Consider the following 223,544-nt stretch of genomic DNA (forward strand, 5'->3'; position numbering starts at 1 on the left):
GTTCGACGCCTGCCCACACGCGCCGCTCCCTCTCACAGTCCTGCAGACGAGGGCAGACATCAAACAATCCTTAACAAACGCGGCCGTCGGATCAGGTCTTTCCCCAAAAGAGCGGCGATGAGCTTTTCTGCCTTTATGCCGGTCACGTCGACATCTGAAACTCGATGCCCGCCTTGTGGAGGCGCGCAAAGATGTCCCCCACTTCGGGGTACCAAGCCTCAGGCATGTCGACCTGCAACCCTAGCCCACCGGAGCTGATGCTGCGATCCAGATAGTTTCGCTCGTCGTCGGTGATTTTTACGATTGCCAGAAACCGGATGATGTCGCTTGTGGCTTGCTCGGCCGTACCTCCCTGCGTCAATAGGTGCACGCAGTGCTTTCGGATGTAGGCAAGCGGCACCACGTGCTCGTTGTAGGTTCCTCCATTCTTCCCCTGGCCCGTCGGTACGTCGTACACGCCGCGGAGAAAATACTCGAAGCAACGCGTGTCGGAGTCCATGCCTCGAAGGCTTAGGTAGCGAGCCAGTCGGACGAAGGAGCGCTTCCTTATCGCTGCTGGATCGCTGACCAAGGTGAATGGACGTGAGGCGGACGAGCACATGATGCCCAACTCGGAAAGGTCATCGTCGTCGACCGCAGGAGCAAGACCTCGGTCACAGCAGTATTCAACTAACGCCATCGATGCCTCTAGCAACCCCATCCGCCGAGTCTGGAAACACGCATGGAGTACGAGTTTCCGAAGCTGGAGCGGCGCGACCTGCGAGGAGGGGCGCAGAAGCTTCATGATCTTCGTGTGGCCGCTATTTCCTTCCTCCCACATTTCCGAACAATAGCGGACGGATTCGAAGACGAACCGCACGAACGAAACACGAGCCGTGGTGTCTTCGTTCTCGAACGCCTTCGTCAACCGGCGAAAGCCATCTAGGCGAGGGGTCAACACATCCTGATGTTGCAGGGCATTGAGAACTGCCTCTGTGCCTGAGTAGGGCAATTTCAGGGTGCGTTGCAGAAGGCGGGTCGAAACCCGTTGTTTGGAGAGAAGGATCGCCTTGGCGGCTTCGATTTGGTCGTGCGTGATGTTGGTCGTGGTTTGAGGATGGTGTCACGGCGAATGCCGGCCGCTAACAGCACTGAGTAGCTCCTGACCTTCCCACTGTTACAATTTTCGCCGCCTGGATTCTACATGCGACCGTCAGCGGGTCGTCCGGTGGACGACTCAAGATGGCCGGACTCTGACTTCGGCCCTCCGCCAGGGCCGGCCGTCTCAGACCGACCCAAACCAGCCGACGGGCTAGTCGCTACTGAGAGACCGGTCTTTGGTTCGCACCACGGACGTTGATGCCCGTATAAGCACTGTTAGACTGCGGACGCCTTCCCCGCGCATGTACTCAACCATTCAGGATAGTGACATGACCGAATGCGTTCTAACATTTACAAGTCAGACCGAATGGGAAAGTTGGTTAGGGAAAAACGGCAGCACTTCGACGGGAGCATGGCTGCGTCTAGCGAAAAAAGGCACCGAGCAGCGAACCGTAACCTACGAACAGGCGTTGGAAAGCGCCCTCTGCTATGGCTGGATTGATGGTCAAAAGCAGGCTGAGAGCGAGAAATACTGGTTACAGCGCTTCACCCCACGCTCCGCAAAAAGCATCTGGTCCAAACTTAACAAAGACAGGGCTGAAGCGCTGATCGCCGCAGGCAGAATGCGCCCGCCCGGCATGTGCGAAATCGAGAAAGCTAGGAAGGACGGCCGCTGGAAGGCTGCTTATACGTCGGCCAGTAACTCGATAGTGCCGGACGACCTGCAGGTGGCTTTGGACGCAAATCCGGAAGCCAAGAAGTTTTTTGCAACACTGAACAGCCGTAACCGCTATGCCATCCTGTTTCGGGTACAGAATGCCAAAAAACCAGAAACAAGGGCGCGTAAAATCGAGGAATTCGTCAACATGCTGAACCGTGGCGAAACCTTCTATCCATAGATCTTGCGCTTCTGACGGAGAATTTGCCAAACGGGGGCATGGCATATAAACCCCTAATGGCCGCTTCGCACCCAGCAGTCGTCATTCGTGAGACACGCCCGAAGGGCTGTTACTGGCCCCGTGAAGCGACCTCCGGCAGCCGTGTCGCATTCGGCTCTTGTCAACCCTCAGCGGTCGACCAACTTTCTCGACGACGGACATTCACGCAAATTTTGTGTCGCGCGTCGCGAAGGAGCCGGCAAATGGTGGCCGCGATCAACAGCACCGACCACCGACTCAAGCGTATTGCGCGAGGCCGTTGCCAAGGGACCAATTCTCTTTTGCGACCTCGACAAGGCTCACGAACACGTCCTCCGGCCGGATGCCGGGGCTCTCGCTGAGCAACTCCGCGATCCGCTGGAACAGCACTTTCTTCTGTTCCACGGTGCGGGTGTTGTTCGCGGTGATCTGGATGAACACGAGATCGTCACTCCGGGCGATGCCATGATAGGACGCGCCGTAACGGAAGTTCGCGGCGTCATGCTCCGTGATGGTCAGGAACTGGTCGCCCTCGGGCACGTTGAACGTTTCGTGCAGCGCGCGATACAGGTTGTCGAAGATCGCCTGGCGAGAGGCTTGCGGCTGATCGCGCGCTCGCTGGATTTGCCGGGGTCCGGCAGCGTCTCGTCATTGGTATCAGTGACCATGTTGCGGGACCGGAGCTGCCCGCGCTGATCGCGCGCATGAACGCGCAAAGCCCGCAACTGCTGATCGAGATCCGGATCGGCTCGTCGGGTGACCTGCTTCAAAGTTTCGACCGGCGGGAACTCGACACGGTGATCGTCCGCTTGCATGTCGGTCGAAGCGACGGAGAAATTCTTACCGACGAGCAATTCGGCTGGTTCGCAGCGCCAAGCTGGGAGCATCGCGCCGGCGAGCCCCTGCCGCTTGCCACACTTGCTGAACCTTGCGGTGTGCGTGCGATGGCCGGCCAGCTTCTCGATGCGGCAGGCGTGCCTTGGACAGAAGTTTTCGTCGGCGGCGGCGTTGCTGCAGTCGCTGCAGCCGTCGTGGCGGGGCTCGGCGTAGCAGCATTGGCTCCTCGCATGCTGCCATTGGGCGCAGTTGACGTAGGCCCCAAGCTCGGGCTGCCTGACTTACCACGCTTGCCAGTTCTGCTTCACTCACGGGTCAACGACGGCCGGCCGCGCGATGCGCTTGCCGTGCTTTCAGCCGCCTTCAGGAGCGCGGTGCGAGGCTAGCAACTAGCCGGTCACATATTCAAAGCGCGGCGAGTTCGAGGGTTTCACAGCGGGGGGCGATTCAGGGCGACCCAATGCTGAACAGACGGCCTTTGCCACTGATGCGCAGCGTAGTCAGCCAACCTTCCCGGCACCGCATCACCATTGAGGACGAGCCGGTTCAGCATTAGAGCAAGGTCGACGTCTGCGATGCACCACTCGCCAAAGAGGTTCGGTGAGTGGTCGGCAATCAGCACCTCGCAAGCAGAAAACAGTTTTCCTGCGGCCGTACGTGCTGCAGCAGATAGGGGCGCTGCGGGAGCGCCATAAAATACCACCTCAGTGGAGCGCTCCTGCCGGATGGGCATGAGATCGCTTCGCAGCCACGCCTGGACTTGGCGTGCCCGAGCGCGACTGATCGCATCTTTTGGGTATAACAAGGTGCCCGGAAAAACCTCGTCGAGATATTCAGTTATGGCTGACGACTCGGACAAAGCGAAACTGCCGTGAATCAGCGTAGGTATGCGCTGCGTGAGTGAGCTCTGTGCATAACCAGGTTCGAGGTTCGCATTGTTGGCCAGGTCGATGGTGACAAGCTCAAACGACAATCCCTTTTCGTGAAGGGCCACGAAGGCCGACATCGCATATGGACTTGCGAATTGAGCGTCGGCGTAGAGACGCAGATTCGTTGAAGGCAAAGTGGGCTCCTGTTTGCTTACGCAAGGAAAACGATTGTCAACGATCTAGGCGTCGATGTCGACCGGCCGCGCTTGTTCGGCATGACATGCAATAAAGCTACTGTCCCAGCAAGAACGAACCGAAGCGGCGAATGGCGAATGGCGATTGGAAAATGGCAACGCCTACGCCAATCGCAGATCCCACAACACATCGAGTACGTGTTGCGTGGAACGCTCAACGTACCCCGCACGATGTGCAATGCCGAGCCGGCGCCACAACGCCGGGCGCAGCGCACGCATGACGATGCGCCCATCGGGTAATGGCGTAGTGGCCTCATGGGGCAACAGCGCTGCGCCGTAACCTGCCGCTACCAGACTCTTGATCGCGTCGTTGTAGTTGAGCTGGATGCGCGGCGCAGGATGGTGCCCCCCGGTCGCGAACCACTCCGCAGTCAGACGCGAGAGACGCGTGGTCGCGTCATTGAGAATGAGAGGTTGGGCAGCGAGCCATTCCGGCGTGACGCGGGCCGGACACCGCCAATGCGCCGGCAAAAAGGCCATCACGGGGTCGCGGCGCCAAGGCTTTATCACGAGTCCAGCCACCGGGGGCTGAGGCAGCGCGATCAGCCCAACATCCAGCGTTCCATCCGCCAGTCGGGACAGCGTTTCATGCGAAGTGAGTACTGCAACCTGAATGTCGATAGCGGGATGGTGCTGGCGCAGCACCTCAAGCGCTTGCGGCAACAGGTGCGCGATCACGCCAGTCGACGCACCGAGCCGCGCGCGCCCTTCGAGCCCCTGCACCTGGCGTTGAATATCGTCTAACGCCTGCTCCGCATCGGCCAGCAGTCGACGCGCGCGCTCCACCAGCACCTCCCCTATCGCCGACGGCCTGACATGTCCGCGCTTGCGCGACAGGAGCGGCGCCCCAATGCGGTCTTCGAGTTCAGCGATGTGGAGGCTGACCGTTGGCGGCGCCAGGTGCAATGCACGCGCCGCTTCGACAAATGAGCCACGGTCGGCAATGGCGACCAGAGTGCGCAAACGGTCCAGGCTGATCTCTCGCATATTGGCGTCCAGATTCAGAAAAACTGAATATTCACGTTATGAAATACAACTTTCTCTATTCTAGCGGTCCATGGAACATAGGGGCTCGTTCTCCTTGTCAAAACCCACAGTCACCGGAGTATTCCACGTATGAGCTCTCCCGTTGTTTTCATCGACGGCGACCAAGGCACCACCGGGTTGCAAATCCACGAACGGCTGCGCAACCGGACCGACCTTAGACTGTTCACGCTTGCCGCTGCGGAACGCAAGGATCCGCGGCGTCGCGCAGAAGCCATCAATGCCTGCGACATCGCCATCCTCTGTTTGCCGGATGCTGCCGCGCGCGAGGCAGTGGACGCCATTGTGAATCCTGCCGTCCGGGTCATCGACGCAAGTTCCGCCCACCGCACACAGACGGACTGGACGTACGGCTTTCCGGAAATGACGCAGGGACAGGCTGAGCGCATTGCCAACGCACGTCGGGTCACCAATCCCGGTTGCTATCCGACCGGAGCCATTGGCTTGCTGCGTCCCCTGTTGCAGGCCGGGCTCGTACCAGGCGACTACCCTATCAGCATTCATGCGGTGTCGGGCTACTCCGGACGCGGGCGTGCCGGCGTGGAGGAACATGAGGGACAGGGTGCCGTCAACGCGCCTTCATACCAGGTATATGGTCTGGAACTCGCGCACAAGCACACCCCGGAGATCCAGCAGCACGCCGGGCTCGCGCAGCGTCCCATCTTTGTCCCTGCGTTGGGTGCGTTCCGCCAGGGCATCGTGCTGACGGTGCCCTTGGCGTTGCGGCTGCTGGCACCCGACGTGGATGGCGTCACGTTACAGGCATGCCTCGCACGCCACTATGCCGAGGCGGCCCACGTCCATGTCTTGCCGCTGCACGAATCGTGCGCCTTGAAACACCTGGATCCACAAGTGCTGAACGGTACGAACGACATGCGCTTAAGCGTATTTCCCAACATGGAACACGGGCACGTCCTGCTGTCCGCGGTGTTCGATAATCTTGGCAAAGGCGCATCCGGCGCTGCGGTTCAGAACCTGAACCTGATGCTCACGCGGCAATAGTGGCCGAGGTCGGGCTAGCGGTCAACACGCTTCGCTTGCCCGGCCCCCAACACGGCGTGGCGATACAGATGCACCACTCAAATGGGTTCATCGCAACGAGACGACTTCACCGTGCCAGCCGGCGTCGGCCCTGCTCGCGATGACCAGCGCGGCCCCGGGTCCGTCCGCCGCGACGACGCAGCGGCCGTGCTCGTCCCAAAACGCACTCTTGCCTATGGATGACCATCCGCCTGTGTCTGCGCCGTGGTTAGCCATCAGCACGGCGAAGCGGTGCTGTGCCGCATAGCGCCGGAGCAACGCGGTATCCGCAGCGTAACCGTTCGCGGTGAATAGCACGCCCGCCGCGTACAGGATCGCACCCATGGTGGATGCTTGCGCTGCATGCTCTGGATGGCCCGTGTCCGCACAAACGGCGAGCGCGACAGTCTCGCCGTCAACGGAAATCGGCGGCCCGCCCGATCCGGGCGCGAAGGTCGCGTCTTCTCCTGGATGCAGGTATTGCTTCGTGTAGCTGGTGACCTTGCCGTCCGGTGTCAACGTCAGCGCGCCGATCCGCACCCCATCGTCGAAGCGCAAGGGAGCGCCCACGACGGCGGTCAGTCCGCTTCGCGTGCATTCGTGACGCAGGGGCGCGAGTCGCGCGTCGTCGTTGTGGATTGCGACTTCGTTCGCAATGGTGCTCTCGTATCCGGTCAGCGAAAGCTCGGGAAAGACGACGAGACGCGCGCGTCTCGCGGCGGCTTCGCGTAAAAACGAGAGATGCCGGTCGACGTTCTGCTGTATGTCACCGGCGACGGAAATGGACTGGGCTGCTGCTACGACGAAAGACGCTGACATCGTGGGGATCTCTCAACGGTCAATCAGATAAGACGTCCGGGAATGCGGCTCGGTATCCATCGACCGCCGTCACATTGCCGTGTGCCGCCAAGGCCGCACAAAGTGAGGAACGCAATACCGAATAAGAGCATTGAGATTGTCGACGATCCCGACACCAATGTCGAACAGTCGAACAAGCGAAACTGGCCGGGATGGGCCGTGCAGGCACGCCGCTCAGCGTCCCAGTCCCGAGAACGAAGGCTGGCGTTTGTCGAGGAACGCCGCTACGCCCTCACGGAAGTCGGTCCCCTGCAATGAAGCCGCGATCTCGCGCTCGGCCTGCGCAACACTTTCACCTAGAGTCTGGCCGAGCGCGCGGTACGACTGTCGCTTGGCCGCTGCCATTGCGCTAGGCGAGCACAGGGCGGCCAATACTGCGGCGCGTTCGAGCACCGTCGGCAGGAAGCGATCGGCTTCGAACACGGCGGAAACCAGACCGGCCTGTTCGGCCTCCTGCGCGCCCATTGACCTGCCGCTCATCAGCCACTCGAGCGCACGTGACAGGCCGATCATCCTGGGCAGCATCCAGGCTATGCCGTGTTCGGCGGCCAGCCCGCGCCGCACGAATGCCGGCACCAGCCGCGCTTCGCGGCTGGCGTAGCGGATATCGCAATAGAGTGAGAGCACCAGGCCGACCCCGGCTGCGGCACCGTTCAGGGCGCAGATGATGGGCTTGCCGATCGCCAGCAAATAGCTGTAGCGCTGGCCAAAGTCCTCCCGGGCGGCGACATCGTTGGGCGCGTGAGCCGCCGTACTACTGGCGTGTCGCGGGCTGGACTCCGCCAGCCGCGCGCGCGCCGCCGACAAGTCGGCGCCTGCGCAGAAGGCCTTTCCGGCCCCGGTCAACACGATCACACGGACCTCGCGATCGTCCCGGCAGCGCTCTAGTGCGGTGCGCAGTCCAGCTTCCATCTCAGAGTTCCAGGCGTTGAGCTGGTCCGGCCGGTTGAGGGTAATGACGGCAATCCGGTTCGCCACGTCGCAGAGGATGGTCTCGTTGGTATTGGTATTGGCATTGGTGTTGGTATTGGGGCTGGCCGCGCTCATGATTTTCTCCCCACGCGTTCAGTCATCAAGCGCAGCGCCTGACGGTGCGCTTCGGTGCTGTGCGCCAGCGCCTGCATGCTGGCGGAGATCGTCTGCAATGGCGTTGCGGGTATGCGGGTGGTTCAGCGTGATGACGGCGATGCCGTCCTCGCGGACAATCTGGACGAAATCTGACATGGCTGGTGTTTTCTCTTGGCAGGGGGCTGGTTCTTGCTTCAGAACGCGCCTTGCTGGCGCAGGGTGTCGATTGCCGCGGCCGACAGTCCGAGAAGCTCGCTCAGTACCGCCTTGTTGTGCTCGCCGAGGTCCGGGTTGGGCCTCAGTGCCAACGGCGGCGACTGGTGAAAGCGCAAGGGGCTGTTGGGCAGGACCACCTCGCCCAACTTGGGATGCATCACATAGTTCAGCATGCCGCGCTCGTGCATATGACGGTCGTGCACGACCTCATCGAGCGTGCGAACCGGCGCGCAGGGAAAGTGATGGGCCTGGCCGGCCGTCATGATCTCGGCGCGCGTGAGGTTGCAGGTCCAGGAGGCAACCAGTTCGTCCACCTCGCTCATCACCGCACAACGCGAGGCGTGCGTCGCGTAGCGCTCCTGTCCACCCAGGTCGGGGCGCCCCATCGCCTGGCACAGCCCCGGCCAGTGGCCTTCGGTGACGCAGATAATGGCGATGTAGCCATCCTTGGCCGAGTAGGTGTTGTAGGGCGACATTGCGAGCGCCCCATGCCGGTTTCCGGTGCGCGGATTGCGTTCCGGGTCCTCGTAATACATCGTCAGGTTTGAGGCGAGAGCAGGATACATCGTGTCCTGCATGGCGATCTCGACAATCCTTCCGCGGCCGCTGCGTTCGCGCTCGAACAAGGCCGAGACGATGGCCCCATAGAGGTGGATACCGCCCAGGAAATCGCTGATGGCCGGCCCTGCCTTGAGCGGGGGGCTGTCGGGATAGCCGGTTACGTGCATGGCGCCGCTCATGGCCTGAATGGTCAGGTCCATGGCAAGATGATCGCGATTCGGCCCACTGGTCCCGTAGCCCGAGGCGGACGCGTAGACCAAGCGAGGCTGGATCTCCAGCAGCGCCTCGGCCCCGAGGCCGAGGCGCTCCATCACGCCCGGCATGAAGTTCTCGAGCACCACGTCTGCCTTGGCCACCAGGTCACGAAAGACGCTGCGGCCTTGCTCGGTCTTGAAGTTGAGCGTGATGCCGCGCTTGTTGGAATTAAGCATGGCCAGGGGCAACAGCGACTCGCGGCGCGCGCGCACCGGCTCGCCATGTGGTGGTTCGATCTTGATTACGTCGGCGCCGGCCATCGCCAGAAGGAAGCCGCAGTAGGGACCCTGATAGATCTGGCCCAGGTCGAGTACGGTCAGGCCGGCAAGGGGAAGCTGGCGAGCCGGAAGTTGCTCGGTCACGCTCTTGGTCAGGTTCGTCGTCATGATATGGCTCTCATTGTTTCTGTATCCCGGCCTGCCGGGCTGCCTGCTCCCAGCGGCTGATTTCCTCAAGCTGGAAGCGCCTCAGTTCGTTGGCATCGCCCACAAACGGCTCGCCGTACGATTGCCGCACCTTCATCGCTGTTTCCGGCAAGCGGTAGATCGCCTGCAACTGCTTGTCGAGCAGGTCGACGACGGACGCCGGCGTACGAGCCGGAACGAAAGCGCCGGTCCAATTGACCATGTAGTAGTCCCGGAAGCCCGACTCCTGCAGCGTCGGCGCCTTGGGGAAGGCGTCGAAGCGCCGGTCGCTGCTCACAGCCAGCAATCGAACCTTGCCGGACTGGAGAAAGGGAACGACGGCGCCGAGGTCGACAAAGGCGAAATCGAGCTGGCCGCCAGCCAGGTCCGACAAAGCTGGCGCCACGCCCTTGTAGGGCACCGGCGTAGCGCGGCCACCCGCAAGTTGAAGGAAGAGTTCGGTGGCGACCTGGTATGAGGCCGCACCAGCGCCATAGTTGAGCGTGCCGGGCTGGGCCCGGCTGCGCGCCGCCAGGTCGCCGATCGTTTTCACACTCGAAGAGCCTGGCACCACCACCGCCATCACGCCACGCGTCAGCCGGGCCACCGGTGCGAAGTCCTTCACGGGGTCGTATGGCAAGCGCTTGAAGATGGCAACATTGGTCGCCATCGGTGAATTGCTGGCCAGGAAGATCGTGTGGCCATCGGCGTCCGCGCTGGCCACGGCCATGGATGCGATGAAGCTGTTGGCACCGGGCCGGTTCTCCACCACCACCGGCTTGCCCAGCCGCTCACCGAGCTTCTGCGCGACATAGCGCGCAGTAGTATCGGCGCCGCTGCCGGGCGGGAACGATACGACTAGTCGGATTGGCTTATCAGGGTAGGCGCCCGCGTTGAAGGGCTGCGCCAGCAAGAGCAATGCGACCGCTCCGGCAAGGCGCAGTGAGGTGCGTCTGTTCATCTTGTCTCCACGCTAACTGATCGGGGGCGAGCTCTGTCTCTGGCTCGCGTGGCTGCAGAATAGACAGCCACAGACACGGCACCAATCGGGGTGGGTATATATCAGCCATACCACTGCTGGTATGACCTTGTAACCGTGTTAGTGCGCGGGGAGTACGTTGCTGATCTCGGCGCGCAGCCAAGCGCAGGCCGCGTCGCGGTGGGTGAGGTTGTGCCAGAACATCGAGACATCCGTGGCAGGCGCCTCGAAGGCAAGTTCGGCCACCGCAACGTTATCTGGCAAGGCCAGTCGCCTGGCTGTCCTTGCCGGGATGGCGCAGATCATGTCGGTCTCGCTGACGATCTGCGGCGCCGCCATGAAGCTGGAAATGGTGTACACCACCCGACGCGAGCCACCTTGCTTGCGGATGGTCCGGTCGATCAGTTCACCGAGCAGGGTGAGGCCGGTTGGCGAGACGTCGAGGTGAGGCAGGTTGCAGAAATCCTTCAGGCTTATCCGTGCATTCGCCCCGGTACGGCGCGGCTTGCGCATCACACAGACAAAGGCCTCGGAGTATAGGAACCGAGTGCGGATCCCGGGTGCGGAGGGAAAGGCCGAGCCGATGCAGAGATCGAGTTCGCCGCTTGCCAACGCATCAACGGCGCCGCTCCGATGCAATGGACTGAACTGTGCCGTGATGGAGGGGGCGGCGCACCGCAGTGCGCTTAGCAAGGAGGGGGCCAGCGAGAGCTGGATATGCTCATTGCAGGCCAGCGAGAAGTGTCGCACGTGGGTGGCGGCATCGAAGGGCGCATTGGCCCCCGCCAACTGGGCCGTGGTTTCCAGCAGTTTTTCCACGATCGGCAGCAACTCCTTGCCGTGCGAGGTCAGCAGCATATGGTTGCCTTCACGCACCAGCAGGGCATCCTGGAAGACGTTGCGCAGGCGATCGAGGGTTCGACTCATAGCCGGCTGCGACACCTCCATCTGGGCCGCCGCGCGCGATACGCTGCGGCCTCGCAACAGGGCGGCAAGCGCGTACAACGTATGGAAGTCAACATTGCCCAGCCGGTCCAGACCGGACATCGGGTTAGCTTTGCCTGCTTTAATTTCGGGCTCCACGCTATCGTAGACAGGGCCACATGATAGTACCTGGCGGCTGGGGGCGATTCTGGTCGCACGGAGCCAGCGCGGCATCTGCGCCATCCTGCTCGGCGACGACCCCGAACAACCCACATCTGGCCATGTTGACCTGCCTGGCGGCTGTGCCTGGATGGTGACACAAACGCAGAGCCTGCACTGGGCCACCTCCAGCAGCCCCGGGGCGCACATTTGACCAATGGGACCTTCCTGGACTATGTTCTATCGTTGGCGAAGAAGAGAGTCGTGGAAGCACTTCAACGAAAACGGGGACCCTACGTCACGACGCTTGCGCCCCGCTATTTGCAACTGCACGGAGGACCGAGGCACCTATGTCAAAGACCACCAAGAAGCAATACCTCAAGGCACTCAACCGGCGCCTGAAGAAGGAATCGGCAGGCAGGTTCGATACGGAGTTTGTGTGCTATCCGGTCGGCTCAAAACCGAAGGACGCGACTGGCGTGACAGCAAGTGCACCCGCCGATGCGCAGGTCCTCGCCGTCATGGATGCTGTCCAGGCTCGGGTGTTTGCCAAGTTCGAGGACTTGGCAAAACACGGATAGGCCGATGTTTCGGCGACGGCAGGCCGCGCGGGCGCGCTACGAGCGCCCGGCGTGGCCCGAAGCGCTCTCGCCGCTGCCGGAACCCGCCGCCCCAGGCACGCCGCTCAGGCCTTGGCGGGACGCCCGGTCTTGATGGCTTCGACTTTTGAGACCGCGCTCAGCAATTGCTTCGGCGAGCTTGCAGCAAGCAGCAGCAATCCGGCGCGCAGGATCTCGCTTTTCTTGATGTGCACGCCCGCGTCGAGGCACCGCTGCTTGAGCTCGGCGAGCTTCGCGTAGTCGGACTTCGGCATCGTGAAGCTGTCACGCAGCACCTTTTCTTTCTTGGCGCCCTGCGCTTTTTTCGGCGCGGCCACATCGGTGCGAGCTTCCACCTTCGATGGTTTGCTCTTCTGGGGTTTCGTCTCGGCCTTCGTTGCGGCCTTGGTCACGGCCTTCTTGCTACCCGAGCCCCTTGGCGTCTTCCCCTTGGGGGCGGCTGCGATGCTGTCGGCTACTGGCGCGCTCGTCGGAAAATGAAAGACCTCTTTCGTCGGCGGCTTGATGATGGGTGAATTCACGGCAATTCTCAGTTCAGAAACAGGCTAAACAGTATATACCGTTTAGCGACGGGCATCAGGCGGCCCCTCAAGCCGCCACCCTCGCCCGTTAGGGGCGCTTCGGTTATTTGCTAGTGGCGTCAACAGGGATCCCGGCGGCGCTGCCGGCCGCGCCGCCTCGCCCGGGCCGGCGCACGGCTCTTACCTTCCCGCTGCTTCCGCCTCCGCAGAAGAACTGGTCGCTGCCATTGGACTCGAGCCCCGACACGCCGACGCCGCCTGGCATCTCGATGCTCTCCAGGACCTTTCCCGTGCGGGGATCGACTTGCCTCAACTCGCTCTGCTCACCTTCCCAGGTGCCGTGCCAGAGCTCTCCTTCGACCCATGTGACCCCGGTGACGAAGCGATTGGACTCGATGGTGCGAAGAATCTCCCCGGTTCGGGGATCGACCTGATGGATCTTGCGCTCCCGGTACTGCCCCACCCAGAGCGTCCCTTCAGCCCATGCAAGTCCCGAGTCGTTGCCGCCGCCGGGGGCCGGAATCGTGGCGACCACGCGGCCGGTCTGCGGATCGATTTTCTGGATGCGATCCTCGGCGATCTGGAACAGGTGCTGGCCGTCGAAGGCCGTTCCTGCGTGTGCGGCGACATCCATCGAGCGCAGCGTCTTCCCGCTCGCCGGATCCAGCGCGATCAGCTTGTCGCCGGTGGCAAACCAGACTTGCTGACCGTCATACGTGACCCCATGCACGTTGTCGACACCCGGAAAGGGACCATACTCGCGAATGATTTCGGCCGCTGATCGTTTCATGTTTCCATCCTCGTCACGCTGTAGTGAATCCGCTGTAGTGAAGTGCAATCCATGAAGCGCATTCTAGTCACCCGGCAGTGGCGCGGGGAGTAACAAGGTCGTCGTGAATCCCTGCACGGGCGGCGTCAGCCAGCGGCGCGCGCGCCCGCGGCCAAACGACTGCACCTTGCCTGTTGCCGCAAGCGCGTCGAGCGCCCGCTGCACGGTGCGCTGGCTGGCGCCAAGGGCCACCGCCAGGCCCGAGCTAGACCATGACTCACCGTCCGCAACGAAGGCGAGCACCGCCGCGTGCGCTTCGTCGACGGGCCTCGCCAGCACGACAACCTCACGGGCGACGCGCGGCACCAGCGCAAACCCGCGCTGGGTCGCGCTCACGCCGGCCAGCGGCCCGAGCACCGAGCGAAGCCGCCCGATTTCAACGCGTAGCCGCGCGCGATGCGACGCATCGGCATGCTTGGCGCGGAATGCCCGCGCAACGAGCGCGTCCCTCGGCACGTCCGCGGGCCAGGCTTCGGCCAGCGCGCGTGCGAGCGCGAACAGCACCGGACGCCTTGCCAGCGAGACCACCGTGCCCGCGTCACGCACGGCATGACGGCACGCGTCCACGACAAGCGTCTTGGACGCCAGCAACGCTTCCACCTCATCGAGCAGCAGGAACCGCTCCTCGCCACGCGCAATCAGGCGCGCCGCGGGCGTTTTCAGGACGAGGAATGCGCTCTGGACCTCTGCCGTCAGCGCGGGGATGCCTGCGTGGCGCGCGGCGTGCTCGGCCCGGACGAGCGCGCCGCGCGCCGCCTTCGTGCGCAGGCGCCGCATCGCAATCCCCGCGACGACCAGCGCATGGGCGGCCCTGGACGCGGGCGGAAAGGGCGCGGGGTCAAGCTGGGCCAGCGTAAGCTCGGCCTCGTCGAGGCGTCCTATCAGGAGGAGACGCCGGGCTTCGAGAAACCGCGCGTGCGCGGCGTTCACCTGATCGCCGTGCGCCTCCAGGGTTGCGCGCGCCGCGTCGAGCGCCTTCGCCGGCCAGCTCAGGTCGCGCGAGGCCAGTGCGATCTCGGCCTCGGCGACGACGCACCGCGCGCGGGCCACGGCCTCTTTCGGGCCGAAGGCGCGCGCCGCGCTTCGCACCAGCGCCTTCGCGCGCACGAGATCGCCAAGCTGCGCCATCGCGATGCCGCGCAGCGCAAGCGCAGGCGCGTCGCTGCGCAGGGCGACCCGGTTCAGCGCGCCGAGCGGGTCACCCGCCGCGAGCGCGCGCGCCGCGGCCGTGATCAGCGAATCCATCTGAATCCCAATCGCGCCACACTTGTCACTCCCATCGTTCGGATGCCCGGCACTAATCTATCACGACCACCAACCCGCACATCGTACCTAGTACCTGGTACCTGGTACTGAGCGAACGACGATGGACACCCAACGGAGGAAAGCATGATGACGCAACACATGACCGCGACACGCGAAGAGTGGCTGGCAGCGCGGCTCGCGCTGCTCGAGGCGGAAAAGGACCTGACGCGGCGCAGCGACGAGCTGGCGCGGCGACGCCAGGCGCTGCCGTGGGTCCGGGTCGACAAGGCGTACCGGTTCGAGACCGACGAAGGCAGCGCCTCGCTGGCCGACCTCTTCCGGGGGCGCTCGCAGCTCCTTGTCTACCACTTCATGTTCGGGCCCGACTACACCGCGGGGTGCCCGTCCTGCTCGTCGATCGCGGACGGGTTCGACGGCGTCGTGGTTCACCTGGCGAACCACGACGTCACGCTTGCGGCGGTGTCGCGCGCACCGCTCGCGAAACTGCAGGCGTACAAGCAGCGAATGGGCTGGACGTTTCCCTGGGCGTCCTCGCTCGGCAGCGACTTCAACTTCGATGCCAACGTCTCCTTTACCGAGGCGCAGCAGCGCGACGGGTTCGTCGAATACAACTACAAGCGCGGCGGCCACGCGATGGACGCCACACCGGCCCCGGAGCCCGTCGCCCGGTTCGCAGCCACATGCGGCACCGACGCAGCCACGTACTCGCGCGATCGGCCGGGCCTGAGCGCATTCGTGCTCGAGGATGGCGTGGTCTATCACACCTACTCCACCTATGCGCGCGGGGTGGACGGCCTCTGGGGCATGTACCAATGGCTCGACCGCGCCCCCAAAGGACGCAACGAGACGGGCATCTGGTGGCGCCGTCACGACGAGTACGGCGAGCGCTGAGCCAGGCCATGGGCAACGCAGACGCAACCGAGGGACGGGAGGCACCTCGAAGCATGGTCTGCGCGCGAGCCTTCCTGGGCGTCTCGGCGCTGCTCTTCTTCGCCTGCACGGCGGTGACGATCGCCTGGTCCGCGTCCATGTCGGCAATGGGCGCGATGCCGATGCCCGGCGGCTGGACAATGTCGATGGCGTGGATGCGGATGTGCGGGCAGACATGGCCCGGCGTTGCGGCGTCGTTCCTCGGCATGTGGGTCGTGATGATGGCAGCGATGATGCTGCCGTCGCTGGTGCCCATGCTGTGGCGCTACCGCCAGGCCGTCGGCACGACAGGCGGGACGCGCCTGGGCCGGCTGAGCGCGCTGGTGGGCGTGGGGTACTTTTTCGTGTGGGCCGCGATCGGCATGGCCACCTTTGCGCTGGGCGCCGCGCTGGCGGCGCTCGATATGCGGCTGCCGGCGCTGGCGCGCGCGGTTCCGGTCGCGGCGGGCGTGGTCGTCCTGAGCGCCGGCGCACTCCAGTTCACCGCCTGGAAGGCACACCACCTTACCTGCTGCCGGGAGGCGCCCGGGCACGGCCGCGGGCTGCGGGGGGATGCCGGCACGGCGTGGCGAGTCGGCCTGCAACTCGGCTTGCACTGCAGCTGCAGCTGTGCCGGCCTGACAGCGACCCTCCTCGTCGTTGGCATCATGGACCTGCGCGCGATGGCTGCCGTGACGGCTGCCATCACCGTCGAGCGTCTCGCACCGGCCGGCGGGCGCGCCGCGCGCGCCATCGGCGCTGTCATCATTGCAACTGGGTTGATCCTGATCGCGCTGGGGTGAGCGCCTTGTTCCAGCGCACGCCGATGCCGTGCCTCAGCGCGCAGCCGCTGCGTTGCCAGCGAAGACGCCGGTGGACGGCACCAGAAGCCGTGCGCAAAGCAGGCTGCCGATTCCCATCAGCGCGATGACCCATCCCATCGGCCACGGCGTGCCGTCGGCAAACAGGCCGACCAGCGCCGACCCCAGGATGCCGGTGCCATACTGGATCGCGCCGATCAGCGCGGACACCGCGCCAGCGCCTTGCGGGAAGCTGCCGAGCGCGCCGGCGATCGAATTGGCGACAATCAACCCGGTCGCTGAAACGAACAGGAAGAGGGGCACAACCAGGCCCATCAGCCCGCCCCACCCCGTCCATGCGTCGACCGCCAGCAGCATGCCCGCGAGCGCCGCGCCAAGGGTGCCGGCCCGCATCAGGCGATCGCTGCCGAGCCGCGCCACCAGCCTGGCGTTGACCTGGTTTGTGAGCATGATGCCGATGATGCCCGCGCCGAACAGCAGGCCATAGTGCCGCGGCGAGACCTGGTGATAGCTGATGTAGGCAAACGGCGTGCCGGCGATGTACGCATAAAGGCCGCCATAGAAAAAACCGCCCGCGCCTGCGTAGCCAAGCACCCGGCGATGACGCAGCAGTGCGGCGTAGTCGGCCAGCGCGCAGCGCAGCGGTGTGCGATTGCGGCGCTCCGGCGGCAGGGTTTCCGGGAGAGCGCCGAGCATGGCGAGCGTCGCCAGGCCGACCCCCACCAGCGTCCAGAAAATCGCCCGCCACGACGCGACGTGCAGGATCTGCCCGCCCACGCTTGGCCCCAGCAGCGGCGCGATGGCCATCACCGTCATCAGCGTGGACATCATCTGGGCCGCGCGGTGGCCGCTATAGAGATCGCGCACCATCGCGCGGGCGATCACGACACTGGCGCAGGCACCCACGGCCTGCAGCGCGCGCCAGCCGACCAGCATGCTCGCATTGGTCGACAGCGCGCAGCCCGCGGAACCGAGGATGAACAACACTAGCCCGATGCAGATCGGCAGGCGGCGACCGTACCGATCGCCGACAGGACCCCACAACAGCTGGCCCAGGCTGAAGCCGACCAGATAGCCCGAGATCGTCAGCTCGACCATACCCGCATCCGCATGCAGCGCCACGGCCATGGCAGGCAGCGCTGGCAGGTACAGGTCCGTCGAAATCGATGCAAAGGCCATCAACGTGCTCAGGATGGCAAGGATCCGCAAGCTGTGCGCGTTCGCGGCGTGACGTGGGGCAGTGCTGGTTCCGGGCGACATTGCGTGAATTAGCGGTCGACGCGCTGCTGCAGGTGAGCCGGGTAGCGATCCCCCACGACCGTGATCTGCCGCAGCGCGGCTTCGATGGCGGACAGGTCGTCAGCCGACAGTTCGACCGTGGCCGCACCGGTGTTCTCTTCCAGCCGATGCAGCTTGGTGGTGCCCGGAATCGGCACGATCCGATCCACGGCTTCTGCGCAAGCAGCCAGGCTACGTTTTTGCATCATCCATCTCCTGAAGCAACTGAAGCAGCCGAAGCAACGCCGGCCTCAAGCGGCTCGACGACCTTCGACCGGATATCCGGGATCCGTGTAGCCCGGCGTCGACGCGTGGCCGGGAGCCACCAGGCTATCGACGAATCGTTCGTCGTCCGGGCCGAGCTGCAGCTTCAGCGCTTCGACGTAGCTATCCCAATGCGCCTGCGTCCGAGGCCCGGCGATGGTGGCACTGACGAGCCGGTTCTTGAGTACCCAGGCCAAGGCGAAGGCGATCGAGGTCGTGCCGCGCGCGGCGGCGTGGGCAGCGAGCTGTTGCGCGATCGCCAGGGACTCCGGCCGCCATTCCGTCTGCTGGATACGCCTGTCGCCGCGGCCTGCGCGCGAGTCGGCCGGCGGCGCGGCATCCGCTGCATACTTCCCGGTCAGCACGCCCCGGGCCAGCGGGCTATACGACACAACGCCGACACCGTAGTGCGCTGCCGCGGGCAATTGCTCGACTTCCGCAGTGCGGTCAACCAGGTTGTAGAGCGGCTCACTGGCGACCGGCCGGTCGATGCCAAGCTGGTCGGCCAGGCGCACGATCTCGGCGATGCGCCACCCGCGGAAATTCGATATGCCGAAGTATCGGATCTTGCCCTGGCGGATCAGATCGCCAATGGCACGCACGCCTTCTTCCAGCGGCGCATCGACCAGGGCGCGGTGGAAGTACAGGATGTCGATGTAGTCGGTGCCAAGACGCTTGAGACTGGCTTCCACCGACTGGACAATCCACTTGCGCGATTGCCCCTGTTCGTTCGGGCCTTGCGATGTCGGATACCCGAACTTCGTCGCCACCACCCAGTTGTCGCGCTGCTCGGCGATGGCGCGCCCGACGATCTCTTCCGAACGGCCGCCGTGGTAGGCGTCGGCGGTATCGATGAAATTGATGCCCTGGTCGAACGCCTTGTCGATGATGCGCTTCGAGGTGGCCTCATCGGTCTCCCCGCCGAACATCATGGCGCCCAGGCACAAGGGCGAAACCTTCAAGGCACTGCGGCCCAGATATCGATAATCCATCATATTTCTCCACGCAGGCCGTGCCTGCGGTTTGTCAGGGCACGGACGCTTATCGGGCCGTGTAGCCGCCATCGACGGCGAGCGCGTGTCCGATGACGAAGCTGGCCGCGTGGCCTTGCGCGTTAAGCCAGCTGAGATGATAGGGACGTACCGTCTATCGAAAAAGCCCGGAGAACCGCAAGCCTTTATGAACTGGCCTCATGAATGCCCGCGCCGCTATCGAACGGGAGGTGCGTGAGGTACGTGAGGTACGTGAGGTACGTGAGGTACGTGAGGTACGTGAGCCAGGTTACGTCAGCTACGCACGGTAGCGAAGCGCATCGATGACAAGCGCCATCGCTCGTGAAGACTGGCGCCGGCTGGCGTAATAAGCGTGCAAGCCAGCAAACGTGGGACACCAGTCTTCAAGCACACAGACGAGGCGGCCCGCTGCCACGTGCGCCTGGGCCAGATCCGCGGGTACGTACGCAAGGCCGTACCCGGATAGCGCCGCATCCAGCATCTGATAGGTACCGTTGAAGGCAAGCTGGCCCTCTACCCGCACTTGCACTTCACGCTTGCCTTTCTTCAGCTCCCATGCGTAGAAGCCGCCAAGCGTCGGCAAACGCAGGTTGATGCAGTTGTGCGTGGTCAGGTCCTGAGGCGTTTTCGGCAGCGGCCTCTGTTCCAGATAGGCGGGCGAGCCAACGATGGCCATACGCATGTCGGGTGCGATGCGCACCGCGATCATGTCCTTTGCCACCTGATCGCCGTTGCGCACACCGATGTCATAGCGATCCGCGACGATATCGGAGAGTCCGTAATCCGTGATGATTTCCACCTTGATCTCCGGATACGCCCGAAGCACCTTGGACAACCTCGGCCACAGGACGGTCTTGGTGGCGTAGTCGGTGGCCGTGATGCGAATGGTGCCCGTGGGCTTATCGCCAAGCTCGGTCACCGCGGTCAGCTCGGCTTCGATCTCCTCGAAGCGGGGGGCCACCGTCTGGAGAAGGCGCTCTCCGGCCTCGGTTGGGGAAACGCTGCGCGTGGTGCGCGTCAACAGGCGCAGGCCAAGCCGCGTTTCAAGCGCGCGGACCGTGTGGCTCAATGCGGATTGCGACACCCCCAACTGCGCCGCCGCGCGGGTGAAGCTGCGCTCGCGCGCAACGGCAATGAAGGCAAGCAGGTCGTTAAAGTTCTCGCGCGGCATTGATGAACCCATCTCATAGGTGTTTGCGGATTCTAGCGTCTGGTCACACGCGAGCGCGATGATTGGATTTACGGGGTGCAGGTTGGCTTACGTTGCAGGCGAAGGAGCGGTACACACAGGGCCCTCTCCACGGCGCTTTGTGGAGGCGCCCCGGATAGCGGTCACGGACAGCGGACACGGACAGCGGACACGGATCCGCGACAGCGCCTATTTCGGCGGACGCTGCGATGTGCGCATCAGCCGGTTGAGGAACCAGCGGCCGGCGGGGCCGGGCGGCGTGTCCTTGCGGTAGACCGCGAACATGGCGATCGGCGGCGTACGCGGCTGAAAGCTCTCCAGCCGCAGGGTGACCAGCTCGCCCGCATCGAGATCCCCCTGCACCATGGCCGCTGGCATGTGCCCCCAGCCGAAGCCGGCGCGCAGGAAGGCATGCTTGGCGCCCAGGTCGGCCAGGCGCCAGGTCAGCGGCGAGAACACGCCGAAGGTTTTCCCTTCGGTCAGCATGGTCCGGTCGGTCAGGACCAATTGCACGTGCTCCTCGAGCTCACGTACCCGGATCACGCCCCTGCGCGATGCCAGCGGATGCGAGGGTGCGGCCACGGTCACCATCGGCACGTCGAGCAGCTTTTCCGCGTCCAGCGTCTCGGGAACGGCCGGCATCGATCCGCTGATGCCGAGCCGGCAAACGCGCTCCATCACCGGGCGCATGACCGCGCCCAGTGCCTCGACATACAGGCGCAGCGGCGTATGCGGAAACGCGTCGCGGAACTCGCCGACCGCCCCCGTCAGCGGGGCCATCGGGTACATGACATCCACCACCACCGACAGCTCGGGTTCGAGCCCTTCGGCAATGGCGCGCGCCTTTGACTTGAAGCCGTCCATGCCGCCCACCACCACACGCGCCTGCGCCAGCAGCGCGGTTCCCTGCTCTGTCAGGCGCGGGAAGCGGCCGCTGCGATCGAACAACTGCACATCGATCTGCCCCTCCAGGTTGGCCAGCGTGTGGCTGACCACCGACTGCGCGCGCCGCAGCTTGCGCCCCGCCGCGGAGAAGCTGCCCTCGTCGGCGGCAGCGATAAAGGTGCGGAGCTGGTCCAGGGATACGCCGTCGAGCATGTATCAACTCCTTAGATGGATCTCATCGAGAAATATAGGCTACCAAGAGAGATGTCAAGCACCTAACCTTCGGTCATGCGATCACCGAAGGAGACTTTCATGGAAAACGCAGCGCAGGCCCGGCACGCCGGGGAGCCGGCCCGGATCCATCACCACACTGCACGGCCGGATGCGGCAAGCAACCGTGGCATCGTGCTTCGCACTGGCGGCCGCCGCCATGGCGCCGTCTCGCGGATCGTCAGTCCCGGCGACGTCGGCGAGCTGATCAAACCCTTTGTGTTCCTCGACTACTTCGACTTCGCCCCCTCCGGCGACGCGCTGTTCCCCATGCACCCGCACTCGGGCATCGCCACCCTCACCGTGCTGCTCGAGGGCGAACTGCAGTATGAGGACACCACCGGCGCGGCCGGCGTGTTGATGGCGGGCGGCCTGGAATGGATGCGGGCGGGCAACGGCATCTGGCACTCGGCCAGCCCCGCGAAGGGCGACCGCGTCCAGGGCTACCAGCTATGGCTTGCCCTGCCGCGCAGCCTGGAGAACGGCACCCCGCACAGCCAATACCTGCCCGCGTCCTCCGTGCCGCGCACCGGACCGGCGCGCGTGATACTCGGCTCGCTGGCTGGCAGGGACAGCCCGGTAGCCGCACCGTCCGGGGCGGCACTGCTGCACGTGCGCCTTGCCGCGGGCGAGCGCTGGCACTACCAGGCGCCCGCAGGCCACACCGTGGCTTGGGCACACGTCAACCGCGGCACGCTAGCGACTGGCGGCGGGCGGCTGAAGGACGAACTCGCGGTCTTCACGCAGTCCGAGGACGCTCTCGATTTCACTGCCGAAACCGATGCGGATTTCATCGTCGCATCGGCAGTTCCCCATCCGCACGACCTGGCACTTGGCTACTACTCCGTCCATACGTCGAACGACGCGCTGCGCAAGGGCGAAGCCGGAATCGCCAGGATCGGCATGCAGCTACGTGCCGATGGCCGCCTGCGGTAGCCCGCGGCACGCGCGCCGCATCAGCGCATTGAATGTCACGTACCCAAAATCCGGGAACCCGCAGCGGCAGGCTGGCGGCGCGTTGCGCCACTGCTGTGCCCCACACGCATGGAGAACATCATGAACATCGCAGCTGAGCTATTGCAGCAACACCTCCGGTGGCTGGTTGATGACAACCAGCAATGGCAGGAACTGATTGCCGAGGACATCGTGTGGGAGTTGCCCTACGCGCCCGGCATCGGGCATCCGGCGCGATTGAGCGGCCGGGACGCGGTGATCCGCCATGTCTCCTGGTTCATCGGCGCGGTTTCTGAATTCCGCTTCTTCGATGCGCAGATCCTGCCCGCGGCGGATCCCCAGCAAGCCGTTGCGCGGGTGCATGCCGAAGGGCTGATCAAGTCGACCGGGCGCGTCTACCGGCAGGAGTACGTCGTTTTCCTGACCGCCCGCGATGGCAGGATCGCGCACCTGCGCGAGTACTTCGACCCCGTGCAGGCCGCACTGGCGCTGGAAACCCCGATTGTGGGCATTGCCTCAAGGAGCCTTTGATGAAAGCCATCCGTGTAGCCGCTTACGGCGGCCCCGATTCATTAGCACTGCAGGAACTCGCTGATCCCCGCCCTGGCGACGACGAGGTGCTGATCGATGTTGCCGCCACCTCGGTCAACCCGATCGACTGGAAGATCGTCAGTGGCGCCATGCAGGCGTTCATTCCGCTACCGTTGCCCATCACGCCTGGGGTGGATGCTGCCGGGACTGTCATCGCGGTTGGGCGCAATGTCACCACGCTGGCGCCGGGAGACGAAGTGCTGGGATTCATCGGCATCGTCGGTGGCTATGCAACCCGCGCCGTGGTGGATGCCGGGCGCCTTGCCCGCAAGCCGAAGCATCTCGGGTTCCTGGAGGCTGCCAGTATTCCCGCGGCTGGCTTGACTGCCTGGCAGGCGCTGCACGAGCACGGCAAGCTGCAGGCAGGACAGAAAGTCCTGATCCATGCCGCTGCCGGCGGCGTCGGCAGCGTGGCCGTGCAACTGGGAAACCTGGCCGGCGCACAGGTGATCGGCACGGCTTCGGCCGCCAACCGGGGCTACCTGCGAGACCTGGGGGCGACGGAGGTGATCGACTACACCGCGGAAGACTTTGCCACCAAGGTTGCGGGTGTCGATCTTGTCCTCGACCTGGTCGGCGGCGACACGCAACGGCGTTCCTGGCCGGTACTCAAGCGCGGCGGCGTGCTGGTCTCCACCGTCAGCCCACCGGATGCCAGGCGCGCCCAGGAAGCCGGCGCAGCGGGAAAGCACTTTGCGACGCGCTCCGATGGCGCCCAGCTCCACACGCTGGCCTCGCTGTACGCGTCCGGAAAGCTGCGCGCTGAAATCGACGCCACGTATCCACTCGCTGCTGCCCGCGAGGCGATGGCAAGGAGCATGGCTGGGCATGTGCGCGGCAAGGTGGTCATCCAGACGGCTTAGGGAGCCGCATTGCCTCGGCGAATATAATGCCAGGTTTGCTCCGTTGCCTCGCATCCGTCCATGAAGAAAGCCGCATTGTTGACCCTGGCGCTAGCCTTGCACGCAACCGCGCAGGCCGCTGGCGACGCGCAGGCGGGCAAGGCGGTATTCACCTCGAAGTGTGCCTCCTGCCACAGCGTCGGGCCCTCGGCGCGCGCCGCGTTTGGCCCCCAGCTCAATGGGATCTTCGGCAGGGTCGCCGGCGCCACGACCGACTACAAGTACTCCCCCGAGATGAAGAAATCGGGCGTGGTGTGGTCCGAGAAAACCTTGAGCGCGTTTATCCAGTCGCCCAGCAAGGTCGTGCCCGGCACCAGGATGCGCTTCTGGGGGATCAGCAATGAGCGGCAGATCGCGGACCTGCTGGCCTACCTGTACACATACCAGCAGCAAGGCCGGTAGCAAGCGCTACAGAAAGTTTCAAACGCTCCGTAACCGATAGAATAGGTGCCAGCGCCACAAGGCATGGCGCCCCCAACAGATCTGATCCGGAGTTGGCATGGAACCCCTTTCATTCGAGTTTGTTACCGTCGAGGAAGCGAGGCTGATCCTGGATGGCGCCGTGCCCACGCATGGCAAGCCCGACTGGACTGGCCAGCGGCAACCTGAATCCGCAGAAGCGAAGGCCCTCACGGCCAACGCGCTCAAATGGCTGGCCGTGCTGCCACCGCAGGCGCGGCCCCTGGAGTTGTGCCGCAGCTATCCGCGCATCGGCAACCAGCTGGCAGCGCTGTGGGCCGACCCAGCCGCGCTAACGGCCTACCTGGCCGACCTGCTGATCGACAAGCGCGGCGGCCGCCAGGGGTTCCCCGACGGCGTCGCGCTTGAATTATCGCGACTGCAGGAGCACCTTCTGCGCACGATGGAGCCGTAACGGCATAGCGCCATTACCGCTTTACCGCTTTGCCGCTTTGCTGCTTTGCTGCTTTGCTGCTTTGCGGCGTGCCGGCAAGGATTCTGCGTTGCGCTTAGTGCGCTCTTCCCGGCGTGCAGTCTTCCACCATGCCAGAGACGCGGCTGGCGCTCAGCAGGGGGTGCCATTCCCCGGAGCTGCGGATCTCGACGTCGGTGCCTTCGACGCCCTCGGTAGCGCGGCGCAGGCTGACCAGGTGGATGAACTTGTATTCATCCGCGTCCGCACGCCCGACCCGGATATCAACCTTGCCGGGTTCCGGGTACGCGATCACGGTGGCGTCGTCACCCAGCCGCTGCTTCAGGCACAGCACCAGGTCGCCTACGCTGGCCTTGGAGTGCACGCGCTTCGGGTCCATCGCCTGGATGGAATTCGCGGTCACGCCGCCCGAACAGGCTGACAGCAATTGCGCTGCCATCGCGACAACCAGCAATACACGTACACGTACCCGTACCCGACCTTTTGACATTCCCGCTCCTTGGCTAGATGAGTCGGATGATGTTACATCAAGTGAATTCGGATGCTGATGCGCACGCCGCGCGCGAAACACGATGCAGTGGAGACCAAAAAGCAAAAAGCCTGCACGGATGCAGGCCTTTTGCTTTCAATCTTGGTGCCCAGGAGAGGACTCGAACCTCCACAGTGTTGCCACCGCTAGGACCTGAACCTAGTGCGTCTACCAATTTCGCCACCTGGGCTAGGTGAGGTTGCGAATTCTACCCAACGTAACGAAATTTGCAAGTACTGGCCCCACTGAATCAGAAGAAAAGTACAACTTTCCCCGGGCGCCGCCCGCTGCCGGCCCTGCTGGTATCCGCTCAGTCCAGGGAAATGGAAAGGCAGCCGGAAAGATTTCCATTGATCACATGGCGCGCAGTGCACGGCCCACGCCGGTTGGCCGCCCTCCCTGCCCCGCGTATTTTTTTCTAGCATTCCTCCCATGCCCTGTCGATTTCGGCGGCTCCCGTTCGTCGTCCCAATGACGGCGCGCGCAAGGCTCGCCGCTTCGCAGGCAATCCCAAAGGAGATCGGACATGCATTACATCGATGGATTTGTTGTCGCCGTGCCCACGGCCAAGCGCGACATCTACCGCGCGCACGCCGAGGCCGCCGCCGTGGTGTTCAAGGATCATGGCGCGCTGGGGCTGGTCGAGTGCTGGGGCGACGATGTGCCCGAGGGCAAGCTCACCTCGTTCCCGATGGCCGTCAAGCTCGAGAAGGACGAGACCGTGGTCTTCTCCTGGATCACCTGGCCATCGCGCAAGGCCCGGGACGAAGGCATGAAGGCCTCGATGGAAGACCCCAGGCTGCGCAGCCAGGGGCCGATGCCGTTCGACGGCAAGCGAATGATCTTTGGCGGTTTCGAGATGATCGTCAACGCTTAGCAGCTTGACGACGGTGCGTGATGGACCTTGCCCGGGGTTCCCGGGCTGGGTTCGTTTTGGCCGCAGGGGCATTGTCGCGCGGTGGCGGGCGCCACCGGGGAGGTTGAATCGGCTTATATCACCGGAACAATTTTTCTAATTCCCTTTCCCCCGTGCACCAGCGAAAGTGCTGTCTGTAGGAATCCCGCTCGCCAATGCGCGATGCCAACAGACCAAGAGGGATCGAACGTGAAGATGAAACTGACCTCCGCCTGCGTTTGCGCCGCCGCCCTGTCCATGGCCAGCGCCGCCCATTCACAGCCAGCTGCCGCGCCCGCCAGTGGCGCCCCCGTTCCGGTGACCGCCGACAACTTTGTCCGAGCGGAGAGCGACATGTACTTCGCCGGGCTGGCCAAGCAAGGCGGCGTGGGCAAGCTGCTGCATCGGCGCGAGCCCGCATCGATCGATCACCAGAGCGTCATCCGCCTGAATCGCGACACGCTCTATACCTCCGGCATCTTCGATCTCGAAGCCGGCCCGGTGACGATCACCATGCCCGACCCGGGCAAGCGCTTCATGGCGCTGCAGGTCATCAACGAAGACCACTACGTGCCAGACGTGTTCTATGGCGCGGGCGCCCATACGCTCACCCGGGAGAACGTCGGCACCCGTTACGTAGCCGTCGCGGTGCGCACCCTGGTCAACCCGAACAGCCCGGACGACATCAAGCAGGTCCACGCCTTGCAGGACGCCATCAAGGTCAGCCGGAAGGCGCCAGGAAAGTTTGAAATCCCCAACTGGGACCCGGTCAGCCAGAAGAAGATCCGCGATGCCCTGCTGGTGCTGTCCTCGACGCTGCCCGACTTCAAGCAGGCATTCGGCACCAAGGAGGAGGTCGAGCCCGTGCGTCACCTGATCGGCTCCGCATCAGCCTGGGGCGGCAACCCGGACGAGGACGCCACCTACCTCAACATCACGCCGGCGAAGAACGACGGCAAGACCGTTTATCGGCTCAACGTCAAGGATGTGCCCGTGGATGCCTTTTGGTCCGTGAGCGTCTACAACGCCGAGGGCTATTTCCAGAAGAACCCGGCCAACGCGTACACACTCAACAATCTCACGGCAAAGAAGGCCGGCGACGGATCGATCACGATGCAGTTCGGTGGCTGTGAAGCGCAGGCAGCCAACTGCCTGCCAATCGTCCCGGGCTGGAACTACACCGTGCGGCTGTACCGCCCGCGCGCGGAGATACTGAGCGGCGCGTGGACATTCCCGCAGCCTCAGCCGGTCAATTGAGCGACCTTCCCACAAACGATCCGGCGGCTAGCATGATCCCGCGTCCTCCTTGGGCTCGCGTGGGAGGGACCTGACGACGGAGGCCGACTATGCCCAGGCACAACCCAGCGCTGCACCGTACCCAGAAGGCCCCCATGACGCCGGGGCAGCGGCGGCTTCTCATCATTAGCGCGATACTGCTGCTGGCAGCGCTGGGCTGGGCGCTGACGATCGTGCTCAAACCCGCCATCCAGCGCACGATCGTCATCACCACCGGGGCCGACAAAGGCATCTATCGCGGCTTTGCCGAGCGCTACGCCCCCATCCTGAAGCGCGACGGCATCAAGCTGGATATCCGCGGCTCTTCCGGGTCGATCGAGAATTATGAGCGGCTGAAGAACCCGGACAGCGAATACGAAGCAGGCTTCATCCAATCGGGCACCGCCACGCCGCAGGAAACAGATGGCCTGCAAACCATCGCCGCGGTCTCCTATGAACCGATCTGGGTGTTTTACCGGGGCGAGGCCACCGTGGACCGGCTCGCACAGCTACGCGGCAAGCGGGTTGCCATCGGCGTTCCCGGCAGTGGCTTGCTCAACGTCGCCCGGGTATTGCTCGCGTACAGCGGCATCACGGCCAGCAATACCGAGCTGCTGGAAATGAATGCCATGAAGGCCTATCAAGGCCTCGAAGAGGGCCGGCTGGATGCGGCCTTCTTTATCGGCCGGCCCGATGCCGAGATGCAGCAAACGTTGCTGAACAGCAATCTGAAGCTGATGAGTTTTGCCCAGGCCGATGCCCTCGTGCAGAAATTCCCGTCTCTGTCCAAGATTGTCTTTCCGCGCGCCTCCACCAGCATCGTCAACGATCTTCCGCAGGCCGATGTCACGCTGCTTGCTGCCACGGCCCTGCTCGTATCCAAGGACACCCTGCACCCCGCCCTGGTCTACCTGCTGCTGGAGGCCGCCAGATCCGTCCACGGCGGCGATGATTACTTCACGCCGCTCGGCACGTTTCCCAACCTGAATACCAGTGAGTTTCCCGTTTCCGACGAAAGCACGCGCTACTTCAAATCGGGCCGTCCCTTCCTGCAGCGCTACCTTCCGTTCTGGCTTGCCAGCTTCATCGAACGACGCTTGCTGATCCTGCTCCCCTTCATGGCCTTGCTGCTCGGCTTGCTGCAGGCATTGCCACGCATGGCGCAAGCGCGGATAAAAAACCGGCTCGTGGTCTGGTACCGGGAAATCAAGGCGCTGGAGGATGAAATCTGGACGAACACGCAGCCGACCCCCAGCCAGATTGCGCAATGGCGCGATGAAATCGAGAACATCGATGCGCATGCTAGCCGGATACGGATTCCGGAGCGCTATTTTGAGGATGTCTACGCGCTCAAGCAGGCGATCGGCGTCGTACGGGACCGGATTGCCCAGGCGGCGGAGAAGGTGAAAGCGTAGCTGCGCAGACGCCCGCGCGTCTTTTGGCGCTGCCTCGGACAGCGTTGTCTTGCCGATGGCCTCGACAATGCTAGAATAATCAATCCATCTGGCTGGATTGATCATGTCCGAAGCAAGCAAGCGCGCCAAGAACCCCGAACTAATCCGAGCCCAGTGCCTGTCCGTGATGCGGGACCTGCTGGTCTCCCAAGGCCCTGAATCGGTGACGCTCGACCTGGTGGCACAACGCGCCGGCGTGACCAAAGGCGGGCTGCAATATCACTACCGCAGCAAGAATGCCCTGCTCGAAGCGCTGAGAGACCAGCTCTTCGAGGAATTCGACAAGACCTATCAACGCGCGCTGTCTGCCGAGCCAGATCGTCCAGGCAGGCATGCCCGCGCCTACATCAAGACGTGTTTCGACGATACGGCTTCCAACAACGCGATCGGAACGCAGCGCGCCATCGCCATGCTGGCCTTGACGCTCCCCTCGTGCCGCCAGACATGGAGCGAGCGCATGACGGACGCCGTCGCGCATGACCTCGCCGGCACCGCCGCCGAAGACCAGCTCCTCATCTGCAGGCTGGCGGCCGATGGCATGTGGTTTGCGGGGATGTTCGAAGTCTATGACGTCGATGCGCCACGCAAGGCGCGCCTGCTTGCCCTGTTGCTGGACATGTGCGACAGGGCCACCTCCTGACCAGGCTGACCAGGCTGATAGACAAGACTGACAAGACAGACCAAATTGACCTGGAGCGTTTTCCACGCTGCCACGCTGCCACGCTCCCACCGCGAATTCCATGCCCGCCCCCACTCCCCACACCATCAGCAACACCACACTCTCGCGCACTGACATCGTTGAAATTCTTGCGCAACGTCCGGCCCAGCTACGATTCGAGCAATGCGGATTTGACGATCAAGACCTGAACGGGCTGGATTTTTCGTCCGTGGAATTCCTGACGTGCAACTTTGCCGGCGCGCAACTGAAAAGGGCGAAGCTCGTCGAGTCGAAGTGGATGCGCTGCAAGGCCGCCGGCGCCGACTTCACGCTGGTGGACGCGGTAGAAGCACGATTCTGCAGCAGCGACCTGAACAACACGCAATGGGACCGCGCGCGGCTGTCCAGCGCCATCTTCACGGAAACCAAGCTGACCGGCGCCCGGTTCCGCGAGGCCGCCACCCTGGGCCTGGTGTTCCACAACACCCTGCTCGTCGGCAGCGACCTGCGCGGCTTGTCATTCCGCAAGCAACACCTGGAGCAGCTCGACTTGTCCGATGCCGACCTCGCCGGCTGCGACTTCCGGGATGCCCTGTTCGATGGCGGCACCCTGCGCGGCGCCAACCTGAAGCAAGCCCGCTTCGATGGCGCGGACCTCCGCCTGGCCGAACTTGGCGGACTGAACCTGATGGCTGCCGCGGCTTCGTTCAAGGGCGCCATCATCTCGGTGGAACAAGCCGCGGAGATTGTCGGGCAAGCCGGTATCCGCGTCGGCTGAATGGCCGCGCAAGGCCATGCGAATCGCATCCGAGACGCAAAGCACGACGCGACCCAGGCCTTGGACGGCCTCAGCCTCGGCGTACCGCGGTCACCTTGCCACCCTTGACATCCAGCGTGCGGCGCTGCGGGTTGTAGTCCATGGTGCCGGGCATCTGCTGGCCTTCCCGGTCACCAAATCGCCATGCGCAGCCGTTGAGCAAGGCGACGGCATTGGCCTCGCTCTTGCCGATCAGGGCTTCGTCGCCAAGCTTGTCCGCCTGGCAACCCTCCGGCGTGCCGCGGCCGCCCTGCGGGCCCGGGTCGGGTACCGCACTGACGGGGGGCTGGGCGGCGCATCCCGCCATGAGCGTTACGCACACGATGGCGCCCGCCGCGACATGCCGGGCCCATGTGCTTTGCTGTTTTGGCATTCAATTACCTGATGGTGAGGTGGAAAAAGCCAAGTTTAGAGCAGAAAGGCGCCGTCAGAGCGCCTTGGTGCGCATGCATTAACACGGCCTCAACACTGCCTCAACACTGTCATGACCTGGCCTTGGCTTAGCCTTAGCGCGTCCTCTTCGCAGCGTCTTGCGCCTCCGCCCACAAGCGCTCCTCCTGCGCCCGCAGCTCAGGCGTGAGCTCGGCACCAAAATCGTCGAGCTCGAACAGCGGGCGAATCTCGATCTCGGAGTCGCTCTGCATGGGGTTGGGGCAGCGCTTGACCCATTCGACAGCCCCTTCCATGGACTTGACTTGCCACAGCCAGAACCCGGCGACCACCTCCTTGGTCTCTGCGAACGGTCCGTCGACCACGGACCGCTGGCTGCCAGAAAATTGCACCCGCTTGCCCTTGGCGCTCGGGTGCAAGCCCTCGCCCGCGAGCATCACGCCGGCCTTGACGAGTTCTTCATTGAAGTTGCCCATTGCGGTAAGCAGCTCCGTGCTGGGCATTTCGCCAGCCTCTGACTCTTTCGTTGCCTTCACCATCACCATGACACGCATCGTCGCTCTCCTTGAGTGGATTGAGGGTGCCGCACGTCCTGAGCCCGGATCAGGATTGACGGGCGGCCCTGATACTACGACGAATCGGGATACCGAAAATCGACACCGCCGCCAAAATATCTGGCGGGGAGCCTGCCCGGCCTGAATCGGCCCCACTTGGCCTGATGCGGCCTGATGCGGCCGCGAGGCGCGACAATCACATCTGATCGGCTTTTTTTAAGCCTCGCTTAAGACTCGGCCCGTAGACTGCGATCACACAAGACAACCCGGATCCCGGATAGGAGCTGCCATGACCCCCCAAGAAATGCAAGCGCTGGAAGGCTTCCTGACCCAACTCACGCAGGCCAGGGCTGGCGCCAAGGACCCCCAGGCGGACGCCCTCATCGCCGACGCGGTTGCCAGGCAGCCGGATGCCGCCTACCTGCTGGTCCAGCGCGCCATGATGCTTGACCATGCCCTGGCGACGGCAAAGGCGCAGATCTCCACGCTGCAGAGCCAGTTGCAGATGGCGCAGGCCAACGGCGCCAATCGCTTCCTCGACCCGGAAAACGCCTGGGGCAACAGTGCCAACCGCGTGGCACCCAGCCCCGTCATGCCGCCGCCGATGGCCGCGCCCGTGGCAGTGCCGCAGGCCTTCCAGGCGGTCCAGCCTGCACCCGTGCAGCCATCCCGGCCCGGTTTCCTGAGTGGTGGCCTGGGCGGCGCGCTGGGCGGCATTGCCACGACGGCAGCCGGCGTGGCCGGCGGCGCGCTCCTGTTCCAGGGCATCGAGAACATGTTCCATCGCAACGGCAATGGCAACAGCGCAAGCGGCTTGCTGGGACAGCCAGGCGCAGGGGCGCAGCCAACGGAGACCGTCGTCAACAACTACTACGGTAATGACGACCGCTCGCCGCTGGGCTCACCGGATGCGGCACTGGACAGCGGCCTTCTGGATGACGCATCGGGCAACGACGACTTCCTGAGCGACGACACCTGGAACGCCTAGCGCGTTGGGGGGCTTGCCAGGCGTGCATGGCAGCGGCCTGACAAGCCCCACCGCACTGATTGCACTGCGGCACCCCGGGTGGAGATGGCACCGGCAACGGCGATACACTCTTGCACTACGCGCTCACCCTGGGAACCCGATCCATGCCGCAACCTCGCTCGCTCTATCCCGCCATCGAACCCTATGAAACCGGCACGCTCGATGTCGGCGACGGCCACGTTGTCTACTACGAACGCGTCGGCACACCCGGCGCCAAGCCGGCCGTCTTCCTCCATGGCGGCCCTGGTGGCGGCATATCGGCCGACCATCGCCGCCTGTTCGATCCGGCGCGCTACGACGTCATGCTGTTCGACCAGCGCGGCTGCGGCCGCTCCACGCCCCACGCGGGGCTGGAGGCCAATACCACGTGGCACCTGGTGGATGACATCGAGCGCCTGCGCAAGCTCGCCAACATAGAGCGCTGGCTGGTCTTTGGCGGCTCCTGGGGCTCCACGCTGGCGCTGGCCTATGCGCAAAAGCACCCCGAGCGGACCAGCGAACTGGTGCTGCGCGGGATCTATACCGCCACCCGGGCGGAACTCGATTGGTACTACCAGTACGGCGTATCCGAAGTGTTCCCCGAGAAATGGGCCCGCTTCCAAGCGCCCATCCCGCAAGCCGAACGCGGCAACATGATGGCCGCCTACCGCAAGGTCCTGACCGGCAGCGATACGGCAAAGCAGCTGGAGGCCGCCCGCGCATGGAGCGTATGGGAAGGGGAAACCATCACCCTGCTGCCCGACCCCGCTAACACCGCCAAGCATGACGACGGCCATTTCGCGCTGGCGTTTGCGCGGCTGGAGAACCACTACTTCACGCATCTCGCCTGGCTGGAAGACGGCCAGTTGCTGCGCGACGCGCATCGCCTTGCCGGCATCCCCGGCGTGATCGTGCACGGGCGCTACGACATGCCCTGCCCGGCCCGCTACGCCTACGCGCTGCACCAGGCATGGCCGGGCTCGGATCTGCATCTGATTGAAGGGGCGGGGCATGCCTGGACCGAGCCCGGCATCATGGATCAGCTGATTGCCGCTACCGACCGGTTTGCGGCGGCGCAATGATCGTCCTGGTGCTGCCAGCCCTGCGGGGCACAGCACCGACAGCACCGACAGCGCCGAAGCGGACTTTTGATGGCCGGCGGTTGGGGTCTTGAACACCCATGTCCTAGACTTGAAGACCGCATTGCCACCACCCGGCTGCGCATTGGCCGGCGGATAGCAAAGCGGCATTCAAGGCTCTCACCGACAGGGTGCACTATGGAATTCCTGAACTCCGGCAAAGTCCTCCCCGCAGGGCTGCCATTCTCCGAGGCGGTGCGCGTTGGCGATATGCTCTACCTCTCCGGACAAATGGGCATCGTCCACGGCAGCACCCGCCTGGTGCCCGGCGGCATCCGCGAAGAAGCCAAGCAGGCGCTGATGAACATCCGCATCACACTGGAAGCACACGGCCTGTCGCTCAAGCACGTCGCCAAATGCACCATCTTTCTGGCCGACATCAGCGAATGGCAGGTGTTCAACGAGGTCTACAAGGAGTTCTTCCAGGCGCCCTATCCGGCGCGCAGTGCACTTGGGGCGAATGGGTTGGCGCTCGGGGCCAGGGTGGAGGTGGAGTGTATTGCGGTGTTTAGTGGCTGAGTGGCTGAGTGAGCGAGTGGCTGATAGGGCGGCTACGGGCGGCCACTCCCCCGCTTGCGGGAGGGTGGCACAACTTGCCCTGCCGCGCTGGCTTAGAGCATGCCTTGCACGCGGTTCAATGCCTCGTCCAGCTGCTGCTTCAACGGGGTCAGCAGGCAGTGCAGACCGTGGCTGTCCTCCACATCGTCGCTATCAAAATCCAGCAGCCTGAGAACGGCACCAAGCCCTGCACTGACGCGCAGCAGGTCGGCGCAGCTTTCTTGCGCGATGCTTTGCGCGCGACTACGAAGTTCCTCGAGTTGGTAGGCTAGTTCCTGGACGCTGAGACGAGACTTGCTCGCTTGTAGCCCCGCTGACGCGGGGGGTGTCTCTTGGGGGCGGGGTTTTACTGCTTCTAGCTGCTGGCGCGGCTGTACGGTGTTGGCCGTTTTGGAACGTGTGAGATGTTACTTCTCTTTACTCGTAAAGAAAAGTAACCAAGAGAAAGCGATCCTTGCAGGAGGCTGGCGTGGCGTCATTGGGAATCCCAATGGTTTCGTCGTACGGCCCTGGGTGCTAATGGCCTCGTGCCGTTACCGGTTTGAATGGCCACGATCCTGTCAATGACACCGGTTTCGTGGTGAGGCTGCTCGGTAGCGGCATCCCTGCTCATTCACGCATCTGCCGGTACCGGTTCGCAGCGCCACGATATATCACGCTATGATGGTTTCGTGGTGAGGTGGGCGCGGTGAAGGAGTTCTTCGGCCCTTCAATCCGGTGCCACCGCGCCCACGACGGAAACGGGACGCATGCAACTTCGTGGCCAGTCACTCCGCGAGCGACAGACGGCTTGAAATTCGTGGTGGTGGCTACCGGTGGGGGCCACCACGAAACCCTGGGCATTAGCAAGGTCGTGGTGGTCTAAACTGGTAACGGCACGAGTCCATTAGCACCCGGGGCCGTACGACGAAACCATTGGGGCTCCCAATGACGCCACGCCAGCCTCCTGCAAGGATCGCTTTCTTTTGGTTACTTTTCTTTACGAGTAAAGAAAAGTGACATCTCACACGTTCTAAATCGGCCAACACCGTACAGCCGCGCCAGCAGCTAGAAGCAGTAAAACCCCGCCCACAAGAGACACCCCGCGCGTCAGCTAGGCTAAAAACTCTCACGTCAGCGCGCCCCCAAACCCGCAGGCCGCCCACCAAGGGCAACACCAAGAATTACCGCATTCTCCGTGCCCTACCTCCGAACAAACTCAAGCAAATCCTGATTGATCAATTCAGGATGGGTAGTACACATGCCATGCGGCAGCCCCTTGTAAACCTTCAGCGTGCCCTGCTTCACCAGCTCCGCTGACAGCAAAGCCGAATCCGCAATCGGCACGATCTGGTCATCGTCCCCATGCAGGATCAGCACCGGCACATCGATCTTCTTGAGGTCTTCCGTAAAGTCCGTTTCCGAGAACGCCTTGATGCAATCGTAGTGCGCCTTGATCCCGCCCATCATGCCCTGGCGCCACCAGTTCGCCATGATGCCTTCGGATGGCTTGACCCCCTCCCGGTTGAAGCCGTAGAACGGGAACGGCACGTCCTTGTAGAACTGTGCCCGGTTGGCGGCTAGCTGCCTGCGAAAGCCGTCGAACACCTCCATCGGCAGGCCGCCCGGGTTGGTGGCGCTCTTGACCATGATCGGCGGCACGGCGCCGATCAGCACCGCCTTGGCTACGCGGCCGGCGCCGTGCTGCGCGACGTAGCGTGCCACCTCGCCGCCGCCGGTGGAGTGGCCGATGTGCACGGCGTTTTTCAGGTTCAGATGGGCGGCCAGCGCGGCGACATCCGCGGCGTAGGTGTCCATCTCGTTGCCGGTGTCGGTCTGCGTGGAGCGCCCGTGGCCGCGGCGGTCGTGTGCGATCACCCGGAAGCCCTTGGAGAGGAAGAAGAGCATCTGCGCGTCCCAGTCGTCCGCGCTGAGCGGCCAGCCGTGATGGAACACGATGGGCTGGCCCGTGCCCCAGTCCTTGTAGAAGATGTGCGTGCCGTCCTTGGTAGTGATCTCACTCATGGAATGACCTCCTTGTGGGTTGCAGCGGGACCTGCCGGATTACTGCATCGCCTGGAAGAAAGACAGCGTCCGCGCGTTGGCGGCCTTGGCTGCGTCGGCGTTGTAGTGCACGCCAGCGTTGCGCGCGAAGGCGTGCATGCAGCCGGGGTACGTGTGGATTTCCACCTTGGGGCGCTCGCGCAGGGCTTCAATGATGGTTGCGCGCGCCTGCGGCGGCACGAACTCGTCTTCTTCGGCGATGTGCATCAACAGCGGCGCTAACAGCTTGCTGGCTTCGGCCAGATGCTTGTCGATGCCAACGCCGTAGTAGGACACCGCGGCATCTGCGTTGGTGCGCACCGCGGTCAGGAACGCCAGCAGGCCGCCAAGGCAATAGCCGACCGTGCCTACCCCGCCGCTCACGCCCGGCGCTTTGCGTGCGGTCTGAATGGTGGCATCGAGGTCTGCCACGCCTTTGTCCACGTCGAACGCGGTGTAGAGCGCCAGCGCCTTTTTCCATTCGGCCTCGGTCTTGTCGGTCAGCTCCACATTGGGCTCTTGCCGCCAGTACAGGTCGGGGCAGATGGCAACGAAGCCCTGGCTGGCAAAGTCGTCACACGTCTGCCGCATGTCCGCGTTGATGCCAAAGATCTCCTGGATCACGACGATGGCGGTGCCGCGCGCGTTGGCGGATGGCGTGGCCAGATAGGCGGCAAAGCTGCCGTCGGCTACGTCGATGGTGATGCGCTTGCCCATGGAAAGTCTCCCTTGCATTGGTGTGCCGGACGTACCACCGTACAGTTATAGGCGAAATCGTTGGAGACGACAGACCAAGTTGCGTGCGCCGGGCGACACCGGCTGCCGCGCGCGCGGGCAATCGGCGCCCCCTCAATCCCCCTTGAATCCCGAAGCCTTGATCACCGGCGTCCAGCGCGCGGCAAGGGCGTTCGCATACCTGGCCACCTCATCCGGCGCGCCACCCGGCAGCAGGTCATACCCGGTGCGCGCCAGCTTCTCCCGCACGTCCGGCATGGCTAGGACCTTGCGCACGGCGTCGCCCCACTGCGCGGCCACGTCGGGCGCGGTGCCCGCGCGCACATACAGCAGATAGCGCGACGAGGTCACCAGGTTTGGGAATCCGGACTCCGCAAACGTGGGCACATTGGGCAGCGCATCGGCACGCTTGTCGCCGGCCACCGCCAGCACGCGGAGTTTGCCGGCGCGGTGATATTCCATGAAGGTGGTGGTTGCGTCCATGCCGGCGGATATCTGGTTGCCCATCAGGTCGGTGACCAGGGGGCCGCCCCCGCGATAGGGCACCAGGGTGCTGCCCGTATGGGATTGGGCAACGAATTCCACCGCGAGAAAATGAAGCAACGTGCCAACGGTGCTGATGCCGATGGAATGTTCGGCGGGACGGGCCTTGGCCGCCTGGACAAAATCTGCCAGTGTCTTGATCGGCGAGCTGGCGCTCACCGCCAGCCCGAACTGAACGCCGGCCACATCGGTGATGGCCTTGAAGTCGGTAACGGGATTAAAGCGCATGTTGTTGTAGATCAGCGGACCGATGAACATCGGGTCCACTGGCGCCAGCAGCACGGCGTTGCCGTCCGCGGGCGCGTTCTTCAGGACTTCGGCCGCCACGCGGGTGCCGGCGCCGGGCCGGTTGTCGACGATCACGGTGCGGCCCATCGCATCCTTCAACTTCTCCGCCAGCAAGCGCCCCATGAAATCGGCTGGCCCGCCGGCCGGGAACGGCACGATGATGCGCGAGACAGTCTGGCCCCACGCTGCACGCGAGATCACGCTGCCCGCACACAGGACGGCGGCAGTGCCGGCCAGCATGGCGCGGCGCGAGAGCCGCACAGCGGCGTTATGGTTGCGGTCGTTCATTGGATGCTCCTGGTTGGTTTGCGGGGAGATTACCGGGCGGTGAATGGTGTGAAGCGTGCTGCGTCTTCGATGACCTGCCCTGCTCGCAGCAGCAGGTCTTCCCTGAAGCGCCAGGCCATCAGTTGCACGCCAACGGGGATGGCGCCGGCCATGCCCGTGGGTACCGAAAGGCCCGGCATGCCAAGCATGGCGGTGGCGAGCAGCGGGCTCTGGGCGTCGAGCAGTGCGTGCGTTTGTTCAAGCGTGCCGATGTCCGCGTCCTGCGCGCAGGGCCGCTGCCATGACACCGGCATCAACACCAGCGGATAGCTATCCAGGAAGACCGACCAGTTGCGCGCCAGTGTCTGGCGCCGCGCCAATGCATCGAGAAAGCCATCGCGGCTGGTCTGCGCCATGCCCTCGATCATGTTGCGCTGGCTGCGCCGCATGGCTTCGTCGCCGTGCTGGTCCACCCCGGCGATGATGTTGCGGCGGCTGTCGTCCGTGATCAGCGTGCGCCATAGCGCGGCGGCTTCAAGGAAATCCGGCAAAGCGGCTTCTTCCACCGTGTAGCCGGCTTGCTGCAGCCAATGGGCGGCGCTGTCCAGTGCGTGGCTCACCGCCGGGTCGATGGGAATGCCTGGGCAGTGCTTGAAGAGCGCCACGCGGATCGGGCCCACCGGCGGCGGCAACTCCAACGGCGCCGGCACCCACGCTGGATCGCGCGCGTCGTAGCGCGCCATGGCGTGATAGCCAAGCTGCAGGTCAGCCATGCTGCGGGCCATGGCACCCTGTACCGACATCAGTTGCGGCGTGATGCTGCGCTCAGCGCTGGCGCTGGGGTTGTACGCGGGCACGCGGCCTATGGTGGGCCGCAAGCCGGGCACGCCACAGGCATAGGCCGGATAGCGGATGGATCCGCCGATGTCGTTGCCATGGGCTAGCGCGCCCATGCCGCAAGCCACCGCAGCGGCGGCGCCACCACTGGAGCCGCCGGGCGTGATATCCGGATCCCAGGGGTTGAGCGTGCGGCCGTGCAGGCCATTGTCCGTGAACCAGCGCGACGAGTAGGTGGCGGTGTTGCTGCGCCCCACGATGATGGCGCCGGCATTGCGCCAGTGCGCCACCACGGGCGCGTCTTCACGCGCGATGTTGTTCTTGAGCGGGATCACGCCGTTGGTGGTGGCGTGCCCGGCCTGATCCACATTGATCTTGATCGTGACGGGCACACCATGAAGCGGGCCAAGTTGCGCGCCGCTGGCGACTTGCTGGTCAGCCGCATCGGCACTCGCCAGCGCGTCTTTGGCCAGCACCTCTGCCAATGCGTTGATGCGCGGGTTGAGCTGTTCGATGCGTGCGAGCGCGCTGGCGGTGGCCTCGCGGCAGGAAATGTCGCGGCGGCGCACGGCGGCGGCAATATCGACGGCGCTCCAGCGCCACAGCGTTTCGGGGGTATTCACGTTGAGACTCCAGGAATTTCGGGCAAAAGCGATCCCGCCCCCAATGCAAAGTGGGAGTTTGGCGAGGCGGATGGTGGATGCCGGCGGGCGGGCCCGCGCGGCGGTGGCTTAGTCGCTAGGGCTCATCAGCAGGCTTGCCCGGTCGACGCGTGATTCGGCCTCAAGGGCCAGGGCTTCGGCGTGCTCCATATGCTCGTGCATGAGCGCGCGTGCACGGTCGGCATCGCGCGCGCGGAAGGCGTCCATCAGGCCCGTGTGGCTGTGGATGATTTCATCGTCGAAACGCTCGAAGCTGTCCTGCGCATTGCGCACGACGATCACGCGGCGAATGATGTCGTTGAGCAAGCGGCAGAACAGCGCCAGCATGGGGCTGCTGCACGCATCGGTCAGCCGGTCGTGAAACAGCAGGTCCGCTTCGCGCCGCTCGTTCCAGTCCGCGCTGCCTCCGTGCGCCGGATGGCTCAGCCCGATCAGCGCGTCGAGCTCGGCCAGGTCAGCGTCGGTCAGGCGCAGTGCGACGTTGGCAGCCAGTTCGGGCTCTACCGCGCGGCGCAAGGCGTACAGCGTGGCAATATCGACCGGCTGGAAGTACAGGAAATTGGAGACAGCCTCCAGGCACCGATCGTACGAGGGCTGCGCCAGCGTGGCGCCGCCGTTGGGCCCGGTGCTGACGGTAACCAGGCCCTGCACCTGCAGGGCGGCCAGCGCCTCGCGCACGGTCCCGCGCGCCACGCCCATCTGCTCGATGAGGGCCGCCTCCTGCGGCAGCTTATCGCCGACCTTCTGGTGAGTCTGGACGATCCAGCGCTTGATGTCGGTGACCACCTGGTCTGAGCGCTTCACGCGCCTGGTGCCAGAGATTTGGGGCTTGGGATCCTTGGACATCGCTTACAGCTTATTTATGATCATCATTATCAGGATTATGATCGGCTGGATGATTCTTCCAATACGGGTATTCCCGGTGCGCGGAGGGAGCGCCTACAACGCCCCGGCCCCACAGGCCCGCCCGGCACCAGCAAACGCTTGCGCATTGCCAATCGTGGCGCAGCTATCATTTGCCTGGTGCCCAAATGACGGCAAGCAAGAAAATGAACCGTGAGATCACCGACGCAGCCACGCTGCGCGACGCGCTATCAGAGTTGGGAGCGGATGACATCAATCACCACGGCCGCCCCCTGTCCGCGCATCTGATCGGAACCTATGCGCTTCTTGCCGCCTGGGGCAATCCCGACTTCGTTGCACGGGCCGGAGCATTCCACAGCATCTACGGCACGGAAGAGTTCGCGGCCAAGGCACATCCGCTTTCGCGCCGCGGGACGATTGCCGGCCTGATAGGGACCGAGGCGGAGAACCTTGCCTACGCCTTCTGCATCGCCGACCGCAGAGCGCTATACAACGTGCCGATCGAGGGCCCATTTCACAGGGTTGCGCCAAAGCATGGGCATCGGGTTGCAATCAGCAGAGGCACCTATGCAGCGCTGTTGGAAATCGAGGTGGCCAATATTGTCGAGCAAGCTGCAAACCAGAAGGGCGTTCCTCAAGCCGTGGTTCAATTCTGGCTGCGCGCATTTGAGTCACGGCGGCTGTTTCTTTCGCGTGGTGCCGTCGCGGCCTATCGGGTGGTACTAGCTGATTACAAGGCTCGTGGGGTGTAGAAAAGCCCGCATCAGCCAGAGACGTCCCCCGGCACCAATGCACTCCATAGACAAGGCTGCCATGCCAGAGACCCTGAAAATCCGGAAAGCGACCAAGGCAGATGCCCCGGCGCTTTGCTCGGCCGAGCGGACTATAGCCGCCACCCCCGGCCTGCTTATATCGCGGCAACATGAGTTCCACGAATCCGCATTCGCGCAAAAGATCGAAGTCCTCTCCACAAAGGGCGCCTATCTCGTAGCCGAGGTCAACGGCAAGCTGGTGGGCCACGCACTGCTTGAGCCGTTGGGACTGGAGTCCATTGCGCACGTGTTCACGCTGACGATCGTCGTCCATCCCGGGCACCTTGGCCTTGGGATCGGCACCGCGCTGATGGCAGCACTGCTTGCGTGGGCGGATCGCACACCGGCCGTCGAAAAGATCGAACTGCGCGTGCGCGAGACCAATAGGCGGGCTCGCATTCTCTATGCACGTTTTGGCTTTGTTCAGGAGGGACGTTTCGAGAAGCGGATACGTCTGCCCGATGGGTCATACCTGGCCGATATCTCCATGGCCAGATTTCCTCAGCCTGGATAGAGGCCAATTGGCGCCCCCCGAAAGCGAAGCCAGATACACCCGGCTCCGGCTACCTCGCCCGGGACCGGCAGCTACGCGCTGGCGACTCGACCTGCACCGCCCGCACTTCGCGACACCATCCGGCGTTTCATCGCACTGATCCGCACACCGAGCCGGCATCAGCCGAACATGAGCACCATCGCGTTTCCCCCTGACAAGACTGGTTGCCCTCATGCTCACTGAAATGCTCCACCACACGCCCCGATGGGTCTGGATCCTGCTCGCGGGCCTGATCGCGCTCGGCCTCTCGCAAACCGTCCCCAGGCGGATGACGCCGGCACGCGCCACGGCTGTGCCCGTGGCCATGGCGGCGGTCTCGCTGGGCGGCGTCATCTCGGCTTTCTCTGCGCAGCCGCTCGCGCTGCTTGGATGGGGAGTGGGTGTAGCTGTCGCGCTGGCGCTGGCCCACACCATCGGCGCCTGGAGCGGCATTCGCTGGCTGGAGGCCGATCGCCGCCTGCTGGTGCCCGCAAGCCGGGTGCCGCTGGCGTTGATCCTCTGCCTGTTCATCACCCGCTACGGCGTGAGCGTGGCCATGGCGGTAAACCCCGGCTTGCTGTGGCACGGCGGCGTGGCGATGCCGATCGGCTTTATCTATGGTGCCGTTAGCGGTATCTTCCTCTCACGTAGCCTGGTGACCTGGAGGCTGACCCGGCAGGCAATGCCCAACAGCGTGCCGGGCTGATCACTCAGGCCGCTACTGAAACCAGCCACTGAAGCCAGCAACCGCTATCCGGAACCACGTCCAGGTCTACAGCCATGAACGCACTCGATCAGTTTCAGCTGTTTATCGCGGCCCCGTCGGTACTGGCATTCGCCTTGATCGAGGCCATCGTCTTGTCGCGCCGCCAGCGCTACGACTGGCGGGCGTTCGGGGTGTCGGCGCTGGATCTGGTGGCGCGCATCGCGGTGGGCATTGCCTTGCCGCTGTCGATCGCGGCGCCGCTGGTGCGGCTGGCGTTCGAGCACCGCTGGATGACGATCCATCCCACCGGCTGGATCGCGTTGCCGCTGCTGTTTATCGGGCAGGAGTTCTGCTACTACTGGTATCACCGCGCGGCCCACAGGGTGCGGTGGTTCTGGAGCAACCACGCGGTGCACCACTCGCCGAACCAGCTGAACCTGTCGGCGGCATTTCGCATCGGGGTGCTCGGCAAGCTGACCGGCACGGCACTGTTCTTCGTACCGCTGGCCTGGATTGGCTTTGAGCCGCGAATCGTGTTTGCCGTGTTATCGCTGAACCTGCTCTATCAGTTCTGGATTCATGCGACGTGGATTCCGCGCTTGGGCTGGCTGGAGGGGATCTTCAATACGCCTTCGGCGCACCGGGTGCATCACGCATCCAACCTTGAGTACCTGGATGCGAACTATGGCGGTGTGCTGGTGGTGTTCGATCGCTTGTTCGGCACCTACGTGAAGGAGCGCGAGGACCTGCCCTGCCGGTATGGCCTTGTGCATCCGATCGAGAGCGCGAATCCGTTGCGCATCGAGTTCACGCAGTGGGTGCATCTGTTGCGCGACCTGGCCGGGGCGCGCAGCTTGCGCGCGTTCCTTGGGTACTTGTTCATGCCGCCGGGCTGGACGCCGCATGGCGAGGGCAGTACCACGGCGGAACTGCGCGCGCGGCGCCCGCAGGCTGAGATGCCGCAAGGCGTTGCTGGTGGCTGACATCCGGCCACAGCGCATCATGCGCTATCCCGCCAAGGAACTGGCCTGGCTGTTTCGCGAACTGCGGATTGGCGTGCCCGTGGCGTTCGGCTCCGCCGGCTTCTTCTCCGTCGTGTTCCGCGAGCCGTTTGGCATGAACCTGGCCTATGCCCTGTGCATCACGATGATGATACAGGCGCTGGTGAAGCTGGGCCGCTATGGCCTCACGCGCCGGCTGCCCAATGCCTCGCCGGGCGCTTCCACCACGCCGCGGCGCTGGCCGGACTGGAAGTGGATGTTTCCGTGGATCGTCGTATCTGGCGTGGTGGGCTATTTTGGCGGGCATGCGATTGCCAACGTGCTCACCGGTAGCCACGGCACGCCGTTGGAGCTGATGCGCAATCCGCGCGCCCTGCTGCTGAGCATGACGGTGGCGCTGGTGCTGGCGCTCGGCATCTCTTACTTCCACTATGCACGCGGGCGCATGGCGGCTGCGGACGCGCGGGTGCAGGCGGCCATGCGCAGCGCCGCGGAGAACCAGCTGCGCTTGCTGGAGTCGCAGCTGGAGCCGCACATGCTGTTCAATACGCTGGGCAACCTGCGCGTGATGATCGGGCAGGATCCGCAGCGCGCGCAAGAAATGCTGAACCAGGTGATCTCGTTCTTGCGCGCCACGCTGCAGGCGTCGCGCTCCGGCCCGCATCCGCTGTCATGCGAGTTCGATCGCATTGCCGACTACCTGGCGTTGATGCAGGTGCGCATGGGCGCGCGGCTGCAGGTCGAGCTCGACCTGCCCGCTGGCCTGGCCAACCTGCCTGTGCCGCCGCTACTGCTGCAGCCACTGGTTGAGAACGCCATCAAGCACGGGCTGGAGCCCATCGTCGCGGGCGGCTGGATCAAGGTGACGGCCCGCCGCGAAGGCGGCACGCTGGTGCTCGCCGTGCGCGACACCGGCGTGGGCTTGAGCGAGCTACCGCCTGGCTCTGACTGCTTTGGCACATCGCAGGTGCGCGAACGGCTCGCCCAGCTCTATGGCAAAGCCGCGAGCTTCCAGCTGCTGCGCGCCGGCGATTGCGGCGATGGCAGCGACGGCGGCACGCTGGCCATCGTGCGCCTTCCGCTATCCTGATTGACTGCCGCCCACCCTGCCCGATATCGCCTCCATGCAAACCACTGCCCTGATCGCCGAGGATGAAGCGCTGCTGGCCGCGGACCTCCAGGCGGAGCTGGCCCGCTTGTGGCCGACGCTTAACATCGTCGCAACCGTAGGCGACGGCGAGGCTGCCGTGGCGCAGGCGCTCGCGCTGCAGCCCGATCTGCTGTTCCTGGATATCCGCATGCCGGGTATGAGCGGACTGGAGGCAGCGCAGACGCTGGCCGAGGATTGGCCCGACTCGGCCAAGCCGTTCCCGCTGATCGTCTTCGTGACGGCTTACGACACATACGCCTTGCACGCATTCGAGCATGCGGCAGTCGATTACGTGCTAAAGCCCGTGCAGGCCGGCCGCCTGGCAAAAACCTGCGCGCGCCTGCAGGCCACGTTGCAACAGCGTGCGGCCCCGCAAGGCGCCCCGCCATCGCTGGACGCCGCCATGGATCAGTTGCGCGCGCTGCTTGGCGTTGGCATGCCCGCGCCGCCAGCCGCACCGGCGGCCAACCCGTTGCAGGTAATCCAGGCCAGCGCCGGCAATACCATCACGATGGTGCCGATTGACGAGGTGCTGTATTTCGAGGCCGCGGACAAGTATGTGCGGGTGGTCACCGCGCAGCGCGAGCACCTGATTCGCATGTCGCTGCGGGAGTTGCAGATGCGGATCGATCCGGCGTGCTTCTGGCAGGTCCACCGCAGCACCATCGTACGCTGCACGGCCATTGCCAGCGCGCTGCGCGATGACAGCGGCAAGCTCACACTGAGCTTGCGCGACCGGCCGGAAAAGCTGGGGGTCAGCCGGCTTTATGCGGACGCGTTCAAGGGGATGTAGGCGCAACGGTGTCGCGCAAGTCACGGACAAAAATCCTGCGCAGGTGTCTGTGCGCCGCCGACGCTTGCCCGGCGTGTTGGCGCGGCACCATCGTTTTCCACCGGATTTATGCCCGCCCGCGCACACTGCGCGGCGCCGGGCCATGGCATGCCGTGTGCGTGGTGAAGGGGGAGCGTCGAGCCCGGCGCTCTTCCACCGCAACCCACTCAGGAGAAGGCCATGTCCACCCTATCCATCGGAAACCTGCCTCGCCTCAGCGAGCTTGAGCAGGCCGCCCGGATCGCCGTGACCGGCGGCACCGGTGTCTACCCCATGCCCATGGTCGTCCGCAGGGACCCCGGCTATGGGGAATTTCCGAAGCTGCCCGGAATGCCGGAAATGCCTGCGATCCCGAACTCGTTCCCGTGCGGCTCGCCGAGCTATCACGGGCCGCTGATGTGGCCCGACTCCGGCGAGCCGAAGATCGTTCCTCTCTGACCCCTCCCCATTTATGTCACGAACGTCAAGAACGTCACGAGACCCAACGGCACGCAAGAGGCCGAACCCCGCTTTCAAGGAGCACACCATGCACAACAAATTTGCTGTTGCCACCCTCACCGCCGCAGCGCTTGCAGCGGCCTTGCTCGCCGGCGCCGCCCAGGCCGCCGGCCCCCAGGACCGTGCCCTCTACAGTGACCGCTATGGTGACCGCTATGGTGACCGCTACGGCTACAACTTCCGGGCCGGCAAAGTGGACCCATACACCGACGGCGGCCGCACCGGCAAGTTCGACTCGTTCGGCGAAGGCGCTCGCCAGGTTGACCCGTACACCGACGGCGCCAGGGCCTGAGTAGCGCCCGGCGAGCGAAAGCACGCGCAGGCGTGCTTTCGCTCGATCAGGCTTGAGGGCTTCAGAACCTCAGGACTTCAGCTCAGAGGGCTCCAGGTTCCACAGCTTGCTGTCGCTGGTGGACACCGCCACGGCGCCTTCCCGGATCGCGCTGCGGATGTCGTCCTTGTTGCAGACGAACCCCGAGGTCACGATAGGCGGCAGCGCCTTGCGGTCCTGGGTGGAAAGATGCGCGAGCATGGGCGCGGGCATCAGCTGCACCAGGTTGGGATCGCTTTGCTCCAGCGCCTTGACGCTGCGCGGCCAGGTCGAACGGTCGGTCACGAACACCTTCTGCATGGTGATCAGGCCGGCCCGGTTGGCGCGCTGGATGGTGGCCACCCGGGTCGAGACGAGACTGGTCACCCCGATATCGGCGAGATACTCGACGCCACCCTTGTCCTGCGACAGCCCTTCGCAGCTGTCGATATTGACGATGACGTACTTGCCGGCCTTGGTCAGCGTGGCCACCACGGGCTGCAACTTGCGCAGCTCCACGTTGGCAACGATGCAGACCTCGGCGTGGCTCTCGATCAGGATATCGGCCTGCTCGACACCGAAGAGCGTCGCGATAACCGGGTGCCGCGTCAGGCGTGCCCCGAGGGACTTATCCATGGTGCTTACCGATCCGGGTCGTGGGGCAGCGCGTCCGTCAGGCCGAGCTTTCCGGGGTTGAGGATGTTCTTGGGATCCAGCGCTTGTTTGACCGCCATCAGCACCGCAAACGCACTGCCCAGCGATTCGCGCATATACGGCGCGCGCAGCAGCCCGATGCCGTGATGGTGGCTCAACGCGGCATTGTATTTGATCAACACCGCGTTGGCGGCATCCCAGGCCTGGCGATACCACTTCGCCCGGTTCTCCACCTCGACCTCGCCGCGCAGCGAGAAGTACAGGCAGGCGCCGTCCACATAGGCATGCGACTGGTGCGCGGAGCCGGCCAGCGTGCCGGGCACGGCGTTGATGGCGTTGACCACATCCGTGTAGATGGCGGGCAGGTCGCTCCAGGGGCCGGACATCTCCAGCGTGTCGGCGACAAAGCCGGGGCTGCGCTTGAAGCCTTCCGCGCTCTTGCCGGTCAGGTAGCGCGTATCCAGCCAGCGCTCGAAGATCGCTTCGCTGTCCAGCGCATCGCCGAGCCCCTTGCACACGCCTTCGCTGATGGCCATCACGGCATCGACCATCTCGCGCGCGCCTTCGTCGGCGATCAGCAGCACGTTGGTGTCGGGCAGGTTGAACTGCACGCGGCTCTCGAGCTCGTCATACAGGCGCAGGGCTGCGGGATTGGCGCCACGCTGCATGATCTCGCGGCAGGCTTCCAGGCCGATGGCGAAGGTCTTGAAGCCATAGGCGATGGCGCGGCCGTAGTCCGGCAGCCGATGCAGCTTGAGGCGCACGCGCACGATCACGCCGAGCGTGCCCTCCGAGCCGATGAACAGTTGCTGCAGGTCCGAGCCGAGTGCTGCGCGCGAGTAACCACCCACGCTGATCAGGCTGCCGTCGGCCAGCACCACATCCATGCCGAAGACCATGTCCTCGATCTTGCCGTAGCGCGTGGAAAGCTGCCCGGCGCCGCGGCACGCCACCCAGCCGCCCACGGTGCTGATGGCGAAGGACGACGGCCAGTGGCCCATCGTCATGCCGTAGTCCTTCTGGATGGTCTGCTCGAACACGTCGCCGAACAGACCGGCTTCCACCTCGACGATCTGGCTTTCCCTGTCGAAGCCCAGCACCTTGTTCAGCTCGCACACGTCCAGCACGATGCCACCGCGCACCGGCAGCGCAGCGCCGGTGACATTGCTGCGGCCCGCCGACACCGTCAACGGGATCGCCGCAGCGTGCGCGATCCGCATGACGGCCTGGATCTGCGCGATCGTGGACACGCGCACGATGACGGCCTGCGGCGTGGCCGGCCGGCCCGCGGTCTCGGTCATCATGGAGCCGGCCCACCAATCGCGCGTCCAGGCCACCACGCTGGCGGCATCCGTCAGCACCTCATCGGCCACGCCGCGCAGCGCATCGATGTGCGCGGCGTCCACGGCGACGGCGTTGCGCTGCAGGCCGGGCATCCCGGCGGTTTCCTTGATGGTGGCCGCATAGGCCGGCGGCGTGTGCGCGCCGACGATGTAGTTGCCACGGTTGTAGCCGCGCTTGATGGCTTCCTTGCTGATCATTGTGCATCTCCCAGTAGAACGGATTTTTCATGTGCGACGGCAGCCAGGTAGTCATTGACCTGCTGCGCCACCACGGATTCGGACAGGCCAAGCTCGGCCTGCAGGATTGCGCCCACGCGGGACGCGGCGCGCGCCGAGGCATCGCGCGCCATCAGGCGGGCGCGGATGCGGCGCGAGAGCACATCGTCCACGCTCCCCGCCAGCTCGTGGCGCGCGGCGTAGACGATCTCCGCTTCGGTATAGGGAAGCCCTTCGACAATCGGCGCCTGAAGGCGCGCATCGCCCTGCAGGATGTCGCTGACAAAGCGGGCTTCCGTGCCATAACGCTCGCCCAGGTGGGCGGACAAGCCGCCGGAGGCCACGATGGCCTGCGCGTCGTATCCCGCGGCACCCAGCAGGTACGCGGATTTGGTCTGGCATCTGTTGCGCTGGCCAATCACTTTCTGGGCCGCGTCGATGGTTTGCTCGGCCATGTGCCGGGAGGTGGTCAGCTTGCCCCCGACAATGGTGACAAGGCCATCGGCGGCGGTATGGATCTCATGGTTGCGCTTGATCTCCAGCGTCTTGCCCCCCGGCGGCGCCACCAGCGGCCGGCAGCCCGCGATGCTACCCAGCACGTCTTTGGCCTGCAGGTCCGTCTTCAACGCCCAGCGCGCGCCGTCCAGCAGGAAATCGAGTTCCTCGCGGGTGCAGCAGACGTTGTCGAGATCGCCTTCGTAGTCTTCGTCCGTCGTGCCCAGGTAGGAGACGTTGCCCCAGCGTGTGATGGTGGCGCGGCGGTTGCGCCCCGGCACGGGGATGGTCACGGTGCAGTCGTTGCGGACCTTGAGCCAGGGAATGGCCACGTGCACGCCCTTGGCCGGGCGGATATGCAGCGTTTTTTCCTCGCCCTTCTTGCGGCCGGTCCAGTCACGCAGCCACACGCCTGTGGCCATGACGACGACGCCGGCCCTGGCGCGGATCTCTCGATCCCCGGCATGAATGATGGCGCCGTCGACCTTGCCGTGACCATTGCGCGTGATCTCCACCACCTTCGCGTGGTTGACCACTGCCGCGCCGTGAAAGGCCGCGGTGCGGGCGATGTTCAGCGTGAGCCGGGCATCGTCCACGCGCGCATCGAAGTACATGAAGCCGCCGAGCAGGTTATCCTCGTTGAAGGTCGGGCAATGCGACAGCACCTCGGCCTTGGTGAGCTTTTGATGCAGGATGCCTTCGCGCCAGCCGCCCGCCAGGTCGTAGGTCCAGAGCAGGCTCTCGAATGCCTTGGACAGGCGCTTGTCGAACACGCCGTCCTTCTCCATCACGGGAAAGAGGAACGGCAAGCGCTGCACGAGGTGCCGCGCATTCCTGCGCAGGCGTTGGCGCTCCAGCAGGGAATGACGCACCAGCCCAAGGTTGCCCTGCTCGATGTAACGCAACCCGCCATGCACCATCTTGGAGGACTTGGACGACGTGCCGGAGGCAAAGTCGTTTTTCTCCACCAGGGCAACGCGATAGCCGCGCAGGCTGGCATCCAACGCGGCATAGGCGCCGGTCACGCCGCCGCCGACGATGAGGATGTCGAAGGTCTCGCTGCCAAGGCGATCGAGCTGCGCCTGGCGCACCAGGCGCAGCGGTTCGGTGGATGTCATCCCGGCGCGGTCCCGGCTGGGACTTCTGGATGGAAAAACCATCATGTTTCGGCGATCTCCTGGCTGGTCAGTGGTGATGGAAGGTTTGCGCGTGGCGCAGCTCGGACGCGACCCGTGCGTGCCAGAGCGCGCGGCGCTCGCCGCGCTGGTCGGCGCCAAGGCGCGGCTCGAACACGGCATCGGTTTCATTGGTCGCGCGGGCGTCCTGCAGCGAGTCCCACAGCAGCCCCGACGAGCCCGCGAAGAAGGCGATGCCGCGCAAGCTGGCGCGATCGGTCTCGCGCATGCGCCGGATCGGCATGCCGGTCAGGTCCGCCTGGATCTGGAGCAGTGCGTCGCTGCCGGAGAGGCCGCCACCCACGATGAGTTCGGCCACGGGCACGCCGGCGACTTCCTCGTTAGCCTCCATGCAGGACGACACCGCATGCGCGATGCCTTCCAGGACGGCGTAGGCCACCTCGGCCTGCGTGCTTGCGATCGAGATGCCCGTCAGCGACGCGCGGGCTTCGGGTTGCATCTGCGGGACGCGCAGCCCGGTGAGCGCGGGCAGGAAGGTCACGCCGCGCGCGGAGTCGACGGTGGCGGCCAGCGCGCTGATCTGCTTCGCGCTCTCGAACCAGCGCAGCTTCTCGCAAACCCAGTTCAGCGCGGAGCCCGTGGTGGCGACGAAGGTCTCCACGGAAAGATGCGAGACATCGTGCTGCCGGCGCGCGGTCATGGTCAGGGTGCCGTCGTACAGGCCGGCCTTGGCCGGTGGCTGCGGCCCGATCACCAGGTCCACGAAGCTGCCGGTGCCATGCACGCACATCGACTGCCCGCGCTCCAGGCATCCGAGCCCCGCAGCGCCGGCAAGCTGGTCGCCCGCGCAAGCGAGGATCGGCACGTCGATGCCCAGCAGCTCGGCGCGCGTGCGCCCGAAATCGTCGGCGTCCTGGCGCAACGCGGGCAGCAGCGTGTGCGGGAAACCCAGCGCATCGAGCCAGTCAAGGTGATAGCGGTGCCCCGCCAGCACGTAGGCGCTGGCGGAGGTGGCGTTGGTCGGCGTGGTCACGCAGGCGCGCTCGCTCGACAGATGCCAGAGCAGCCAGGTGTCGATGGTGCCAAACGCCAGGCTGCCCGCGCGGAACGCCTCGGCCACCTCGGGCGTGTCCCGCAGATGGCGCGCGGCCCAGAGGTAGGGAGAACGCACGCCGACCGGGCGCCCGACCTGCTCGAGCAGCGTCTTGTCCCAGGCCGGCGCCAGCGCGCTGAGCTCGCTGACATAGCGCGTGTCCTGCCAGACCATGGCGGGCACGATCGCCCTCCCGCTGCGGGTATCCCACAGCACCGCGGTGGCACGCTGCGTGGCAATGCCCAGCGCGACGATGCGCAACTGCGCTTGCTGCGCGCGTGCGATGGTGGCGCGGCAGACGGCGATCGTCTTTGCCAGTATCGCGTTGGCATCTTGCTCGACCACGCCTGGCCGTGGCGCGTCCACCTGCAGCGTCGTGTACTCGAGGCACGAGACATGGCCGTCGGCGGCAACCACGGCCGCCCGCGTGCCGGACGTGCCTTCGTCGATGGCGAGTATGACGTTCCTGTTGGTCTTCATCGTTGGGATTTCTCTATCGCCGGGTTGAGGAACGCCGGGGCCGGCGCCTCGTCGCCGCCAAATTGCGGGGCGTCGGCTTCGTTGTCAGGATGGATGGTGGTGCGCGTCGGGTCCCACTTGATGGCAAAGCAGATGATGCTGGCCGTCAGCGGCACGATCGAAAGGATGAGAAAGGTCGTCTCCAGGCCGTATTTCTCCCGGAAGAGCGGGAAGATCAACAGGCCCAGTGCGGCGCCGGTTGAGCCCAGTGCACCGATGATGCCGTTGGCCCCCGCGCGCAGTTCGCTGCGAAACGACAGCGACGAAAGGCTCTTGCCGTTGGCGCCGGGACCGCCTGAATGGAAAAGGATGAACAGCGACGGCACGATCACCGCCACCCAGATCGGCATCTTGCCGTTGAACAGGCCGAGGATCAGCAGCATGACGAAGACGGCCGCGAAACCAAAGGCGGAAGCACGGCGCAAACCCAGCTTGCGCCCGATCAGCGGCGACATGAAACCACCAAGGATGCCAAAGACATTGAAGACCAGCGCACCCACCGTGGCATAGACAAAGTCCTTGCCGAACAGCGCCGCGCTGATCAGCGGCAGATACCAGCCCACCGCGAAATACTGGATGGATTGCCCGATCTGCACCGTCGCCGCAAGAATGGTGCGCGGCAAATAGACACCGCGAAAGATCAGCAGCACATTGGCCAGCCCGCGCTTTGCCTGGTTCAGCACGGGCAGGCGCTCATCCACCGGCGCGGCGGCAAAGGGACGGCCATAGATCCGCGTCATTGCCCTGGCGGCGTCGACCAACCGCTCCTTGCGCGCCAGCCAGATCGGGCTCTCCACCAGGAACGCAAGCTGCAGCACCAGGATGCCAAGCCCGAAGATGGCGGTGGCCGCCACGGAGTAACGCCAGATGGCGTCGCCCACATTCCACCAATGGAACAACAACGCCAGCAGCAAATTGCTGCAGACCGCGGTGTACCACATGCCCTGCCAGGTATTGAGCCGGCTCTTCAGCCTGACCGGCGTGAACTCGGCCAGCACCGCCATGGCGATGGCAAAGTCGATACCGTAGGCCGCGCCGACAAAGAAGCGCCCAACGAGGATCACTTCGAAGCCAGGCGCGAACACCACCAGCAGCGCGCCGATCACCGCCAGGAATTTCGCGAGTATCAGCGGGCGGATGCGGCCCCACCGGTCCGCCATCCATCCGCCGATGGGATTGAAGGCGATCGCGACCCACGAAGCAAACGACGTCAGCAGCGCGACTTGCGAAGCGGCAAGCTGCAGGTTCCGCGTCATGGGCCCGAGCCCGGCGCTCAATGCGGAATTGGAAAATGCGTCCAGGAACAATCCTCCCAGCGCGAGCCACCAGATGAGGCCGGCTCTACCTTTTATGCCTGGGCAGGAATCAATAAACGAGATGACATCATCGATGCCACGGATCTTGATCGTGGATTGCACAGCGGTCTCCTTGTTTTATTTCTGTAAGAGGCCGAGCAATCTGCACGCAGGAAGAGACCATCTTACAGATGGTCTCTTATCTAGATCTGTAGGCGAACTCTAGGTTGAAAGGTTCAGGGTGTCAAGGAGGGGAATCGCGGGGACGGGGGGATTTCTGCCCACCTCTATCAGTGCGATGCATGATCACCCGTCGGCTCGCGCATAACCTGGATTTCCGGTCCAGTACGGGTTCCACAAGAACTTGCTACATTGCTGACTGCTGGCGAAAACGGCCTCACGCGGCCGCCCCGCTCACCGCAAACCGACTTACCAAGGAGACATCAAATGCACACCGCACTTCAACTTCGTTCGCTAATCAAAAGCAGCGGTGAACTCGTGCTGTCGCTGGACAGCATCGACACGCCGCAACCCGGCCCGGATGAAGTGCTCATCCGCATTGAAGCCTCTCCCCTCAACCCGTCCGATCTTGGCCTGCTGTTCGGTGCGGCCGACATGAGCACGGCCAAGGCCAGCGGCACGGCAGAGCGCCCGGTAGTCACCGCGCGCGTCCCGGAAGCCGCGATGCGCGGCATGGCAGGCCGCCTCGATGCTTCCATGCCGGTTGGCAATGAGGGCGCGGGCGTGGTCGTCGAGGCCGGCTCGTCCCCCGCGGCGCAAGCGTTGCTGGGCAAGACCGTGGCTGCCATCGGCGGCGCGATGTACTCGCAGTACCGCTGCATTCCGGCGGACCAGTGCCTGGTCCTGCCCGAAGGCGCCACGCCCGCCGATGGCGCGTCGTCATTCGTCAATCCGCTCACCGCGCTGGGCATGGTCGAGACCATGCGGCGCGAAGGGCATAGCGCCCTGGTGCACACCGCCGCGGCTTCCAACCTGGGCCAGATGCTCAACCAGATCTGCCTCAAGGATGGCATCAAGCTGGTGAACATCGTGCGCAAAGAAGAGCAGGCGGACCTGCTCAAGGCACAGGGTGCGGTCTACGTGTGCAACACCGCGTCGCCCACATTCATGCAGGACCTCACCGAGGCACTCGTCGCCACTGGCGCAACCATCGCGTTCGACGCCACGGGCGGCGGCAAGCTCGGCGGCCAGATCCTCACCTGCATGGAAGCGGCCTTGAACAAGACGGCCCGCGAATACAGCCGCTATGGCTCGGCCACCCACAAGCAGGTCTACCTCTACGGCGGCCTGGACACCAGCCCGACCGAGTTCAACCGCGGCTTCGGCATGGCGTGGGGCATGGGCGGCTGGCTGTTGTTCCCGTTCCTGCAGAAGATCGGGCGCGAGCGGGCCAACGAACTCAAGCAGCGCGTGGTGGCGGAGCTGAAAACCACCTTTGCCAGCCATTACTCGAAGGAGATCTCGCTGGCCGAGGTGCTGGACCTGGACGTGATCGCGGTCTACAACAAGCGCGCGACGGGCGAGAAGTACCTGATCAACCCGAACAAGGGCCTGGCAGGGTAAGTCATCCCGGGGCGCCTTGCGCGCCCACCGTGTCAAGTATCAGCCGCTGCGCCGCGGCCAGCGGCGCTGGTCGGCTCCATGGATCCTGGCAACTCGGCCACGGCTCTGTCTGGCAGCGCCAGGTACGGCTATCGCCTGCTGGCCGTCATGGCCGCGTCCAGTCTCACCGCCATGCTCCTCTACAATGGATCACCGAGCGCGTTCAAGGCGTGGACCGGTAGTGCGCCGGGCGCGCATCGGCGAGTCGGGAGCGGTAGCTGGCCGCTGCCGATTTACATAACGAGAAACACAGAGGAGAGACAACCCGTGCCCCACCCGCTCATCCGCACCGCCCTGTTGTCCACCGCCCTTCTGCTCGCTTGCCTCAAGGCCCTCCCCGCCCACGCCGACATCCGCGTGGGCATTGACGTCTCCACCACCGGCCCGGCCGCCTCCATCGGCATCCCGTCCAAGAACACGATCATGATGTGGCCGCAGACCCTGGGCGGCCAGCGCGCGCAGTACGTGATCCTGGACGATGGTTCCGACCCGGCCGCGGCCGTGCGCAATGTGCGCAAGCTGATCTCCGAGGAAAAGGTAGATGTGGTGGTGGGCCCCAACATCACGCCCACCGCCATTGCTGCGCTGGATGCCGTGGCGGAGGGCGAGACGCCGATGGTGGCGCTGGCTGCGTCGGCTGCCATCATCGAGCCGCAGTCGGACCCCAAGCGGCGCTGGGCGTTCAAGATGCCGCAAAACGATTCGCATATGGCTACGGTCCTGACCGAGTACATGAGCAACCACGGCATCAGGACGGTCGGCTTCATCGGCTTCAACGATGCCTACGGCGAGAGCTGGTGGCGCGAGTTCTCCAAGCTGGCGGAGGTGCGCAAGCTCAAGGTGGTGGCCAATGAGCGCTTCTCGCGCAACGATACCTCGGTGACCGGCCAGGTGCTCAAGCTGATGGCGGCCACCCCGGATGCAATCCTGATTGCCGGCGCGGGCACGCCGTCGGTATTGCCGCAGAAGACCCTGGCCGAGCGCGGCTACAAGGGCAAGGTGTATCAGACGCACGGCATCGCCGCCTGGGATTTCCTGCGGGTAGGCGGCAAGGATGTGGAAGGCACGCTGTTCCCGACCGGGCCGGTGGTGGTGGCGCGGCAGTTGCCGGACGGCCATCCGGTAAAGAAGGTGGCGCTGGATTTCGTGACGCGCTATGAAGCGAAGTACGGCACGGACAGCATCACGCAATTCGCCGGCGATGCCTGGGGCGCGTGGATCCTGCTGGACGATGCCGCGCGCCGTGCCGGCAAGAGCGGCGCGCAGCCGGGCACGCGCGAGTTCCGCCACGCCATGCGCGATGCGCTGGAGACCACCACCAACCTGACCATTCCCAATGGCGTGATGAACCTGAGCGCGATGGACCATCAGGGCTTTGACCAGCGCTCGCGCGTAATGGGTGTGATCCGCGACGGCAAGTTTGCCTACGCGTCAGACAAGTAAGGATGTTTGAGATGAACGATACGACGATTGGCTTTATCGGCCTTGGTGCCATGGGCACGCCGATGGTGCGTCACCTGCTCGCCGGCGGCCACGCCGTGCGCGTCTATGTGCGCCGCCCCGAGGCCGCCGACGCGGCCCGCGCGCTTGGCGCCGTGCCCTGCACCACGCCGGCGCAAGCCGCGCGCGGCGCCTCGGTGGTGTTTACCAACGTCACGTCATCGGACGATGTGCAGGCCGTGCTGCTGGGCGAGCACGGCGTGATCGAAGGCGCGGCGCCGGGCACCATCTGCATCGACCACAGCACCATCTCGCCCATCGTCACCCGCGAGATTGCCGCCAGGCTGGCCGAGCGCGGCATCGAAGCACTGGACTGTCCGGTCTCCGGCGGCACGGTCGGCGCCGAGGCCGCCAGCCTCACCATCATGGTGGGCGGCAAGGCCGAGATGCTGGAGCGCGTGCGGCCGCTGCTCGCGCTGCTCGGCAAGACCATCACCCACATCGGCGATCATGGCGCGGGGCAAGTCGCCAAGCTGTGCAACCAGATCGCGCAGGTGGTCAATATCGAAGGCATTGCCGAAGCCATGCGCTTCGCGCAGGCGCAGCAGGTGGACAGCGGCCGCGTGCTGCAAGCCATGGCCACCGGCATGGCCGGCAGCCGCATGCTCGACATGATGGGACCGAAGATGGTCGCCCACGACTTTGCCCCCGGTATCGAAGCGCGGCTGCACGACAAGGACTTCGGCCTGGCCGCGCAGATTGCACGCCAGCTCGGGCTGGAGCTGCCGGCCATGCAAGCCACCTCGCGCCAGCTCGGCACGCTGATGGAAAAGGGCTGGGGCAAGGACGATACGTCGTCGCTACTGCGGGTGCTGGAGGGCTGAATGGCCGAAGAGTGGCCAAAGAGGAGACGCTAAGCCACCCCCATCATCCGCCGCACAGCCAGCAGCAGCGGGCTGTCCTTGTCGGCGAAATCATGCATCACGTTGAAATGGTGCCTGTCGGGCATCGGCACATGCGCCGCGCCCGCTGCCTGCGCGTTGGCGGGCCAGCCGGCGCGCAGCAGATCGGTCTGCCGGTGGTATTCGCCCGGCTCCAGCCCGCCCACCGCGGTGACCAGCGGCGCAGCCGTGGCCGGCGGCAGGAAGGCCGGCGAGAGCCGGTCGACATCCCCTTCCGACAGCTTCAGGTCGACCTGCAGGAAATCCGCCCGGCGCAGCGGCTCCAGGTCATGCAGGCCGCTGACCGAGACCACGCCCTTGACCAGGTCGGCCGGCAGATCGCTGCCTACGCGCGGCCATAGCGTGGTGAGCATCATCGCGGCCATGTGACCGCCAACGGAATGCCCGCCCACGAAAATGCGCGCTTTGTCGTGGCCAAGCCGGCCGGACTCCCGGTACAGCCACGCCACGCTGCGCACGGCCTGCAGCACGATGGTCTCCACCGTCACCGCCGGGCATAGCGAGTAATTGATCACCGCCACCGACACGCCGCAGTGCGGCAACGCATTGGCCACCAGGCTGTGGTCGCGCTTGTCCAGCGCGCGCCAGTAGCCGCCATGGAGGAACACCAGCAGCGGCGGCGGCCCATCGGTGGCGCCCGGCTCGGCCGGAAAGTAATCGAGCCGCTCGTCCGCCGCGTGCGGGCCAGGCTCGGCACCGGCATAGCTCAGGTCCTCCAGCCAGCCGGCGCGCTTGCGCACCTGCAGCGACAACGCCGCCCAGTGGGCCATGTGGGCGGCATTGTCGGGCACGTTGGCCCGGTTGTTGTATTCGCGTGCATAGAAGGCGGGATCCTGCGACGGCAGCTGTGCAAGGCTGGCGAGGGAGGGCTGGGCTGACATGTGGCTCCGGGGTGGATGGGAGAAACCGGGCGGCGCCACGGCTCCAAGCATGCTAGCGCGTTCGCACAGCGTCAGATATCGACAACTTCCCGGATATCTGCCCTACCGTCCCCATCGCCCTATCGTCGTCTAACGCCATCCGCGCGCCGGCCAGGACCACCTGCCGGGTCCGCGCCCCTGGCGCTTCGCCCGTGTAAAGGCATCGCCTCGCGCTGAAGATTTGGGGTGACCACAAGGGAGCCCCTATACCCATACCCCTACCCATACCCCTACCAATACCCCTACCAATATTGCCTCCAAATTCAAGACTTTTCCTATTCTATTTTTTTCCCGCGGAAAATATACTGCAGTTGCGCGATCAAAAGCCGTTGCATCGCCTATGCACTTCCGGCACGCAAGAAGAGGGGAGTTCCGAACGTTGCCAGCAGATTGAGGCGACCTGCCCAGTAACGTCAACGCATTGATCTAAATCGCCACTTAAGCCGAATTCCACAGCAGAAATCGGGAGGCGAAATATTCGCGCAACTTGCGCGGGATGCGAGACGAGAAGCTGTGGCCACAGCAGCGCCTGAAATCAGATTTTTTCTCGGCTAAAAATAATTTACGCATACTTGCTGGCTCCTGGACTAGTTACAACGGGCGATTCGCCTTGTGACGATGCCTTGGCCAAACCTTGTCTATTTGGTGGAATGATGAAAAAACTGATCAGAATTTTTGCCTTTTTTAGCATCGCCATTTTGTTGAATGCAATACCTTCGATAGCGCAAGCCCAACTAGCGTGTCCCTACACGACGCTTATGGCACCGCCGTCGACAATCGCTTTCGATCCAACGGTCCCGGACGGGACGGTACTGTGGAGTAGAGGTATTCAGACGCAGTTTCGTAGTACCAGCTCAATTAATGGCGCCCGCTGGTGTCCGAAAGGGCTCACTAGATTTGGCATCACAGGATCAAAACCCTATCTGGGCAACAATCTTTACGAGACTGGCATACCCGGTATTTCGTATCGTTTCAAGATGCGTGATCCGGTAATCGGCCAGCAAATGTGTTGGACGCAATATTTTCCAGGCGTCTGCGTAATCGAGTCGGGAGGAATGGTAAACCATACGTTGTCCGTTGAACTTATAAAGACAGGCTCAATTACCGGCGGCGGGATATTGTCAGGAATGTTTGCGCACTGGTACTATGACGGTGATTATGCCACCTACTCTTGGGGGGGCAGCGTCGTAATACAGCCAACTATCCCGACATGCAAGGTATCGACGCCATCGATTGCGGTCCGTCTTCGAGACGTGAATGTCAACGTCTTTAGCGGAGTCGGAAAAACGTCACCAAGCCAGCCATTTGATATCGTACTGCAGTGCTCTGGCGGAGATACCGGAACAAAAACAAATATCTATACGACGCTGACCGACCAGACCGATCCAAGTAACGTTTCAGATACCCTGTCCCTTACCAAGGACTCCACTGCCACCGGCGTTGGCATTCAGGTTTTAAATGGGAGCACGGTGATCAAATATGGCCCGGATTCCAGCGCCGCGGGCAATAAGAATCAGTGGAAGGCAGGTTCAACTGGTAATGGCACATTCACCATACCGCTGACAGCCCGGTACATCCAGACCACGCCCTCGGTGAAAGCGGGAACTGCAAATGGTCGTGCGACTTTCACGATGAACTATCAGTAAAGAACAAATATGTGATTAAAAGTGTGAAGCCAGGGTGAACGGACCGCCCTGGCCATGGACCTGCTCTGCCGCCAGAAGACCCATTCCGTCTTCACCGAGGCCACCGGCCCGCGCCTGCCACGACTCGGCGCGCCTGCGCGGCTAGCCCACCTTCGGCGATCTCATCCGCCGTACCGCCCGGAAGCCGCCTGAATCCTGCGATCGCAGCCGGGCGACGCGGGACAAGCGGACGCGCCAGGGCCGCGGATGGGGCGCGTTGGGGGTCCGCTACCGGGGCCAGTTGTGGCCCGGCAGGATTTGCGGCATAATTCCCGGCTCAGCACCGTGCTGGTACGCCGGACTCCCGGCAAATCCGCCAGCACCCACTCAGCCCGGGTGGTGAAACAGGTAGACGCAGGGGACTCAAAATCCCCCGCCGCAAGGCGTGTCGGTTCGAGTCCGACCCCGGGCACCACTACATTTCCCAAAAGAAACAAGCCGATACGCCCAAAGGGTGCTGGCCCGACGCTATGCGGGAAAAAACTCAACCCGCTCCCCGGCGCCAGCCATCGACTGCCCAAACGTAATCCAGCCGTGCCCTCTGAGCGCGACCTCATCACGGCGCAGGATGATTTCGTCATCGCCATCGATGGCGACATGCGTGCCATTCGCGCTTCGGTCGATCAGCATGTATTTACCCGCGCGGAACTCGACCGTTGCATGGAACCGCGATGTCTGCGGATCCGCGACGACGATCGTCATCGCGGCGTCGCGCCCTATCGTGACCGGCGGCGAGGCGCCGTTCATGCGAACCTCCATCTGCCGATACCGCAGCGTTAGCAGCGCGGGGCGGATCGCGCGCCGGCTTACGTCGGCGAGAATCGTCATGTCTGCGTTCTCTTGCCATATCGCTTCGAACAATTCCACGGGCGCTTCCTTCCCGCGCACCTGTATCGGGTAGAGGTAGCGCATCACCTGGCGCAGCGTCGCCGGCAGATGTGCCACGGCATCCTTGCTGGTGATGATCTGCCCTTGCGATGCGAGTTTGGAGAGGCGCGCGGCAAGGTTCACCGTGTCACCAAATACATCGCCCGATGCGTCGCGCAGGATCGGGCCGTGGTGAAAGCCGATATGGATCGACATGGGCAGGCCGGATACCGGCGGCAGTTCGGCAATCGCCACTTGCATGTCGAGTGCAGCCTGCATGGCATTTTCGGCGGACGGGAACAACACCATGACTTCGTCCCCGATCGTCTTCACGACCCGGCCTTGCTGCGCCGACGAACAGGATTTCATCAGGGCGATGCACTGCCCGATTGCGCCGAAGGCAGCCGCATTGCCGGCCTTCTCATATAGCTTTGTGCTGCTGCTGACATCCGCGAACAGCACGGACCCGTCTGCGTCGGCCTGCGCAGGTATCGATTCCCGGTCCATATGTGTCTCAACCTGTTTGTGTCTCAACCTGTTCGCGTCTCAACCCGTTCGCGCGCCTCGCGCGGCGCCCTGCACTGATGGTAGTACGCGGCCAAACGCTCAAAGGAATGTTTCAGCGATATCGATCGAAGAGTGCTGGCCAAGTGCCTCGAAGTTTGCCGCGAGCCAGGCGTCGGCCCGCTCGCGCCCGAGCGTGAACAGGCCGCGCAGGAAGGCCCAGTCCGCGTTGAACTTGCTGGGCGCGCCCAGCCGCGCCATCTCGGTTTCTGCATCGATGCTGTGGATCAGCATGCGGCGGTAGCGTGACGGGTCGAGCGCGCCTTCATCGATCAGCCGGGTGATGAACTCGATGGCGCGCATCTCGCGCATCAACGAGGAGTTGAAGCTGAGCGTGTTGATACGGTCCAGGATTTCGCGTGCCGTGACAGGCACCTGGGGAATGTGGATCGGGTTGAGGCGGATGATCAGCACATCGCGGCTGTCGGTCTCATAGATCAGCGGATAGATTGGCGGGTTGCCCATGTAACCGCCGTCCCAGTAATACTCGCCGTCGATCTCCACGGCCTGGAACAGCGTCGGCAGGCAGGCCGAAGCCATCACGGCCTTGGCGCAGACCTCGCCAGTGCTGAACACGCGGATGCGCCCGCGCAGCACATTGGTTGCGCAAAGGAACAGCTTGACGCTCTTGCTGCGGCGCAGCACCTCGAAATCGATGGTCTCATCCAGGATGTTCTGCAGCGGGTTGAGATTGCAAGGATTGAGCTGGTAAGGCGAGTAAAAGCGCGTGAGATGGTCGAACATCATCCACGCGGGCGACATCTCCATATTGCCGCCGGCACCCATCAACCGGTCCAGCCAGGTAGGTTGCAGGGGACTCAGCTTCGCGCAGTCGGACACATTGCGCCAGCACGTCTCCAGGGCCTGCCGCGCGCCTTCCGGCCCACCGCTTGCCAGGCCGTAGGCGAGCACGGTGGCGTTGACGGCACCGGCGCTGGTGCCACTGATGCCGTCGATGCCGATGCGCTTGTCTTCCAGCAGCCGGTCCAGCACGCCCCAGCTGAATGCCCCGTGGGTGCCGCCCCCTTGCAACGCGATGTTGATGCGGCGGATCGCGGGGGGGTGATTGGCTTGCATGGTGGCCTCCGGTTTCTGTGCCTCAGCACCTCAGCGCCTCGGCGCCGCAGTGCTTCCGTACCGGGGAGCGGCGCTGGCTTCGCGGCGAGCGAGGAACATCTCCGTATGGTAGATGCGGGCGAACAATCCGCAGTGGCGTCATCTCCAGAGGCTTGCGCCGGATGCCTGTCGAACAAGTGTCCCATCGAGCATGGCCATGCATCCAGACCATGCCGACGGTGGCCTGCCAGTTGCTCAAGGACTTCGGGCTGGCGGCCTTTGTTGCCATCGTCGGCATCAACTCCGGGCTGCAGGCGGTGACCACGCTCAAGCAAAGCGGGCTGACCATCTTCCTGCTGGGCGCGGTGGTGACGCTGCTGCCGCTGTTTCTCACCATGCTGTTCGGCCGCTACGTGCTCAAGTACGACAACGCCGCACTGCTGGCCGGCGCGCTGTCGGGCTCGCGCAGCGCCAACGCGGCCTTCGGCGGCATCCTGGACAAGGCGGAAAGCCCGGTGCCAACAGTGCCCTTCGCCATCACCTACGCACTGGCCAACGTACTGCTGACCCTGCTGGGGCCGCTGGTGGTCGGCCTGGTGTAGCGCGGTGCGCCTGCAAGCCAGCAGCAGCCCCCCCGCACAAGCACTCTTTGCCTTCCCGGGCCCGGCCGCGCCGGCCAGGTCCACCCCCAACAAGCCTTACCCCTGGAGCCTGTCATGACCAAACCTGACCTTTCCAAGCTGGCGAGCCTTTCGCCCTTCGAACTCAAGGACGAGCTGATCAAGCTCGCCAGCTGTCGATCGACGCGGACCCGAACCAGCACTGGCAATACGCCAACAAGGAGCTCGACAAGCTGCGCGACCCCAAGGTCAAGGCATTCTTCCTGGTGAACCCGAGCGACCCGCCGTCGGTGCGCATGAGCGACGAGAGCCTGGAGTACCTGGCCTCGATCGTGGAAGAGCGGCCGGACCTGATCATCCTGACCGACGATGTGTATGGCACCTTTGCCGACAACTTCGTCTCGCTGTTCGCGATGTGCCCCAAAAACACCATCCTGGTGTACTCGTTCTCCAAGTACTTTGGCGCAACAGGCTGGCGCCTCGGCGTCATCGCCACGCACCAGGACAACGTCTTCGACGCGCTGATCGCCAAGCTGCCCAAGCCCCAGCACGACGGCCTGCACAAGCGCTACAACTCCATCACCACCGAGCCGGACAAGCTCAAGTTCATCGACCGCCTGGTCGCCGACAGCCGCACCGTGGCGCTGAACCACACGGCCGGGCTGTCCACGCCGCAGCAGGTGCAGATGGTGCTGTTCTCGCTGTTCTCGCTGATGGACACGCATGACGAGTACAAGGCCGCGATGAAGCGCCTGATCCGCAACCGCAAGGCCGCGTTGTACCGCGAGATCGGCATTGCGCCGGACAACGATGACCCCAATGCCGTGGACTACTACACGCTGCTCGACATCGAGCAGCTCGGCGGCAAGGCCATCGGCCCGGACTTCGTCAAATGGGTGCTCAACTCCGCCGAGCCGGTGGAGCTGCTGTTCCGCCTCGCCGAGGCAGCGGGTGTGGTGCTGCTTGCCGGGCCGCGGCTTTGGCACGCGCCATCCCTCCGGCCGCGTGTCGCTGGCCAACCTCAATGAATCGGACTACGTGAAGATCGGCCGTTCGATCCGCAAGCTGTTCGAGGAGTACGTGGAGCGGTACAACAAGGCCACGGGCAGCAAGGCGCGCAAGGACGTGACGAAGAAGTAAGCCATAGGCTGTGTCAGGCGGATGCCGGCATGATCCGGCATCCGCCTGACACACGCTCCAACGCACGGCTCTGGTATGGTGGGCGGTCCGCCCTACCAGAGCCGAGCCGCCGAGCCGCATGTCCCCTTCCCTTCTAGATACCTTCCTGCCTGCGCCTTGGGTCGCCTCGCTGCAAGGCGCCATGCCGGTGGGCTTTTCCTGGTGGTGGCCCTCGCTGTTCACACTGGCGGAATGGGCGATCCGCCTGGCCATGCTGGTCTACGTGCCACAGCGCCGTGCCCCGGCGGCCGCGCGCACCTGGCTGCTGCTGATCTTCTTCCTGCCATGGCTGGGGCTGGTGCTCTATGCGCTGTTCGGCCGCATCTACTATCCCAAGTCGCGCCGGCTCAAGCTGGCCCGCATCAACCAAGGCATCGCAAGCGTGCGTGACCGGGTGGCACGCTTCGCGCCATTGCAGCCGCTGCCCGCCGCCGTTGCCGCCGATGCGGCCGGCCTGATCGAGCGGCTCGGCTCCTACTCGCCGATGCGCGGCAATGCCGTGACGCTGCTCGACGACTATGACGCGACGGTGGCCGCGATGATTGCCGATATCGACGGCGCCAGGCACCAGGTCCATCTGCTGGTCTATATCTACGCCGCCGACGCAACCGGCCGCGCCTTTACCGACGCCCTGCTGCGGGCCAGCGCGCGGGGCGTGCGCTGCCGCCTGCTGGTGGATGCGCTGGGCGCGCGCGCGGGCTGGCGCATGTTTGCCGATACGCTGCGCGACGGCGGCGTGGAGGTGGTGCAGGCCCTGCCCATGCGCTCGCTGATGGCGGTGCTCAAAGGCAAGAGCGCGCGCTTCGACCTGCGCAATCACCGCAAGATCCTGGTGGTGGATGGCAGCATTGGCTACATCGGCTCGCAAAACGTGATCGATGCCGAGTCGATGCCCGGACTGCCCAATGAAGAGCTGGTGGCGCGCGTGACCGGGCCAGTGGTGGCGGAGCTGCAAGCGGTCTTCCTGGCCGACCGCTACCTGGAAACCGGCGACGGCAACTTCGGCCTCGACAGCTTCCCGCCCATGGAGGCGCAAGGCCCGCACATCGCGCAGATGCTGCCCAGCGGCCCTGGCTACGGCACGCAGAACGCGCAGATGGCGCTGATCAGCATGATCCACCGCGCGCGCAGCGAAGTGGTCATCACCACGCCCTACTTCGTGCCGGATGAAGCGTTCCTGCAAGCGCTGCACCTGGCCTGCTACCGTGGCGTGGCGGTGCACCTGGTGCTGTCGCAACGGATCGACCAGCGCTTCACGCAGGCCGCGCAGGAGGCTTACTTCGGCGTGCTGCTGGACTCGGGGGTGCAGATCCACTTGTACCGCCCCGCCTTCCTGCATGCCAAGCACGTCACCATTGACGATGAAGTTGCCATGGTGGGATCGACCAATATGGATATCCGGTCGTTCGCGCTCAATGCAGAGGCCGCGCTAGTGATCTATGACCGTGATGTGGTAGCGCGCATGCGGCGGATCCAGCAGCGGTATCTGGCCAATAGTGAGACGGTGGTGCGGGCGGTTTGGCAGCGGCGGCCGCTGCATACGCGGACCTGGCAGAATCTTTGCCGGTTGGCGGATTCGTTGCTGTAGGTGTGGGAACGCGGCCGGTGGCCCCGCTGACGCGGGGGGCGTCTCTAGTGGGCGGGGTTTTACTGCTTCTAGCTGCTGGCGCGGCTGTACGGTGTTGGCCGTTTTGGAACGTGTGAGATGTCACTTTTCTTTACTCGTAAAGAAAAGTAACCAAAAGAAAGCGATCCTTGCAGGAGGCTGGCGTGGCGTCATTGGGAACCCCAATGGTTTCGTCGTACGGCCCCGGGTGCTAACGGACTCGTGCCGTTACCGGTTCAGAGCACCACGACCCAGCCAATGCCCAGGGATTCGTGGTGGTCCCCCCGGTAGCGGCCACCACGAGCTTCAAGCCGTCTGTCGCTCGCGGAGTGACTCGCCACGAAGTTGCAAGCGTTCCGTTTTCGTCGTGGGCGCGGTGGCACCGGAATGAAAGACCGAGGAATTCTTCCACCGCGCCCACCCCACCACGAAACCATCGTAGCGTGATATATCGTGGCGCTGCGAACCGGTACCGGCAGATGCGTGAATGAGCAGGGATGCCGCTACCGAGCAGCCTCACCACGAAACCAGCGCCATCCGCAGGATCGTGGCCATTCAAATCGGTACCGCCATGAGGCTATTAAAACCCGGGGCCTGACGACGAAACTACCGGGCTACGCAACCCCGACAAGCCAGCCTCCTGCAAGGATCGCTTTCTCTTGGTTACTTCTCTTTACGAGTAAAGAGAAGTGACATCTCACACGTTCTAAATCGGCCAACACCGCACAGCCGCGACAGCAGCTAGAAGCAGTAAAACCCCGCCCACAGAAGCACAAGAGACGCCCCCCCGCGTCAGCGGGGCCAGCAGACTTAACGCGCCTCCACGTACCCCAACACCGTCTCCAGCATCATCTTCAGCGTAGGCTGGATCCGCGTAGCCCGCGCTTCGTCATAGGCGAAAGGATAGCTCTCGCTCATATAGGCCGACTGCGTCAACTCCAGCTGCACGGCTTGCACACCTTGCGCCGGCACCCCGTACTGCCGCGTGATATAGCCTCCCTTGAAGCGCCCGTTAAGCACCGACGTATAGCCAGGCAACGCGCCAGCGATATCCAGCAGCTGGTTGGCCAGCGCGGCGTCGCAGCTGGCACCATTGGCGGTGCCCAGGTTGAAGTCGGTCAGCTTGCCCTCGAAAAAGCGCGGCAGCACCGAGCGGATCGAATGCGCGTCCCACAGCGCCACCGTGCCATGCTCGGCGCGCAAGCGGGCCAGTTCTTCAGCGAGCGCGCCGTGGTACGGGCGCCAGATGGCGTCGCGGCGCGCGGCGATTTCATCGTCGGCGGGCAGGCCGATGGCGTCGGCGTAGATCGGCGTCTTGTCGAAGGTATCGACCGGGCACAGGCCGGTGGTGTCCTGGCCGGGGTAGAGATTGGCGTTGTCGGGCGGGCGGTTCAGGTCCACCACGTAGCGCGAGTGGGTGGCCACCAGGATGGAGGCGCCGAGCTCGCGCGCGAAATCGTACAGGCGCTCCAGGTGCCAGTCGGTATCGGGCACGGTGCGTGCCTCGGCGGTCAGCCGGTCGGACACGGAGGCCGGCAGGTGGGTGCCGACGTGCGGCATCGACACCAGCATCGGGCGCGTGCCGCGATGCAGGGTGAAAGCGGGGGTATCGGTCGAGAAGGCCATGTTTTCTTGTTTGCTACTTTGCAACATAAAGGCGCAGTGCTCATCAATACGGGCCTGAAGCTTGTAGCATCAAGCTTCAGGCCGCGTGGTGCGCCGGGTTTTAGTCAGTCAGCAGGCTGGCGCGCGCAGCGGCAAAGCGCTTGCCAGCGTCAGCCTGCAAGGCGTGCATACCATGCTGCACGCGCGTGCGGCCCGCCGTGCGGACTTCCGCTAGTGTCTCATGCCCATGGTTGGTGAACACATGGACCGCCAGCGCCTGGCTGCCCGACAAACCTGAGAGCGCGGGATGCGCCCCGTCCAGCACGACGAAATCCGCCTGCTGCCCGACGGCAATCGCGCCGATATCCCGGCCCGACGCACGCGCGCCACCAAAGGCGGCATCAAGGTAAAGGCGGTCCGCCACCTGCTTGTGCGCGTCCGAAGCCAGCACGTTGCGCTTTTGCAGCGCCAGCCGCTGGCCGTACTCGAACAGCCGCAGCTCTTCCACCACGCTGACGCTGGCGTGGCTGTCCGAGCCGATGCCCCAGACACCGCCCTGCCCCAGGTAGGGCGCGGCATCGAATACCCCATCGCCCAGGTTGGCCTCGGTGGTCGGACAGATGCCGGCCACCGCGCCGCTGTGCGCCAGCCGCCGCCGTTCGTCCCAGTCCAGGTGCGTGGCGTGCACCAGGCACCAGCGCGCATCCACCTCGGCATGGTCGAGCAGCCATGCCACCGGGCGTGTGCCCGTGAGCGTGATGCACTCGTCGACCTCGCGCTGCTGCTCGGCGATATGGATGTGCACCGGCGCTGTTGCATCCAGCGCGTGCAGGCCCGCCACGGCGTCGGCAAGACTCTGCGGCGGCACCGCGCGCAGCGAGTGCGGGGCAAGTCCCAGGCGAGCCTGGCCATGGCATTGCGGGGCCAGCCGGCCGAGCAAGGCGAGCATGGCGTGCGTCTCATGCAGGAAGCGGCGCTGATCCGGCACCGCGGGCTTGTCGCCGAAGCCGGCCGTCTGGTACAGCACCGGCAGCAGCGTGATGCCGATGCCAGCGGTCCGCGCGGCGCGCAGCAGGCGCAGCGACATCTCGGCAGGGTCGGCGTAAGGCTTGCCGTGCGTGTCGTGATGCACGTAGTGGAATTCGCAAACGCTGGTGTAGCCTGCGCGCAGCATCTCGATATAGAGCTGCGTGGCGATGGCTTCCAGCGTATCGGGCGAAAGCCGCAGCGCGAAGCGGTACATCAGCTTGCGCCAGCTCCAGAAGGAGTCGCCCTCCTGGCCGTCGGCCAGCGTCTCGCTGCGGAACTCGGTCAGCCCGGCAAAGCCGCGCTGGAACGCGTGCGAATGCAGATTGGGCATGCCCGGCAACAGCGGCCCGGCGGCGCGCGGCACGTCCACGGCGGGTTTCGCGCCGGCCTGTACCGTCGTGAATGCGCCGGCGTCGTCCCAGGCCAGCAGTACATCGCTGGCCCAGCCCGTGGGCAGCAAGGCCTGCGCGGCAAACAGGCTTCCGGCGTTCATGGCCGTACTCCTTGCGCTGGCGTGGCGGCGGGATAGACCTTGCCCTGGCGCACCACGGCGGCGGCGGGATTGCGCCCGAACCAGTAGGCCAGCTCGGCCGGCGAATCGACATTCCACAGCACGAAATCGGCGGCGCGCCCGGCGGCCAGCAAGCCGTGCCGGTCGGATGCGCCCAGCGCGCGCGCGGCGTGCGTGGTGACGCCTGCCAGCACTTCGGGCACGGTCAGCCTGAACAGGGTGCACGCCATATTCATCATCAGCAGCAGCGAAGTGACGGGCGACGTACCGGGATTGTGATCGGTGGAGATCGCCATCGGCACGCCATGCCGGCGCAGCAGGTCGATCGGCGGCAGGTTGGTGTCACGCAGGAAATAATAGGCGCCCGGCAGCAGGACCGCCACCGTGCCCGACCCGGCCATGGCAACGACGCCGGCCTCATCGAGATGTTCCAGGTGATCGGCCGACAGCGCGCGGTAACGCGCCGCCAGCGCGGTGCCACCCAGGTTGCTGAGTTGCTCGGCGTGCAGCTTGACGCGCAAGCCGTGGCGCTCGGCAGCCTGGAACACGCGCTCGGTCTGCGCCAGGCTGAAGCCCACGGATTCGCAGAAGGCGTCCACCGCGTCGATGAGGCCCTCTTCGGCCAGCGCGGGCATCATGGTTTCGCACACCAGCGTGATGTAGTCGTCGGCGCGGCCCGCGTATTCCGGCGGCAGCGCGTGCGCGCCGAGGAAGGTGGTATGCACCGTCACGCCGAAGGCCTCGCCCAGGCGGCGCGCCACGCGCAGCTGCTTGCGCTCGCTGGCGAGGTCCAGGCCGTAGCCGGACTTGATCTCCAGCGTGGTCACGCCTTCGGCCAGCAACGGCGCGAGACGCGCGGCGGCCAGCGCGAACAGCGTGTCTTCATCGGCGGCGCGGGTGGCGCGCACGGTGGAGACGATGCCGCCGCCGGCGCGCGCGATTTCCTCATAGCCTGCGCCGGCCAGGCGCATGGCGAATTCGTCGGCGCGCTGCCCGCCGTACACCAGGTGGGTGTGGCAGTCGACCAGGCCCGGCGTGATCCAGGCGTTGCCCGCGTCATGGCGCGGCAGCGCTGCGTATGCCTGCGGCAGCGCTGCCTGCGCGCCGAGCCACACGATGCAGCCTTGCTGCACGACCAGCGCGGCGTCACGGATGGCCTTGGCGGGATCGCCGTCGGGCAGCAGGTGGCAGCGATGCCAGACGCCGTCGGCGGACAAAGAGGTAACGGCGGCCTGCGCCGGGTTCAGGTTCATTGCGGGTTCTCCAATTCCAGTTCCAGGGTGACGCACAGGCAAAGCGCGGGCTCCGACATCGCCTGCAGGCGATATGGCACCGCTACGCCTTCGGCAAACAGCATGCCGTCGTCACTGGCCAGCACGGCTTGGCCGCCCTGGCCGGCAACGCCGTGGCGCCATGCCCCCTCAACCACAAACAACAACACCGCATGCGCGCCGGGCGCGATCGTGAATTCGTCGCGCGCCGCGACCACGCTCGCGCGGCACTGGCCGCGCCGCGTCATCACATTGAAGTCGCGCGTGGTGCCATCCAGCAGCGTGGCTTGCACGCCGCGCTCGCCGGCAAAGGCAAAGGGCTCGCCAACGGTATCGAGGCGATGATCGAAGCTGCCATCGTCAGCCAGCAGGCGTACGCCCTCGCCGTCCAGCAGCACGATCTGGCGATCGATGCCGGGAAAGGCGGAGAACGGCCCATCGGCGGCGATGTCGGCCACGCTCACGCGCCACAGGAATGCGTCCATGCCGGCGCCCGGCGGCCACGCCGCGATCTCGCGGGTGACGCCGCCGCCGTTCTTCCAGGGCTGCGCGGCCAGCGCGCCGAGCGAGAAACGTTCGACGCCGTTCATGCGCCTGCCGCCTTCGGCACCATCGGCAGGTTCAGGCCCTTCTCATGGGCGCAGTCGATCGCGCTTTCGTAGCCGGCGTCGGCGTGGCGCATCACGCCGGTGGCAGGGTCGTTCCACAACACGCGTTCGATGCGCTTGGCCGCGGCGTCAGTGCCGTCGCAGACGATCACCACGCCCGAATGCTGCGAGAAGCCCATGCCCACGCCGCCGCCGTGATGCAGGCTGACCCACGTGGCACCGCCCGCGGTGTTGAGCAGCGCGTTGAGCAGCGGCCAGTCGGACACGGCGTCGGAGCCGTCGCGCATGGCTTCGGTCTCGCGGTTGGGGCTGGCAACCGAGCCGCAATCCAGGTGGTCGCGGCCGATCACGATCGGCGCCTTCAGCTCGCCGTTCTTCACCATCTCGTTGAAGGCCAGGCCCGCGCGGTGGCGCTCGTCCAGTCCCACCCAGCAGATGCGCGCGGGCAGGCCCTGGAAGGCGATGCGGTCGCGCGCCATGTCCAGCCAGCGGTGCAGGTGCGCGTCTTCGGGGAACAGCTCCTTCATCTTGGCATCGGTCTTGTAGATGTCCTCGGGGTCGCCCGATAGCGCAACCCAGCGGAACGGGCCCTTGCCTCGGCAAAACAGCGGGCGGATATACGCCGGCACGAACCCCGGGAAATCGAAGGCATTGGCCACGCCTTCGTCAAAGGCGACCTGACGGATGTTGTTGCCGTAGTCCAGCGTGGGCACGCCCATTTGCTGGAAGGCCAGCATGGCCTGCACGTGCTTGACGATGGAAGTCTTGGCAGCGGCCTCGACCGATTTGGGATCGGTCGTGCGCGCGGCTTCCCATTGCCCGACGGTCCAGCCCGCCGGCAGGTAGCCGTTGACCAGGTCGTGCGCCGAGGTCTGGTCGGTGACGATGTCCGGGCGCATGCCGCCGGCCTGCGCGCGTTTGACCAGCTCCGGCATGATCTCGGCAGCGTTGCCGAGCAGGCCGACGGAGATGGCCTGCTTGTTGCGCGTGGCTTCTTCGATCATGGCCAGCGCTTCGTCGATGCTGGTGGCCTTCTTGTCGACATAGCGCGTGCGCAGGCGGAAGTCGATGCGCGACTCCTGGCACTCGATCGCCAGCACGCATGCGCCGGCCAGCACGCCGGCCAGCGTCTGCGCGCCGCCCATGCCGCCGAGGCCGGCGGTGAGGATCCACTTGCCGGTGAGATCGTTGTTGTAATGCTGGCGGCCGGCTTCGACAAAGGTTTCGAAGGTGCCCTGCACGATGCCCTGCGTGCCGATATAGATCCACGAGCCGGCAGTCATCTGGCCGTACATCATCAGGCCGGCGCGGTCCAGCTCGTTGAACTTGTCCCAGGTGGCCCAGTGCGGCACCAGGTTGGAGTTGGCAATCAGCACGCGCGGCGCGTCGGCATGGGTGCGGAACACGCCCACCGGCTTGCCGGATTGCACCAGCAGCGATTCTTCCTCGCCCAGGTTGCGCAGGCTGTCGAGAATGGCGTCAAAGCACTCCCAGTTGCGCGCCGCCTTGCCGATGCCGCCGTACACCACCAGGTCCTGCGGGCGCTCGGCCACATCGGGATCCAGGTTGTTCTGGAGCATGCGGTAGGCGGCTTCGATCAGCCAGTTCTTGCAGTGCAGCTCGGTGCCGCGCGGCGCGCGGATCTCGCGCTGGCCACGCAGGGGGGCCGCTTTGGTGAATTGGTGTTCGTTGGCGTTCATGTCTGGTTCTCCTGCGTGTTGGGTTCAACCCTGCGCTGCGGTGATTTGTGGGGCGTCGCATTCGGGGGCGCCCGCCCTCTCCCCCAGCCCCTCTCCCACAAGCGGGAGAGGGGAGCAACCCGGCGGCATTGGCCGAAGCCGGCACGATGCGCCAAAGCCATCTGGAATGACGACGGTTGTCGCTCCCTCTCCCCTCACGGGGAGAGGGTTGGGGAGAGGGGCGGTTTGGCTAGGAGCCACTTGAAGCGAAGCCAATTGTTTTCTTCAGCACGGCGGCTTACGCCACGCCCACCTGCGACGGCAGCACCTGCCGCACGGACTCGGGCCAGCCGGCACCCGCATCACCCTGCTGCACCCACTGCTTCATTGCCTCGATATCCGGTGCGAAGTAGCGGTCGCCTTCCACAAAGGCCACGCGCTCGCGGATGCGTGCGATCTCGGTCTCGATCAGCGGCGAGGATTCCAGCGGGCGGTGGAACTCGATGCCCTGCGCGGCGGCCATGGCTTCGATGCCGACCACCACGGCGGTGTTCTCCGCCATATCGCCCAGGCGGCGCGCGCCGTAGGTGGCCATCGACACATGGTCCTCCTGGTTGGCCGACGTCGGCAAGCTGTCCACGCTGGCAGGATGCGCCAGCGACTTGTTCTCGGACGCCAGCGCGGCGGCAGTGACCTGCGCGATCATGAAGCCCGAATGCAGGCCACCGTCGCGCACCAGGAACGGCGGCAGGCCGGACAGGCCGGAATCGAGCAGCAGCGCGAGGCGGCGCTCGGAGATCGCGCCGATCTCGGCGATGGCCAGCGCGATGATGTCGGCGGCAAACGCCACCGGCTCGGCGTGGAAGTTGCCGCCCGAGATCACGTCGCCCTGCTCCGGGAACACCAGCGGATTGTCGGACGCGGCGTTGGCTTCGATCTGCAGCACGCGCGCGGCGTGCTGCAGGTTGTCCAGGCAGGCGCCCATCACCTGCGGCTGGCAGCGGATGGAGTACGGGTCCTGCACGCGGCCGCAGCTCACGTGCGAGTCCACGATCTTGCTGCCATCGAGCAGCGCGCGCACGGCGCCGGCCACGGCGATCTGCCCGGCCTGGCCGCGCGCGGCGTGGATGCGGGCGTCGAACGGCTTGACCGAGCCCTTGATGGCTTCGAGCGACAGCGCGCCCGCCACCAGCCCGGCAGCGAAGATGTCTTCGGCGGCAAACAGGCCCGCCAGCGCCAGCGCGGTGGAAACCTGCGTGCCGTTGAGCAGCGCCAATCCCTCCTTGGGGCCCAGCGTGAAGGGCGCCAGGCCCGCGTGGGCCAGCCCTTCGGCGGCCGGGCGGCGCACGCCGTCGATCATCACCTCGCCCACGCCGATCAGCGTGCACGACATATGCGCCAGCGGCGCGAGATCGCCCGACGCGCCCACCGAGCCCTTGGCCGGAATGCACGGCGTGACGCCCGAGTTGGCCAGCGCCAGCAGCGCCTCGATGATTTCGGGACGGATGCCGGAATGGCCGCGCGCCAGGCTCACGGCCTTGATCGCCAGGATCAGCCGCACGGTGTCGCTGTTCAGGTCCGCGCCGGTGCCCACGCTGTGCGACAACACCAGGTTGCGCTGCAGCTCCGCCAGCTTGTCATGCGGAATGCGCGTTTGCGCCAGCTTGCCGAAGCCGGTGTTGATGCCGTAGACCACGGCATCGGCGTCGATGATGTCCTGCACGGTGGCCTGGGACGCACGCACGCCAGCCCATGCGGATGCATCCATCACCAGGCTCACTTCGCCGCGATGGATGCGGCGCAGGTCGGCCAGCGTGACGGAGCCGGGCTGCAAGGTCAGCAGCGGGCGGGAAGTTTGGTTGGCTTGGGTGGCGCTCATTTGTATGTCCCTGTCTATACAGCCGGGTTCGTGCGTTGGCTGGTGGATCTGAAAAAATTAACGGCCCACGGCGGGTTCAGCCGAAGGCCGGGTTGCCATCGGCGCGGAATCGGCTGCCTAGGCGGTAACGGTTGCCTGGGTGCAGGCAACGTACAAAGGTCACGGGGGTGCCGCCCGTCCAGGTGCGGCGGGTCAGCAGCAGGCACGGCTGGGTAGCCGGCATTTCCAGTTGGGTGGCTTGCTCCGCCGTGGCGGAGATGGCATCGACCACGTGCTCGATCTGATCATAGGGCACGTGGCGCAGCAGGTATTCGCCGGGCTTCACCGCATCGGCGGCGGCGAAATCCTGGTTGATAAAGTCCGGCGCGACGCGCGGGTTCACATAGCGGTCTTCGAGCTGCACCGGCACGCCGTCCTCGCGGTGCACGCACACGGAGTGGAACACCGATTCACCGGTGCGCAGATCCAGTGCGGCCGCAACCTCGATGGAGGCAGCCACGCGTTCCACCACCATGACGTCGCAAGCGTAGTCATGTCCGCGCATGCGGATCTCGTCCTGCAGGTTGACCACGTTGAGCAGCGTCGACTGCGGCTTGTGCTCCGCCACGAAGGTGCCCACGCCAGCCACGCGCACCACCCGGCCCTGCTCGGCCAGCTCGCGCAGCGCGCGGTTCACCGTCATGCGCGACACGCCGAAGCGGGTCACCAGTTCCTGCTCGGACGGCACGCGATCGCCAGGCTGCCACGCGCGGCTCTGGATATGGCGCGCGATGTACTCCTTCACCTGCTGGTAAAGCGCGGCGGGAGGGGAATCGGGAACACCCCGGCGGTTGGCGGTGGCAGCTTTCATGGCTTGGTTGGCAACTCAGTGCTCGGCGCTGGCCATGGCCTCGGCGCGGATTTCCTCGGTCAGTACCGCCTTGAGTTCCGAGAACGCCGGCGAGGTCTTGATCGTATAGTGGCGCGGATGCGGGAAGTCCACATCGATGGTGCGCTTGATGCGGCCAGGCCGCGCCGAGAACACCGCCACGCGGTTGGCCATGAAGATGGCCTCGTCGATATCGTGCGTGACGAACAGCACCGTCTTGCGCGAGGCTTCCCAGATGCCCAGCAGCAGTTCCTGCATCAGCACGCGGGTCTGGTTGTCCAGCGCGCCGAAGGGCTCGTCCAGCAGCAGGATCTTGGGGTCGTTGGCCAGCGCCCGGGCAATGGCCGTGCGCTGCTGCATGCCGCCCGAGAGCTGCTTGGGGAAGTGATGCTCGAAGCCGCGCAGGCCCACGCGCTGGATAAAGAAGTCGCTGCGCTCGCGCTGGTCGGCCTCGCTCATGCCGCGCTCGCGCAGGCCAAAGCGCACGTTCTGCTCGATGGTCAGCCACGGGAACAGCGTGTACGACTGGAACACCATGCCGCGCTCCGCGCCCGGGCCGGTGACTTCCTGCCCGTCGAGCAGCACGCGCCCGGTGGTGGGCGTATCCAGCCCGGCGACGATGCGCAGCAGCGTGGACTTGCCGCAGCCCGAGGGGCCAAGGATGGTGACGAAGTCGTTGTCCGCCACTTCAAAATCGGTCGGCTGCAGAGCCAGGGTCTGGCCGCCGCGCGGATTGACGAAGGTACGCGAGACCTGCTGGATGGACAGCGCGCTCATTTGATCGAACTCCACGGAAACAGGCGCTGGTTGGCCAGCTTGAAAGCCAGGTCGGAGACCAGGCCGATGCAACCGATCACGATGATGCCGAAGATGATCTGCCCGGTGTTGAGCAGCGCCTGGCTGTCGGTGATCATATGGCCGATGCCGGAGGACGAGCCGATCAGCTCGGCCACGATGACATAGGTCCAGGCCCAGCCCAGCACCAGGCGCAGGATCTCGGCGATCTCCGGCGCGGCGCCCGGGATCAGCACGCGCCGCACGATGCCGCTGCTGTTGGCGCCCAGCGTGTAGGCCGCCTCCACCAGGTCGCGCCGCGCGCCGCCCACCGTCACCGCCACCATCAGCACGATCTGGAAGAAGGAACCGATAAAGATCACCAGCACCTTCTGCGCCTCGCCGATGCCGGCCCACAGGATCAGCAGCGGGATGAAGGCCGACGCGGGCAGGTAGCGGCAAAACGAGACGAAGGGCTCGAAGAATGCCTCCGCCGCCTTGTACGCGCCCATGAAGATGCCCAGCGGCACGGCCAGCGCGGCGGCCAGCACGAAGCCGCCCAGCACGCGCCATACCGTCATGCCGATGTCACCGATGAAGTTGTACTCGGTAAACAGCAGCACACCTTCATGGGCCATGGTCATCGGATCGGCCAGGAAGGTGCGCGGCACCATGCCGCCCAGGGTCACCGCCGCCCACACGGCAAAAAACGCCACGAAGAACGACAAGCCCAGGACCCAGCGCGCGCGCTGGGTGACCGGCGCCAGCGGCGCCAGCCAGGGATGCCGGCGCGTGGCCGCCGGAGTCACCGCGGCGGGAGCGGGCGTTGTAGCCGCACCGGCGGCGGGCGAACCAATGTGAACCTGCGTCATGGCACCGACCTCGTTACTTGATGAAGCGCGCGTCGTACAGCGCGGTGACGTCCGGCACCTGGCGAATCACGCCGATCTCCAGCAGCACCTGCGCCGCTTCCTTGCTGAAGCTGGCCAGCTCTGCGCCGAAGAATTTGCGGTTGGCGTCACGATCCTGCCAGCGCAGGTAGGCTGATGACTTGGCGAACTGCTCGCCGCTTTGCTTGACCGCCGCGCCCATGATGTCGTTCGCCTTGGCCGGGTCCTGCTTGATCATGTCGAGCGCTTCGAAGTAGCTGTCCACCAGCGCTTGCGCGGCCTTGGGATTGTCCTTGAGCCACTTGGGCGCGCAGCCCAGCGTGTCCATCACCATCGGGTAGTCCAGCGTGGTGGCTAGGATCTTGCCCTTGTCCGGGTTCTGGCGCACCGACGACAGGTACGGTTCATACGTCATGGCAGCATCGTTCTGGCCCGAGACGAAGGCCTGCGCGGCGGCTTGCGGCGACAGCGTCGTGGTCTTCACATCCTTCAGGCTCATGCCGTTCTTCTTGAGCATCCAGGCCAGGCCGAAGTAAGGCGCGGTGCCTGGCGCGTCCACGCCGATGGTCTTGCCCTTGAGGTCAGCAAAGCCTTTGACGTCGCCGCGCACGGCCAGGCCGTCGGCGCCGTAGGACTTATCGAGCTGCACGATTTGGGTGATGGGCACGCCGTTGGCGTTCCAGGCCACATGGGTCTCGACCGTGGTGGCGGCGCACTGGATGGCGCCCGAGGCGAGTGCCAGGTGACGGTCCTTCTGCGGAATCATCTTGATGTCGACGTCGACACCGTGCTTCTTGAAGATGCCGGCCTTGTCAGCCAGCGTCAGCGGCGCGAAGCCGGTCCAGCCGCTCATGCCCAGCGTGACCTGCGTGGCTTGCGCTTGCGCGGTGCCCGCGGTACCCAGCGTGGCGACGACTGCTGCAACGGCGACGGCTAGCGACTTACCGCTACGGATACGAAATCCCATCTTCCTGGCTCCTTTGGTGTGATGCGAACGGGGCCGCGCCAGCGTTGGCGGCGGCCGGACCGCCCGGCTCGGGCGGCGCCGTACTTGCGGCGCCGGTCATTTGCCAGGCAATTTAGCAACCCTGTATATACAAGTCAATGCAGTAGTTAACCCGAGGCGAAACGCAGAACTGGCGTGGCCAGCACTTACATGCCGCCGGGCCTGGAACGGCACGAAATGGGTACAAGACGGGCACAAAACGGCAACGTTACGGGATCAGGCCGGGTGCACGCCAATGCCCGTTGACGGGGCATCCGGCCCTTGCCACTTTCGCCTCCGCGCACCAGCTCCGCGCACGCTTACGCTGAATGCATCACTGGCTGTCTATACAGGATCGAGCGGCAACACCAATGCAAACGGCGTGCCACCGGGCGCCGCAGGGATGCGAAAGGACAGCGCTCCCGGGCAATGCCGAGAGCACCTGAGTTCAGGCGTCGAAAAAAGAAGCCACGGTGGGATAGCGCAGCCGCAGGCGCAGCTCGCGTTTGAGACGCGCGTTTTCCAGCCGGCGCGATTCGCTCATGAAGCTGAGCAAGGTTGGCTCCACGGCTTCGCGCAGTTGCGCGCGAGCCAGGCGCGGCGGGCGCGGCAGGCCGCGGCGGTCGGCTACCAGGTCGAAGTAATCGGCCATGCGCATTTCCGAATCGTCGCTGGCATGCACCACCCGCTGCGCGCGGCCGCGGAACAACGACGCCACCATGGTGCGGGCCAGGTCCAGGGCATGGATGTGGTTGGTATAGACGTCGTCCTGCGGCGCCAGCGCCGGCGTGCCTTTGGCCAGGCGGGCCAGCGGCAGCCGGTCCTCGGCATAAATGCCGGGGATGCGCACGATGGAAGCACGCCAGCCGGCATGGCGGCCGAAGTCCCGCACGGACTGCTCGGCCGCCACGCGGCGCCGGGCGCGCGCGGTTTGCGGGCGCACCGCCTGCGATTCCGCCAGCCTGGCGCCGCCCCGGTCGCCATACACGCCCGAGGTGCTGGCGTAGACGAACGCTGGCGGCGCGGCGCGTCGGCCAGACCTGCCGTAGCCTCGGTCGGGTAGAATAGCGGGCTTGGCAGACCATCCGCCAGGCCGTGCGGCGGACCGTCGCCAGGCACCGCGCCGCAAGGCGCGCAGCAGCGCCAGCGTGCGGGGATCGCCCTCGCCGCGGGACGGCGGCGGCGCCAGGTGCAGCACCCTGTCGGCCAGCGCGGCCAGGCGCGCCAGCGTGGCGGGCCGGTCCAGGTCGGCTACCAGCGGCACGGCGCCGTTGTCCCGCAGCTCGGTGCGGCGGGACGGCTGCGAAGTGATGGCAAAGACGCGCCAGCGCGTCGATAGAATACGCAGGCAACGCGTGCCCACATCCCCACAGCCAACGATGAGTAGGCGCGGGCGACCCAGGCGGCGTCGCGACAGATTTTTGCTCATTGAGTGATTATGGCTTATCAAGTTACCGTCATGCCCAGCGGCCGCACGTTCGAAGCGGCCGCGGATGAAACCATCCTTACCGCGGCCCTGCGCCACAGCATCGGCCTGCCCTACGGCTGCAAGAACGGCGCATGCGGATCCTGCAAGGGCCGTGTCACCGCTGGCGGCATCGAGCAGGGCGATCATGCCGCTTCCGCGCTGTCCGCGCAGGAAAAGACCGAGGGCCGCGCGCTGTTCTGCTGCGCCAAGCCCACCTCGGACATCACCATCGAATGCCGCGAGGTGCAAGGCGCCGGCGACATCCCCATCAAGAAGGTGCCGTGCCGCGTCGCCACGCTGGAACGCGTGGCCGACGACGTGATCGTGACCCGCCTGCAACTGCCCGCCACCGAGCGCATGCAGTTCCTGGCCGGCCAGTATGTCGAGTTCCTGCTGCGCGACGGCAAGCGCCGCAGCTACTCCATCGCCACGCCGCCGCACCAGGAAGGCCCGATCGAGCTGCACATCCGCCATATGCCCGGCGGCACCTTCACCGACTACGTGTTCGGCGCCAGGGAAGGCCAGCCGGCCATGAAGGAGCGCGACATCCTGCGCTTCGAAGGCCCGCTCGGCAGCTTCTTCCTGCGTGAAGACTCCGACAAGCCCATCATCCTGCTGGCCTCCGGCACCGGCTTCGCGCCGATCAAGGCCATCGTCGAGCACGCGGTCTACACCGGCATCACCCGCCCGATGACGCTGTACTGGGGCGGCCGCCGCCCGCGCGATCTCTATATGCACGCGCTGTGCGAGCAATGGGCGCGCGAGCTGCCCGACTTCCGCTACGTGCCGGTGATCTCCAACGCCCAGGACAGCGACGACTGGGACGGCCGCACCGGCTTTGTCCACGAGGCCGTGATGGAAGACCATCCCGACCTGTCCGGCTTCGAGGTCTACGCCTGCGGCGCGCCGGTGATGATCAATGCTGCGCGCAAGGACTTTTCCCTGCGCTGCGACCTGCACGAGGATGCCTTCTTCGCCGACTCGTTCACGTCGGAAGCGGACATGCATCCGGCAGGTTCGGTACCGCCGGCACCGGCGGCCTGAGCGCCCCGCTGCCCGTTTCCAAGCGACAACAATGCCCGGCTCCGCCAAAATTCGTTTTGACAGCCGGGCGCATGGGCCTTATATTGGCCGCCATGAACTACGCTATCAACAACCGACGCAGCTACCGTACGTCGCTCCCCACCGGGGTGCCTCGCGGCTGACCGTCCATAGCTTCTGTTCAGGTCAACAAGCCACGGGCAATCCCCGTGGCTTTTTGTTTTTCTGCTCTCCTCTCCCCTGTTTCACGCCGACCCCTGGAGTCCGCCATGGCATTTGCTGAGTACCCCGTCCAATCCCTGATGTACATCACCAACCGGCCCGAGCTCGTCTTTACCGAAGGCAAGGGCTCGTGGCTCACGGACCATAACGGCAAGCGATACCTGGACTTCGTGCAGGGCTGGGCGGTCAACTGCCTGGGACACTCCAACCAGGCCATGATCGACGCGCTGGTCGACCAGTCGAAGAAGCTGTTCAACCCCAGCCCGGCGTTCTACAACGAACCCATGCTCAAGCTGGCCAGGCAGCTCACCGATGCCAGCTGCTTCGACAAGGTGTTCTTCGCCAACAGCGGCGCGGAAGCCAACGAGGGCGCGATCAAGCTGGCGCGCAAATGGGGCCGCAAGCACAAGAACGGCGCGTTCGAGATCATCACCATGGACCACAGCTTCCACGGCCGCACGCTCGCCACCATGAGCGCGTCGGGCAAGGCCGGCTGGGACACCATCTTCGCGCCGCAGGTGCCGGGCTTCCCCAAGGCCGACCTGAACGACCTGGCCTCGGTCGAAAAGCTGATCAACGACAAGACCGTGGCCATCATGCTGGAGCCGGTGCAGGGCGAAGGCGGCGTGATCCCCGCCTCGCGCGAATTCATGCAAGGCCTGCGCAAGCTGGCCGACCAGCACAAGCTGCTGTTCATCGTCGACGAAGTGCAGACCGGCTGCGGCCGTTGCGGCACCATGTTCGCCTATGAACTGTCGGGCGTGGAGCCGGACATCATGACGCTGGGCAAGGGCATTGGCGGCGGCGTGCCGCTGGCAGCCCTGCTGTGCAAGGCCGAGGTCGCGAGCTTCGAAGCCGGCGACCAGGGCGGCACCTACAACGGCAACCCGGTGATGACGGCCGTTGGCAGCGCCGTGATCTCGCAACTGACCGCGCCCGGCTTCCTGCAAGGCGTGCAAGAAAAAGGCGCCTACCTGCGCGAGCAGCTGCTGGCGCTGACGTCCGAGTTCGGCCTGGGTGGCGAACGCGGCGAAGGCCTGCTGCGCGCACTGGTGCTGAACAAGGACATCGGCCCGCAACTGGTGGAAGAAGCGCGCGACATGCAGCCGCAAGGCCTGCTGCTGAATTCGCCGCGCCCCAACCTGCTGCGCTTCATGCCCGCGCTGAACGTGACCATCGAGGAAATCGACCAGATGATCGGCATGCTGCGCACGCTGCTGAAAAAGCTGGCCTGAGCCTCGTCTTGAAGCCGGCGCGCCGCCGGCCAGGCACAATGAAAAAGCCCCGCAAATCGCTTGCGGGGCTTTTTCATTGCAGCAAACCGCAGCGTCACAGAGGCGACATCACTCGCCCAGATACGCCGCGCGGACCTTCGGATCGTCCAGCATCTGCTTGGCGTCGCCGCTCATGGTGACCAGGCCCGACTCCATCACATAGCCGCGGTGGGCGGCCTGCAGCGCCAGCCGCGCATTCTGCTCCACCAGCAGCACGGTCACGCCCAGCGCGGAGACGTCGCGCACCACCTCGAAGATCTTCGCGACCATGATCGGCGACAAGCCCATCGAGGGCTCGTCCAGCAGCAGCAGCTTGGGCTGGCTCATCAGCGCGCGCGCCATGGCCAGCATCTGCTGCTCGCCGCCGGACATGGTGCCGGCCAGCTGGTTGGCGCGCTCCTTCAGGCGCGGGAAGATGCCGAACATGCGGTCGATGTCGGCCTTGATGCCGGCCTCGTCGATGCGCGTGTAGGCGCCCATCTGCAGGTTCTCGGTAATGGTCATGCGCGCAAACACCCCGCGCCCTTCCGGCACCATCGCCAGCCCTTGCTTGAGCAGCGTGTAGCTTGGCACCCCCTTGATGGACTTGCCCATGTACTCCACATCGCCGCCGGCCCATCCCTGCAGGCCGGTGATGGCCTTCATGGTGGTGGTCTTGCCGGCGCCGTTGGCGCCGATCAGCGTGACCAGTTCGCCTTCTTTGATTTCGAGGTCGATGCCCTTGACCGCCTGGATGCCGCCGTACGCGACCTTCAGGCCGGATATCTTGAGTAGTGTTTCTTTCATTGTGTATTTCCCCCGTCAGTGCGCCGGGGTACCGAGGTAAGCCTCGATCACCGCTGGATTGCTCTGGACTTCGTGCGGCAGGCCCTGCGCGATGACCTTGCCGTAGTCGAGCACGGTCAGGCGATTGCACAGGCCCATCACCAGCTTCACGTCGTGCTCGATCAGCAGGATGGTCTTGCCATCGCTGCGGATCTTGTCGAGCAGGCCGCGCAGTTCCACCTTCTCGGTGGCGTTCATGCCAGCGGCGGGCTCATCGAGCGCCAGCAGCTTGGGCTCGGTGGCCAGCGCCCGCGCGATCTCCAGGCGACGCTGGTGGCCGTAGGACAGATTGCGCGAGGTGAAGTGCGCGTACTTGCCGATGCCGACATACTCCAGCAGGTCATGCGCCCAGTCTTCCACCGAGTGCTCCTCGCGCCGGACCGAAGGCGGGCGGAACACCGCGCCAAAGAGGCCAGCCTTGGTACGCACGTGGCGGCCCACCATCACGTTTTCCAGCGCGGTCATCTCGCCGAACAGGCGGATGTTCTGGAAGGTGCGGGCAATCCCGGCCTTGGCGACTTCGTGCACGGCGGTCGGCTGGTAGGCCTTGCCGCCCAGCACGAACTCGCCGGAGTCCGGTGTGTACAGGCCGGTAATCACGTTGAAGAAGGTGGTCTTGCCGGCCCCGTTGGGACCGATCAGGCCGTAGATTTCGCCCGGCTTGATCTGCAGGCCCACATCGGACAATGCCTGCAGGCCGCCGAATCGCTTGTTGACCCCCTGTACGGACAGGAGGAGATTCTCGTTGCTCATGATGTCCTCCTGGTCAGAAACGGCCAACGCTGCCCGGGCGGCGGATCACCGGCCGGTCTTCCTTGCGCGGCGACGGCCACAGGCCCGCCGGGCGATACAGCATCACACCAACCAGGGCCAGCCCGAACAACAGCTGGCGCAGCACTTCGGCGTCGACGATGGTATGGCCGAAGAGCATGTTCTGCGCCGGCTCCGCCACGGCGCGCAGCAGTTCCTGGAAACCCACCAGCAGGATACCGCCCAGGATCACGCCAGGAATGTGGCCCATGCCGCCCAGCACCACGATGGCCAGGATGTAGATGGACTCCCACAGCACAAACGACTCAGGCGACACGAAGCCCTGGAAGGCGCCGAACACCGCGCCCGACGCGCCGCCGAACGACGCGCCCATGGCAAAGGCCAGCAGCTTGATGTTGCGGGTGTTGATGCCCATTGCCTTGGCGGCGATCTCGTCTTCGCGGATGGCCACGAAGGCGCGGCCAATACGCGAGTTCTGCAAGCGCAGGCAGATGAACACGATGGCGATCACCAGCACGACCAGCAGGTAGTAGTACATGAACACTGGCGTGAACTTCAGCCCGAAGATCTCGTGCGACTTGGAGAAATCGAAGCCGAAGATGTGGACCGGGTCCACCGCGGTGATCCCCTTCGGGCCATTGGTGATGTTGAGCGGCCGGTCGAGGTTGTTCAGGAAGATGCGGATGATCTCGCCAAAGCCCAGGGTCACGATAGCGAGGTAGTCGCCGCGCAGCTTGAGCGTTGGCGCGCCGAGCAGCACGCCGAATGTTGCCGCCACCAGCACGGCCAGCGGCAGCACGAACCACATGGAGACGTGAAAGCCATGCGGGAAGAGCTGGTGGATCCACTCGAACTGGTTGGCCAGGTGGGGCGAGCCCAGCAAGGCCATCATGTATGCGCCGACGGCATAGAAGGCAATGTAGCCGAGGTCGAGCAGGCCGGCAAAGCCCACCACGATGTTCAGGCCGAGCGCCAGCATGATGTAGATCAGCGCGAAGTCGAGCACGCGCACCCAGTAGTTGCCGCCCAGCGTCTGCACCAGGAACGGGGCGCACAAGGCGATGACCAGGAAGCCAAGCAACGCGGCCATGGTCTTGGCCGGCGTCTTGGTCAGCGGCGCAGCCTGCGCCGCCGGGGATGGAATCGGGGTATTCATGGATTCTCTCTCCTTAGGCGCGTTCGGAAACCCGCTCGCCCATGATGCCGGACGGACGGAATACAAGGACGATGATCAGCACGATGAAGGCGAACACGTCCTGGTAGTTGGAGCCAAACACCCCATTGGTGAGATCGCCGATATAGCCGGCGCCCAGCGCTTCGATCAGGCCCAGCAACATGCCGCCAACCATGGCGCCCGCAAGGTTGCCGATGCCGCCCAGCACCGCGGCGGTGAACGCCTTCAGGCCCGGGATGAAACCCATGTAGAAGTGCGCATTGCCGTAGTTGGTCGCCATCATCACGCCCGCCAGCGCGGCCAGCGCCGCACCGATCATGAAAGTGGCCGAGATAACGAAGTTCGGGTTCACGCCCATCAGCCCCGCCACCTTCTGGTTCTCGGCGGTGGCGCGCATCGCGCGGCCCAGCTTGGTGCGGTTGACGAGCGTCAGCAGGCCCGCCATGACCATCAGCGCCATGCCGATGATGACGATTTCCTTGCCCGTGATGGTGGCGCCGGTCGAACCGATATCGATCGGCGACGAGGGCAGCAGCTGCGGGAAGGTCAGCGGGTTACGCGACCAGATCATCATCGCCAGGGTCTGCAGGATGATGGACACGCCGATGGCGGTAATCAGCGGGGCTAGCCGGGGCGCGTTGCGCAACGGCCGGTAGGCGACCCGCTCGATGGTGTAGGCCAGCGCGGCGCAAACCGGCATGGCGATCAGCGTGGCAATCACCAGCGTGAGCCACTCCGGCAAGCCGGGGAAGAATTTCTGCAAGCCAAGTATGGCTGACAGGGCGGTCAGCGCGCCGATCATCAGCACGTCGCCGTGGGCGAAGTTGATGATCCCGAGAATGCCGTAGACCATGGTGTAGCCGAGTGCGATCAGCGCATAGATGCTGCCGAGCACCAGACCGTTCACGATCTGCTGGATAAAGATATCCATGAAAACTCCTTGCTTCCGTCCAATTTCCCTCGACATGGTGTGGATGTCGGGGGGACGTTGATATGTGGGTGGTTTGGTAGTGTCGATATTTGCTGGTAAGCGGCCTGCCTACTCCACCCATGGTAAGGATGCTGCACGTATGGCAAGGCTAAAAAAACGGCACCGCAACATACTCGCGGTGCCGTTCGGATGGGCCGGTAAGCCCGGTTTACATCTTCACGACGTCAAGGACGGTCTTCTTCTTGTCCTTGTACTCATACAACGTGATGGTGCCTTCCTTCATGTCGCCCTTTTCATCGAAGGCGATGTTGCCGATCAGGCCCTTGTAGTTGGTCTTGGGCATCTCGGCCAGGATGGCCGCCGGCTCGGTCGAGTTGGCGCGCTTCATGGCGTCAACGATGACCATGACGGCGTCATAGGTGAACGGTGCGTAGATCTGCACCGGCGCATTGAAGCGAGCCTGGTAGCGCTTGTCGAAATCCGCGCCCTGTTCCATCTTGGACAGCGCCAGACCGGCTTCCGAGCAGATGATGTTGGACACGGCATCGCCGGCCAGCTCAGCCACCTTGTCGGTACAGACGCCATCGCCGCCAACGATCTTGGAGCTGATGCCGAGTTCCTTGGCCTGCTTGGCGAACGGGCCGCCGGTGGCGTCCATGCCGCCGTACATGATCACGTCGGGCTTCTTGCCCTTGATCTTGGTCAGAATGGCCTTGAAGTCGGTAGCCTTGTCGTTGGTGGCTTCACGTGCCACCACGTTCACGCCCGAAGCCTTGGCGGTCTTCTCGAACTCGTCGGCCAGGCCCTTGCCGTAGGCAGTGGCATCGTCGACGATGGCCACGGTCTTGGCGTGCAGGCTCTTGGTGGCGTAGTTGGCCAGTGCCGGGCCTTGCTGGGCGTCGGTGGCCACCACGCGGAACGTGGTCTTGAAGCCTTGCTTGGTGTAGTCGGGGTTGGTCGACGACGGCGAGATCTGCACGATGCCAGCATCGCTATAGATCTTGGAGGCCGGAATCGATACGCCCGAGTTCAGGTGGCCAACCACGGCCACGACCTTGGCGTCCACCAGCTTCTGCGCCACAGCCGTGCCCGTCTTCGGGTCGCCTGCGTCGTCTTCGCCGACCAGTTCGAGCTTGATCTTCTTGCCGTTGATCTCCAGGCCGGTCTTGTTGACTTCTTCCACGGCCAGGCGGGCGCCGTTTTCGTTGTCCTTGCCAAGGTGAGCGATGCCGCCGGTGAGCGGTGCCGCATGGCCGATCTTTACTACGACATCGCCACTGCCTGCTGCCGGCGCGGTAGCCGCCGCAGGAGCCGATGCTGCCGCATCAGCGGGCTTTTCTTCTTTCTTGCCACAAGCAGTAACCAGCGCCACTGCGGCTGCGATCGGCAGAATCTTGGCAAACGTGATTTGCATGAGTGATCTCCTAGGATTCACATGATCAGGGTAAACCAACGCCCCCCGGACGTTTCCCTGAACCGCCTTAGTTTAGTTTCAATTTGAAACGCGCGAATTGTATTCCCTTTTTATACGGATGCAATATGCGACGCAACAACCTGAAGGATTAACCCACCAAATGAGCTAGGGAATTTCCCCAATGCACACATTGGGGCAATTCCCACCTACATGGAGGCTAGCCGTTGATACTAACAAGATTCGTGCCTGCCGCTTGCCACAGGTTGGCTTTGCAGCCTTTAAGTCACTTCGTGGGGGCGCGTATTAAATAGGTGTTTCATTTAATATCAACAGTCTCATTCAAATACAAGGAACGAGTGCGCCGGCACCATAATAGGGAAATCCCCAATTACAGGGATTTCCCTTATTTGTCTTTTCAGACAGACAGGTATATGGCCGTTCGCGGCAGCCTTGTGCATTATCCAAGGGATAGCAGGCAATATAGAGTGCTATATATTGGTGCAACCCTGGCGAGAGAATGGTGCGCAAAGGCGTGCAACCGGCGCGCGCGAGGTGCGCCTGCCGGGCGGAAGCGGCTGCGCAAAAAGCAACGGCCCGCTAGAGCGGGCCGTTTTGCCAGACAGTCAGGTAAAGCAGGCTGGTCAGGCGGACGTGACCTGTTGCAGGCCGCGCGGCAAGGGGAACGACATCTTCTCCTCGATCCCGTCCAGCGCGCGCACGTTGCGCGCACCCAGAAGGTGCAGGCGCGCGACAATGGCCTGCGCCAGCGCCTCAGGGGCGGAGGCGCCGGCGGTCAGGCCGATGCGGCGCTTGCCCGCGATCCATTCCGGCTGGAGCTGATCGGGCGAATCGATCATGTAGGCCGGCACGCCCAGGCGCTCCGCGAGCTCGCGCAAGCGGTTGGAGTTGGAGCTGTTGGGGCTGCCCACCACGATCACCACCTCCACCTGGGGCGCCATGAACTTCACGGCATCCTGGCGGTTCTGGGTGGCATAGCAGATGTCCTGCTTCTTGGGCTCGCGGATGAGCGGGAAGCGCGCCTTGAGCGCGGCGACGATCTCCAGCGTTTCGTCCACCGACAGCGTGGTCTGGGTCACGAATGCCAGGCGCTCGGGATCCGCTACTTGCAGCTTGGCGACATCCTCGGAAGACTCGACCAGCAGCATGCCGCCTTCGGCCTGCCCCATGGTGCCCTCGACTTCAGGATGGCCCTTGTGGCCGATCATGATGATCTCGCAGCCCTCGGTGCGCATCTTGCCGACTTCCACGTGCACCTTGGTCACCAGCGGGCAGGTAGCATCGAATACGTTCAGGCCGCGCACGGTGGCGTCGGCGCGCACTTCCTTGGATACGCCGTGGGCGCTGAAGATCACGGTCGAGCCGGGCGGCACTTCCTCGAGCTCCTGCACGAAGACCGCGCCCTTGCGGCGCAGGTCCTCCACCACATAGGCGTTGTGGACGATTTCGTGGCGCACGTAAATCGGCGCGCCGTAGCGTGCAAGGGCGCGCTCGACGATCTCGATGGCGCGATCCACGCCAGCGCAAAATCCGCGCGGCTGCGCCATCAGGATCTCGGCATCGGGGGCTGTGGTGGGTTCAGACATGCAAGGATTCGACTCAAGGGTGCCGGCACGACGGCCCGGCCGGTGGTCTGCTTAGAGAATGCCGATCAGCTGGACATCGAACAGAATGGTCTGTCCGGCCAGCGGGTGGTTGAAATCGAACAGCGCCGACGTCGTGCCGATCTCCTTGAGCACACCGGCGTACTTACCGCCGCCGGGCGCATTGAACTCAACCAGGTCGCCCGGCGCGTAGTCCTCTTCAAACGAGGAGTTCTCGCGCAGCGTCGCCAGCGAAACCCGTTGCAGCAGATCGGGGTTGCGCGGGCCAAAGGCGTGCTCCGGCGCCAGCCGGTAAGTCATGCGCTCGCCCTCCGGCATGCCCAGCAGCGCCTGCTCCAGTGTAGGCGCGAATTGGCCTTGCCCAAGCAGCAGCGTGGCGGGCTTCTCCGCGAAGGTACTGACGATCTCAGTGCCGTTCTCCATGGAGATGCTGTAGTGAAGGGTCAGGAAGGAGTCCGCCTGCACGGTCTTGCGGCCATCCACGGTGCCGTCCCCATCCTTCGGGCCGGAAGCAAAAGTTTGCAAAGTCATAGGTGCTCAACCAGTCAACAACCCGTATTGTAAGCGACTCGACCGAGCGCCGCCTTGTCCGCGGTGCCATTGTTCCGAGGGGATCGTGCCATGCGCATTACCGATTGGCCCAGCAGCGAGCGGCCACGCGAAAAACTGCTGAGCAGCGGGGCCTCAGACGCCGAACTGCTCGCCGTGTTCCTGCGCGTGGGTGTGGCGGGAAAAAGTGCAGTTGACATCGCCCGGGAGCTGCTGAACGATTTCGGCACGCTCAGCAGCCTGTTTGCGGCAGACGCCGGGCAACTGGCACGCGTCAAGGGCGTTGGCAGCGCCAAGTACGCGCAGTTGCAGGCGGCCCGCGAGCTGACCCGGCGCGCGCTGGGCGAGCAGCTGCAACTGCCCGGGGCGCTGGATTCCCCCACGGCGGTGCGCGACTACCTGCGCCTGTCGCTGGCGGGACTGGCCTACGAAGCATTCCTGTGCCTGTTCCTGGACGCGCGCAACCGCCTGCTCGCCAGCGAGGAGCTGTTTCGCGGCACGCTGACCCAAACCAGCGTCTATCCGCGTGAAGTTGCTCGCAAGGCACTTGCGTATAACGCCGCAGCGGTCATCGTGGCGCACAACCACCCGTCGGGGAATACCACGCCCAGCGCCGCCGACCTCACCATGACCCGCGCGCTGTCACGTTCGCTGGGCCTGATCGATGTGCAAGTTCTTGACCACTTCATCGTCGCAGGTAGTAACATCCACTCCTTCGCCGAACACGGCCAGCTGTGATGCAAGATGCGATGCGTGTTGTGATGCGCACCGCACGGATGCACACCCCTGAACGGTAAACGAGAGAAGGCATTGATTCACCAGTGCTTTCCGGTCTATAATGCTCGTTTGCTGAAGTCTCAACCGCTGCAGTCCGGGCCAGCGCGCCTTTTGTTGATCTGTTGCGAACATTGTCCACGTAGAAGAGTTAGGAGTGCTTCATGGCACGCGTCTGTCAAGTGACCGGGAAAGCGCCGATGGTCGGCAACAACGTTTCCCACGCAAACAACAAGACCAAGCGTCGTTTTCTGCCCAACCTGCAGAATCGTCGTTTCTTTGTTGAATCGGAAAACCGCTGGGTGAGCCTGCGCGTCTCGAACGCCGGCCTGCGCCTGATCGACAAGAAAGGCATCGACACCGTGCTCGTGGATCTGCGCGCACGTGGCGAAGTCTAATTAGGAGCACATCATGGCCAGCAAGGGCGGACGCGATAAAATCAAGTTGGAGTCGACTGCAGGTACGGGTCACTTCTACACGACCACCAAGAACAAGCGCACGATGCCGGAAAAGATGGAGATCATGAAGTTCGATCCCGTCGCCCGCAAGCACGTGTCGTACAAGGAAACCAAGATCAAGTAATTGATCCTGTCTTCCGCATGCCGATCGCGCGGCATGTCTGTAGAAACCCCGCTCACGCGGGGTTTTTGCTTTTCCGGGCAGCATACGCCGCATTGCGCAGCCAACGTCTCTCAACACCCGGTTCACGCACGGCTTGCCTGCCCACGCAAGCCCGCTGGCGGTGTACACTTTCCAGCTTTCCTGCCTCCCGACCGCGTGCCGCGCGCGTCTCTAGCACCATGAACTTCGATGTCGCCATTGTCGGCAGCGGACTGGCCGGTCTGACGGTCGCGCTGCAACTGGCCGACACCCATCGGGTTGTCATCATTTGCAAACGTGCCATGACGCAAGGCGCCAGTGACTGGGCCCAAGGCGGTATTGCCGCGGTCCTGGACTCAGGCGACAGCCACGATGAGCACACGCAGGACACCTTGGTGGCAGGCGCCGGCCTTTGCGATGACAGCGCCACGCGCTATATCGTCGAGCACGGGCGCGAAGCGATCCAGTGGCTGATCGACCGCGGCGTGCCGTTCACCCGCGATGACCAGGCGGAACTCGGCTACCACCTCACGCGGGAAGGCGGCCATAGCCGTCGGCGCATCATCCACGCGGCGGACGCCACCGGCCATGCCGTTGTGTCCACGTTGAGCGAGCAGGCGCGCCAGCACCCCAATATCACGATCATCGAGGACCACTTCGCGGTGGACCTGATCACTTCGCGCAAGCTTGGCCTGCCGGGCAACCGCTGTTACGGCCTCTACGTGCTGGACGACGCCAGTGGCGAAGTGCAGACCATTACCGCCACCCACACCGTGCTGGCGACAGGCGGCGCGGGCAAGGTCTATCTCTACACCACCAACCCCGACACCGCCACCGGCGACGGCATCGCCATGGCCTGGCGCGCGGGCTGCCGGGTGTCGAACATGGAGTTCATCCAGTTCCACCCGACCTGCCTGTATCACCCCTACGCCAAGTCTTTCCTGATTTCGGAAGCGGTACGTGGCGAAGGCGGCCTGCTGAAGCTGCCCGACGGCACCCGCTTCATGCCAGAGCACGACGAACGCGCCGAACTGGCTCCGCGCGACGTGGTGGCGCGCGCGATCGACTTTGAGATGAAGAAGCGCGGCCTGGACTACGTGCACCTGGACATCAGCCACCAACCCGAATCCTTCCTGCGCGAGCACTTCCCGACCATTCATGCAAGGTGCCTGGAACTTGGCATCGATATCGCCCGCGAGCCCATCCCAGTGGTACCGGCCGCGCACTATACCTGCGGCGGCGTGGTCACAGACACCGCGGGCCGCACCGATCTGGCCAATCTCTACGCCGTGGGCGAGACCGGCTGCACGGGCCTGCACGGCGCCAACCGCCTGGCCTCCAATTCGCTGCTCGAATGCATGGTGATCGGGCGCGCGGCAGCCCTCGACATTGCCGGACAGGACAAGGCCGGCCAACCGGACATCGCCCTGCCCCAGTGGGATGAAAGCCGGGTTGCGGATGCCGACGAGGAAGTCGTGGTCTCACACAACTGGGACGAACTGCGCCGCATGATGTGGAATTACGTGGGCATCGTGCGCACCAGCAAGCGGCTCGAGCGCGCCCAGCACCGCATCACCCTGCTGCGCGAGGAGATCGCGGAGTACTACGCCAACTTCCGCGTCACGCGCGACCTGCTGGAGCTGCGTAACCTGGTGGAAGTCGCCTCGTTGATCGTGGATAGCGCGTATTCGCGCCATGAAAGCCGTGGTTTGCACTTCAGCCGCGACTATCCCGAGACGTTGCCGAAGGCGCTGCCCACGGTGATGCAGCCGGTGTTCAAGCGGGAACGGGCGAAATAAGCCTGCACCTGGATCATCGCCATGAAAAAAGCGCGCCCAAGGCGCGCTTTTTTCATGCTCTGACCAACCCCGCTTATTCGATGATGCGCAACGAATAGTCCGTCGCGCGCACATCCTTGGTCAGCGCCCCCACCGAGATCCGGTCTACGCCCGTCTCGGCGAAAGCACGGATCGTATCGGCATTGACCCCGCCCGAGACTTCCAGCAACGCACGCCCGGCATTGATACGCACGGCATCGCGCATCATCGTCTCGGTAAAATTATCGATCAGGATCGATTTCGCGCCAGCCGCCAATGCCTCTTCCAACTCGGCCAGACTTTCCACCTCGACCTGGACCGACACACCAGCATCCAGCGCGGCCGCTGCCTGCATGGCGGCGGTGATGCTGCCGGCGGCGGCGATGTGGTTTTCCTTGATCAGGATGCCGTCGTACAACGCCAGGCGCTGGTTGTCGCCACCACCGACCCTGACCGCGTACTTCTGCGCCAGGCGCAGGCCCGGCAACGTCTTGCGGGTGTCGAGCACGCGCGCCCGGGTACCGTCGACCAGGTCGGCATAGCGGCGCGTGGCGGTCGCCACGCCGGACAACAACTGCAGGAAATTCAGCGACGGCCGCTCCGCGGTCAGCAGCGAACGAGCCGGACCGGTGATCTCGCAGACCACCGAGTCCGGCGCCATGCGGGTACCCTCGGCCTGCTTCCAGACAACCTGCAGCGTGGGATCGACCGCGCGCATGCACGCCTCGAACCACGGCTGGCCGCACAGCACGGCTTGCTCGCGCACGATCACGCGTGCCCGCGCCGGCTTGCCGGCAGGCACCAGCATGCCGGTCAGGTCGCCGCCGCCGACATCTTCGGCAATGGCGGTGCTGACATTGGCCTGGAGCGCCTCGGCGAGCGCCGGGCCATAGCTGTCGAAGATAGCGTTGACGTTCGAATTCACGGAATTCACATTTGGATTGCTGCTCATGCCGGGCCGATTCCCTTGAACAAGGCCTGCTCGCTGGCCAGGTCGGCCTTGGGCCGCACATTGGCCTTCTGCTGCGCGGCGAAGTCGAGCATGCGGTCGATGCAGGTCACGGCCTGGCGGCCGATATCCGCGTCGACATGGATTTCGTTATGACCCTTCTCCAGCACTTCAGCCAGATTGGTCAGTGCGTTCATCGCCATCCAGGGGCAGTGCGCGCAACTCTTGCAGGTCGCGCTGTTGCCGGCAGTGGGGGCTTCGATGAAATGTTTGTCGGGCGCGGCCAGGCGCATCTTGTGCAGGATGCCGTTGTCGGTCGCGACGATGAACTCGCGCGCGTCCAGTTCCTTTACCGCCGCGATCAGCTGCGAAGTCGAGCCCACCACATCGGCCTGCTCGACCACATTGGCCGGCGACTCCGGATGCACCAGAATCTTGGCATTGGGAAACTCCCGGCGCAGCAGGTCAAGCTCGATGCCCTTGAACTCGTCATGCACCAGGCAGGAACCCTGCCACAAGAGCATGTCGGCGCCGGTCTGCTTCTGGATATAGCCGCCCAGGTGCTTGTCCGGGGCCCACAGGATCTTTTCGCCCCGCGCGTGCAGGTGCTCGACAATCTTCAGGCCAATGCTCGAGGTCACCATCCAGTCGGCGCGCGCCTTCACGGCGGCGCTGGTGTTGGCATAGACCACCACCGTGCGATCGGGATGCGCGTCGCAGAACGCGGCGAACTCGTCGGACGGGCAGCCCAGGTCGAGCGAGCAGGTTGCGTCCAGGTCGGGCATCAGCACGGTCTTTTCCGGGCTGAGAATCTTTGCGGTCTCGCCCATGAAGCGGACCCCCGCCACCACCAGCGTCTTGGCCGGATGATCGCGGCCAAAGCGCGCCATCTCCAGCGAGTCCGACACGCAGCCGCCAGTTTCCTCGGCCAGGTCCTGCAGGTCGGAATCAACGTAATAGTGCGCGACAAGCACCGCATTGCGTTCTTTCAGCAGGGTCTTGATGCGCGCTTTGAGTGCCGTGCGCTCCTGTGCCGACAGCACAGGAGGCACTTTGGCCCAGGCGTGGGCGACACAGCTGCCGCCTTCGGGGGACTCCATCGAGAGGTTCGGCTTTTCGAACTCGACGGCTTTGATCGTTTGGGGGGTCATCTCCGATACTCCTCTTGGACAGCATGCCTCGGAATTCCGCTTGATATCCGCTTGTCGCTGCTGGCCCTGACATTGGGGGAGTTTAGCGAAAACAAAAGCCCCGCCAGAGGCGGGGCTTTTGGGCGATCTAAATTGTATCAGGCCACGCCAGCTCGGGCATCAGCCCGCATCAGGCATAACGGCGCAGGCGCAGCGAGAAATCGTGCAGTGCCTGGATGCCGCTAGCCTCGGCGCGGTGGCACCAGGCCTGCAGCTGCGCCAGCAGCTGTTCGCGCGTCAGGTTGGAGCGGCCCCAGATCGCGGCCAGCTCGCGGCGCATTTCCACGAAGGTATGCAGCGACTTGTTCTGCTCCACGATGCTGGCCAGTTGCTGGCGCTGCGGATCGGCCAGCTTGGCTTCTTCGCGGTGGAACCACTTGCGCGCCGGCTTGAAGCTGCTGTACTCGGCCACGCGGGCTTCCTTCAGCTTTTCCAGCTCCTGCTTGTAGGCGCTCTTGACCGCCTTGGCATAGCGTGCCATCACATCATAGCGATTGGCAATGATGGCTTCCAGCGTGTTGTGGTCAACCGGGCGGGCATCCACCAGGCGCGCCTTCGGCGGGGTCTTCTTGACCTTGGCCAGGCCAACAGCCTGCATGGCGCGGATGTAGCCCCAGCCGATGTCGAACTCGTACCACTTGATCGAGAACTTGGCCGACGTCGGGTAGGTGTGATGGTTGTTGTGCAGTTCTTCGCCACCGATGATGATGCCCCACGGCGAGACATTGGTCGAAGCGTCCTCGCAATCGTAATTGCGATAGCCCCACCAGTGGCCCAGGCCATTGATGATGCCGGCGGCGTGGATCGGGATCCACAGCATCTGCACGGCCCACACGCTCAGGCCGATCACGCCGAACAGGGCGACGTCGATGATCAGCATCAGGCCAACGCCTTGCCAGCCAAAGCGCGAGTAGACATTGCGCTCGACCCAGTCGTCAGGCGTGCCATGACCGAACTTGGTGATGGTTTCCTTGTTCTTGGACTCGGCGCGATACAGCTCCGCGCCTTCCAGCAGCACCTTGCGGATGCCGCGGGTCTGCGGGCTGTGGGGATCGTCTTCGGTCTCGCACTTGGCGTGGTGCTTGCGGTGAATGGCAGTCCACTCTTTGGTGACCATGCCGGTGGTCAGCCACAGCCAGCCACGGAAGAAATGCGAAACGATAGGGTGCAGGTCCAGCGACCGGTGCGCCATGCAGCGGTGCAGGTAGATGGTTACGCCCGCAATGGTGATGTGCGTCACCACGAGGGTGTAGATCACAATCTCCCACCAGGACCAGTTGGCGAGGCCGTTAGCGGCCCAGTCAAGAATAGTGTCGAACAAACTGTTCTCCGTCGATTAAACAGGGGCATTCAGTGCGGCGCGACAGGGCGAGCCGCAAACAAGGTGCAGAAAAAGGACTGCAAATTCAATGATTGCGTCATACGGCGCCTGCCTGAACCCCGGCATTCGCCGGAGCCCCAAGGCACGCGCGCCTGGCGCCACGGGCAAAACGGCTGCCTGCCGGCGGACTGGACACGAGCCGCTGCAATCTGGCGGCTGTCTGGTGTGGGGCGGGAGGTCGAACAAACTCACCCGAACGAAACACGCCTTTCGAATGAACCCGCAACTACCCTGGATTCTACCGGAACCGCATCGCACGGACATCCGCTTTTTCCCTCAGTTTGACGCTAAGCAACACGGATTGTTCCATAAGGTGGCCTAAACGCCCCGTGAACGTTCAGGATGCCGATGCGCCGGGGACGCCCGGCAAATTGATAAGTGCCTCTTGCACTTCTTTCACGGGCCCACCATGGCCGTCGACTTCCACTTTCCCCAGCACTCGCACCTCTCGCTGCGGATACGGGATCGAGATGCCATGCTCCTTGAACTTCCGCCATATCGCGCGGTTCATCGCCGATTGCACGCCCAGCTTACCATTCTGAGGATCGGCGATATAGCCGGCAAGCTCGTATTCGATGCCATTGTCGCCGAACAACACCAGAAATGCCGACGGACCCGGCTGTGGCATCAAACGCGGGATATCCTGGGCGGCCTCTACGAGCAGGGCGAGCACCACTTCGGGGTCCGCCGCGTAATCGGCCTGCACACGTGTCGCCACGCGCACATGGGTATTGGAGAATGAATGGTTCTGCACCGCCTGCGCCACCAGTTGCTCGTTCGGCACCAGGGTTTCGCCATCGCCGTTGCGCACCACGGTGTACCGCGTCCGGATCTGCGAAACGATCCCCGTGTACTTGTCGACTGTGATCTGGTCGCCCAGCTTGACCGAGCGGTCCAGCAGGATGATGAATCCGGAGATGTAGTTGCTGGCGATCTTTTGCAAGCCCAGCCCCAGGCCAACGCCCAGCGCGCCGCCGAACACGGACAGCACGGTGAGGTCGATGCCGACCAGCGACAGGCTCAGCAACAGGGACACGAGCAGCAGCAGCGCCTTTGAAATCCGGCTCAGAACCACCTTCAGGTTGCTGTCCAGCCCGGTCGACCGCATCAGGCGCTCTTCCAGCCATGAGCCGAACCACATCGCCACCAGCACGGTGACCAGGATCCAGACGATGGCCACCAGCGTGTCCGCCAGGCTGATCTTCTGCTTGCCGCCCAGCGAAAAGCGGACGTCGTCCATCCATTGCACCACATCCCACAGCAAACCCAGCACATAAAGCGCCATCGCCGCCCAAACCAGGGTCGTCAGCACTTTTTCGACCAGTAGCAGCATGCCCTGCAACTGGCCATTGCCCGACATAACCCGGCGCAGGATGTAGAAGGCGAAATACAGGAAGGTAATGCCCGAAAGGGGTACCAATGCGAGCCGTAGCACGCTGATGGACATCATCGGCTCCAGCCCGAAGCGCGCACCCATCACCAGCAGCCAGCCGAACAACGGGAACATGGCGCGTTCCAGGCTGGCGGCGGCGAAACGCAGGGAGAAGCTGGATCCGGCGTAGCGGGCTTCGAGGCGCTTGACGATCAACCTGGCCAATGGCCAGGCCACCGCCAGGCAAGCGGCAAGCACCGCCAACTGCCAGATGAAGCCAGGGCCACCCGCGTCGCGGATCAGATCATCGAGCATCTTGCCAAAGGCCGGATGCGCAACATGGAGTTCGTTCAGGGAAATGGGGTTCATGCTCTGCCGTGGCTGGCAGGGTCCATCCGGTCAGGATCGGCGGCCCCTGGCAAGGTAAGCGGGACACTGCATGACGTTTCTGCATGCCCCGCGGCCAAAAAGTCAGCCATTCTAGCCGCCCTGCTCCGCACGGCGCAGGATTGGCGCCGGGCTTGCCGGGCAAGCGGGCCTATACGCCGAGGCCGAGCACGGTCAGCCGCAGGTCCGCCCCGGGATGCAAGGGGCCGCATAGCAGGTCGACGCAATAGTCGATCACCCGCGCCCGCCCGGGCGGGTTCAGCATGCCGTGGTCCAGGCCATCGATGGTCTCGATCTGTAACTGCGAGAAGCCGGCGAGGCCGGCCAGCTTCGGCCCGAAGAACCGCGCCAGTTCGAAAGGCCCGGGATCGTCCGGGCCGAACAGCAGGCGCAGGGCCGTGCCGCGTGCGTCGAGCGACTGGAGCAAGCCCTCGATCTCCCGCTGCTCGTGCACGGCAGGCTTGGGCAGGACCGATGCCGCGTTGATGCCAGGCACGCCCTCTTCTGCCGTGGGTGCGCTGCGGCCATGGATCAGCCACCGGGGCCGGGTGAAGGTCTCCCGGCGCAACAAGCGCTGCAGGTTGACCAGCACGGCGCCCACCAGGCCCGGGTGCGCGCCAGCGGCGTGCAGACTCACATTGGCGCCGTAGCTCACGCCGAAGGCCACCACCTCGCGATGGCCGTGGGCAAGCAGCCAGTCGCAAGCAGCGACGGCATCGCGGTACCCCTCCGGATCGGCCGGCACCCCGGCGATGGCCTGCGCGCCAACGGAAGCATCCCCGATGCCCCGCACATCGATGCGAAACGAGGCAACACCGCGTGCCGCCAGCCGGCGCGCCAGCATGACCCCGCAACGGCCAGCACCGACGTGATGCGTGCCGCCGGAGTTGTTGATCAGCACAGCCGGCCGCTCGATGCGCGGCCCGAGCGGCTCGCACAACATGCCGAACAGGCCCTGGCCAAAGCGCACCGGCATTTCCACCCACTCGCCGGCGCGCAGGCACGAAGCAGTCCCTGCCGTCATCGCGCGGCCGCCCGGGGCTGGCTCGCCAACTGGCGCCGCTGACCCCAGATCGGCAATCCAGCCGGCCACCTCCGCGAAGGTCGCATCCGGTGGCGTGCCATGCAACGGATCCTGCAGCCAGTCGATCAGGTCAGGGAAAGGCACCACCCGCACCTGCGCGCCCAGCGTGCCGTAGTGGCGCGCCAGCGGGGCCATCTGAGGCTCACCGCCCGCGATCAGGATTTGCGGGGCGGGGGCGCAAGGCGCATTGAGCAGGTCGATGCCGCCAAGGCCATCGATCGCGGCATCGGTGAAATGGATGCCCAGGATGTCCATGCCCGATTGCTGGCCAGCACCAGGCGCCGGCCCCGGCTCCGGCTCCACAGCGCGGCAAGCAAGCGAGCGCCAGGTCTGCGCGATCATCTTCATCTCCCGCACCAGCATCCTGCCGCTCGCCACGGGCGCAAGCAGCACCAGCGCATCGACGCGCCGCCCGGCCACGCCGCGCCCGGCGGCCAGTGCCGCCAGCGAGGCGCCCCCGCGCACGCCCAGCAGCACGAGCTCCCGGGCACCGGACAAGCGCCTGAGCAACTTGCCAGCGGCATCGATCCCGGCAAGCCAGGCGTCGACACAGGACGCACCCGGCGCGTCGGCATGTTCGAGGTCGGCGGAGTCACCGGTGCCGGGATAGTCGAACCTGAGCACGGACACGCCCTGGGCCGCGAGCCGCTCCGCCAGCCGCGCCAGGCCGGCATGCGTCCACAGGGCTTCATGCCCGATCGCATTGCACAGCAGCACCGCGCGCTGACCCTGGGCCGGGTGGTACCAGCCAAAACATCCGTCGAAATGCAGCGGCGTCATGGCGCAAACGCCTTGCGGCTCGCCTGCCGTGCGCCCCCAGCACCAACGGCCAGGTACTCGCAGCGCGCCTGCAACTGGCCGCGATCGATCTTGCCGTTCACGTTCACGGGAAGGCCCTCGAGGCAGACAATGCGATCCGGCTGCGCGTAGACCGGCAGGCTCTGCCTGCACGCCTGCCGGATCCGCGCCATGCGCGCACCGAGTTCGCCCAGCGAGGCGTCGCCCGATGCCTGCACAAAGGCGACCAGCCCCATCGGCTTGCCGGCGCTATCCAGTGGCCACGCCAGCACGGCGCACTGCGCGCTGCCGCTGGCAGCCTGCACCACCTGCTCGATCTCCTGCAATTCCACGCGGTTGCCGCGAATCTTCACCTGCATGTCGATGCGGCCGTGATAGAGCAAGCCGTCGGGGGATTCGGCCACAGCATCGCCGGTGCGGAACCAACGGCTGCACGCCCGCTCGGGATAGGCGCGGGTAAAGAAGCGCTGCGCGTCGAGCGGGTTGGCACCGAGATAGCCCTTGGCAAGCTGCGCGCCGCCGATCAGCAGTTCACCCTGCGCGCCGGGCGGCACCGGCGCAAGCGCATCGTCGACGACCATCAGCTCGACGCCGGGATATGGCTTTCCGAGCGGCACCGCAGGGCGCGACGCATCGGCAAGAAACGCATCGCTCAGCTCGAAGGTGAGCATGATCACCGTCGCCTCGGTGGGTCCATACCCGTTGACGATGCGGGTGTTCGGCGCCGCCCGCGACCACGCCCGCGCCAGCGTCTTGGGCAAGGCCTCGCCCCCCATCAAGGTCATTCGTACGCTGGGAAACGCGCAGGGCGTGAGCTTGCGAAACTGCTGCATCAGCGCCAGCACGGAGGGCACGCTGGCCCAATGGGTAATCCTGTGCTCCTGGATAAAACCGGCCAGGTAAAGCGGGTCTTGGAGCGCGGGCACATAAAGGCAGCCCCCGTTTGCCCAGCAGACGTGCATGTCGTGCACCGAGAAATCGAAGGTGAGATCGGCGAACTGGCTGAAGCGCGCACCGGGCTCGCATGGAAAGCGCTGCATCTGCGCGCTGACATAAGCCACGGCGCTGGCATGCGGGATCATCACGCCCTTGGGCGGCCCGCTGGTGCCGGAGGTGAAGATCAGGTAGGCAAGGTCGTCTCCCGAGACGACGGCAAGCTGGCCAGGCGGGTCATGCACGAAAGGCGCGGGCGGCAGCGGGGCGAAGCGCGCGCTGCCGCCCGGACATCCGGTTGCCGGCAACGACTCCGGATCCAGCATGACGATGTGCAAATCCGGGGGCAACAACGGCATCAACGCCTCAAGCTGCGGTGCGCATGCACGATCGACTAGCATCACCCGCGCGCCCGAGCGCCCGACGATGGCGGCGTTGCGTGCCGACGGGAATCTGGGGTGCAACGGCACATAGGCCATGCCCGCCGCAAGCACGCCGAGCAGGCCGGCGTACGCTGAGACGCTGCGGTGCGCAAACAGGACGCAGTTGCGGCTCCCGCCCCCTGCATACGCCGCCAGCGCACCACTCACGCAGCACGCGCGTGCGCGCAGTTGCTCGTAAGTGTAAAAGCGTCCGTCGACCCACAAGGCGTGGTCGCCGGGCTGCCGTGCAGCCGTATCGAAGAAGAATGAATGCAACATCCCGCCTCCCAACCGAGCGCGCCGCCCCCCCGTTGCGGGACCGGCGCGTTCTGAAACCCCGCCCGAAAGTTGTGCCGGCGCCGACTCACCCTGCACGGTCGCGCGCCGTTGTACTTGCCTGGCGCACGTTGTCTTGCCAACTTAGGCTGCATTGCCCAACAAGACAAGTTGCACTGCCTTAAATGTATTGAACTTAAGATCTTTTTCCATTCGTGCGAATGGGGGATGCGAATGGAGGCGGACTGCGCTCTACGATGGCGGCCTTCACGTAGCCGGGAGCGGGTATGCGCCGGCCAGCCTCGCGCTTGCAGCATGCATGGCCGGTTTCCCCGCGCCGACGCGCGCCACAAAGGATGAGGAGCCGCCCAGAAGGCTTAGTCCATCAAGACCTGCGTATCGACACACACCGGACACACTGGCGGCGTGCGTGCAGGCAGAGCGGCGCAGGCGCATTGCGTGACGGCAGGGGCTCGTGGATGGAAAAAGAAAGGGAGAAAGAGATAACGGGAAAGGCGGCTGGGGCCGAACGGCCCCGGCGCGAAAAAGCCGCCAGTCGGCCGGCACCACGGAGATGTTTCCCCGGCGCAGCCGCCTGAAGGATCCGGCGTTAGCTGACGCGCTCCAGCACGGCGGCGAAGAAGCCGTCGGTCTGGTGCAGGTGCGGGTAAAGCGCCAGCATCTCGGCATCTTCCGGCAAGCCGGGCACCGTGATCTTTTGCTCGGCCAGCACTTGTGCGGCGGGCACCAGGCGGAAGGCCGGGTGCGAGGCCAGGAAACCGCGCACGATGCCTTCGTTCTCGGCCTCCAGCACGCTGCAGGTTGCGTAGACCACGCGTCCGCCCACCTTCACCAAGCGTGCGGCGGATTCGAGAATGGCCGCCTGCTTGACGGTCAGCTCCAGCACCGATTGCGGCGACTGGCGCCACTTCAGGTCCGGATTGCGCCGCAGCGTGCCCAGGCCGCTGCAAGGCGCATCCACCAGCACGCGGTCGATCTTGCCAGCCAGGCGCTTGATCTTGGCGTCGTGCTCGGAGTCGATCAGCACGGGGTGCACGTTGGACAACCCGCTGCGCGCCAGGCGCGGCTTGAGGTTGGACAGGCGCTTCTCGGACACGTCGAATGCGTAGAGGCGGCCGGTGGAGCGCATCAGCGCACCCAGGGCGAGCGTCTTGCCGCCCGCGCCCGCGCAGAAATCGACCACCATCTCGCCGCGCTTGGGCGCGACCAGGTTGCACAGCAGCTGGCTGCCTTCATCCTGCACTTCGACCAGGCCGTTGACGAACAGCGGCAGCTGGTTGAGCGCCGGCTTGCCGACCAGGCGGATGCCGGACGGCGCCATCGGCGTCAACTCGGCCTTCAGCCCCGCGGCGGTCAGTTCGGCCAGCGCGGCCTCCTGCGTGGTCTTGACCAGGTTGGCGCGCAGGTCCAGCGGCGCCGGGCGCAGCCAGGCATCGCCCAGCGCTTCGACAAAGGCTTCGTCGTGGCGCGCGGCCAGTTGGTCGAACAGCCATTCGGGCAGGTTGGCACGCACGCGCGGCGCCAGGCTGGAGCGCTCGATCGTGGTCAGGCGATCGAGCCATTCGCCCTCTTCCGGCAGCAAGAACGGCGTCAGTACGTCGCGGCCCAGCGTGGCGGCCAGGCCCAGCAGGGCCAGGCGGCGCTGCGAAGCACCCGTGCCGCTGGCGGCGAACTGCGCAAACTCCACGCGGCGGCGCAGCACGGCAAACACGGCTTCGGCGATGATGCCGCGCTCGCGATGGCCCAGCTTGGGGTTTTCGCGGAAGTAGTAGCTCACAACCACGTCGGACGGGCGCGTGAACATCAGCACCTTGCCCAGCAGGCGGTCGATATGCTGGATATGGACGGCATGCAGCCCGCCATGCGGCCCGCGGCCTTGCTGCGGGACCTGGCCGTCGTTCGCATCGCGCGAGCGCGACAGGCGGATGGGCGTGCCCTTGTGGTCTTTGTTCTTGTTGCGGACGGGCTGGCGGGCCCCTGCGGTATTGCGGCTCATGACTGCACCTCCGTAGCGGCAGCAAAGGCCGTAAACAGCTGGGATTCGGGTGGTTCGACCCGGACTACGCCGGCATGCACTTGCAGCCGGTCTTCGACAAACCAGCGCACAGCGCGCGGGTAGATAACGTGTTCGCACGGCAACAGGCGCGTGGCCAGGCTCTCGGGCGTGTCGTCCGGCAGCACGTCAAGCGCAGCCTGGACGATAACCGGGCCGTGATCGAGCTCGGGCGTGACGAAATGCACGCTGGCGCCGTGGACCTTGACGCCGGCCTCAATGGCTTGCCGGTGCGTATGCAGCCCCGGAAAGCACGGCAGCAGCGACGGATGGATATTCAGCATGCGCCCGGCGTACTTGTCGACGAAGCCCGGCGTCAGGATGCGCATGAAACCGGCCAGGACCACCAGGTCCGGCGCGAAAGCGTCGATGGCAGCGGCGAGCGCGGCGTCAAAAGTGGCGCGATCATCATATAGCGTGTGGTCCACCACGCCGGTAGCCACGCCGTGGTCGGCGGCAAATTTCAGACCTTCGGCGTCTGGCCGGTTGGACAAGACCGCCGCTACGCGCGCCGGCCAGCCTTCGGCGGCGCAGGCGCTGACGATGGCTTCCATGTTGGAGCCTCGCCCGGAAATCAGGATAACGATATTTTTCATCGCGCAATTCTACCAAGCCGGGGCCAGTACACGACCAAAGCGAGCGCATTAGGCACTTAAAACACGCGAAACCCTCGCCGCAGCGCCATTTCGCATGGCCTATACGCAACGTGAACTCGCATCCGATGGATTGTGACGCCTCGCCCGCTCTGCTAGAGTGGCTGCTATCGTCCACGCGCAGTCCGTTAACACGGCTTCAAGTGACAACAAGGACGAACTGGGAAATTAGACGGGAAATCGCATGTCGAACGCTGCACCGACCTTGTTGGTGGTCGATGATCATCCTATGGCCTTGTCTGGCACTACCGCGTTTTTGGCGGAAGTGATGCCCGACGTTGCCGTCCATGCTGCCGGAAGCGCCAAAGAAGCGTTGAATACCTTGCAGCAAGGACTCAGGCCTGACATCGTGCTGCTGGATATCTGGCTGACCGATGGTACCGGCTTCGACGCCATGCAGGCGCTCAAGACACTGGTACCTTCCGCTCGCTTTATTTTTATGTCGGCCGAGGCCACGCCTGAAATCGTGGGCCGCGCGCGCGCGCTCGCCGCCTGTGGCTTCGTCGGCAAGCACCTGGACGCCAACGCATTCACCGCCGCCGTGCGCAAGGTGCTGGCAGGCGACACCTCCTTCCCGTCGGACGAAGCGCTCAATGGCCGTGCTCAATCCTTCGGGCCGGCGCACGGCATTCCGGTCACGCCGGCGGAACTTGGCCTGACCCCGCGCCAGGGCTCGGTGCTGGCGCTGGTGCTGGAGGGCCTGCCCAACAAGGTCATCGCGCGGCGGCTCGGCCTGACGGAAAACACCGTCAAGGAACACGTCTCGGCCATCCTGCAGCGGCTCGGCGTGCGCACCCGCATGCAGGTCATGTCGCGCATGGAGCGATTCCGCCTGCGCCAGTAACGCGCGCTGGCGACGCCAGCTGCTCACTCTGATTGGGCAGGCGGCAAAAAAATGGGCCAGCGCGTCATGCGCCGGCCCATTTTTTATGCCTTCGCCGCTCAGGCGGGCCGCAGCCAGCGCCGCAGCAACAGTCTCAGTGCAGCCGGGTCGACCGGCTTGGGCAGCACGAAGTAGCCTGCCTCCTCGGCAGCTGCCAGCGCGGCGGATTTCAGGTCGCCCGACAAGAGCGCGCTGCGCGCCTGCGGCTGCGTGTTCTGCCAGCGCTCCAGCAGGTCCAGTCCGTTTTCGCTGCCAGGCAGGCGCAGGTCGCAGAAGATGATGTCCGGCTTGAGTCCCTGGAGGAACAGGCGGTCGGCATCCGCACCGTGCGCGGCGCAGGCAACCTGGATGCCCCACGCCTCCATTAGCGCAATCCATGCCTTGCGGATCTGGGTGTCGTCGTCGACCACCAGCACGGTGCCGCGCAGGTGGTCGGGCTTGGCATCCTCGGCCTGCGCGTTGGCCCGCACGGTACGGATGGTCGCCACGGTCTCGGCCGCCACCGGCGCCAGCGAGAACCAGAACACCGATCCCCGGCCGGGCACGGAGCGCACGCCGTAGGTACCGCGCATCAGCCGCACGCATTCCTTGAAGATCGCCAGCCCGAGCCCCAGGCCCTGGGATGGGTCGCGCTGCGGGTTGTGCACCTGGTAATACGGCGAGAAGATGTCCGGCAGATGCTCGGGCGTAATCCCGGCCCCGGTGTCCCACACCTCCACGCGGATATGCTTGCGGCGCTCGCGCGCGGTCACCAGCACGCCGCCGCGCCGGGTATAGCGCAGGGCGTTCTGCACAAGGTTGAACAGCGCGCGGCGCAGCAGCACCGGCTCAGCCATGGCGTACAGCTCTTCGGGCACGCGCGGGGTCAGGGTCAGGCCGCTTTCTCGCGCGTCGGCGGCGAATTGGCTCATGACCTCGCTGATCAGGTGGCTGAGCTCGCACGGCTCCAGCGTGGGCAGCACCTTGCGGCCCTCGAGCTTGGACAGGTCCAGCAGCGAGCGGAACAGCAGGTCGATGGTCTGGGTGCCGGCGGCCACCTGCTCCACCAGCGGATGGAGCGAGGATGATTTGTTGCGGGCGCGCAGCGCCTCCACCAGCATCACCAGCGCGTGCACCGGCTGGCGCAGGTCATGGCTTGCGGCGGCCAGGAAGCGCGACTTTTCCTCGCTGGCATGCAGCGCCCTCTCCTTCTCCTCCTGGAATTGCTTGGCCAGCCTGCGGCTGTCGCTTTCCAGCTGAATGGCCCGCACCAGCGTGCGCTGCAGGTTCAGCGCATGGCGCGTGAGCATGATGGCGTAGACCACCAGCAGCAATTGCACATAGGTGCCATGGCCCGGGAAGGCGTACTCGGCCAGCAGGATATTGGGTACCAGGATCGGGATGCCGGCATAGACCAGGTTGGACGGCACCGGCGACTGCGCGGTAACGCCGCCCGCCAGCACGCCAAGCGCCAGCAGGTACAGCACGCTGGAAAAAACGGTGGAGCCGGTATAGAGATGCAGCAGCGCGGAGCTGCCCCAGGTCAGCCCGGTCAGGAAGGCCATCGCGCGCATATTGGCCCACCATTTGCGCGTGTGCGCAGAGCGGCTCATGGTGGCGCAATCGCGCAGATAGCCGAAGTAGAACCAGCTGGTGGCTGCGGTCAACACCAGCATGACGCCGCACCAGCCCACCAGGGCACTATGGTCGGCGGCCGACCAGAAGGCAATCGCGGTCAATGCCGGAAGCACCACCGAGGCGACGATGGCGGTGGGGGAGACGCGATGGATGGTCGCCAGCAGCTTGGCCCGCGTTTCGGTATCGAGCGGAGGCCCTGGCGGCGGCAGGATTCGGTTTAGCAGCGCGTTCAAAGGAGGGCTGGGGGGCAGCGAGTGCGATCCGCCGTATCATGCCGCCTTTTGGGGCGCAACGCCACGGCGATGGGTCGATCCGTGCACAAAAACGCCAGTCCGGGCATGCCGGCCACCGCCGCCAGGCCAAACTTGTCCACCATTCGCCTTATAATGCTCGCTTTACCCAAACGCTTGTTGCCGTCCTCGTGAAAGTCTTCCGTGGCCTGCCCAACGCCGAAAGCCGGGCGCCTTGCGCCCTCACCATCGGCAATTTTGACGGTGTGCACCGCGGCCACCAGTCGCTGCTCGCCCGCGCGCGCGCTGCGGCGGATGCACGCGGGCTACCGCTATGCGTGATGACATTCGAGCCGCATCCGCGCGAATTCTTCACGCCGGAAAAGGCGCCAACGCGCATTGCGCTGCTGCGCGACAAGCTGGAAAGCCTGCGCCGCAATGGTGTCGACCGTGTCGTCGTCGAGCACTTCAATGCACACTTCGCCGCGCAGTCCCCGCAAGCATTCGTCGAAAACGTGCTCTGGCATGGCCTGCACACGCGCTGGCTGCTGGTCGGCGACGACTTCCGCTTTGGTGCCAGGCGCGCCGGCGATTTCGCCTATCTGCAACAGGCCGGCGCACAATTCGGCTTCGACGTGGAGCAGATGGGCTCGGTCTCCGAAGGCGGCGTGCGCATCTCCAGCTCCGCCGTGCGGCAGGCGCTGGGCGATGGTGATCTCGAACACGCGCGCCGCCTGCTTGGCCATGGCTATGCCATCAGCGGGCATGTGGTGCACGGCCGCAAGCTCGGGCGCGACCTGGGCTTCCCCACCATCAACCTGCGTATTTCCCACAAGCGGCCGGCAGTCAGCGGCATCTTCGTGGTGCAGGTACACGGGCTGGCGGAGCACGCCATACCGGGCGTGGCCAGCATCGGCGTGCGCCCGACCATCGAAGATGCCGGCCGGGTGCTGCTGGAAGTGCACCTGTTCGACTTCAGTCAGAATGTCTACGGCAAGCTGGTGCGGGTCGAGTTCATGAAGAAGCTGCGCGACGAAGCCCGTTTCGATGGCCTGGAGGCGCTGACCGCCGCCATTGCCAAGGACAGCGCGGACGCGCGCGCCTTCTTCGGCCTGACCGTGCCTGGCTCGCCCGAGGGCACGCCCCCGGCCGCGGGCAGCCGTGACTTCGCCACCTCCGCCACCGACCGAATTAGCTAGCGCCCCGTTCCCGCGCGGCGGGACCCGGGTCGCTACCCCAACCCGAAGCCAGCCCGCGGCACCCTCCGCAGCCGGTCCACGCCGTACCGCGCGCCCGCACCCAGCCGAGCTAGTGCCGCGCGCCAACCGAATTGCCCCGAGAATCGACATGTCCAACGACAAACGCGCCAAGCCCGAAAAAAGCAAGTACCCGGTCAACCTGCTCGAGACGCCCTTCCCGATGCGCGGCGACCTGCCCAAGCGCGAGCCGCTGTGGGTCAAGCAATGGCAGGACAAGCAGCTCTATAAGAAGATCCGGGCCGCTCGCAAGGGCGCCAAGAAGTTCATCCTGCACGATGGCCCCCCGTACGCCAACGGTGACATCCACATCGGCCATGCGGTCAACAAGGTCCTCAAGGACATGATCGTCAAGGCGCGCGGCCTGACCGGGCTGGACGCCGTCTATGTGCCGGGCTGGGACTGCCACGGCATGCCGATCGAGATCCAGATCGAAAAGCAGTTCGGCAAGGGCCTGCCGGTGCAGGAAGTGCAATCGCGCGCCCGAACCTATGCCACCGAGCAGATCGCCCGCCAGAAGCTGGACTTCGAGCGCCTGGGCGTGCTGGGTGACTGGGAACATCCCTACCTGACCATGAACTACAGCAACGAAGCCGACGAGCTGCGCGCGCTGAGCAAAATCATGGAAAAGGGCTACGTGTTCCGCGGCCTGAAGCCAGTGAACTGGTGCTTCGACTGCGGCTCGGCGCTGGCCGAGGCCGAGGTCGAGTACAAGGACAAGACCGATCTGTCCATCGACGTGGGCTTCCCCTTCGCCGAAACCGACAAGCTGGCCCATGCCTTCAAGCTGCCGGCCGAGCAGCTCGCCGCCAAGCCGGGCTGGGTCGTGATCTGGACCACCACGCCGTGGACCATCCCGTCCAACCAGGCGCTGAACATGCATCCGGAAGTCGAGTACGCGCTGGTCGATACCGCGCGCGGCTTCCTGATCCTGGCCACCGAGCGCGTCGAAGAGCAGCTCAAGGTCTACGAGCTGGAAGGCAAGGTGCTGGCCACCACCACCGGCGCAGCGCTGTCGGAGATCCGCTTCCACCACCCGCTGTCCAAGATGGACGCGGGCTACGACCGCCTGTCGCCGATCTACCTGGGCGACTACGTCACCACCGATACCGGCACCGGCATCGTGCACTCGGCGCCGGCCTACGGCGTGGAGGATTTCCAGTCGTGCAAGGCGCACGGCATGAACGACAAGGACATCATCAGCCCGGTCATGGGCGACGGCGTCTATGCCAGTACGCTGCCGCTGTTCGGCGGCCAGAAGATCTGGGACGCCAACCCCAAGATCGTCGAAGTGCTGAAGGCCTCGGGCAACCTGTTCAATTCGCACAAGTACACCCATAGCTACATGCACTGCTGGCGCCACAAGACGCCGATCATCTACCGCGCCACCTCGCAGTGGTTCGCGGGCATGGACGTGGATCCGGTCAATGAGGACGGCACCAACGGCCCGACCCTGCGCGAAACGGCGCTGGCCGGCATCGAGGCAACCGAGTTCTTCCCCGCCTGGGGCAAGCAGCGCCTGCACAACATGATCGCCAACCGGCCCGACTGGACCCTGTCGCGCCAGCGCCAGTGGGGCGTGCCGATGGCCTTCTTCCTGCACAAGGAAACCGGCGCACTGCACCCGCGCACGCCGGAGCTGCTCGAGGCAATCGCCAAGCGCGTGGAAGTGCACGGCATCGAGGCCTGGCAGACGCTCGACCCCAAGGAACTACTGGGTGAAGAAGCCGCCATGTACGAGAAGAACCGCGACACGCTCGACGTCTGGTTCGACTCCGGCACCACGCACTGGACCGTGATCCGCGGCTCCCACCGCGAAGACCTGTACGACGCATCGGCCGACCTGCCCGACGGCCGCCTGGCTGACCTGTACCTGGAAGGCTCGGACCAGCATCGCGGCTGGTTCCATTCGTCGCTGCTGACCGCCTCGATGCTGTATGGCAAGCCGCCCTACAAGGCGCTGCTGACCCACGGCTTCACGGTGGACGGCGAAGGCCGCAAGATGTCGAAGTCGGTCGGCAACACGGTGTCGCCGCAGGACGTGTCGAACAAGATGGGCGCCGAGATCATCCGCCTGTGGGTGGCCTCGACCGACTACTCCGGCGAGCTGTCGATCTCCGACGAAATCCTGAAGCGCGTGGTGGAAGGCTATCGCCGCATCCGCAACACACTGCGCTTCCTGCTGGCCAACCTGGCCGACTACGACCACGCGCAGCACGCGCTGCCGGCGTCGGAATGGCTGGAAATCGACCGCTACGCCGTCGCCCTGACCGGGCGCCTGCAACAGGAAATCCTGTCGCACTACGACGGCTACGAGTTCCACCCGGTGGTCGCCAAGCTGCAGACCTTCTGCTCGGAAGACCTGGGCGGCTTCTACCTGGACGTGCTGAAGGACCGCCTCTACACCACCGCGGCCAACTCGAAGGAACGCCGCGCCGCGCAGAACGCCGTGTACCACATCACCCAGGCGATGCTGCACTGGATGGCACCGTTCCTGTCGTTCACGGCGGAGGAGGCCTGGCAGATCTTCCGCCATGGCACCGAGCACACCGACACCATCTTCACCAGCACCTACTACGACGTGCCGGCGATCGACCAGGCCGACGACCTGCTGCAGAAGTGGCATGTGATCCGCGAAGCCCGCGCCGAAGTCACCAAGCAGCTCGAAGCGGTGCGCGTGGACGGCGAGATCGGTTCCTCGCTGCAAGCCGAAGTCACCATCCAGGCCGGTGGCCCCGTGCTGGCCGCGCTGCAGAGCCTGTCCGACGACCTGCGCTTCGTGCTGCTGACCTCCGCCGCCAAGGTAGCCCCGGCGCCGGAAGCCGGCGACCTGCTGGTCACCGTGACGCCGTCGGTGCACGCCAAGTGCGAGCGCTGCTGGCACTACCGTGCCGACGTCGGCCGCGACCCGGCCCACCCCACCCTTTGCGGCCGCTGTGACAGCAACCTGTTCGGCGCCGGTGAACACAGGAGCCACGCCTGATGGCCGCCACCACCACGCGCACCGCGCGCGGCACCAAGCGCGCCAGCAGCAAGGGCACCAAGGGCAGCAACACCACCCCGCTACTGTGGATGGCGTTCGCCCTGCTGGTGATCGTGCTGGACCAGTTCTTCAAGATCGTCATCGTGCGGACCTTCGCCTATGGCGAATCCCGTCCGGTGACGCGCTTCTTCAACTTGGTGCTGGTCTATAACAAGGGCGCCGCCTTCAGCTTCCTGGCGGATGCCGGCGGCTGGCAGCGCTGGTTCTTCACCGGCCTTGGCGTGGTGGTGGGGCTGTTCATCGTCTGGATGCTGTACCGCCATACCGGCCAACGCCTGTTCTGCTTCGCGATCTCGCTGATCCTTGGCGGCGCCATCGGCAATGTGGTGGACCGCGTGGTGTACGGCCACGTGGTCGACTTCCTCGACTTCTATGTGCGCAACTACCACTGGCCGGCCTTCAACGTGGCGGACTGCGCCATCACGGTGGGCGCTGTGCTGCTGATCGTGGACGAACTGCGCCGCGTTCGCCGGCACTGAGGCCACCCAGCGTTCCGACCGCGCCCGCGTCATGCGGGCGTTTTTCATGGTGCTGCCTGACTGGCCGGATAGCGGCGCCGCCAACGCGCGCGCGGGCAAGCCGGTATTATTGACGTTTCTCCGGCACGGGGGGCGGCAGGCGCTGCCGCCTGCCGCGACAACCGGACAACCACTTCAAGCGAAGAGCATATCCATGGATCTGCGAGGCAAGCATCTCGTCCTTGGCCTGACCGGCGGCATCGCCTGCTATAAATCGGCCGAACTGGTCCGGCTGCTGACCAAGGCCGGCGCCACCGTGCAGGTGGTCATGACCGAAGGCGCCACCCAGTTCATCACGCCGGTGACCATGCAGGCACTCTCCGGGCGCACGGTCTTCACCTCCCAATGGGACGCGCGCGTGGGCAACAACATGGCCCATATCGATCTCTCGCGCGAAGCCGACGCCATCTTGGTCGCGCCCGCCTCCACCGACTTCCTCGCCAAGCTGACGCACGGCCTGTGCGACGACCTGCTGACCACCCTGTGCATCGCCCGCAACTGTCCGTTGCTGGTGGCACCGGCGATGAACCTGCAGATGTGGCAGGCCCCCGCCACCCAGCGCAACGCCGCGCAGTTGCGCAAGGACGGCGTAACCCTGCTGGGCCCCGGCAGCGGCGACCAGGCGTGCGGCGAAGTCGGTGACGGCCGCATGCTGGAACCATCGGAATTGCTTGCCGACATCATCGCGTTCTTCCAGCCCAAGCCGCTGGCCGGGCGGCGCGTGGTCATCACGGCCGGGCCTACCTTTGAAGCCATCGACCCGGTGCGCGGCATTACCAACCGTTCCTCTGGCAAGATGGGCTTTGCCATCGCGCGCGCGGCCCGCGAGGCCGGCGCCGACGTAGTGCTGGTGGCCGGCCCGACGGGCCAGCCCACGCCGCGCGGCGTGGCCCGCACCGACGTGGAAAGCGCGCGGCAGATGCACGATGCGGTGATGGCGGGCTTGCCAGGCGCCGATGTGTTTATCGCGGTTGCGGCCGTGGCCGACTGGCGGCCCGCCGAAGTCGCCAGCCAGAAGCTGAAGAAGGCCAACGATAGCGACACGCCGACGCTGCACTTCGTGCAGAACCCCGACATCCTCGCTGCCGTGGCCGCAAAGCCGAACGCGCCCTATTGCGTGGGCTTTGCCGCCGAGAGCGAAAACCTCGAGCAATATGGCGAGCAAAAACGCCAGCGCAAGAACGTGCCGCTGCTGGTGGGCAATATCGGCCACCACACTTTCGGCATGGACGACAACGAGATCGTGCTGTTCGATGCCCAAGGCATGACCCGCCTGCCGCGCGCCGACAAGCTGACGCTGGCGCGCGACCTGGTCGCGGCCATCGCCCAGCGCCTGCCCGCGCGCCGTTGAATCCGCGCGCCCAGCCCCCGAACATCACCCGGCCCGACCCTCGACATGTCCGCAAGCAAACCCAAACTGCGCCTCTCGGTGCTCGACCAGAGCCCGGTCATCGCCGGCCATAACGCGCGCGATGCGCTGGCCGCCACCGTGGAGCTGGCGCAGGCCGCCGACGCGCTGGGCTACACCCGCTACTGGTGCGCCGAGCACCACGGGCTGCGCGGCGTGTGCAATCCGGCGCCGGAAGTCATGCTGGCGCGCCTGGGCAGCGTAACCAAGCGCATCCGGCTGGGCTCGGGCGGCGTCATGCTGCCTTACTACAGCCCCTTCAAGGTGGCGGAGCAGTTCCGCATGCTGGAGGCCCTGTTCCCGGGCCGCATCGATCTTGGCGTGGGGCGCGCGCCGGGCGGCGACATGCGGACCGCGCAGGCGGTGGCCATGGGCCAGTACAACCGGGGCGACCAGTTCGAGGAGCAGGTGCGGGACCTGTCCTGGCTGTTCCGTGGCGAGATGCCGCCCGGCCATATCGCCGAGGGCGTGGTGCTGCAGCCCGAGATCGATACGCGGCCGCAGCTGTGGGTGCTGGGATCCAGCGACTTCGGCGGCGCCCTGGCGGCGCGCCTGGGGCTGCGCTTTGCCTTTGCCCACTTTATCAATCCGCATGCGGGACACGCTGTCGCGCAGCAGTACCGCCGCGATTTCGAAGCGGGCTATGACGCGCAGCCTTATAGCGCGGCGGCGATCTTCGTGATCTGTGCCGACACCGAGGCCGAGGCGGCGGAGCTGGAGCGTGCCGTGGACCTGCGCCGGCTGCAGATGGCCTATGGCGTCAACGCGCCGATCCCCTCGCTCGCGCAGGCCGCGCAGCACGAGCTCAGCGAGCGCGACCGGCTGATCGTCGAGCGCGAGCGCCCCCGCACCATCTGCGGCACGCCTGAGCAGGTGGCGCAGCGCATGCTGGCCCTGCGCGAGCGCTTCCTTGCCGACGAACTGGTGGTGCTGAGCGTGGCCGCCAGCTACGCGGCGCGGCTGCGCACCTACGAACTGCTGGCGCAGGCGTTCGACCTTTCGGGCGACTAAGGGCGACTAAGGGCGACTAAGGGCCACTAAGGGAGGCCAGGGGCGGCTAGGGGGCGACCAAGCTCGGCTATCATCTCGGGTTGCCAACGTTTTAGTATTCCCGGGACCGACCAGCCATGACATTCGAAGCCAACCCCACCGTCGAAATCAAGGTGCTTGACGCACGCCTGCATGAATGGGGCCTGCCAGCTTACCAGAGCGATATGGCGGCGGCGATCGACCTGCACGCCTGCCTGGACGCCGCGCTCACCATCGAGCCGGGCACGCCGGCGCAACTGGTGCCTGCCGGCATCTCCGTGCATATGGGCAACCCCTACATGGCGGCCACCATCGCGCCGCGCTCGGGCCTGGGCCACAAGAAAGGCCTGGTGCTGGGCAACTCGATCGGCGTGATCGACGCCGACTACCAGGGCCCGATCATGGTGAGCGTGTGGAACCGCAATGCGCCCGGCACCGAGCCGATCGTGATCCAGCCGGGCGAGCGCATCGCGCAGATGATGTTCGTGCCGGTGCTGCGGCCCGTGTTCAAGACCGTGGAAGTGTTCTCCGAAGACACGGTACGGGGCGCGGGCGGCTTCGGCTCAACCGGCGTGAATCACGCCAAGAGCGGCGGCTAAGCGGGAAAGACGGCGCGCTCGACGCTACTACGTTAGCGCGCCTGCTCGAACAGCAGCGCCACGCCGCCGGCCAGAGAAGCAGGAATCAGGCTCTCATCGGGCCCCAGGTCGAGCGCCCCGACGCGCGCCTCGCGCCAGCCGCGGCGGGCCGCGGCCAGGTCGCTGGTACGCAGGCGGATGGCGGCGTACCCCGGCACGGCGCGGCGCACATGCTCGGTGCCGGTCGCGGCGGCAAGCGCCTGCGGCGTGGTCACCACCAGCGTGGCGCCATCCAGCGCCAGGCTGCAGATGTGATCGCTCAGTTGCGTCATCTCGCCGCCGGTCAGTTCGGCGTACGCACGCCCGGCAGCCTCCACCAGGGACGGCGCCACCACCAGGAACATCGTAGCGATGCCCACGGCACCGTTGGCATGCGTGGTCCATTCCGGACGCCACAGCAGCTGCGGCGTGCGGTGTTCGCAGATGAAAAAGCGCGCGCCCGGCGCATCGTCGATTGCGGCAACGCGGAAGGTCGCGGGATGCTCCGTGCCATCGTCCAGCCGCACCGGCCGCGAGAACTCGATCGGGTCCGAAGTGTGCCAGCCGCCACCGCGCAACTGTGCCGCGGCGGTGAAGGTATCGCTGCTCTTGCAGGACAGCCCGGCGCAGCCGCCCCCGGCCTCCTGCGCATCCCAGTAATACTGCCGCGTCGGGCTTGGCGCGGTGACATGCAGCAGCTCAAGATAGTCGCGCGTCAGCATGACGCAATGGTTCTGCGAGCCGAGCGTGTGGTAACCGCGCGGCGTCAGCGTGAAGCCAAACCCGCGCCAGGCTTGCGCCGCAGCGTCAAGGTCGGGACACACCATCACGGCGTGGTCTAGCGGTTCCATCGTCATCGCACCCTCTCGCTTCAATTCTCGCTTCAATCGAACTGGATATTGGCCTTGCGCGCCACCGCCTGCCATTTGTCGTGCTCGTGGCGCACCAGGCTGGCCAGCTCGGTGGGGCTGCCGCCCACGATCTCGAAGCCCTGCATGGCCAGCGCATCCACCACGCGTTGCTGCCGCAACGACTGAACCAGGGCATCGTGCAGGCGCGCCACGGTCGGCTCCGGCAACCCGGCCGGGCCAAACACGCCGATCCATGAATAGGCCTCGAAACCGCGATAGCCTTGCTCGGCCACGGTTGGCAACTGCGGGAACTGGCGCAGGCGGGTGGTACCGGTCACGCCAAGCAGCTTGATCGTCTTGGCAGCCACATGCGCCTGCACCGCCGCATAACTGGAAAAAAATACATCGACTTCATTGGACAGAACAGCCTGCACCGCCGGGCCGCCACCTTTGTACGGCACGTGGAGAAAGCGCACGCCGGCCTCGGTCGCCAGCGCCTCGGCGGCGAGCTGGTTAAGGCTGCCGATGCCGGAAGACGCGTAGTGGATGCTCTCCGGCTTCTGCCGCGCCATGGCGACCAACTCCTTCACGTTGGACGCGGGCAACGACGGGTTGGCCGCGATCACCAGCGGAAAACGCACCAGTTGCGAGATCGGCGTGAAGTCGCGGAAGGTATCGTAGGGCAGGTTCTTGTACGCAAACGGGTTGATGGCATGGGTGTCGAACGCCATCAACAGCGTGCTGCCGTCAGGCTTGGCCCGGGCCACGGTACTCGAAGCAATCAGGCCACCGGCGCCGGGCTTGTTGTCGATCACCACCGTCTGGCCGAGCCCGCTCTTCAGGCCGGGCTGCAGCTGGCGTGCGACGATATCGACGCTGCCTCCGGGAGGAAACGGCAACACCATGGCGATCGGACGACCGGACGCGCCTGTCGTGGCCTCGCCACCCAAGGCAGCCAGGCCAGGCACGGGAATCAGGGGCATCGCGCCAAATGGCAACGATTTGAGCAGCAGGCGGCGCAGCCGCGAGCGTTGGGATTGGGACATCGGGTACTCAGACGGATGGCGGGCACACAGCTGCGGTGCGCAGCCGCACCCGGCCAAAACAAAAAGGGCGGCATCGCTGCCGCCCTGTATTTTGCCCGAGGATAGCACGAATTGCAGGCAAGGTCCGCTCTGCCTGCCCTTCGCGCTTTGTCCTAGACTTCCGCTTTCTCGTTTTCCGGCGCTTCCGGCGGTTCTGCGGCAGCCTCGGCAAAGTCCAGCTTGATCTGGTCCTGCTCGTCGAGATCCACCACCACCCGGCCACCGGACACCAGCTTGCCGAACAGGAGTTCGTCAGCCAGCGCCTTGCGGATCAGGTCCTGGATCAGGCGCTGCATCGGCCGCGCGCCCATTAGCGGGTCGAAACCCTTCTTGGCGAGGAACTTGCGCAGGTGGTCGCTGAAGCTGGCTTCCACCTTCTTCTCGTGAAGCTGCTCCTCAAGCTGCATCAGGAACTTGTCGACCACGCGGAGGATGATTTCCTCGTCAAGCGAACGGAAGCTGATGATGGCATCCAGCCGGTTGCGGAACTCCGGCGTGAACATGCGCTTGATGTCGACCATCTCGTCGCCCTGCTCGCGCGAGGACGTGAAGCCGATGGTGGCGCGGTTCATGGTTTCCGCTCCCGCGTTGGTGGTCATGATGATGATCACGTTGCGGAAGTCGGCGCGGCGGCCATTGTTATCGGTCAGCGCGCCATGATCCATCACCTGCAGCAGGATATTGAAGATATCCGGATGCGCCTTCTCGATTTCGTCCAGCAGCAGCACGCAGTGCGGCTTCTTGGTGACGGCCTCGGTCAGCAGGCCGCCCTGGTCAAAGCCCACATATCCCGGCGGCGCGCCAATCAGCCGGCTCACCGCGTGGCGTTCCATGTATTCGGACATGTCGAAGCGCAGCAGCTCGATGCCCATGATGAAGGCAAGCTGCTTGGCCACTTCGGTCTTGCCCACCCCGGTCGGGCCGGAGAACAGGAAGGAGCCGATCGGCTTGTCCGTCTTGCCAAGGCCCGCGCGCGACATCTTGATGGCCGAAGCCAGCGCCTCGATGGCCGGTTCCTGGCCGAACACCACCGATTTCAGGTCGCGATCCAGGGTCTGCAGCTTGCTGCGGTCATCCTGGTTGACGCTCTGCGGCGGGATGCGCGCGATGCGCGAAACGATGTCTTCGATCTCGCCCTTGCCGATGGTCTTTTTCTGCTTGGACTTGGGCAGGATGCGCTGGGCTGCACCGGCCTCATCAATCACATCGATGGCCTTGTCCGGCAGGTGGCGGTCGGTGATGAAGCGCGCCGACAACTCGGCCGCCGCAGTCAGCGCCGCTGCCGCGTACTTGACGCCATGGTGCTCTTCGAAGCGCGACTTCAGGCCGCGCAGGATCTGCACGGTCTGGTCGACCGACGGCTCCACCACGTCGATCTTCTGGAAACGGCGCGACAGGGCCGCGTCCTTCTCGAAGATGCCTCGGTACTCGGTGAAGGTGGTCGCGCCGATGCACTTGAGCTGGCCTGACGACAGTGCCGGCTTGAGCAGGTTGCTGGCGTCCAGCGTCCCGCCCGAAGCGGCGCCCGCGCCGATCAGCGTGTGGATCTCGTCGATGAACAGGATCGCGTTCGGATTGTCCTTGAGCGACTTGAGCACGCCCTTGAGGCGCTGCTCGAAGTCCCCGCGGTACTTGGTGCCGGCCAGCAGGGCGCCCATGTCGAGCGAGTACACGACTGCCTTTTCAAGGATGTCGGGCACTTCGTTCTTGGTGATGCGCCAAGCCAGGCCTTCGGCGATCGCGGTCTTGCCGACACCCGCCTCGCCCACTAGCAGCGGATTGTTCTTGCGCCGGCGGCACAGCACCTGGACCACCCGCTCGACTTCGCTCTCGCGGCCGATCAGCGGATCGATCTTGCCGGCCTTGGCCAGCGTGTTCAGGTTCTGGGTGAACTGCTCGAGCGGGCTCTCCTTGCCATCACCGCCTTCGCCCTCGGCCGTGCCGTCGCCATGCTTGGCGGGCTCGGCCTGGTCCTTGCGGATGCCATGGCTGATGAAATTGACCACATCCAGCCGGGTCACGCCCTGCTGCTGGAGGTAGTACACCGCGTGCGAGTCCTTCTCGCCAAAGATCGCCACCAGGACATTGGCCCCGGTCACTTCCTTCTTGCCGTTGGAAGTGGACTGGACATGCATGATGGCGCGCTGGATGACGCGCTGGAAGCCCAGCGTAGGCTGGGTATCCACCTCGTCGGTACCAGGCACCACGGGCGTGTTGTCCGCGATGAAGTTCTTCAGACTGGTGCGCAAATCCTCAATATTGGCTGCGCAGGCGCGCAAGACTTCCGCTGCCGTGGGGTTGTCAAGCAACGCCAGTAGCAGGTGCTCCACGGTTATAAACTCGTGGCGTGCCTGCCGGGCTTCAACAAACGCCATGTGCAGGCTGACTTCCAATTCTTGCGCAATCATGCTTCCTCCATCACGCACTGCAACGGATGACCCGCCTGCCGTGCGTGGGTTGACACCAGCTCGACCTTCGTTGCCGCGATATCCCTGGTATAGATGCCGCAGACCCCCTTACCCTCCCGGTGGACGGTCAACATGATCTGCGTTGCCGTCTCCCGGTCCCTGCTGAAATACTGCTGCAGGATCATCACGACGAACTCCATCGGGGTGAAGTCGTCATTCAGCAGCAACACCTTGTACATGGCGGGTGGTTTGAGCGCCTGCTCTTTCCGCTCCAGTACGGTGCCTGCTTCGCGTTGTGGGACATTTGCCAGCCGTGTAGCCATGGCTTTATTCTAACCCTTACGCACAACTCTGCAATTTGGGGAAAAGACACCGGATTCAAGAGGCCGATGCAGCGGCCATCCAGATTCCGTGGACGCCGAAGGCATCCGGGTTCACTCGTGGGTCACTTGGACGGGAGGGCGCACGCCTTCGCGGTGCGCCCTTTCCCTCCAAAATACCATCTACAGCCGTTCCTTTCCCGCCACACCCTACCGGGAGTGGGGAATCTGCCAACTTGACAGTGCGCAGGTTTGACAGAAGAATCGTTCGCACATTCACGTCTGGTTACGCGAGCCAAGCAATCATCCGGACTGAGTGATCCGTGAGCAGGGAGGCCCACGAATCCAGCGGCGGCGAGTCAGCACATCAAACTGGCCGCCACGCGGTGCCCGCACAGTCGTGCCTTTGCGCCCGACCCGGTTCCATCCGGGCAGCGCGCAAGAACACTAGCCGGGCGCCCACTGGCCGCGGCGCTTTCCCCCGCTCGTATCCTGCTTTTTTTGTTGGGGGAGTTTATGGCAAGCGGTATCGTCAAATGGTTCAATGACGCCAAGGGCTTTGGGTTCATCAAGCCGGACGACGGCGAAGAAGAACTGTTTGCGCACTTTTCGGCCATCCAGATGAATGGCTTCAAGACCCTGAAAGAGGGTCAGCGCGTATCCTTCGAAATCATCCAGGGCCCCAAGGGCAAACAAGCCACCAATATCCAGGATAACGCCTGAAGATTCGGTGCGCGGCCGCACCAGCCGGTAGAGCTTGAGGCGGCCACGACAGGATGCGGGGGATCACCCCCGGAACGGGATCGGCCTGCCCCGCCCCAAAGCACGCAGGCTGGACAGCAGCACGTAACGCATCCGACAAAAAGCCCGGCCAGGTCAATGCCGGGCTTTTTGTTTGGCTCGCTGGTCGCGCCTTTTAGCCTGCCACTTCGATTCCTCATTGATTTCCGGTCGTTTTTGCAGCGCTTTGGTGGCTTTTTGCACAATTTTGGCTGTTTCCGCACATTCAAACACCCCGAAATGCACGTCATTAGGCGCAAAATATCTTGCCCTCCAGTGCCGGCACTATCCAGCCAGTAGATCAACAGGAAGTCGCCGCCAACGTGGCATTCGCGATGGTCGGCCCAGCCGCCCATGAGCGCATGGTCCGGCCACTCAGGCCCGAACGGCGCGCCGTCGGCCTGTGGAAAGATGGCTAAGCACTTACATCGAGATTGCTGATTATGGCGGCAGCGCTCGTCTGCCGTGGGGGTAGGTGACGGGCCGCCCAGGAATCCGCGAGTAGGAAGGTGCCGACGAAGAACACCACCCCTACGCAATAGGAGGCGATGATGCGCCACCGCCCAGGAGCACGTAGAACAAGCGCTAGCAACACAAGCACCAGGCCAATCAGAGCCAGGAGACAAGCCAGAGCAAGTGCGGCGCCGGCAACCGCCACCAGAGGGCCGGTCGTCACCTGGTCGATGGTTGTTATCGGCGTAGCTACTGTGTAGGCGCCAAAGGCCACGCCCAGGAGCGCTAGGCCGATACTGATGCAGTCCACGGCGCGTGCAAGCCTGCCACTGGCCCATTTCATCGGAGCCCCTCGTCAGCGACTCGCTGCGCTAGGGCGGTCCAACGCCGCGGGCTGTCTGGCATCACATGCGCATAGTAGAAATGCCCTTCCCCTTTGCCTGCAATCATTTGTTTGCCGAGCAGCGGTGCCGCCACAGCAAGCTCTGCCCATGGCATCCCGGCGTAAATCGGATCTCCATGTTCAGTCAGATTGATTACAGTGGTCTTGCGAATACCCTTGTGGCTACGCAGATCGGCGAGAAACCCTGCCTCGATAGGTGACCCCACCAATACGAGATGATCAATCACGTGCCCGGCACGAGCATATGACCATGCCGTCTGAGCCGCTAGCAGTGACCCATAGCTGTAACCTATCAGATTGAATTGGGGAGCCTCTGCCGCCATGCCGCTTGTGATTGTCCATTCCCCGTCATCGCGTGAGCGGATGGCCAGACCGGACCGAATGGCATCGAGCAACGTGCCCGCAAATGCATAGCCCGTGCCCTTGGGAAGATCGGCAGTCGCCGAGTTTGTAAGGCCTGCAAAGCAGTGGGTAACCCCGGCCTTCCGGAATGCCTCGAGTTGCGGCCGCACGTAGCCTCCATCAAGTCCGGCCCCACCCCAATACAGAGTCCCGCGAGGCCGCAGCAGATAGACCTTCACGGGCGCGCGCTTCTCAATCGGCGTCAATGGAATTTGTATCGTCTTGATTGGTTGCATCAGGCATCCTCCCCAAAAATCTCCAGCGTCATGGTCGCTGCGGTATCGCTCGAAATGCGCTCGGTCATACCGCTGTCGTCCGTTCGCGCCTCAATCGATCCGCCATCGCCTGTAAGGCGGTAGCGCCGGCGTGCCAGGGGTTGGCCGGATTTTTCGTCCAGGAGTTGCACCTGTTGGTCGTAACGGGGATTAGAGGCCAGGAAGGGTGCCGCTATGAAATCCGATTTGCCTGCGATCGCATCCTGCACGCTCGCCATTCCAGCACTCTCGGCTTCGTCGTCGCACCAAGTCTCGCCGGCGAGAGTGGCGATAATGCTCGGATGTGTCGGGCACTTGCAGAGCACGATATCGCCATCAGCCGCCGTCTCGCCCATGAAGCTAATACGGCTCGGTCCGCCAGCCTTTGCAATGATGCCGGTGCTCTTGCAGGCTTCGCAGTAGGCTTGCCCACCGATAAGCGCTACCTGGTGGCCGGCACCGTCACCGATAGTGAAAACTGGACCGTCATACGGGAGGATGACGCCATCTGGTGAAAGCCTGTCGCCCACACACGCAACTCTGCGCATCATGGTTTGGCCTCCCAAGTTGCGGTCAACTGCCTCACGTTGTGCATGCGTTCTCCCATGGATTGATTGATAGGCGTTTCGCGCCCCTATTTATGCGCGATACAGCACTAAAATCAATCAGACATTTCTGCAAGTGCGGAGAGCATTTTCCTTATGTGTCCTATTCGGTCTTTATTATGTCGACCTGGCTGCACACTTGCCGGGTGGTACCTCTTGATACGACGGGATGAAAAAAACCCCGGCGACCGTTGAGTCGCCGGGGTTTCGGTTCAGGCTGAGATGGCCCGAAATAGGATTACATATTGTCGATCATCACCTGCCCAAAGCCCGAGCACGACACTTGCGTCGCGCCTTCGAGCAAGCGGGCGAAGTCATAGGTGACCTTCTTCGACAGGATGGACTTCTCCATCGAGGAGATGATCAGGTCGGCGGCTTCGGTCCAGCCCATGTGGCGCAGCATCATTTCCGCGGAGAGGATTTCGGAACCCGGGTTCACATAGTCCTTGCCGGCGTACTTCGGTGCGGTGCCGTGGGTGGCTTCGAACATGGCCACGGAATCCGACAGGTTGGCGCCCGGGGCAATGCCAATGCCGCCAACCTGGGCCGCCAGCGCGTCGGAGATGTAGTCGCCGTTCAGGTTCAGCGTGGCGATCACCGAATATTCGGCCGGGCGCAGCAGGATCTGCTGCAGGAAGGCGTCGGCGATGGCGTCCTTGATGACGATTTCGCGGCCGGTCTTCGGGTTCTTGAACTTGCACCACGGGCCGCCGTCGATCAGCTCGGCGCCGAATTCCTGGCGTGCCAGCTCGTAGGCCCAGTCACGGAAGCCACCTTCGGTGAACTTCATGATGTTGCCCTTGTGCACGATGGTCACCGACGGCTTGTCGTTGTCGATCGCGTACTGGATGGCCTTGCGCACCAGGCGCTTGGTGCCTTGCTTGGAGACCGGCTTGACGCCAATGCCCGAGGTATCCGGGAAACGGATCTTCTTCACGCCCATTTCGTTCTGCAGGAAGGCGATCAGTTTCTTGGCCTGGTCGCTTTCCGCTTCCCATTCGATCCCGGCGTAGATGTCTTCCGAGTTCTCGCGGAAGATCACCATGTCGATCTTTTGCGGCTCGCGCACCGGCGAGGGCACGCCCTTGAAGTACGCCACCGGGCGCAGGCAGACGTACAGGTCCAGTTGCTGGCGCAGCGCCACGTTGAGCGAGCGGATGCCGCCGCCAACCGGCGTGGTCAGCGGGCCCTTGACGGACACCACGTAGTCCTTGAGGACTTCCAGGGTTTCTTCAGGCAGCCACACGTCAGGGCCATACACCTTGGTCGACTTCTCGCCGGCGTAGATCTCCATCCAGGAGATCTTGCGCTTGCCACCGTAGGCCTTGGCCACGGCTGCATCGACCACCTTGATCATCACCGGGGTGATATCCAGGCCCGTACCGTCGCCTTCGATGAACGGAATGATCGGATTGTCCGGAACATTCAGCGAAAAATCCTGGTTGACCGTGATCTTTTCGCCGGCCGGAACCTTGATGTGTTGATACATGACGTCTCCAGTACGGAACGGGGGGTTGCAACGAGCCGCCGGATTCGTGACCAGACGGCGAGATTTGGGTGGCGCGCGGGCATTTTAACGGCGATTGGCGCGCAGGCGATGCCGTTGCGCACCACACGCGGACTGCCCGGCTATGCGTCACACGCATACAAGTCTTATATAAGACATAAGACCGTTTCGTATTATGCAGCAAAATTTCATGATCCGCCATCCTGGCCGGCCCCGCGCCGCCCGGCGTGGGCTACGGCATACTGACGCCCCATACTGACGCCATTCATGCGCCTATCCGCGCGCCAGGCCCCAATACTCTCGATGACGCTGATCGCACTGAACAAACCCTTCGGCACCATGAGCCAGTTCTCCGCGCACCCGTCGCGCCCGACTCTCGGCGACTGCGTGCAGCGGCCCGGCGTGTATCCGGCGGGAAGGCTCGATGCCGACAGCGAAGGCTTGCTGCTGCTGACCGATGACGGCATCTTGCAGGCGCGCATTGCCGATCCGCATCACAAACTGCCCAAGACATATCTGGCCCAGGTCGAAAACGTGCCCGGCGAAGCCGCCCTGGCGCACCTGCGCAATGGCGTCGACCTCGGAGACTTCCGCACGCTGCCGGCGCGAGCGCGCTGCATCGACGAGCCAGGCTTTCTGTGGCCACGCAATCCGCCGGTGCGATTTCGCGCCGCCATCCCGACCCAATGGCTCGAACTCGAGATCCGCGAGGGCAAGAACCGCCAGGTGCGCCGAATGACCGCGGCGGTGGGATTTCCGACCTTGCGCCTGGTGCGCGTGCAAATTGGCAGGCTCGACCTGCGTACGCTCGGACTCGCGCCAGGGCAATGGTGCGAGATCGACCCGAGCGCGCTCGGCCTGGAAGCCGTAGCCGCGCCACGTCCCCGCGAGATCGTGCGCGGGCGTGGATCGGGGGCGGCGACCAGCCCGGCGGAGCGGCGCCACGCACGCCCTCGCGCAAAAAGTTACAAATATTAACAAGTCGCGAGTCAACGGCTCACCGCCTCGTTTCGTTTTTGACACTGACGCGTCGCATACGAGTCAACTCTTCCGAATCGATTTACCTTCGAGGTTGTTAAGCATGAACAAACTGATCGCTGCTCTGGTTGCCGGCCTGTTCGCCACCGGCGTTTTCGCCCAAGCCGCCGCACCCGCACCGGCAGCCCCGGCTGCTGCAGCGCCTGCCGCCGAAGCACCGGCTGCAAAGCCCGCGACGAAGAGCACCAAGAAGTCCAAGAAGCACGCTCACAGCAAGACCAAGGCTGCTCCGGTTGCCAAGGCTGACGCTGCTGCAACGAAGTAAGAGTTTGCAGGCAGGCCGGGCTTAGCGCCCGGCAAGCAAGGCAGGTTGCCCGCAAGGCGCCTGCCTTTTTTCTTGCCCGCGACAATCAGGCCTGCCGCAACGAAGTGGAATATTTGTCCGTGCCGCTCGCGCGGTAGCTGCGCTATGCTGGCGGCTGTCCCGAACCCGTCATTTGCCGCTCCAACTCATGCGCCCTTTGCTCAAGAACCTGCTCGTCAGCGGCTGCGCCCTCGCCGCCATGGCCGCCGCCTGTGCCCAGTCCCCGGCCAGCTTGCCGGTCAGGCAACTCACCGCTGGCATGTACGCGATCAAGGCGGAAATCGCCGCCACGCCGGAAGCCCGCGAGCTCGGCCTGATGTACCGCAAGACCATGCCCGCCAACGAGGGCATGCTGTTTGTGTTCGAAGAGAAAGCCGGACACTGCTTCTGGATGAAGAATACCGACCTGCCCCTGTCGATCGCCTTCCTGGCCGATGACGGGTCCATCGTCAATATCGAAGACATGGCGCCCCAGACCGAGGACAACCACTGCCCGCGCGCGGCCGTGCGCTACGCGCTGGAGATGAACAAGGGCTGGTTTGCGCAGAAGGGCCTGAAGGCCGGCGCGAAGATCGGCGGCCTGCCGCAGGCGCGCTAAAGAAAAAGGAAAAAGCGGGCGCGCGGCAGCATGGCTGCCACGCCTGCCGGCGACAGGATCAGTCGCGGAAGTTGTTGAAGTCCAGCGGCGCTTCGGGGACATCCTTGCGCAGCAGCGCGATCACGCTCTGCAGATCGTCGCGCTTGGTGCCCGTGACGCGCACCGCGTCACCCTGGATGCTGGCCTGCACCTTGATCTTGCTGTCCTTGATCATCTTGACGATCTTCTTCGACAGGTCGCCGGTGACGCCCTTCTTGATGGTGATGACCTGCTTGACCTTGTCGCCGCCGATGCGCTCGGTCTTGCCGTAGTCGAGGAAGCGCACGTCGACATTGCGCTTGGCCATCTTGCTGATCAGCACGTCCTTGACCTGGCCGAGCTTGAAATCGTCATCGGCGAACGCGGTGAGCTCGTTCTCCTTGTGCTCGACCCGCGAATCCGAACCCTTGAAGTCGAAGCGGTTCGTGATTTCCTTGTTGGCCTGCTCGACCGAGTTCTTCACCTCGATCATGTTCGCTTCGCACACTACGTCAAACGACGGCATTGCATTCTCCTTGTCTTGCTGCGTGTTGCTTATTGCTTGTACCGGGCGCGCGCCGGCTGGCGGCGGCGCTTACGTATAATCCAGCCTACCCTGCAGTCCGGTGCCGTCGACCCCGGCGGGCCGCTTCACCTTTCCCTTGCATGGCAGATTTCCTCGAATTTTATCCCCTGCGCCGCCACAATACATTCGGATTCGACGTGCGCGCGCGCTTTGCGGTGCACGTGCGCAGCGAAGCCGACCTGCTGGCCGCCCTGGCCGATCCCCGCGCGCAAGACCTGCCGCTGGTGGTGCTCGGCGGCGGCAGCAATGTGGTCCTTACGCAGGACCTTGACGCGCTCGTGCTGCTGATGGAGATTCCCGGCTACGCGGTGGCCTCGGCGGATGCCGCCCAGCTTGTGACGGCAGGTGCCGGCGAGAACTGGCATGCGCTGGTCTGCCGCACGATCGCCGACGGCCTTCCGGGCCTGGAAAACCTGGCCCTGATCCCCGGCACCGCGGGCGCGGCGCCGATCCAGAACATCGGCGCCTACGGCGTGGAGCTGCGCGAGCGCTTCGACAGCCTGCGCGCGCTCGACCGCCATAGCGGCGAATTCGTCCATCTGACGCTGGAGCAGTGCCAGTTCGCCTACCGGGACAGCCTGTTCAAGCGTGAGGGTCGGGACCGCTACATCATCACCGCCGTCACCCTGCGCCTGCCGCTGCCGTGGCAGCCAGTGCTGGGCTATGCGGAACTGGCGCGCGAGCTGGCGCAAGATCCTGCGGCGCATCCCACGGCAGACCGCATCCGCGACGCGGTGATCGCGATCCGCGCGCGCAAGCTACCCGATCCGGCCCAGGTCGGCAATGCCGGCAGCTTCTTCAAGAACCCGGTGGTGGGCGCCGAGCAGCGCGACGCGCTGCTGGTGCGGTATCCCAACCTGGTCAGCCACGCCCAGCCAGACGGCAGCTACAAGCTGGCAGCCGGCTGGCTGATCGACCAGTGTGGATTCAAGGGGGTCAGCGACGGCCCGGTGGGCGTCTATGGCAAGCAGGCGCTGGTGCTGGTGCACCACGGCGGCGGCACCGGGCAGGCGCTGCTGGCGCTGGCGCACCGCATCGCCGATGCGGTACAAGCCCGCTTCGGCGTGCGAATCGAACCCGAGCCGGTGGTGCTTTAACCCGTCCGGGCTGCCGTGCTCAACCGAAGTGGCAGACGTAGTCCAGCGTTTCGGTCACTTCGATATCGAAGCTGCTGTCGCCGGGCACATTGAACTGCTGGCCAGCGCCATAGGTTTGCCACTGGTCTTCGCCAGCCAGCTTGACGCGGCACACGCCACCATTGATTTCCATGATCTCCGGGGCGCCGGTGTTGAAGGTCAGCGCGGCGGGGAAGATCACGCCCAGCGTCTTGCGGGTGCCGTCCGGGAACAGCACGGTGTGGCTCACGCACTTGCCGTCGAAGTACAGGTTGGCTTTCTTGACGACGGATACGTTGTCGAACTGGCTCACGCTATTTCTCCTTGATGCTCTTGGTTCTGGATGACTGAATCGGGAATACCGGAGGGCAAGGCGGCGCAAAAAAGGGGCCATGATGGCCCCTCTTCTGTTGCATGCCTGCGGTCTGGCTTACTCGCCGCGCTGGCGGCGAGCGTTTTCGGCGATGCGCATGCGCAGCGCGTTCAGCTTGATGAAGCCGCCGGCGTCGGCCTGGTTGTAGGCGCCGCCGTCATCGTCGAAGGTCGCGATGGTCTTGTCGAACAGCGTGTCCTTGGAGTCGCGGGCGACCACGATCACATTGCCCTTGTACAGCTTGACGCGGACCCAGCCATTGACCTTGGCCTGGGTGTGGTCGATCAGCACTTGCAGCGCGCGGCGCTCCGGGCTCCACCAGTAGCCGTTGTAGATCAGGCTGGCGTAGCGCGGCATCAGGTCGTCCTTCAGGTGAGCCACTTCGCGGTCGAGCGTGATCGACTCGATAGCGCGGTGGGCCTTCAGGATGATGGTGCCGCCAGGGGTTTCGTAGCAGCCACGGCTCTTCATGCCGACGTAGCGGTTTTCCACCAGGTCAAGGCGGCCGATGCCGTGCTTGCCGCCCAGGCGGTTCAGCTCGGTCAGCACTTCAGCCGGGGTCATGCGCTTGCCGTTCAGGCCAACGATGTCGCCGCCCTCGAACTCGACGTCCAGGTACTCGGCCGCGTCCGGTGCGTTCTCCGGCGACACGGTCCAGCGCCACATGTCTTCCTCGGCCTCGGCCTTGGGGTCTTCCAGGTGGCGGCCTTCGAAGGAGATGTGCAGCAGGTTGGCGTCCATCGAGTACGGGGCGCCGCCCTTCTTGTGCTTCATGTCGATTTCGATGCCGGCCTTTTCAGCGTAGGCCAGCAGCTTCTCGCGCGACAACAGGTCCCATTCGCGCCATGGGGCGATGACCTTCACGCCCGGCTCGAGGCCGTAGTAGCCCAGCTCGAAGCGAACCTGGTCGTTGCCCTTGCCGGTAGCGCCGTGCGACACGGCGTCGGCGCCAGTGCTGCGCAGGATCTCGATCTGGCGCTTGGCGATCAGCGGACGCGCGATCGAGGTGCCGAGCAGGTACTCGCCTTCATAGACGGCGTTGGCGCGGAACATCGGGAAGACGAAATCGCGCACGAACTCTTCACGCAGGTCGTCGATGAAGATGTTTTCCGGCTTGATGCCGAACTTGAGCGCCTTCTGGCGTGCAGGTTCGAGTTCCTCACCCTGGCCGATGTCGGCGGTAAAGGTGACCACCTCGCACTGATAGGTGTCTTGCAGCCACTTCAGGATCACCGAAGTGTCCAGCCCGCCGGAGTAGGCGAGCACGACTTTCTTGATATCGCTCATGTTCGACTCGATGCGAAAAGTAAGCGCGGCCGGCCACAAAGCCAGTCACGCGAGAAAAAGGGATGCGGAAAAACCGCTATTTTGACACGTCCGCCCCGGCTTGGGCGGCACTTGGCGAGCCGGGCGAGCATGCGGGCACCGGATTGGCGCACCGCATGTGCGTCAATCGTGGCGCCGGCCCGCCAGCGGTCAGTAACGCCCGCAGAGCAGGTATTCCATCAGCGCCTTCTGCACATGCAGGCGGTTCTCAGCCTCTTCCCAGACCACACTCTTGGGGCCGTCGATCACGGCGGCCTCAACTTCCTCGCCGCGATGGGCAGGCAGGCAGTGCATGAACAGGGCATCGTCTCCAGCGCGATCCATCATGGCGGTAGTCACCATCCAGTTCTGGAAGGCGCGCTTGCGCGCGTCGTTCTCGGCCTCGTAGCCCATGCTGGTCCACACGTCGGTGGTGACCAGGTCGGCACCCTGGCAGGCGGTCAGCGGATCGTCGAACACCTTGACCAGATGAGCAGCCGTTGCCGGCACCATGGCCGGATCGAGCTGATAGCCGGGAGGCGCGGAGAAATGGAACGTGAAGCCGAGGCGCTCAGCCGCCTGGATCCAGGTGTAGGCCATATTGTTGGCGTCACCGATCCATGCGACGGTCTTGCCGCGGATGCTGCCACGCTGCTCGATGTACGTGAAGACATCGGCCAGCACCTGGCAGGGATGGTATTCGTTGGTCAGCCCGTTGATCACCGGCACGCGCGAATGCGCGGCGAAACGCTCGATGATTTCCTGGCCGAAGGTGCGGATCATGATGATGTCGACCATGCGCGAGATCACCTGCGCCGCATCCTCGATCGGCTCGCCGCGCCCCAGCTGGGAGTCGCGGGTGTTGAGGAAGACGGCATGGCCACCGAGCTGGTGGATGCCGGCCTCGAACGACAAGCGCGTACGAGTCGAGTTTTTCTCGAAGATCATGGACAGCGTGCGGTCGTGCAGCGGATGCCATGTCTCGTAGTTCTTGAACTTGGTCTTCAGAATCCGTGCGCGGTCCAGCAGGTACTCGTACTCGTCGGGAGTCAGGTCGCTGAACTGGAGGTAATGCTTGATCGAAGTTGGGCTCATAAAACAAAGAAGGCGGCTCGGTGGTGGCACGCCGCCATGAAGGGTTCATGACCTGGCCATGCCGCGGAGCCGCCTTTCGCGTCGCTTACGCAATTTAACTGTAAGAATCATAAGGGATTATTGTGGCTTTGGCGAGCATGCACGGCACCTCGCCCGGCACGGAGGCTTATGCGCGAGTCTTATATAAGATATAATACCGGTTGATTCACGCGGGGCCCGGCATACCCATGCCACCGCCCGCTGCCGGCATCAAAAGTGCCCCCGCCGACACCGACGCCCCCGCCGCCACGGCCGGAATGAAACGAGCTAATCGTTTCCTGGCCGCGTCAAACGGGCTTCCGTTTGGTCAGTCTGGCGGGTTTACCGTCGAGTCACCCGTCTTATCCCCGCAGTCCCATGAATCCCACAGTTCGCGAATACTTCATCCAAGGCATCACCAAGGAAGGCAAGACCTTCCGCCCAAGCGACTGGGCTGAACGACTGTGTGGCGTGATGGCGCAATTCCGCCCCGAGGGCGACACCGGCGACCCCCGCATCACTTACTCACCTTACGTGCGGCCAGTGATAGCCGGCGGGCTGAAGAGCGTGGTGGTCGATGCGCGGCTGCGCGAGATTGAGCCCAAGGCGCTCGACTTCGTGCTCAACTTCGCGCGCGACAACAACCTGCAGCTGGTCGAGGCCTGCTCACTGGAGTGAGTCCACACCGAAGAAGCTGCGGCATGGCCGCAGCTAGCCGCACGCACCCTCAGGACCGGCGCCAGCCCAAAGTACAAAGCAAAAAAAAGCTCGTCAAATGACGAGCTTTTTTATCGGCTGGATACCCCGTAGGAGACCCACCCTGCCGACTGACAACCTGACCAGGACCGTGACACGCCGCCGAAACGGCGCGGTCAACGCAATGGCCGGCGAACAGCCGGAAGGTGCCTGGCTTGCGCCCGGCACCATTGCCTATATCAGGCAGCCATCGACTTGATAGCTGACGACAGGCGCGACTTGTGGCGCGCAGCCTTGTTCTTGTGCACGATCTTCTTGTCGGCAATAGCGTCGATGATCGATTGCGAGTTCTTGAAGATCTCGGCAGCAGCAGCCTTGTCGCCGGCTTCGATCGCCTTGCGAACAGCCTTCACTGCGGTACGCAGACGCGAACGCAGGCTGGAGTTGTGGGCGTTCTGGGCGACGGCCTGGCGCGCGCGCTTGCGAGCTTGTGCGGAATTTGCCATTTAAGTAGATTTCCTGAATTCAGATGCGTGCCCGACGGGAGGACGGAGCAAACCGCGGACACAATTAAGTGCACATCAAGCGACCCGGGATGCACTGGCACACGAATCCGGAACGCAACTAGCCTTGTGAATCGGCAATTATACACACAAGAAAAAGCGGCTGGCAAGCCGAGCCGCACCTCATCTCGAGCAGGGCGAAGCAAAGGCCGATATACGTGCATATCCGGGCGCCTGCGGGGCCAAACCGTATAATACGCGCCACACCGGCCCCGCCCTCGCGTGGCCTCGATGCAACTTTGGCGCGCGCCCGGCGTCTGAACCCGGTTCGCACCGGCGGTCCGACCCACGCTGCTGCCGCCACCCCTTGCCGCCGAACCATCTTGAACCTGCTCAAAGCGCTCGCCACCATCAGCAGCCTGACGATGCTGTCGCGCATCACAGGCCTCATCCGCGAGATCCTGATCGCGCGTGCCTTCGGCGCCTCGGACATGACCGACGCCTTCAACGTGGCATTCCGCATCCCCAACCTGCTGCGCCGGATCTTCGGCGAGGGCGCGTTCTCGCAAGCCTTCGTGCCGATCCTGGGTGAATACCACAGCAAGCGTGGCGAAACCGATACCCGCGCGCTGATCGATGCCGTTGCCACGGTCATGACCTGGGTCCTGATGGGCGTCTCGCTGCTTGGCGTGATCGGCGCGCCGGTGGTCATGATGGTCGTCGCCACGGGCTTTCGCCAGCATGGCGGTGAAACCTATGACGCCGCGGTCTTCATGACACGCGTGATGTTTCCCTACATCGGCTTGATCTCACTGGTGGCGCTGGCCTCCGGCATCCTGAACACCTGGCGCCGCTTTGCCATGCCGGCCTTCACCCCGGTACTGCTCAATATCTGCCTGATCATCGCCGCGCTGTTTGTCGGCCCCCATATGGCGCAGCCGATCTACGCGCAGGCCTGGGGCGTGCTGGTGGGCGGCATCCTGCAGCTGGCGGTGCAGATTCCGGCGCTCCGGCGCCTGGGCGTGATGCCGCGCCTGCGCTTGAACCTGCGCGCGGCCTGGGCAGAGCCCGGCGTGCGCCGCGTCATGCGGCAAATGGCGCCGGCGCTGCTGGCGGTCTCGGTGGCCCAGATCAGCCTGATCATCAATACCAATATTGCCTCGCGCCTGGCCGCCGGCAGTGTGTCTTACCTGACCTATGCCGACCGCCTGATGGAATTCCCAACCGCGCTGCTGGGCGTGGCGCTGGGCACCATCTTGCTGCCGAGCCTGTCGAAAGCCAGCGCCGAGGAAAACCGGGCCGAATACTCCGGCCTGCTGGATTGGGGCCTGCGCCTGACCTTCCTGCTGGCCGTGCCATGCGCGGTGGGGCTGTTCGTGTTCGGCGCGCCGCTCACGGCGGTGCTGTTCAACTATGGCAAGTTCGACGCCCATGCGGTGGAAATGACCCGCCAGGCGCTGGTCTCCTACGGCATCGGCCTGCTGGGACTGATCCTGATCAAGATCCTGGCGCCGGGCTTCTATGCCCGCCAGGACATCCGCACACCGGTCAAGATCGCCCTGCTGGTGCTGGTGATCACGCAGTTGTCCAACTACGTGTTCGTGCCGCGCTTTGGCCATGCGGGCCTGGCGTTGTCGATCAGCTTCGGCGCCACCGTCAACGCGCTGCTGCTGTTCCTGGGCCTGCGCAAGCGCGGCTTCTACTCGCCGGCCAAGGGCTGGTGGTTGTTCCTGGCCCAGTTGCTGACCGCCGTAACGCTGCTGGCGGGCATGCTGTTGTGGTTCGCCCGCAACTTCGACTGGGTCGCCCTGGGTGCCACGCCATTGTTGCGTATCGCCCTGCTGGCCTCGTGCCTGGTACTTGCGGCAGTCGTCTACTTCGGTACACTGTGGCTCATGGGGCTGAGATACTCCGCTTTCAAGCGGAGAGCCGGCTAACAAGCCCCCGCCTGCCAAACCTGCCCTTGTCGCCAGTGCCAGACGGCACCGGGCCAGGGGTCGCGGCAGCGCGCGGTGCAGGGTCAAGGCTACTGAGGTTGTGTCAGAATGAGACGAAGCGGTTCTGCCAAGGCGCGCGACCGCGGACGGTACCAACACCCTACCGTTCGGGAACGCACGCCACGCCGCCAGCATTCATCTGGAACAGCCGCCAGGCCGCATTCAGGAACGCCGCAATGACAACCACGAAAGTCCTGGAATACTTTGCCAGTCTCGTGGCAGACGAGAACGGTATCCCGCTGACAGAGACCGTGCTCTCGATCGCCCAGGATGCCTATCCGGACCTGGACCTGCAGGCCGAGCTCGCAGCGCTCGACATGCTCGCGGTACGCCTGAAACGCCGCGTCGCCGAAGGTACGCCGGCCATCCAGCGCATGCGTCTGCTCAATCATTTCTTCTACCGCGACCTGGGCTTCGGCGCCAACGCGAACGATTACTACGACCCCGACAACTCGTACCTGAACGTCGTGCTCAAGCAGCGGCGCGGCATCCCGATTTCGCTGGCGGTACTCTATATGGAACTGGGCCAGCACATTGGGCTGCCGCTCAAGGGCGTGTCCTTCCCTAACCATTTCCTGGTGCGGATGTCGATCCCGGCCGGTGAGGTGGTGGTGGACCCGCTCACCGGCGAGACCTTGTCAAAGGAACAGTTGCAGGAGATGCTCGACCCGCACCTGGAGCGCGAGGGCATCGCGGATCCCAACGAGGTGCCGCTGGGCCTGTTCCTGCAGGTGGCCAGCCACCGCGAGATCGTGGCGCGCATGCTGCGCAATCTCAAGTCGATTTATCTGCAGGAGTCGCGCTGGCAGCGCTTGCTGGCGGTGCAGAACCGCCTGGTGATCCTGCTGCCCGGCTCGATCGAGGAGGTCCGCGACCGCGGGCTTGCGTATGCCAACCTGGAGTGCTTCCGCCCGGCGCTGGCCGACCTGGAAGCCTATGTGATGGCGCGCCCGGATGCGGCCGACACCACGCAGATCCGCGACCGCATGCCGGCGCTGCGCATGATGAGCCGCAGCGTAAGCTGAAAGTAACCTGAGACTCAGGCGGGGCAGGCCGGGGCCTGCCCCCGCTGGCTCAGGAAGGACGGCGCTTGCCGCCCCGCACGAGCTTCCACAGGCCACCCAGCACCAGCGGTACCACAGCCGCGCCGATGCCCGCCAGCACGATCAGGTTCAGGTACTGCTTGATGAACGGCAGGTTGCCGAAGAAGTAGCCGGCAAACACCAGGCCCAGCACCCAGGCCGCCGCGCCGATCACGTTGAACAGCTGGAACTTGGCGAACGTCATCTGCGACACGCCGGCCACGAACGGCGCGAAGGTACGCACGATCGGCAGGAAACGGGCCATCACCAGCATCTTGCCGCCGTGGCGCTCGTAGAAATCGTGCGTCTTGCGCAGCGCCTGCTGGTCCAGGAAGCGCCAATGGCCGTCGAACACTTTCGGCCCGACCCAGCTGCCGACAAAGTAGTTGACCGTATTGCCGCCGATCGCCGCCACCAGCAGCAGGCCGACCAGCGCCCATTCGTTCATGGCGTGCGTGGCGCAGAAGGCGCCGGCGATAAACAACAGGGAATCGCCCGGGAGAAAAGGCAGCACCACAAGCCCGGTCTCCGCGAACACGATGGCAAAGAGGATGGCGTAGACCCACGCACCGTAGTTCTGGATGACGGTGCCTAGGTATTTGTCGACGTGCAGCAGCATGTCGATGAACTGCAATGCGATATCCAATTCGATCCCCGTTCGATAATTTGCCGACATCATACAAGACCGGACAGGCGCCAAAGTCACCTTGCCCAGCCACTTTTCATCCATCGCGCGCCCATGGGCCAGGCGGCGCACCCACGTATAATTCCGCCCATGCCTGCCCAAGCCCCGCACCCAGCCCAGCCGCTCCGTCCCATCCGCCCCCTGCCCGACCAGCTGATCAGCCAGATCGCGGCCGGCGAGGTGGTGGAGCGCCCCGCCTCCGTGGTCAAGGAACTGCTGGAGAACGCGCTGGACGCCGGCGCCACCCAGCTCAACCTCCGCCTGGAGGAAGGTGGCGTGCGCCGCATCGTGATTGCCGACAACGGCTGCGGTATTCCCGCCGATGAGCTGCCGGTCGCGCTCAAGCGCCACGCCACCAGCAAGATCGCCTCGCTGGACGAGCTTGAAGCGGTACTGACGCTCGGTTTTCGCGGCGAAGCACTGGCCTCGATCGCCTCGGTGTCCGAGCTGACCCTGACCAGCCGCACCGCCAGCGATACCCACGCGATGCAGGTGATCGCCGACACCGGTGTGGTACAGCCCGCATCCGGCGGCGTGGGCACCACCGTCGACGTGCAGCACCTTTACTTCAACACGCCAGCGCGCAGAAAGTTCCTGAAATCCGAACAAACCGAGTTTGGCCACTGCCTGGAGATGGTGCGGCGCGCGGCGCTAGCGCGCCCGGACGTGGCCATCTCGGTCCATCACAATGGCAAGCCGATGGAGCACTGGAACGCCGGCGACGTCGCCACGCGCACCGCCCAGGTGCTGGGCGCCGACTTCGCCAATGCCCGGTTGCCACTGGACGAAGAGGCCGGCAGCTTGCACCTGTATGGCTTTGCCGGGCTGCCCACCGCCTCGCGCGGGCGCCCGGACCAGCAGTTCTTCTTCGTCAACGGCCGCTACGTGCGTGACAAGCTGCTTACCCACGCGGTGCGCAGTGCTTACCAGGACGTGCTGCACGGCGACCGCTTCCCCTCCTACGTGCTGTGCATGGACCTGCCGCCCGAGATGGTGGACGTGAACGTGCACCCGTCCAAGATCGAAGTGCGTTTCCGCGAATCGCGCTCGGTGCACCAGTTTGTCTACCACGCCGTGCAGCGTTGCCTGGCGCGGCAGGCCGGCGAGCAGGGTGACAGCCTGCATACGTCGGTCGACGCAGCCGATCCGGCGGCGGCCGAGCCGATTGGTGGCGCCGGCGGATTCCCGGGCGCGCGAAGCTTTGGCAGCGGCTCCAGCGGCTCCGGTGGCTTCGCCGGATCGGGCAGAAGCGGCGGCATGGGCGGCGGCGCCAGCCCGCGCCCATGGGTCGACTACACGGCCGCCGCACGGCAGACCGAGCTCGGCGTGACCCAGCCCCGGCAGGCCTACCTCGGCATGGTGCGCGACGCAATCCAGCCGGGCGGCGGGTTTTCCCGCGGCCAGGCCACCTATGTCCCGCCGGCCGGCCCGGGCGCCACACCCCCGGCCTGGCTGGCCGATGCGCAAGCCGCGCGCGAGAACGACCCGCCCGGCCTGCTGGACCAGTTGGCCCGCCAGGAACTTCCCGAAGACGAGGCCAGCCCGCTGGGCTATGCCATCGCGCAGCTGCACGGCATCTATGTGCTGGCGCAGAACGCGCGCGGCCTGGTGCTGGTGGATATGCACGCCGCCCACGAGCGCATCCTCTACGAGCAGATCAAGACCGCGCTCGAAGCGCGCGAGCTCGCGGTGCAGTCGCTGCTGATCCCGGTCACGCTCACAGCCAGCCCCGTGGAAATCGGCACGGCCGAGGAGCATCAGGAAACCCTCACCTTGCTCGGCTTCGACATCGCGCAGGTCTCGCCCACCACGCTGGCAATCCGCGCGATTCCCGCTCTGCTCAAGCAGGCCGACACCGAAGCCCTGGCGCGCGACGTGCTGCGCGACCTGCAAGCCTTCGGCGGCTCGCGCGTGCTGGTCGAGCGCCAGAACGAACTGCTGGCCACGCTGGCTTGCCACAGCGCGGTGCGCGCCAACCGCAAGCTCACGCTGGAAGAAATGAACGCGCTGCTGCGCCAGATGGAGCAGACCGAGCGCGCCGACCAGTGCAACCACGGCCGGCCCACCTGGGTGCAACTGACCGTGGCGGAACTCGATCGCCTGTTCCTGCGCGGGCAGTAAGCCGCATGCCCGACGACTCGATGATTCGATGACAACAGCCTCACCCAGCGGCACCGCCGCGCCCGCATCAGGCCACGCGCCGGTGGTCTGCCTGCTCGGCCCCACCGCCTCCGGCAAGACCGCCGCGGCACTGGCGCTGGCCGCGCAGACGCCGATCGAGATCATCAGCCTGGACTCGGCCCTGGTCTACCGCGAGATGGACATCGGCACCGCCAAGCCCTCGCCCGCCGAACTGGCCACGGTGCCGCACCACCTGATCGACATCATCGATCCGGCCGATAGCTACTCGGCCGCCCAGTTCGTCACCGACGCCGAGCGGCTGATCGTGGCGATCCGCGCGCGCGGCCGCGAACCGCTGATCGTCGGCGGCACCATGCTGTACTACAAGGCGCTAACGCAGGGCCTGAACGACCTCCCACAAGCCGATCCGGCCCTGCGTGCCGAGCTGGACGCGCTGGCCGCCGAGCGCGGCTGGCCGGCGCTGCACGCCATGCTGGCCGAGGTGGACCCGGTCACCGCGGCGCGCCTCGCGCCCAACGATGCCCAGCGCATCCAGCGCGCACTGGAGATCCACCGCCTGTCCGGCCAGCCCATGTCGGCGCTGCTGGCGCGGCAGGCCGACGAGCGCGCCTTTGCCGGCGCGGCCGACCGACGCTACCGCGTGATCGCGCTGGAGCCGTCGGACCGCGCCGTGCTGCACGCGCGCATCGCCACCCGCTATGACGCCATGCTGGCCGGCGGCTTTATCGAGGAAGTGCAACGGTTGCGCGCGCGCGGCGACCTGCAGCCTGCGCTGCCCGCGATCCGCTGCGTCGGCTACCGGCAGGTGTGGGAATACCTCGACGGCGAGACCGATTTCGACACCATGCGCGAGCGCGGCCTGGCCGCCACCCGGCAGCTCTGCAAGCGCCAGCTGACCTGGCTGCGCAGCACGCCCGAGCGGGAGGTTGTGGACTGCCTGGCGCAGGACTACGTCGCGCAGGTGGCGCGGCTGGCGCGGATCGGGCAAGCGTAGCGTCAATGGGGAATGGGGAATGGGGAATGGGGAATGGGGAATGGGGAACGAGTGTGACGGATAAGCGATAATCTTCGTTTATATCTTGCCGATGACGTCAAATCCCGCCATGCCTGCCACCGATTTCGTACTGCGCCCCGCCACTTCCGACGATTGCGAAACCTTGCTCGCGCTGATCACGGGACTGGCCGAATACGAGAAACTCACCCACCTGGTCGAAGCCACGCCGGAAAAACTGCGCGAGGCACTGTTTGGCCCGCGCCCGCATGCCGAGGCTGTGCTGGTGGAGGTCCCCGGCGCTCAGGGTCCGCAGGCCGTCGGGTTCGCCTTGTTCTTCCACAATTTCTCGACCTTCCTGGCCAAGCCCGGGCTGTATCTGGAAGATCTCTATGTCGACCCCGCCTGGCGCGGCCATGGGCTGGGCAAGGTCCTGCTCAAGCATCTTGCGGCGCTGGCGGTGGAGCGCGGCTGCGGCCGCTTCGAATGGAGCGTGCTGGACTGGAACACGCCTTCCATTGATTTCTACCGGGCAATGGGTGCGGACGTGATGCCGGACTGGCGAATTTGCCGGGTGACCGGGGACGCGCTGGCGAAGCTGGGCGCGACGGAGTAACTCCGCAGACCGTCGCCATTGCAAACGGTCTTGGCCTGTCCCACAGGCTTCGTTCAGCGCCCGGCGGGCATAAAAAAACGGCGCATGCCTGAGCATGCGCCGTTTTTTTATTGGAGCGGGACCGCTCAGACCACGATGGTCTGTGCCTGGCCTTCTTCACGCTCGCGGATTTCGCCGATCTGCCACACGGCTTCGCCAGCGGCTTGCAGATGGCGAATGGCGCGGTCGGCGTCTTCCTTGGCGACGATCACCACCATGCCGATGCCGCAGTTGAACACGCGGTGCATTTCGTCGTCGGCAACATTGCCCTGGGCTTGCAGCCACTGGAACAGCGGCGGCAGGGTCCAGGCGTCGCGCTGCAGCACGGCGGTCACGTTCTGCGCCAGTACGCGCGGCACGTTCTCGGTCAGGCCGCCGCCGGTGATGTGGGCCATGCCCTTGACCGGCAGGGTCTCGATCAGCGACAGCAGCGGCTTCACGTAGATGCGGGTGGGCGCCATGATGGCGTCCTGCAGGCGCTGGCCGTGGAAGTCTGCGTTCAGGTCCGGCTTGGCCACTTCGATGATCTTGCGCACCAGCGAGTAGCCGTTGGAGTGCGCGCCCGACGAAGCCAGGCCCAGCACCACGTCGCCCGGCACGATGGTGGTACCGTCGATGATGCGGCTCTTCTCCACGGCGCCGACCGCGAAGCCGGCCAGGTCGTACTCGCCGTCGGGGTACATGCTGGGCATTTCGGCGGTTTCGCCACCGATCAGCGCGCAGCCGGACAGCTCGCAGCCATGGGCGATGCCCTTGATCACGGTCGCCGCGGTTTCCACGTCGAGCTTGCCGCAGGCGAAGTAGTCGAGGAAGAACAGCGGCTCAGCACCCTGCACCAGGATGTCGTTGACGCTCATGGCGACCAGGTCCTGACCCACGGTGTCGTGGCGGTTCAGCTGGAAGGCCAGCTTGAGCTTGGTGCCCACGCCGTCGGTGCCGGAAACGAGCACCGGTTCCTTGTATTTCTTGGACAACTCGAACAGTGCGCCGAAGCCCCCGATGCCGGCCATCACGCCTTCGCGCATGGTGCGCTTGGCGAACGGCTTGATGCGGTCGACGAGCGCGTCGCCCGCGTCGATATCGACGCCGGCATCGCGGTAGGAGAGGCCTGCCTGGCCGGAAGTGGGGGATGCGCTCATGGGAACCTGCTTTTCCTGGAGTATGAAGTGAGGAATGCGGCGCTCACGACGGCGATTTGCGGCCGCGAGTCCAGTAGAATTGCAATTTTAACGGATACGGGCTTCCGGCTTCCAGTTTCCGGTGTTCCGTGTCATGAAGTATTGTCCGCAGCCATTCCCGATGAAGATGATTCCGGCAGCCACCGGCCGTTCTGCCCGCGCCCTACAGGCGGTCAGCGCCTGCCAGCCGCGACGCGTTTACCTGACAGATGATTCGCACAACAAGTAACCGATAAGTCATGTTTCAGCGTCCCAAGCAGCTATCGCTTGAACTTGGCAGTCCGCCGCCCTCGACCTTCGAGAATTTTTTCGTTGCGGTCAACCGCGAGCCGGTGCAGCGCCTGCGCGACCTGGCCACGGCAGTAGCGCAGGAGCGGGCCGCCGACCGCCTGATCTACCTGTGGGGCGAAGTGGGCTCGGGCCGCACCCACCTGCTGCATGCGGTCTGCGACAGTGGCTACCAGGCCGGCATCCGTTGCCGCTACCTGAGCCCGCATCACGCCTTGTCGGACTTCATCTTCGACCCGAGTTGCCAGCTCTACACCGTGGACGATGTGGAACTGCTCGACGAAGCGCGCCAGATCGCCGTGTTCTCGCTGTACAACGAGGTCCGGGCTCACGTGCGCACCGCCATCGTGGTGGCCGGCAGCCAGGCGCCGCTGGCCATGCCGGTGCGCGAGGACCTGCGCACGCGGCTGGGCTGGGGCCTGGTCTATCAGCTGGCACCGCTGTCGGACGAGGACAAGATGGCGGCGCTGGTGCAGGCCGCGCGCGAGCGCGGGCTGCAGCTTTCGCCGGAAATCCCGCACTGGCTGGTCACGCGCAAATACCGCGACATGCCCAGCCTGATGGCGCTGTTGGACGCACTGGACACCTATTCGCTGGAACGCAAGCGCGCCGTCACGCTGCCCCTGTTGCGGGAAATGTTTGCCGAGTTGCGCGAGTGAGCCAGAGCCTGCGCGCCAGCGCGCGTGACCCATGGCATGCACCGTGCTTGCCTTTGTTGGCATCCAGAGACGTTAAGAAAGCTCTCACAGTCACGTTAATGTAAAATCGCCGCCCATGAATCTGGCATTGTTCGACCTCGACCACACCTTGCTCCCGACCGACAGCGACCACGAATGGGGCCGCTTCCTGGTGCGCCTGGGCGTTGTCGACGAGGAATTCTACCGCCGCAGGAACGACGAGTTCTTCGGCCATTACAAGGCTGGCACCCTGGATATCCAGGCTTTCCTGCGTTTCGCGCTGGCGCCGCTGGCGGCCAATCCGCGCGACCACCTGGAAGCGTTGCGCAGCCAGTTCATGCGTGAAGTGATCGATCCGGTCATCACGCCGCAGGCGCGTGCACTGGTCTACAAGCACCTCGACGCCGGCGACCTGTGCGCCGTGGTCACCGCTACCAATAGTTTCGTCACCGCCCCGATCACGGCGGCTTTCGGTATCAAGCACCTGATCGCCACCGAGCCGGCCACCGCCAACGGCAAGCCCGACGGCGCCTTCACCGGCGAAGTGGATGGCATCCCCAGCTTCCGCGAGGGCAAGATAACCCGGGTGGAAGCCTGGCTAAAGAGCATGGGCACCCATTGGGATGCCTTCGAAAACACCACCTTCTACAGCGACTCGGCCAACGACCTGCCGCTGCTGGAGAAGGTCAGCGAGCCGATCGCCGCCAACCCGGACGATCGCCTGCGTCACCACGCCGCCGCGTCAGGCTGGCGCATCATGGACCTGTTCTGACGTGATCAAAAAGCTAATCAACCGGCTGCTAGGCAAGCCGGGCACCCAGCAGCGCCCCGTCAAACGCCGCGGCCAGCGCGCCCATGCGCCGAATATCGTTGCGCATGCCGAGCACCAGATCGACCAGTCGCTGATCTCGCGCAACGCCATCAAGGTCACCTCCACGCTGCAGCAGGCGGGCTACGAGGCGTTTATCGTCGGCGGCGCGGTGCGCGACCTGCTGCTGGGCATCAAGCCCAAGGACTTCGACGTCGCCACCAACGCCACGCCTGACCAGGTGCAGGCGCTGTTCCGCCGCTCGCGCATCATCGGCCGGCGCTTCCAGATCGTGCACGTGACGTTCTATGGCGGGCGCGAGCAGGAAATCATTGAAGTCTCCACCTTCCGCGCGCTGGTCGACGCGGTCGCCAGCGAGACCTTGCCCGAAGGGCGCCGCCTCAAGCGCTCCGAGCTCGACAGCAAGACCCACGCGATCGATGCCTCTGGCCGCGTGCTGCGCGACAACGTGTGGGGCTCGCAGGCCGAAGACGCGGAACGCCGCGACTTCACCATCAACGCGATGTACTACGACCCCGCCCAGCAACTAGTGTACGACTACCACCAGGGCATGGAGGACATCCGCGCACGCACGCTGCGCATGATCGGCGATCCGGTCACACGCTACCGCGAAGACCCCATCCGCATGCTGCGCGTGGTGCGCTTCGCCGCCAAGACCGGGTTCACGATCGACGAGGACACCCGCCAGCCGATCGCCGACCTGGCCTCGCTGATCCACAATGTGCCCAGCGCGCGCCTGTTCGACGAGATGCTCAAGCTGCTGATGTCAGGCCATGCCTGGGCGTCGCTGCAGGAGCTGCGCAAGGCTGGCCTGCACCGCGGCCTGCTGCCGCTGCTGGATGTCGCGCTGGAGCAGCCGATGGGCCAGCGCTTCGTGCAACTGGCGCTGGACAACACGGACCAGCGTGTGCAGGTTGGCAAGCCGGTCTCGCCGGGCTTCCTGTTTGCCGCGCTGCTTTGGCACCACGTGCTGCAGCGTTGGACCACGCTGCGCGAGCAAGGCGAACACGCCATCGCCGCGCTCAATATCGCCATGGACGACGTGCTGGAACGCCAGACCGGCCAGCTCGCCATCCAGCGCCGCTTTGTCACCGACATGCGGGACATCTGGGGCATGCAGCCGCGCTTCGAGAAGCGCGTGGGCCGCATGCCGTTCCGCCTGATCGAATCGCCGCGCTTCCGTGCCGGCTTCGATTTCCTCTACCTGCGCTGCGAATCCGGCGAGCAGCCGGCCGAGCTGGCGAAATGGTGGCAAGACTTCCAGGATGCCGATAGCCACGGCCGCGAGGACCTGATCGAGGCAGTGCGCCCGGTGCGCGGCGCCGGCAAGCAAGGCGGCGGCGGCAGCGGCGGCGCGGGCGATGCCGAAGGCTTTGAACCCGCCGGAGATGGCGATAGCAGCGACAGCGGCGGCCCGGCACGCAAGAAGCGCCGCCGGCGCAGTCCGCGGAAATCGGATAAAGTTTCTCCGCGGAGTGATATGGACGCGAGCCAGGAATCCGGCTCCACTGCAGACCGGAAAACCGGCAAGGTACGCGTCCAGCCGGAGGAATCGTAATGACACTTGCCTTTATCGGCATCGGAGCCAACCTGGGTGACGCCCGGCAGGCTCTGAAAGATGCCATCGTGTGCCTGGCCCAGCAGGTCGGCATCACGGTGCTGGCGAGATCGTCGCTCTATCGCACGGCCCCGGTCGATGCGACGGGCAACGACTATTACAACGCGGTGGTCAAGGTGGAGACCTCGTTCACCGCCGCCCAGCTATTGCGCATCTGTCACCACATCGAGGATCAGTTTGGCCGCGAGCGGCCTTTCCGCAACGCACCACGCACCCTCGACCTGGACCTGCTGGTCTTTGGCGACGAAATCCACCAGGACGAAAAGCTGGTGGTGCCGCATCCACGCCTGGCCGAACGCGCCTTCACGCTGGTGCCGCTGCTTGAGCTGGATGCCGAACTGGTTGTCCCCGGCCTTGGCCGCGCGGCGGATTACCTGGCCGCGGTCAGCACGCAGCGCGTCGAGAAGGTCTCCTTTTGCAAGTGCACGCGGCAACTGGACGCGCGCAGCGATTCCTGAAGCCATGGCCGGCAGCGGCAAGCCGGCCCCGCTTTATCCGCCCTGTACTGTGTAGTTCCCCCTAGCCGACCGGACCCGCCCATGCTCGAACACCTGCGCCGCATTGTGGTGGAAGGCCCCATCGGAGCCGGCAAGACCGCGCTCGCGCAACGCCTGGCGCAAACCCTGCGCACCGGCGAATTGCTCGATGCTGCGCGCGAAAACCCCTTCCTGGAACGCTACTACCGCGAGCCCGCGCGATACGCGCTGCCGCTGCAGCTGTCGCTGATGAACCAGCGCGCGCAGCAGCTCAAGGCTTGGCAGGCGGCACTGCTGGCGGGCCAGCGCGTGGTAGGCGATTTCCTGCACACCCGGGACCGCCTCTACGCCGGGCTGACCCTGCCCGAGGACGAACTCGCGCTGTACGACGCCCTCGCCGCGCGCCTGCCGGCCCAAGGCCAGCGTGTAGACCTCGTCATCGTGCTGCAGGCCTCACCCGCCCTGCTGCGCGAGCGCATCGCCCGGCGCAACGCGCCTGGCGAGTCCAGCATCGACGATGCCTATCTGGAGCGATTGTCGGATGCCTACGGCGAGCTGTTCCATCGCTACGACGAAGCACCGGTCATGATCGTCGACACCGCCCACTTCAGCCCGGTAGACAACGACGCCGATTTCCGTACACTACTGTCGCGCATCGAAAACATGCGTGGCCGCAAGGCCTTTCTCAATCTCGCTGCGCCCTGACAGGCTCTCCCGCCTGCCAGCCTTCACCATAACGACAGCAGTCGCTGCCGCGAATCCCGTGGCCCCATCCTGGGGCCGAGCGCCTCGCGCAGTACGAACTGAAAGGGGCAAAGGCCTTGCCGCACGGATGCAGATGCGTTGATGCACCGATCATGAATGCACTGCCGCATTGCGGCCGGCCCGTCTCCCGTCTCTCTACCGGCCCAACGTCATGAGTTACCTCCTCGACCCCTCCCGCAAGACCGTCACCATCCCCAAGCTGCAAGCGATGCGCGCCGCCGGCGAAAAAATCGCCATGCTGACCGCCTACGACTCCAGCTTCGCCGCGCTGCTCGACTACTGCGGGGTCGAGGTGCTGCTGGTCGGCGACTCCCTTGGCAATGTCATGCAAGGCCAGCAGACCACGCTGCCCGTGACGCTCGAACAGATTGTCTATCACACCGAATGCGTGGCACGCGGCAACCAGAGCGCGCTGCTGGTGGCGGACCTGCCATTCGGCACCTATCCCACCCCGGAAGCCACCTTCACCAGCGCCGTGGCGTTGATGCGGGCCGGCGCGCAAATGGTCAAGCTGGAGGGCGGCGACTGGCTCGCGCCCACCGTCAAGTTCCTGGTCGAGCGCAGCATTCCGGTGTGCGGCCACATTGGCCTGACGCCGCAGTCGGTGCACGCGCTGGGCGGCTTCAAGGTGCAGGGCAAGACCGACGAAAGCGCGGCGCAGCTCAAGCGCGACGCGCTCGCGCTGCAAGCCGCGGGCGCCCAGCTGATCGTGATGGAAGCGGTGCCGGCGGCTGTGGCCGGCGTGGTCACCGGCCTACTGACGATCCCGACCATCGGCATCGGCGCCGGCGCGGATTGCTCCGGCCAGGTACTGGTGCTGCAGGACATGATCAACGTCTACCCGGGCCGCAAGGCCAAGTTCGTGCGCAACTTCATGGAAGGCGCCGGCTCGATCGAGGCCGCCGTGCGCGCCTACGTGGCGGCCGTGAAGGACGGCAGCTTCCCGGCCGTCGAGCACACCTTCTCGGCCTGAGCGCGCGCCGGCAATGGAGATCGGTGCCGCCACCGCCGCGGCCTTTGCGCTTCTGGCCAGCGGTGACGGCGCCATCTGGTTCATCGTCTGGACCTCGCTGGTGGTGGCCGTGCTCGGGCTGGCGATGGCCGCCGTGCCCGCCATCGGCGCGGCCTACCTGATCGCCACCCACGATTTTCCCGGGCGGCGTGTGGTGGTGGTGGTGGCGCAGGCCTTCCTCTCCTTCCCGACCGTGCTGGTCGGGCTGGTCCTCTACCTGCTGTTCACCCGCCACGGGCCGCTGGGCAACTTCTCCTTGCTGTTTACCCGCAGCGGCATGGTGCTCGGACAGGCGGTGATCGGCTTCCCGGTGGTGCTGGCGTTTGCCCTGTCCACCTTGCAGGGGGCGGATGCGCGGCTGCGTGAAACCGCCTGGGTACTGGGTGCCGGGCGCTGGCGAACCTTTTTCACCGTCCTGCGCGAGATGCGCTTTGGCCTGATGGCCGCACTGGTGGCGGGCTTTGGGCGGGTCATCGCCGAAGTCGGCTCGGCACTGATGATCGGCGGCAATATCGAAGGCGCCACCCGGACCATCACCACCGCCATCGCGCTGGAAACCAGCAAGGGAGAATTCGCCCAGGGTATTGCGCTGGGCGTTGTGCTGATCGCACTGGCAGTGCTCGTCAATGTGATGCTGGCGTGGCTGCAAGGCGCGGGAGGATTTCGCCGATGAGCACCCTGCCCGCGCGCCGCACGCCTGACGGGCAGGCGTTGCCGCCTTCCCAGCTGCCGCCGCTGCTGACGGTGCGCGGCTTGCAGCGCCAGGTAGGCGCGCGGGGGCTGTTCGATATTGCCGAGCTTGCCTTCCCGCGCGCCGCTGTGGTTGTGCTGACCGGTGTCAATGGCGCGGGCAAGAGCACGCTGCTGCGCATGGTGGCGGGGCTGGAGCGCGCACCCGGCGCGACCGTGGCCTGGACCAGCGCGGACGGCACGCCGCACAACGCCGCACTCGATCCGCTGCCCGCCGCGCTGCGCCAGCGCATTGCCTACCTGCACCAGCATCCCTACCTGTTTCGCACCTCGGTGCGCGAGAACATCGCCTATGGCCTGAAGGCGCGTGGCATGCCCGACGACGAAGTCAGGCGGCGCGTGGGAGCCGCGCTGGGCTGGGCCGGCATCACGCACGTGCAGGACACCGCCCCCGAATGCCTGTCCGGCGGCGAGGTGCAGCGCGTGGCACTGGCCCGCGCCAAGGTGCTGGAGCCCGATTTGCTGCTGCTGGACGAGCCCACCTCCAGCCTGGACGGCCACGCTCGCGAGCAGGTGATCGGCCTGGTGCAGGACCTGGCCGCCGAAGGCCGCAGCGTGGTGATGGTCTGCCACGATCGCGAGTTGATCAACCTGCCGGGCGTGGTGCGCTGGAAGCTTGGCGACGGGCGGCTGGATACGCGCCACCCCTGAACGCCTGGATCAGGCTGTTGCCGGCAACTCCGCCAATAGCACGCCCCGCAACGAATTCGCCAGCGCTAGTGCCTCCGCGCTCAGCAGCATGGCCCGCGTGACAACCGCCTCGCGCACCGTCCCGCCGAGGTAGCGTGCACCTTCGCCCAGCACCGCAGCGCGCATCACGCCGGGCAGGATATCGGCGGCTAGCGGCGGCGTTAGCCACTCGCCTTCCACCTTGACGAACACCGAGCTGCGGCCGCCTTCGAGCAGCTCGCCGCGGGCGTTGAAGAAGAGGCTGTCGAAGGCGCCGGCGCGCTCGGCCGCTTGCCAGCCGGCGTCATAGACGGCGCGCGCGCTGGTCTTGTGGCGGCGCAACGCGTCCGCGACCGGCAGCGCCTGCGCGGCCAGCACCACGCGCACCGGGGCCGCGGCGAGCGGCGCCACCGGGCCGTGGGCAACGGTGAAGCTGCCCGCCTTGTCCAGCGCCAGCCGCAGGCGCCAGGTGCCGGCCCCGAGATCCGCCACGGCCGCCTGCACCAACGCCAACGCGCGAGCGTGCTCAAACCCGAAGCCGAAGCACGCAGCGGAAGCCGCCAGCCGCACCAGATGCTGATCCAGGCGCTGGCACGCCCCGTCTTCCACCCGCATGGTTTCGAACAAGGTAAAGCCCGGATCGTGCGCGGTCAGGAAGCGCGCCTTCCAGCCGCACTCGGCAAATTCGCCCGCGGCGTCGCTGTCATGCACGATGCCACCGCCCACGCCCATCTCGCCCGCGCGCAGTCCGTCGGCGCCCTGCGCGCCCAATACCAGCGTGCGGATGGCGACCGACAGCGCAAAGGCACCCGGCCATGCCTGCGCTTGCCCTTCGCCGGGCGCGTCAATCCAGCCGAGCGAGCCGGTGTAAAGGCCGCGCGGCGCGCGCTCCAGCTCGCCGATGATCTCCATGGTGCGCCGCTTGGGCGCGCCGGTGATGGAGCCGCAGGGAAACAGCGCGCGCATCAGATCCGCCAGGCTGGTGCCGGCGCGCGCCTTGGCAGTCACGGTGGAGGTCATCTGCAGCACCTGGCCGAAGGGCTGCACCACGAAGCGATCGGGCACGGCCACCGTACCCGGCACCGCGACGCGGCCCAGGTCGTTGCGCAGCAGGTCGACGATCATCACGTTCTCGGCGCGGTTCTTCGGGTCGGCCGCCAGCGCCAGCGCGGCCTCGGCATCGCGCGCGTCGTCACCCGTGCGCGGCGCCGTGCCCTTCATCGGGCGGGTGAGCAACTGGCCCTGGCCGTCATGCCGGACGAACAATTCCGGCGACAGCGACAGCACCCAGCCATCGCCCGGCAGCCGCGCCAGCGCGGCGTAGGGCACCGGCTGAGCGGCGCGCAGCGCGGCATACAGCGCCAGCGGATCGCCGAAAGCGGCAAAGCGCAGCCGCTGCGTGAAGTTGACCTGGTAGGTATCGCCAGCCTCGATCCACTGGTGGATCCGGGCAATGGCCGCGTGGAAGGCGGCTTCCGGCGTGTCGGCCGTGACGTCCATCACGCCGGCCGGTTCGCCCGAGGACGGCGCCAGCCACTGCGCGACCTCCCGCGTGTCCAGCCGGCGCATCTGCCGGAACCACAGCAGGCGCAGCGCGCCGTCATGGAAAGGCAGCGCGTGGTCGACATGGACCGGCACGCCGACCAGCGGGCCGCCGAATTCGTAGGGGGCGAGCAGCGTGGCATGCCAGCCCTGGCGCCAGCCTTCGGCCAGCATGGCGTCGAGCGCGTCGAGCTCGGAGGCGTCGGGCAGCGCATCTTCACGGGCGAAGCCGGTGTACAGGCGCGAAGATGCCTCGCCGGGGGCGGCGGTGGCGTCGTCAAGCAGGACGAAGGGCTCGGCGGCGCCGGCAGAGCCGGATTCGGGCGCTTGTGAGATTGAGGAAGAAGACGAGCGGGTCAGGGAGACTGCCACGGGAAATCACCAGCATAAATTGAGGTCGCCATAAAGCGGGCGACATTGCATTATCGCGCGCCCGCCCTCTCCCCCGGCCCCTCTCCCACAAGTGGGAGAGGGGAGCAAACCTGAGGCACCGGCCGAAGTCGCGGAGCGGGCCAAAGCCGCCCGCCCTGACGACGGCTTTCGCTCCCTCTCCCCTCAGGGGGAGAGGGCTGGGGAGAGGGGTGGCTTAGCTAGGAGCCAGTTCAAGCGAAGCCCACGGTTTTTTCGGCGCCCTCAAAACAAAAAAGCCGGCCACGCATCAACGCGTGGCCGGCCGCATGCCCCAAGCCGGATCAGCTGAAGAAGCTCTTCACCTTGTCGAGCCAGGATTGCTCCTGCGGGCTGTGGCGCGAGCCGCCTTCATGCACCGAGCGATCGAACTGGCGCAGGATGTCCTTCTGCGCCTCGGTCAGCTTGACCGGCGTTTCCACGTTCACGTGCACGTAGAGGTCGCCGGGGTAGCCCGAGCGCACACCCTTGATGCCCTTGCCGCGCAGGCGGAAGGTCTTGCCGGGCTGGGTGCCTTCCGGCACCGGGAAGCTGGCCTTGCCGCCCAGCGTGGGCACTTCCAGGTCGCCGCCCAGCGCCGCGGTGGCGAAGGAAATCGGCATCTGGCAGTGCAGGTCGTCGCCGTCGCGCTCGAACACCGCGTGCTGCTTGATGTGGACTTCCACATACAGGTCGCCCGGGGGGCCACCGTTGATGCCCGGCTCGCCATTGCCCGAGGAGCGGATGCGCATGCCCTCGTCGATGCCGGCGGGAATCTTCACTTCCAGCGTCTTCTGCGACTTCAGCTTGCCCTGACCGTGGCACTTGGTGCACGGCTTGGGGATGTGCTTGCCGGTGCCGTGGCACTTGGGGCAAGTCTGCTGCATCGAGAAGAAGCCTTGCGACACGCGCACCTGGCCCGCGCCATGGCAGGTCGGGCAGGTTTCGACGTTGGTGCCGGGCTCGGCGCCATTGCCGTGGCAATGCTCGCACTCGTCCCAGTGGGGCACCCGGATCTGCGCGTCGTGGCCGTGGGCGGCCTGCTCCAGCGTGATTTCCATGCTGTAGCGCAGGTCAGCACCGCGGTACACCTGCGGGCCGCCGCCACGGCGTCCGCCGCCAGCCTGGCCGCCTTGCTGGCCAAAAATATCGCCGAAGATGTCGCCGAAGGCTTCGGCGAAACCGCCGTAGGCCTGGCCGCCGCCGCCGAAGCCGCCCGCCATGTTGGGGTCGACACCGGCGTGGCCGTACTGGTCGTAGGCTGCCTTCTTCTCAGGGTCCGAAAGCATCTCGTAGGCCTCTTTGACCTCCTTGAACTTCTCTTCGGAATCCTTGCTGTCCGGATTGCGGTCCGGGTGGTGCTTCATCGCCAGCTTGCGATAGGCCTTCTTGATCTCGTCGTCGCCGGCGTTCTTGCCCACCCCGAGCACTTCGTAAAAGTCACGTTTTGCCATGGTGGCTGCTTACCTGATGGGCCCGGAAGCGTCCAAAGCCCGCCCGGGCGAAATAGCAAAAAAGCCGAGCGAGGCATTCGACGGCGGTAACCCGCTTGGTCCAATGTCCGTCGCCCGGCGTCGGGATGGGGGCTGGCGCTGGTGTTGCGCACCGCGCCCCCGCCCCGCTCTTCCATTACTTCTTGTCGTTGACTTCCTTGAACTCGGCGTCCACGACGTTATCGTCCTGCGGATGGGCTTGCTGATGGCCCGCGCCGGCAGCACCGGCACCGGCCGCGCCCGCGGCGCCCGCCGCACCTGCTTCGCCGGCCTGGGCCTGCATGTCCGCATAGACACGCTCGCCCAGCTTCTGGCTGGCTTCGGACAGCGCGCTGACCTTGGCATCGATCTCGGCCTTGTCGCCGCCGCGTGCGGCGTCTTCCAGTTCCTTGATCGCGGCTTCGATCTTTTCCTTCTCGCCCGCTTCCAGCTTGTCGCCGTATTCGGTGACAGCCTTCTTGGTCGAGTGGATCAGCGCGTCGGCCTGGTTGCGGGCGTCCGCCAGCTCACGGGCCTTCTTGTCTTCCTCGGCGTTGGCCTCGGCGTCCTTCACCATGCGCTGGATCTCGTCTTCCGACAGGCCCGAGTTCGCCTTGATGGTGATGCGGTTTTCCTTGCCGGTCGCCTTGTCCTTGGCGCCCACGTGCAAGATGCCATTGGCGTCGATGTCGAACGAGACTTCGATCTGCGGCGTGCCGCGTGCGGCCGGCGCGATGCCTTCGAGGTTGAACTCACCCAGCAGCTTGTTGCCGGTGGCCATTTCACGCTCGCCCTGGAACACCTTGATGGTCACGGCCGGCTGGTTGTCGTCAGCGGTCGAGAACACCTGCGCATGCTTGGTCGGGATGGTGGTGTTCTTGGTGATCATCTTGGTCATCACGCCACCCAGCGTTTCGATGCCCAGCGACAGCGGCGTCACGTCCAGCAGCAGCAGGTCCTTGCGGTCGCCCGACAGCACGGAGCCCTGGATCGCGGCGCCAACGGCGACGGCTTCGTCCGGGTTCACGTCCTTGCGCGCTTCCTTGCCGAAGAATTCCTTGACCTGTTCCTGCACCTTGGGCATGCGGGTCATGCCGCCGACCAGGATCACGTCATCGATTTCGCTGACCTTGACGCCGGCGTCCTTGATGGCGATGCGGCACGGCTCGATGGTGCGCAGGATCAGTTCCTCGACCAGCGATTCCAGCTTGGCGCGGGTCATCTTCAGGTTCAAGTGCTTCGGACCGGAGGCATCCGCCGTGATGTACGGCAGGTTGATTTCGGTCTGCTGCGAGCTCGACAGTTCGATCTTGGCCTTTTCAGCGGCTTCCTTCAGGCGTTGCAGCGCGAGTACGTCCTTGGACAGGTCGACGCCCTGGTCCTTCTTGAACTCACCGATGATGTAGTCGATGATGCGCTGGTCGAAGTCTTCGCCGCCCAGGAAGGTGTCGCCATTGGTCGACAGCACTTCGAACTGCTTCTCGCCGTCAACGTCGGCGATCTCGATGATCGAGATGTCGAACGTGCCGCCACCCAGGTCATACACGGCGATCTTGCGGTCGCCCTTTTCGTTCTTGTCCAGGCCGAAGGCCAGCGCGGCCGCGGTCGGCTCGTTGATGATGCGCTTGACGTCCAGGCCTGCGATGCGGCCAGCGTCCTTGGTGGCCTGGCGCTGCGAGTCGTTGAAGTAAGCCGGCACGGTGATCACGGCTTCGGTCACCGGCTCGCCGAGGTAGTCTTCGGCGGTCTTCTTCATCTTGCGCAGCACTTCGGCGGACACCTGCGGCGGTGCCAGCTTCTGGTCGCGCACGGACACCCATGCGTCGCCGTTGTCGGCCTTGACGATGGTGTACGGCATCAGGCCGATGTCCTTCTGCACTTCCTTTTCTTCGAACTTGCGGCCGATCAGGCGCTTCACCGCATACAGGGTGTTGCGCGGATTGGTCACCGCCTGGCGCTTGGCAGGCGCGCCCACCAGGATCTCGCCGTCTTCCATGTAGGCGATGATCGAAGGGGTGGTACGCGTGCCTTCGGCATTTTCGATCACCTTGGGCGTATTGCCTTCCATGATCGCGACGCAGCTATTGGTGGTACCGAGGTCGATACCGATGATCTTACCCATTATTCTCTCCTCTTGAGCCCCGCTATCCGCGGGGACTGCAATTCATCCTGAGGCCGAAATGTGGCCGTCCGGGGCCATTTCAAGGGCCGGAAGTGCAATTCCGACTAAATTTCTCGGCTTCTCCTTCTGATCAACGGCAGACTGGCTGGCCAAGTTGCAGGGTGTTAGGAGACGTTGCGCGCCAAGCGTGGTTTTTGTGCTGCTTACATCATTTAAAACTGGATCGGCTAACGGCCTCGCTGCCACAGGACATCACTGCCCCCGCCGGCCCGGTTGAGCACGCGCGACAACACGAACAGCAGATCGGACAAGCGGTTCAGGTACTGGCGGGGCGCCTCGTTCAGGGCTTCCTGCGCGCCCAGCGCCACCAGCGCGCGCTCGGCGCGCCGGCACACCGTGCGGCACACATGCGCCACCGCCGCGGCCCGGCTGCCACCCGGCAGGATGAACTCGGCCAGGCGCGGCAGGTTGGCATTGTAGTGATCCAGCCATGCGTCCAGCTGCAGCACCTGCTCGGGCTTGACCAGCACGTAGCCGGGGATGGAGAGCTCACCGCCAAGGTCGAACAGGTCGTGCTGGATATGCAGCAAGGCCGTGCGGACGTCGTCGGGCAGCGTCTCGGTGAGCAGTACGCCGAGGTTCGAGTTGAGCTCGTCCACATCGCCGATGGCGGCAATGCGCAGGCTGTCCTTGCTGATGCGGCTGCCGTCGCCAAGCCCGGTGGTGCCGGCATCTCCGGTGCGGGTGGCGATCTTGGAGAGGCGATGGCCCATGCGGGTCTCCTGCGTTGGCGAATCCAGCATTATGGCGCGCATCCGCCCCTTCGCGTTAGCGCGCTGCCCGGCGCCGGGTGGCGGTTGCGGCGCCCGCCCAACGAGCCGCCCCTGGCGCGGCGTAGAATAACGGGATTCGCTTGATACGCTACCGGGTGCGATTGCCGGCGCCGTTCAGCGCGGCCTTTTGCCATGGCCGACGCTGCGCGTCCCCGGTCCCCACAGACCCGCCGGAGACGCCATGAACCAACCCCTTGCCCACGCCGCGCTGGTGCGCCAACCCCTGCCCGCCGCCGTGCGTGACGCCTTGCAGGCCCGCTTCGGCGAGCGCTTCTCCACCTCCCCCGGCGTCTGCGACCACCACGGCCGCGACGAGTCCCCCTTCCCGCCGGCAGCGCCGGACGGCGTGGTCTTCGCCCACACCACCGAGGAAGTGGCCGAAGTGGCCCGGCTGTGCAACGAGCACCGTGTGCCGCTGATTGCCTACGGCGCCGGTTCCTCGCTCGAAGGCCACCTGCTGGCGGTGGCTGGCGGCATCAGCCTGGACTTGTCGCAGATGAACAAGGTGCTGTCGGTGCAACCCGAAGACCTGAACGTGACGGTGCAACCGGGCGTGACCCGCAAGCAGCTGAACCAGGAAATCAAGGACTCCGGCCTGTTCTTCCCGATCGACCCCGGCGCCGATGCCTCGCTGGGCGGCATGTGCGCCACGCGCGCCTCCGGGACCAACGCGGTGCGCTACGGCACCATGCGCGAGAACGTGCTGGCGCTGACGGTGGTCACCGCCGACGGCCGCATCATCAAGACCGGCACCCACGCCCGCAAGTCCTCCGCCGGCTACGACCTGACCCGCCTGATGATCGGCAGCGAAGGCACGCTGGGCATCATCACCGAGGTGACGGTGCGGCTGTACCCGCAGCCCGAAGCCATCTCGGCGGCCATCTGCAGCTTCCCCAGCATGGGCAGCGCGGTGCGGGCAACCATCGAGACCATCCAGCTGGGCGTGCCCGTCGCGCGCGTGGAGTTCGTCGACGCACTGGCCATCCGCGCCATCAACCGGCACGACAACTTGTCCATGCCGGAGGCGCCGCACCTGTTCTTCGAATTCCATGGCACCGAGGCCGGCGTCAAGGAGCAGGCCGAGACCGTGCAGCAGATCGCCGCCGACAATGGTGGCCAGGGCTTCGAGTGGGCCACGCGGCCGGAAGACCGCAGCCGCCTGTGGAACGCGCGCCATACCGCTTACTTCGCCATGCTGCAGCTCAAGCCGGGCTGCAAGGCGGTCACCACCGACGTGTGCGTGCCGATTTCCCGCCTGGCCGATTGCGTGACCGAGACCGAGCGTGACCTCAACGCGTCCAGCCTGCCCTGCCCCATCGTGGGCCATGTGGGCGACGGCAATTTCCACGTCGCGATCCTCACCGACCCTGAAAAGCCCGAGGAGCTCGCCGAGGCCGAGACCATCAACCGGCGCATCGTGGAGCGCGCGCTGGCCATGGGCGGCACCTGCACCGGCGAGCACGGCGTGGGGCTGCACAAGATGGATTTCCTGGTCAGCGAGCACGGCGAAGACGCGCTCGACCTGATGCGCGCCATCAAGAACGCGCTCGATCCCAACCACATCCTCAACCCGGGCAAGATCTTCCGCCCGGTACGCTAAGGGATCGCGCGGCATGGCATCCGTGTTCAACCGCGTCCCGCCGCTGCACCTGCTGATCGCGTTCGAAGCCGCCGCCCGGCTGGGCAGCTTCGCACGCGCGGCCGAGGAGCTGTCGGTCACGCCCAGCGCGGTGTCGCACCGCATCAAGAACCTGGAGGAGCTGTGGGGCGAGGACCTCTTCGTGCGCGCCAACGCCGCGCTGCGGCTGACGGCCGCTGGCACGCGCTACCTGCGCAATGTGCAGGATGCCCTCAAGGCGCTCAACGAACTGGCCCGGCCCGAGTACAACAAGCTGCGCACCCGCCTGCGCGTGGCGATCCCGCCCACCTTCGGCCGCCAGCACCTGGTGCCGCGCCTGCCCGAGTTCACGGCGCTGTACCCGCACATCGACACCGAGCTGCACCTGGCCATCCCCTTCCTGGACGTGAAGGCGGAAGACACCGATGTGGAGATCCGCTACGGCACCGGGCGCTACCCCGACCTGAAGACCACCAAGCTGCTGGTCGAGCCCGTGTTCCCGGCCTGCGGGCGCGAGTACTACGAGCGCATCGACGGCCGCGCCATCACCAAACCCGAGCACCTGCACAACCTGGTGCTGCTGCGCAGCCCGCTGGAACCCTGGAAGCCCTGGTTCGAGACCGCCGGCCTGGACTGGCCCGAGCCCCAGATCGGCCCGCAGTTCAACGACATCGGCCTGATGCTCGAAGCCATCGCCTCCAACCAGGGCGTCGCGCTGGTGCGCCAGCGCATGGCCCGGCACTGGCTGTCGCTGGGCCAGATGGTGCGGCTGCTGGACATCGAATCGGTGTCGCCGCACGGCTACTACATCGTCGAGCGCGAACAGGCGCCCCTCAAGCCGGAGGCCCGGTATTTTGTCGACTGGCTGCTCAGCCTGGACTGGTAAGACTGGCTAATTGTCCGGCAGCCCCTTTCGGAGACACCCCCACCATGCAGATCCGGCTGCTCACCCCCACCGATGCTAGCGCCTTCCAGGCACTGCGCCTCGAAGGCCTGCTGGAGGCGCCCGCTGCCTTCGGTTCCAGCTTCGAGGAAGAGCGTGACCTGCCGCTGGCCACCGTCGCCGGCCGCCTTGAGGCAACGCCCGAAAAGGCCGTGATCGGCGCCTTTGAAGCCACCGAGGGCGGCACCGCGCTGGCCGGCGTGGTCGGGCTGATGCGCGAGGACAAGGCCAAGCAGCGGCATAAGGCGTTTATCTGGGGCATGTATGTGGCGCCGGGCTATCGCGACCGGCGCCTCGGGCGACAGCTGATGGAACAGGCGTTGGCGGTGGCCACCGACATGCCCGGGCTGCGCCAGGTCACGCTCTGCGTCAACGTCATCAATGCGCCAGCGATCGCGCTCTATGAGGCCATGGGCTTCGTGCGCTACGGCGTGGAGCCGCAGGCGCTCTATGTGGCACCGGACTATCACGACAAGCTGGAAATGGTACACATGCTGGCGCCGCGCGGACAATAAAGCGGCCTATTGCCGCCTTGCGCCGCGCCGGTGCTAAGCTGGATTGGTACCGGCCAGCCTGCGAGGATCCTCCTCGCCACCGCCCGCATGGCACGTTCCGCGCCCACGCCGTCATGAGCGATTTTGATCGGCCTGCCATGCGGAATTCACGTTGCCACGAGGCTGCGCAGCCACCTGGCTGCGCTATAGTCCTTGCTCCCCACCCGCGTCCGCCCTGCCATGGCGGGCGCCGGCGGCCATAACAGGAGTTGCCATGAACGCCCCGCACGAAGTCTCACTGGTCGCCGACGACGCACGCCGCAGCGCGTTGCTCGCCGGCCTGGCGAAAATCCTGCCCGATGCGGCGTTGTTGTGGAAACCCGAAGACACCGTGCCCTACGAGTGCGACGGCTTGGCAGCCTATCGCCAGGTGCCGATGGCCGTGGCGCTGCCCGACAGCGAAGACCAGGTCTGCGCCATCCTACGCCTGTGCCACTCGCTGCAGGTGCCCGTGGTGCCGCGCGGCGCCGGCACCAGCCTGTCCGGCGGGGCCATGCCGATCGCCACCGGCCTGGTGCTGTCGCTGGCCAAGTTCAAGCGCATTGTCAGCGTGGACGTGCGCTCGCGCACCGCGGTGGTCCAGCCCGGCGTGCGCAATCTCGCCATCTCCGAGGCCGCCGCGCAGTACAACCTCTATTACGCCCCCGATCCCTCCTCGCAAATCGCTTGCACCATCGGCGGCAACGTCAGCGAGAACTCGGGCGGCGTGCATTGCCTGAAGTACGGCCTGACGGTACACAACGTGCTGCGCGTGCGCGCCGTGACGATGGAGGGCGAAGTGGTGGAATTCGGCTCGGAAGCGCCTGACGCGCCGGGGCTGGACCTGCTGGCCGCCGTGATCGGCTCCGAAGGCATGCTGGCGGTGGTCACCGAGGTGACCGTCAAGCTGATCCCCAAGCCGCAGCTGGCGCAGGTGATCATGGCCAGCTTCGATGACGTGGCCAAGGGCGGCAACGCGGTGGCCGATGTGATCGGCGCCGGCATCATCCCGGCCGGGCTGGAGATGATGGACAAGCCCGCCACCGCCGCGGTCGAGGAATTCGTGCGCGCCGGCTACGACCTGGACGCCGCCGCCATCCTGCTGTGCGAGTCCGACGGCACGCCGGAAGAAGTGGCCGAGGAAGTGGAGCGCATGAGCGAGGTGCTGCGCGCTTCCGGCGCCAGCCGCATCCAGGTGTCGCAAAGCGAGGCCGAACGGCTGCGCTTCTGGAGCGGGCGCAAGAACGCTTTCCCCGCCGCCGGGCGCATCTCGCCGGACTACTACTGCATGGACGGCACCATCCCGCGCAAGCATATCGGCACGCTGCTCAAGCGCATCGAGGAGATGGAAGGCAAGTACGGCCTGCGCTGCATGAACGTGTTCCATGCGGGCGACGGCAATATGCACCCGCTGATCCTGTTCGATGGTGCGGACCAGGACGAATGGCACCGCGCCGAGCTGTTCGGATCCGACATCCTGGAGAGCTGCGTGGAGCTGGGCGGCACGGTGACCGGCGAGCACGGCGTAGGCGTGGAGAAGCTCAATTCCATGTGCGTGCAGTTCTCCGCGCAAGAGCGCGAGCTGTTTTTTGGCGTCAAGGCGGCCTTCGACCCGGCGCGCCTGCTCAACCCCGACAAGGCCATCCCCACGCTGGCGCGCTGCGCCGAGTACGGCCGCATGCATGTGAAGCGCGGCCTGCTGCCGCACCCTGACCTGCCGCGATTCTGAACATGGCCGCTCAAAACGCCACGCAACGCAACCGCAGCAGCGCGCAAACCCGCCAGCGCCTCGGCAAGCCCGAATCCGGCTGGCGCGAGCGCTGGTACACCATCATCTTCGAGGCCGACACGCGCAACGGACAGCTGTTCGACATCACTCTGCTGCTGGCCATCGTGGCCAGCGTGCTGATTGTGATGTTTGACAGCCTGCCGGCGGTAAACCTGCGGCTGGGCCGCGTGTTCACGGTGCTGGAGTGGCTGTTCACGCTGCTGTTTACCGCCGAATACCTGATGCGCATCGTGGTGGTGCGCCGCCCCTTGCGCTATGTGTTCAGCTTCTTCGGCGTGGTCGATTTCCTATCGATCATCCCCACGTGGCTCGCCTTCTTCGTGCCCGAGCTGGCCTTCCTGATCGACGTGCGCCTGCTGCGGCTGCTGCGCGTGTTCCGGATCCTCAAGCTGACGGTGTATTTCGAGGAAGCGCAGATCCTGTACCACGCGCTGGCCAACAGCCGGCGCAAGATCTTCGTCTTCCTTGGCACGGTGTTCATCATCACCGTGATCCTCGGCACCGTGATGTATGTGGTGGAAGGCCCGCAGCACGGCTTTACCAGCATCCCCGTGAGCATGTACTGGGCGGTGGTGACGCTCACCACCACCGGCTTCGGCGACATGGTGCCCAAGACGCCGCTGGGCCAGTTCATCACCTCGCTGACCATCCTGCTGGGCTACGGCATCATCGCCTTCCCCACCGGCATCGTGGGCGCGGAGCTGGCCGCCAGCATCATGAAGCGGCCGCTGACCACGCGCACCTGCAACCATTGCCTGACGGAAGGCCACGATCCCGACGCCGGCTACTGCAAGCACTGCGGCAGCGAGCTGCCGCCTTACCAGGGCGAGAGCGAACGCGAGCCGGCAGGCTCCCGCGCAAGCGCCGAGACGCCACCTCACCGTCCCACTTCTTCCGCCTGACCTAGCTCACGCCGACACCCGCCCGCCACCATGCCAGCAGATCCGCAAGCCACCCTCTCCGCCTTTCGCGATGCCATCCGGCATGCCACCGACACGCGCGCGCCGCTGCGCCTGCGCGGCGGCGGCAGCAAGGATTTCTACGGCCAGCATGCGCAAGGGGCGCTGCTCGACACGCGCGCCTACAGCGGCATCGTCGACTACGACCCGCCCGAGCTGGTGATCACCGCGCGCTGCGGCACGCCGCTGGCGCAGATCGAGGCGGCGCTGGCCGAGCGGCGCCAGATGCTGGCGTTCGAGCCGCCGCACTTCAGCACCGGCGCCAATGCCAGCGACGTGGCCACGATCGGCGGCGCCGTGGCCGCTGGCCTGTCCGGCCCGCGCCGGCAGGCGGTGGGCGCGTTGCGTGACTTTGTGCTGGGCACACGCGTGATGGATGGCCGTGGCGACGTCCTGAGCTTTGGCGGCCAGGTCATGAAGAACGTAGCCGGCTATGACGTCTCGCGGCTGATGTCCGGGTCGCTCGGCACGCTGGGGCTGATCCTGGAAGTCTCGCTCAAGGTGCTGCCGGTGCCCTTCGACGACGCCACGCTGCGTTTTGCGCTGGACGAGGCCGCGGCGCTCGATCGCCTCAACGACTGGGGCGGCCAGCCCCTGCCGATTGCCGCTTCGGCCTGGCACGACGGCGTGCTGCACCTGCGCCTGTCGGGCGCGGCGGCCGCGCTGCGCGCCGCGCGCGAGCGGCTTGGCGGCGAAGCCGTGGACGCCGCGCAAGCCGATGCATTGTGGCGCGCGCTGCGCGAGCAGAGCCACGCCTTCTTTGCCCCGGTGCAAGCTGGCCGGGCACTGTGGCGCATTGCCGTGCCAACCACCGCCGCGCCGCTGGCGCTGCCCGGCGGGCAGCTGATCGAATGGGGCGGCGGCCAGCGCTGGTGGCTGGGCGGCAGCGACAGCGCGGCCGACAGCGCCATCGTGCGCGCCGCGGCCAAGGCGGCCGGCGGCCACGCCACGCTGTTCCGCAACGGCGACAAAGCCGTGGGCGTGTTCACGCCGCTGTCCGCACCGGTGGCTGCCATCCATCAGCGGCTCAAGGCGACGTTCGACCCCGCCGGCATCTTCAACCCGCAGCGCATGTACGCCGGCCTCTGAGCCACGGGCGGCACCGCACCACACCGCATCGATCCCCAGCCAAGGCACCGGAGAGTCCCCGAACCATGCAAACCACACTGGCCGAATTCCTGCGCGACACGCCCGACGGCGAAGAAGCCAAGTCCATCGTCGGCAAATGCGTGCATTGCGGCTTCTGTACCGCGACCTGCCCCACCTACCAGTTGCTCGGCGACGAGCTGGACGGCCCGCGTGGGCGCATCTACCTGATGAAGCAGGTGCTGGAGGGCCAGCCCGTCACGGAAAGCACACGCCTGCACCTGGACCGCTGCCTGACCTGCCGCAACTGCGAATCCACCTGCCCCTCGGGCGTGAAGTACGGCCGTCTGGTCGACATCGGCCGCAAGGTGGTGGACGACCGCCTTGCGGCCGAAGGCATCCAGCGCCCGGCGCGCGAGCGTTTCGCGCGGTGGGCGCTGCGCGAAAGCATGACGCGCCCGGCGCTGTTCGGCACGGCCATGCGCCTGGGGCAGCGCGTGCGAGCGCTGTTGCCGCAGGCGCTGCGCAACAAGGTGCCGCAGGCGGTCAACGCCGGCGCATGGCCGCGCACCACGCACGCGCGCAAGATGTTGTTGCTCGACGGCTGCGTGCAGCCCTCGATGTCGCCCAACATCAATGCCGCCACGGCACGCGTATTCGACCGTCTTGGCGTGCAGCTGGTGGTGGCGCGCGAGGCCGGTTGTTGCGGCGCCGTGCGCTATCACACCGGCGACCACGATGGCGGCCTCGACAATATGCGGCGCAATATCGACGCCTGGTGGCCGGCGGTGCAAGCCGGCGCGGAGGCCATCGTAATGACGGCGTCGGGCTGCGGCGTGATGGTCAAGGAATACGGCCACCTGCTGCGCAACGATGCCCGCTATGCGGATCGCGCGCGCCAGATCTCGGCGCTGACCAAGGATCTGTCGGAGCTGCTGCCGAACTTCGCCGACGCCCTGCAAGACGCGGCCGCCGAGGCAAGAAGCAGCAACGGCACCAATGGCCAGCGCGTGGCCTATCATCCGCCCTGCACGCTGCAGCACGGCCAGCAGATCCGCGGCAAGGTGGAAGCCCTGCTGGCAGGCCTGGGCGTGGACGTCAAGCTCTGTGCCGACAGCCACCTGTGCTGTGGCTCCGCAGGCACGTACTCGGTGCTGCAGCCCGAATTGTCCTATCGGTTGCGCGACGAGAAGCTCGCCAATCTGCAGGCCTCGAAGCCCGAGGCCATCGTCTCGGCGAATATCGGCTGCATCACGCACCTGCAAAGCGGCACCGGCACGCCGGTGATGCACTGGATCGAGCTGGTGGATCGCATGCTGGGGTAGGCTGGACGCGTGGTGCCGGGTTACCATGCGATGGCATTCACCCTTGCCGCCTTTCGCTCCTTTCGCCCCGCCCGCGCATGCTCCAGACCTTTGCCATCCTGCTGGTTTTCCAATCCGTCGGGGAAGCGCTCAGTTATTCCCTGAGCCTGCCCGTGCCCGGGCCGGTGATCGGCATGATCCTGCTGTTCGGCTGGCTCACCTTCGACGACCGGCTGCTGCCGGTGATCCAGGGGACCACGTCCGAGCTGCTCAAGCACTTGTCGCTGCTGTTCGTGCCGGCGGGCGTCGGCATCATGGTGCACGCGCACCGCATCGGCGGGGAATGGCTGCCGATCGTGGTGGCGCTGGTGGTGTCCACCTGGCTGGCGATCGCCACCACCGCGCTGGTGGCGCGCGCGCTGATGGGCAAGCCCCGGCCGCCTGAGGATGCCGGCGCGCAAGCCGGTTCGGGAGATCAAGCATGACGCCGCGCCTGAACGAGATCTGGGTCTATCTGGCGGCCAGCCCGCTGCTCGGCCTGACCGCTACCTTGCTGGCCTATGTCTTCGCGTTCCGCGTCTATGAGCGCGCGCGCTTCTCGCCGCTAGCCAATCCCGTGATGATCGCGGTCGCGATCCTGGTCACGCTGCTGACGGTGACCGGCACGCCGTACAAGACCTATTTCGATGGCGCGCAGTTCGTCCACTTCCTGCTCGGGCCCGCTACCGTCGCGCTGGCGGTGCCGCTCTACATGCAGCTGCCCAAGTTGCGCAAGCACGTGTTCCCGTTGCTGGGCGGGCTGCTGGCGGGATCGCTGGTGGCGGTGGTATCGGCCGTTGGCATCGCCTGGCTGCTGGGCGCTTCGCCCGAGACCATGCGCTCGCTCGCGCCCAAGTCGGTCACCATCCCGATCGCCATGGGCGTGGCCGAGAAGATCGGCGGCCTGCCCTCGCTGACCGCCGTGCTGGTGATGGCCACCGGCATCATCGGCGCGGTCAGCGCCACCAAGCTGCTGAACCTGCTGCGCATTTCCGACTACACCGTGCGCGGCTTCGCCACCGGCGTGGCAGCGCACGGCATCGGCACGGCGCGCGCCTTCCAGGTCAACCAGGAGGCCGGCGCCTTCGCCGCGCTCGGCATGGGCCTGAACGGCGTGCTGACCGCCGTGATGGTGCCGATGCTGGCGGCATGGATGCCACGCTGATCCCTGATCCCTGCTGACAGGACGTTGTCAGGAGCCCCCGCGCATGATCCGTCTCTCCATCACCCCTGAGAGAGACCATCATGAGCGGACTGATCAACTGGCTTGAAATTCCTGTCGTGGACATGACCCGTGCCATCCGGTTCTACGAGCAGGCCTTCGAGACCACCCTCAAGCGCGAAACCATGGCGCAGATCGACATGGCTGTCTTTGCCAACCGTGAGCCTGGCGGCGCACTGGTAGCCGGCGAGGGCTTCCGCCCCTCGGCCGACGGCTGCCTGCCTTACCTGCACACGCCGCAGCTCACGGCGCTGCTGGCGCGTGTCACCGCGGCCGGCGGCAAGACCGTGTTCGGCCCGCTGCAGTTGCCTGGCGATATCGGCCATATCGCGCATATCATCGACAGCGAAGGCAATCGCGTCGGCCTGCACCAGCCACTGGTAGGATAGTCAGCCACCGCGACCGTTTTACCAACATCCGCATAGCACCAAGATGAAGCCTCGATGAGCCGCCGCGCCGACCGCCTTTTCCAGATCGTCCAGGTACTGCGCGGGCGCCGCCTCACCACGGCGGCGCTGCTGGCGCAGCGGCTCGGGGTGTCCGAACGCACGGTGTACCGGGATATCCAGGCGCTGTCGCTGTCGGGCGTGCCGGTCGAGGGCGAAGCGGGCATCGGCTACCGGTTGCGGGCCGACTATGACGTCCCTCCGCTGATGTTCACCGCGATCGAAGTCGAAGCGCTGGTGGCCGGGCTGCGGCTGCTCAAGGCCTGGGGCGGCGGGGCGCTGGCCGCCGCGGCCGATCCCGCGTTGGAGAAGCTGGTGGCGGCGCTACCGCCCGCGCGGCGTCATGCGGCGCAGCAAAGCCGCGTGTTCGCCCCCGAATTCGTCAACCTGCCGCAGGTGCGCGACGCCTTTGACGTGGTGCATGGCGCCATGAACGCGCAACGCCTGCTGCGCCTGGACTACACCGACGCGCAGCAGCGCGCCACCGACCGCATCGTGCAGCCGCTGGGCCTGTTCTTCTGGGGCAATAGCTGGCTGCTGGCCGCCTGGTGCACCACGCGCACCGACTATCGCAGCTTCCGCCTGGACCGCTGCCGCGGCATCATCATGCTGGAAGACCGCTTCCACGAAACGCCCGACCGCTCGCTCAACGGCTTCCTGCGTGCGGTGCAGCACACCAGCGGCTAGCCGGCCGATCGGGTGATCGGCTGATCGGCTGATTCGGGACGCATCCTACGCCGGCTCGGCCAGCAGCGTCTCGATGTCGCGCTTGATATCCTCGGGCTTGGTGGTGGGCGCGTAGCGCTTGAACACCGTCCCGTTGCGGCGCAGCAGGAACTTGGTGAAGTTCCACTTGATCGCTTCCAGGCCAAGCACGCCCGGCTTCTCCGAGGTCAGCCAGCGATACAGCGGATGCGCGTTGTCGCCCTTGACGTCGATCTTGCCGAACATCGGGAAAGTGACGTGGAAGCGCGACTCGCAGAACTGGCCGATCTGCGCGGCGTCGCCCGGCTCCTGCTTGCCGAACTGGTTGCAGGGAAAACCCAGCACGGCAAGGCCACTGGCGGTGTACTGGTCCTGCAGCGCCTGCAGGCCGGCGTACTGGGGCGTGAAGCCGCACTCGCTGGCGGTGTTCACGATCAGCAGCACCTTGCCGCTGAATTGCGACAGCGGCACCGGCTGGCCAGCCAGGGAGCTGGCTTCGAACTGGTAGACATTGCTCATGACGGAATCCTCGGGTGGCACGGCGGCGCACGGCGATGCGCGTCCTGTACCGGTCAGTGTACTAGGCGATGCGGTGCGTGCTCAGATCACGTTCAGGTGTTCGGTGCCGGCGCCCAGGTCGGGCTCGCGGTCCAGGGTGCCGTGCAGCTTGATCATCAGCCGCAGGTCGTTGAGCGAGTCGGCATTGCGCAGCGCGTCTTCGTAGGTGATCTTGCCGGCCTCGTAGAGATCGAAGAGCGCCTGATCGAACGACACCATGCCCTGCTCGCGCGATTTCTTGATGACTTCCTTGAGCGCATGGATCTCGCCCTTGAAGATCAGGTCGGCCACCAGCGGCGTGCCGAGCATGATCTCCACTGCCGGCACCCGGCCCTTCTGCCCTTTGCGCGGCAACAGGCGCTGCGACACCATCGCCTTCAGGTTGAGCGACAGGTCGATCAGCAACTGCTGGCGCTTTTCCTCGGGGAAGAAGTTGACCACGCGGTCGATGGCCTGGTTGGCATTGTTGGCGTGCAGCGTGGCCAGGCACAGGTGGCCCGTCTCCGCGTACTGCATCGCGTATTCCATGGTTTCCCGATCGCGGATTTCGCCGATCAGGATCACGTCGGGCGCCTGGCGCAACGTGTTCTTCAACGCCACGTGCCAGGAGTCGGTATCGATGCCGACCTCGCGCTGCGTGACGATGCAGTTCTGGTGCGCGTGCACGTATTCGATCGGGTCCTCGATGGTGATGATGTGCCCATACGAATGCGCATTGCGATGATCGAGCATGGCCGCAAGCGAGGTCGACTTGCCCGAGCCGGTGGCGCCGGTAACGATCACCAGTCCGCGCTTTGACATCACGATGTCATGCAGTGCTGGCGGCAGGTCGAGGTCTTCCACCGAAGGAATGCGCGTATTGATGGTACGCACCACCATGCCCGCCTTGCCCTGCTGGATGAACGCGGAGACGCGAAAGCGCCCGGCGTTGGGCACGGAGATGGCGAAGTTGCACTCGCGGCTGCCGTCGAACTCGCCCGCCTGCCGCTCATTCATGATGGAGCGCACCAGGCCGAGCGCCTGGGTGGGGTTGAGCGGCTGCTGCGAGACTGGCGTGATCTTGCCGTCGACCTTGATGGCCGGCGGAAAATCCGCGGTGATGAACAGGTCCGAGCCGCGGTTGCCCACCATCAGCTCGAGCAGGTCGTTGATGTACTTGGCGGCGGATTCGCGATCGAGCATGGCGGTGTCCTGGTTCGGATGCGGCGGACTCGCCTCAGCCCGTGAATGAGTCGGGGTTCTTGGCAATGGCGCGGGCATCGTTGTAGTTGATGATGCCACGCTTGATCAGGTCCGACAGGCACTGGTCCAGCGTCTGCATGCCAAGGCCGCTGCTGGTCTGCATCATCGAGTACATCTGCGCGATCTTGTTCTCGCGGATCAGGTGGCGGATCGCCGGCGTGGCGATCATGATCTCGTGCGCCGCCGTACGGCCGTTGCCGTCGCGCGTCTTGAGCAGCGTTTGCGAAATCACCGCTTCCAGCGACTCCGACAACATGGTGCGCACCATGTCTTTTTCTTCGGGCGGGAACACGTCGACAACCCGGTCGATGGTCTTGGCCGCCGAGCTCGTGTGCAGCGTGGCGAACACCAGGTGGCCGGTTTCGGCCGCGGTCAGCGCCAGGCGGATGGTTTCCAGGTCGCGCAGCTCACCCACCAACACCACGTCGGGATCCTCGCGCAGCGCGGAGCGCAGCGCGTTGGCGAAAGAATGCGTGTGCGGCCCCAGCTCGCGCTGGTTGATCAGGCTCTTCTTGGACGTGTGCACGAACTCGATCGGGTCCTCCACCGTGAGGATGTGGCCCATGTCGTGATCGTTGCGGTGGTCCACCATCGCCGCCAGCGTGGTGGACTTGCCCGAGCCGGTCGGGCCGGTCACCAGCACCAGGCCGCGCGGCTTCATGCACAGGTCAGCGAATACCGCCGGCGCGCGCAGGTCTTCCAGCGTCAGTACCTTGGAAGGAATGGTCCGGAACACGGCGGCGGCGCCGCGCTGCGTGTTGTAAGCGTTGACCCGGAAACGCGAGAGGCTGGCGATCTCGAAAGAAAAGTCGATTTCCAGCCGTTCCTCATATTGCTTGCGCTGGGTGTCGCTCATGATGTCGTACACCATGGCGTGGACATCCTTGTGGCCCATCGCGGCCACATTGATGCGGCGCATATCGCCGTGGATACGCACCATCGGCGGCATGTCTGCCGAGAGATGGAGATCGGACGCCTTGTTCTTGACGGCGAAAGCTAATAGCTGCGCGATGTCCATCTATAATGACCCCACCCTTTTTGTCGTACTTATTGTTGTACTTCTTGATATGTTCGCCGGATTATGTCTGTAATCGCCGCCAACTTGCAAGCCGTCAACCGGCGTGTCGCGGCAGCCGCACAACAGGCCGGGCGACCGGCCGGTGAAGTCACGCTTCTGGCGGTTTCGAAGACCTTCCCCGCCACCGCGGTGCAGGCTGCGTTCGACGCCGGCCAGCGCGCCTTTGGCGAGAACTACGTGCAGGAAGGCGTGGACAAGATTGCGCAACTTGGCGATTTGCGCGACCAGATAAGCTGGCACTTTATCGGCCCCCTGCAAAGCAACAAGACGCGTGCCGTGGCCGAGCAGTTCGACTGGGTCCATGCCATCGACCGCCTGCGCATCGCCGAGCGGCTGTCGGCGCAGCGGCCCGCCGGCATGGCGCCGTTGCAGGTCTGCCTGCAGGTCAATATCAGCGGCGAAGCCAGCAAGAGCGGCGTCGCGCCAGACGAAGTGCCCGCGCTGGCACGCGCCGTGGCGGCGCTGCCCGGGCTGCGGCTGCGCGGCCTGATGGCCATTCCGGAGCCGCAGAGCGATATGGCGGCCCAGCGCCGGCCGTTTGCCGCGCTGCGCACCCTGCTCGACACCTTGCGCGCCGCCGGGCTGGATGTGGACACGCTCTCGATGGGCATGTCCGCCGACATGGAGGCTGCCATTGCCGAGGGCGCTACCGTGGTGCGCATCGGCACCGCCATTTTCGGCGCGCGCGACCATGCAACGGCACCCGAGGCGACACAGGCCAAGCCGGCCTGAACGCCGGCCCCCTTCTTCCCAGACGATTCCCAGCAAGAGACCGATATGCTCAAGACTCTCACCTTTGGTTTCCTCGGCGGCGGCAATATGGCCACCGCCCTGATCGGCGGCCTGATCGCCCGGGGCGTGCCAGCCACCTCGATCCGCGTGGTCGATCCGTTCGATGAAGCGCAGGCGCGCCTGCGGCGCGACCTCGGGGTGCATGCGGCAGGCGCGCCCGACGCCGCCTTTGGCAAGAGCGATGTGCTTGTGCTGGCGGTCAAGCCGCAGCAGTTCCGCGAAGCGGCGGCAGCGCTGCTGCCGCACCTGGGCGACAGCCTGATCGTGAGCGTGGCCGCCGGCATCCGCCTGGCCGACATGCGGCGCTGGTTTGGCGGGCGCACCCGCCTGGTGCGCGCCATGCCCAACACCCCGGCGCTGGCCGGCATGGGCATGACCGGCCTGGCAGCGGTAGCCGGACTGGCGCAGCAAGACCGTGACATCGCCAGCGCGCTGGCCGAAGCCGTGGGCAAGTGCGAGTGGGTGGAAGGCGACGCGCAGATCGACGCAGTCACGGCCATCTCCGGCAGCGGCCCGGCCTACGTCTTCTACTTCATCGAAGCCATGGAGAAAGCGGCCGTGGAGCTCGGCCTGAACGCCCAGCAAGGGCGCGCGCTGGCAGTGGAAACCTTCCGCGGCGCCGCGGCCCTGGCTGCCCAGTCGGAAGAGCCGGTCAGCCTGCTGCGCGAGCGCGTGACCTCAAAGGGCGGCACCACCTACGCCGCGCTCACCGCCATGCAAGCCGCCGGTATCGGCGAAGCCTTCGTCAAGGCCATGCACGCCGCCGCTGAACGCGCGACGGAAATGGGCGCGGAGTTTGGCAAGGACTGAGTCAGGCTCAAGCGGTCGCGAGAGCGGCTTCGTGCAGCGCTGAACGAAGCCGGCCGAAAAGGCCAAGACCGCCTGGGATGACGCTATCTGACGCACAACATCCTTCAGCGCAACGCATAGGCCGCAGCCACCCCGGCAAACACACAAGCACCCAGCCAGTTGTTGTGCCGGAACGCGGCAAAGCACTTCATGCGATCCCGCTCGCGGATCAACGTGTAGTGATACACCGCGCATCCCGCCGCCGCCGCCAGCCCGATCCAGTACGGCCAGCCCAGCCCGAACTGCGTACCGGCCCAGGCCATCAGCCCCAGGAACACCGCATAGCAGATCATGATGGCGGCGACATCGAACCGCCCGAACGTGATGGCCGACGTCTTCATGCCGAGCAGCAAGTCATCGTCGCGGTCCACCATGGCGTAGGCGGTATCGTAGGCCACCGCCCAGAACACATTGGCCAGCAGCATCACCCACGCCACCACCGGCACATGGTCCTGCACCGCGGCGAACGTCATCGGGATGCCAAAGCCGAAAGCAATGCCAAGGTAGGCCTGCGGGATGGCAAAGAACCGCTTGAAGAACGGATAGGTCGCGGCAAGCACGGCCGCGACCACCGCCAGCCACTTGGTAAACCCATTGAGCGGCGTGATCAGCGCGAAGGCTGCCAGCGCCAGCACCACCGCCACCGCCACGGCCTCCCACGCGGCAATCTTGCCCGCGGTCAGCGGCCGCTCCTTGGTGCGCTTGACGTGTTTGTCGAAGTCGCGGTCGGCCCAGTCGTTCATGGCGCAGCCGGCAGAGCGCATCAGGAAGGTGCCGATGACGAAGATCCAGAACAGGCTCCACACCGGCTGGCCGCCCGAGGCCATCCACAGTGCCCACAGCGTGGGCCACAACAGCAGCAGCGTGCCGATGGGCTTGTCGATGCGCACCAGGCGCGCGTACAGGGCTAAGCGTTCAAGCATGGCGAGGGGCCGCGGCACGGGGTCGGGCAAGGCAATGGCATTCAACGAAAAACGCGCCGCGACCCGGTCAGGGCGCGGCGCGCATGGCCGGCAGCACACCAAGGCCGCCGGTGGTGTCGACTCAGGGCATCAGGCCAGCATCGAGCGCAGCATCCACGCGGTTTTTTCGTGCGTCTGCATGCGCTGGGTCAGCAGGTCGGCGGAGGGTTCGTCGCCCGCGGCGTCGATGACCGGGAACAGCGAGCGCGCGGTGCGCACCACGGCTTCCTGGCCTTCGACCAGCTTGCGGATCATCTCGGTGGCTTCGGGCACGCCCTCTTCCTCCGGGATCGACGACAAGCGGGCGTATTCCTTGTAGGTGCCCGGCGCCGGGTAGCCCAGCGCGCGGATACGCTCGGCGATCGAATCCACGGCGAGCGCCAGCTCGGTGTATTGCGTCTCGAACATCAGGTGCAAGGTGTTGAACATCGGACCCGTGACGTTCCAGTGGAAGTTATGGGTCTTGAGATAGAGCGTGTAGGTATCCGCCAGCAACTTGGACAGGCCTTCCGCGATCTTCTTGCGTTCTTTGTCGGAAATGCCGATGTTCACGCTCATCTCATTCTTCTTTGCCATGATAGGTACGCTCCAGTCTGGGGTGGCTCTGACAACTGCCGCGCCTCGGGACGCGGCACAACCCGCACATTATGGCATCACCCGGTAAAGGCAGACAAACCCTTGGCCGCGTCCAGGAACATCGCGACCGCGCCCAGCGCGACCGCCGCCAGCCCGATCTCCGTGCGCCACAGCTTGCGCTGCAGGCGCGCCGCGTCTGCGCGGCGGGGGCGGTCGTGGGCAACTTGCTGCAACTGCTGAAATTCGCTGACGAACAGTCTGAACATGGCCATGATGGTTCTCCGTGCCGGGCATTCAAGGTGGCCCCCGGCTAGGGGCCACCCGCACTGCCCTGCTTCATTGCTTGCGCATTACTTCAGGTTGAGTGCGCGCTTGACGCCCTCGCCATAAGCCGGATCGGCCTTGGTGAAGTGCTCCAGCTGCACCCGCACGATGTTTTCCGGCACGCCCTGCATGGCTGCCGCAATGTTCGCGTAAAGACGCTGGCGCTGGGCCTCGTCGAACAGGCGGAACAGCGCGCCGGGCTGGCTGTAGTAATCGCTGTCGACACGGTGGTCGAAGCGGTCGGCCGCGCCATCCAGGGCCAGGGGCGGCTCGATGGCGCGCTCGCTGGCGGCGTAGGCGCCCTCGCGGTTCGGCTCGTAGTTGAGCTTGCCGCCCTGGTTGCCGTCCACGCGCATCGCGCCATCGCGGTGGAAGGTATTGTGGAAGGGGCACTTGGGCGCGTTCACCGGGATCTGGTTGTGGTTCACGCCCAGGCGGTAGCGCTGCGTGTCGCCGTACGAGAACAGCCGGCCCTGCAGCATCTTGTCGGGCGAGAAGCCAATACCCGGCACGATGTTGGAAGGGTTCATCGCCACCTGCTCCACCTCGGCAAAGTAGTTGTCCGGGTTGCGGTTGAGCTCCATCACGCCGACGTCGATCAGCGGATAGTCCTTGTGCGGCCACACCTTGGTGAGGTCGAACGGGTTGATGTGGTACTTGGCCGCATCGGCTTCGGGCATGACCTGCACGCGCACGTTCCAGCGCGGGAAGTTGCCGCGCTCGATGTTCTCGAACAGGTCGCGCTGCGCGCTCTCGCGGTCGCCCGCCACCACCTTGGCCGCTTCCTCGTTGGTCCAGTTGGCGATGCCCTGCTGCGACTTGAAGTGGAACTTCACCCAGAAACGCTCGTTGGCCGCATTGATGAACGAGAAGGTATGCGAGCCGAAACCATGGATCTGGCGATAGTTCTGCGGCAGGCCACGGTCGCTCATCAGGATGGTGACCTGGTGCAGCGATTCCGGATGGCGCGACCAGAAATCCCAGACGGCAATCGGGTCGCGCAGGTTGGTGCGCGGATTGCGTTTTTGCGTGTGGATGAAATCCGGGAATTTCAGCGGGTCGCGCACGAAGAACACCGGCGTGTTGTTGCCCACCACGTCCCAGTTGCCTTCATCGGTATAGAACTTGACCGAGAACCCGCGCACATCGCGCTCGGCATCCGCCGCGCCGCGCTCGCCCGCCACCGTGGAGAAGCGCATGAACATCGGCGTCTCCTTGCCAACGCTGGCAAAGATCGAGGCCTTGGAAAAGCGCGTGATGTCGTGGGTCACCGTGAACTTGCCGTGCGCGCCCGAGCCCTTGGCGTGCACGCGCCGCTCGGGGATGACTTCACGGTCGAAGTGAGCGAGCTTCTCCAGGAACCACACGTCTTGCAGCAGCATCGGGCCGCGCGGGCCGGCGGTCTGCGAATTCTGGTTGTCGGCTACCGGCGCGCCAGCGGCGGTGGTGAGAGTGTCCTTGTTCTTGCTCATCTTGGCCTCATTTTTCGTGGGGGTGGAACGGGGAGTCTGGCTAGGGCGGGTTGCGGCAAAGCCGCGGCAAAATGTCAGTACACCGTGGCGTAACAGGCCAGGCAGTCGGCCATGCGGCCGGCCAGTGCGCTTAGGAGCTCGCCGGCGGCGGTCAAGCTGGGTTTTTCGCCTTTCATGTGCGACTCCTTGTGGATGACAGCGCGCAATGCGTCGATGGAGGAAGTCTACGGAAAGGCTATTGAATTTCAAATTCAATTATTTCTAACTATGAAATAGAACATGCCTATTCCTGCCCGCGCGCCAGCATGGCATAGGGCAAAGACACAGTGAATTTAGAAAAATCGAGGGAGGAGAAAAAACAAGGCAGGGCAAAGCGTGCTGCCGGCGCAAAGCGCCGGCAGGCAGGGCGCGCTCAGGCGGCTTCAGCCAGTTCCTTGGCGGCCAGCATGCTGACGCCGGGCAAGTCGCAGGCAGCCACCGCGCGGCGCAACGCTTCCATGGCCGGCAGGCGGGTAAAGCTCTTGCGCCAGGCCAGCACCACGCGCCGGTCGGGCACGGGATCGGTAAAGGGCACGTAGGCCAGCAGGTCGTTCTTGTTGGGCTTCAGGTCCGGCACCGAAGTCCGCGGCAGCACCGTGATGCCAACGCCACTTGCGACCATATGGCGGATGGTTTCGAGCGAGGAGCCTTCGAAGGTCTTCTGGATGCCGTCGGCCGCCTGCGAGAAGCGCGACAGCTCCGGGCATACGCCCAGCACCTGGTCGCGGAAGCAATGCCCACTGCCCAGCAGCAGCATGGTTTGCTGCTTGAGTTCGTCGGGATCCACCTTCCCGGCATGTTCCAGATGGTGGCCACGCGGCACCGCCACGACGAAAGGCTCGTCATACAGCGGCTGCACGGTCAGCCCGGAATCGGCAAAGGGCTCGGCCATGATGGCGCAATCGATCTCGCCCTGCTTGAGCAGCTCGATCAGCTTGACCGTGTAGTTCTCCTGCAGCATCAGCGGCATCTGCGGCACGGTCTGGATCATTTCCTTGACCAGCGTGGGCAGCAGGTAGGGCCCGATGGTGTAGATCACGCCAAGCCGCAGCGGCCCGGCCAGCGGGTCCTTGCCCTGCTTGGCGATCTCGCGGATGGCCATGGTCTGCTCCAGCACGCGCTGGGCCTGCGCCACGATCTGCTCGCCGATCGGCGTCACCGAGACTTCGGACGTGCCGCGCTCGAAGATCTGCACATTGAGTTCGTCTTCCAGCTTCTTGATCGCCACCGACAGCGTCGGCTGCGACACGAAGCAAGCTTCGGCCGCCCGGCCGAAATGGCGCTCGCGCGCTACGGCGACGATGTACTTGAGTTCGGTGAGCGTCATGACTTATCAATTTCCGTTAAGCGATAGATTTTACCTTCGATTCGATGTTCTGTCAGACATGACAAGCAAAGCGGCGCAGGCGATACCTGACCGCTTGCGCCAGGTGAGTCCCCTTCGTCACATCAGGCCTTCAGGTAATGCTCCCTGCCACCCAGCCAGCGCAGCAGGTGCGCCTCTACCGCCTCCGGGAAGCGCGCCAGCATCAGCTCGGCGGCCTCCTGGGCATAATCGACCAGCCAGGCGTCGGTGTTCAGATCGGCGAAACGCAGCATTGCCTCGCCGGACTGGCGCGCGCCGAGGAACTCGCCGGGACCGCGTATCTGCAGATCGCGCCGGGCAATCTCGAAGCCGTCGGTGGTCTCGCGCATGGTCGCCAGGCGCTCGCGCCCGGTGGGCGACAGCGGTGCCTGGTACATCAGCAGGCAGACCGATTCCGCGCTGCCCCGCCCTACCCGGCCGCGCAACTGGTGCAACTGCGCCAGGCCAAAGCGCTCGGCATGCTCGATCACCATCAACGAGGCGTTGGGCACGTCCACTCCCACCTCGATCACGGTGGTGGCTACCAGCACCTGCAGCCGGTTGGCAGTGAAGTCTTCCATCACCGCAGCCTTCTCCGCCGGCGGCAGGCGCCCGTGCACCAGTCCCACCTTGAGCTCAGGCAAGGCGGCGACCAGGGTTTCATAGGTTTCCACCGCGGTCTGCAGTTGCAGCGCCTCGCTCTCTTCGATCAGCGGGCAGACCCAGTAGACCTGGCGGCCATCGGCGGCGGCGTGGTGCACGCGCTCGATCACCTCGTCGCGGCGCGCGTCGTTGACCAGCCGGGTCACCACCGGAGTGCGTCCAGGCGGCAATTCGTCGATCACCGAGACGTCGAGGTCGGCGTAGTAGGTCATGGCCAGCGTGCGCGGGATCGGCGTGGCCGACATCATCAGCTGGTGCGGTACGGTTTCCGCGGCCTTGCCAGCCCTGCCCGGCGCGGCGGCGGCATCGGGGTCCGCCTTGCCGCGCAGCGCCAGCCGCTGGGCCACGCCGAAGCGATGCTGCTCATCGACCACGGACAAGCCCAGGCGGGCAAACTTGACGCTGTCCTGGATCAGCGCGTGGGTGCCGATGGCCAGCTTGGCCTCGCCGGACTCGACCTTGGCCGCGGCCTCGCGCTTGGCGCGCGTCTTCAGGCTGCCGGCCAACCACACCACCGGCACGCCCAGCGGCTCCAGCCAGGCGGAGAGCTTGCGGTAATGCTGCTCGGCCAGGATTTCGGTGGGTGCCATCAGCGCGGCCTGGTAGCCGGCATCAATGGCCTGGCAGGCGGCCAGCGCCGCCACGATGGTCTTGCCGCTGCCGACGTCGCCCTGCAGCAGGCGGTGCATCGGGTGGGGCGCGCCCATGTCCTTGGCGATCTCTTCCACCACGCGCTGCTGCGCGCCGGTCAGCTTGAACGGCAGCGCGGCCAGGAAGGCGGTCAGCAGGCCGCCCGCGCGGCGTGGCATGGGTGGCGCACTCTTGTCGCGCCGCGCCGCCTGGGAGCGCTTGAGGGAGAGCTGCTGCGCCAGCAGCTCATCGAGCTTGATACGTTGCCAGGCCGGGTGCGAGCGCTCAACCAGCGCATGCTCGTCCACATCCTGGGGCGGTGTGTGCAGCAGGCGCAGGCACTCCGGCAAGGCTTGCAGCTTGAGCTGGGCCAGCGGGCCTTGCAGCACGGGCGCTGGCAGGGTCTCGGGCAGCGGCGTGCGTGACAGCGCGCCGCCGATGGCCTTGCGCAAGTAGCTCTGCGGGATGCCGGCGGTGCTCGGGTAGACCGGGGTCAGCCGCTCGGGCAGCGCCTCGCCGGGCGTCACCGCGCGCACCGTGGGATGGACCATCTCCGCGCCGAAGAAGCCGCCGCGCAGCTCGCCGCGCACCCGCAGGCAGGCGCCTTCGGCCATCAACTGGGTCTGGCTGCCGTAGAAATTAATGAACCGCAGCGTCAGCTCGCCGGTATCGTCGGCGATCTTGACCACCATCTGGCGGCGCGGGCGCAGGCTGACCTCGTTGAAGGTGACCACGCCCTCGACCTGCACCGTCAGCCCCATGCCCGCGCGCCCGATGGCATCGGCGATCGGCAGCAGCGTGGTCTCGTCCTCGTAGCGCATGGGCAGGTGCAGCACCAGGTCGACGTCGCGCTTGAGCCCGAGCTTGTGCAGCCGGGCCATGGCCGAGGACGGCTTGCCGGCGGCAGCGCCCTTGGCCGCCGCCTTGCCCGCACGGCCCGGCTTGTCCCCGGCGCGCGCCGCGGGCGGGCTGTCGTTGGTTTCCGGGGTTCGGTCGGGAGCGGTTCCTGGCATCTGGGGCGTGGCTGGCGATTCGGGTCGGGGCGCGCGCCAGGTGGCACGCGCTGGTTGGCGCAAATAGGCGATATCACGCACGCCTGGGCGGCGCAGCCGCCCCAAGCCTTACAATATCGGATTCACCGATTGTACCTATGCCGGCCGCGCCACCGCGCGGTCTGCGGCCGTTTTTGCCCCCATGATGCTGACGCTGTCCGATTTTGACTTTGCCCTCCCGCCCGAACTGATCGCCCAGACCGCCTTGCCGGAGCGCGGCGCGAGCCGTCTGCTGGTGGTGGATACGGACGCCCGGGAAGGCACCACCCGCCTCACAGACCGCGCGTTTACCGACATCGTCGACTACCTGCGACCCAACGATTTGCTGGTGTTCAATGACACCCGCGTCATCAAGGCGCGCTTCTTCGGGCAAAAGGGCAGCGGCGGCAAGGTCGAGGTGCTGGTCGAGCGGGTACTGGACAGCCACACCGTGCTGGCCCAGGTGCGTGCCTCAAAGACGCCGCCCGTGGGCAGCCTGCTGCGCCTGGCGGATGCCTTCGACGTCACTGTGGGCCCGCGCGTGGACCAGTTCTTCACGCTCACCTTCCCCGAGCCGGCGCTGGACCTGATCGAGCGCCACGGCCGCCTGCCTTTGCCGCCATACATCACCCACGATCCCGACGCCTTCGACGAAACCCGGTACCAGACGGTCTACGCCCGCGCCCCCGGCGCGGTGGCCGCACCCACCGCCGGACTGCATTTCGACGAGGCCCTGTTCGCCCGGCTCGACGCACTGGGCGTGCGCCGCGGCTTCCTGACCCTGCACGTGGGCGCCGGCACCTTCCAGCCGGTGCGCACCGAGAACCTGGCCGAGCACAAGATGCACGCCGAGTGGTACGAGGTGTCGGATGCGCTGGCCCAGGCCGTGCTCGACACGCGCGCCGCCGGGGGCCGGGTGATCGCGGTCGGCACCACGTCCCTGCGTGCGCTGGAGTCCGCCGGCGCCACCGATGGCACGCTGGCCGCCGGCCGTGGCGACACCGAGATCTTCATCACGCCTGGCTACCGTTTCCGCGTGGTCGATGCGCTGATCACCAATTTCCACCTGCCCAAGTCGACCTTGCTGATGCTGGTGTCGGCGCTGGCCGGGGTGGAGCCCATCCGCGCCGCCTACCGCCATGCGGTGGCCGAGCGCTACCGCTTCTTCAGCTACGGCGACGCCATGCTGCTGACGCGCCAGCGCCAGCGCCAGCCCCAGCCCTGAGCGCGCCGCGCCAGCCCGACCCTGAATCCCGAATCCAGCCATGCTCAACTTCGAACTGCTCACCACCGACGGCAACGCCCGCCGCGGCCGCGTCACCCTCAACCACGGCGTGGTCGAGACCCCGATCTTCATGCCGGTCGGCACCTATGGCTCGGTCAAGGCGATGTCGCCACTCGAGCTCGGTGAGATCAACGCCCAGATCATCCTGGGCAATACCTTCCACCTGTGGCTGCGCCCCGGGCTGGAAGTGGTGGAAAAGCACGGTGGCCTGCACCGCTTCATGGGCTGGGACAAGCCGATCCTGACCGATTCGGGCGGTTTCCAGGTGTTTTCGCTGGGCGCGCTGCGCAAGATCACCGAGGATGGCGTGACCTTTGCCTCGCCGGTCAACGGCGACAAGCTGTTCCTGTCGCCCGAGATCTCGATGCAGATCCAGCGCACGCTGAACTCCGACATCGTGATGCAGTTCGACGAATGCACGCCGTACGAAATCGACGGCCGCCCCGCCACCCACGCGGAAGCGGCCGCCTCCATGCGCATGAGCCTGCGCTGGGCCAAGCGCTCGATCGACGAGTTCAACAGCCTGGGCAACCCCAACGCGCTGTTCGGCATTGTCCAGGGCGGCATGTTCGAGGACCTGCGCGACGAGTCGCTGGCCGGCCTGTCGGAGCTGGACTTCCACGGCTACGCCATCGGCGGCCTGTCGGTCGGCGAGCCCAAGGAAGACATGATGCGCGTGCTGGAGCACGTGGGCCCGCGCCTGCCCGCGCACAAGCCGCACTACCTGATGGGCGTGGGCACGCCCGAAGACCTGGTGGCCGGCGTGGCGTCGGGTGTGGACATGTTCGACTGCGTGATGCCGACCCGCAATGCCCGCAACGGCTGGCTGTTCACGCGCTTTGGCGACGTCAAGATCAAGAATGCCGTCCACCGCAACGACACCCGCCCGCTGGACGAGTCCTGCGGCTGCTATACCTGCCGCAACTTCTCGCGCTCCTACCTGCACCACCTGCACCGGGTTGGCGAGATTCTGGGTGCGCGCCTTAACACCATCCATAACCTGCATTACTACCTGGAACTGATGAGCGAGATGCGCGAAGCCATCGAGGAACACCGCTTCGAGGCCTTCCGCCTTCAGTTCGCCGCCGATCGCGCGCGCGGGGCGCAGTCGGCCACGCCCGCCCCGGCGTGAACTTTCTGCACAGCTCCGGTCGAATAGCGGTGCCTGCAGCTGCCAAGCGGCTCGCAAGGCGCCCCGAACAAACCCGTACTGCACCGTAAATGCCCGGATCGGGCATGGAATGCGGTTGCAAGCGGGTGGTAGAATGATCGACTAACTGATTGACTTTGTGACGGAGAAGCAACGTGCTGATTTCTAACGCATTTGCCCAGACTGCCGGTGCCACCGGCGGCGCGGCGGGTGGCCTGATGAGTTTCCTGCCTATTATCCTGATGTTCGCGGTGCTGTGGTTCATCATGATCCGCCCGCAGATGAAGCGCCAGAAAGAATCGAAGGCAATGCTGGAAGCCCTGGCCAAGAACGACGAAGTCGTGACCGCCGGCGGCATTCTCGGCCGTGTCACCAAGGTCAACGAACAATACGTGACCATCGAAATCGCCGCGGGCACCGAAATCACGGTGCAAAAGAGCGCGGTTACCACGGTGCTGCCCAAGGGCTCGCTGAAGTCGCTCTGAGCACCGCGGCCGCGGGCGTGGCGTTGCTTGACTCAGGCGCCGCCCAGCTTCTCCCGCACCGCCTGCCTGCTTTTTCGCCCTTCCCGGCACGCCTTTAGCGCGCGTGCCCCTGCAGCCGCCTGATCCAGCACGGGTTATCCGTGGATGCCAGGCGGCTGTTTGCCAACCGGTGCGGTGGTGCCAACTGCCCGCTGACGGTCTCGTCGGCGCCACCAACCGAAGAACGACTGGCCAAAGATGAATCGTTATCCGCTTTGGAAATACCTCGTGATCCTGGTGGCTCTGGCCATCGGCATCACCTATACGCTGCCGAACTTCTTCGGCGAGGCGCCTGCCGTGCAGGTCTCCTCCGCCAAGGCCACGGTCAAGGTCGACCTGGCCATGCAAAAGCAGATCGAGCAGGTGCTGGCGCAGAACAACCTGCAGCCCGACGGCATGTTCTTTGACCTGAACGGCCAGTCCGGCTCGGTCAAGGCGCGCTTCAAGACGCCCGACGAGCAGCTCAAGGCCAAGGACGTGCTGACCCGCGCGCTCAACCCCGACCCCAATGACGCCACCTACGTGGTCGCGCTGAACCTGCTGTCGGGCTCGCCGCGCTGGCTCACCGCCATGCACGCGCTGCCGATGTACCTGGGGCTGGACTTGCGCGGCGGCGTGCACTTCCTGCTGCAAGTGGACATGAAGGGCGCGGTCGACAAGAAGCTCGACAGCCTGGCCGGCGACGCCCGCACCCTGCTGCGCGACAAGGGCATCCGCCATGGCGGCATCGACCGCGACGGCGACCGCCTGACGGTGCGCTTCAACAATGCCGACGACGCCACCAAGGCGCGCGGCATCCTGGCCGACAACCTGCGCGAGCTGGCGTTCAGCCCGGATGGCAACAACATCTCCGGCGTGTTCACCGATGCGGCCCGCAAGGCGGTGCAGGATGCGGCGGTCAAGCAGAACATCACCACCCTGCACAACCGGGTCAACGAGCTCGGCGTGGCCGAGCCGGTGATCCAGCAACAAGGCGCCGACCGCATCGTGGTGCAGTTGCCTGGCGTGCAGGACACCGCAAAGGCCAAGGACATCATCGGCCGCACCGCCACGCTGGAAGCCCGCCTGGCCGACCCCGACGCGCCGCGCAACCCGCGCCCGGGCGACCCGATCCCCTTCGGCAGCGAGCTGTTCACGCAAGGCAACGGCGCCCCGGTGGTGCTCAAGAAGCAGGTGATCTTCACCGGCGACCGCATTGAAAGCGCTTCGGCCGGCTTCGACCAGAACCAGCGCGCCTCGGTCAACATCAAGCTCGACGCTCAGGGTGGCCGCGTGCTGCGCGACGTCTCGCGCGAGAACATCGGCAAGCCGATGGGCATCGTGCTGTTCGAGAAGGGCAAGGGCGAAGTGCTGACGGTGGCAACGATCCAGTCCGAACTGGGCTCCAGCTTCCAGATCACCGGTTCGTACTCCACCGAAGCCGCCAACGACCTGGCCCTGCTGCTGCGCGCCGGCTCGCTGGCCGCGCCGATGGAAATCATCGAAGAACGCACCATCGGCCCGTCGCTGGGCGCGGACAACATCAAGAAGGGCTTTGACTCGGTGGCCTACGGCTTTGGCGCCATCGCCGTCTTCATGATGCTGTACTACATGCTGTTCGGCGTGTTCTCGGTGGCCGCGCTGGCCATCAACCTGCTGCTGCTGGTGGCGGTGCTGTCGATGCTGCAGGCTACGCTGACGCTGCCCGGCATCGCCGCTATCGCGCTGGTGCTCGGCATGGCCATTGACGCCAACGTGCTGATCAACGAGCGGATCCGCGAGGAACTGCGCGCCGGCGCTTCGCCGCAGATGGCGATCGCCGTCGGCTTCGACCGCGCCTGGGCCACCATCCTGGACTCCAACGTGACCACCCTGATCGCGGGCCTGGCGCTGCTGGCCTTCGGCTCCGGCCCGGTGCGCGGCTTTGCCGTGGTGCACTGCCTGGGCATCATGACCTCGATGTTCTCGGCGGTGTTCTTCAACCGCGGCCTGGTGAACCTCTGGTACGGCCGCAAGAAGAAGCTGCAAAGCGTAGCGATCGGCCAGATCTGGAAGCCGGGCTCGGACAGCCAGGGCACCGTCGCCAAGTAAGCATCATGGATGTCCGCGCGCACAGAACGCGCATGGACATCCAACCAGCATAGAACGGCAGCAGGCGCTGCCGTACAAAACAGGATTCAACATGGAATTCTTCCGCATCCGGCGCGATATTCCGTTCATGAAGCACGCGTTGATCTTCAACGTGATTTCCTTCCTGACGTTTGCCGCCGCCGTATTCTTCCTGGCACACAAGGGCCTGCACCTGTCGATCGAGTTCACCGGCGGCACGGTGATGGAGGTCAACTACCAGCAGACGGCCGACCTGGAGCGCATCCGCGGCCAGGTCAGCAAGCTTGGCTACACCGACGTGCAGGTGCAGAATTTCGGCACCTCGCGCGACGTGATGATCCGCCTGCCGCTGCAAAAGGGTCCGGACGGCAAGCCCGCCACCTCGGCCCAGCAGAGCGAGCAGGTCATGACGGCGCTGCAGACTGCCGCGCCTGACGTCAAGCTCCAGCGTGTCGAGTTCGTCGGCCCGCAGGTGGGCAAGGAACTGGCCACCGACGGTCTGCTGGCGCTGCTGTGCGTGGTGGCCGGCATCGTGATCTACCTGTCGTTCCGCTTCGAGTGGAAGTTCGCAGTGGCCGGCATCATCGCCAACCTGCACGACGTGGTGATCATCCTGGGCTTCTTCGCCTTCTTCCAGTGGGAATTCTCGCTGTCGGTGCTGGCGGCAATCCTGGCGGTGCTGGGTTACTCGGTGAACGAATCGGTGGTGATTTTCGACCGGATTCGCGAGAACTTCCGCAAGTACCGCAAGATGACCACGCACGAGATCATCGATAACGCGATCACCAGCACCATCTCGCGGACCATCATCACCCACGGCTCGACCGAAATGATGGTGCTGTCGATGTTCTTCTTCGGCGGCCCCACCCTGCACTACTTCGCGCTGGCGCTGACCGTCGGCATCTTGTTCGGCATCTACTCCTCGGTGTTCGTCGCCGCGGCGCTGGCCATGTGGCTGGGCGTCAAGCGCGAGGACCTGGTCAAGGGCGAGAAGAAGCCGGGCGACGTCGACCGCGACGACCCGAACTTCGGCGCCCAGGCCTGACGGGCCTGCCGCGGATAGTTTCAAAGGCAGCAAAAAAGGGCACCTTCGGGTGCCCTTTCTTGTTATGCCGTTGCTACTCGGAACGCGCTTGGAACTTGCTCAGAACTGCTCGATCCACACCGCCAGGCGATCCGCGGCGAACTCCGCGGTGCGATCGGTGGGGCGGTAAACGATGGAGTCGCCCTCCCGCACTGCCTTGAGTGCGCCGCCGGTTTCATCCAGCCACAGCAGCCCGGCCAGCCAGGTGGCATGCTGCGCGGACACCTCCTTATCCACCGGCTCGCCCAGGTACTCGGCAAGCGCGGCACCCTGGATCCACACCAGGGCATCCCCATCGCGGCGCACGTTGGCTGCGCCTTGCGTCGCGGCCAGCGTCTCGGCCAGTGCCGCCACCGCATCGCCCGCTCCACGGCCGGCGAGCTGCGTGCGCAGCGCGGCGAGCTTGGCCGCCACGGCGTGGCCGAAGGTGCCGCTGCGGCGGCTTTCCGCCGCCACCAGGTCGGCGTAGTCCATCAACAGCCAGTCCGGCTCGGGATTCTGCACGCCGACCAGCGCGGCCGAGGCCAGGTAGGTGTCCACCGGCTGGAAGCGCTCCGGGCCGATCAGGCTGGCCGACAGCGTGCGGATCAGGCCGATGCGCGCGGCAATGGTCTGCCGCTGCAGCACGCTCAGCTTCTCGCGCAGCAACTGGTCGCGCTCCTTGCGCAGGCCGGCCATCTCAAGCGCCTGCTTGAGCTCCATGCGCAGCGAGGTGATGTCCCACGGCTTCTTGATATAGCGATGGATCTGCCCCTCGTTGACTGCCGCGACCGTATGCTCGATCTCCGAGTAAGCGGTGGTCAGGATCCGCACGATATGCGGATAGCGCTCGCGCGCGTAGCGCAGCAGCTCGTTGCCGTACTCGCCCGGCATGCGCTGGTCGGAGACCAGGACCGCAAGGCTGTCCGCGTGCGCATCCAGCAGCGCCTTGCCCTCTTCGACCGAGCCACCGGTCACGACCGGCGCCAGGGCTCCGATGGCACGCTGGAAATACTTGACGGCCGTCGCCTCGTCATCGACGAACAGAATCGCCGGTGATGGTGCCTGCGTGGCATTCGGTTCGTTCATCGATCACTCCTATGCATTCGACTCTTGGTATTGGGGAAATCCAGCGTCACCGTGGTACCCGCACCGGACGTAGACTCGATCCGGATGCCGCCACCGAAAGACTGCATGACACGGTTGCAAAAAATCATGCCCAGTCCGTTGCCGCCGGTACTCGCATGGGTGGTGACCGGATCCACCAGAAGGCGCCCCATCACCTCAGGTGGTATGCCCGGGCCGTTGTCGCAGATGCGGATCGCGGCATCGGGCTCGGCCGCCACCACGAAGCGCAGCGAAGGCGAGTCGACGCCGTCGAGCGCCCGCAGCGCATTGGACAACAGCGACGACAGCACCAGTGCCACGCAATTGGGCAGCGTGCGCACGGCAAAGTCGTCATGCATTTCGATCTTTACCCACTCGCGCTGCGGCCCGGCAAAGGGGTAGGTGTCGAGCAGCGCGGCGATCAGGCCGCCGGCGGTCACTTCCCGGCTGGCGCCTGCTTGCGTGCTCGGCCGGCTGCCGCTGCTGCGCACCGACTGCAGGAACGACGAAATCACGGCCAGGCAATACTGCGCGTTGTCGTGCATCGACGTGGCCGCCTGGCCAATCTCGCTCTGGCGCAGCGGATTGTATTCCGCCGCGATACGGCTTTCGATACCCCGCGCAAAATTTGCAATCGCCGCCAGCGGCGTGTTCAGTTCATGCGCCAGGAAGGCCAGCGTCTCGTCGATCGCCATCAGGCGCTGATGGCGAATCGAGCGTTCGCGATAGCGCTCGGCGGCCAGCCGCAGCGCTTCGCGCACCTGGCCCAGCTCGATGGGCTTTTCCAGGATGCGGAACACTTCGCCAGTGTTGACCGTCTGCAACAGCATGTCCTTGTCCGCGTAGGCGGTCACCAGGATGCGCACGATCTGCGGGTACTCGAGCGCAACCTGGCGCAGCAGGTCGCCGCCATCGCGCCCCGGCATGCGGAAATCCGTCACCAGCACGGCGATGCGCGCACTCTCCCGGCGCAGGATGCGTACCGCTTCGTCGGCGCCGCTGGCGACCAGCACCTCGTACTCCGTGCCGACCGCGCGAGCGAAGTACTTGCATGCCATTTCCTCGTCATCGACGTAGAGCACGGTAAGCCGTGGTTGACGGGCGTCGCTCATGGCATTCTCAGTCGGCTCGGGGCAGGTCGAAGCTGAACGAGGCCCACTTGCCCAGCTCGCTCTCGGCAAACAGCACGCCGCCGTGACGCTCGATCACCGCGTAGCTGATCGACAGGCCAAGGCCCAGGCCCTGGCCGACTTCGCGCGTGGTGAAGAACGGCTCGAACACGCGCGCCAGGTGCTCTTGCGCAATGCCCGGTCCGTTGTCCTTCACGGTCACATGCAGCCGGCGCTCCACCCACTTCACGGTGGTATGGATGGCCGGGGCCTGCGTGCCGGCCTTGCGCATGGCCAGCGCGGCGTTGGAGAACAGGTTGATCAGCACGCCGATCACCGCGGCTTCGTCGCCCAGGACCAGCGTATCGGTCGGCAACTCGCGCGTGACGGCCACCCCGCGCAGCTCATGGGCGGTCAGCCGAATCGAGGAGTCGAGCGCCTTCTCGAACAGGAACGGCGTGCCCTCCGCTTCAGCACCGGGCTTGCGATAAGCGAAGGTCTTCAGGTCCGACACGATATGCTGGATGCGTTGCATTCCCTGCTTGGCGTCGACCAGGCACTCCTGCAGCATCGGTTCGTTCTTGGCCACCGGCTCTTCCAGCGCGACCTCGATCGCCATCAGGCAGAAGTTGACCGGGTTGTTGACCTCGTGCAGCAGGCCCGCGGCCAGCGTACCGATGGCGGCCATCTTTTCCTGCTGCAGCATCTGGCCCTTGATGTCGACCAGCTTGCGGTTGATCACTTCGAGCTCGCCGTTCTTCTCCGCCACTTCGGCTTTCAGCCGGAACAGCATGAAGCGCGCCCGCTCATTGAAGAAGGTATAGACCGCGCTGGCCGCTGCGGCAAACAGCAGGAACAGCGAATTGACGATAAAGGTGCCGGCCGGCTCGATGCCGCCGGGATGCAGCACGCAGGCAAGCAGGTAGAACAGGTAGGACAGGATCCCGAAGACCAGGTTCTGCCACAAGCCGAACGGCAGCGCGATGCCCGACGCGAAGATGGCGAGATTCAGCCCGACGTAATACGGCGACTCCACGCCATCGGTATGCCAGATCATCCACGAGATCATGATCTGCGGCAGCAGCAGCCAGGACAACGTCAGCCACGGCGCAAAACGGCGCCCTGCCGCGCTGTACAACAGCATCACGATGCCGGCGATCAGCAGCGACACCAGCACGCGCGCCACGGCGAAGGGCGCCTGCAACTGCGGATACTGGCCGTAGTCCAACCCCACGCCGAGCAGCACCAGCACGATGGCGGTATAGGCGCCGCCGCGGCTGAAGGCCAGGCGGAAATCCGCCAGCTCGGTCTGGTAACCCGCGTAAAGTTGATTGGTGCTCATGGCTGGGCCGGCTACTGGCGTTTCAGAGGATGATCGCTTCCGCGAACACATTAACCCCGGTCTGGTCGACATAGAGCTTGTGATCACGGGATTGTTCGGGCAGCAGCATACTCATCCTGGCCTCGTCGCGATAGATCAGGTACCACTCCAGCAGGTGTTCCATGCCGAATTTCTCCGGATTGTCCGAATGGACGTTGGTTACCAGCAACTGGCCGCCAGGCCGCGTACGCGCGGCAAAATAGCTCAGCAGGCGGGAACACACCTTATCGGACAGGTAGTCGAACAACCCGGCGCAGTACACCGCATCGAACTCGCGCAGCCCGGCGTCGTCCGGCGCGATCTTGCGCTTGAGCAGTTCATGTACCGATTGATGCACCATCTCCACCGACACCTTGTGCCCCGCCGAGGCGGCCGAGCTCTCGATGGAGGACTTGGTGTAGGCCAGGGTCTCCTCGCTGAAGTCGACCAGCTGGAACGACAATAGCTCCGGCTGCGGATACTCGCGCACGAAGCGCTGGATCTCGAAGGCCGGGCCGCAGCCGACATTGAGGATGCGAAACGGCCTGCCGGCCGCGCGGGCGGCATCGGCCTGGCGCGACAGGAAATCGACCAGCAGGTCGATCCGGTTGCGGTGGGCGGTCGCCACGGCCGCCTTGAGGAAGGCCGTATTGACGATCTGGAAGTAGGTGGTCGGGCCCTGCTGCGGATCGTTCAGGATCTGGTTGACCATCTCATAGTCGCCCGCATAGCCCAGCGGCTTGGTGAAGGTGCGGTAGACAAAGGGGGCGCGCAGCAGCAGTGGATGCAGGGCCGATTGCGCGTATGTGCGGTGCACCGGCGCGATCTCCGCGTCCACCTGCTCGGCCTCGCCTTCGAGCCGGTCGAGGTAGGTCTTGACCTTGAGCATGATTGGCGTGGCGAGCTCGTAGAACACGTCCTCGCGCAGCCGTCCGTCGTTCTTGGGCAGGTTCTCGGTCAGGTCGACCTGCTCGACCCAGCGCGAGACTTCCGAGAGAAACGCGCGCATTTCATTGACCACGATCTGGTAATCGCGCCGGATATTGAAGCGCGCATCCCAGTCGTTGATGAACAGTTCGGCCTCGCGCCCAACCGATTTAGGCTCATTGGGCAGGTCGCTCAGCTCGCGCCATTCATCGATCAGCGTCAGCGATACCACCGCGGTGAGGCCGGTGTTCACCAGGCTCATCACCACCGCCTTACCCAGGTAGGCGTTCTTGCTGCCCATGCGCACACTCAGCTCGCTCAGCACCTCGCTGACCTGGACGATCGAGTATGGATTGTAGATTTCCATCACCAGAGCTTTTCTCTGGAGATTGATAATTGTGCCCCGCACCTGCTCGCCCTGCGAGTTGCGGAAACTAACCACCGGATCGATTTGCGTTTGGGAGTACACGGTATTGCGCCAGAGAAATCCGAAAAACGCTGCCGGCCGCCCAGTTCAACAATGCATCATTGACTGGCCGGGTACAGCTCGTAGGGCGATGGATCGCTACGCTAGGCCAGTATCAGGGGGTACTGCTGGGATACATGTCGGTAATCGGTTGCGGGCATGGGCGTCCTGATGATGGCACGCGCGCGACTACACCCTGGTAACTGTGACTGAGACTGAAACTGAGTGAGACTGTACTGAGTAGGACTGTAACTGATTCTTAGCGGATCATTGTACTGTGGGCATCAAGTGCAGACAACACAACCTGCGCAAGCCCACCCGCCGGGCCGGGAACAACTGGAAACCACCGAAAATAATGCAAAAGGCCGGGAATGCTCCCGGCCTTTTTAGTCGACGCTTGGTCGGCGCTTGGTCGGCCTTTAGTCCGCCTTTACGCCTTCGACCTGGATCGCCAGCTTGACCTCGGGCTTGAAGCCCATCTTCACGCCGTAGTCGATACCGAAATCGGCACGGTTGAAAGTGCCCACCGCGTCAGCACCACAGGCTTCGCGCTTGAGCATCGGATGCTGGATGCACTTGAACTCGCGGATCTCCAGCTTGACCGGCTTGGACACGCCGTGCAGGGTCAGCACGCCATCGACTTCGGTCGGCACATCGCCGTTGAACTTGGAGAACTTGCCCTTGTAGGTGGCTTCGGGGAAGGCTTCGACGTTGAACATGTCAGGGCCCTTCACGTGCTGGTTCAGCTTGCTGTTGCCGAAGTCGACCGAGGCGGGATCGATCTTGATGTCCACCGAGCCGGTCTTCGCGGCACGGTCCAGCGTCACCACGCCGCTCGACTTTTCGAACTTGCCGCGCCAGGTCGACAGGCCACCCAAGTGGTCGGTTTCGAAGCTCGGGTACGTGTGGGTGGGGTCGAGGTTGTAGGTCACCGTGTTGGCGGATGCGACGCCGACGGCGGACAGGGCCGCGACAGCGGCGAGGATGGTGCGCAATTTCATGAGAGCTCCCGGCAAAAAGTTGGGGATGAACAGCAAAGGAATGGCAGGGAAGATGAGCGCCGCGCGCTTACTTCTTAGCCAAGGTCACGATACGGAATTTGATCTGGACATCGTCGGCCACGACGGAAGTGTCCTTCCATTCGCCGTCGCCGATGTTGTACACGGTGCGCTTGATCGGCAGCACGCCTTCAAACACCTGGCCACCGGCATCCTGGCGATAGCTTGCCGGAATCACGACGTCCTGGGTCTTGCCCTTGATGGTGAGCTTGCCCGCCACCTCATACTTGCCGGCGGCGCCGGCCTTGATGCTGGTCGACTGGAACACCGCCTTGGGGTACTTGGCCGCGTCGAACCAGTCGCGTCCCTTGACCTCCTTGGTGGTCTCGGCGTCGCCGATCTCGAAGCTGGACACGTCGATCTCGACCTTGGCCGAGGATGTTGCCAGCTTGGCGGGATCGAACGCGACCGTGGCGTCGAACTTCTTGAACTTGCCCTCCATCGGCACGCCGATCTGGCGGGCCGTCGCGGTGACCGAGCTCTTGGCTGCGTCGACCTGGGCCCAGGCGTAGTTGGCTGCGATGCCGGCAGTGGCCAGCGTGGCTGCCATCAGGAGCGCGCTCGGGCGGGGAATGCGTTTCATTAAAAACTCCTGTCGCTAAGAGGGCCTTGCGGCCCTCGGTCATTTGTCGGTTTGCCGATATGTCGGCTTACTTGAGGAACGGCAGCATGCGCGCCAGCGTGCCATCGCGCTCGATGAACTGATGCTTGATGGCAGCGGCCGCATGCACTACGACGATCACGGCCATCAGGTAGTTCAGCCAGATGTGGACCAGCTTGAGGATTTCCTTGAGCTCATCATTCTTCTCGATCAGCGCGGGCAGCTGCCAGATGCCGAGGTAGACCACGGGAACCCCTGAAGCCGAGCTGTACAGGTAGCCCGTGATGGGCACCACCACGATCAGCGCGTAGAGCAGCAGGTGCGCCGCGTGCGCGGCCTTGGCCTGCCAGGCCGGAGTGCCCGCGGCCGGTGCCGGCGCGCGGTGGGTGGCGCGCCACAACACGCGCAGCACGGCGATGGCAAAGACGGTCACGCCGATCCACTTGTGCCAGGAAAACAGCTTGAGCTTGAGCATCGACAAGCCCGGGATGCTGGTCATGTACAGGCCCAGCCCGAAGGCGGCGAAGATCAGCAGCGCGATGATCCAGTGCAGGCCGATCGCCGTGGCCCCATAGGCGGACGTCGGCTGCGGCGCTGCGGCAGCGCCGGCGTGGGCGCCGGCTTTGGCTTGGGAATGCATGGATAAGGACCCCTGCCCTTGCGGGCGTTTCACTATCTTTTACTGAACGGCAATTACTGCTGCTCCTTGAATTCTCGCATTATTGTGCGGCGGGCAGGTTGCGGAACGGTCTGAAATTCATGGAATCATTCAAACCATTTGAAGTGACATTTCGCCGCAGCCGGCAAGCCGTGCCTGCGCCGGCCGCCCATCAACAAAAAAAGCCATCCCCGGGGATGGCTTTTTTGCACCGCGCCGGCCAGCAGGCCGGGAACATCACACGCGTTCGGCGAGGCTGACGGCACGGCCAATATAGGTGGCCGGGGTCATTTCCAGCAGCAGCTTCTTGGCATCGTCGGGGATCGCCAGGCCGCTGATGAAGGTTTGCAGCGCCTCGCGCGAGATGCCCTTGCCGCGCGTCAGTTCCTTGAGCTGCTCATAGGGATTGGGCACGCCAAAGCGGCGCATGACGGTCTGCACCGGCTCGGCCAGCACTTCCCAGCAGTTGTCGAGGTCTTCGTCCAGGCGCTCGGGGTTGGTTTCCAGCTTGCCCAGGCCGCGCAGGCAGGCCTCATAGGCCAGCAGGCTGTAGCCGAAGGCCACGCCCATGTTGCGCAGCACGGTGGAATCCGTCAGGTCGCGCTGCCAGCGCGACAGCGGCAGCTTTTCCGACAGGTGGCGCAGCACCGCATTGGCCAGGCCCAGGTTGCCTTCCGAGTTCTCGAAGTCGATCGGGTTGACCTTGTGCGGCATGGTCGAAGAGCCGATTTCGCCGGCCTTGGTGCGCTGCTTGAAGTAGCCCAGCGAGATATAGCCCCAGATGTCGCGGTTCAGGTCGAGCAGGATGGTGTTGGCGCGGGCGATGGCGTCGAACAGCTCGGCCATGTAGTCGTGCGGCTCGATCTGGATGGTGTAGGGATTGAAGGTCAGGCCCAGACGCGTTTCGATCACCTGCTTGGAGAAGGCTTCCCAGTCGAAGCTGGGGTACGCCGACAGGTGGGCGTTGTAGTTGCCGACCGCGCCGTTCATCTTGCCCAGCAGCTCCACGCGCTGGATGCGCTCGATGGCGCGCGCCAGGCGTGCCGCCACGTTGGCCATTTCCTTGCCCAGCGTGGTCGGGCTGGCCGGCTGGCCGTGGGTGCGCGACAGCATCGGCTGGCGGGCATTGGCATGCGCCAGCTCCACCAGGCGCGCATGCACGCGTTGCAGCGTGGGCAGGATCACGCCTTCGCGGGCGCCCTTGAGCATCATGCCGTGCGAGGTGTTGTTGATGTCTTCCGAGGTGCAGGCGAAATGGATGAACTCGCTCGCGGCTTCCAGTTCGGCGTTGCCCTTGACCTGTTCCTTGAGCCAGTACTCCACGGCCTTCACGTCATGGTTGGTGACCGCCTCGATCTCCTTGATGCGCGATGCGTGGGCCTCGGTGAAGTTGTCCACCAGGGCTAGCAGGGCCGCTTCCGAGGCCGGCGAGAACTTCGGCATGTCGGGCAGGCCGGCTTGCGACAGCGCGATCAGCCAGTGCACTTCCACCTTGACGCGGTTGCGCATGAAGGCCGCTTCCGAGAGCCACTCGCGCAGCGCATCGGCCTTGGAGGCGTAGCGACCATCGATGGGAGACAGGGCGGTGAGCGGAGAGAGCGAGGAAGAAGACATGCTGGGAGACCGGAGGGAAGAGGGAAGTGGTTACGCAAGCGTGGCCGGGCGGGCAGATTGCGCAGGCAAAATGGCCGGGCGAGGCCCTCGCGGGCCGAAGTGGCCGGTGACAAGGCCGAACCGGCCTAAAGAGGGGAAAAGACACAAAAACAGGTCCAATCCACCTCAAAAAGAGAACAATTCGGCGCAAATACCGACTGACGGCACGACGGAAAGCGGGCATTTTACCATCGCGGCCCGCGTTCTGTGGACGCGTTCGCGGGGCCGGGCAGCTCGCGCGTCTCGGCATGACGACACGGCAGGCAGGCGCCGCGCACGCCCGGCACATCCCGGACGGGGCACGGGTATACTCGCGCTCGCCGATCCGCTAGCCTGTTATGAAGTGCATCGGGCATGCCGGGGCGCGCGAGACGCGGCCGATGCACTTCATAACAAGCTCGAGGGGAGTCCATGAAGCTGTATGCATCGCAAACCAGCCCTTACGCGCGCAAAGTGCGCGTCGTGATGGCGGAAAAGAAGATCGATTACCAGATGGTCGAGGTTGACGTGTGGTCGCCGGACACCACCATCTCCCAGTTCAACCCGCTGGGCAAGGTACCGTGCCTGGTCATGGAAGACGGCGGCGCGATTTTCGACTCGCGCGTGATCGTCGAATACGTCGACACCCTGACGCCCGTCAGCCGCATGATCCCGCAAGGCGCCCGCGAACGCGTCGAGGTACGTTGCTGGGAAGCGCTGGCCGACGGCCTGCTCGATGCTGCCCTGCTGGCGCGCCTGGAACACACGCAGCGCGAGCCCGGGCAGCGCAGCGAGCGCTGGGTCCAGCGCCAGCTCGGCAAGATCGATGCGGCGGTGGCCGCCATCGCCGACGGCCTGGCCGACCGGCCCTGGTGCTCGGGCAACCATTACTCGCTGGCCGACGTGGCCGTGGGCTGCGCGTTGTCGTACCTGGACTTCCGCTTCCCGGACATCGCCTGGCGTGAGCGCCACCCGCGCCTCGCCGTGTACCAGGACAAGCTTGCCAAGCGCCAGTCGTTCATCGACACGGAACCGCCGCGCGCCTGAGCCTTGCCTGCGCCTCCTGCCGCGCAACGATGAAAAAACCGGCCATCGAGCCGGTTTTTTCATCGCATCGCACTCTGCACGCCTCACCGGATGATGCCGCCGCCCAGGCAGACATCGCCGTCGTACAGCACCGCGGACTGGCCAGGCGTAACCGCCCATTGCGCCTGCGCGAACGTCAGTTGCAGGGCATCGTCGCCCGCCCCTGTCACCGTGCAGGGCGCATCGCTCTGCCGATACCGCGTCTTGGCCGACAGCGTGGTGCCCACCGCCGGGCCGGTGCCCGCCACCCACGACAGGTCGGCAGCGTCGAGCGTAGGCGTCAGCAGCCACGGATGCTCATGGCCCTGCACCACATACAGCGTGTTGCTGGCCATGTCCTTGCGCGCCACATACCAGGCGTCGCCGTTGCCCGCGCGGCTGCCGCCCAGGCCGATGCCCTTGCGTTGCCCCAGCGTGTAGAACGCCAGACCGATGTGCTGGCCGACTTCCTTGCCGTCCGGCGTCTTCATCGGTCCCGGCTTGGTCGGCAGGTAGCGGTTGAGAAAATCGCGGAACGGCCGCTCGCCGATAAAGCAGATGCCGGTGGAATCCTTTTTCTTGGCATTGGGCAGGCCGATCTCGGCAGCGATCTCGCGCACGCGCGTCTTGGGCATCTCGCCCAGCGGAAACAGCGTGCGCGACAGCTGCGCCTGGTTCAGCCGGTGCAGAAAGTAGCTCTGGTCCTTGGTGTGGTCAAAGGCCTTGAGCAGCTCAAAGCGGCCCGTGCCGGCACCCACATCCACCCCCGCTTCGCGCACGCGCGCGTAGTGGCCGGTGGCGATGGTGTCCGCGCCCAGCGACATGGCGTGGTCCAGGAAGGCCTTGAACTTGATCTCGGCATTGCACAGCACGTCCGGGTTGGGCGTGCGCCCGGCCGAATATTCGCGCAGGAAGTCTGCAAAGACGCGGTCCTTGTACTCGGCGGCAAAATTGACCGCTTCCACGTCGACGCCGATGAGGTCGGCCACCGAGACCACGTCCAGCCAGTCCTGCCGGGTCGAGCAGTACTCGCTGTCGTCGTCGTCTTCCCAGTTCTTCATGAACAGGCCGATCACCTCGTAGCCTTGCTGCTTGAGCAGCCAGGCAGTCACCGACGAATCCACGCCACCCGACATGCCCACCACGACGCGCTTGCCCTGGCTCATGACAGCACTCCGCTGCCCACCACGGAAGGATGGGTGTAGAGCGCGTCGAGCGCGAAGCGCTTGCCCGCCAGGTAGTCCTCGATGCAGGCCAGCAGCAGCGGCGTGCGATGGCGCTCGGGGCAGGCGCGGATTTCGTCGGCGCTCATCCACACGGTGCGCACGATGCCCACATCGAGCTGGCGCCCGGCATCGAGCGCGCCCAGCTCGCCGGTAAAGGCGAAGCGCACATAGGTGATGTCGCCGCCCGGCCGCGCCGCCGTGCCGGCCGAGTGCGGGCGGGCCATATAGCAGCCCAGCAGCGCGCGCGGCTCGAACGTGTGCGCGGTTTCTTCCAGCGTTTCGCGGATGACGGCGTGAATCAGGCTCTCGCCCGGATCGAGATGGCCGGCAGGCTGGTTCAGCCGCAGGCCGTCGGGGGTTTCTTCTTCCACCAGCAGGAAGCGGCCGCCGCGCTCAATTACCGCGGCAACCGTGACGCTGGCCTTCCAGTCGTGTGACATGATGCACAAATTTTAGGCAATCCGGCATTCTACCGGTTGCCGCCCTTTCACGCATCCTGCGCATCCGACGCATCCGGCGCCGCGCCCGCGCCAACGCTAGGCCAGCAGCAAAGTGCGCTCCACGTCCTCCACCGCCGGCAGCGAAGCGATCACCTGGTCCAGCCGTTCGCGCAGCGCGCGGCTGGCAGGCGCCAGTGGCCGCCTGACCTCGGAACCTGCCAGCCCGCACAATGCCAGCGCGGTCTTGACCGGGGCCGGATTGGGCTCGGAGAACAGCAGCGAGATCAACGGCGCCAGGCTCGCGAACAGCGCACGCGCTTCGGCAACGCGGCCCTGCGCCACCAGTTGCAACAACCGCACGAACAGATCCGGGCGGATGTGCGCGCAAGCCGGAACCACGCCGTCGCCACCCGCTAGCAGGTGGTCCAGCATGGCCGCGTCCTCGCCGCAGAAGACCGCGAGCCGATCGTTGCCGGCCAGGGCGCGCAGCCCGGCCGCGTCACACTCCTTGACCGCGACGACGCGCGGATGCGCGGCCAGCCGCTGCACCAATGCCGGTGACATGTTGCAGCCGGTGCGCTTGGGCACGTTGTAGAGCATCAGCGGGCGCCAGGTGGCATCCGCCACGCGCTCGACATGCCAGGCAATGCCCTCATCGCCGGGCCGCAGGTAGTACGGCGGCGGCACCAGGTAGCCCGCCAGGTCGAAGCGGTCGAGCTGGCGCACCTGCTCGCAAACCACGCGGGTATCCACGCCGCCAACGCCAGCCAGCACCGGCAGCGCACCGTCCACCGCCTCCAGCACCGCGCCGGTAAACATCAGCCGCTCATCCCGCGTGAGCAAGCCACCCTCCCCGGTCGTGCCCAGGATGACCAGCCCATCCACGCCGCTGGCCACATAGTGCGCGGCCAGCCGCTGCGCGCAGGCCAGGTCCAGCTCGCCGCCCTGCATCGGTGTCACCAGCGGCAGCCACAACGTCGCGCGGCTGTCTTCGCGCAAGCCCGCCATCATCTCAGTGCGCGGCATGGTCTTGTCCTAGCACCGTGGTGACGCCGAACTCGGCGGCGGGCAGGGCCATCATGATGGCGTGCATGGCAGCGTCGCGGCCGCCGCGCTCGACCTCCACATGCAGCGTGGTCTCGCCATGGCGGTGGTCCACTTCCACCACATAGATGCGCGCCAGTTGCCCGATCGCGCGGTGCAGCGACTGGCGCAGCGCGAAGACCTGGCTCGACGCCACCGCCAGGCGCAGGCGGATCCAGCTGTGCGCGGTGTCCAAGCCAAGCGCGGGCGCGGCGGCCTTCGCGGCTTCGATGCCAGATGCGTCAAGGCGCGCGGTGCGGGATCCGGTGCGGGTAAGACGGCGGCGTGGCACGCAAGCAAAGGCCACGGCAAGGCTCGACTGTCGCATTTGAGCGGGACCCGCGCTGGGCGGGTCGTCTGTTGAAGATGCAACCATGCTATGCATGGCCGCCTCAAGTTGATGCAGTAATCGCCGCCGCCGCCATCAAAATGTCATCAAGATGGCGCGGCATGCTCAGAATGTCTTGGTGAGCGACGCGAAGGCGGCTGCCTTGCCGATATAGCGGCCAGGCACATTGGTGTAGACCGACTTGTTGGCGTTGGTGTCGATATAAGCGATCGCCAGCGCAAAGCCCTTGCCCAGGTCCTTGGTCAGCCCCAGCTTCCAGTCCGTGTACGAGGCGTCCGTGACATTCCTCACCTTCTGATAGCCGACGTGCGCATTGAGCGTCAGGTCCCAGACGTTCAGCGGCACATTGGCCGACAGGTCCACGTAGTAGCTGTTCTTGCTGTCGTTGAAGCCGAACAGGTTGGTCACTGCGTGCGAGTATTTCAGGAACACCGGGCCGTAGCCGATGCCGCCGTACAGCTCCGTCGTGTACGGGCGTGTGTAGCCGGCCGGATAGTCGCCGGGATAGTAGTACTCCAGCACGCCCACGTCGTAGTTCCACTCGAGCCCGCCCAGCATGATGGTGTTCTTGAAGCCGCCGTAGAAATCCATCTCGATCGGCGCCGACACCTTGGCGTTGCTGTCGCCGAGCCAGCTGATGCTGGAGTTCCAGTTGCCCACGTAGAGGCCGCTCGAATGCGTGTAGTCGAACCCGCCCTGGATCGCCGGGCGACGGTTGGACTGCATCAGGCCCCGGTAGCGATATTCGCTGGCCAGCGTGACGTTGGCCGTGAAGGTGTGCGGCGACGCGTCGGCTGCTGCGGCTGCATCGGGTGCGCCCTGCGCGAAGGCGGCCGGCGCGGCGAGAAGCGTGGCGCAAGACAGGGTAGCGAGGCAGGCATGCGAAACGTTGAAGCGAAGAGCAGTCATGGATAACTTGGCAATTGGAAGAACTTCGATCGGTGGACAGCCACGCATGAGGCGATGGCTGAAGCCACGGCGAACGTCAGGATGACAGTGGCCGCGGCGCGACCGGAACAGTACGGGCACGCGCCTAAAATCGGTGTCAAGAAAATACCGGCCCGCCAAGGGATGGCGTAAAAATCGTAAAGGGAACGTCCCGGCATGCCCTGGGATGAACCAACAGGTCCAGAGAGGGGGTGATGCGGTTGCGCAAAAGCCGACCGGCCGGTCACCACATATCGTCAGATTCCTGTAAGCTGCGAAAAAATTGTGCGCTGCGTTCGGCCTGGCCGGGCGCATGGCAGACACAAAGGGCAGACACAAAAGAGCCAAAGACGTCCGCCCGCCTAGCAGATCAGTGGCATTGTCAGAATGAGCCGAAGCGGTTCTGGTCAGGCGCGTTGCCATGTCGTAGCGGTCGTACGACAAGCTCGCGCGCCAACGCCAGAATCATTTTGACAGCGCCTCAAAGACGCCAGCAAAAGGAGAAATTGACGATGCACATCGGCATCCCGCAGGAGACGCGGGCAGGTGAGACTCGTGTCGCCGCCACCCCGGAGACGGTCAAGAAGTACGTGACCCAGGGCCATCAGGTCATCGTCCAGTCGGGAGCCGGCGTACGCGCCAGCGTGCCGGACTCGGCGTATGAGGCCGTCGGTGCCACCATTGGCACCGCGGCGCAAGCCTTCGGCGCGCAGTTGGTGCTCAAGGTCCGCGCCCCCGTCGATGCCGAGCTCGCGCTGATGAAGCCGGGCGCCGTGCTGGTCGGCATGCTCAATCCCTTCGACGCAGAGAACAACGCGCGCATGGCGGGCGCCACGCTGACCGCCTTCGCGCTGGAAGCCGCGCCGCGCACCACGCGCGCGCAGAGCATGGACGTGCTCTCTTCCCAGGCCAATATCGCCGGCTACAAGGCCGTGCTGGTCGCCGCGCATCATTACCAGCGTTTCATGCCCATGCTGATGACCGCCGCCGGCACCGTCAAGGCGGCCCGCGTGCTGATCCTCGGCGCTGGCGTGGCGGGCCTGCAGGCCATCGCTACCGCCAAGCGGCTGGGCGCGGTCATCGAAGCCTCCGACGTGCGTCCCGCCGTCAAGGAACAGATCGAATCGCTGGGCGCCAAATTCCTCGATGTGCCCTTCGTCACCGACGAAGAGCGCGAGATCGCGCAGGGCGTGGGCGGCTATGCCCGCCCCATGCCACCCGACTGGATGCGGCGCCAGGCCGAACTGGTGCACGAGCGCGCCAAGGCAGCCGACATCGTCATCACTACCGCGCTGATCCCGGGCCGCCAGGCGCCGGTGCTGCTCAAGGAAGAAACGGTGCAGGCGATGAAGCCGGGCTCGGTGGTGGTCGACCTCGCCGCGGCGCAGGGCGGCAACTGCCCGCTGACTGTGGCTGACGAAGTGGTGGAACGCCACGGCGTCACGCTGATCGGGCACACCAACCTGGCCAGCATGGTGGCGGCCGACGCGTCGGCGCTATATGCGCGCAACGTGCTCGACTTCCTCAAGCTCGTCATCGACAAGGAAGGCCAGTTCACGCTGAACCTGGAGGACGATATCGTCGCCGCCTGCCTGATGTGCAAGGACGGCCAGGTGGTCCGCGGCGCTTCCTGAAGCGGCAGCGGGCCCGCCGCGGCCCGGTCGCTTTAGAATGGGGCCAGGCGGTTCCGGCCAGGTGCACGGTAGCGCGCCTGCCGCTATCGGGCTTTACTGCCGGTGCGGCTGGCCGGGCTGGCCGATACCCAGGCTCCGGAACCATTCCAAGTGGCCCGTCAGGACTCAACCCCAGGGGCTACCCTACAAGCTCATCCAGCATCAACCAAGGACGTATCACCCATGCAACGCATCATGCTCCGCGCCAAGCTCCATCGTGTCACCGTGACACAGGCGGACCTCAACTATGAGGGATCATGCGGCATCGACGAGAATCTGCTCGAAGCGGCCGACATGAAGGAGTTCGAGAAAATCGAGCTATACAACGTCAACAATGGCGAGCGCTTCTCCACCTACATCATCAAGGGCGTGCGCGGCAGCGGCGAGATCTCGCTCAACGGCGCGGCCGCACGGCGCGCGCACCTGGGCGACCATCTCATCATCTGCACCTACGCGCCGATGAGCGATGAAGAGATCGCCACCTACAAGCCGAAGATCATCCTGGTGGACGACAACAACGCCATCAAGGAAATCAAGAAGGTGTAAGCGGATGAGGACATCGCGCCGGGAGCCAACGCCGGTGCGATGCCCGCATCCGGCATGCGATTTTCGGATTCAGCCGTACCGTCCCCCCTGGGGTGAGGGTACCTACGCGACAGACGACAACGCGGCACCAGGCGGGGCATCGATGCAGTAGGCGCTCACAGGCGCCTGGCCAGGCAAAAGAACACGGGACAACCGCGCAGCAAGGCATTCAAGCAACGGAGGAGAAGTCGATGGAAATGGTGAACCACACGGTGATCAACCTGATCATCTTCGTGCTGGCGATCTACGTGGGCTACCACGTGGTCTGGACGGTGACGCCCGCCCTGCACACCCCGCTGATGGCCGTGACCAATGCGATCTCGGCCATCATCATCGTCGGCGCCATGCTGGCTGCCGGCCTGACCGAGGGCCCCGTGGGCCGCACCATGGGCACGCTGGCGGTCGCGCTCGCCGCGGTCAACGTGTTCGGTGGCTTCCTGGTGACGCAGCGCATGCTGGAGATGTTCAAGAAGAAAGAACCCAAGGCCAAGGCTGGCAAGGGTCATGAGGAGGGCGCCAAGTGAGCATGAACCTCGTCACCCTGCTCTACCTGCTCGCCTCGGTGTGTTTCATCCAGGCGCTCAAGGGCCTCTCGCATCCCAGCTCCGCGCGGCGCGGCAACGCCTTCGGCATGATCGGCATGGCCATCGCCGCGGTGACCACGCTGGTGCTGATCGCCAAGCTCAAGAACGAGTTCCTGGCCATCGGCGCGGGCCAGTCGTCGGTCGCCGAAGGCATGGCGCTGATCTTCGGTGCGCTGGTGGTTGGCGGCGGCATCGGTGCCTACGTGGCAAGAAAGGTCGAGATGACCAAGATGCCCGAGCTGGTGGCCGCCATGCACTCGCTGATCGGTATGGCCGCGGTCTGCATCGCGGTGGCCGTGGTGGCCGAGCCGTCTGCATTCAGCATCACGCCGCCGGGCTCGCACGATATCCCGTTTGGCAACCGCATCGAGCTGTTCATCGGCTGCTTCGTCGGTGCCATCACCTTCTCCGGTTCGGTGATCGCCTTCGGCAAGCTGTCGGGCAAGTACAAGTTCCGCCTGTTTCAGGGCGCGCCGGTGTCCTTTGCCGGGCAGCATCTGCTGAACCTGCTGCTGGCCGTGGCCATGATCGGCTTCGGCATCATCTTCTGCCTGTCGCAGGACTGGCTGCCCTTCCTGCTGATGCTGGCGATCGCCTTCGTGCTGGGCGTGCTGATCATCATCCCGATCGGCGGCGCCGACATGCCGGTGGTGGTGTCGATGCTGAACTCGTACTCGGGCTGGGCCGCGGCGGGCATCGGCTTCTCGCTGAACAACCCGATGCTGATCATCGCCGGCTCGCTGGTGGGGTCCTCCGGCGCCATCCTCTCGTACATCATGTGCAAGGCCATGAACCGTTCGTTCTTCAACGTGCTGCTCGGCGGCTTTGGCGGCGCGCCCGCGGCGGCCGCTGCCGGCGGCCAGGCGCAGCGCAACGTGAAGTCCGGCTCGGCCGACGACGCGGCCTTCCTGATGGGCAATGCCGAGACCGTGATCATCGTCCCGGGCTACGGCCTGGCGGTGGCACGCGCGCAGCATGCGCTCAAGGAACTGACCGAGAAGCTGGTCGAGAAAGGCGTGACGGTGAAGTACGCCATCCACCCGGTGGCGGGCCGCATGCCGGGCCACATGAACGTACTGCTGGCCGAGGCCGAGGTGCCTTACGACCAGGTCTTCGAAATGGAGGACATCAACAGCGAGTTCGGCCAGGCGGATGTGGTGCTGGTGCTGGGCGCCAACGACGTGGTCAACCCGGCCGCCAAGACCGATCCCAACTCGCCGATTGCCGGCATGCCGATCCTGGAAGCCTACAAGGCCAAGACCATCATCGTGAACAAGCGCTCGATGGCCGCTGGCTACGCGGGCCTGGACAACGAGCTGTTCTACATGGACAAGACCATGATGGTGTTCGGCGACGCCAAGAAGGTGGTGGAAGACATGGGCAAGGCGGTCGAGTAAGCACGCCGGAAGCACCAGATACGGGCATCCGCCCGTATCTGCCGCCACGAAGAGCGCGACACTGTCGCGCTTTTTTCCATCTCGCCGAGGTCCGGTTGCGCGCGAGCGCGAGCGCGCTATACTGGTTTCCGGTCACCGGCCATGGCACGCGCCGGTCACCCAAAAAGGGCCAGGTGTAGTCCAGCGCGGTGGGCCGCTCCGAACCGATCCGTCCGCTGGCCTTGCCGCGCCGGATCTCCAGCCGCGCCAAACCACCCGCCCGAAGTATCTGCCGACAGCGGAGCCGAACGCAACATGACATTCAACCCCCAGGACAGGAATCTGTCGGTCTTCCATCACCCGATCCTCACGGTGCTCGTCGACGACAGTAAATCGTTCATCGACAGCCTGGCGTTCCAGATGGATCCGTCGCGGCCGGTGGTGACCTTCACCGACCCCCGCGAAGCCCTGCAATGGATCCGCGAGACCTACACCACACGCTCGACCGGCTTCCTGCCCGTGCGGGTCACGCATGACGACCTGACCTTCCTGACCGAGCGGCGCACCGTGCAGCTCGATATCGACCGCATCTACCGGCAAATCCACGACTACAACCGCTTTGTGCAGCCGGGCGTGATCGTGGTTGATTATTCGATGCCGCAGATGAACGGGCTGGAGTTCTGCCAGGCCCTGCAGGACCTGCCGTGCAAGACCATCCTGCTGACCGGCACCGCCGACGAAGGCATTGCCGTGCAGGGCTTCAACCATGGGCTGATCGACCGCTACGTGAAGAAGCACGACAGCAACATGGTCGAGCGGCTGGACCAGGAGATCGACGCGCTCCAGCAGCAGTATTTCGCCACCCTGTCGCGCACGCTGCGCGACCTGCTGACGCGCCACTCGTTTTCCTTCCTGTCGGACCCCGCGATCTGCGAGCGGGTGCGCCAGGTCACCGCGCGCTACGGCTTTGTCGAGTACTACCTCTACCCCAACCCGGCCGGCATCCTGATGCTGACGGCGCAGGGCCAGGCCACGCTGATGGTGATCGAGACACGCGCCGGCCTGATCAACCAGGTGGAATCCGCGGAAGCTTACGATGCGCCGGCGGCCCTGATCGAGGGACTGCGCGAGGGCCGCATCGTGCCTTTCTTCTGGCCAGGCAATGGCATGTACACGCCGGCCTGCATCGACTGGGAGCAATATTGCCTGCCGGCCGAGCGCTGCGAAGGGCGTGAGGATTATTTCTACGCGCTGTTCGACCTGCCGCGCCATCTGCTGCAGGAGCCGGTGGTCAGCTTCCAGGGCTTCCTGGACGATTTTGCCCGTCACCCCGAGCGGGTCACCGGGCGCGCAACGCGCTAAGCCAGGCAGCGCAGGACAGGCTCGCTCTCCTGCGCTTGCCGCATCAGGCCGAAGGCTGCGCCGGGGCGTTGCGGTTGCCGCCTCGCACCATGTCGAAACGGAACAGCCGGCATTCGATATTGCCGTTGTACAGCGGCGTGCGGCGCGACTCCTTGAGCCGCAAGCGGCGCGGCAGCGTCAGGTCGCCAGTGAACACCCATGCCTGCCAGCCCGCGAAATGCTGCTTGAGCGTGGTGGCAAAGGCGCTGGCGAACTGATTGGCGGCCTCGTCATCGATCTCGTCGACCGGTGCTTCGTCCATCGGCCGCCGGCGTTCTCCCCGCACGGCAATCCGCTCGCCATACGGCGGGTTCATCAACATCAGGCCGGGTGCCGCGAACGGCGGCTGCGCAAAGCGCGCATCCACCTGCTTCAACCGCACTTCGCCGGGCAAGCCCGCGCGTTCCCAGTTGGCTTGCGACATCGACAGCAGGTCCGTGGAAATATCGCTGCCGGCGAGTTCCAGAGGCTCGGACGCGACGCGCTTGCGCGCGGCCTCCTCGTCATCCCGCGCAGCCGCCTTCAGCGCATTCCATGTCTTGTTGTCGGCGCCCTTCAGGCGCTCGAAGCCAAAGCTGCGGTTCGCGCCAGGGGCCAGGCCAAGGGCCACCTGGGCCGCTTCCACCAGGAAGGTGCCGCTGCCGCACATCGGATCGTAGAACGGGCGTTCGGTCTGGCCTGGCACCCATCCGGCCAGGCGCAGGATGCCGGCAGCCAGGTTTTCCTTCAGCGGCGCCTCGCCCTTCTCCAGGCGCCAGCCCCGCTTGAACAGCGGATCACCCGAGGTGTCGAGGTAGAGCGTGCAATCGTGCTCGGTCAGATGGGCATAAATCCGCACATCCGGATTCACGGTATCGACGCTGGGCCGCTCGCCCGAGCGCTCGCGCATGGCGTCGCAAACGCCGTCCTTGATACGCAGGGCGATGAAGTTCAGGCTCTGCAGCGGCGAGCGATGGGACGTGACGTCCACCCGGAGCGTCTCATCCGGCGTGAACCAATGATCCCAGCGCTGGGCGCGCACCAGGTCATAGACGTCGTCTTCGCGCCGGTAGCCGCGGTTGGCGACCCGCATCAGCACCCGGCTAGCGATGCGCGAATGCAGGTTGACTGCGTAGGCCGCGGCCATCTCGCCCGAGAAAGTGACGCCACCGGGCATTTCGCGATGGACCTGGATGGGGGCGAGCCTGGCCAGGCCGGGCCGGGCTGCGATCTCGTGCAACTCTTCGGCAAGTGCGCTCTCGAGGCCGCGCGGGCAGGAGGCAAAAAAGGCTTGGGACATGGCTTGGGAATTCCTGCAAACAAAAACGTCCGCCGTAGCGGACGGGGTCGGATAGCGCGCAGTGTACCGCGCTCCGGGGCTTCAGCCCGCCGCGAGGGCGCGATCGAGGAAGTCCAGGCGGTCCTGGCCCCAGAAAGGCTGGCCGTCATAGACGTACCACGGCGCGCCGAACGCGCCGACGGAAACCGCGTCCTGGGTGTGCTGCGTATAAGCGGCCTGGACAGCCTGCGCGTCGCTCGCCTTGAGCAACGCCGCGCCTTCCAGGCCGATGCTGTCGGCCAGCTGCGCCAGCGTGGCGGCGTCAGCGATATTGCGTTGCTCGGCCCACAGGGCGCGGCCAATGGCGCCGATCAGCTCCATCGCGCGGGCGGTGCCATGGGCCAGCTGCACGGCGATGACCAGCTTGCTGGCGGCGTCGCCGGAGACCGGGAAAAAGGTCGGCTGCGGGTTCAGCGGCAGGCCGAGAAACTCGCTCCAGCGGGCCAGCTCGACCAGGCGGTAGGCCTGGCGCTGCGGCGGACGCTGCGCCAGCGGCAAGCCACCCGAAACAGAGAACACGCGGCCCAGGTCGCAGGGCTTGAGATTGACTTGCACGCCATGCTTGGCTGCAATCGCGGTGAAGCGTTCGTGGCCAAGGTAGACGAAAGGCGATTGCGGGGTGAGATAGTAGTCGACCTGCTTGCTCATCATGTCCTCTGGACGGAGTGGGGCGAGACAACCGCGCGGTGAACGCGGCAATGCTGCGTGAAACGAATGAAATACGATACGAGAAAAAACCCAAACCCGGCGGCCCGCACAGGCGATGCGCGCGGCCGCCGGCCAATGCGCGTCAGAACGGCTTGACCACCACCAGGATCACCACCGCCAGCAGCACCAGCACCGGCAACTCGTTGAACCAGCGATAGAAGGTGTGCGAGCGCGTATTGCGCCCGCCCTCGAACTTCTTGAGCAGCACGCCGCAGCCATGGTGATAGCCGATCAGCACCAGCACCAGCGCCAGCTTGGCATGCATCCAGCCCTGCCCCGGACCGCGCCCGATCCCGTAGCCGATATACAGCCACAGCCCGAACACCAGCGCCGGCACCGCCAGCATGGTCATGAAGCGGTAGAGCTTGCGCGCCATCAGCAGCAGGCGCTGCACGCTGGCCGGCTCGCGCTCCATGGCGAGGTTGACGAAGATGCGAGGCAGGTAGAACAGGCCAGCGAACCAGGAGACAACGAAAACGATGTGCAGCGCTTTAACCCAGAGCATCTGGCCTTTTTTCTGGTTAGGTTCCCATGGGAACGCATGGGAACGGTGAAACGGTGGGGCTGCGCGACGGGAGGCGGCACGGGACGCGTGCCGCCAGCCCGCTCAGGTACGGATCTCGCCGTGGCCGAACACCACGTACTTCAACGAGGTCAGGCCTTCCAGACCGACCGGGCCGCGCGCGTGCAGCTTGTCGTTGGAGATGCCGATCTCGGCGCCCAGGCCGTACTCGAAGCCATCGGCAAAGCGCGTCGACGCATTGATCATCACGCTGGCCGAGTCCACCTCGCGCAGGAAGCGCATGCCAGTGGTGTAGTTCTCGGTGATGATGGAATCGGTATGCGCCGAGCCATAGGTATTGATGTGCTCGATGGCCTCGTCCAGCCCGGCCACGGTGCGGATCGCCAGCACCGGCGCCAGGTACTCGAGCCGCCAGTCTTCTTCGGTGGCGTCGACCAGGCCGGTGAAACCGGCGGCTTCCAGCGTGGCGCGGGTGGCGGCGCACACGCGCAGCTCCACGCCCTTTTCCTGGTAGATGCGGCACAGCGGCGGCAGCGCCGCGGCGGCGACATCGCGCGCGACCAGCAGCGTTTCCATGGTGTTGCAGGGCGCGTAGCGCTGGGTCTTGGCGTTGTCGGCAACGCGCACCGCCTTGTCCAGGTCCGCGTCGACATCGATATAGACGTGGCAGATGCCGTCCAGGTGCTTGATCATGGGCACCCGCGCTTCTGCCATCAGGCGCGCGATCAGGCTCTTGCCGCCGCGCGGCACGATCACGTCGACGTATTCGGTCATGGTGATGAGGCGGCCAACCGCGGCGCGGTCGGTGGTCGAGATCACCTGCACCGCTTCGGGCGGCAGGCCGGCGGCGGCCAGGCCCTCGGCCACCAGGGCGGCGAGCGCGGTATTGGAATCGATCGCCTCGGAGCCGCCGCGCAGGATGGTGGCGTTGCCCGACTTCAGGCACAGCGCGGCTGCGTCGATGGTCACGTTGGGACGCGACTCGTAGATGATGCCGATGACGCCCAGCGGCACCCGCATCTGGCCCACCTGGATGCCGGTGGGACGGAATTTCATGTTGCTGATCTCGCCGATCGGGTCCGCCAGCGCGGCGATCTGCTCCAGGCCGGCGGCCATGGTGTCGATCGCCTTGTCCGAGAGCGTCAGGCGGTCGATGAAAGCGGCGTCCTGGCCGTTGGCGCGGGCACGCTCCACGTCGCCGGCGTTCACGGCTTTGAGGTGCGCGGCGTCGCGGCGGATGGCGGCGGCGATGGTCAACAGCGCGCGGTTCTTGTCCGCGGTGGAGGCGCGCGCCATGGCGCGGGAGGCGGCGCGGGCCTGCTGGCCGACGCGGTCCATGTACTGCTTGAGATCGAGCTCGTTCATATTCCTGGCCAGGGGACCCGGCCCTCAATGCTTGGTTTAGCTTTTTTTTGTCGGCTACGGCTGGCTATGCGGGTCGCTGGCAGTGATCTCCAATGACCGCGCTACCGGCTACCGGCCTGCGGGCTTACCGGGCGATGGTCAGCGCCAGCTGCAGCAGGCCATCCCAGGGCTCGGCCGGCATGCCTTCGGCGCGCAGGCCCTTGACCTGCCGGTCCAGCTTGGCGGCCATGCCCAGCGCGGCTTCCAGCTGCGCCAGCGAGAGGCGCTGCGCGGCCTGCGGCACCAGCTTTTCGCGCGGGCCCCAGATACGCAGTTCACGCGTCAGGACACCAATCTGCTTGCCTGCCGCCAGCCCTTGCCGGACCTTGGATAATACGCGAATTTCCTCGGTCAGCGCCCACAGCACCAGCACCGTGGCCTCGCCCTCCCCGCGCAGCCCTTCGAGCATGCGCACCAGGCGCGGCACGTCGCCGCTGAGCATGGCTTCGGAGAGCTTGAAGACGTCGTAGCGGGCCACGTTGAGCACCGCATCGTGCACCTGCTCGAAGGTCAGCGGACCAGCGGGATACAGCAGTCCGAGCTTCTGGATTTCCTGGTGAGCGGCCAGCAGGTTGCCTTCGACCTTGTCGGCGATGAACTGCAGCGCGCGCCGCCCCGGTTCACCGGGCTCGACCCGCTGCTGCTGCAGCGCCAGCCGCTCGCCGGCCCAGGCCGGCAGCCGCGTGCGGTCGACGGAATCGACCTTGATCGACACGCCGGCGGCGTCCAGCGCCTGGAACCAGGCCGACTTGGCCGTGGCGAAGTCCAGCCGCGGCAGCGTGATGAACATGACCACGTCCGGCGAAGGCTGGGCAGCCACCGCGCGCAGCGCCTCGCCGCCGTCCTTGCCGGGCTTGCCGGAGGGAATCCGCAGCTCGACGATCTTGCGATCGCCGAACAGCGACATCGATTGCTGCGCCTGGACCACGTGGCCCCAGTTGAAGCCGCGCTCGGAGGACAGCACCTCGCGCTCCGTGAAGCCGGCCTCGCGCGCAGCCTGGCGCAGGCGGTCGACCGCCTCTAGCACCAGCAGGTGCTCGTCGCCATGCACCACGTAGAGCGGTGCCAGGCCGCGTCCCTTGGCCTGGCGCAGGTGCGCTTCGAGTCCGTCGAGCTTGAGCTGCATGCCGTGCGCTTCTTTCCTCTGTCCTTGCCTATTGAGCTTGTCTGGCCGGCGCTTCTCGCGCCGCTCAGATGGCCTTGACCGCGCTCAGCCGGCGAATCAGCTGCTGCACGATGTCACGCTGCATGTCGCGATAGAGCTGCTGCTCTTCGTAATCCTTGGCCAGCGTGTTGGCTTCGTTGTAGGTCAGGTCGCGCGTGAGCACCAGCTGCGACGGCGCGATCAGCTCCTGGCCGCCGGCGTCACGCAGGCGGAAGGTGAAGCGCTGCGTCAGGCGGTACTCGCGCACCACGCCAGTGGTGGTGATCGACAGCACCGTCTTGGTACGCGTATCCTGCAGCACATCGAGCAGGGCGTCCGCTTCTTTCGGGTCGGTCACGATCTGCGTGTCCGATCCGTTGCGGATGGCGCGGCGCAAATCGGAGCCCATCAGCGTATTGGGCGGAATGCTCACATACAGCCGCTTGAATGCAAAGTCCGCGTTGCCGCGCATGTGAAACCCGCAGCCGCCCAGCAGGCCGGCCAGCAGCAGCGTGGCCAGGACCTTGCGGCGGCCCTGCAGCGGTCGATCCAGCTTCTGTCCATCCATGTGGGCAGCTCCCTTGTTGGCTTCTCTGACGCTAGTTACAGCGTCACGTTAAAGAACCACATTAACGAGGCGGCCCGGGACCACCACGATCTTCTTCGGCGCGGCGCCGTCAGCGAACTTGGCAACGATCTCGCTGGCGGCAGCCATGGCCTCGATGGCGGCGCGGTCGGCGTCGGCCGGCACCTTCAGGCTGCCGCGCACCTTGCCGTTGATCTGCAGCACGAGGTCCAGCTCGCTTTGCACCAGCGCGGATTCGTCCACCTGCGGCCAGGCTGCGTCGAGCAGATCGCCGTACTGCGTGGCGTAGCCAAGCTCTTGCCACAGCCCGTGGGTGACGTGCGGCACCACCGGATACAGCACGCGCAGCAGGATGCCCAGGCCCTCGCGGCGCGCGGCGGGCGTGGCCTGCTTGGCGTCTTCCAGCGCGTTGAGCATCTTCATGGTCGCCGACACCACGGTGTTGTACTGGATGCGCTGATAGTCGTAGTTGGCCTGCTTGAGCACGCTGTGGATCTCGCGGCGCAGCGCTGCGTCGGCGTCGCCGGATGGCACGGCATTGCCCGCCGCCGCAATCGCCTCGGCGTTGGCATAGCCGTAGTTCCACACCCGGCGCAGGAAGCGCGAAGCGCCCTCCACGCCCGAGCCGCTCCACTCGAGCTGCTGCTCGGGCGGCGCGGCGAACATGACGAACAGGCGCGCGGTGTCGGCGCCGTATTGGTCGATCAGGGCCTGCGGGTCAATGCCGTTGTTCTTGGACTTCGACATCTTCTCCACGCCGCCGATCACCACCGGCTGGCCATCCGCCTTGAGCACGGCGCCCAGCGGGCGGCCGCGCTCATCGGTGCTGACGTCGACTTCGGCCGGGTTGAACCAGGTCTTCTTGCCCGCCGCGTCTTCGCGGTAGTAGGTATCGTTGAGCACCATGCCCTGCGTGAGCAGGTTGGAGAACGGCTCGTTGAACGTGACCAGGCCCATGTCGCGCATGACCTTGGTCCAGAAGCGGGCGTACAGCAGGTGCAGGATCGCGTGCTCGATGCCGCCGATGTACTGGTCCATCGGCATCCAGTAGTCGTTGCGCGCATCGACCATGGTGGCCGCGTCCGGGCAGGTATAGCGCATGTAATACCAGCACGAATCGATGAAGGTGTCCATGGTGTCGGTCTCGCGGCGCGCCGGCTTGCCGCACGACGGGCAGGTGCACGCGAGGAAACGCGGATCCTTGGCCAGCGGGTTGCCGGTGCCGTCCGGCACCAGGTCTTCCGGCAGCACCACCGGCAGGTCTTGCTCCGGCACCGGCACCACGCCGCAGTCGTCGCAATGGATCAGCGGGATCGGCGTGCCCCAGTAGCGCTGGCGCGAGATGCCCCAGTCGCGCAGGCGCCAGGTGACCTTCTTCTCGCCCAGGCCCTTGGCACCGAGATCGGCTGCGATGGCTTGCACCGCAGCCTTGTAGTCCAGGCCGTCGTATTTGCCGCTATGGATGCAGGTGCCGTGCTCCTTGTCGCCATACCACTCCTGCCAGGCTTCGGTGGAGAACGGCTGGCCCTTTTTGGCGTCAACCATATCGACCACTTGCTTGATCGGCAGGCCGTATTTGTTGGCAAAGGCAAAGTCGCGTTCGTCGTGCGCGGGCACGCCCATCACAGCGCCGTCGCCGTAGCTCATCAGCACGTAGTTGCCAACCCACACCTCGACCTGCTCGCCGGTCAGGGGGTGCGTCACCTTCAGGCCGGTGGGCATGCCCTTCTTTTCCATGGTCGCCATATCGGCTTCCATCACCGAGCCGTGCTTGCACTCGTTGATGAAGGCGGCCAGTTCAGGATTGGTCGCGGCGGCATGGGTGGCCAGCGGGTGCTCGGCGGCGACCGCGCAGAAGGTCACGCCCATGATGGTGTCGGCGCGCGTGGTGAACACATAGAGCTTGCCGTCGCCGATCAGCTTGCCGTCGTCACCGGCGATGGCATGCGGGAACGCGAAGCGCACGCCCACGCTCTTGCCGATCCAGTTCTGCTGCATGATCTTGACGCGCTCGGGCCAGCCCAGGTCGTCCAGGTCGCCGAGCAGTTCCTCGGCGTAGTCGGTGATGCGCAGGTAGTACATCGGGATCTCGCGCTTTTCAACCAGCGCGCCCGAGCGCCAGCCGCGCCCATCGATGACCTGCTCGTTGGCCAGCACGGTCTGGTCGACCGGATCCCAGTTCACCGTGCCAGTCTTGCGGTAGGCGATGCCCTTTTCCAGCATCTTGAGGAACAGCCACTGGTTCCAGCGGTAGTAGTCCGGGCTGCAGGTGGCGACTTCGCGCGACCAGTCGATGGCCAGGCCCATCGACTGCATCTGCCGCTTCATTTCAGCGATGTTGTTGTAGGTCCAGGCCGCCGGCGCCACGCCATTGTTGAGCGCGGCGTTTTCCGCCGGCATGCCGAACGCGTCCCAGCCCATCGGCATCAGCACGTTGTGCCCGTTCATGCGCAGATGGCGCGCCATCATGTCGTTGATGGTGTAATTGCGCACGTGGCCCATATGCAGCTTGCCCGACGGGTAAGGCAGCATCGAGCAGGCATAGAACTTCGGCTTCTCGCTGCCGTCGGCCAGCTTCGCCTCTTCCGATACGCGGTAGGCATCGATGGCTTGCCAGTGTTGCTGGGCGGCTTGTTCAACGGCTGAGGGAAGGTATTTGTCTTGCATGTTCAGGACAACGGCGCGGTGCGTCGGCGTGCGAAAAGCGTGGAAAAGATAAGCGGCGGGCAAGCCTTGCGGCGCCCGCCTGCGCTGGAACGGCGAAAGTGCCGATTATAACCGTCGGCACTTGCGGCGCAGGGCGTGCCGGGGGCCTTACCTCAGGCCAAGCACGTCCTGCATGTCGAACAGCCCGGTGGGCTTGTCGGCGAGAAAGCGCGCCGCGCGTAGCGCGCCCTCGGCATACGACTGACGGCTGGACGACTTGTGCGTGATCTCGATGCGCTCGCCGGTGCCGGCGAACATCACGGTGTGGTCGCCCACGATATCGCCGCCGCGCACGGTGGCAAAGCCGATGGAATTGGGGTCGCGCGGGCCGGTGTGGCCTTCGCGGGCAAACACGCCGCAGGTCTTCAGATCGCGGCCCAATGCCTTGGCCACCACCTCGCCCATCGCCAGCGCGGTGCCCGACGGGGCATCTACCTTATGGCGGTGGTGCGCCTCGATGACTTCGATGTCGTAGCCGGAAGACAGCAGCTTGGCGGCAACTTCCAGCAGCTTGAACGTGGCATTGACGCCCACGCTCATATTGGCGGAGAACACTACGCCGATGTGCTTGGCAGCCTCGGCGATGGCGGCACGGCCGGCGTCGTCAAACCCGGTGGTGCCGGTGACCACCTTGACGCCCAGGCGCTTGGCCGCTGCCAGGTGCACGAGCGTGCCCTCGGGCCGGGTGAAGTCGATCAGGCAGTCGGCGCCAGCGAGGGCAGTCTCGATATCCGAGGTGATCACCACGCCCGTGGTGCGGCCCAGCAGCAGCCCGGCATCCTGGCCCAGCGCCGGGGCGCCCGGCACATCCAGCGCGCCCGACAGGGTGACGCCTTCGGTGGCGAGTACGTGTTCGATCAGCATACGGCCCATGCGGCCGGAGGCACCTGCGATGGCGATATTCATGGCGTGTCAGCAGTCAAAATACAAGCCGGCCGCGTGACGCGGCCGGCATTCGGGCCTGAAGGCTCAGTTGGTCGGGCTGGCGGGGCCACCGGCCTCGGCGGATGAGGCTGCGGCAGCCGGCGCTGCCGGCGCAGGCGCTGCGGCGGGAGCGGCATCCGTGGCTGCGGCCGGGGCTGCAGCCGCTTCCGAAGCCGCGGCAACGGTCTCGGCCGGTGCCTTGGGCGTCGGTACCTTGCCCGCCTGCATGGCCTTCATGCCGTCGATTTCGGCAATCAGCTCGTATTCGGACGGCAGCTCGTCGCCACCGAACTTGACCAGCTTGTCGCCATCGAAGAACACGGTATAGCGGCGCTGCTGCACCACCGGCGTATTGCCGCGGCGGAACGAGAACACGTAGTCCCAGCGATTGCCGTGGAACACATCGGCCAGCAGCGGCGTGCCGAGCAGGAACTTGACCTGCTCGCGCGTCATGCCTTCACGCAACTGCGCGGCAGCTTCACGCGAGACAAAGTTGCCTTGCACGATATTGATACGGTACGGCGTGATCGCGTTGGCGACCTTGCGCGACGTATTGTCATAGGTGGAGCACGCAGCCGTTAGCAGGGTAGCTGCAGCCAGCACAGTAGTAACCAGCGTCGGACGCATGGCGGACGAACGAAATGAACGCATGTATCTCGCTTCTAGAAGGGAGAGAAAAGTGCCGATTCAGGCCCTCACGGCGCTTACCATGAGGCGGCAGCGGCGATGGATCATCGCGAGCGCAGCCTAGGGCAGGTGACCGAGCCCCGGGCAACCGCCGGGGCGACTTTTGCCGCCAAAACCCTTATGATTCAACTATCCAGACATTGTACTCTAGGGAGTCACGCCCATGCCGAGTCCGGCGGACCTCAAAAATATCGGTCTTAAAGCGACCGTACCGCGTCTGAAGATCCTCGAGATCTTCCAGACCAGCGAGCAGCGCCACCTCAGCGCTGAAGACGTTTACCGCATCCTGCTCAACGAACAAATGGATATCGGCCTTGCGACCGTCTATCGCGTGCTGACCCAGTTCGAGCAGGCTGGACTGCTGTCGCGCAACAACTTCGAATCCGGCAAAGCCATTTTCGAGCTGAATGAAGGCAAGCATCACGACCACCTGGTCTGCATCGATTGCGGCCGCGTGGAGGAATTCTACGACTCCGAGATCGAGCGTCGCCAGCAAAGCATCGCAACCGAGCGCGGCTTCGCGCTGCAAGAACACGCATTGTCGCTCTATGGCAGCTGCACCAAGCACGAGTGCCCCCACCGGCCCAAGCGCTAAGCCTGCGACGGGGCCTGCCGCGCGAACATAAAAAAACCGGCGCCAGCGCCGGTTTTTTTCATTTCAAGCCTGCTTTACGATTCCGTATGATCCTGCTCGGCAACGATGTGCAGGCCGCGCGCAACCGCCGGCACGCCGACGAATTCGCCCACGACCTGGCGGAACAGCCCGCGTGCCCACACCAGCATCGGGTGGGTGTTGCGGCTGCGGTGCCAGAACATGTTCAGGCCCAGCGTGGTGTTAAGTTCCGCCGGCAAGGGGAAGGCCTTGAGGCCGTAGGTCTCGCAAGCCATGTCCTTGGTCAGCGCATTGACCGTGAAGATCATGTCGGTCTGCGCGGCCAGCTCCGACTGTGCGCGCCAGGAATGCACCGTCAGCGTGGCATTGCGCTTTAGCCCGCGCTGCTGCAACGCGTAGTCCAGCGGGATCAGCGACGGTGCCGGACGGCCATTGCCGCCGGAATGCGCCATGAAGATGTGGCCGCAGTCGAGATACTGCTCGAGCGTGCAGGTGCCCTTGAGCACAGGATGGTTTTTACGCGCGCAAACCCAGAGGTTGAGCGACGTCACCATCTCTTCCACGATTTCGGGGTGCCGGGTCGGGAATGGCGAGAACGCCAGGTCCAGCTCGTTGCCGCGCATGGCGGCCACATCCGACTCCCAGGAATGGGATTCGACCAGCTTGATATGCAACTCCGGCGCCAGTTGCTTGATGCGCAGGATAAAGCGGTTGAAGACCGTATCGCCCAGCTCGGCGGCAAAGCCGATGTTAAGGGTGCCGGTGGCGGTGGCGGGGTCGAAATTATCGGCGTCGCCCTCGTTGATCGAGGACCACAGGTCCAGCATGTCGCGAATCTTCGGCCCCAGTTCCAGGGCTCGCGGTGTCGGCGTCAGGCCGTGCGGCACGCGGATGAAGAGGGGATCGTCGAAAATCTCGCGAAGGCGGCCCAGCGAATGCGAAACCGCAGGTGCGGTCATATGCATTTTTTCCGCGACATAGGTCGCGTTTCGCTTGCTGAGCAGCTCGGTAAAAATCACGAGCAGCTTGGTATCCACATTCACCATGATCTCACCCAGGTTGGATTGGGAATTGGGAATGACCGTATCGTCACTTGCATTGGCTGCACATCGGTGTTTCCAGCACTTTCACAGTGTAAGAGCAAAGCGGGGAACGGAACAGGAATTCCGCGCCAGCCCCTTGCACCGTGCCGGCCTTCGTCCTTTTGCCAGGATCCTGGCAAAAGGACCCGCCTAGGCTTCCGATAGCTGGAGTTGCAAGCAGACGACAAGGCGGTATCCCAGGGAATGCCGCCTTGTTCCGTGCGCAAACCAACCTATCCCGGCAAACTTACTTGGCGACCACGCGAGCCATTTCCAGCACCTTGTTGGAATAGCCCCACTCGTTGTCGTACCAGCTCACGATCTTGACGAAGGTCGAGTCCAGCGCGATGCCGGCTTCCGCGTCGAAGATCGAGGTGCGTGCATCGCCGCGGAAATCCGTGGCAACCACCTTGTCTTCGGTGTAGCCCAGCACGCCCTTGAGCGCGCCCTGGCTCTGTGCCTTCATTTCGGCGCAGATCTCGGCGTAGGTGGCACCCTTTTCCAGTTCGACGGTCAGGTCGACCACCGACACGTCGGAGGTCGGCACGCGGAACGACATGCCGGTCAGCTTCTTGTTCAGCTCGGGAATCACCACGCCCACGGCCTTGGCAGCGCCAGTGCTCGACGGGATGATGTTTTCCAGGATGCCGCGGCCACCGCGCCAGTCCTTGTTGGAGGGGCCGTCGACGGTCTTTTGCGTGGCGGTGGTGGCGTGCACGGTGGTCATCAGGCCGCGCTTGATGCCCCACTTGTCGTTCAGCACCTTGGCGACCGGCGCCAGGCAGTTGGTGGTGCAGCTGGCGTTGGAGATGATCGCTTCGCCCTTGTACGTGCCGTGGTTCACGCCGTACACGAACATCGGGGTGTCATCCTTGGACGGTGCCGACATGATCACCTTCTTGGCGCCCGCGTCGATGTGCTTCTGCGCGCCTTCCTTGGTCAGGAAGATGCCGGTGGATTCGATCACCACGTCGGCGCCGATCTCGCCCCACTTCAGTTCGGACGGGTCCTTGACTGCGGTCAGGCGGATTTTCTTGCCATTGACGATCAGGGTGTTGCCGTCGACCGACACTTCGCCGTCAAAGCGGCCGTGCACCGAGTCGTACTTCAGCATGTAAGCCAGGTAGTCGGGCTCGAGCAGGTCGTTGATGCCGACGACTTCGATTTCCTTGAAGTTGGCGGCGGCGGCGCGGAACACCATGCGCCCGATGCGGCCGAAGCCGTTGATGCCGATCTTGATGGTCATGTTTATCTCCTGAGTAGGCTAACGATCGATGGATGCGGGAAAGCGTCTGCCGGCCCGCGCGGCCGAGTCGACCGCTGCGCGGGCCCGGGAATACCTGTTACTGACCGAGGGTGTCGCGCACGGTGCGCACGACGTTCTCGACCGTGAAGCCGAAGTGCTTGAACAATACGCCAGCGGGAGCCGATTCGCCGAAGGTGTCGATGCCCACCACGGCCTGGACCTGGTACTTCCACCAGAAGTCCGTCACGCCTGCCTCGACCGCCACGCGCGGCACGCCGGCCGGCAGCACCGAAGCCTTGTAGGCGGCGTCCTGCTTGTCGAATACCGTGGTTGCCGGCACCGAGACCACGCGCACGTGCACGCCGTCAGCAGCCAGTTGCTCTGCGGCACCCACGGCCAGGCCGACTTCCGAGCCGGTGGCGATGATCACGGCATCCGGACGGCCGGTCTTGGGATTGTTGCCGGCGCGCAGCACGTAGCCGCCCCGCGCGATATTGGCGCGGGTGGCGTCGTCGCGCGTCTGGAACGGCAGGTTCTGGCGGCTGAAAATCAGGCAGCTCGGGCCGTTCTCGCGGCGCACGGCCTGGGCCCAGGCCACCGCGGTTTCGGTAGTGTCGGCGGTACGCCACACATCCATATTGGGGATCAGGCGCAGGCTGGCGACGTGTTCGATCGACTGGTGGGTCGGGCCGTCTTCGCCCAGGCCGATGGAGTCGTGGGTGAACACGAACAGCGTGCGGATCTTCATCAGCGCCGCCATGCGCAGGGCATTGCGGCTGTAGTCGGAGAAGGTCAGGAAGGTGCCGCCGTAGGGGATGTAGCCACCATGCAGCGTGATGCCGTTCATGATGGCGCTCATGCCGAACTCGCGCACGCCGTAGTTGATGTGGTTGCCCCAGGCATCGCCGCGCACGGCCTTGCTGCCGGACCAGTTGGTCAGGTTGGAGCCGGTCAGGTCGGCCGAGCCACCCAGGAATTCCGGCAGCACCGGCGCGAGCGCCTCGATGGTGTTCTGGCTGGCCTTGCGGGTAGCGATGGTTTCCGCCTTTTCCTCGCACTTGGCCAGGAAAGCGTCCACGGCAGCGTCAAACGCGCCGGGCAGCTCGCCGCGCATGCGGCGCTGGAATTCGCCGGCTTCGTACGGGAAGCGCTCCGCATAAGCCTCGAACAGCGCGTTCCAGGCCTTTTCCAGCGAACCGCCGCGGGCCTTCGCATCCCATGCCGTATAGACTTCGGCCGGGAGTTCGAACGGGGCGTGGGCCCAGCCCAGCGCCTCGCGCGTGGCCAGGATTTCGGCGCCACCAAGCGGCGCGCCATGCACATCGTGGCCGCCTTCCTTGTTGGGCGCGCCCTTGCCGATCAGGGTACGGCAGCAGATCAGGGTCGGACGGTCGCTGTGCTTGGCTTCGGCGACGGCGGCATCCACGGCGGCGGCGTCATGGCCGTCCACCGCGCGAATCACATTCCAGCCGTAGGCTTCGAAACGCTTCGGGGTGTCGTCGGCGAACCAGTGCACCACGTCGCCGTCGATCGAGATGCCGTTGTCGTCCCAGAGCGCGACCAGCTTGTTCAGCTTGAGCGTGCCGGCCAGCGAGCAGGCCTCGTGGCTGATGCCTTCCATCAGGCAGCCGTCTCCCAGGAACACATAGGTGTGGTGGTTGACGATGTCGAAGCCCGGGCGGTTGAATTCCTCGCCCAGCAGGCGTTCAGCCAGCGCCATGCCGACCGCATTGGTCAGGCCTTGGCCCAGCGGGCCGGTGGTGGTTTCCACGCCCGGGGTGATGCCGTATTCCGGGTGGCCTGCCGTCTTGCTGTGCATCTGGCGGAAGTTCTTCAGTTCGGCCAAGGGCAGGTCGTAGCCGGTCAGGTGCAGCAGCGCATAAAGCAGCATCGAGCCGTGGCCGTTGGACAGCACGAAGCGGTCGCGGTCAGCCCACTTGGGGTTGCTCGGGTTATGCTTCAGATGACGGCCCCACAGCGCAACCGCGATATCCGCCATGCCCATCGGCATGCCGGGGTGGCCTGAATTGGCCTGCTGGACGGCGTCCATGGCCAGGACGCGGATGGCGTTGGCCATGAGTTGGACGGGCTGCGAAGCGTGCGGACTGGCGGCGGGATGAGCGAGGTGAGACATGCGGCGGGAACCTGGCGGCGGGAAAAGCGCAATTTTACCAGATCAAAGGGGGGAGTTAGGCCACCCGGCGGCCCCGCCTGGCGGCCATCTGCAATGGACCGAATGGCTTTCCCCAGGCGTTGGCACCACCTTGGGCCAGATTCGGCTGCTCGCGGCAATGCGCTCGCCGTACCAGCAAATCGAGATTGGCGAGCATCCCCGCTTTGGCCGGATCTTCCGCCTCGATGGCCGCATCATGAGCGCGGAAGCGGACGCCTTCATCCAGCATGAGCTGATGGTGCACCCCATGGCCGTGGCCCATGGCACGGCACGCTCCGCGCTGGTGGTGGGTGGCGGCGACGGCGGCTCGGCGCATGAATTGCTGCGCCTGCCCTTCATGCGCGAGGTGGTGGTGGCCGAACTCGACCCCGATGTCGTGACGCTGGCCCGGGCCTGGCTGGACGGCATCCACCAGGGCGCCTTCGAGGATCCACGCGTGCACCTCGCCATTGGCGACGCGCTGGGCTTGATGGAAGCCTTTGGCCGTGCGGGGCGGCAGTTCGACCTGATCGTATTCGATCTGACCGAGGCCGACGACGGCAGCCCGGCGGCTGCGCTCTTTTCCAACCACGGCCTGCAAACCGCCCGGCGCTGCCTGGCGCCCGGCGGCGCGCTGTCCCTGCACCTTGGCCCGCCGGAACACCGCCCCGATTCGGTCCGCGTGCTCGCCGCGCGCTTGCGGCAGTGCTTTGCGCAAGTCCACCCCATCACCACCTTCATCCCCGTCTACGGCGCGCAATGGGCCATCGCGCTGGCCAGCGACACCCTCGACGTGCGCGGCGCCGATGCCGCGCAGCTCGATGAGCGGCTGCGCGCCTGGAAGCTCGACCGCAAGCTGCGCTGCTACCACGCCGCGCTCCATCCGGCCTTGTTCGCCCTGCCCCTGCACCTGCAGGCGCTTTTCGACAGCGCCTGCGCACCCGCGTAAGATGCTCGCTCGCACCGCGAGTCTTGCCGCCCAGGCAAGCCCCGCGCGGCTTCCCGTAACCAGGAGACGATCATGACAAGACCGGCCAACACCCCCTGGCTCACCCCCTACCTGACGGTGGGCAACGGGCGCAGCGCGCTCGACTTCTATCACCGCGCCTTCGGTTTCAGCGCGGGGAACGTGGTCGACGAAAACGGTGTGCCGACCCACGCCGAGATGCACTACCAGGGCGAGCTCGTCGTGATGTTCGCGCCCGAAGGCGCCTGGGGCAGCACCGCGCGCGCGCCCCGCTCGCTCGGCGTCGAATGCCCGCAGACGTTCTACGTCTACTGCGACGACGTCGATGCCATGCACGCGCGCGCCGTCGCCGCCGGCGCGGTCAGCCTGATGGCGCCCGCCGACCAGTTCTGGGGCGACCGCTACTGCATGGTCGAGGATCCCGATGGCTACCGCTGGGGCTTCGGCAAGCCGGTGGACAAAGCCGCCGGCAAGAACGAGGACGGATCCGCCTGATGCCGCCTCGCTTTTTCATTGATGCCACGTTGGCCGCCGAGACCGACATGCCGTTGCCTGAAGCCGTGGTGCGCCATGTCCAGGTGCTGCGGCTCAACCCAGGCGACGACATCACCCTGTTCGACGGGCGCGGCGGCAGCCATGCGGCTACCCTGGTCGAAATCGGCAAGCGCCATGCGCTGGCGCGGATCGGCAGCCACGATCCGTTCGAGGCCGAGCCGCCGTTCCGCGTCACGCTGGCGCAGGGGCTGGCGGGCGGCGACAAGATGGACTGGCTGATCGAGAAATCCGTCGAGCTTGGCGTTGCCGCCATCCAGCCGCTGCAGGCGGCCCGCTCCGTGGTCCGGCTCTCGGGAGAGCGGGCGCAGAAACGCCAGGCGCACTGGCAGGCGCTGGTCGAGGCCGCATGCGAGCAATGTGGGCGCAATCGCTTGCCGGAGGTCGCACCGGTCGCTAACGTGGAATCCTGGCTGGGCCTGCAGGCAAAGCCTGCCGCGGCCCAAGAAGGGGCACGGCTGCTGGTATCGCCGCGGGCCTCGCAGTCGCTGGTATCGTTTGCCACCGAGCAGCGCAATGCATTGCTGGACCGCGGCGTGACACTGCTGATCGGGCCCGAAGGCGGGCTGGCGCCGGACGAGGAGGCGGCGGCGCTGCGCGCCGGTTTCACGGGCGTGTCACTCGGGCCGCGCATCTTGCGTACAGAAACAGCCGGGCTTGCCTGCCTGGCCACGCTCAACGCGGTACTGGGCGGATTTTGACGGCACCCGGGCCATCCCGGCCCGGCGCCACACTCACCGGAAGGAGTCGATCATGGGACTACTCGATAGCGTGCTGGGCGGAGTGCTCGGGCAGCGCGGCAGCGGCGACGCGGGCGCTGGCGGCCTGAACCCCAAGATGATGATGGCGCTGGGGCTGCTGGCCATGCTGGCCATGCGCCATAAGGGCGGGGACAGCAGCGGCGGCGGCGCGCAGGATCCGGCCTCGGCAGGCGCGGGAGGCCTCGGCGGCCTTGGCGGACTGCTCGGCGGCCTGATGGGCGGCGGCGCGGCCGGTGGCGCACCAGGCGGCCTCGATCTGGGCGGATTGCTCGGCGGGCTGCTGGGCGGCCAGGCCGGCGGCGCGCCCGCGCTGGGCGCGGCGGCCGGCGGCATCGGCGCCTTGCAGCAGGTCCTGGCCCAGGCGGGCCTGGGCGAACAGGTCAACTCGTGGATCGGCACCGGCGCCAACCAGGCGGTCTCGCCGTCCGCGCTGGCCAGCGCACTGGGTGGTACCGGCGCGCTGGAGAGCCTGGCCGAAAAGACGGGCCTGTCCCAGGACGATGTCGCAGCCCATCTCAGCGAAGGGCTGCCGGAGCTGATCGACAAGCTGACGCCGCAAGGCCAGGTACCGCCGGCGGCGTAACCCCGCGCCCTGCCGGCAAAGCAAAAGGCCCGCTGCTAGCGGGCCTTTTTTTATCATGCTGTCTTCGCTACAGGCGGCTGGCGCTCAGGCGAAGGAGTAGAACACGCGGAACTGCACCTTGCGCTCGGCCCAGAACTCGGCCGCATCACGGAACACATCGAGCAAAACCTCGCGCCCTTCCTTGTCGAACTTCTGCGCAATCGGCAGGCCTTCGAGCACGATCACGAAGCCGGGCTGCGGGCCCGCCTTGTAGATCAGGTCGGTCAGGCAATCGGCCAACGCATCGAAATTCTTGCCGAAATGCTTGGGAAAGAGGAAGTTGGTGGCGATGGTTTCCAGCACTTCCGCCTTGCTCTGGCAGTGTGCGCAGTTCGCATACAGGAAATGCTGGCCCAGCTCCACCGCGGCCTGCGCGAGTTCGGGCACGCGAAACGCGCGGATCGACTGGACGATGTTTGGACGCACCGTCTTGAACAGGGTCATGGCTCCCTCTTGGCTGCCGTCAGTGCCGGCTGCGGGAACGGGTGCGAGCGGCGTTTGTTGCGAGAGCTCGTTGCGGGGCATCGTCAACACGTTGTCGTAAAGATTCTGGGCCTGGGTCTGGGCCCGCTGCCAGCCATCTCCGGCGCCGCGCTCTTCGCGGGCGGCAAGGGCGTCGCCCAGTCCGAAAATGTCAGTCATCATTTGGCTATCCGTTTGAAACTGTTGTAGTGGTCGTCCGTGTAGTAACAGTCGTTGGTGGCGCGTTGATCACCGCCACATACGATCCGTCGTGCTCCTCGATTTCGGCTATTTGTCTTCACCGTGTATTCGCGGTAGTAATTGCGCGACCTTTGCGGCAGGGCGCGCTCGTAGTTGCCGAACCTCGAGCCATCCTTGGCGTAGGGAAACGGGCCACCCGCTTCGATCCGCTCCAACGTGGACTGTGCCTCGTTGGGCAACTGTTGTACTGCGATGGTTCCCGTGCCGTCATCGGCCGCCTGGCGTGCCAGCACCGGCTGCGCCAGCGCGCACGACAACGCCACGCCTGCCAGCACCCGGCTTGCCACTCGCGCCAGACCGGCGACTGAAATCCATTGTGATGCGCGCTGCGTCAAAGGAATCTGGGAACCCACGTTGCTTGTCTTGATTTGAGGACACCAACCAAACGATCCCGGCGCCGCTGCGCGGTTGCCGCGCCACCTAAACTGCCCATTTTGCCTGCGCCCCGGACGGCCTGCGCGTAAATCGACAGCGTCGTCGCGCGTGTAACGAGCGCGTACTTCAAAGGCATAAGGTTACGCCCATGCTAATAAATAATCAATCCCCGCCCCCGGACGGAGTGGAAAACCTCAATTGTTTCAACATGTTAAGAAAATGTGTGCACACACTGACGGGGTGCCGGCGGCAGTAAAAAGACAATAAAAAAGCCGGGCAAGCCCGGCTTTTCAAGACTGACAGGGGTTTAGCGCTTGGCTGCCGCGTCCACCACCACCAGCGACGTCATATTGACGATACGCCGCACCGTGGCCGAAGGCGTCAGGATGTGGACAGGCGCCTTGACGCCAAGCAGGATCGGCCCGATCGCCACATTGTTGCCCGCCGCGACCTTGAGCAGGTTGTAGGCGATGTTGGCAGCGTCGATATTCGGGCACACCAGCAGGTTGGCCTCGCCCTTGAGGGTGCCGTCCGGCACCAGCGTGTCACGCAGCTTCGGGTCCAGCGCGCAATCGCCATGCATCTCGCCATCCACCTCGAGATCCGGGGCGCGCTCGCGCAGGATCGCCAGGGTTTCGCGCATTTTCTGCGCCGAAGGCGCTTCGGATGTGCCGAAGTTGGAGTGCGACACCAGCGCCACCTTGGGGACGATGCCGAAGCGCTTGAGCTCTTCGGCGGCCATCAGGGTGATCTCGGCCAGCTGGCCAGCGGTCGGGTCGATGTTGACGTGGGTGTCGACCAGGAAGATCTGCCGGCCCGGCAGGACCAGCCCGTTCATCGCCGCATACACCTCGTTGGTGCCACCCAGGATCTGGTCGATGTAGCGCAGGTGCGCGGCAGTCGTGCTGACCGTGCCGCAGATCATGCCATCGGCCTCGCCCTGCTTGACCAGCATCGCGCCGATCAGCGTGGTGCGGCGGCGCATTTCCAGCTTGGCGTACTGCTGGGTGATGCCCTGGCGGGCCATCATCTTGAAGTACGCCTCGGAGTAGTCGCGGAAACGTGCATCGTGTTCCGGGTTGACCACGGTGAAGTCGATGCCGCCGCGCAGGCGCAGGCCAAAGCGCTCGATGCGGTGGGCGATGACGGCCGGGCGGCCGACCAGGATCGGGTTGGCCAGCTTTTCGTCGACGATCACCTGCACCGCGCGCAGCACACGCTCTTCCTCGCCCTCGGCGAAGACGATGCGCTTCTTCTCCATGTCGACCTGGCGGGCAGCCGCGTAGATCGGCTTCATCAGGGTGCCGGAGTGGTACACGAACTGCTGCAGCTGCAGGCGGTACGCGTCCATGTCCTTGATGGGGCGCGCGGCCACGCCGGACTTCATGGCGGCCTCGGCCACCGCCGGCGCGATCTTGACGATCAGGCGCGGATCGAACGGCTTGGGAATCAGGTACTCGGGGCCGAAGGACAGGTCCTGTATGCCATAGGCGGTGGCGACGATGTCGCTCTGCTCCTGGCGGGCCAGTTCCGCAATCGCATGCGCCGCGGCGACTTCCATCTCACGCGTGATGGTGGTGGCGCCGCAGTCCAGCGCGCCGCGGAAGATGAAGGGGAAGCACAGGACGTTGTTGACCTGGTTCGGGTAATCGGTACGGCCGGTGGCGATCACCGCGTCCGGACGGACTTCCTTGACCAGCTCCGGCAGGATTTCCGGGTTGGGGTTGGCCAGGGCCAGCACCAGCGGCTTGTCGGCCATGCGCTGGACCATGTCCTGCTTGAGCACGCCGGCAGCGGACAGGCCCAGGAAAATATCGGCGCCATCGATCACTTCTGCCAGCTTGCGCTTGTCGGTCTTTTGCGCAAAGCGGGCCTTTTCCGGGTCCATCAGCTCAGCGCGGCCTTCATAGACCACGCCCGCCAGGTCGGTCACCCAGATGTTCTCGATCTTCATGCCGAGGTCGAGCAGCAGGTCCAGGCAAGCCAGCGCCGCAGCGCCCGCGCCGGAAGCCACCAGCTTGACCTTGCTGATATCTTTGCCGACCACGGTCAAGCCATTGACCACAGCCGCGCCGACCACGATGGCGGTGCCATGCTGGTCATCGTGGAAGACGGGAATCTTCATGCGCTCGCGCAGCTTGCGCTCAACGTAGAAGCACTCGGGTGCCTTGATGTCTTCCAGGTTGATGCCGCCGAAGGTGGGCTCGAGCGCGGCGATGATCTGCACCAGCTTCTCGGGGTCCTTCTCGTCGAGTTCGATGTCGAACACGTCGATGCCGGCGAACTTCTTGAACAGGCCCGCCTTGCCTTCCATCACCGGCTTGGAAGCCGCCGGGCCGATATCACCCAGGCCCAGCACCGCGGTGCCGTTGGTGATCACGCCGACCAGGTTGCCGCGCGCGGTGTAGCGGAATGCATTGAGCGGATCGGCGACGATTTCCTCGCACGCGTAGGCCACGCCCGGCGAGTACGCCAGGGCCAGGTCACGCTGGTTGGACAGCGGCTTGGTCGGCGTAACAGAGATCTTGCCCGGGGTCGGAAACTCGTGATATTCCAGGGCAGCTTTGCGCAGCGCCTCACGCTGCTGCTGCTTCAGGTCGTCTTGGGGCGTGGGCTGCTGGGGACTGGTCATCGGCGCATCTTCCGGTCGGTGGAGCCGTTAATCACGTATGGGACACGAAATGGCGGGTCGGCTCCACGTACCCGCAGTCTCTTCCTTTGGAACCTGGCATTTTATATTGTGAAATATTATTTCACAATAAGCGTTTTGCGCGAGGCACCTTTGCGTTTCGGTACAATATGCCGCATGCCGCCAGCGCTGAACAGCAGGGCGAAACCCGCAGCGGCCGCGACCCGGCGAGGTTTCCCTGGCCCTTCGCAGAATCTCCGCCGCCCCGACTCCCTTCATGCCCGATTCCTCCAGCGCCCAGCTCTCCGAGTTCGACCTGATCCGCCGCTTCTTTACCCGGCCCGCGCAAAAGGCGGTACTGGGCGTGGGCGACGATTGCGCGCTGATTGAAGGGCGCCCCGGACACCACCTTGCCATCAGCACCGACATGCTGGTCAGCGGGCGGCACTTCTTTCCGGACGTGGCGCCGCGCTCACTTGGGCACAAGGCGCTGGCGGTCAACCTGTCCGACCTGGCGGCCATGGGTGCCGAGCCCCGCGCCTTCACACTAGCGCTGGCGCTGCCCGATGCGCAAGCCGCATGGCTGTCCGAACTGGCCGCCGGCATGCTGGAACTGGCAGACGCCCACGGCTGCGAGCTGATCGGCGGCGACACCACGCGCGGCCCGCTGACGCTGAGCCTGACAGTGTTCGGCGACGTACCTGTGCATAAGGCACTGCGACGCGATGCCGCACGCCCCGGCGACGATATCTGGGTCTCCGGCACGCTTGGCGATGCCCGCCTGGCGCTGGGCGACTTCCGTGGCGAATGGCTGCTGCCCGAACCGGACTTCAGCCAGGTGCGCCCGCGCATGGACACGCCAACGCCGCGCATCGCGCTGGGCATGGCACTTCGCGGTGTGGCGCATGCGGCACTCGATATTTCCGACGGCCTGGTCGGCGACCTCGGCCATATCCTGGAGCGCTCCCAGGTCGGCGCCCTGCTCGACGTGGACGCCCTGCCCCGCTCGACGGTGCTGGCCAGCCAGCCGGAGGCG

209 protein-coding genes, 2 tRNA genes and 5 pseudogenes (1 of these 216 running past the window's edge) are annotated in these 223,544 nt (G+C 65.2%); 97 read left to right on the plus strand and 119 right to left on the minus strand.

Annotation, left to right across the window (positions count from 1 at the left end; translation table 11 throughout):
- Nucleotides 1–142: 142 nt before the first annotated feature.
- Complete coding sequence (locus AC1RQC_RS07485; protein WP_492882840.1) at nt 143–907, minus strand: hypothetical protein; 765 nt, start codon at nt 905–907, stop codon at nt 143–145.
- A 502-nt stretch (nt 908–1,409) separates the two neighbouring features.
- On the opposite strand from AC1RQC_RS07485, the gene AC1RQC_RS07490 reads away from it, so the two are divergent.
- Nucleotides 1,410–1,979 (plus strand): YdeI/OmpD-associated family protein, encoded by a 570-nt coding sequence (locus AC1RQC_RS07490; RefSeq protein WP_492882842.1) that lies wholly within the window; start codon nt 1,410–1,412, stop codon nt 1,977–1,979.
- Between the two features lie 276 nt (nt 1,980–2,255).
- On the opposite strand, the gene AC1RQC_RS07495 is transcribed toward AC1RQC_RS07490, so the two are convergent.
- The gene (locus AC1RQC_RS07495) at nt 2,256–2,621 is read right to left on the minus strand and encodes a tautomerase family protein (protein ID WP_492812817.1); all 366 of its coding nucleotides are present in this window, start codon (nt 2,619–2,621) and stop codon (nt 2,256–2,258) included.
- Between AC1RQC_RS07495 and AC1RQC_RS07500 the strand changes: the two are divergent.
- A pseudogene (locus AC1RQC_RS07500) lies at nt 2,597–3,220 on the plus strand (LysR substrate-binding domain-containing protein); the annotation flags it as partial. The gene AC1RQC_RS07495 and the pseudogene AC1RQC_RS07500 sit on opposite strands and share 25 nt — an antisense overlap.
- 44 nt (nt 3,221–3,264) lie before the next feature.
- On the opposite strand, the gene yfcF reads toward AC1RQC_RS07500, so the two are convergent.
- The gene (yfcF, locus tag AC1RQC_RS07505; RefSeq protein ID WP_492882844.1) at nt 3,265–3,897 is read right to left on the minus strand and encodes a glutathione transferase; all 633 of its coding nucleotides are present in this window, start codon (nt 3,895–3,897) and stop codon (nt 3,265–3,267) included.
- Between the two features lie 162 nt (nt 3,898–4,059).
- Nucleotides 4,060–4,944, minus strand: a complete 885-nt coding sequence (locus AC1RQC_RS07510; protein WP_492373838.1) for a LysR family transcriptional regulator — start codon at nt 4,942–4,944, stop codon at nt 4,060–4,062.
- 129 nt (nt 4,945–5,073) lie between these two features.
- Here AC1RQC_RS07510 and argC point away from each other — a divergent pair, with 129 nt between their 5' ends.
- Nucleotides 5,074–6,003, plus strand: coding sequence for an N-acetyl-gamma-glutamyl-phosphate reductase (argC, locus tag AC1RQC_RS07515; RefSeq protein WP_492882846.1), 930 nt, complete (start codon nt 5,074–5,076; stop codon nt 6,001–6,003).
- A gap of 87 nt (nt 6,004–6,090) precedes the next feature.
- Here the strand turns inward: argC and AC1RQC_RS07520 are convergent, their stop codons facing one another.
- The 6 genes from AC1RQC_RS07520 to AC1RQC_RS07545 form a co-directional block, all read right to left on the minus strand.
- Nucleotides 6,091–6,840: a carbon-nitrogen hydrolase family protein gene (locus tag AC1RQC_RS07520; protein ID WP_492882848.1), complete on the minus strand. Its 750-nt coding sequence runs from the start codon at nt 6,838–6,840 to the stop codon at nt 6,091–6,093.
- Between the two features lie 213 nt (nt 6,841–7,053).
- Nucleotides 7,054–7,926, minus strand: a complete 873-nt coding sequence (locus AC1RQC_RS07525; RefSeq protein WP_492882850.1) for an enoyl-CoA hydratase-related protein — start codon at nt 7,924–7,926, stop codon at nt 7,054–7,056.
- 18 nt (nt 7,927–7,944) lie between these two features.
- Entirely contained in the window at nt 7,945–8,103 is a 159-nt protein-coding gene (locus AC1RQC_RS07530) for a hypothetical protein (RefSeq protein WP_492373842.1), read from the minus strand.
- Nucleotides 8,104–8,141: 38 nt separating this feature from the next.
- A complete protein-coding gene (locus AC1RQC_RS07535) occupies nt 8,142–9,365 on the minus strand; it encodes a CaiB/BaiF CoA transferase family protein (RefSeq protein ID WP_492830566.1) in 1,224 nt (407 codons plus the stop codon).
- A gap of 10 nt (nt 9,366–9,375) precedes the next feature.
- The gene (locus tag AC1RQC_RS07540; protein ID WP_492882852.1) at nt 9,376–10,344 is read right to left on the minus strand and encodes a Bug family tripartite tricarboxylate transporter substrate binding protein; all 969 of its coding nucleotides are present in this window, start codon (nt 10,342–10,344) and stop codon (nt 9,376–9,378) included.
- 138 nt (nt 10,345–10,482) lie between these two features.
- Complete coding sequence (locus tag AC1RQC_RS07545; protein ID WP_492882854.1) at nt 10,483–11,445, minus strand: LysR family transcriptional regulator; 963 nt, start codon at nt 11,443–11,445, stop codon at nt 10,483–10,485.
- 350 nt (nt 11,446–11,795) lie between these two features.
- Between AC1RQC_RS07545 and AC1RQC_RS07550 the strand changes: the two genes are divergently transcribed.
- Complete coding sequence (locus AC1RQC_RS07550) at nt 11,796–12,026, plus strand: hypothetical protein (protein ID WP_492812801.1); 231 nt, start codon at nt 11,796–11,798, stop codon at nt 12,024–12,026.
- 104 nt (nt 12,027–12,130) lie between these two features.
- Here AC1RQC_RS07550 and AC1RQC_RS07555 read toward each other — a convergent pair whose 3' ends face one another.
- From AC1RQC_RS07555 to AC1RQC_RS07565, 3 genes are all read right to left on the minus strand, one after another.
- Nucleotides 12,131–12,586, minus strand: a complete 456-nt coding sequence (locus AC1RQC_RS07555) for a hypothetical protein (RefSeq protein ID WP_492882856.1) — start codon at nt 12,584–12,586, stop codon at nt 12,131–12,133.
- Between the two features lie 103 nt (nt 12,587–12,689).
- On the minus strand, nt 12,690–13,376 hold the full coding sequence (locus tag AC1RQC_RS07560; RefSeq protein WP_492882857.1) for a Vgb family protein: 687 nt from the start codon (nt 13,374–13,376) through the stop codon (nt 12,690–12,692).
- A gap of 63 nt (nt 13,377–13,439) precedes the next feature.
- Entirely contained in the window at nt 13,440–14,660 is a 1,221-nt protein-coding gene (locus tag AC1RQC_RS07565) for a helix-turn-helix domain-containing protein (protein WP_492882859.1), read from the minus strand.
- A 147-nt stretch (nt 14,661–14,807) separates the two neighbouring features.
- On the opposite strand from AC1RQC_RS07565, the gene AC1RQC_RS07570 reads away from it, so the two are divergent.
- On the plus strand, nt 14,808–15,572 hold the full coding sequence (locus AC1RQC_RS07570; RefSeq protein ID WP_492830601.1) for a DUF899 domain-containing protein: 765 nt from the start codon (nt 14,808–14,810) through the stop codon (nt 15,570–15,572).
- A gap of 8 nt (nt 15,573–15,580) precedes the next feature.
- Complete coding sequence (locus AC1RQC_RS07575) at nt 15,581–16,393, plus strand: copper chaperone (RefSeq protein WP_492882861.1); 813 nt, start codon at nt 15,581–15,583, stop codon at nt 16,391–16,393.
- 33 nt (nt 16,394–16,426) lie between these two features.
- Here AC1RQC_RS07575 and AC1RQC_RS07580 read toward each other — a convergent pair whose 3' ends face one another.
- The 5 genes and pseudogenes from AC1RQC_RS07580 to AC1RQC_RS07600 all read right to left on the minus strand — a co-directional run bounded on the left by AC1RQC_RS07580 (nt 16,427) and on the right by AC1RQC_RS07600 (nt 21,253).
- Nucleotides 16,427–17,671: a Bcr/CflA family multidrug efflux MFS transporter gene (locus AC1RQC_RS07580; protein ID WP_492807873.1), complete on the minus strand. Its 1,245-nt coding sequence runs from the start codon at nt 17,669–17,671 to the stop codon at nt 16,427–16,429.
- Nucleotides 17,672–17,679: 8 nt separating this feature from the next.
- Nucleotides 17,680–17,885, minus strand: a pseudogene (locus AC1RQC_RS07585) (aldo/keto reductase); the annotation flags it as partial.
- 55 nt (nt 17,886–17,940) lie between these two features.
- The gene (locus tag AC1RQC_RS07590) at nt 17,941–18,945 is read right to left on the minus strand and encodes an aldo/keto reductase (protein ID WP_492883008.1); all 1,005 of its coding nucleotides are present in this window, start codon (nt 18,943–18,945) and stop codon (nt 17,941–17,943) included.
- A gap of 298 nt (nt 18,946–19,243) precedes the next feature.
- Nucleotides 19,244–20,137 carry a LysR family transcriptional regulator gene (locus AC1RQC_RS07595; protein WP_492373850.1) on the minus strand — a complete coding sequence of 298 codons (894 nt, stop codon included), beginning with the start codon at nt 20,135–20,137 and terminating at the stop codon, nt 19,244–19,246.
- A 207-nt stretch (nt 20,138–20,344) separates the two neighbouring features.
- Nucleotides 20,345–21,253, minus strand: coding sequence for a LysR family transcriptional regulator (locus tag AC1RQC_RS07600; RefSeq protein ID WP_492373851.1), 909 nt, complete (start codon nt 21,251–21,253; stop codon nt 20,345–20,347).
- Between the two features lie 99 nt (nt 21,254–21,352).
- Between AC1RQC_RS07600 and AC1RQC_RS07605 the strand changes: the two genes are divergently transcribed.
- From AC1RQC_RS07605 to AC1RQC_RS07625, 5 genes are all read left to right on the plus strand, one after another.
- Nucleotides 21,353–22,246, plus strand: coding sequence for a pirin family protein (locus AC1RQC_RS07605; protein WP_492807874.1), 894 nt, complete (start codon nt 21,353–21,355; stop codon nt 22,244–22,246).
- A 120-nt stretch (nt 22,247–22,366) separates the two neighbouring features.
- Entirely contained in the window at nt 22,367–22,795 is a 429-nt protein-coding gene (locus tag AC1RQC_RS07610; protein ID WP_492373853.1) for a nuclear transport factor 2 family protein, read from the plus strand.
- The gene (locus AC1RQC_RS07615; RefSeq protein ID WP_492882863.1) at nt 22,795–23,718 is read left to right on the plus strand and encodes an NADP-dependent oxidoreductase; all 924 of its coding nucleotides are present in this window, start codon (nt 22,795–22,797) and stop codon (nt 23,716–23,718) included. Before AC1RQC_RS07610 ends, AC1RQC_RS07615 begins: the two co-directional genes overlap by 1 nt.
- A 60-nt stretch (nt 23,719–23,778) precedes the next feature.
- A complete protein-coding gene (locus AC1RQC_RS07620) occupies nt 23,779–24,159 on the plus strand; it encodes a c-type cytochrome (RefSeq protein WP_492373855.1) in 381 nt (126 codons plus the stop codon).
- Nucleotides 24,160–24,256: 97 nt separating this feature from the next.
- Nucleotides 24,257–24,631 carry a hypothetical protein gene (locus tag AC1RQC_RS07625; protein WP_492830558.1) on the plus strand — a complete coding sequence of 125 codons (375 nt, stop codon included), beginning with the start codon at nt 24,257–24,259 and terminating at the stop codon, nt 24,629–24,631.
- A 94-nt stretch (nt 24,632–24,725) separates the two neighbouring features.
- On the opposite strand, the gene AC1RQC_RS07630 is transcribed toward AC1RQC_RS07625, so the two are convergent.
- Together AC1RQC_RS07630 and AC1RQC_RS07635 are read right to left on the minus strand one after the other, a co-directional pair.
- The gene (locus AC1RQC_RS07630) at nt 24,726–25,139 is read right to left on the minus strand and encodes a hypothetical protein (protein ID WP_492807878.1); all 414 of its coding nucleotides are present in this window, start codon (nt 25,137–25,139) and stop codon (nt 24,726–24,728) included.
- Nucleotides 25,140–25,281: 142 nt separating this feature from the next.
- Nucleotides 25,282–25,368, minus strand: a tRNA-Leu gene (locus AC1RQC_RS07635).
- A gap of 336 nt (nt 25,369–25,704) precedes the next feature.
- Here AC1RQC_RS07635 and AC1RQC_RS07640 point away from each other — a divergent pair.
- The 5 genes from AC1RQC_RS07640 (at nt 25,705) to AC1RQC_RS07660 (ending at nt 30,238) form a co-directional block, all read left to right on the plus strand.
- Nucleotides 25,705–26,055: a DUF1428 domain-containing protein gene (locus tag AC1RQC_RS07640; RefSeq protein WP_492373858.1), complete on the plus strand. Its 351-nt coding sequence runs from the start codon at nt 25,705–25,707 to the stop codon at nt 26,053–26,055.
- A 234-nt stretch (nt 26,056–26,289) separates the two neighbouring features.
- Nucleotides 26,290–27,330 (plus strand): DUF1254 domain-containing protein, encoded by a 1,041-nt coding sequence (locus tag AC1RQC_RS07645; RefSeq protein WP_492373859.1) that lies wholly within the window; start codon nt 26,290–26,292, stop codon nt 27,328–27,330.
- Between the two features lie 134 nt (nt 27,331–27,464).
- On the plus strand, nt 27,465–28,763 hold the full coding sequence (locus AC1RQC_RS07650; RefSeq protein ID WP_492883010.1) for a TAXI family TRAP transporter solute-binding subunit: 1,299 nt from the start codon (nt 27,465–27,467) through the stop codon (nt 28,761–28,763).
- 103 nt (nt 28,764–28,866) lie between these two features.
- Nucleotides 28,867–29,442: a TetR/AcrR family transcriptional regulator gene (locus tag AC1RQC_RS07655; RefSeq protein ID WP_492373860.1), complete on the plus strand. Its 576-nt coding sequence runs from the start codon at nt 28,867–28,869 to the stop codon at nt 29,440–29,442.
- A gap of 100 nt (nt 29,443–29,542) precedes the next feature.
- The gene (locus tag AC1RQC_RS07660) at nt 29,543–30,238 is read left to right on the plus strand and encodes a pentapeptide repeat-containing protein (RefSeq protein ID WP_492882865.1); all 696 of its coding nucleotides are present in this window, start codon (nt 29,543–29,545) and stop codon (nt 30,236–30,238) included.
- 70 nt (nt 30,239–30,308) lie between these two features.
- On the opposite strand, the gene AC1RQC_RS07665 is transcribed toward AC1RQC_RS07660, so the two are convergent.
- Nucleotides 30,309–30,650, minus strand: a complete 342-nt coding sequence (locus AC1RQC_RS07665) for a hypothetical protein (RefSeq protein ID WP_492882867.1) — start codon at nt 30,648–30,650, stop codon at nt 30,309–30,311.
- A 133-nt stretch (nt 30,651–30,783) separates the two neighbouring features.
- Nucleotides 30,784–31,221, minus strand: a complete 438-nt coding sequence (locus AC1RQC_RS07670) for a YciI family protein (RefSeq protein ID WP_492882869.1) — start codon at nt 31,219–31,221, stop codon at nt 30,784–30,786.
- 289 nt (nt 31,222–31,510) lie between these two features.
- Between AC1RQC_RS07670 and AC1RQC_RS07675 the strand changes: the two genes are divergently transcribed.
- From AC1RQC_RS07675 to AC1RQC_RS07685, 3 genes are all read left to right on the plus strand, one after another.
- Nucleotides 31,511–32,209 (plus strand): DUF2076 domain-containing protein, encoded by a 699-nt coding sequence (locus tag AC1RQC_RS07675; protein WP_492373863.1) that lies wholly within the window; start codon nt 31,511–31,513, stop codon nt 32,207–32,209.
- 143 nt (nt 32,210–32,352) lie between these two features.
- On the plus strand, nt 32,353–33,309 hold the full coding sequence (gene pip / locus AC1RQC_RS07680; protein WP_492882871.1) for a prolyl aminopeptidase: 957 nt from the start codon (nt 32,353–32,355) through the stop codon (nt 33,307–33,309).
- Nucleotides 33,310–33,504: 195 nt separating this feature from the next.
- The gene (locus tag AC1RQC_RS07685; protein WP_150993268.1) at nt 33,505–33,885 is read left to right on the plus strand and encodes a RidA family protein; all 381 of its coding nucleotides are present in this window, start codon (nt 33,505–33,507) and stop codon (nt 33,883–33,885) included.
- 92 nt (nt 33,886–33,977) lie between these two features.
- Here AC1RQC_RS07685 and AC1RQC_RS07690 read toward each other — a convergent pair.
- The 6 genes and pseudogenes from AC1RQC_RS07690 to AC1RQC_RS07715 all read right to left on the minus strand — a co-directional run.
- A pseudogene (locus tag AC1RQC_RS07690) lies at nt 33,978–34,214 on the minus strand (DUF1484 family protein); the annotation flags it as partial.
- An 892-nt stretch (nt 34,215–35,106) separates the two neighbouring features.
- Nucleotides 35,107–35,928, minus strand: coding sequence for an alpha/beta fold hydrolase (locus AC1RQC_RS07695; RefSeq protein WP_492373070.1), 822 nt, complete (start codon nt 35,926–35,928; stop codon nt 35,107–35,109).
- Between the two features lie 39 nt (nt 35,929–35,967).
- Complete coding sequence (locus tag AC1RQC_RS07700; protein ID WP_492373069.1) at nt 35,968–36,663, minus strand: dienelactone hydrolase family protein; 696 nt, start codon at nt 36,661–36,663, stop codon at nt 35,968–35,970.
- A gap of 132 nt (nt 36,664–36,795) precedes the next feature.
- Nucleotides 36,796–37,800 (minus strand): Bug family tripartite tricarboxylate transporter substrate binding protein, encoded by a 1,005-nt coding sequence (locus AC1RQC_RS07705; RefSeq protein WP_477133111.1) that lies wholly within the window; start codon nt 37,798–37,800, stop codon nt 36,796–36,798.
- A 29-nt stretch (nt 37,801–37,829) separates the two neighbouring features.
- Nucleotides 37,830–39,239: an amidase family protein gene (locus AC1RQC_RS07710; protein WP_492807890.1), complete on the minus strand. Its 1,410-nt coding sequence runs from the start codon at nt 39,237–39,239 to the stop codon at nt 37,830–37,832.
- 108 nt (nt 39,240–39,347) lie between these two features.
- Complete coding sequence (locus AC1RQC_RS07715) at nt 39,348–40,082, minus strand: FadR/GntR family transcriptional regulator (RefSeq protein ID WP_492807891.1); 735 nt, start codon at nt 40,080–40,082, stop codon at nt 39,348–39,350.
- A gap of 227 nt (nt 40,083–40,309) precedes the next feature.
- Between AC1RQC_RS07715 and AC1RQC_RS07720 the strand changes: the two genes are divergently transcribed.
- The 8 genes from AC1RQC_RS07720 (at nt 40,310) to AC1RQC_RS07755 (ending at nt 45,965) form a co-directional block, all read left to right on the plus strand.
- Nucleotides 40,310–40,894: a DUF6817 domain-containing protein gene (locus tag AC1RQC_RS07720; protein WP_492882873.1), complete on the plus strand. Its 585-nt coding sequence runs from the start codon at nt 40,310–40,312 to the stop codon at nt 40,892–40,894.
- Nucleotides 40,895–40,955: 61 nt separating this feature from the next.
- The gene (locus tag AC1RQC_RS07725; protein WP_492882875.1) at nt 40,956–41,468 is read left to right on the plus strand and encodes a GNAT family N-acetyltransferase; all 513 of its coding nucleotides are present in this window, start codon (nt 40,956–40,958) and stop codon (nt 41,466–41,468) included.
- A 211-nt stretch (nt 41,469–41,679) separates the two neighbouring features.
- Nucleotides 41,680–42,192 carry a DUF6622 family protein gene (locus tag AC1RQC_RS07730; protein ID WP_492882877.1) on the plus strand — a complete coding sequence of 171 codons (513 nt, stop codon included), beginning with the start codon at nt 41,680–41,682 and terminating at the stop codon, nt 42,190–42,192.
- Between the two features lie 74 nt (nt 42,193–42,266).
- Entirely contained in the window at nt 42,267–43,175 is a 909-nt protein-coding gene (locus AC1RQC_RS07735) for a sterol desaturase family protein (protein ID WP_492807897.1), read from the plus strand.
- Nucleotides 43,168–44,283, plus strand: coding sequence for a sensor histidine kinase (locus tag AC1RQC_RS07740; RefSeq protein ID WP_492373062.1), 1,116 nt, complete (start codon nt 43,168–43,170; stop codon nt 44,281–44,283). The genes AC1RQC_RS07735 and AC1RQC_RS07740 overlap by 8 nt, the downstream gene beginning before the upstream one ends.
- Nucleotides 44,284–44,317: 34 nt before the next feature.
- A complete protein-coding gene (locus AC1RQC_RS07745; protein ID WP_492373061.1) occupies nt 44,318–45,136 on the plus strand; it encodes a LytR/AlgR family response regulator transcription factor in 819 nt (272 codons plus the stop codon).
- Between the two features lie 219 nt (nt 45,137–45,355).
- Complete coding sequence (locus AC1RQC_RS07750; protein WP_492807902.1) at nt 45,356–45,613, plus strand: hypothetical protein; 258 nt, start codon at nt 45,356–45,358, stop codon at nt 45,611–45,613.
- 88 nt (nt 45,614–45,701) lie between these two features.
- A complete protein-coding gene (locus AC1RQC_RS07755) occupies nt 45,702–45,965 on the plus strand; it encodes a hypothetical protein (protein WP_492882880.1) in 264 nt (87 codons plus the stop codon).
- A 69-nt stretch (nt 45,966–46,034) separates the two neighbouring features.
- On the opposite strand, the gene AC1RQC_RS07760 is transcribed toward AC1RQC_RS07755, so the two are convergent.
- From AC1RQC_RS07760 to AC1RQC_RS07780, 5 genes are read right to left on the minus strand one after another with little or no spacing between them, the layout of a single operon-like run.
- The gene (locus tag AC1RQC_RS07760) at nt 46,035–46,619 is read right to left on the minus strand and encodes a glycerol-3-phosphate responsive antiterminator (RefSeq protein ID WP_416049569.1); all 585 of its coding nucleotides are present in this window, start codon (nt 46,617–46,619) and stop codon (nt 46,035–46,037) included.
- Between the two features lie 5 nt (nt 46,620–46,624).
- Nucleotides 46,625–48,178 (minus strand): FAD-binding oxidoreductase, encoded by a 1,554-nt coding sequence (locus AC1RQC_RS07765; protein ID WP_492882882.1) that lies wholly within the window; start codon nt 48,176–48,178, stop codon nt 46,625–46,627.
- A complete protein-coding gene (locus AC1RQC_RS07770) occupies nt 48,175–49,854 on the minus strand; it encodes a glycerol-3-phosphate dehydrogenase/oxidase (RefSeq protein WP_492882884.1) in 1,680 nt (559 codons plus the stop codon). The genes AC1RQC_RS07765 and AC1RQC_RS07770 overlap by 4 nt, the downstream gene beginning before the upstream one ends.
- Nucleotides 49,855–49,876: 22 nt before the next feature.
- Nucleotides 49,877–51,400 carry an FGGY family carbohydrate kinase gene (locus AC1RQC_RS07775; RefSeq protein ID WP_492882886.1) on the minus strand — a complete coding sequence of 508 codons (1,524 nt, stop codon included), beginning with the start codon at nt 51,398–51,400 and terminating at the stop codon, nt 49,877–49,879.
- The gene (locus AC1RQC_RS07780; RefSeq protein ID WP_492373055.1) at nt 51,397–52,857 is read right to left on the minus strand and encodes an MFS transporter; all 1,461 of its coding nucleotides are present in this window, start codon (nt 52,855–52,857) and stop codon (nt 51,397–51,399) included. Before AC1RQC_RS07780 ends, AC1RQC_RS07775 begins: the two co-directional genes overlap by 4 nt.
- 324 nt (nt 52,858–53,181) lie before the next feature.
- On the opposite strand from AC1RQC_RS07780, the gene AC1RQC_RS07785 reads away from it, so the two are divergent.
- The 3 genes from AC1RQC_RS07785 (at nt 53,182) to AC1RQC_RS07795 (ending at nt 56,681) form a co-directional block, all read left to right on the plus strand.
- Nucleotides 53,182–54,318, plus strand: coding sequence for a zinc-binding dehydrogenase (locus tag AC1RQC_RS07785; RefSeq protein WP_492828988.1), 1,137 nt, complete (start codon nt 53,182–53,184; stop codon nt 54,316–54,318).
- A gap of 306 nt (nt 54,319–54,624) precedes the next feature.
- Nucleotides 54,625–55,800 carry an ABC transporter substrate-binding protein gene (locus AC1RQC_RS07790; RefSeq protein ID WP_492882888.1) on the plus strand — a complete coding sequence of 392 codons (1,176 nt, stop codon included), beginning with the start codon at nt 54,625–54,627 and terminating at the stop codon, nt 55,798–55,800.
- 11 nt (nt 55,801–55,811) lie between these two features.
- Nucleotides 55,812–56,681: an NAD(P)-dependent oxidoreductase gene (locus AC1RQC_RS07795; RefSeq protein WP_492373052.1), complete on the plus strand. Its 870-nt coding sequence runs from the start codon at nt 55,812–55,814 to the stop codon at nt 56,679–56,681.
- A 29-nt stretch (nt 56,682–56,710) separates the two neighbouring features.
- Here the strand turns inward: AC1RQC_RS07795 and AC1RQC_RS07800 are convergent, their stop codons facing one another.
- Nucleotides 56,711–57,640 carry an alpha/beta hydrolase gene (locus tag AC1RQC_RS07800; RefSeq protein WP_492373051.1) on the minus strand — a complete coding sequence of 310 codons (930 nt, stop codon included), beginning with the start codon at nt 57,638–57,640 and terminating at the stop codon, nt 56,711–56,713.
- A 692-nt stretch (nt 57,641–58,332) separates the two neighbouring features.
- Here AC1RQC_RS07800 and AC1RQC_RS07805 point away from each other — a divergent pair.
- Entirely contained in the window at nt 58,333–59,325 is a 993-nt protein-coding gene (locus tag AC1RQC_RS07805) for a fimbrial protein (protein WP_492376745.1), read from the plus strand.
- Nucleotides 59,326–59,694: 369 nt separating this feature from the next.
- Nucleotides 59,695–59,779 (plus strand) — tRNA-Leu (locus AC1RQC_RS07810).
- Between the two features lie 53 nt (nt 59,780–59,832).
- Here AC1RQC_RS07810 and AC1RQC_RS07815 read toward each other — a convergent pair.
- Together AC1RQC_RS07815 and AC1RQC_RS07820 are read right to left on the minus strand one after the other, a co-directional pair.
- Nucleotides 59,833–60,738 (minus strand): adenylate/guanylate cyclase domain-containing protein, encoded by a 906-nt coding sequence (locus tag AC1RQC_RS07815; RefSeq protein ID WP_492882890.1) that lies wholly within the window; start codon nt 60,736–60,738, stop codon nt 59,833–59,835.
- Between the two features lie 99 nt (nt 60,739–60,837).
- Complete coding sequence (locus AC1RQC_RS07820; protein ID WP_492882892.1) at nt 60,838–61,872, minus strand: patatin-like phospholipase family protein; 1,035 nt, start codon at nt 61,870–61,872, stop codon at nt 60,838–60,840.
- A gap of 209 nt (nt 61,873–62,081) precedes the next feature.
- Between AC1RQC_RS07820 and AC1RQC_RS07825 the strand changes: the two are divergent.
- The 3 genes and pseudogenes from AC1RQC_RS07825 to cls form a co-directional block, all read left to right on the plus strand.
- Nucleotides 62,082–62,453: pseudogene (locus AC1RQC_RS07825) on the plus strand (aspartate-alanine antiporter-like transporter); the annotation flags it as partial.
- A 188-nt stretch (nt 62,454–62,641) separates the two neighbouring features.
- A pseudogene (locus AC1RQC_RS07830) lies at nt 62,642–63,611 on the plus strand (bifunctional aspartate transaminase/aspartate 4-decarboxylase); the annotation flags it as partial.
- Between the two features lie 118 nt (nt 63,612–63,729).
- The gene (cls, locus tag AC1RQC_RS07835) at nt 63,730–65,238 is read left to right on the plus strand and encodes a cardiolipin synthase (protein ID WP_492376748.1); all 1,509 of its coding nucleotides are present in this window, start codon (nt 63,730–63,732) and stop codon (nt 65,236–65,238) included.
- Between the two features lie 828 nt (nt 65,239–66,066).
- On the opposite strand, the gene hutG is transcribed toward cls, so the two are convergent.
- From hutG to AC1RQC_RS07890, 11 genes are all read right to left on the minus strand, one after another.
- On the minus strand, nt 66,067–66,882 hold the full coding sequence (gene hutG, locus AC1RQC_RS07840; protein ID WP_492373071.1) for an N-formylglutamate deformylase: 816 nt from the start codon (nt 66,880–66,882) through the stop codon (nt 66,067–66,069).
- Nucleotides 66,883–66,982: 100 nt separating this feature from the next.
- Entirely contained in the window at nt 66,983–68,383 is a 1,401-nt protein-coding gene (locus tag AC1RQC_RS07845; protein ID WP_492882894.1) for a formimidoylglutamate deiminase, read from the minus strand.
- A complete protein-coding gene (hutI, locus tag AC1RQC_RS07850; RefSeq protein ID WP_492373073.1) occupies nt 68,380–69,654 on the minus strand; it encodes an imidazolonepropionase in 1,275 nt (424 codons plus the stop codon). Before hutI ends, AC1RQC_RS07845 begins: the two co-directional genes overlap by 4 nt.
- Nucleotides 69,651–70,262 (minus strand): HutD/Ves family protein, encoded by a 612-nt coding sequence (locus tag AC1RQC_RS07855; RefSeq protein WP_492882896.1) that lies wholly within the window; start codon nt 70,260–70,262, stop codon nt 69,651–69,653. The genes hutI and AC1RQC_RS07855 overlap by 4 nt, the downstream gene beginning before the upstream one ends.
- On the minus strand, nt 70,259–71,980 hold the full coding sequence (gene hutU / locus AC1RQC_RS07860) for a urocanate hydratase (protein WP_492373075.1): 1,722 nt from the start codon (nt 71,978–71,980) through the stop codon (nt 70,259–70,261). Before hutU ends, AC1RQC_RS07855 begins: the two co-directional genes overlap by 4 nt.
- 277 nt (nt 71,981–72,257) lie before the next feature.
- A complete protein-coding gene (gene hutH / locus AC1RQC_RS07865; RefSeq protein ID WP_492373076.1) occupies nt 72,258–73,838 on the minus strand; it encodes a histidine ammonia-lyase in 1,581 nt (526 codons plus the stop codon).
- Nucleotides 73,839–73,914: 76 nt separating this feature from the next.
- Nucleotides 73,915–74,688 carry a histidine utilization transcriptional repressor HutC gene (gene hutC / locus AC1RQC_RS07870; RefSeq protein ID WP_492373077.1) on the minus strand — a complete coding sequence of 258 codons (774 nt, stop codon included), beginning with the start codon at nt 74,686–74,688 and terminating at the stop codon, nt 73,915–73,917.
- Nucleotides 74,689–74,703: 15 nt separating this feature from the next.
- A complete protein-coding gene (locus AC1RQC_RS07875; protein ID WP_183036756.1) occupies nt 74,704–75,483 on the minus strand; it encodes an ABC transporter ATP-binding protein in 780 nt (259 codons plus the stop codon).
- Nucleotides 75,480–76,352, minus strand: coding sequence for an ABC transporter permease (locus tag AC1RQC_RS07880; protein ID WP_492373078.1), 873 nt, complete (start codon nt 76,350–76,352; stop codon nt 75,480–75,482). Before AC1RQC_RS07880 ends, AC1RQC_RS07875 begins: the two co-directional genes overlap by 4 nt.
- Nucleotides 76,353–76,365: 13 nt before the next feature.
- Nucleotides 76,366–77,337 carry an ABC transporter substrate-binding protein gene (locus tag AC1RQC_RS07885; protein ID WP_492807926.1) on the minus strand — a complete coding sequence of 324 codons (972 nt, stop codon included), beginning with the start codon at nt 77,335–77,337 and terminating at the stop codon, nt 76,366–76,368.
- A 466-nt stretch (nt 77,338–77,803) separates the two neighbouring features.
- The gene (locus AC1RQC_RS07890; protein WP_492882898.1) at nt 77,804–78,784 is read right to left on the minus strand and encodes an NAD-dependent epimerase/dehydratase family protein; all 981 of its coding nucleotides are present in this window, start codon (nt 78,782–78,784) and stop codon (nt 77,804–77,806) included.
- A 9-nt stretch (nt 78,785–78,793) separates the two neighbouring features.
- On the opposite strand from AC1RQC_RS07890, the gene AC1RQC_RS07895 reads away from it, so the two are divergent.
- Entirely contained in the window at nt 78,794–79,867 is a 1,074-nt protein-coding gene (locus AC1RQC_RS07895; protein WP_492882900.1) for a CDP-6-deoxy-delta-3,4-glucoseen reductase, read from the plus strand.
- Between the two features lie 266 nt (nt 79,868–80,133).
- Nucleotides 80,134–81,321, plus strand: a complete 1,188-nt coding sequence (locus tag AC1RQC_RS07900; RefSeq protein WP_492882902.1) for an acetylornithine transaminase — start codon at nt 80,134–80,136, stop codon at nt 81,319–81,321.
- A 108-nt stretch (nt 81,322–81,429) separates the two neighbouring features.
- Here AC1RQC_RS07900 and AC1RQC_RS07905 read toward each other — a convergent pair whose 3' ends face one another.
- From AC1RQC_RS07905 to AC1RQC_RS07935, 7 genes are all read right to left on the minus strand, one after another.
- Nucleotides 81,430–82,146, minus strand: a complete 717-nt coding sequence (locus AC1RQC_RS07905) for an ABC transporter ATP-binding protein (RefSeq protein ID WP_400092785.1) — start codon at nt 82,144–82,146, stop codon at nt 81,430–81,432.
- Nucleotides 82,147–82,161: 15 nt separating this feature from the next.
- Nucleotides 82,162–82,938: an ABC transporter ATP-binding protein gene (locus AC1RQC_RS07910; protein ID WP_043349258.1), complete on the minus strand. Its 777-nt coding sequence runs from the start codon at nt 82,936–82,938 to the stop codon at nt 82,162–82,164.
- Between the two features lie 13 nt (nt 82,939–82,951).
- Entirely contained in the window at nt 82,952–84,112 is a 1,161-nt protein-coding gene (locus AC1RQC_RS07915; protein ID WP_441636626.1) for an ABC transporter permease subunit, read from the minus strand.
- A gap of 13 nt (nt 84,113–84,125) precedes the next feature.
- Complete coding sequence (locus AC1RQC_RS07920) at nt 84,126–85,061, minus strand: branched-chain amino acid ABC transporter permease (protein ID WP_043349266.1); 936 nt, start codon at nt 85,059–85,061, stop codon at nt 84,126–84,128.
- A 208-nt stretch (nt 85,062–85,269) separates the two neighbouring features.
- Nucleotides 85,270–86,475 (minus strand): branched-chain amino acid ABC transporter substrate-binding protein, encoded by a 1,206-nt coding sequence (locus AC1RQC_RS07925; RefSeq protein WP_441636623.1) that lies wholly within the window; start codon nt 86,473–86,475, stop codon nt 85,270–85,272.
- A gap of 641 nt (nt 86,476–87,116) precedes the next feature.
- On the minus strand, nt 87,117–88,079 hold the full coding sequence (ispH, locus tag AC1RQC_RS07930; protein WP_492373082.1) for a 4-hydroxy-3-methylbut-2-enyl diphosphate reductase: 963 nt from the start codon (nt 88,077–88,079) through the stop codon (nt 87,117–87,119).
- Between the two features lie 51 nt (nt 88,080–88,130).
- Nucleotides 88,131–88,628 carry an FKBP-type peptidyl-prolyl cis-trans isomerase gene (locus AC1RQC_RS07935; protein WP_492373083.1) on the minus strand — a complete coding sequence of 166 codons (498 nt, stop codon included), beginning with the start codon at nt 88,626–88,628 and terminating at the stop codon, nt 88,131–88,133.
- 90 nt (nt 88,629–88,718) lie between these two features.
- Between AC1RQC_RS07935 and radC the strand changes: the two genes are divergently transcribed.
- The 4 genes from radC to nadB all read left to right on the plus strand — a co-directional run bounded on the left by radC (nt 88,719) and on the right by nadB (nt 91,819).
- A complete protein-coding gene (gene radC / locus AC1RQC_RS07940; RefSeq protein ID WP_492882904.1) occupies nt 88,719–89,384 on the plus strand; it encodes a RadC family protein in 666 nt (221 codons plus the stop codon).
- Between the two features lie 200 nt (nt 89,385–89,584).
- Nucleotides 89,585–89,818, plus strand: a complete 234-nt coding sequence (gene rpmB / locus AC1RQC_RS07945) for a 50S ribosomal protein L28 (protein ID WP_006157507.1) — start codon at nt 89,585–89,587, stop codon at nt 89,816–89,818.
- A 13-nt stretch (nt 89,819–89,831) separates the two neighbouring features.
- Nucleotides 89,832–90,002 carry a 50S ribosomal protein L33 gene (gene rpmG, locus AC1RQC_RS07950; RefSeq protein ID WP_006157508.1) on the plus strand — a complete coding sequence of 57 codons (171 nt, stop codon included), beginning with the start codon at nt 89,832–89,834 and terminating at the stop codon, nt 90,000–90,002.
- A 218-nt stretch (nt 90,003–90,220) separates the two neighbouring features.
- Nucleotides 90,221–91,819, plus strand: coding sequence for an L-aspartate oxidase (gene nadB / locus AC1RQC_RS07955; RefSeq protein ID WP_183036764.1), 1,599 nt, complete (start codon nt 90,221–90,223; stop codon nt 91,817–91,819).
- Between the two features lie 73 nt (nt 91,820–91,892).
- Here nadB and nadC read toward each other — a convergent pair whose 3' ends face one another.
- From nadC to purN, 8 genes are all read right to left on the minus strand, one after another.
- Nucleotides 91,893–92,789, minus strand: coding sequence for a carboxylating nicotinate-nucleotide diphosphorylase (gene nadC, locus AC1RQC_RS07960; protein ID WP_492829019.1), 897 nt, complete (start codon nt 92,787–92,789; stop codon nt 91,893–91,895).
- Nucleotides 92,786–93,937 carry a quinolinate synthase NadA gene (nadA, locus tag AC1RQC_RS07965; protein ID WP_492373086.1) on the minus strand — a complete coding sequence of 384 codons (1,152 nt, stop codon included), beginning with the start codon at nt 93,935–93,937 and terminating at the stop codon, nt 92,786–92,788. The genes nadC and nadA overlap by 4 nt, the downstream gene beginning before the upstream one ends.
- A 169-nt stretch (nt 93,938–94,106) precedes the next feature.
- A complete protein-coding gene (locus tag AC1RQC_RS07970; RefSeq protein ID WP_043349288.1) occupies nt 94,107–95,297 on the minus strand; it encodes a DesA family fatty acid desaturase in 1,191 nt (396 codons plus the stop codon).
- 397 nt (nt 95,298–95,694) lie between these two features.
- Nucleotides 95,695–97,098: a mechanosensitive ion channel family protein gene (locus tag AC1RQC_RS07975; RefSeq protein WP_492807930.1), complete on the minus strand. Its 1,404-nt coding sequence runs from the start codon at nt 97,096–97,098 to the stop codon at nt 95,695–95,697.
- A gap of 169 nt (nt 97,099–97,267) precedes the next feature.
- Complete coding sequence (locus tag AC1RQC_RS07980) at nt 97,268–98,980, minus strand: alpha/beta hydrolase (RefSeq protein WP_492882906.1); 1,713 nt, start codon at nt 98,978–98,980, stop codon at nt 97,268–97,270.
- Nucleotides 98,977–100,632: an amino acid adenylation domain-containing protein gene (locus AC1RQC_RS07985; protein WP_492882908.1), complete on the minus strand. Its 1,656-nt coding sequence runs from the start codon at nt 100,630–100,632 to the stop codon at nt 98,977–98,979. The genes AC1RQC_RS07980 and AC1RQC_RS07985 overlap by 4 nt, the downstream gene beginning before the upstream one ends.
- A 607-nt stretch (nt 100,633–101,239) precedes the next feature.
- A complete protein-coding gene (locus AC1RQC_RS07990; protein ID WP_492882910.1) occupies nt 101,240–102,646 on the minus strand; it encodes an RsmB/NOP family class I SAM-dependent RNA methyltransferase in 1,407 nt (468 codons plus the stop codon).
- Nucleotides 102,643–103,299 (minus strand): phosphoribosylglycinamide formyltransferase, encoded by a 657-nt coding sequence (purN, locus tag AC1RQC_RS07995; RefSeq protein WP_492373090.1) that lies wholly within the window; start codon nt 103,297–103,299, stop codon nt 102,643–102,645. The genes AC1RQC_RS07990 and purN overlap by 4 nt, the downstream gene beginning before the upstream one ends.
- Nucleotides 103,300–103,540: 241 nt before the next feature.
- Here purN and AC1RQC_RS08000 point away from each other — a divergent pair, with 241 nt between their 5' ends.
- Entirely contained in the window at nt 103,541–104,200 is a 660-nt protein-coding gene (locus tag AC1RQC_RS08000; protein WP_043349302.1) for a response regulator, read from the plus strand.
- A 98-nt stretch (nt 104,201–104,298) separates the two neighbouring features.
- Here AC1RQC_RS08000 and AC1RQC_RS08005 read toward each other — a convergent pair whose 3' ends face one another.
- Nucleotides 104,299–106,089 carry a hybrid sensor histidine kinase/response regulator gene (locus tag AC1RQC_RS08005; protein WP_309405990.1) on the minus strand — a complete coding sequence of 597 codons (1,791 nt, stop codon included), beginning with the start codon at nt 106,087–106,089 and terminating at the stop codon, nt 104,299–104,301.
- 188 nt (nt 106,090–106,277) lie between these two features.
- Between AC1RQC_RS08005 and AC1RQC_RS08010 the strand changes: the two genes are divergently transcribed.
- From AC1RQC_RS08010 to dut, 6 genes are all read left to right on the plus strand, one after another.
- Complete coding sequence (locus AC1RQC_RS08010; protein ID WP_492373091.1) at nt 106,278–107,285, plus strand: bifunctional riboflavin kinase/FAD synthetase; 1,008 nt, start codon at nt 106,278–106,280, stop codon at nt 107,283–107,285.
- Between the two features lie 148 nt (nt 107,286–107,433).
- Complete coding sequence (ileS, locus tag AC1RQC_RS08015) at nt 107,434–110,325, plus strand: isoleucine--tRNA ligase (RefSeq protein ID WP_492882912.1); 2,892 nt, start codon at nt 107,434–107,436, stop codon at nt 110,323–110,325.
- Nucleotides 110,325–110,864: a signal peptidase II gene (gene lspA, locus AC1RQC_RS08020; protein ID WP_492829027.1), complete on the plus strand. Its 540-nt coding sequence runs from the start codon at nt 110,325–110,327 to the stop codon at nt 110,862–110,864. Before ileS ends, lspA begins: the two co-directional genes overlap by 1 nt.
- Before the next feature lie 193 nt (nt 110,865–111,057).
- Entirely contained in the window at nt 111,058–112,254 is a 1,197-nt protein-coding gene (gene coaBC / locus AC1RQC_RS08025; protein WP_492373094.1) for a bifunctional phosphopantothenoylcysteine decarboxylase/phosphopantothenate--cysteine ligase CoaBC, read from the plus strand.
- A gap of 45 nt (nt 112,255–112,299) precedes the next feature.
- Complete coding sequence (locus tag AC1RQC_RS08030) at nt 112,300–113,322, plus strand: LLM class flavin-dependent oxidoreductase (RefSeq protein ID WP_492807939.1); 1,023 nt, start codon at nt 112,300–112,302, stop codon at nt 113,320–113,322.
- Between the two features lie 116 nt (nt 113,323–113,438).
- Nucleotides 113,439–113,939, plus strand: a complete 501-nt coding sequence (gene dut / locus AC1RQC_RS08035; protein WP_492829029.1) for a dUTP diphosphatase — start codon at nt 113,439–113,441, stop codon at nt 113,937–113,939.
- Nucleotides 113,940–113,971: 32 nt separating this feature from the next.
- Here dut and AC1RQC_RS08040 read toward each other — a convergent pair whose 3' ends face one another.
- The 4 genes from AC1RQC_RS08040 to clpS form a co-directional block, all read right to left on the minus strand.
- The gene (locus AC1RQC_RS08040; protein ID WP_492373097.1) at nt 113,972–114,814 is read right to left on the minus strand and encodes a VOC family protein; all 843 of its coding nucleotides are present in this window, start codon (nt 114,812–114,814) and stop codon (nt 113,972–113,974) included.
- Nucleotides 114,815–114,840: 26 nt separating this feature from the next.
- Nucleotides 114,841–115,854, minus strand: a complete 1,014-nt coding sequence (locus AC1RQC_RS08045; protein ID WP_492373098.1) for a Bug family tripartite tricarboxylate transporter substrate binding protein — start codon at nt 115,852–115,854, stop codon at nt 114,841–114,843.
- Nucleotides 115,855–116,006: 152 nt separating this feature from the next.
- On the minus strand, nt 116,007–118,301 hold the full coding sequence (clpA, locus tag AC1RQC_RS08050; RefSeq protein WP_043349328.1) for an ATP-dependent Clp protease ATP-binding subunit ClpA: 2,295 nt from the start codon (nt 118,299–118,301) through the stop codon (nt 116,007–116,009).
- Nucleotides 118,298–118,624 (minus strand): ATP-dependent Clp protease adapter ClpS, encoded by a 327-nt coding sequence (clpS, locus tag AC1RQC_RS08055; protein WP_006157525.1) that lies wholly within the window; start codon nt 118,622–118,624, stop codon nt 118,298–118,300. The genes clpA and clpS overlap by 4 nt, the downstream gene beginning before the upstream one ends.
- A gap of 513 nt (nt 118,625–119,137) precedes the next feature.
- Here clpS and AC1RQC_RS08060 point away from each other — a divergent pair.
- Complete coding sequence (locus AC1RQC_RS08060) at nt 119,138–119,344, plus strand: cold-shock protein (RefSeq protein ID WP_150986000.1); 207 nt, start codon at nt 119,138–119,140, stop codon at nt 119,342–119,344.
- Here AC1RQC_RS08060 and AC1RQC_RS08065 read toward each other — a convergent pair.
- The 4 genes from AC1RQC_RS08065 to icd form a co-directional block, all read right to left on the minus strand.
- A complete protein-coding gene (locus AC1RQC_RS08065; protein ID WP_492829031.1) occupies nt 119,272–120,192 on the minus strand; it encodes a type II toxin-antitoxin system YafQ family toxin in 921 nt (306 codons plus the stop codon). The genes AC1RQC_RS08060 and AC1RQC_RS08065 overlap by 73 nt on opposite strands.
- 1 nt (nt 120,193) lies before the next feature.
- A complete protein-coding gene (locus AC1RQC_RS08070) occupies nt 120,194–120,895 on the minus strand; it encodes a hypothetical protein (RefSeq protein ID WP_492829033.1) in 702 nt (233 codons plus the stop codon).
- On the minus strand, nt 120,895–121,464 hold the full coding sequence (locus tag AC1RQC_RS08075) for a PAAR domain-containing protein (RefSeq protein WP_492882915.1): 570 nt from the start codon (nt 121,462–121,464) through the stop codon (nt 120,895–120,897). The genes AC1RQC_RS08070 and AC1RQC_RS08075 overlap by 1 nt, the downstream gene beginning before the upstream one ends.
- A 292-nt stretch (nt 121,465–121,756) precedes the next feature.
- Nucleotides 121,757–123,007, minus strand: a complete 1,251-nt coding sequence (gene icd, locus AC1RQC_RS08080) for an NADP-dependent isocitrate dehydrogenase (protein WP_492882917.1) — start codon at nt 123,005–123,007, stop codon at nt 121,757–121,759.
- Between the two features lie 321 nt (nt 123,008–123,328).
- Between icd and AC1RQC_RS08085 the strand changes: the two genes are divergently transcribed.
- The 3 genes from AC1RQC_RS08085 (at nt 123,329) to AC1RQC_RS08095 (ending at nt 124,965) form a co-directional block, all read left to right on the plus strand.
- Nucleotides 123,329–124,003: a pseudouridine synthase gene (locus AC1RQC_RS08085; RefSeq protein WP_492373102.1), complete on the plus strand. Its 675-nt coding sequence runs from the start codon at nt 123,329–123,331 to the stop codon at nt 124,001–124,003.
- 103 nt (nt 124,004–124,106) lie between these two features.
- Entirely contained in the window at nt 124,107–124,328 is a 222-nt protein-coding gene (locus AC1RQC_RS08090) for a hypothetical protein (protein WP_416049626.1), read from the plus strand.
- A gap of 187 nt (nt 124,329–124,515) precedes the next feature.
- Nucleotides 124,516–124,965, plus strand: coding sequence for a DUF192 domain-containing protein (locus AC1RQC_RS08095; protein ID WP_492373103.1), 450 nt, complete (start codon nt 124,516–124,518; stop codon nt 124,963–124,965).
- A 58-nt stretch (nt 124,966–125,023) separates the two neighbouring features.
- Here the strand turns inward: AC1RQC_RS08095 and AC1RQC_RS08100 are convergent, their stop codons facing one another.
- Nucleotides 125,024–125,509, minus strand: a complete 486-nt coding sequence (locus AC1RQC_RS08100; RefSeq protein ID WP_006157531.1) for a YajQ family cyclic di-GMP-binding protein — start codon at nt 125,507–125,509, stop codon at nt 125,024–125,026.
- A 140-nt stretch (nt 125,510–125,649) separates the two neighbouring features.
- Between AC1RQC_RS08100 and murB the strand changes: the two genes are divergently transcribed.
- The gene (gene murB / locus AC1RQC_RS08105) at nt 125,650–126,666 is read left to right on the plus strand and encodes a UDP-N-acetylmuramate dehydrogenase (RefSeq protein WP_492373104.1); all 1,017 of its coding nucleotides are present in this window, start codon (nt 125,650–125,652) and stop codon (nt 126,664–126,666) included.
- Between the two features lie 19 nt (nt 126,667–126,685).
- Here the strand turns inward: murB and ppnP are convergent, their stop codons facing one another.
- The 3 genes from ppnP to argF all read right to left on the minus strand — a co-directional run bounded on the left by ppnP (nt 126,686) and on the right by argF (nt 129,457).
- Entirely contained in the window at nt 126,686–126,997 is a 312-nt protein-coding gene (ppnP, locus tag AC1RQC_RS08110) for a pyrimidine/purine nucleoside phosphorylase (RefSeq protein ID WP_043349354.1), read from the minus strand.
- A gap of 117 nt (nt 126,998–127,114) precedes the next feature.
- Entirely contained in the window at nt 127,115–128,344 is a 1,230-nt protein-coding gene (locus AC1RQC_RS08115; RefSeq protein ID WP_035867543.1) for an argininosuccinate synthase, read from the minus strand.
- Between the two features lie 189 nt (nt 128,345–128,533).
- Nucleotides 128,534–129,457 (minus strand): ornithine carbamoyltransferase, encoded by a 924-nt coding sequence (gene argF, locus AC1RQC_RS08120; protein ID WP_043349360.1) that lies wholly within the window; start codon nt 129,455–129,457, stop codon nt 128,534–128,536.
- A gap of 396 nt (nt 129,458–129,853) precedes the next feature.
- Here argF and AC1RQC_RS08125 point away from each other — a divergent pair, with 396 nt between their 5' ends.
- The gene (locus tag AC1RQC_RS08125) at nt 129,854–130,153 is read left to right on the plus strand and encodes a DUF3579 domain-containing protein (protein ID WP_492882919.1); all 300 of its coding nucleotides are present in this window, start codon (nt 129,854–129,856) and stop codon (nt 130,151–130,153) included.
- Between the two features lie 257 nt (nt 130,154–130,410).
- Here the strand turns inward: AC1RQC_RS08125 and rpsT are convergent, their stop codons facing one another.
- Nucleotides 130,411–130,677 (minus strand): 30S ribosomal protein S20, encoded by a 267-nt coding sequence (gene rpsT / locus AC1RQC_RS08130; protein ID WP_006157537.1) that lies wholly within the window; start codon nt 130,675–130,677, stop codon nt 130,411–130,413.
- Nucleotides 130,678–131,057: 380 nt separating this feature from the next.
- Between rpsT and murJ the strand changes: the two genes are divergently transcribed.
- Together murJ and AC1RQC_RS08140 are read left to right on the plus strand one after the other, a co-directional pair.
- Nucleotides 131,058–132,611, plus strand: coding sequence for a murein biosynthesis integral membrane protein MurJ (gene murJ / locus AC1RQC_RS08135; RefSeq protein WP_043349366.1), 1,554 nt, complete (start codon nt 131,058–131,060; stop codon nt 132,609–132,611).
- A gap of 236 nt (nt 132,612–132,847) precedes the next feature.
- On the plus strand, nt 132,848–133,696 hold the full coding sequence (locus AC1RQC_RS08140; protein WP_150985991.1) for a SirB1 family protein: 849 nt from the start codon (nt 132,848–132,850) through the stop codon (nt 133,694–133,696).
- Nucleotides 133,697–133,745: 49 nt separating this feature from the next.
- Here the strand turns inward: AC1RQC_RS08140 and AC1RQC_RS08145 are convergent, their stop codons facing one another.
- The gene (locus AC1RQC_RS08145) at nt 133,746–134,372 is read right to left on the minus strand and encodes a VTT domain-containing protein (RefSeq protein WP_241754543.1); all 627 of its coding nucleotides are present in this window, start codon (nt 134,370–134,372) and stop codon (nt 133,746–133,748) included.
- A 156-nt stretch (nt 134,373–134,528) separates the two neighbouring features.
- Here AC1RQC_RS08145 and mutL point away from each other — a divergent pair, with 156 nt between their 5' ends.
- The 3 genes from mutL to AC1RQC_RS08160 all read left to right on the plus strand — a co-directional run bounded on the left by mutL (nt 134,529) and on the right by AC1RQC_RS08160 (nt 138,187).
- Nucleotides 134,529–136,559 carry a DNA mismatch repair endonuclease MutL gene (gene mutL / locus AC1RQC_RS08150; RefSeq protein ID WP_492882921.1) on the plus strand — a complete coding sequence of 677 codons (2,031 nt, stop codon included), beginning with the start codon at nt 134,529–134,531 and terminating at the stop codon, nt 136,557–136,559.
- A gap of 28 nt (nt 136,560–136,587) precedes the next feature.
- Entirely contained in the window at nt 136,588–137,574 is a 987-nt protein-coding gene (gene miaA / locus AC1RQC_RS08155; protein ID WP_492373106.1) for a tRNA (adenosine(37)-N6)-dimethylallyltransferase MiaA, read from the plus strand.
- 109 nt (nt 137,575–137,683) lie between these two features.
- On the plus strand, nt 137,684–138,187 hold the full coding sequence (locus tag AC1RQC_RS08160) for a GNAT family N-acetyltransferase (RefSeq protein WP_416049631.1): 504 nt from the start codon (nt 137,684–137,686) through the stop codon (nt 138,185–138,187).
- A 125-nt stretch (nt 138,188–138,312) separates the two neighbouring features.
- On the opposite strand, the gene purM is transcribed toward AC1RQC_RS08160, so the two are convergent.
- Nucleotides 138,313–139,365 carry a phosphoribosylformylglycinamidine cyclo-ligase gene (gene purM, locus AC1RQC_RS08165; RefSeq protein ID WP_183035224.1) on the minus strand — a complete coding sequence of 351 codons (1,053 nt, stop codon included), beginning with the start codon at nt 139,363–139,365 and terminating at the stop codon, nt 138,313–138,315.
- 278 nt (nt 139,366–139,643) lie between these two features.
- Between purM and hda the strand changes: the two genes are divergently transcribed.
- The 8 genes from hda to AC1RQC_RS08205 all read left to right on the plus strand — a co-directional run bounded on the left by hda (nt 139,644) and on the right by AC1RQC_RS08205 (nt 146,470).
- Nucleotides 139,644–140,351: a DnaA regulatory inactivator Hda gene (gene hda, locus AC1RQC_RS08170; protein ID WP_043349383.1), complete on the plus strand. Its 708-nt coding sequence runs from the start codon at nt 139,644–139,646 to the stop codon at nt 140,349–140,351.
- A gap of 115 nt (nt 140,352–140,466) precedes the next feature.
- Nucleotides 140,467–141,141 carry a histidinol-phosphatase gene (locus tag AC1RQC_RS08175; RefSeq protein WP_492829043.1) on the plus strand — a complete coding sequence of 225 codons (675 nt, stop codon included), beginning with the start codon at nt 140,467–140,469 and terminating at the stop codon, nt 141,139–141,141.
- Nucleotide 141,142: 1 nt separating this feature from the next.
- Nucleotides 141,143–142,756 carry a polynucleotide adenylyltransferase PcnB gene (pcnB, locus tag AC1RQC_RS08180; RefSeq protein WP_492372977.1) on the plus strand — a complete coding sequence of 538 codons (1,614 nt, stop codon included), beginning with the start codon at nt 141,143–141,145 and terminating at the stop codon, nt 142,754–142,756.
- Nucleotides 142,756–143,274 carry a 2-amino-4-hydroxy-6-hydroxymethyldihydropteridine diphosphokinase gene (folK, locus tag AC1RQC_RS08185; protein ID WP_492372976.1) on the plus strand — a complete coding sequence of 173 codons (519 nt, stop codon included), beginning with the start codon at nt 142,756–142,758 and terminating at the stop codon, nt 143,272–143,274. Before pcnB ends, folK begins: the two co-directional genes overlap by 1 nt.
- 81 nt (nt 143,275–143,355) lie before the next feature.
- Nucleotides 143,356–143,997 carry a deoxynucleoside kinase gene (locus tag AC1RQC_RS08190; RefSeq protein WP_492372975.1) on the plus strand — a complete coding sequence of 214 codons (642 nt, stop codon included), beginning with the start codon at nt 143,356–143,358 and terminating at the stop codon, nt 143,995–143,997.
- A gap of 211 nt (nt 143,998–144,208) precedes the next feature.
- Nucleotides 144,209–145,030, plus strand: a complete 822-nt coding sequence (gene panB, locus AC1RQC_RS08195) for a 3-methyl-2-oxobutanoate hydroxymethyltransferase (protein WP_492829045.1) — start codon at nt 144,209–144,211, stop codon at nt 145,028–145,030.
- A 13-nt stretch (nt 145,031–145,043) separates the two neighbouring features.
- The gene (locus tag AC1RQC_RS08200) at nt 145,044–145,742 is read left to right on the plus strand and encodes an ABC transporter permease (protein WP_492829047.1); all 699 of its coding nucleotides are present in this window, start codon (nt 145,044–145,046) and stop codon (nt 145,740–145,742) included.
- The gene (locus AC1RQC_RS08205) at nt 145,739–146,470 is read left to right on the plus strand and encodes an ATP-binding cassette domain-containing protein (RefSeq protein ID WP_492372973.1); all 732 of its coding nucleotides are present in this window, start codon (nt 145,739–145,741) and stop codon (nt 146,468–146,470) included. The genes AC1RQC_RS08200 and AC1RQC_RS08205 overlap by 4 nt, the downstream gene beginning before the upstream one ends.
- A gap of 9 nt (nt 146,471–146,479) precedes the next feature.
- Here the strand turns inward: AC1RQC_RS08205 and pabB are convergent, their stop codons facing one another.
- From pabB to AC1RQC_RS08225, 4 genes are all read right to left on the minus strand, one after another.
- On the minus strand, nt 146,480–148,402 hold the full coding sequence (gene pabB / locus AC1RQC_RS08210) for an aminodeoxychorismate synthase component I (protein ID WP_492882923.1): 1,923 nt from the start codon (nt 148,400–148,402) through the stop codon (nt 146,480–146,482).
- 320 nt (nt 148,403–148,722) lie between these two features.
- Nucleotides 148,723–149,871, minus strand: a complete 1,149-nt coding sequence (gene dnaJ, locus AC1RQC_RS08215) for a molecular chaperone DnaJ (protein WP_150985979.1) — start codon at nt 149,869–149,871, stop codon at nt 148,723–148,725.
- A 175-nt stretch (nt 149,872–150,046) separates the two neighbouring features.
- Nucleotides 150,047–152,053: a molecular chaperone DnaK gene (dnaK, locus tag AC1RQC_RS08220; protein ID WP_367651384.1), complete on the minus strand. Its 2,007-nt coding sequence runs from the start codon at nt 152,051–152,053 to the stop codon at nt 150,047–150,049.
- A 185-nt stretch (nt 152,054–152,238) separates the two neighbouring features.
- Complete coding sequence (locus tag AC1RQC_RS08225; RefSeq protein ID WP_492372971.1) at nt 152,239–152,784, minus strand: cob(I)yrinic acid a,c-diamide adenosyltransferase; 546 nt, start codon at nt 152,782–152,784, stop codon at nt 152,239–152,241.
- A gap of 241 nt (nt 152,785–153,025) precedes the next feature.
- On the opposite strand from AC1RQC_RS08225, the gene AC1RQC_RS08230 reads away from it, so the two are divergent.
- From AC1RQC_RS08230 to AC1RQC_RS08280, 11 genes are all read left to right on the plus strand, one after another.
- Complete coding sequence (locus AC1RQC_RS08230) at nt 153,026–154,444, plus strand: FAD-binding oxidoreductase (RefSeq protein ID WP_492372970.1); 1,419 nt, start codon at nt 153,026–153,028, stop codon at nt 154,442–154,444.
- A 13-nt stretch (nt 154,445–154,457) separates the two neighbouring features.
- Nucleotides 154,458–155,348: a LysR substrate-binding domain-containing protein gene (locus tag AC1RQC_RS08235; RefSeq protein ID WP_492807962.1), complete on the plus strand. Its 891-nt coding sequence runs from the start codon at nt 154,458–154,460 to the stop codon at nt 155,346–155,348.
- A gap of 44 nt (nt 155,349–155,392) precedes the next feature.
- Entirely contained in the window at nt 155,393–155,920 is a 528-nt protein-coding gene (locus AC1RQC_RS08240) for a GNAT family N-acetyltransferase (RefSeq protein WP_492882925.1), read from the plus strand.
- A gap of 253 nt (nt 155,921–156,173) precedes the next feature.
- Complete coding sequence (locus AC1RQC_RS08245) at nt 156,174–157,667, plus strand: FAD-linked oxidase C-terminal domain-containing protein (RefSeq protein WP_492882927.1); 1,494 nt, start codon at nt 156,174–156,176, stop codon at nt 157,665–157,667.
- 2 nt (nt 157,668–157,669) lie between these two features.
- Nucleotides 157,670–158,629 carry an ion transporter gene (locus AC1RQC_RS08250; RefSeq protein ID WP_492372966.1) on the plus strand — a complete coding sequence of 320 codons (960 nt, stop codon included), beginning with the start codon at nt 157,670–157,672 and terminating at the stop codon, nt 158,627–158,629.
- 30 nt (nt 158,630–158,659) lie between these two features.
- Nucleotides 158,660–159,775, plus strand: a complete 1,116-nt coding sequence (glcE, locus tag AC1RQC_RS08255; RefSeq protein WP_492882929.1) for a glycolate oxidase subunit GlcE — start codon at nt 158,660–158,662, stop codon at nt 159,773–159,775.
- 65 nt (nt 159,776–159,840) lie between these two features.
- Nucleotides 159,841–161,097, plus strand: coding sequence for a glycolate oxidase subunit GlcF (glcF, locus tag AC1RQC_RS08260; RefSeq protein WP_492882931.1), 1,257 nt, complete (start codon nt 159,841–159,843; stop codon nt 161,095–161,097).
- A gap of 77 nt (nt 161,098–161,174) precedes the next feature.
- A complete protein-coding gene (locus AC1RQC_RS08265; protein ID WP_492372963.1) occupies nt 161,175–161,561 on the plus strand; it encodes a CidA/LrgA family protein in 387 nt (128 codons plus the stop codon).
- Complete coding sequence (locus tag AC1RQC_RS08270; protein WP_043349437.1) at nt 161,558–162,280, plus strand: LrgB family protein; 723 nt, start codon at nt 161,558–161,560, stop codon at nt 162,278–162,280. Before AC1RQC_RS08265 ends, AC1RQC_RS08270 begins: the two co-directional genes overlap by 4 nt.
- An 80-nt stretch (nt 162,281–162,360) precedes the next feature.
- Nucleotides 162,361–162,726, plus strand: coding sequence for a VOC family protein (locus AC1RQC_RS08275; protein WP_492372962.1), 366 nt, complete (start codon nt 162,361–162,363; stop codon nt 162,724–162,726).
- A gap of 54 nt (nt 162,727–162,780) precedes the next feature.
- Nucleotides 162,781–163,470, plus strand: coding sequence for a helix-turn-helix transcriptional regulator (locus tag AC1RQC_RS08280; protein ID WP_492882933.1), 690 nt, complete (start codon nt 162,781–162,783; stop codon nt 163,468–163,470).
- A gap of 45 nt (nt 163,471–163,515) precedes the next feature.
- On the opposite strand, the gene AC1RQC_RS08285 is transcribed toward AC1RQC_RS08280, so the two are convergent.
- The 3 genes from AC1RQC_RS08285 to AC1RQC_RS08295 form a co-directional block, all read right to left on the minus strand.
- Complete coding sequence (locus AC1RQC_RS08285; RefSeq protein WP_492372960.1) at nt 163,516–164,007, minus strand: glutathione peroxidase; 492 nt, start codon at nt 164,005–164,007, stop codon at nt 163,516–163,518.
- Nucleotides 164,008–164,088: 81 nt separating this feature from the next.
- Nucleotides 164,089–165,228 (minus strand): PilT/PilU family type 4a pilus ATPase, encoded by a 1,140-nt coding sequence (locus AC1RQC_RS08290; protein WP_492372959.1) that lies wholly within the window; start codon nt 165,226–165,228, stop codon nt 164,089–164,091.
- Between the two features lie 34 nt (nt 165,229–165,262).
- A complete protein-coding gene (locus AC1RQC_RS08295; RefSeq protein ID WP_150985964.1) occupies nt 165,263–166,306 on the minus strand; it encodes a type IV pilus twitching motility protein PilT in 1,044 nt (347 codons plus the stop codon).
- Between the two features lie 63 nt (nt 166,307–166,369).
- On the opposite strand from AC1RQC_RS08295, the gene AC1RQC_RS08300 reads away from it, so the two are divergent.
- Together AC1RQC_RS08300 and proC are read left to right on the plus strand one after the other, a co-directional pair.
- Nucleotides 166,370–167,098 carry a YggS family pyridoxal phosphate-dependent enzyme gene (locus AC1RQC_RS08300; RefSeq protein ID WP_492829058.1) on the plus strand — a complete coding sequence of 243 codons (729 nt, stop codon included), beginning with the start codon at nt 166,370–166,372 and terminating at the stop codon, nt 167,096–167,098.
- Nucleotides 167,099–167,143: 45 nt separating this feature from the next.
- Nucleotides 167,144–167,968: a pyrroline-5-carboxylate reductase gene (proC, locus tag AC1RQC_RS08305; RefSeq protein ID WP_492372957.1), complete on the plus strand. Its 825-nt coding sequence runs from the start codon at nt 167,144–167,146 to the stop codon at nt 167,966–167,968.
- Nucleotides 167,969–168,072: 104 nt separating this feature from the next.
- Here the strand turns inward: proC and ubiA are convergent, their stop codons facing one another.
- The 6 genes from ubiA to recG all read right to left on the minus strand — a co-directional run bounded on the left by ubiA (nt 168,073) and on the right by recG (nt 175,031).
- Nucleotides 168,073–168,930, minus strand: coding sequence for a 4-hydroxybenzoate octaprenyltransferase (ubiA, locus tag AC1RQC_RS08310; protein ID WP_492829062.1), 858 nt, complete (start codon nt 168,928–168,930; stop codon nt 168,073–168,075).
- Nucleotides 168,931–169,059: 129 nt separating this feature from the next.
- Complete coding sequence (locus AC1RQC_RS08315) at nt 169,060–169,545, minus strand: Dps family protein (protein WP_035867478.1); 486 nt, start codon at nt 169,543–169,545, stop codon at nt 169,060–169,062.
- A 77-nt stretch (nt 169,546–169,622) separates the two neighbouring features.
- Complete coding sequence (locus AC1RQC_RS08320) at nt 169,623–169,817, minus strand: hypothetical protein (RefSeq protein WP_150985960.1); 195 nt, start codon at nt 169,815–169,817, stop codon at nt 169,623–169,625.
- A 78-nt stretch (nt 169,818–169,895) separates the two neighbouring features.
- The gene (locus AC1RQC_RS08325; RefSeq protein WP_492372954.1) at nt 169,896–171,341 is read right to left on the minus strand and encodes a catalase; all 1,446 of its coding nucleotides are present in this window, start codon (nt 171,339–171,341) and stop codon (nt 169,896–169,898) included.
- Between the two features lie 412 nt (nt 171,342–171,753).
- Nucleotides 171,754–172,707: a LysR substrate-binding domain-containing protein gene (locus tag AC1RQC_RS08330; protein ID WP_043349480.1), complete on the minus strand. Its 954-nt coding sequence runs from the start codon at nt 172,705–172,707 to the stop codon at nt 171,754–171,756.
- Between the two features lie 122 nt (nt 172,708–172,829).
- Nucleotides 172,830–175,031, minus strand: coding sequence for an ATP-dependent DNA helicase RecG (gene recG, locus AC1RQC_RS08335; protein WP_492882935.1), 2,202 nt, complete (start codon nt 175,029–175,031; stop codon nt 172,830–172,832).
- 184 nt (nt 175,032–175,215) lie between these two features.
- On the opposite strand from recG, the gene queA reads away from it, so the two are divergent.
- From queA to secF, 5 genes are all read left to right on the plus strand, one after another.
- Nucleotides 175,216–176,274, plus strand: coding sequence for a tRNA preQ1(34) S-adenosylmethionine ribosyltransferase-isomerase QueA (queA, locus tag AC1RQC_RS08340; RefSeq protein ID WP_492883012.1), 1,059 nt, complete (start codon nt 175,216–175,218; stop codon nt 176,272–176,274).
- Between the two features lie 40 nt (nt 176,275–176,314).
- The gene (gene tgt, locus AC1RQC_RS08345; protein ID WP_416049657.1) at nt 176,315–177,466 is read left to right on the plus strand and encodes a tRNA guanosine(34) transglycosylase Tgt; all 1,152 of its coding nucleotides are present in this window, start codon (nt 176,315–176,317) and stop codon (nt 177,464–177,466) included.
- Between the two features lie 173 nt (nt 177,467–177,639).
- The gene (gene yajC / locus AC1RQC_RS08350; protein ID WP_441636490.1) at nt 177,640–177,969 is read left to right on the plus strand and encodes a preprotein translocase subunit YajC; all 330 of its coding nucleotides are present in this window, start codon (nt 177,640–177,642) and stop codon (nt 177,967–177,969) included.
- Between the two features lie 237 nt (nt 177,970–178,206).
- Nucleotides 178,207–180,078, plus strand: a complete 1,872-nt coding sequence (gene secD / locus AC1RQC_RS08355) for a protein translocase subunit SecD (protein ID WP_043349490.1) — start codon at nt 178,207–178,209, stop codon at nt 180,076–180,078.
- A 91-nt stretch (nt 180,079–180,169) separates the two neighbouring features.
- Nucleotides 180,170–181,141: a protein translocase subunit SecF gene (gene secF, locus AC1RQC_RS08360; protein WP_459371956.1), complete on the plus strand. Its 972-nt coding sequence runs from the start codon at nt 180,170–180,172 to the stop codon at nt 181,139–181,141.
- 99 nt (nt 181,142–181,240) lie between these two features.
- Here secF and AC1RQC_RS08365 read toward each other — a convergent pair whose 3' ends face one another.
- From AC1RQC_RS08365 to purB, 8 genes are all read right to left on the minus strand, one after another.
- The gene (locus AC1RQC_RS08365; RefSeq protein WP_174422956.1) at nt 181,241–182,248 is read right to left on the minus strand and encodes a response regulator; all 1,008 of its coding nucleotides are present in this window, start codon (nt 182,246–182,248) and stop codon (nt 181,241–181,243) included.
- Nucleotides 182,245–183,378 (minus strand): hybrid sensor histidine kinase/response regulator, encoded by a 1,134-nt coding sequence (locus tag AC1RQC_RS08370; RefSeq protein WP_174422957.1) that lies wholly within the window; start codon nt 183,376–183,378, stop codon nt 182,245–182,247. Before AC1RQC_RS08370 ends, AC1RQC_RS08365 begins: the two co-directional genes overlap by 4 nt.
- 7 nt (nt 183,379–183,385) lie before the next feature.
- Nucleotides 183,386–184,717 (minus strand): sensor histidine kinase, encoded by a 1,332-nt coding sequence (locus tag AC1RQC_RS08375; RefSeq protein ID WP_492882937.1) that lies wholly within the window; start codon nt 184,715–184,717, stop codon nt 183,386–183,388.
- A gap of 22 nt (nt 184,718–184,739) precedes the next feature.
- On the minus strand, nt 184,740–186,131 hold the full coding sequence (locus AC1RQC_RS08380; protein ID WP_492372951.1) for a class I SAM-dependent methyltransferase: 1,392 nt from the start codon (nt 186,129–186,131) through the stop codon (nt 184,740–184,742).
- A gap of 416 nt (nt 186,132–186,547) precedes the next feature.
- Entirely contained in the window at nt 186,548–187,129 is a 582-nt protein-coding gene (locus AC1RQC_RS08385) for a YceI family protein (protein WP_416049660.1), read from the minus strand.
- Nucleotides 187,130–187,196: 67 nt separating this feature from the next.
- The gene (locus AC1RQC_RS08390; protein ID WP_043349502.1) at nt 187,197–187,769 is read right to left on the minus strand and encodes a YceI family protein; all 573 of its coding nucleotides are present in this window, start codon (nt 187,767–187,769) and stop codon (nt 187,197–187,199) included.
- 67 nt (nt 187,770–187,836) lie between these two features.
- On the minus strand, nt 187,837–188,427 hold the full coding sequence (locus AC1RQC_RS08395) for a cytochrome b (RefSeq protein ID WP_492882939.1): 591 nt from the start codon (nt 188,425–188,427) through the stop codon (nt 187,837–187,839).
- A 255-nt stretch (nt 188,428–188,682) separates the two neighbouring features.
- Nucleotides 188,683–190,059: an adenylosuccinate lyase gene (purB, locus tag AC1RQC_RS08400; RefSeq protein ID WP_183035252.1), complete on the minus strand. Its 1,377-nt coding sequence runs from the start codon at nt 190,057–190,059 to the stop codon at nt 188,683–188,685.
- Between the two features lie 450 nt (nt 190,060–190,509).
- Between purB and AC1RQC_RS08405 the strand changes: the two genes are divergently transcribed.
- Nucleotides 190,510–191,124: a glutathione S-transferase family protein gene (locus AC1RQC_RS08405; RefSeq protein WP_174422964.1), complete on the plus strand. Its 615-nt coding sequence runs from the start codon at nt 190,510–190,512 to the stop codon at nt 191,122–191,124.
- A gap of 83 nt (nt 191,125–191,207) precedes the next feature.
- Here the strand turns inward: AC1RQC_RS08405 and mnmA are convergent, their stop codons facing one another.
- The 5 genes from mnmA to AC1RQC_RS08430 all read right to left on the minus strand — a co-directional run bounded on the left by mnmA (nt 191,208) and on the right by AC1RQC_RS08430 (nt 195,149).
- A complete protein-coding gene (gene mnmA / locus AC1RQC_RS08410; protein WP_492807981.1) occupies nt 191,208–192,308 on the minus strand; it encodes a tRNA 2-thiouridine(34) synthase MnmA in 1,101 nt (366 codons plus the stop codon).
- Nucleotides 192,305–192,808: an NUDIX hydrolase gene (locus AC1RQC_RS08415; RefSeq protein WP_492372948.1), complete on the minus strand. Its 504-nt coding sequence runs from the start codon at nt 192,806–192,808 to the stop codon at nt 192,305–192,307. The genes mnmA and AC1RQC_RS08415 overlap by 4 nt, the downstream gene beginning before the upstream one ends.
- A 96-nt stretch (nt 192,809–192,904) precedes the next feature.
- Complete coding sequence (gene dapA / locus AC1RQC_RS08420; protein ID WP_492882941.1) at nt 192,905–193,834, minus strand: 4-hydroxy-tetrahydrodipicolinate synthase; 930 nt, start codon at nt 193,832–193,834, stop codon at nt 192,905–192,907.
- Nucleotides 193,821–194,219 carry a hypothetical protein gene (locus tag AC1RQC_RS08425; RefSeq protein WP_492372946.1) on the minus strand — a complete coding sequence of 133 codons (399 nt, stop codon included), beginning with the start codon at nt 194,217–194,219 and terminating at the stop codon, nt 193,821–193,823. Before AC1RQC_RS08425 ends, dapA begins: the two co-directional genes overlap by 14 nt.
- 126 nt (nt 194,220–194,345) lie before the next feature.
- Nucleotides 194,346–195,149, minus strand: a complete 804-nt coding sequence (locus tag AC1RQC_RS08430; RefSeq protein WP_477133073.1) for a TorF family putative porin — start codon at nt 195,147–195,149, stop codon at nt 194,346–194,348.
- 530 nt (nt 195,150–195,679) lie between these two features.
- On the opposite strand from AC1RQC_RS08430, the gene AC1RQC_RS08435 reads away from it, so the two are divergent.
- The 5 genes from AC1RQC_RS08435 to AC1RQC_RS08455 all read left to right on the plus strand — a co-directional run bounded on the left by AC1RQC_RS08435 (nt 195,680) and on the right by AC1RQC_RS08455 (nt 200,747).
- Entirely contained in the window at nt 195,680–196,801 is a 1,122-nt protein-coding gene (locus AC1RQC_RS08435; RefSeq protein ID WP_150985941.1) for a Re/Si-specific NAD(P)(+) transhydrogenase subunit alpha, read from the plus strand.
- A 222-nt stretch (nt 196,802–197,023) separates the two neighbouring features.
- Nucleotides 197,024–197,386 (plus strand): aspartate 1-decarboxylase, encoded by a 363-nt coding sequence (panD, locus tag AC1RQC_RS08440; RefSeq protein WP_006157598.1) that lies wholly within the window; start codon nt 197,024–197,026, stop codon nt 197,384–197,386.
- A gap of 230 nt (nt 197,387–197,616) precedes the next feature.
- Nucleotides 197,617–197,949, plus strand: coding sequence for an NAD(P) transhydrogenase subunit alpha part 2 (locus AC1RQC_RS08445; protein WP_045240719.1), 333 nt, complete (start codon nt 197,617–197,619; stop codon nt 197,947–197,949).
- 2 nt (nt 197,950–197,951) lie between these two features.
- Nucleotides 197,952–199,406 (plus strand): NAD(P)(+) transhydrogenase (Re/Si-specific) subunit beta, encoded by a 1,455-nt coding sequence (locus tag AC1RQC_RS08450; protein ID WP_492372980.1) that lies wholly within the window; start codon nt 197,952–197,954, stop codon nt 199,404–199,406.
- Nucleotides 199,407–199,700: 294 nt separating this feature from the next.
- Nucleotides 199,701–200,747, plus strand: a complete 1,047-nt coding sequence (locus tag AC1RQC_RS08455) for a response regulator (protein ID WP_492372943.1) — start codon at nt 199,701–199,703, stop codon at nt 200,745–200,747.
- A gap of 43 nt (nt 200,748–200,790) precedes the next feature.
- On the opposite strand, the gene AC1RQC_RS08460 is transcribed toward AC1RQC_RS08455, so the two are convergent.
- The 9 genes from AC1RQC_RS08460 to AC1RQC_RS08500 form a co-directional block, all read right to left on the minus strand.
- The gene (locus AC1RQC_RS08460) at nt 200,791–202,065 is read right to left on the minus strand and encodes a THUMP domain-containing class I SAM-dependent RNA methyltransferase (RefSeq protein WP_492807985.1); all 1,275 of its coding nucleotides are present in this window, start codon (nt 202,063–202,065) and stop codon (nt 200,791–200,793) included.
- An 81-nt stretch (nt 202,066–202,146) separates the two neighbouring features.
- Nucleotides 202,147–202,752 (minus strand): 2-hydroxychromene-2-carboxylate isomerase, encoded by a 606-nt coding sequence (locus AC1RQC_RS08465; protein WP_043349543.1) that lies wholly within the window; start codon nt 202,750–202,752, stop codon nt 202,147–202,149.
- 142 nt (nt 202,753–202,894) lie between these two features.
- Complete coding sequence (locus tag AC1RQC_RS08470) at nt 202,895–203,317, minus strand: CopD family protein (RefSeq protein WP_150985938.1); 423 nt, start codon at nt 203,315–203,317, stop codon at nt 202,895–202,897.
- A gap of 102 nt (nt 203,318–203,419) precedes the next feature.
- On the minus strand, nt 203,420–204,700 hold the full coding sequence (locus AC1RQC_RS08475) for a glutamate-5-semialdehyde dehydrogenase (protein ID WP_183035257.1): 1,281 nt from the start codon (nt 204,698–204,700) through the stop codon (nt 203,420–203,422).
- Nucleotides 204,701–204,824: 124 nt separating this feature from the next.
- Nucleotides 204,825–205,865, minus strand: coding sequence for a DNA polymerase III subunit delta (gene holA / locus AC1RQC_RS08480; protein WP_492807988.1), 1,041 nt, complete (start codon nt 205,863–205,865; stop codon nt 204,825–204,827).
- Between the two features lie 64 nt (nt 205,866–205,929).
- Complete coding sequence (locus AC1RQC_RS08485) at nt 205,930–206,451, minus strand: LPS-assembly lipoprotein LptE (RefSeq protein WP_052494686.1); 522 nt, start codon at nt 206,449–206,451, stop codon at nt 205,930–205,932.
- 48 nt (nt 206,452–206,499) lie between these two features.
- On the minus strand, nt 206,500–209,136 hold the full coding sequence (gene leuS, locus AC1RQC_RS08490) for a leucine--tRNA ligase (RefSeq protein ID WP_492372941.1): 2,637 nt from the start codon (nt 209,134–209,136) through the stop codon (nt 206,500–206,502).
- A gap of 147 nt (nt 209,137–209,283) precedes the next feature.
- Nucleotides 209,284–210,081 (minus strand): 4-hydroxy-tetrahydrodipicolinate reductase, encoded by a 798-nt coding sequence (dapB, locus tag AC1RQC_RS08495; RefSeq protein ID WP_492882943.1) that lies wholly within the window; start codon nt 210,079–210,081, stop codon nt 209,284–209,286.
- 63 nt (nt 210,082–210,144) lie between these two features.
- Nucleotides 210,145–210,750 (minus strand): outer membrane protein assembly factor BamE, encoded by a 606-nt coding sequence (locus AC1RQC_RS08500; protein WP_492372939.1) that lies wholly within the window; start codon nt 210,748–210,750, stop codon nt 210,145–210,147.
- A 199-nt stretch (nt 210,751–210,949) separates the two neighbouring features.
- On the opposite strand from AC1RQC_RS08500, the gene fur reads away from it, so the two are divergent.
- Nucleotides 210,950–211,381, plus strand: a complete 432-nt coding sequence (gene fur, locus AC1RQC_RS08505; RefSeq protein ID WP_043349559.1) for a ferric iron uptake transcriptional regulator — start codon at nt 210,950–210,952, stop codon at nt 211,379–211,381.
- Nucleotides 211,382–211,455: 74 nt separating this feature from the next.
- Here the strand turns inward: fur and AC1RQC_RS08510 are convergent, their stop codons facing one another.
- From AC1RQC_RS08510 to tkt, 3 genes are all read right to left on the minus strand, one after another.
- Nucleotides 211,456–212,445: a LysR family transcriptional regulator gene (locus tag AC1RQC_RS08510; protein ID WP_150985932.1), complete on the minus strand. Its 990-nt coding sequence runs from the start codon at nt 212,443–212,445 to the stop codon at nt 211,456–211,458.
- Between the two features lie 283 nt (nt 212,446–212,728).
- Nucleotides 212,729–213,727: a type I glyceraldehyde-3-phosphate dehydrogenase gene (gap, locus tag AC1RQC_RS08515; protein WP_043349563.1), complete on the minus strand. Its 999-nt coding sequence runs from the start codon at nt 213,725–213,727 to the stop codon at nt 212,729–212,731.
- A 97-nt stretch (nt 213,728–213,824) separates the two neighbouring features.
- Nucleotides 213,825–215,861 carry a transketolase gene (gene tkt, locus AC1RQC_RS08520; protein ID WP_492882945.1) on the minus strand — a complete coding sequence of 679 codons (2,037 nt, stop codon included), beginning with the start codon at nt 215,859–215,861 and terminating at the stop codon, nt 213,825–213,827.
- 130 nt (nt 215,862–215,991) lie between these two features.
- Here tkt and AC1RQC_RS08525 point away from each other — a divergent pair, with 130 nt between their 5' ends.
- The 4 genes from AC1RQC_RS08525 to AC1RQC_RS08540 all read left to right on the plus strand — a co-directional run bounded on the left by AC1RQC_RS08525 (nt 215,992) and on the right by AC1RQC_RS08540 (nt 218,742).
- Entirely contained in the window at nt 215,992–216,828 is an 837-nt protein-coding gene (locus tag AC1RQC_RS08525) for a spermine/spermidine synthase domain-containing protein (protein ID WP_492882947.1), read from the plus strand.
- A 72-nt stretch (nt 216,829–216,900) separates the two neighbouring features.
- Nucleotides 216,901–217,341, plus strand: a complete 441-nt coding sequence (locus tag AC1RQC_RS08530) for a VOC family protein (protein WP_174422983.1) — start codon at nt 216,901–216,903, stop codon at nt 217,339–217,341.
- Nucleotides 217,341–218,099, plus strand: coding sequence for a 16S rRNA (uracil(1498)-N(3))-methyltransferase (locus tag AC1RQC_RS08535; protein WP_492882949.1), 759 nt, complete (start codon nt 217,341–217,343; stop codon nt 218,097–218,099). The genes AC1RQC_RS08530 and AC1RQC_RS08535 overlap by 1 nt, the downstream gene beginning before the upstream one ends.
- Nucleotides 218,100–218,151: 52 nt before the next feature.
- Nucleotides 218,152–218,742, plus strand: coding sequence for a YidB family protein (locus AC1RQC_RS08540; protein WP_492807995.1), 591 nt, complete (start codon nt 218,152–218,154; stop codon nt 218,740–218,742).
- A gap of 84 nt (nt 218,743–218,826) precedes the next feature.
- On the opposite strand, the gene AC1RQC_RS08545 is transcribed toward AC1RQC_RS08540, so the two are convergent.
- From AC1RQC_RS08545 to AC1RQC_RS08555, 3 genes are all read right to left on the minus strand, one after another.
- A complete protein-coding gene (locus AC1RQC_RS08545) occupies nt 218,827–219,426 on the minus strand; it encodes a barstar family protein (RefSeq protein ID WP_492372935.1) in 600 nt (199 codons plus the stop codon).
- Nucleotides 219,423–219,779 (minus strand): guanyl-specific ribonuclease, encoded by a 357-nt coding sequence (locus AC1RQC_RS08550; RefSeq protein ID WP_318230911.1) that lies wholly within the window; start codon nt 219,777–219,779, stop codon nt 219,423–219,425. Before AC1RQC_RS08550 ends, AC1RQC_RS08545 begins: the two co-directional genes overlap by 4 nt.
- 407 nt (nt 219,780–220,186) lie before the next feature.
- Nucleotides 220,187–222,511 (minus strand): NADP-dependent malic enzyme, encoded by a 2,325-nt coding sequence (locus AC1RQC_RS08555; RefSeq protein ID WP_492372934.1) that lies wholly within the window; start codon nt 222,509–222,511, stop codon nt 220,187–220,189.
- Nucleotides 222,512–222,785: 274 nt separating this feature from the next.
- Between AC1RQC_RS08555 and thiL the strand changes: the two genes are divergently transcribed.
- Nucleotides 222,786–223,544, plus strand: partial view of a thiamine-phosphate kinase gene (gene thiL, locus AC1RQC_RS08560; RefSeq protein WP_492829133.1) — the 5' portion only. The gene runs 222 nt beyond the window's last position; only the first 759 of its 981 coding nucleotides appear in the window; the start codon lies at nt 222,786–222,788; the stop codon falls past the right edge of the window.

This window comes from Cupriavidus sp. GW822-FHT03E04, assembly GCF_058801495.1.

What these genes read in the sequence shown, in the direction of transcription:
- AC1RQC_RS07490 (WP_492882842.1), top strand. Translation starts at nt 1,410, where the DNA reads ATGACCGAATGCGTTCTAACATTTACAAGTCAGACCGAATGGGAAAGT.
- AC1RQC_RS07510 (WP_492373838.1), bottom strand. Translation starts at nt 4,944, where the DNA reads ATGCGAGAGATCAGCCTGGACCGTTTGCGCACTCTGGTCGCCATTGCC.
- argC (WP_492882846.1), top strand. Translation starts at nt 5,074, where the DNA reads ATGAGCTCTCCCGTTGTTTTCATCGACGGCGACCAAGGCACCACCGGG.
- AC1RQC_RS07520 (WP_492882848.1), bottom strand. Translation starts at nt 6,840, where the DNA reads ATGTCAGCGTCTTTCGTCGTAGCAGCAGCCCAGTCCATTTCCGTCGCC.
- AC1RQC_RS07525 (WP_492882850.1), bottom strand. Translation starts at nt 7,926, where the DNA reads ATGAGCGCGGCCAGCCCCAATACCAACACCAATGCCAATACCAATACC.
- AC1RQC_RS07530 (WP_492373842.1), bottom strand. Translation starts at nt 8,103, where the DNA reads ATGTCAGATTTCGTCCAGATTGTCCGCGAGGACGGCATCGCCGTCATC.
- AC1RQC_RS07535 (WP_492830566.1), bottom strand. Translation starts at nt 9,365, where the DNA reads ATGACGACGAACCTGACCAAGAGCGTGACCGAGCAACTTCCGGCTCGC.
- AC1RQC_RS07540 (WP_492882852.1), bottom strand. Translation starts at nt 10,344, where the DNA reads ATGAACAGACGCACCTCACTGCGCCTTGCCGGAGCGGTCGCATTGCTC.
- AC1RQC_RS07550 (WP_492812801.1), top strand. Translation starts at nt 11,796, where the DNA reads ATGTCAAAGACCACCAAGAAGCAATACCTCAAGGCACTCAACCGGCGC.
- AC1RQC_RS07560 (WP_492882857.1), bottom strand. Translation starts at nt 13,376, where the DNA reads ATGAAACGATCAGCGGCCGAAATCATTCGCGAGTATGGTCCCTTTCCG.
- AC1RQC_RS07565 (WP_492882859.1), bottom strand. Translation starts at nt 14,660, where the DNA reads ATGGATTCGCTGATCACGGCCGCGGCGCGCGCGCTCGCGGCGGGTGAC.
- AC1RQC_RS07570 (WP_492830601.1), top strand. Translation starts at nt 14,808, where the DNA reads ATGACGCAACACATGACCGCGACACGCGAAGAGTGGCTGGCAGCGCGG.
- AC1RQC_RS07575 (WP_492882861.1), top strand. Translation starts at nt 15,581, where the DNA reads ATGGGCAACGCAGACGCAACCGAGGGACGGGAGGCACCTCGAAGCATG.
- AC1RQC_RS07580 (WP_492807873.1), bottom strand. Translation starts at nt 17,671, where the DNA reads ATGTCGCCCGGAACCAGCACTGCCCCACGTCACGCCGCGAACGCGCAC.
- AC1RQC_RS07590 (WP_492883008.1), bottom strand. Translation starts at nt 18,945, where the DNA reads ATGGATTATCGATATCTGGGCCGCAGTGCCTTGAAGGTTTCGCCCTTG.
- AC1RQC_RS07595 (WP_492373850.1), bottom strand. Translation starts at nt 20,137, where the DNA reads ATGCCGCGCGAGAACTTTAACGACCTGCTTGCCTTCATTGCCGTTGCG.
- AC1RQC_RS07600 (WP_492373851.1), bottom strand. Translation starts at nt 21,253, where the DNA reads ATGCTCGACGGCGTATCCCTGGACCAGCTCCGCACCTTTATCGCTGCC.
- AC1RQC_RS07605 (WP_492807874.1), top strand. Translation starts at nt 21,353, where the DNA reads ATGGAAAACGCAGCGCAGGCCCGGCACGCCGGGGAGCCGGCCCGGATC.
- AC1RQC_RS07610 (WP_492373853.1), top strand. Translation starts at nt 22,367, where the DNA reads ATGAACATCGCAGCTGAGCTATTGCAGCAACACCTCCGGTGGCTGGTT.
- AC1RQC_RS07615 (WP_492882863.1), top strand. Translation starts at nt 22,795, where the DNA reads ATGAAAGCCATCCGTGTAGCCGCTTACGGCGGCCCCGATTCATTAGCA.
- AC1RQC_RS07620 (WP_492373855.1), top strand. Translation starts at nt 23,779, where the DNA reads ATGAAGAAAGCCGCATTGTTGACCCTGGCGCTAGCCTTGCACGCAACC.
- AC1RQC_RS07625 (WP_492830558.1), top strand. Translation starts at nt 24,257, where the DNA reads ATGGAACCCCTTTCATTCGAGTTTGTTACCGTCGAGGAAGCGAGGCTG.
- AC1RQC_RS07630 (WP_492807878.1), bottom strand. Translation starts at nt 25,139, where the DNA reads ATGTCAAAAGGTCGGGTACGGGTACGTGTACGTGTATTGCTGGTTGTC.
- AC1RQC_RS07640 (WP_492373858.1), top strand. Translation starts at nt 25,705, where the DNA reads ATGCATTACATCGATGGATTTGTTGTCGCCGTGCCCACGGCCAAGCGC.
- AC1RQC_RS07645 (WP_492373859.1), top strand. Translation starts at nt 26,290, where the DNA reads ATGAAACTGACCTCCGCCTGCGTTTGCGCCGCCGCCCTGTCCATGGCC.
- AC1RQC_RS07650 (WP_492883010.1), top strand. Translation starts at nt 27,465, where the DNA reads ATGACGCCGGGGCAGCGGCGGCTTCTCATCATTAGCGCGATACTGCTG.
- AC1RQC_RS07655 (WP_492373860.1), top strand. Translation starts at nt 28,867, where the DNA reads ATGTCCGAAGCAAGCAAGCGCGCCAAGAACCCCGAACTAATCCGAGCC.
- AC1RQC_RS07660 (WP_492882865.1), top strand. Translation starts at nt 29,543, where the DNA reads ATGCCCGCCCCCACTCCCCACACCATCAGCAACACCACACTCTCGCGC.
- AC1RQC_RS07665 (WP_492882867.1), bottom strand. Translation starts at nt 30,650, where the DNA reads ATGCCAAAACAGCAAAGCACATGGGCCCGGCATGTCGCGGCGGGCGCC.
- AC1RQC_RS07670 (WP_492882869.1), bottom strand. Translation starts at nt 31,221, where the DNA reads ATGCGTGTCATGGTGATGGTGAAGGCAACGAAAGAGTCAGAGGCTGGC.
- AC1RQC_RS07675 (WP_492373863.1), top strand. Translation starts at nt 31,511, where the DNA reads ATGACCCCCCAAGAAATGCAAGCGCTGGAAGGCTTCCTGACCCAACTC.
- pip (WP_492882871.1), top strand. Translation starts at nt 32,353, where the DNA reads ATGCCGCAACCTCGCTCGCTCTATCCCGCCATCGAACCCTATGAAACC.
- AC1RQC_RS07685 (WP_150993268.1), top strand. Translation starts at nt 33,505, where the DNA reads ATGGAATTCCTGAACTCCGGCAAAGTCCTCCCCGCAGGGCTGCCATTC.
- AC1RQC_RS07695 (WP_492373070.1), bottom strand. Translation starts at nt 35,928, where the DNA reads ATGAGTGAGATCACTACCAAGGACGGCACGCACATCTTCTACAAGGAC.
- AC1RQC_RS07700 (WP_492373069.1), bottom strand. Translation starts at nt 36,663, where the DNA reads ATGGGCAAGCGCATCACCATCGACGTAGCCGACGGCAGCTTTGCCGCC.
- AC1RQC_RS07705 (WP_477133111.1), bottom strand. Translation starts at nt 37,800, where the DNA reads ATGAACGACCGCAACCATAACGCCGCTGTGCGGCTCTCGCGCCGCGCC.
- AC1RQC_RS07720 (WP_492882873.1), top strand. Translation starts at nt 40,310, where the DNA reads ATGACGGCAAGCAAGAAAATGAACCGTGAGATCACCGACGCAGCCACG.
- AC1RQC_RS07725 (WP_492882875.1), top strand. Translation starts at nt 40,956, where the DNA reads ATGCCAGAGACCCTGAAAATCCGGAAAGCGACCAAGGCAGATGCCCCG.
- AC1RQC_RS07730 (WP_492882877.1), top strand. Translation starts at nt 41,680, where the DNA reads ATGCTCACTGAAATGCTCCACCACACGCCCCGATGGGTCTGGATCCTG.
- AC1RQC_RS07735 (WP_492807897.1), top strand. Translation starts at nt 42,267, where the DNA reads ATGAACGCACTCGATCAGTTTCAGCTGTTTATCGCGGCCCCGTCGGTA.
- AC1RQC_RS07745 (WP_492373061.1), top strand. Translation starts at nt 44,318, where the DNA reads ATGCAAACCACTGCCCTGATCGCCGAGGATGAAGCGCTGCTGGCCGCG.
- AC1RQC_RS07750 (WP_492807902.1), top strand. Translation starts at nt 45,356, where the DNA reads ATGTCCACCCTATCCATCGGAAACCTGCCTCGCCTCAGCGAGCTTGAG.
- AC1RQC_RS07755 (WP_492882880.1), top strand. Translation starts at nt 45,702, where the DNA reads ATGCACAACAAATTTGCTGTTGCCACCCTCACCGCCGCAGCGCTTGCA.
- AC1RQC_RS07760 (WP_416049569.1), bottom strand. Translation starts at nt 46,619, where the DNA reads ATGGATAAGTCCCTCGGGGCACGCCTGACGCGGCACCCGGTTATCGCG.
- AC1RQC_RS07765 (WP_492882882.1), bottom strand. Translation starts at nt 48,178, where the DNA reads ATGATCAGCAAGGAAGCCATCAAGCGCGGCTACAACCGTGGCAACTAC.
- AC1RQC_RS07770 (WP_492882884.1), bottom strand. Translation starts at nt 49,854, where the DNA reads ATGATGGTTTTTCCATCCAGAAGTCCCAGCCGGGACCGCGCCGGGATG.
- AC1RQC_RS07775 (WP_492882886.1), bottom strand. Translation starts at nt 51,400, where the DNA reads ATGAAGACCAACAGGAACGTCATACTCGCCATCGACGAAGGCACGTCC.
- AC1RQC_RS07785 (WP_492828988.1), top strand. Translation starts at nt 53,182, where the DNA reads ATGCACACCGCACTTCAACTTCGTTCGCTAATCAAAAGCAGCGGTGAA.
- AC1RQC_RS07795 (WP_492373052.1), top strand. Translation starts at nt 55,812, where the DNA reads ATGAACGATACGACGATTGGCTTTATCGGCCTTGGTGCCATGGGCACG.
- AC1RQC_RS07800 (WP_492373051.1), bottom strand. Translation starts at nt 57,640, where the DNA reads ATGTCAGCCCAGCCCTCCCTCGCCAGCCTTGCACAGCTGCCGTCGCAG.
- AC1RQC_RS07805 (WP_492376745.1), top strand. Translation starts at nt 58,333, where the DNA reads ATGAAAAAACTGATCAGAATTTTTGCCTTTTTTAGCATCGCCATTTTG.
- AC1RQC_RS07815 (WP_492882890.1), bottom strand. Translation starts at nt 60,738, where the DNA reads ATGGACCGGGAATCGATACCTGCGCAGGCCGACGCAGACGGGTCCGTG.
- AC1RQC_RS07820 (WP_492882892.1), bottom strand. Translation starts at nt 61,872, where the DNA reads ATGCAAGCCAATCACCCCCCCGCGATCCGCCGCATCAACATCGCGTTG.
- cls (WP_492376748.1), top strand. Translation starts at nt 63,730, where the DNA reads ATGTCCCCTTCCCTTCTAGATACCTTCCTGCCTGCGCCTTGGGTCGCC.
- hutG (WP_492373071.1), bottom strand. Translation starts at nt 66,882, where the DNA reads ATGGCCTTCTCGACCGATACCCCCGCTTTCACCCTGCATCGCGGCACG.
- AC1RQC_RS07845 (WP_492882894.1), bottom strand. Translation starts at nt 68,383, where the DNA reads ATGAACGCCGGAAGCCTGTTTGCCGCGCAGGCCTTGCTGCCCACGGGC.
- hutI (WP_492373073.1), bottom strand. Translation starts at nt 69,654, where the DNA reads ATGAACCTGAACCCGGCGCAGGCCGCCGTTACCTCTTTGTCCGCCGAC.
- AC1RQC_RS07855 (WP_492882896.1), bottom strand. Translation starts at nt 70,262, where the DNA reads ATGAACGGCGTCGAACGTTTCTCGCTCGGCGCGCTGGCCGCGCAGCCC.
- hutU (WP_492373075.1), bottom strand. Translation starts at nt 71,980, where the DNA reads ATGAACGCCAACGAACACCAATTCACCAAAGCGGCCCCCCTGCGTGGC.
- hutH (WP_492373076.1), bottom strand. Translation starts at nt 73,838, where the DNA reads ATGAGCGCCACCCAAGCCAACCAAACTTCCCGCCCGCTGCTGACCTTG.
- hutC (WP_492373077.1), bottom strand. Translation starts at nt 74,688, where the DNA reads ATGAAAGCTGCCACCGCCAACCGCCGGGGTGTTCCCGATTCCCCTCCC.
- AC1RQC_RS07875 (WP_183036756.1), bottom strand. Translation starts at nt 75,483, where the DNA reads ATGAGCGCGCTGTCCATCCAGCAGGTCTCGCGTACCTTCGTCAATCCG.
- AC1RQC_RS07880 (WP_492373078.1), bottom strand. Translation starts at nt 76,352, where the DNA reads ATGACGCAGGTTCACATTGGTTCGCCCGCCGCCGGTGCGGCTACAACG.
- AC1RQC_RS07885 (WP_492807926.1), bottom strand. Translation starts at nt 77,337, where the DNA reads ATGGGATTTCGTATCCGTAGCGGTAAGTCGCTAGCCGTCGCCGTTGCA.
- AC1RQC_RS07890 (WP_492882898.1), bottom strand. Translation starts at nt 78,784, where the DNA reads ATGAGCAAAAATCTGTCGCGACGCCGCCTGGGTCGCCCGCGCCTACTC.
- AC1RQC_RS07895 (WP_492882900.1), top strand. Translation starts at nt 78,794, where the DNA reads ATGGCTTATCAAGTTACCGTCATGCCCAGCGGCCGCACGTTCGAAGCG.
- AC1RQC_RS07900 (WP_492882902.1), top strand. Translation starts at nt 80,134, where the DNA reads ATGGCATTTGCTGAGTACCCCGTCCAATCCCTGATGTACATCACCAAC.
- AC1RQC_RS07905 (WP_400092785.1), bottom strand. Translation starts at nt 82,146, where the DNA reads ATGAAAGAAACACTACTCAAGATATCCGGCCTGAAGGTCGCGTACGGC.
- AC1RQC_RS07910 (WP_043349258.1), bottom strand. Translation starts at nt 82,938, where the DNA reads ATGAGCAACGAGAATCTCCTCCTGTCCGTACAGGGGGTCAACAAGCGA.
- AC1RQC_RS07915 (WP_441636626.1), bottom strand. Translation starts at nt 84,112, where the DNA reads ATGAATACCCCGATTCCATCCCCGGCGGCGCAGGCTGCGCCGCTGACC.
- AC1RQC_RS07920 (WP_043349266.1), bottom strand. Translation starts at nt 85,061, where the DNA reads ATGGATATCTTTATCCAGCAGATCGTGAACGGTCTGGTGCTCGGCAGC.
- AC1RQC_RS07925 (WP_441636623.1), bottom strand. Translation starts at nt 86,475, where the DNA reads ATGCAAATCACGTTTGCCAAGATTCTGCCGATCGCAGCCGCAGTGGCG.
- ispH (WP_492373082.1), bottom strand. Translation starts at nt 88,079, where the DNA reads ATGTCTGAACCCACCACAGCCCCCGATGCCGAGATCCTGATGGCGCAG.
- AC1RQC_RS07935 (WP_492373083.1), bottom strand. Translation starts at nt 88,628, where the DNA reads ATGACTTTGCAAACTTTTGCTTCCGGCCCGAAGGATGGGGACGGCACC.
- radC (WP_492882904.1), top strand. Translation starts at nt 88,719, where the DNA reads ATGCGCATTACCGATTGGCCCAGCAGCGAGCGGCCACGCGAAAAACTG.
- rpmB (WP_006157507.1), top strand. Translation starts at nt 89,585, where the DNA reads ATGGCACGCGTCTGTCAAGTGACCGGGAAAGCGCCGATGGTCGGCAAC.
- rpmG (WP_006157508.1), top strand. Translation starts at nt 89,832, where the DNA reads ATGGCCAGCAAGGGCGGACGCGATAAAATCAAGTTGGAGTCGACTGCA.
- nadB (WP_183036764.1), top strand. Translation starts at nt 90,221, where the DNA reads ATGAACTTCGATGTCGCCATTGTCGGCAGCGGACTGGCCGGTCTGACG.
- nadC (WP_492829019.1), bottom strand. Translation starts at nt 92,789, where the DNA reads ATGAGCAGCAATCCAAATGTGAATTCCGTGAATTCGAACGTCAACGCT.
- nadA (WP_492373086.1), bottom strand. Translation starts at nt 93,937, where the DNA reads ATGACCCCCCAAACGATCAAAGCCGTCGAGTTCGAAAAGCCGAACCTC.
- AC1RQC_RS07975 (WP_492807930.1), bottom strand. Translation starts at nt 97,098, where the DNA reads ATGAACCCCATTTCCCTGAACGAACTCCATGTTGCGCATCCGGCCTTT.
- AC1RQC_RS07980 (WP_492882906.1), bottom strand. Translation starts at nt 98,980, where the DNA reads ATGACGCCGCTGCATTTCGACGGATGTTTTGGCTGGTACCACCCGGCC.
- AC1RQC_RS07985 (WP_492882908.1), bottom strand. Translation starts at nt 100,632, where the DNA reads ATGTTGCATTCATTCTTCTTCGATACGGCTGCACGGCAGCCCGGCGAC.
- AC1RQC_RS07990 (WP_492882910.1), bottom strand. Translation starts at nt 102,646, where the DNA reads ATGAGCCGCAATACCGCAGGGGCCCGCCAGCCCGTCCGCAACAAGAAC.
- purN (WP_492373090.1), bottom strand. Translation starts at nt 103,299, where the DNA reads ATGAAAAATATCGTTATCCTGATTTCCGGGCGAGGCTCCAACATGGAA.
- AC1RQC_RS08000 (WP_043349302.1), top strand. Translation starts at nt 103,541, where the DNA reads ATGTCGAACGCTGCACCGACCTTGTTGGTGGTCGATGATCATCCTATG.
- ileS (WP_492882912.1), top strand. Translation starts at nt 107,434, where the DNA reads ATGTCCAACGACAAACGCGCCAAGCCCGAAAAAAGCAAGTACCCGGTC.
- lspA (WP_492829027.1), top strand. Translation starts at nt 110,325, where the DNA reads ATGGCCGCCACCACCACGCGCACCGCGCGCGGCACCAAGCGCGCCAGC.
- coaBC (WP_492373094.1), top strand. Translation starts at nt 111,058, where the DNA reads ATGGATCTGCGAGGCAAGCATCTCGTCCTTGGCCTGACCGGCGGCATC.
- AC1RQC_RS08030 (WP_492807939.1), top strand. Translation starts at nt 112,300, where the DNA reads ATGTCCGCAAGCAAACCCAAACTGCGCCTCTCGGTGCTCGACCAGAGC.
- dut (WP_492829029.1), top strand. Translation starts at nt 113,439, where the DNA reads ATGACATTCGAAGCCAACCCCACCGTCGAAATCAAGGTGCTTGACGCA.
- AC1RQC_RS08040 (WP_492373097.1), bottom strand. Translation starts at nt 114,814, where the DNA reads ATGACGATGGAACCGCTAGACCACGCCGTGATGGTGTGTCCCGACCTT.
- AC1RQC_RS08045 (WP_492373098.1), bottom strand. Translation starts at nt 115,854, where the DNA reads ATGTCCCAATCCCAACGCTCGCGGCTGCGCCGCCTGCTGCTCAAATCG.
- clpA (WP_043349328.1), bottom strand. Translation starts at nt 118,301, where the DNA reads ATGATTGCGCAAGAATTGGAAGTCAGCCTGCACATGGCGTTTGTTGAA.
- clpS (WP_006157525.1), bottom strand. Translation starts at nt 118,624, where the DNA reads ATGGCTACACGGCTGGCAAATGTCCCACAACGCGAAGCAGGCACCGTA.
- AC1RQC_RS08060 (WP_150986000.1), top strand. Translation starts at nt 119,138, where the DNA reads ATGGCAAGCGGTATCGTCAAATGGTTCAATGACGCCAAGGGCTTTGGG.
- AC1RQC_RS08065 (WP_492829031.1), bottom strand. Translation starts at nt 120,192, where the DNA reads ATGGGCCAGTGGCAGGCTTGCACGCGCCGTGGACTGCATCAGTATCGG.
- AC1RQC_RS08070 (WP_492829033.1), bottom strand. Translation starts at nt 120,895, where the DNA reads ATGCAACCAATCAAGACGATACAAATTCCATTGACGCCGATTGAGAAG.
- AC1RQC_RS08075 (WP_492882915.1), bottom strand. Translation starts at nt 121,464, where the DNA reads ATGATGCGCAGAGTTGCGTGTGTGGGCGACAGGCTTTCACCAGATGGC.
- icd (WP_492882917.1), bottom strand. Translation starts at nt 123,007, where the DNA reads ATGTATCAACACATCAAGGTTCCGGCCGGCGAAAAGATCACGGTCAAC.
- AC1RQC_RS08085 (WP_492373102.1), top strand. Translation starts at nt 123,329, where the DNA reads ATGACGCTGATCGCACTGAACAAACCCTTCGGCACCATGAGCCAGTTC.
- AC1RQC_RS08090 (WP_416049626.1), top strand. Translation starts at nt 124,107, where the DNA reads ATGAACAAACTGATCGCTGCTCTGGTTGCCGGCCTGTTCGCCACCGGC.
- AC1RQC_RS08095 (WP_492373103.1), top strand. Translation starts at nt 124,516, where the DNA reads ATGCGCCCTTTGCTCAAGAACCTGCTCGTCAGCGGCTGCGCCCTCGCC.
- AC1RQC_RS08100 (WP_006157531.1), bottom strand. Translation starts at nt 125,509, where the DNA reads ATGCCGTCGTTTGACGTAGTGTGCGAAGCGAACATGATCGAGGTGAAG.
- murB (WP_492373104.1), top strand. Translation starts at nt 125,650, where the DNA reads ATGGCAGATTTCCTCGAATTTTATCCCCTGCGCCGCCACAATACATTC.
- AC1RQC_RS08115 (WP_035867543.1), bottom strand. Translation starts at nt 128,344, where the DNA reads ATGAGCGATATCAAGAAAGTCGTGCTCGCCTACTCCGGCGGGCTGGAC.
- argF (WP_043349360.1), bottom strand. Translation starts at nt 129,457, where the DNA reads ATGAGCCCAACTTCGATCAAGCATTACCTCCAGTTCAGCGACCTGACT.
- AC1RQC_RS08125 (WP_492882919.1), top strand. Translation starts at nt 129,854, where the DNA reads ATGAATCCCACAGTTCGCGAATACTTCATCCAAGGCATCACCAAGGAA.
- rpsT (WP_006157537.1), bottom strand. Translation starts at nt 130,677, where the DNA reads ATGGCAAATTCCGCACAAGCTCGCAAGCGCGCGCGCCAGGCCGTCGCC.
- AC1RQC_RS08140 (WP_150985991.1), top strand. Translation starts at nt 132,848, where the DNA reads ATGACAACCACGAAAGTCCTGGAATACTTTGCCAGTCTCGTGGCAGAC.
- AC1RQC_RS08145 (WP_241754543.1), bottom strand. Translation starts at nt 134,372, where the DNA reads ATGCTGCTGCACGTCGACAAATACCTAGGCACCGTCATCCAGAACTAC.
- mutL (WP_492882921.1), top strand. Translation starts at nt 134,529, where the DNA reads ATGCCTGCCCAAGCCCCGCACCCAGCCCAGCCGCTCCGTCCCATCCGC.
- miaA (WP_492373106.1), top strand. Translation starts at nt 136,588, where the DNA reads ATGACAACAGCCTCACCCAGCGGCACCGCCGCGCCCGCATCAGGCCAC.
- AC1RQC_RS08160 (WP_416049631.1), top strand. Translation starts at nt 137,684, where the DNA reads ATGCCTGCCACCGATTTCGTACTGCGCCCCGCCACTTCCGACGATTGC.
- purM (WP_183035224.1), bottom strand. Translation starts at nt 139,365, where the DNA reads ATGAGCGCATCCCCCACTTCCGGCCAGGCAGGCCTCTCCTACCGCGAT.
- hda (WP_043349383.1), top strand. Translation starts at nt 139,644, where the DNA reads ATGTTTCAGCGTCCCAAGCAGCTATCGCTTGAACTTGGCAGTCCGCCG.
- AC1RQC_RS08175 (WP_492829043.1), top strand. Translation starts at nt 140,467, where the DNA reads ATGAATCTGGCATTGTTCGACCTCGACCACACCTTGCTCCCGACCGAC.
- folK (WP_492372976.1), top strand. Translation starts at nt 142,756, where the DNA reads ATGACACTTGCCTTTATCGGCATCGGAGCCAACCTGGGTGACGCCCGG.
- AC1RQC_RS08190 (WP_492372975.1), top strand. Translation starts at nt 143,356, where the DNA reads ATGCTCGAACACCTGCGCCGCATTGTGGTGGAAGGCCCCATCGGAGCC.
- panB (WP_492829045.1), top strand. Translation starts at nt 144,209, where the DNA reads ATGAGTTACCTCCTCGACCCCTCCCGCAAGACCGTCACCATCCCCAAG.
- AC1RQC_RS08200 (WP_492829047.1), top strand. Translation starts at nt 145,044, where the DNA reads ATGGAGATCGGTGCCGCCACCGCCGCGGCCTTTGCGCTTCTGGCCAGC.
- AC1RQC_RS08205 (WP_492372973.1), top strand. Translation starts at nt 145,739, where the DNA reads ATGAGCACCCTGCCCGCGCGCCGCACGCCTGACGGGCAGGCGTTGCCG.
- dnaJ (WP_150985979.1), bottom strand. Translation starts at nt 149,871, where the DNA reads ATGGCAAAACGTGACTTTTACGAAGTGCTCGGGGTGGGCAAGAACGCC.
- AC1RQC_RS08225 (WP_492372971.1), bottom strand. Translation starts at nt 152,784, where the DNA reads ATGGGCCATCGCCTCTCCAAGATCGCCACCCGCACCGGAGATGCCGGC.
- AC1RQC_RS08230 (WP_492372970.1), top strand. Translation starts at nt 153,026, where the DNA reads ATGAACCAACCCCTTGCCCACGCCGCGCTGGTGCGCCAACCCCTGCCC.
- AC1RQC_RS08235 (WP_492807962.1), top strand. Translation starts at nt 154,458, where the DNA reads ATGGCATCCGTGTTCAACCGCGTCCCGCCGCTGCACCTGCTGATCGCG.
- AC1RQC_RS08240 (WP_492882925.1), top strand. Translation starts at nt 155,393, where the DNA reads ATGCAGATCCGGCTGCTCACCCCCACCGATGCTAGCGCCTTCCAGGCA.
- AC1RQC_RS08245 (WP_492882927.1), top strand. Translation starts at nt 156,174, where the DNA reads ATGAACGCCCCGCACGAAGTCTCACTGGTCGCCGACGACGCACGCCGC.
- AC1RQC_RS08250 (WP_492372966.1), top strand. Translation starts at nt 157,670, where the DNA reads ATGGCCGCTCAAAACGCCACGCAACGCAACCGCAGCAGCGCGCAAACC.
- glcE (WP_492882929.1), top strand. Translation starts at nt 158,660, where the DNA reads ATGCCAGCAGATCCGCAAGCCACCCTCTCCGCCTTTCGCGATGCCATC.
- glcF (WP_492882931.1), top strand. Translation starts at nt 159,841, where the DNA reads ATGCAAACCACACTGGCCGAATTCCTGCGCGACACGCCCGACGGCGAA.
- AC1RQC_RS08265 (WP_492372963.1), top strand. Translation starts at nt 161,175, where the DNA reads ATGCTCCAGACCTTTGCCATCCTGCTGGTTTTCCAATCCGTCGGGGAA.
- AC1RQC_RS08270 (WP_043349437.1), top strand. Translation starts at nt 161,558, where the DNA reads ATGACGCCGCGCCTGAACGAGATCTGGGTCTATCTGGCGGCCAGCCCG.
- AC1RQC_RS08275 (WP_492372962.1), top strand. Translation starts at nt 162,361, where the DNA reads ATGAGCGGACTGATCAACTGGCTTGAAATTCCTGTCGTGGACATGACC.
- AC1RQC_RS08280 (WP_492882933.1), top strand. Translation starts at nt 162,781, where the DNA reads ATGAGCCGCCGCGCCGACCGCCTTTTCCAGATCGTCCAGGTACTGCGC.
- AC1RQC_RS08285 (WP_492372960.1), bottom strand. Translation starts at nt 164,007, where the DNA reads ATGAGCAATGTCTACCAGTTCGAAGCCAGCTCCCTGGCTGGCCAGCCG.
- AC1RQC_RS08290 (WP_492372959.1), bottom strand. Translation starts at nt 165,228, where the DNA reads ATGCTCGATCGCGAATCCGCCGCCAAGTACATCAACGACCTGCTCGAG.
- AC1RQC_RS08295 (WP_150985964.1), bottom strand. Translation starts at nt 166,306, where the DNA reads ATGGACATCGCGCAGCTATTAGCTTTCGCCGTCAAGAACAAGGCGTCC.
- AC1RQC_RS08300 (WP_492829058.1), top strand. Translation starts at nt 166,370, where the DNA reads ATGTCTGTAATCGCCGCCAACTTGCAAGCCGTCAACCGGCGTGTCGCG.
- proC (WP_492372957.1), top strand. Translation starts at nt 167,144, where the DNA reads ATGCTCAAGACTCTCACCTTTGGTTTCCTCGGCGGCGGCAATATGGCC.
- ubiA (WP_492829062.1), bottom strand. Translation starts at nt 168,930, where the DNA reads ATGCTTGAACGCTTAGCCCTGTACGCGCGCCTGGTGCGCATCGACAAG.
- AC1RQC_RS08315 (WP_035867478.1), bottom strand. Translation starts at nt 169,545, where the DNA reads ATGGCAAAGAAGAATGAGATGAGCGTGAACATCGGCATTTCCGACAAA.
- AC1RQC_RS08320 (WP_150985960.1), bottom strand. Translation starts at nt 169,817, where the DNA reads ATGGCCATGTTCAGACTGTTCGTCAGCGAATTTCAGCAGTTGCAGCAA.
- AC1RQC_RS08325 (WP_492372954.1), bottom strand. Translation starts at nt 171,341, where the DNA reads ATGAGCAAGAACAAGGACACTCTCACCACCGCCGCTGGCGCGCCGGTA.
- AC1RQC_RS08330 (WP_043349480.1), bottom strand. Translation starts at nt 172,707, where the DNA reads ATGACGCTCACCGAACTCAAGTACATCGTCGCCGTAGCGCGCGAGCGC.
- recG (WP_492882935.1), bottom strand. Translation starts at nt 175,031, where the DNA reads ATGCCAGGAACCGCTCCCGACCGAACCCCGGAAACCAACGACAGCCCG.
- queA (WP_492883012.1), top strand. Translation starts at nt 175,216, where the DNA reads ATGCTGACGCTGTCCGATTTTGACTTTGCCCTCCCGCCCGAACTGATC.
- tgt (WP_416049657.1), top strand. Translation starts at nt 176,315, where the DNA reads ATGCTCAACTTCGAACTGCTCACCACCGACGGCAACGCCCGCCGCGGC.
- secD (WP_043349490.1), top strand. Translation starts at nt 178,207, where the DNA reads ATGAATCGTTATCCGCTTTGGAAATACCTCGTGATCCTGGTGGCTCTG.
- secF (WP_459371956.1), top strand. Translation starts at nt 180,170, where the DNA reads ATGGAATTCTTCCGCATCCGGCGCGATATTCCGTTCATGAAGCACGCG.
- AC1RQC_RS08365 (WP_174422956.1), bottom strand. Translation starts at nt 182,248, where the DNA reads ATGAACGAACCGAATGCCACGCAGGCACCATCACCGGCGATTCTGTTC.
- AC1RQC_RS08370 (WP_174422957.1), bottom strand. Translation starts at nt 183,378, where the DNA reads ATGAGCGACGCCCGTCAACCACGGCTTACCGTGCTCTACGTCGATGAC.
- AC1RQC_RS08375 (WP_492882937.1), bottom strand. Translation starts at nt 184,717, where the DNA reads ATGAGCACCAATCAACTTTACGCGGGTTACCAGACCGAGCTGGCGGAT.
- AC1RQC_RS08385 (WP_416049660.1), bottom strand. Translation starts at nt 187,129, where the DNA reads ATGAAATTGCGCACCATCCTCGCCGCTGTCGCGGCCCTGTCCGCCGTC.
- AC1RQC_RS08390 (WP_043349502.1), bottom strand. Translation starts at nt 187,769, where the DNA reads ATGAAACGCATTCCCCGCCCGAGCGCGCTCCTGATGGCAGCCACGCTG.
- AC1RQC_RS08395 (WP_492882939.1), bottom strand. Translation starts at nt 188,427, where the DNA reads ATGCATTCCCAAGCCAAAGCCGGCGCCCACGCCGGCGCTGCCGCAGCG.
- purB (WP_183035252.1), bottom strand. Translation starts at nt 190,059, where the DNA reads ATGTCTTCTTCCTCGCTCTCTCCGCTCACCGCCCTGTCTCCCATCGAT.
- AC1RQC_RS08405 (WP_174422964.1), top strand. Translation starts at nt 190,510, where the DNA reads ATGAAGCTGTATGCATCGCAAACCAGCCCTTACGCGCGCAAAGTGCGC.
- mnmA (WP_492807981.1), bottom strand. Translation starts at nt 192,308, where the DNA reads ATGAGCCAGGGCAAGCGCGTCGTGGTGGGCATGTCGGGTGGCGTGGAT.
- AC1RQC_RS08415 (WP_492372948.1), bottom strand. Translation starts at nt 192,808, where the DNA reads ATGTCACACGACTGGAAGGCCAGCGTCACGGTTGCCGCGGTAATTGAG.
- dapA (WP_492882941.1), bottom strand. Translation starts at nt 193,834, where the DNA reads ATGCCGCGCACTGAGATGATGGCGGGCTTGCGCGAAGACAGCCGCGCG.
- AC1RQC_RS08425 (WP_492372946.1), bottom strand. Translation starts at nt 194,219, where the DNA reads ATGCGACAGTCGAGCCTTGCCGTGGCCTTTGCTTGCGTGCCACGCCGC.
- AC1RQC_RS08430 (WP_477133073.1), bottom strand. Translation starts at nt 195,149, where the DNA reads ATGACTGCTCTTCGCTTCAACGTTTCGCATGCCTGCCTCGCTACCCTG.
- AC1RQC_RS08435 (WP_150985941.1), top strand. Translation starts at nt 195,680, where the DNA reads ATGCACATCGGCATCCCGCAGGAGACGCGGGCAGGTGAGACTCGTGTC.
- panD (WP_006157598.1), top strand. Translation starts at nt 197,024, where the DNA reads ATGCAACGCATCATGCTCCGCGCCAAGCTCCATCGTGTCACCGTGACA.
- AC1RQC_RS08445 (WP_045240719.1), top strand. Translation starts at nt 197,617, where the DNA reads ATGGAAATGGTGAACCACACGGTGATCAACCTGATCATCTTCGTGCTG.
- AC1RQC_RS08450 (WP_492372980.1), top strand. Translation starts at nt 197,952, where the DNA reads ATGAACCTCGTCACCCTGCTCTACCTGCTCGCCTCGGTGTGTTTCATC.
- AC1RQC_RS08455 (WP_492372943.1), top strand. Translation starts at nt 199,701, where the DNA reads ATGACATTCAACCCCCAGGACAGGAATCTGTCGGTCTTCCATCACCCG.
- AC1RQC_RS08460 (WP_492807985.1), bottom strand. Translation starts at nt 202,065, where the DNA reads ATGTCCCAAGCCTTTTTTGCCTCCTGCCCGCGCGGCCTCGAGAGCGCA.
- AC1RQC_RS08465 (WP_043349543.1), bottom strand. Translation starts at nt 202,752, where the DNA reads ATGAGCAAGCAGGTCGACTACTATCTCACCCCGCAATCGCCTTTCGTC.
- AC1RQC_RS08470 (WP_150985938.1), bottom strand. Translation starts at nt 203,317, where the DNA reads ATGCTCTGGGTTAAAGCGCTGCACATCGTTTTCGTTGTCTCCTGGTTC.
- AC1RQC_RS08475 (WP_183035257.1), bottom strand. Translation starts at nt 204,700, where the DNA reads ATGAACGAGCTCGATCTCAAGCAGTACATGGACCGCGTCGGCCAGCAG.
- holA (WP_492807988.1), bottom strand. Translation starts at nt 205,865, where the DNA reads ATGCAGCTCAAGCTCGACGGACTCGAAGCGCACCTGCGCCAGGCCAAG.
- AC1RQC_RS08485 (WP_052494686.1), bottom strand. Translation starts at nt 206,451, where the DNA reads ATGGATGGACAGAAGCTGGATCGACCGCTGCAGGGCCGCCGCAAGGTC.
- leuS (WP_492372941.1), bottom strand. Translation starts at nt 209,136, where the DNA reads ATGCAAGACAAATACCTTCCCTCAGCCGTTGAACAAGCCGCCCAGCAA.
- dapB (WP_492882943.1), bottom strand. Translation starts at nt 210,081, where the DNA reads ATGAATATCGCCATCGCAGGTGCCTCCGGCCGCATGGGCCGTATGCTG.
- AC1RQC_RS08500 (WP_492372939.1), bottom strand. Translation starts at nt 210,750, where the DNA reads ATGCGTTCATTTCGTTCGTCCGCCATGCGTCCGACGCTGGTTACTACT.
- fur (WP_043349559.1), top strand. Translation starts at nt 210,950, where the DNA reads ATGCCGAGTCCGGCGGACCTCAAAAATATCGGTCTTAAAGCGACCGTA.
- AC1RQC_RS08510 (WP_150985932.1), bottom strand. Translation starts at nt 212,445, where the DNA reads ATGGTGAATGTGGATACCAAGCTGCTCGTGATTTTTACCGAGCTGCTC.
- gap (WP_043349563.1), bottom strand. Translation starts at nt 213,727, where the DNA reads ATGACCATCAAGATCGGCATCAACGGCTTCGGCCGCATCGGGCGCATG.
- tkt (WP_492882945.1), bottom strand. Translation starts at nt 215,861, where the DNA reads ATGTCTCACCTCGCTCATCCCGCCGCCAGTCCGCACGCTTCGCAGCCC.
- AC1RQC_RS08530 (WP_174422983.1), top strand. Translation starts at nt 216,901, where the DNA reads ATGACAAGACCGGCCAACACCCCCTGGCTCACCCCCTACCTGACGGTG.
- AC1RQC_RS08535 (WP_492882949.1), top strand. Translation starts at nt 217,341, where the DNA reads ATGCCGCCTCGCTTTTTCATTGATGCCACGTTGGCCGCCGAGACCGAC.
- AC1RQC_RS08540 (WP_492807995.1), top strand. Translation starts at nt 218,152, where the DNA reads ATGGGACTACTCGATAGCGTGCTGGGCGGAGTGCTCGGGCAGCGCGGC.
- AC1RQC_RS08545 (WP_492372935.1), bottom strand. Translation starts at nt 219,426, where the DNA reads ATGATGACTGACATTTTCGGACTGGGCGACGCCCTTGCCGCCCGCGAA.
- AC1RQC_RS08555 (WP_492372934.1), bottom strand. Translation starts at nt 222,511, where the DNA reads ATGACCAGTCCCCAGCAGCCCACGCCCCAAGACGACCTGAAGCAGCAG.